Source organism: Marivirga lumbricoides (assembly GCF_014636295.1).
GTDB classification, from domain to species: domain Bacteria; phylum Bacteroidota; class Bacteroidia; order Cytophagales; family Cyclobacteriaceae; genus Marivirga; species Marivirga lumbricoides.
In genome coordinates, this window is record NZ_BMEC01000008.1 from 115344 (window position 1) to 313828 (window position 198485).

At 37.1% G+C, this 198485-nt stretch carries 170 protein-coding genes (1 of these 170 only partly in view); 70 read left to right on the forward strand and 100 right to left on the reverse strand.

Features of this window, described 5'->3' with window-relative positions; all coding sequences use genetic code 11:
• Positions 1-278: the final stretch of a DNA replication/repair protein RecF gene (gene recF / locus IEV85_RS13195; protein ID WP_188464101.1), read on the forward strand. The gene continues 829 nt to the left of window position 1, outside the view; the window shows 278 of its 1107 coding nt (coding positions 830-1107); its start codon lies beyond the left edge, outside the window; its stop codon occupies positions 276-278.
• Entirely contained in the window at positions 265-591 is a 327-nt protein-coding gene (locus IEV85_RS13200; protein ID WP_188464103.1) for a DciA family protein, read from the forward strand. The genes recF and IEV85_RS13200 overlap by 14 nt, the downstream gene beginning before the upstream one ends.
• Before the next feature lie 25 nt (positions 592-616).
• Here IEV85_RS13200 and IEV85_RS13205 read toward each other — a convergent pair whose 3' ends face one another.
• Positions 617-1315, reverse strand: coding sequence for a hypothetical protein (locus IEV85_RS13205; protein ID WP_188464105.1), 699 nt, complete (start codon positions 1313-1315; stop codon positions 617-619).
• A gap of 194 nt (positions 1316-1509) precedes the next feature.
• On the opposite strand from IEV85_RS13205, the gene IEV85_RS13210 reads away from it, so the two are divergent.
• From IEV85_RS13210 to IEV85_RS13220, 3 genes are all read left to right on the forward strand, one after another.
• Complete coding sequence (locus IEV85_RS13210; protein WP_188464107.1) at positions 1510-2415, forward strand: TIGR01777 family oxidoreductase; 906 nt, start codon at positions 1510-1512, stop codon at positions 2413-2415.
• Between the two features lie 84 nt (positions 2416-2499).
• The gene (locus IEV85_RS13215) at positions 2500-2988 is read left to right on the forward strand and encodes a DUF4168 domain-containing protein (protein ID WP_188464109.1); all 489 of its coding nucleotides are present in this window, start codon (positions 2500-2502) and stop codon (positions 2986-2988) included.
• Between the two features lie 118 nt (positions 2989-3106).
• Positions 3107-3595, forward strand: coding sequence for a DUF4168 domain-containing protein (locus IEV85_RS13220; RefSeq protein ID WP_188464111.1), 489 nt, complete (start codon positions 3107-3109; stop codon positions 3593-3595).
• Positions 3596-3681: 86 nt separating this feature from the next.
• Here the strand turns inward: IEV85_RS13220 and IEV85_RS13225 are convergent, their stop codons facing one another.
• From IEV85_RS13225 to IEV85_RS13285, 13 genes are all read right to left on the reverse strand, one after another.
• On the reverse strand, positions 3682-4173 hold the full coding sequence (locus IEV85_RS13225) for a hypothetical protein (RefSeq protein ID WP_188464113.1): 492 nt from the start codon (positions 4171-4173) through the stop codon (positions 3682-3684).
• Positions 4158-4955 (reverse strand): inositol monophosphatase family protein, encoded by a 798-nt coding sequence (locus tag IEV85_RS13230; protein WP_188464115.1) that lies wholly within the window; start codon positions 4953-4955, stop codon positions 4158-4160. The genes IEV85_RS13225 and IEV85_RS13230 overlap by 16 nt, the downstream gene beginning before the upstream one ends.
• Complete coding sequence (locus IEV85_RS13235; RefSeq protein WP_188464117.1) at positions 4955-6121, reverse strand: lipoprotein N-acyltransferase Lnb domain-containing protein; 1167 nt, start codon at positions 6119-6121, stop codon at positions 4955-4957. The genes IEV85_RS13230 and IEV85_RS13235 overlap by 1 nt, the downstream gene beginning before the upstream one ends.
• Before the next feature lie 9 nt (positions 6122-6130).
• The gene (gene rsmI, locus IEV85_RS13240) at positions 6131-6811 is read right to left on the reverse strand and encodes a 16S rRNA (cytidine(1402)-2'-O)-methyltransferase (RefSeq protein WP_188464119.1); all 681 of its coding nucleotides are present in this window, start codon (positions 6809-6811) and stop codon (positions 6131-6133) included.
• 31 nt (positions 6812-6842) lie between these two features.
• Positions 6843-7073, reverse strand: coding sequence for a 4a-hydroxytetrahydrobiopterin dehydratase (locus IEV85_RS13245; protein ID WP_188464121.1), 231 nt, complete (start codon positions 7071-7073; stop codon positions 6843-6845).
• A gap of 130 nt (positions 7074-7203) precedes the next feature.
• Positions 7204-7464: a DUF493 family protein gene (locus IEV85_RS13250; protein WP_188464124.1), complete on the reverse strand. Its 261-nt coding sequence runs from the start codon at positions 7462-7464 to the stop codon at positions 7204-7206.
• 53 nt (positions 7465-7517) lie between these two features.
• Positions 7518-9629 carry a peptidylprolyl isomerase gene (locus IEV85_RS13255; RefSeq protein WP_188464125.1) on the reverse strand — a complete coding sequence of 704 codons (2112 nt, stop codon included), beginning with the start codon at positions 9627-9629 and terminating at the stop codon, positions 7518-7520.
• 66 nt (positions 9630-9695) lie between these two features.
• Entirely contained in the window at positions 9696-10982 is a 1287-nt protein-coding gene (locus tag IEV85_RS13260) for a hemolysin family protein (RefSeq protein ID WP_188464128.1), read from the reverse strand.
• Positions 10983-11095: 113 nt separating this feature from the next.
• Positions 11096-11326 carry a hypothetical protein gene (locus tag IEV85_RS13265; RefSeq protein WP_188464130.1) on the reverse strand — a complete coding sequence of 77 codons (231 nt, stop codon included), beginning with the start codon at positions 11324-11326 and terminating at the stop codon, positions 11096-11098.
• The gene (lptC, locus tag IEV85_RS13270) at positions 11319-11963 is read right to left on the reverse strand and encodes an LPS export ABC transporter periplasmic protein LptC (protein ID WP_188464132.1); all 645 of its coding nucleotides are present in this window, start codon (positions 11961-11963) and stop codon (positions 11319-11321) included. Before lptC ends, IEV85_RS13265 begins: the two co-directional genes overlap by 8 nt.
• A 71-nt stretch (positions 11964-12034) precedes the next feature.
• Complete coding sequence (locus IEV85_RS13275) at positions 12035-13336, reverse strand: hypothetical protein (RefSeq protein ID WP_188464134.1); 1302 nt, start codon at positions 13334-13336, stop codon at positions 12035-12037.
• Between the two features lie 11 nt (positions 13337-13347).
• Positions 13348-14649, reverse strand: a complete 1302-nt coding sequence (gene bamG / locus IEV85_RS13280; RefSeq protein ID WP_188464136.1) for a BamG family beta-barrel-assembly machinery protein — start codon at positions 14647-14649, stop codon at positions 13348-13350.
• Entirely contained in the window at positions 14636-15352 is a 717-nt protein-coding gene (locus tag IEV85_RS13285; protein WP_188464138.1) for a type III pantothenate kinase, read from the reverse strand. Before IEV85_RS13285 ends, bamG begins: the two co-directional genes overlap by 14 nt.
• A gap of 38 nt (positions 15353-15390) precedes the next feature.
• Between IEV85_RS13285 and IEV85_RS13290 the strand changes: the two genes are divergently transcribed.
• From IEV85_RS13290 to IEV85_RS13305, 4 genes are all read left to right on the forward strand, one after another.
• A complete protein-coding gene (locus IEV85_RS13290; protein WP_188464140.1) occupies positions 15391-16476 on the forward strand; it encodes an anhydro-N-acetylmuramic acid kinase in 1086 nt (361 codons plus the stop codon).
• Between the two features lie 159 nt (positions 16477-16635).
• Positions 16636-17862: a Glu/Leu/Phe/Val dehydrogenase dimerization domain-containing protein gene (locus tag IEV85_RS13295; protein ID WP_188464142.1), complete on the forward strand. Its 1227-nt coding sequence runs from the start codon at positions 16636-16638 to the stop codon at positions 17860-17862.
• 76 nt (positions 17863-17938) lie between these two features.
• The gene (locus tag IEV85_RS13300) at positions 17939-19459 is read left to right on the forward strand and encodes a sodium:proton antiporter (RefSeq protein ID WP_188464143.1); all 1521 of its coding nucleotides are present in this window, start codon (positions 17939-17941) and stop codon (positions 19457-19459) included.
• A gap of 110 nt (positions 19460-19569) precedes the next feature.
• The gene (locus tag IEV85_RS13305) at positions 19570-20313 is read left to right on the forward strand and encodes an SDR family oxidoreductase (RefSeq protein ID WP_188464145.1); all 744 of its coding nucleotides are present in this window, start codon (positions 19570-19572) and stop codon (positions 20311-20313) included.
• A gap of 53 nt (positions 20314-20366) precedes the next feature.
• Here the strand turns inward: IEV85_RS13305 and IEV85_RS13310 are convergent, their stop codons facing one another.
• The 3 genes from IEV85_RS13310 to IEV85_RS13320 form a co-directional block, all read right to left on the reverse strand.
• Positions 20367-22544, reverse strand: coding sequence for a B12-binding domain-containing radical SAM protein (locus IEV85_RS13310; RefSeq protein ID WP_188464147.1), 2178 nt, complete (start codon positions 22542-22544; stop codon positions 20367-20369).
• Between the two features lie 164 nt (positions 22545-22708).
• Positions 22709-24127, reverse strand: a complete 1419-nt coding sequence (locus IEV85_RS13315; RefSeq protein WP_188464149.1) for a Glu/Leu/Phe/Val family dehydrogenase — start codon at positions 24125-24127, stop codon at positions 22709-22711.
• 32 nt (positions 24128-24159) lie between these two features.
• The gene (locus tag IEV85_RS13320) at positions 24160-24837 is read right to left on the reverse strand and encodes a 3-hydroxyacyl-CoA dehydrogenase family protein (RefSeq protein ID WP_188464151.1); all 678 of its coding nucleotides are present in this window, start codon (positions 24835-24837) and stop codon (positions 24160-24162) included.
• Positions 24838-24886: 49 nt separating this feature from the next.
• Here IEV85_RS13320 and IEV85_RS13325 point away from each other — a divergent pair, with 49 nt between their 5' ends.
• Together IEV85_RS13325 and IEV85_RS13330 are read left to right on the forward strand one after the other, a co-directional pair.
• Positions 24887-25267, forward strand: coding sequence for a RidA family protein (locus tag IEV85_RS13325; RefSeq protein ID WP_188464154.1), 381 nt, complete (start codon positions 24887-24889; stop codon positions 25265-25267).
• Positions 25267-25752, forward strand: a complete 486-nt coding sequence (locus IEV85_RS13330) for a hypothetical protein (protein ID WP_188464156.1) — start codon at positions 25267-25269, stop codon at positions 25750-25752. The genes IEV85_RS13325 and IEV85_RS13330 overlap by 1 nt, the downstream gene beginning before the upstream one ends.
• A 58-nt stretch (positions 25753-25810) precedes the next feature.
• On the opposite strand, the gene IEV85_RS13335 is transcribed toward IEV85_RS13330, so the two are convergent.
• The 5 genes from IEV85_RS13335 to IEV85_RS13355 all read right to left on the reverse strand — a co-directional run bounded on the left by IEV85_RS13335 (position 25811) and on the right by IEV85_RS13355 (position 29656).
• The gene (locus IEV85_RS13335; protein ID WP_188464158.1) at positions 25811-26056 is read right to left on the reverse strand and encodes a hypothetical protein; all 246 of its coding nucleotides are present in this window, start codon (positions 26054-26056) and stop codon (positions 25811-25813) included.
• A gap of 269 nt (positions 26057-26325) precedes the next feature.
• Positions 26326-27198: a hypothetical protein gene (locus IEV85_RS13340; RefSeq protein WP_188464160.1), complete on the reverse strand. Its 873-nt coding sequence runs from the start codon at positions 27196-27198 to the stop codon at positions 26326-26328.
• A gap of 71 nt (positions 27199-27269) precedes the next feature.
• On the reverse strand, positions 27270-27653 hold the full coding sequence (locus tag IEV85_RS13345) for an energy transducer TonB (RefSeq protein WP_188464162.1): 384 nt from the start codon (positions 27651-27653) through the stop codon (positions 27270-27272).
• Between the two features lie 132 nt (positions 27654-27785).
• Positions 27786-28148, reverse strand: a complete 363-nt coding sequence (locus IEV85_RS13350; protein ID WP_188464164.1) for an energy transducer TonB — start codon at positions 28146-28148, stop codon at positions 27786-27788.
• A gap of 2 nt (positions 28149-28150) precedes the next feature.
• Complete coding sequence (locus IEV85_RS13355; protein ID WP_188464166.1) at positions 28151-29656, reverse strand: hypothetical protein; 1506 nt, start codon at positions 29654-29656, stop codon at positions 28151-28153.
• A 367-nt stretch (positions 29657-30023) separates the two neighbouring features.
• On the opposite strand from IEV85_RS13355, the gene gltX reads away from it, so the two are divergent.
• Both gltX and IEV85_RS13365 read left to right on the forward strand, forming a co-directional pair.
• On the forward strand, positions 30024-31565 hold the full coding sequence (gene gltX / locus IEV85_RS13360) for a glutamate--tRNA ligase (protein ID WP_188464168.1): 1542 nt from the start codon (positions 30024-30026) through the stop codon (positions 31563-31565).
• A gap of 2 nt (positions 31566-31567) precedes the next feature.
• The gene (locus IEV85_RS13365) at positions 31568-31804 is read left to right on the forward strand and encodes a hypothetical protein (protein ID WP_188464170.1); all 237 of its coding nucleotides are present in this window, start codon (positions 31568-31570) and stop codon (positions 31802-31804) included.
• Positions 31805-31846: 42 nt separating this feature from the next.
• On the opposite strand, the gene IEV85_RS13370 is transcribed toward IEV85_RS13365, so the two are convergent.
• Complete coding sequence (locus IEV85_RS13370; RefSeq protein WP_188464442.1) at positions 31847-32278, reverse strand: 3D domain-containing protein; 432 nt, start codon at positions 32276-32278, stop codon at positions 31847-31849.
• Between the two features lie 242 nt (positions 32279-32520).
• On the opposite strand from IEV85_RS13370, the gene IEV85_RS13375 reads away from it, so the two are divergent.
• Positions 32521-33297 carry a TIGR00266 family protein gene (locus tag IEV85_RS13375; RefSeq protein WP_188464444.1) on the forward strand — a complete coding sequence of 259 codons (777 nt, stop codon included), beginning with the start codon at positions 32521-32523 and terminating at the stop codon, positions 33295-33297.
• A 19-nt stretch (positions 33298-33316) separates the two neighbouring features.
• On the opposite strand, the gene IEV85_RS13380 is transcribed toward IEV85_RS13375, so the two are convergent.
• Together IEV85_RS13380 and guaB are read right to left on the reverse strand one after the other, a co-directional pair.
• Complete coding sequence (locus tag IEV85_RS13380) at positions 33317-33910, reverse strand: NnrU family protein (protein WP_188464172.1); 594 nt, start codon at positions 33908-33910, stop codon at positions 33317-33319.
• 86 nt (positions 33911-33996) lie between these two features.
• On the reverse strand, positions 33997-35469 hold the full coding sequence (gene guaB, locus IEV85_RS13385; RefSeq protein WP_188464174.1) for an IMP dehydrogenase: 1473 nt from the start codon (positions 35467-35469) through the stop codon (positions 33997-33999).
• A 127-nt stretch (positions 35470-35596) separates the two neighbouring features.
• On the opposite strand from guaB, the gene IEV85_RS13390 reads away from it, so the two are divergent.
• A complete protein-coding gene (locus IEV85_RS13390) occupies positions 35597-37225 on the forward strand; it encodes a carbon starvation CstA family protein (RefSeq protein ID WP_188464176.1) in 1629 nt (542 codons plus the stop codon).
• 47 nt (positions 37226-37272) lie between these two features.
• Here IEV85_RS13390 and hemE read toward each other — a convergent pair whose 3' ends face one another.
• Positions 37273-38307: a uroporphyrinogen decarboxylase gene (gene hemE, locus IEV85_RS13395; protein WP_188464178.1), complete on the reverse strand. Its 1035-nt coding sequence runs from the start codon at positions 38305-38307 to the stop codon at positions 37273-37275.
• Between the two features lie 97 nt (positions 38308-38404).
• On the opposite strand from hemE, the gene sdaAA reads away from it, so the two are divergent.
• Positions 38405-39322: an L-serine ammonia-lyase, iron-sulfur-dependent, subunit alpha gene (sdaAA, locus tag IEV85_RS13400; protein ID WP_188464180.1), complete on the forward strand. Its 918-nt coding sequence runs from the start codon at positions 38405-38407 to the stop codon at positions 39320-39322.
• A gap of 10 nt (positions 39323-39332) precedes the next feature.
• Here the strand turns inward: sdaAA and IEV85_RS13405 are convergent, their stop codons facing one another.
• A complete protein-coding gene (locus IEV85_RS13405; RefSeq protein WP_188464182.1) occupies positions 39333-40289 on the reverse strand; it encodes a calcium/sodium antiporter in 957 nt (318 codons plus the stop codon).
• Positions 40289-40942: a uracil phosphoribosyltransferase gene (gene upp, locus IEV85_RS13410; RefSeq protein ID WP_188464184.1), complete on the reverse strand. Its 654-nt coding sequence runs from the start codon at positions 40940-40942 to the stop codon at positions 40289-40291. The genes IEV85_RS13405 and upp overlap by 1 nt, the downstream gene beginning before the upstream one ends.
• A 134-nt stretch (positions 40943-41076) precedes the next feature.
• On the opposite strand from upp, the gene IEV85_RS13415 reads away from it, so the two are divergent.
• From IEV85_RS13415 to dnaJ, 6 genes are all read left to right on the forward strand, one after another.
• Complete coding sequence (locus tag IEV85_RS13415; RefSeq protein WP_188464186.1) at positions 41077-41997, forward strand: M20/M25/M40 family metallo-hydrolase; 921 nt, start codon at positions 41077-41079, stop codon at positions 41995-41997.
• A gap of 12 nt (positions 41998-42009) precedes the next feature.
• Positions 42010-42537 (forward strand): hypoxanthine phosphoribosyltransferase, encoded by a 528-nt coding sequence (gene hpt, locus IEV85_RS13420; RefSeq protein WP_188464188.1) that lies wholly within the window; start codon positions 42010-42012, stop codon positions 42535-42537.
• A 55-nt stretch (positions 42538-42592) separates the two neighbouring features.
• Positions 42593-43168, forward strand: coding sequence for an adenylate kinase (locus tag IEV85_RS13425; protein WP_188464190.1), 576 nt, complete (start codon positions 42593-42595; stop codon positions 43166-43168).
• Between the two features lie 143 nt (positions 43169-43311).
• Positions 43312-44304 (forward strand): GTPase ObgE, encoded by a 993-nt coding sequence (gene obgE / locus IEV85_RS13430; RefSeq protein ID WP_188464446.1) that lies wholly within the window; start codon positions 43312-43314, stop codon positions 44302-44304.
• 91 nt (positions 44305-44395) lie between these two features.
• Positions 44396-45010, forward strand: coding sequence for a nucleotide exchange factor GrpE (locus IEV85_RS13435; protein WP_188464192.1), 615 nt, complete (start codon positions 44396-44398; stop codon positions 45008-45010).
• Positions 45011-45017: 7 nt separating this feature from the next.
• On the forward strand, positions 45018-46145 hold the full coding sequence (gene dnaJ, locus IEV85_RS13440) for a molecular chaperone DnaJ (RefSeq protein WP_188464194.1): 1128 nt from the start codon (positions 45018-45020) through the stop codon (positions 46143-46145).
• A 530-nt stretch (positions 46146-46675) separates the two neighbouring features.
• On the opposite strand, the gene IEV85_RS13450 is transcribed toward dnaJ, so the two are convergent.
• The 5 genes from IEV85_RS13450 to IEV85_RS13470 form a co-directional block, all read right to left on the reverse strand.
• A complete protein-coding gene (locus IEV85_RS13450; protein WP_188464198.1) occupies positions 46676-47752 on the reverse strand; it encodes a phytase in 1077 nt (358 codons plus the stop codon).
• 58 nt (positions 47753-47810) lie between these two features.
• Positions 47811-48890, reverse strand: a complete 1080-nt coding sequence (locus tag IEV85_RS13455; RefSeq protein WP_188464200.1) for a hypothetical protein — start codon at positions 48888-48890, stop codon at positions 47811-47813.
• 11 nt (positions 48891-48901) lie between these two features.
• Positions 48902-51964: a TonB-dependent receptor gene (locus tag IEV85_RS13460; RefSeq protein ID WP_188464202.1), complete on the reverse strand. Its 3063-nt coding sequence runs from the start codon at positions 51962-51964 to the stop codon at positions 48902-48904.
• A 97-nt stretch (positions 51965-52061) separates the two neighbouring features.
• On the reverse strand, positions 52062-53039 hold the full coding sequence (locus IEV85_RS13465) for a FecR domain-containing protein (RefSeq protein ID WP_188464204.1): 978 nt from the start codon (positions 53037-53039) through the stop codon (positions 52062-52064).
• 80 nt (positions 53040-53119) lie between these two features.
• Positions 53120-53692, reverse strand: a complete 573-nt coding sequence (locus tag IEV85_RS13470; protein WP_188464206.1) for an RNA polymerase sigma factor — start codon at positions 53690-53692, stop codon at positions 53120-53122.
• A 168-nt stretch (positions 53693-53860) separates the two neighbouring features.
• Here IEV85_RS13470 and IEV85_RS13475 point away from each other — a divergent pair, with 168 nt between their 5' ends.
• Complete coding sequence (locus IEV85_RS13475; protein WP_188464208.1) at positions 53861-54760, forward strand: toast rack family protein; 900 nt, start codon at positions 53861-53863, stop codon at positions 54758-54760.
• 7 nt (positions 54761-54767) lie between these two features.
• Here IEV85_RS13475 and recG read toward each other — a convergent pair whose 3' ends face one another.
• The 14 genes from recG to IEV85_RS13545 all read right to left on the reverse strand — a co-directional run bounded on the left by recG (position 54768) and on the right by IEV85_RS13545 (position 72970).
• Positions 54768-56861, reverse strand: coding sequence for an ATP-dependent DNA helicase RecG (recG, locus tag IEV85_RS13480; protein ID WP_188464210.1), 2094 nt, complete (start codon positions 56859-56861; stop codon positions 54768-54770).
• A 1-nt stretch (position 56862) separates the two neighbouring features.
• Positions 56863-57444, reverse strand: coding sequence for a gliding motility lipoprotein GldD (gene gldD, locus IEV85_RS13485; protein ID WP_188464212.1), 582 nt, complete (start codon positions 57442-57444; stop codon positions 56863-56865).
• Between the two features lie 91 nt (positions 57445-57535).
• Entirely contained in the window at positions 57536-58948 is a 1413-nt protein-coding gene (locus IEV85_RS13490; protein ID WP_188464214.1) for an aldehyde dehydrogenase, read from the reverse strand.
• Positions 58949-59045: 97 nt separating this feature from the next.
• On the reverse strand, positions 59046-59477 hold the full coding sequence (locus tag IEV85_RS13495; RefSeq protein ID WP_188464216.1) for a nuclear transport factor 2 family protein: 432 nt from the start codon (positions 59475-59477) through the stop codon (positions 59046-59048).
• A gap of 62 nt (positions 59478-59539) precedes the next feature.
• Positions 59540-59899: a cupin domain-containing protein gene (locus tag IEV85_RS13500; protein WP_188464218.1), complete on the reverse strand. Its 360-nt coding sequence runs from the start codon at positions 59897-59899 to the stop codon at positions 59540-59542.
• Between the two features lies 1 nt (position 59900).
• A complete protein-coding gene (locus IEV85_RS13505; protein WP_188464220.1) occupies positions 59901-60605 on the reverse strand; it encodes a hypothetical protein in 705 nt (234 codons plus the stop codon).
• Positions 60606-62556: 1951 nt separating this feature from the next.
• Positions 62557-63279: a M48 family metallopeptidase gene (locus IEV85_RS13510; RefSeq protein ID WP_188464222.1), complete on the reverse strand. Its 723-nt coding sequence runs from the start codon at positions 63277-63279 to the stop codon at positions 62557-62559.
• Between the two features lie 15 nt (positions 63280-63294).
• On the reverse strand, positions 63295-64329 hold the full coding sequence (locus IEV85_RS13515) for a virulence RhuM family protein (RefSeq protein ID WP_188464223.1): 1035 nt from the start codon (positions 64327-64329) through the stop codon (positions 63295-63297).
• Positions 64319-67399, reverse strand: coding sequence for a type I restriction endonuclease subunit R (locus IEV85_RS13520; protein WP_188464225.1), 3081 nt, complete (start codon positions 67397-67399; stop codon positions 64319-64321). Before IEV85_RS13520 ends, IEV85_RS13515 begins: the two co-directional genes overlap by 11 nt.
• A gap of 17 nt (positions 67400-67416) precedes the next feature.
• The gene (locus tag IEV85_RS13525; RefSeq protein WP_188464227.1) at positions 67417-67833 is read right to left on the reverse strand and encodes a GxxExxY protein; all 417 of its coding nucleotides are present in this window, start codon (positions 67831-67833) and stop codon (positions 67417-67419) included.
• 40 nt (positions 67834-67873) lie between these two features.
• Entirely contained in the window at positions 67874-68128 is a 255-nt protein-coding gene (locus IEV85_RS13530) for a hypothetical protein (RefSeq protein ID WP_188464230.1), read from the reverse strand.
• 116 nt (positions 68129-68244) lie between these two features.
• Positions 68245-69537 carry a restriction endonuclease subunit S gene (locus IEV85_RS13535; protein ID WP_188464232.1) on the reverse strand — a complete coding sequence of 431 codons (1293 nt, stop codon included), beginning with the start codon at positions 69535-69537 and terminating at the stop codon, positions 68245-68247.
• The gene (locus IEV85_RS13540; protein ID WP_188464234.1) at positions 69528-72356 is read right to left on the reverse strand and encodes a type I restriction-modification system subunit M; all 2829 of its coding nucleotides are present in this window, start codon (positions 72354-72356) and stop codon (positions 69528-69530) included. Before IEV85_RS13540 ends, IEV85_RS13535 begins: the two co-directional genes overlap by 10 nt.
• Positions 72357-72697: 341 nt before the next feature.
• The gene (locus IEV85_RS13545; RefSeq protein ID WP_188464236.1) at positions 72698-72970 is read right to left on the reverse strand and encodes a hypothetical protein; all 273 of its coding nucleotides are present in this window, start codon (positions 72968-72970) and stop codon (positions 72698-72700) included.
• Between the two features lie 259 nt (positions 72971-73229).
• On the opposite strand from IEV85_RS13545, the gene IEV85_RS13550 reads away from it, so the two are divergent.
• Positions 73230-73829, forward strand: coding sequence for a trimeric intracellular cation channel family protein (locus IEV85_RS13550; protein ID WP_188464238.1), 600 nt, complete (start codon positions 73230-73232; stop codon positions 73827-73829).
• Here the strand turns inward: IEV85_RS13550 and IEV85_RS13555 are convergent.
• The 12 genes from IEV85_RS13555 to IEV85_RS13610 form a co-directional block, all read right to left on the reverse strand.
• Positions 73824-74171 (reverse strand): T9SS type A sorting domain-containing protein, encoded by a 348-nt coding sequence (locus IEV85_RS13555; protein ID WP_188464239.1) that lies wholly within the window; start codon positions 74169-74171, stop codon positions 73824-73826. The two genes, IEV85_RS13550 and IEV85_RS13555, sit on opposite strands and share 6 nt — an antisense overlap.
• A gap of 293 nt (positions 74172-74464) precedes the next feature.
• Complete coding sequence (locus IEV85_RS13560) at positions 74465-76231, reverse strand: AMP-dependent synthetase/ligase (RefSeq protein ID WP_188464241.1); 1767 nt, start codon at positions 76229-76231, stop codon at positions 74465-74467.
• A gap of 33 nt (positions 76232-76264) precedes the next feature.
• On the reverse strand, positions 76265-78085 hold the full coding sequence (locus IEV85_RS13565; RefSeq protein ID WP_188464243.1) for a tetratricopeptide repeat protein: 1821 nt from the start codon (positions 78083-78085) through the stop codon (positions 76265-76267).
• A 368-nt stretch (positions 78086-78453) separates the two neighbouring features.
• A complete protein-coding gene (locus IEV85_RS13570) occupies positions 78454-80319 on the reverse strand; it encodes an Ig-like domain-containing domain (protein ID WP_188464245.1) in 1866 nt (621 codons plus the stop codon).
• A complete protein-coding gene (locus IEV85_RS13575) occupies positions 80316-81203 on the reverse strand; it encodes a class I SAM-dependent methyltransferase (RefSeq protein WP_188464247.1) in 888 nt (295 codons plus the stop codon). The genes IEV85_RS13570 and IEV85_RS13575 overlap by 4 nt, the downstream gene beginning before the upstream one ends.
• A 1-nt stretch (position 81204) precedes the next feature.
• Positions 81205-83070, reverse strand: a complete 1866-nt coding sequence (gene mnmG / locus IEV85_RS13580) for a tRNA uridine-5-carboxymethylaminomethyl(34) synthesis enzyme MnmG (RefSeq protein WP_188464249.1) — start codon at positions 83068-83070, stop codon at positions 81205-81207.
• A gap of 122 nt (positions 83071-83192) precedes the next feature.
• The gene (gene ybeY / locus IEV85_RS13585) at positions 83193-83621 is read right to left on the reverse strand and encodes an rRNA maturation RNase YbeY (protein WP_188464251.1); all 429 of its coding nucleotides are present in this window, start codon (positions 83619-83621) and stop codon (positions 83193-83195) included.
• The gene (locus IEV85_RS13590) at positions 83621-84022 is read right to left on the reverse strand and encodes an ATP-binding protein (protein ID WP_188464253.1); all 402 of its coding nucleotides are present in this window, start codon (positions 84020-84022) and stop codon (positions 83621-83623) included. The genes ybeY and IEV85_RS13590 overlap by 1 nt, the downstream gene beginning before the upstream one ends.
• A gap of 5 nt (positions 84023-84027) precedes the next feature.
• A complete protein-coding gene (locus IEV85_RS13595) occupies positions 84028-87360 on the reverse strand; it encodes a DUF4175 family protein (protein WP_188464255.1) in 3333 nt (1110 codons plus the stop codon).
• A 51-nt stretch (positions 87361-87411) separates the two neighbouring features.
• Entirely contained in the window at positions 87412-88176 is a 765-nt protein-coding gene (gene xth / locus IEV85_RS13600; RefSeq protein ID WP_188464257.1) for an exodeoxyribonuclease III, read from the reverse strand.
• A 110-nt stretch (positions 88177-88286) separates the two neighbouring features.
• Positions 88287-88640: a hypothetical protein gene (locus IEV85_RS13605; protein WP_188464259.1), complete on the reverse strand. Its 354-nt coding sequence runs from the start codon at positions 88638-88640 to the stop codon at positions 88287-88289.
• On the reverse strand, positions 88637-88990 hold the full coding sequence (locus IEV85_RS13610) for a carboxymuconolactone decarboxylase family protein (protein WP_188464261.1): 354 nt from the start codon (positions 88988-88990) through the stop codon (positions 88637-88639). The genes IEV85_RS13605 and IEV85_RS13610 overlap by 4 nt, the downstream gene beginning before the upstream one ends.
• Positions 88991-89224: 234 nt before the next feature.
• On the opposite strand from IEV85_RS13610, the gene IEV85_RS13615 reads away from it, so the two are divergent.
• On the forward strand, positions 89225-89782 hold the full coding sequence (locus tag IEV85_RS13615; RefSeq protein WP_188464262.1) for a ComF family protein: 558 nt from the start codon (positions 89225-89227) through the stop codon (positions 89780-89782).
• A gap of 27 nt (positions 89783-89809) precedes the next feature.
• The gene (locus IEV85_RS13620) at positions 89810-90217 is read left to right on the forward strand and encodes a VOC family protein (RefSeq protein WP_188464264.1); all 408 of its coding nucleotides are present in this window, start codon (positions 89810-89812) and stop codon (positions 90215-90217) included.
• Between the two features lie 39 nt (positions 90218-90256).
• Here the strand turns inward: IEV85_RS13620 and IEV85_RS13625 are convergent, their stop codons facing one another.
• From IEV85_RS13625 to IEV85_RS13635, 3 genes are read right to left on the reverse strand one after another with little or no spacing between them, the layout of a single operon-like run.
• Positions 90257-90748, reverse strand: coding sequence for a VOC family protein (locus tag IEV85_RS13625; protein WP_188464266.1), 492 nt, complete (start codon positions 90746-90748; stop codon positions 90257-90259).
• A 2-nt stretch (positions 90749-90750) separates the two neighbouring features.
• The gene (locus IEV85_RS13630; RefSeq protein WP_188464268.1) at positions 90751-91113 is read right to left on the reverse strand and encodes a hypothetical protein; all 363 of its coding nucleotides are present in this window, start codon (positions 91111-91113) and stop codon (positions 90751-90753) included.
• A gap of 11 nt (positions 91114-91124) precedes the next feature.
• Positions 91125-91748 carry a ParA family protein gene (locus IEV85_RS13635; RefSeq protein WP_188464270.1) on the reverse strand — a complete coding sequence of 208 codons (624 nt, stop codon included), beginning with the start codon at positions 91746-91748 and terminating at the stop codon, positions 91125-91127.
• A gap of 191 nt (positions 91749-91939) precedes the next feature.
• Between IEV85_RS13635 and IEV85_RS13640 the strand changes: the two genes are divergently transcribed.
• Both IEV85_RS13640 and IEV85_RS13645 read left to right on the forward strand, forming a co-directional pair.
• The gene (locus IEV85_RS13640; RefSeq protein WP_425562900.1) at positions 91940-92539 is read left to right on the forward strand and encodes a nitroreductase family protein; all 600 of its coding nucleotides are present in this window, start codon (positions 91940-91942) and stop codon (positions 92537-92539) included.
• A gap of 116 nt (positions 92540-92655) precedes the next feature.
• Positions 92656-93714 carry an endonuclease/exonuclease/phosphatase family protein gene (locus IEV85_RS13645; protein WP_229712589.1) on the forward strand — a complete coding sequence of 353 codons (1059 nt, stop codon included), beginning with the start codon at positions 92656-92658 and terminating at the stop codon, positions 93712-93714.
• Between the two features lie 31 nt (positions 93715-93745).
• Here IEV85_RS13645 and IEV85_RS13650 read toward each other — a convergent pair whose 3' ends face one another.
• On the reverse strand, positions 93746-94441 hold the full coding sequence (locus tag IEV85_RS13650) for a methyltransferase domain-containing protein (RefSeq protein ID WP_188464272.1): 696 nt from the start codon (positions 94439-94441) through the stop codon (positions 93746-93748).
• 2 nt (positions 94442-94443) lie between these two features.
• The gene (locus tag IEV85_RS13655; RefSeq protein WP_188464274.1) at positions 94444-95526 is read right to left on the reverse strand and encodes a type III polyketide synthase; all 1083 of its coding nucleotides are present in this window, start codon (positions 95524-95526) and stop codon (positions 94444-94446) included.
• Positions 95527-95699: 173 nt separating this feature from the next.
• On the opposite strand from IEV85_RS13655, the gene IEV85_RS13660 reads away from it, so the two are divergent.
• The 10 genes from IEV85_RS13660 (at position 95700) to IEV85_RS13705 (ending at position 117250) form a co-directional block, all read left to right on the forward strand.
• The gene (locus IEV85_RS13660) at positions 95700-96593 is read left to right on the forward strand and encodes a UbiA family prenyltransferase (RefSeq protein ID WP_188464276.1); all 894 of its coding nucleotides are present in this window, start codon (positions 95700-95702) and stop codon (positions 96591-96593) included.
• Between the two features lie 82 nt (positions 96594-96675).
• Positions 96676-97353 carry an SDR family oxidoreductase gene (locus tag IEV85_RS13665; protein ID WP_188464278.1) on the forward strand — a complete coding sequence of 226 codons (678 nt, stop codon included), beginning with the start codon at positions 96676-96678 and terminating at the stop codon, positions 97351-97353.
• 96 nt (positions 97354-97449) lie between these two features.
• Complete coding sequence (locus IEV85_RS13670) at positions 97450-98580, forward strand: serine hydrolase domain-containing protein (protein WP_188464280.1); 1131 nt, start codon at positions 97450-97452, stop codon at positions 98578-98580.
• Positions 98577-98768: a hypothetical protein gene (locus IEV85_RS13675; RefSeq protein ID WP_188464282.1), complete on the forward strand. Its 192-nt coding sequence runs from the start codon at positions 98577-98579 to the stop codon at positions 98766-98768. Before IEV85_RS13670 ends, IEV85_RS13675 begins: the two co-directional genes overlap by 4 nt.
• Positions 98769-98928: 160 nt before the next feature.
• Positions 98929-102072 carry a hypothetical protein gene (locus tag IEV85_RS13680; RefSeq protein ID WP_188464284.1) on the forward strand — a complete coding sequence of 1048 codons (3144 nt, stop codon included), beginning with the start codon at positions 98929-98931 and terminating at the stop codon, positions 102070-102072.
• Positions 102069-103526, forward strand: a complete 1458-nt coding sequence (locus IEV85_RS13685; RefSeq protein ID WP_188464286.1) for a DUF4062 domain-containing protein — start codon at positions 102069-102071, stop codon at positions 103524-103526. The genes IEV85_RS13680 and IEV85_RS13685 overlap by 4 nt, the downstream gene beginning before the upstream one ends.
• 7 nt (positions 103527-103533) lie before the next feature.
• Positions 103534-106671, forward strand: coding sequence for an nSTAND1 domain-containing NTPase (locus tag IEV85_RS13690; protein ID WP_188464288.1), 3138 nt, complete (start codon positions 103534-103536; stop codon positions 106669-106671).
• Entirely contained in the window at positions 106658-107680 is a 1023-nt protein-coding gene (locus tag IEV85_RS13695; protein WP_188464290.1) for a porin family protein, read from the forward strand. The genes IEV85_RS13690 and IEV85_RS13695 overlap by 14 nt, the downstream gene beginning before the upstream one ends.
• Positions 107677-108849, forward strand: coding sequence for a hypothetical protein (locus IEV85_RS13700; protein WP_188464292.1), 1173 nt, complete (start codon positions 107677-107679; stop codon positions 108847-108849). Before IEV85_RS13695 ends, IEV85_RS13700 begins: the two co-directional genes overlap by 4 nt.
• 22 nt (positions 108850-108871) lie before the next feature.
• The gene (locus IEV85_RS13705) at positions 108872-117250 is read left to right on the forward strand and encodes a T9SS type A sorting domain-containing protein (RefSeq protein WP_188464294.1); all 8379 of its coding nucleotides are present in this window, start codon (positions 108872-108874) and stop codon (positions 117248-117250) included.
• 588 nt (positions 117251-117838) lie between these two features.
• Here IEV85_RS13705 and IEV85_RS13710 read toward each other — a convergent pair.
• Both IEV85_RS13710 and prfA read right to left on the reverse strand, forming a co-directional pair.
• Positions 117839-119230, reverse strand: a complete 1392-nt coding sequence (locus IEV85_RS13710; RefSeq protein ID WP_188464296.1) for a choice-of-anchor Q domain-containing protein — start codon at positions 119228-119230, stop codon at positions 117839-117841.
• The gene (gene prfA, locus IEV85_RS13715; RefSeq protein WP_188464298.1) at positions 119217-120284 is read right to left on the reverse strand and encodes a peptide chain release factor 1; all 1068 of its coding nucleotides are present in this window, start codon (positions 120282-120284) and stop codon (positions 119217-119219) included. Before prfA ends, IEV85_RS13710 begins: the two co-directional genes overlap by 14 nt.
• Before the next feature lie 297 nt (positions 120285-120581).
• Between prfA and IEV85_RS13720 the strand changes: the two genes are divergently transcribed.
• The 3 genes from IEV85_RS13720 (at position 120582) to IEV85_RS13730 (ending at position 123785) form a co-directional block, all read left to right on the forward strand.
• Positions 120582-121103 carry a YfiR family protein gene (locus IEV85_RS13720; RefSeq protein ID WP_188464300.1) on the forward strand — a complete coding sequence of 174 codons (522 nt, stop codon included), beginning with the start codon at positions 120582-120584 and terminating at the stop codon, positions 121101-121103.
• 98 nt (positions 121104-121201) lie between these two features.
• Entirely contained in the window at positions 121202-123121 is a 1920-nt protein-coding gene (locus tag IEV85_RS13725) for a GAF domain-containing protein (protein ID WP_188464301.1), read from the forward strand.
• 4 nt (positions 123122-123125) lie between these two features.
• On the forward strand, positions 123126-123785 hold the full coding sequence (locus tag IEV85_RS13730; RefSeq protein WP_188464303.1) for a Tll0287-like domain-containing protein: 660 nt from the start codon (positions 123126-123128) through the stop codon (positions 123783-123785).
• Here IEV85_RS13730 and IEV85_RS13735 read toward each other — a convergent pair.
• The 3 genes from IEV85_RS13735 to IEV85_RS13745 are packed head-to-tail and all read right to left on the reverse strand — an operon-like array spanning position 123772 to position 126356.
• Entirely contained in the window at positions 123772-124611 is an 840-nt protein-coding gene (locus IEV85_RS13735; RefSeq protein WP_188464305.1) for an SDR family oxidoreductase, read from the reverse strand. The two genes, IEV85_RS13730 and IEV85_RS13735, sit on opposite strands and share 14 nt — an antisense overlap.
• A gap of 46 nt (positions 124612-124657) precedes the next feature.
• The gene (locus IEV85_RS13740; protein ID WP_188464307.1) at positions 124658-125350 is read right to left on the reverse strand and encodes a LytR/AlgR family response regulator transcription factor; all 693 of its coding nucleotides are present in this window, start codon (positions 125348-125350) and stop codon (positions 124658-124660) included.
• Entirely contained in the window at positions 125322-126356 is a 1035-nt protein-coding gene (locus IEV85_RS13745; protein ID WP_188464309.1) for a sensor histidine kinase, read from the reverse strand. Before IEV85_RS13745 ends, IEV85_RS13740 begins: the two co-directional genes overlap by 29 nt.
• Positions 126357-126551: 195 nt before the next feature.
• On the opposite strand from IEV85_RS13745, the gene IEV85_RS13750 reads away from it, so the two are divergent.
• Positions 126552-126908, forward strand: a complete 357-nt coding sequence (locus IEV85_RS13750; protein WP_188464311.1) for a MotA/TolQ/ExbB proton channel family protein — start codon at positions 126552-126554, stop codon at positions 126906-126908.
• A 97-nt stretch (positions 126909-127005) separates the two neighbouring features.
• Entirely contained in the window at positions 127006-127185 is a 180-nt protein-coding gene (locus tag IEV85_RS13755; protein ID WP_188464313.1) for a hypothetical protein, read from the forward strand.
• Here the strand turns inward: IEV85_RS13755 and IEV85_RS13760 are convergent, their stop codons facing one another.
• From IEV85_RS13760 to IEV85_RS13770, 3 genes are all read right to left on the reverse strand, one after another.
• On the reverse strand, positions 127186-127815 hold the full coding sequence (locus tag IEV85_RS13760) for a hypothetical protein (protein ID WP_188464315.1): 630 nt from the start codon (positions 127813-127815) through the stop codon (positions 127186-127188).
• A 63-nt stretch (positions 127816-127878) separates the two neighbouring features.
• A complete protein-coding gene (gene gldJ, locus IEV85_RS13765) occupies positions 127879-129084 on the reverse strand; it encodes a gliding motility lipoprotein GldJ (protein ID WP_188464317.1) in 1206 nt (401 codons plus the stop codon).
• 207 nt (positions 129085-129291) lie between these two features.
• The gene (locus IEV85_RS13770; RefSeq protein WP_188464319.1) at positions 129292-130314 is read right to left on the reverse strand and encodes an SPASM domain-containing protein; all 1023 of its coding nucleotides are present in this window, start codon (positions 130312-130314) and stop codon (positions 129292-129294) included.
• Between the two features lie 90 nt (positions 130315-130404).
• On the opposite strand from IEV85_RS13770, the gene IEV85_RS13775 reads away from it, so the two are divergent.
• Both IEV85_RS13775 and IEV85_RS13780 read left to right on the forward strand, forming a co-directional pair.
• The gene (locus IEV85_RS13775; RefSeq protein WP_188464321.1) at positions 130405-131052 is read left to right on the forward strand and encodes a DUF4230 domain-containing protein; all 648 of its coding nucleotides are present in this window, start codon (positions 130405-130407) and stop codon (positions 131050-131052) included.
• A gap of 103 nt (positions 131053-131155) precedes the next feature.
• Positions 131156-131734 (forward strand): hypothetical protein, encoded by a 579-nt coding sequence (locus IEV85_RS13780; protein ID WP_188464323.1) that lies wholly within the window; start codon positions 131156-131158, stop codon positions 131732-131734.
• Positions 131735-131780: 46 nt separating this feature from the next.
• Here IEV85_RS13780 and IEV85_RS13785 read toward each other — a convergent pair whose 3' ends face one another.
• A complete protein-coding gene (locus IEV85_RS13785) occupies positions 131781-132257 on the reverse strand; it encodes a regulatory protein RecX (RefSeq protein ID WP_188464326.1) in 477 nt (158 codons plus the stop codon).
• A 155-nt stretch (positions 132258-132412) separates the two neighbouring features.
• Between IEV85_RS13785 and IEV85_RS13790 the strand changes: the two genes are divergently transcribed.
• The 5 genes from IEV85_RS13790 (at position 132413) to IEV85_RS13810 (ending at position 136025) form a co-directional block, all read left to right on the forward strand.
• Positions 132413-133279 (forward strand): hypothetical protein, encoded by an 867-nt coding sequence (locus IEV85_RS13790; RefSeq protein ID WP_188464328.1) that lies wholly within the window; start codon positions 132413-132415, stop codon positions 133277-133279.
• Positions 133280-133349: 70 nt separating this feature from the next.
• A complete protein-coding gene (locus IEV85_RS13795) occupies positions 133350-133892 on the forward strand; it encodes an RNA polymerase sigma factor (protein WP_188464330.1) in 543 nt (180 codons plus the stop codon).
• A gap of 32 nt (positions 133893-133924) precedes the next feature.
• Positions 133925-134371, forward strand: a complete 447-nt coding sequence (locus IEV85_RS13800) for a hypothetical protein (protein WP_188464333.1) — start codon at positions 133925-133927, stop codon at positions 134369-134371.
• 15 nt (positions 134372-134386) lie between these two features.
• Positions 134387-134869 (forward strand): hypothetical protein, encoded by a 483-nt coding sequence (locus IEV85_RS13805; RefSeq protein ID WP_188464335.1) that lies wholly within the window; start codon positions 134387-134389, stop codon positions 134867-134869.
• A gap of 7 nt (positions 134870-134876) precedes the next feature.
• Positions 134877-136025: a hypothetical protein gene (locus IEV85_RS13810; RefSeq protein WP_188464337.1), complete on the forward strand. Its 1149-nt coding sequence runs from the start codon at positions 134877-134879 to the stop codon at positions 136023-136025.
• A 68-nt stretch (positions 136026-136093) separates the two neighbouring features.
• Here the strand turns inward: IEV85_RS13810 and IEV85_RS13815 are convergent, their stop codons facing one another.
• Both IEV85_RS13815 and IEV85_RS13820 read right to left on the reverse strand, forming a co-directional pair.
• On the reverse strand, positions 136094-136681 hold the full coding sequence (locus tag IEV85_RS13815; RefSeq protein ID WP_188464339.1) for an outer membrane beta-barrel protein: 588 nt from the start codon (positions 136679-136681) through the stop codon (positions 136094-136096).
• Between the two features lie 110 nt (positions 136682-136791).
• Positions 136792-137505 carry a pirin family protein gene (locus IEV85_RS13820; RefSeq protein WP_188464341.1) on the reverse strand — a complete coding sequence of 238 codons (714 nt, stop codon included), beginning with the start codon at positions 137503-137505 and terminating at the stop codon, positions 136792-136794.
• Positions 137506-137733: 228 nt separating this feature from the next.
• Between IEV85_RS13820 and IEV85_RS13825 the strand changes: the two genes are divergently transcribed.
• Positions 137734-138504 (forward strand): hypothetical protein, encoded by a 771-nt coding sequence (locus IEV85_RS13825; RefSeq protein ID WP_188464343.1) that lies wholly within the window; start codon positions 137734-137736, stop codon positions 138502-138504.
• Between the two features lie 8 nt (positions 138505-138512).
• Here the strand turns inward: IEV85_RS13825 and IEV85_RS13830 are convergent, their stop codons facing one another.
• Entirely contained in the window at positions 138513-139526 is a 1014-nt protein-coding gene (locus tag IEV85_RS13830; protein WP_188464345.1) for a hypothetical protein, read from the reverse strand.
• A 140-nt stretch (positions 139527-139666) separates the two neighbouring features.
• On the opposite strand from IEV85_RS13830, the gene IEV85_RS13835 reads away from it, so the two are divergent.
• The gene (locus IEV85_RS13835) at positions 139667-140617 is read left to right on the forward strand and encodes a M28 family peptidase (RefSeq protein WP_188464347.1); all 951 of its coding nucleotides are present in this window, start codon (positions 139667-139669) and stop codon (positions 140615-140617) included.
• A 165-nt stretch (positions 140618-140782) separates the two neighbouring features.
• Here IEV85_RS13835 and IEV85_RS13840 read toward each other — a convergent pair whose 3' ends face one another.
• From IEV85_RS13840 to IEV85_RS13860, 5 genes are all read right to left on the reverse strand, one after another.
• The gene (locus tag IEV85_RS13840) at positions 140783-142600 is read right to left on the reverse strand and encodes a MutS-related protein (protein ID WP_188464349.1); all 1818 of its coding nucleotides are present in this window, start codon (positions 142598-142600) and stop codon (positions 140783-140785) included.
• A 75-nt stretch (positions 142601-142675) separates the two neighbouring features.
• Positions 142676-144148: a potassium/proton antiporter gene (locus IEV85_RS13845; protein ID WP_188464351.1), complete on the reverse strand. Its 1473-nt coding sequence runs from the start codon at positions 144146-144148 to the stop codon at positions 142676-142678.
• A 28-nt stretch (positions 144149-144176) separates the two neighbouring features.
• Entirely contained in the window at positions 144177-144773 is a 597-nt protein-coding gene (locus tag IEV85_RS13850) for a DNA-3-methyladenine glycosylase I (protein WP_188464353.1), read from the reverse strand.
• Positions 144763-145527, reverse strand: coding sequence for an SDR family NAD(P)-dependent oxidoreductase (locus tag IEV85_RS13855; RefSeq protein ID WP_188464355.1), 765 nt, complete (start codon positions 145525-145527; stop codon positions 144763-144765). The genes IEV85_RS13850 and IEV85_RS13855 overlap by 11 nt, the downstream gene beginning before the upstream one ends.
• A gap of 89 nt (positions 145528-145616) precedes the next feature.
• Positions 145617-145823, reverse strand: coding sequence for a CPXCG motif-containing cysteine-rich protein (locus IEV85_RS13860; protein WP_229712590.1), 207 nt, complete (start codon positions 145821-145823; stop codon positions 145617-145619).
• A 106-nt stretch (positions 145824-145929) separates the two neighbouring features.
• Between IEV85_RS13860 and IEV85_RS13865 the strand changes: the two genes are divergently transcribed.
• Positions 145930-146481, forward strand: coding sequence for a hypothetical protein (locus tag IEV85_RS13865; RefSeq protein WP_188464359.1), 552 nt, complete (start codon positions 145930-145932; stop codon positions 146479-146481).
• A gap of 76 nt (positions 146482-146557) precedes the next feature.
• On the opposite strand, the gene IEV85_RS13870 is transcribed toward IEV85_RS13865, so the two are convergent.
• Positions 146558-148027, reverse strand: a complete 1470-nt coding sequence (locus IEV85_RS13870) for a hypothetical protein (protein WP_188464361.1) — start codon at positions 148025-148027, stop codon at positions 146558-146560.
• A 393-nt stretch (positions 148028-148420) separates the two neighbouring features.
• Entirely contained in the window at positions 148421-149041 is a 621-nt protein-coding gene (locus tag IEV85_RS13875) for a cytochrome c oxidase subunit 3 (RefSeq protein WP_188464364.1), read from the reverse strand.
• 145 nt (positions 149042-149186) lie between these two features.
• Between IEV85_RS13875 and mfd the strand changes: the two genes are divergently transcribed.
• Together mfd and IEV85_RS13885 are read left to right on the forward strand one after the other, a co-directional pair.
• A complete protein-coding gene (gene mfd / locus IEV85_RS13880; protein WP_188464366.1) occupies positions 149187-152549 on the forward strand; it encodes a transcription-repair coupling factor in 3363 nt (1120 codons plus the stop codon).
• Between the two features lie 193 nt (positions 152550-152742).
• Positions 152743-153171, forward strand: coding sequence for a hypothetical protein (locus IEV85_RS13885; RefSeq protein ID WP_188464368.1), 429 nt, complete (start codon positions 152743-152745; stop codon positions 153169-153171).
• A 3-nt stretch (positions 153172-153174) separates the two neighbouring features.
• Here the strand turns inward: IEV85_RS13885 and IEV85_RS13890 are convergent, their stop codons facing one another.
• The 4 genes from IEV85_RS13890 to mutY form a co-directional block, all read right to left on the reverse strand.
• Entirely contained in the window at positions 153175-153819 is a 645-nt protein-coding gene (locus tag IEV85_RS13890) for a tetratricopeptide repeat protein (RefSeq protein WP_188464370.1), read from the reverse strand.
• A 185-nt stretch (positions 153820-154004) separates the two neighbouring features.
• On the reverse strand, positions 154005-155348 hold the full coding sequence (gene gldE / locus IEV85_RS13895; RefSeq protein ID WP_188464372.1) for a gliding motility-associated protein GldE: 1344 nt from the start codon (positions 155346-155348) through the stop codon (positions 154005-154007).
• A gap of 27 nt (positions 155349-155375) precedes the next feature.
• A complete protein-coding gene (gene ssb, locus IEV85_RS13900) occupies positions 155376-155846 on the reverse strand; it encodes a single-stranded DNA-binding protein (protein WP_188464374.1) in 471 nt (156 codons plus the stop codon).
• 110 nt (positions 155847-155956) lie between these two features.
• Positions 155957-157003 carry an A/G-specific adenine glycosylase gene (gene mutY, locus IEV85_RS13905; RefSeq protein WP_188464376.1) on the reverse strand — a complete coding sequence of 349 codons (1047 nt, stop codon included), beginning with the start codon at positions 157001-157003 and terminating at the stop codon, positions 155957-155959.
• 244 nt (positions 157004-157247) lie between these two features.
• Here mutY and IEV85_RS13910 point away from each other — a divergent pair, with 244 nt between their 5' ends.
• The 4 genes from IEV85_RS13910 to IEV85_RS13925 all read left to right on the forward strand — a co-directional run bounded on the left by IEV85_RS13910 (position 157248) and on the right by IEV85_RS13925 (position 162877).
• The gene (locus IEV85_RS13910; RefSeq protein ID WP_188464378.1) at positions 157248-157547 is read left to right on the forward strand and encodes an HU family DNA-binding protein; all 300 of its coding nucleotides are present in this window, start codon (positions 157248-157250) and stop codon (positions 157545-157547) included.
• A 10-nt stretch (positions 157548-157557) separates the two neighbouring features.
• Positions 157558-158385: a tetratricopeptide repeat protein gene (locus IEV85_RS13915; RefSeq protein ID WP_188464380.1), complete on the forward strand. Its 828-nt coding sequence runs from the start codon at positions 157558-157560 to the stop codon at positions 158383-158385.
• Between the two features lie 197 nt (positions 158386-158582).
• A complete protein-coding gene (locus IEV85_RS13920) occupies positions 158583-160136 on the forward strand; it encodes an Rne/Rng family ribonuclease (protein WP_188464382.1) in 1554 nt (517 codons plus the stop codon).
• Between the two features lie 527 nt (positions 160137-160663).
• The gene (locus IEV85_RS13925) at positions 160664-162877 is read left to right on the forward strand and encodes a sensor histidine kinase (RefSeq protein ID WP_188464384.1); all 2214 of its coding nucleotides are present in this window, start codon (positions 160664-160666) and stop codon (positions 162875-162877) included.
• A 3-nt stretch (positions 162878-162880) separates the two neighbouring features.
• On the opposite strand, the gene IEV85_RS13930 is transcribed toward IEV85_RS13925, so the two are convergent.
• The 3 genes from IEV85_RS13930 to IEV85_RS13940 form a co-directional block, all read right to left on the reverse strand.
• Entirely contained in the window at positions 162881-164443 is a 1563-nt protein-coding gene (locus tag IEV85_RS13930; RefSeq protein WP_188464386.1) for a tetratricopeptide repeat protein, read from the reverse strand.
• A 57-nt stretch (positions 164444-164500) separates the two neighbouring features.
• Complete coding sequence (gene hemH / locus IEV85_RS13935; protein WP_188464452.1) at positions 164501-165529, reverse strand: ferrochelatase; 1029 nt, start codon at positions 165527-165529, stop codon at positions 164501-164503.
• A gap of 124 nt (positions 165530-165653) precedes the next feature.
• Positions 165654-167879 carry a GAF domain-containing protein gene (locus IEV85_RS13940; protein WP_188464388.1) on the reverse strand — a complete coding sequence of 742 codons (2226 nt, stop codon included), beginning with the start codon at positions 167877-167879 and terminating at the stop codon, positions 165654-165656.
• A 166-nt stretch (positions 167880-168045) separates the two neighbouring features.
• On the opposite strand from IEV85_RS13940, the gene IEV85_RS13945 reads away from it, so the two are divergent.
• The 5 genes from IEV85_RS13945 to IEV85_RS13965 all read left to right on the forward strand — a co-directional run bounded on the left by IEV85_RS13945 (position 168046) and on the right by IEV85_RS13965 (position 177353).
• A complete protein-coding gene (locus tag IEV85_RS13945; protein ID WP_188464390.1) occupies positions 168046-169470 on the forward strand; it encodes a DASH family cryptochrome in 1425 nt (474 codons plus the stop codon).
• Between the two features lie 103 nt (positions 169471-169573).
• Positions 169574-170332: a triose-phosphate isomerase gene (gene tpiA, locus IEV85_RS13950; protein WP_188464392.1), complete on the forward strand. Its 759-nt coding sequence runs from the start codon at positions 169574-169576 to the stop codon at positions 170330-170332.
• Complete coding sequence (prmA, locus tag IEV85_RS13955; protein ID WP_188464394.1) at positions 170332-171177, forward strand: 50S ribosomal protein L11 methyltransferase; 846 nt, start codon at positions 170332-170334, stop codon at positions 171175-171177. The genes tpiA and prmA overlap by 1 nt, the downstream gene beginning before the upstream one ends.
• Entirely contained in the window at positions 171177-175949 is a 4773-nt protein-coding gene (locus tag IEV85_RS13960; protein ID WP_188464396.1) for a hypothetical protein, read from the forward strand. The genes prmA and IEV85_RS13960 overlap by 1 nt, the downstream gene beginning before the upstream one ends.
• A gap of 24 nt (positions 175950-175973) precedes the next feature.
• Positions 175974-177353, forward strand: coding sequence for a dipeptidase (locus IEV85_RS13965; protein WP_188464398.1), 1380 nt, complete (start codon positions 175974-175976; stop codon positions 177351-177353).
• Between the two features lie 56 nt (positions 177354-177409).
• Here the strand turns inward: IEV85_RS13965 and IEV85_RS13970 are convergent, their stop codons facing one another.
• Positions 177410-178453: a sodium:calcium antiporter gene (locus IEV85_RS13970; protein WP_188464400.1), complete on the reverse strand. Its 1044-nt coding sequence runs from the start codon at positions 178451-178453 to the stop codon at positions 177410-177412.
• 126 nt (positions 178454-178579) lie between these two features.
• Between IEV85_RS13970 and IEV85_RS13975 the strand changes: the two genes are divergently transcribed.
• Both IEV85_RS13975 and IEV85_RS13980 read left to right on the forward strand, forming a co-directional pair.
• The gene (locus IEV85_RS13975) at positions 178580-179026 is read left to right on the forward strand and encodes a hypothetical protein (RefSeq protein ID WP_188464403.1); all 447 of its coding nucleotides are present in this window, start codon (positions 178580-178582) and stop codon (positions 179024-179026) included.
• Between the two features lie 59 nt (positions 179027-179085).
• Complete coding sequence (locus IEV85_RS13980; RefSeq protein ID WP_188464405.1) at positions 179086-181713, forward strand: CHAT domain-containing protein; 2628 nt, start codon at positions 179086-179088, stop codon at positions 181711-181713.
• 95 nt (positions 181714-181808) lie between these two features.
• Here the strand turns inward: IEV85_RS13980 and gdhA are convergent, their stop codons facing one another.
• Entirely contained in the window at positions 181809-183167 is a 1359-nt protein-coding gene (gene gdhA / locus IEV85_RS13985) for an NADP-specific glutamate dehydrogenase (protein WP_188464407.1), read from the reverse strand.
• Between the two features lie 178 nt (positions 183168-183345).
• Here gdhA and IEV85_RS13990 point away from each other — a divergent pair, with 178 nt between their 5' ends.
• Together IEV85_RS13990 and IEV85_RS13995 are read left to right on the forward strand one after the other, a co-directional pair.
• Positions 183346-183810 (forward strand): DUF4112 domain-containing protein, encoded by a 465-nt coding sequence (locus IEV85_RS13990; protein ID WP_188464409.1) that lies wholly within the window; start codon positions 183346-183348, stop codon positions 183808-183810.
• Positions 183811-183827: 17 nt separating this feature from the next.
• A complete protein-coding gene (locus IEV85_RS13995; RefSeq protein WP_188464411.1) occupies positions 183828-184301 on the forward strand; it encodes an SRPBCC family protein in 474 nt (157 codons plus the stop codon).
• A gap of 38 nt (positions 184302-184339) precedes the next feature.
• Here IEV85_RS13995 and IEV85_RS14000 read toward each other — a convergent pair whose 3' ends face one another.
• From IEV85_RS14000 to uvrA, 4 genes are all read right to left on the reverse strand, one after another.
• Entirely contained in the window at positions 184340-184633 is a 294-nt protein-coding gene (locus IEV85_RS14000; RefSeq protein ID WP_188464413.1) for a DUF4235 domain-containing protein, read from the reverse strand.
• Between the two features lie 12 nt (positions 184634-184645).
• Entirely contained in the window at positions 184646-185428 is a 783-nt protein-coding gene (locus IEV85_RS14005) for a DUF1206 domain-containing protein (RefSeq protein WP_188464415.1), read from the reverse strand.
• A 7-nt stretch (positions 185429-185435) separates the two neighbouring features.
• Complete coding sequence (locus IEV85_RS14010; RefSeq protein WP_188464418.1) at positions 185436-185591, reverse strand: YqaE/Pmp3 family membrane protein; 156 nt, start codon at positions 185589-185591, stop codon at positions 185436-185438.
• A 418-nt stretch (positions 185592-186009) separates the two neighbouring features.
• The gene (gene uvrA, locus IEV85_RS14015) at positions 186010-188832 is read right to left on the reverse strand and encodes an excinuclease ABC subunit UvrA (protein WP_188464421.1); all 2823 of its coding nucleotides are present in this window, start codon (positions 188830-188832) and stop codon (positions 186010-186012) included.
• Positions 188833-188996: 164 nt separating this feature from the next.
• Here uvrA and IEV85_RS14020 point away from each other — a divergent pair, with 164 nt between their 5' ends.
• Positions 188997-191117, forward strand: a complete 2121-nt coding sequence (locus IEV85_RS14020) for a PKD domain-containing protein (protein WP_188464423.1) — start codon at positions 188997-188999, stop codon at positions 191115-191117.
• Positions 191118-191161: 44 nt separating this feature from the next.
• Entirely contained in the window at positions 191162-191740 is a 579-nt protein-coding gene (locus IEV85_RS14025; protein WP_188464425.1) for a hypothetical protein, read from the forward strand.
• A 287-nt stretch (positions 191741-192027) separates the two neighbouring features.
• Here IEV85_RS14025 and IEV85_RS14030 read toward each other — a convergent pair whose 3' ends face one another.
• From IEV85_RS14030 to IEV85_RS14045, 4 genes are all read right to left on the reverse strand, one after another.
• The gene (locus tag IEV85_RS14030) at positions 192028-194403 is read right to left on the reverse strand and encodes a serine/threonine-protein kinase (RefSeq protein ID WP_188464428.1); all 2376 of its coding nucleotides are present in this window, start codon (positions 194401-194403) and stop codon (positions 192028-192030) included.
• Between the two features lie 107 nt (positions 194404-194510).
• A complete protein-coding gene (locus IEV85_RS14035; RefSeq protein ID WP_188464430.1) occupies positions 194511-197024 on the reverse strand; it encodes a serine/threonine-protein kinase in 2514 nt (837 codons plus the stop codon).
• Positions 197025-197030: 6 nt separating this feature from the next.
• Positions 197031-197609 (reverse strand): ECF-type sigma factor, encoded by a 579-nt coding sequence (locus IEV85_RS14040; protein WP_188464432.1) that lies wholly within the window; start codon positions 197607-197609, stop codon positions 197031-197033.
• A gap of 7 nt (positions 197610-197616) precedes the next feature.
• Positions 197617-198195 carry an ECF-type sigma factor gene (locus tag IEV85_RS14045; protein ID WP_188464434.1) on the reverse strand — a complete coding sequence of 193 codons (579 nt, stop codon included), beginning with the start codon at positions 198193-198195 and terminating at the stop codon, positions 197617-197619.
• Positions 198196-198485: the final 290 nt, after the last annotated feature.

Below are 198485 nucleotides of genomic sequence, written 5' to 3' on the forward strand. Positions count from 1 at the left end.
AACAAAAATCTTTTGTGATCGCTTTAAAACTGGCGCAATTTGAAATGTTACAGCAAGCAAAAACTCAAAAGCCCTTATTATTGCTGGATGATATTTTCGATAAGCTGGATGATAAAAGGATAGCATATTTATTGCAAATGATAGCAAATGAAAGGTTTGGACAAATCTTTCTTACAGATGCCAGACCTGAGCGTACCCAAAATTATTTGGATGCTCTGGCAGTAGAAAAAAAATATTTCCATTTACAAGATACTCTTAAAGAAAATGAATCAGTATAAGAAAAAACCACATCCTGCCAGCATACGAAAATCGCAGGCTACTCCTTTAGGAGAAGTTATCAACGATATGATAGAAGCTTACCATTTAAATAAAAAGTTTGATCAAACAACAGTAATAAATCTATGGCCTAAATTAATGGGAAACACTATAGCCAGCAGGACCAAAGGAATTTTTATGAAGGGAGATAAACTTTTCATCACTGTGGAATCAAGCCCGTTAAAGCAGGAGTTGCATATGAATAAAGAGCGCATTATTACCCTTTTTGAGGAAGCTTTAGGAAAAAAAGTAATTAAGGAGGTAGTATTGCTATAAACTTTTCTTATTCAGGGTTAATTTACTATTCAATCTCCTCTAATTTTGCCTTATAAAGTTCCACCAACTTTTTAACTTTTTCTGCTTCAACATATACAGAATCCAGTTTTACATTAATCACCTCAAGGCTTTCAATGTAAGCTACAGAATCCTGTCGCATTTGCTTTAGCTCCATCTCATACTGCTGGATTTTTTGATTATTTTTCTCCTGATTTTTCAAATCCTTGCGCTCTTCACGCTTAAGTTCTTCGTATGATTTACTCAAAAAAGAAGCGGCTCTTTCAGCATCATCAATTTGCTTTTGGGCAGCATCTTTCCTCATTTTGATGTAAAAACCATATACATAATCAGCCATCTCCTTCTGTAGCTTCGGGTAAGTTTCTTTCGGTATGCCCTGGGGGTCAATACCTGCCCATACTTTGCTGCTCTTTGCATCGCCGGTTATTTCGGAAAATAGCAAAACCTTTTCTCCATATACTGATTCAACAAAAACTGTTTCGTAAGATTTATGACCGTGCGTAGCTTCACTTCTACCCCATGATTTACTGTATGTGTTCCAGGCCAAATCTGCTTCTGATTTACTAAATGGCAGACCAATTTCATAACCCTGTACATCCATACCTAGCAAATAATGAGGCTTTTGCAGTATCTGGCCTTGCGCAATAACTTCTAAATTAATCAACAGGATAGCTGAAAGAAAGATCCCGCTACATATTTTTCTCATATGAAAATTCTCTTTTCTATAATGCATTCAACAATTATGCCTGATAATCCTCAGAAAGTAATTGAGCCGGAAATATACACTATAATAATTTCAGGAAGTATAAAACTTGCTGTTTCGCAATTCATATGTAACAAAAGCTCCAACATTCATTCAAATTTCAAGTTTAAACAGTAATAGAAATAAAAAATAAAAATATGCCTGAAAAAATTTTGATTAGTGGAGGTTCCGGAATGATAGGAATGCAATTATCTAAACTACTTTCCGAAAATGGATATGAGGTAGCACATCTTACCAGAAAAAAGAAGACTAATTATCCTTACAGGCAATTTGAATGGGATATTAAAAGCCAAAGTATAGACTCAGACGCAATTAAATTTGCAGATGCTATTTTTCATTTAGCCGGGGCGGGCGTAGTTGATGAAAAATGGACGGAAGAGCGGAAAAAAGCAATCATTTCAAGTAGAACGGATTCCGCTACACTGCTGAAAACTGAAATTGAAAAGCAGAGTAAAAAAATAGAGCACTTTATTGGAGCCAGTGGTATTAATTACTATGGTATGGACACTGGTAATCAATTAATGATGGAGACAAATCCTGCTGGTGAAGGCTTTTTACCCTATGTGTGTGAAAAATGGGAAGAAGCTACTGATGAAGTTGGCAAGGCAGGCATTAAAACGGCCAAAGTGCGAATAGGAATTGTATTATCCGACAAAGGCGGGGCACTAAAACAGCTTGCAATGCCTATAAAAATTGGACTAGGAGCTCCTCTCGGTTCCGGTGACCAGTTTATGAGTTGGATACATATCGATGATCTTTGCAGGTTATTCATGCACCTGCTAAAAAATAGATTGACCGGTACCTTTAACGGTGCGGCTCCTAAACCTGTTACTAATAAAGCACTTACTAAGGCTACAGCGAAAGCGTTAAAAAAGCCACTTTGGCTACCAAAAGTACCTCCATTTGCTATGAAACTCATTTTATCTGACAGGGCAGACATGGTACTGGGCGGAGTAAAAGCCAGTTCGGATAAGATAGAGAAAACAGGTTTTTCCTTTTTATTTAATACAGTTGAAGAGGCCTTAAAAGATATCTACTCTTAATGTAGCCGTTTAATTAAACTAACAAACCGTAAACGTTATTTTCCTCATACGTTAAAATATATATCATCCTTAAAATAAAACGATATGAGAACCTTAAAGCAATACTTAGCAACTTTATTGACGCTTGCGGCAATACTATTTTGTACGGGGCCTCTGATGGCACAAATACCTACAACAGGTGACCCCCAAACCATTAAAACAGATTATTCTGATGAGGCTATTACAAAATATGTAGAAGTAATGGAGGAAGTACTTCCCATTCAGCAAAAAGCTGAAAAAAATGCAATTGAAATAATTGAGGCAAATGATCTTACACTGGATCGGTTTAATCAAATCCTTGCTGTTCAACAGAATCAATCTGATGCAGAAGTTTCCCCGGAAGAGCTGGCTTCTTTTAACACTGCTGCACAAGAAATTATGAAGAAAAATGCCAGTGTGCAGGAACAAGTACTACAGATTCTTAAAAATGAGGGCTTATCTCCTGAAAAATATAGAAATATGCTTGTAGCTTATGAAAGAGATGAAGAGTTCCAAAAGAAAGTGGATGCCTTCGTTTTAGAAGAGACTAATTAAAAAATTTTAAGTTATAAAAGAATAACTAGAAGCTTAGCAAGAATCTTTTAATTAACCATGTTGTATTTACAACATTATAGTGTAGGGACGTTTTTATAACAACATCAAAAAACAAACTATGAACACTAAAAAGTTAATTTTAAAAATTTGGATGATTGGGATTTTTATGTTCTTTGCATCCTTTGTGGTAAATGCACAGGTGCCTCAAAGTAATCAAAGTGCTGTTAAAGCAGATTTTGAAGATGAGGAAATCGAAAAATTTGTAGAGGTAAATACAGTAGTTATTGAAGTGCAAAAGAAAGCTCAAGACGAGGCAATGGTAATTATTGAGGAAAATGACCTGGATCTGCAGCGTTTCAATGAAATTGTAGCAATTCAGCAAGGTAAATCGGAAGAAGAAGCTACTCCTGAAGAATTAGCATCATTTAATCAGGCTGCACAAGAAATAATGAAAAATAATCAAGAGACACAGGCTGAAATAATTGAACTACTTGATGAAAACGAAGTAGACCAGAAAACATATCAACAAATGATGATGGCCTACCAACAAGATGAAGAGTTTAGAGCAAAAGTAGATAAGATTGTGCAAGAAAAAAGTAAAGGATAATTGATAATTATCTTGTTTAGTTTAATGAGGGCAGGTAGAGATACCTGCTTTTTTTATTTTGAGGATATTTCCCCAAAGTTTTTCATTTAGCCATCAATAATTGTTATGCCCTTCTTTTCTGCCACCTCCCTGATGGCTTGCTTTATTTCAACAGATCTATTTTTACCAGTTTTATACCGGAAAGTTTGCTTTCCCGATTCAGTAATAACATTCACAGTGTAGGAGGCAAATTCTACCTCTTTAATGTCATCCCACGTTAAGATTGATCTTTTGGTAAATACACTTAATTTCACCATCAAATACTGATCGTTTAGTTCAACTTTTGGTGTGAGAATGAAATAAGGAAAAACCATCAATAAGCCCTTGAAGAGAAATATTAAAGACATTGTAAGGTAGGTGAAAGGCATCAACCACCTTTCAAAAAAGCCACTTGTATTTCTAGAGAAGTACATAAAGCTTATCATGAAAAAGGAGAGACCAAGGAATATAAACCATCCCGCTTTAATTTTATCCCGCAAATTATCAATGCCGAAACCTAGTAGAAAAATCTTGCTACTCTGGCTTACTTGTTGTCCCATCTTTTTTGGATATAAGATAACATTTCTTGCTGAACTTTCGGAGATCCTGCAACGATTTCCCTTCCAAAGTTAAAATCACTACTACCACTAAAAGTACTTACTTTACCCCCTGCTTGTTGCACAATAAACGCTCCTCCGGCAACATCCCAGGCATTGAGATTGTACTCAAAAAAGCCTTCAAACCTTCCACAAGCCACATAAGCTAAATCCACAGCAGCACTTCCTAAACGTCTGAGTCCATGACTATTCTGCATCAAGTCTTTCAATATAGCAAAGTAAGACTCCATTTTATCAAAATCATAATACGGGAACCCAGTGGCCAATAAACTCTCCGATAATTCTGTGTTCTGAGTAACTTGTATAATTTCATCATTCATAAATGCTTCCCCTCCTTTTATGGCATGAAAACATTCGTCACGGTTGATTTCATACACTATACCAGCAATAGTTTCATCATTTTCTTGTAGCGCAACGCTTACTGAATAAACCGGCAAGCCATGCACAAAATTGGTTGTACCATCTACGGGATCTATTATCCAATTATATTTTTCTCCTTTTTTATCAGAAGTCCCTTCTTCAGCAATAAAGCCTGCTTCTGGCAAAATATTAGCCAATCCTTCTACCAACATAATTTCCGCCTGCTTGTCAACATAGCTGACGAGATCATTAAAGCCTTTCTTCTCTACTTTATCCAGACTAAATTTTAATGCCTCTTTCCTGATAAAGTTTCCTGCTTCTTTTACTAATGAGATAGCTTGCTCTTGTATTTTATTTAGCTCCATTACACATTCATTTTTTTGGTGCGATACAATAGGTTAAAAGACTTAAACGTAAAATACAATACGATTGGCAAAGCAGCTGCGTGCAATTGCTGAGGCAAAGTATAGAAGAAACCTAACAACATAAAGCAAACTATTCCAAATACTGCATAATACAAGGTATGCCATTTTTTTGCCGGCTTTTTAAAAAGCAGAAAAGCAAAAACTACATTCAGTGGAAATGCCCACAAAATGTTCCAGTTATTTACTGTAGCCAGGTGATCTGATAAAAACCAGAGGAAGAAAATAAGGCAGCCAATTAAGCCGGTAATAAAGAAGAGTATTACATTAAATATGCGGTCGTTAAAACCAACTTTGTAGTACCTTATGCTAAAAATTACTCCTAAAATACAGATTAGCCATGTTAAATGAATGGGTAAAATTGTAAACCCAGCCTCCTCCGTTTTCTTTTCTGCTTCAAATAGCATTTTTTCTTGTTCTACAAGAGGCTTCCCGTTATTAGTTGCTGCATCTACATGGTACATTAGCATGTCAGGTAAAAACATTTCCTCTCTCTTAGTAGCTATTTTGTCTGTTGGCTGTCCTAATACCAAATCAATTCCGAAATCTTGCCATGGCTTTTCTGCCAGATAAATATCCAGAAAATAGCGAAAAGTATAGCCTTCTGCCTTTCTGTTCCACTCCAGGTCATCTCCTAATGTTAATTCAAAGATATCTCGAAGACGTGTGGTACAGTTATCATAGAAAAAATCGTACTTATAGAATCTGTTCTCAGGTTGAATGTTTTCAATTAAAAATGCATACATGGAATTTTTTTCAGCAACTGTGAGATTCAATTTCTGCTGATAAACTGACCTGTTCTCTGCTTTTGCAGCATTCACCAAATAGGAAATTCTGCCGGCAGAAAGCATATAATCTAATTTACCACGCACAAATTTCATATAGAAACCGGGGGTGTCAAAATCGAATGTACCATAATTAAATACCACACTTAGGCCATTTTCCCTATCTTCCACCCAAAGAGCAGAATGTCCAAAATTAGAATATAATTCATTGCCCGGGGCAACTGTAATAAGGCTTATCTCAGAATTTTCAGAAAGCCTGGCTTGCCTTTGGGCAAATAGGTTAAACGAGATGAAGCACAGAAGCAGTAAAAAGAGTTTCTTCATATAAAGTTGTTAAGGTTTAGCATTTAAAACTAAAACTATTTCACCTTTAGGTGGTGTGGTTGTAAAATGATTTATTAAACTACTAAGACTTCCCGTAAGTGTTTGTTCATATAGCTTGGTAAGTTCTCTGGAAACAGAAGCTTCCCGCTCTTCTCCTAAAATTTCAGCCAATTGTGTTAAAGTTTTGAGCAAACGGTGAGGGGATTCATAAAAAATAATAGTTCGGTCTTCTTCAATCAACTTTTCTATCCTTGTTTTTCGCCCTTTCTTGTGAGGTAAAAAACCTTCAAACACGAAGCGGTCATTAGGAAATCCTGATTTTATTAAAGCCGGAATTAATGCGGTGGCCCCAGGTAAAGATTCCAGTTTGATATCGTTCTTTAGTGCCTCTCTCACCAAAAGAAAACCAGGATCTGAAATTCCCGGTGTCCCGGCATCCGACACCAAAGCCATAACCTTTCCTGATTGGAGCTCCTCAATGATATGGTTAACTTTATGATGTTCATTATGAATATGAAAGCTTTTTAAAGGCTTTTGAATATCATAATGCTTCAATAACTTTCCTGAAGTTCGGGTATCTTCTGCCAGTATAATATCCACCTTTTTTAAGGTATTAACTGCTCTGTAAGTCATGTCCTCCAGGTTTCCAATGGGAGTAGGCACCAGATAGAGTTGAGTTTCTTGCTCCATGACTTAAAACTAGCTAAAAACAGGAAAATAATTAAGCGAGTTGATCAATTTCATCAGCAAGCTTTCTGTCTTTCTCTGTGATAGTATTGCCCTCATCATGTGTAGTTAGTTCAAAACTCACTTTATTATAGACATTAGACCAATTCGGATGGTGATTCATCTTTTCAGCAGTAATCGCTACCTTGGTCATGAAGCCAAATGCCTCTTTAAAATCTTTAAATTCGAAAGTTTTCTTTAAGGTATTGTTTTCTTCTTTCCACATAGCTTTAAATTAATTTCTGAAAAATAGACTAATAAAATTTAGTAACTAATCACTTGAATATTATGCGGCTGATTACCTACTAAAGCTTATCAAAGAACAACGCACTTAATTAATGAATGTTCTTTAAATACTATAGTGCAATAATGCCTTTGATTTTGTAAGTCTCAAGGTATTTATCAATAATTTGCTCTGCAGAGTTAGCAAGCATGTTAATGGTAAGGCTTACATATTTGCCATTTCTGGAAGGTCTCTCCTTTACCTCATGTGAGCTAAATATTTCCTTTACCTTATCCTGTTCTTCTGCAGGCACAATAAATTTAAACATATATAAAGAAGGCCATACCGTTACAGCTTCCAGTTTTACTCTGAAGGATTGAATTTGTTCTTCCATAACACGAAAAAAGGGGCTTAAAAGCCCCCTTTATTATTTAATTAATGATTTTATTAATAGAACTTATAGCGTTCATCAACGATGTCCGCGTTGTCCTCAATAGCGGCTTTAATTGCAAAAGAAGTGCTGTTTTTTCTGCTTTGAGCTAATTGCTCCTTGTAAGTAGTATAGTCAGCAATTTCTCCTGCCGGAGTTTTATTGTCCACTTTAATAATTACTATACCGTTATTAGCCTCTAAAGGTTGCGATTGCTGTCCTACCTCCATGCCAAAAGCAGTTCCTATTACTTTAGGCGCCTGTCCTACCGATTGAAGTGAATTCGCGCTTAACTTAAGGTCGCTCATGCTGAAAACATTTGCATCAGCTCCATAGGCTGCTGCTATTTCTTCAAGGCTTCCGCTAAGGCTTGCTAATTTTTCTTTGATTTTTTCTCCCTGCAATTGTTTAGTTACTTCACGAGTTACCTGTGGTTTAACCTCACTTAAGGGAGCTGTTCCTTTTTCTGTCTTTTCAGTAAGTACTGCTACAACATAAAAATCAGGAACCTCAAAAACAGTAGAAACTTTATTGATATCTGCATCCGTAAATGCCCATCTGATTACCTCTCTGGCCTCACCTAAATTACCTAAGGAACGCTGGCTGGCTGTCATCTTACCAGAGCTTCTTACATTATAACCTTCTTCTTTAGCCTTAGCCTCGAACTCCTCAAGGTTAGAGGTTGAAGCAGCAAAGTAATCTGCTTTTCTGAATACCTGGTCACGAGTTGCTTCGCTTGGAAGTATATCTCTTTGAATAGTAGCTACCTTATAAGTTCTGGATGTCTTTTCTTCAGTTACTTTTATAATATGGTAGCCGAACTGCGACTTCACAACTTTATTAATAACTCCTGTTCCACTTTTTGAAAAAACAGCATCATTAAATTCTTCTACCATCATTCCTTCTTTGAACCAACCTAAGTCTCCGCCCTTGGTAGCTGTAGGTCCTTCGCTGTATTCTTTCGCTAATTCTGCAAAATCCTGACCTGCCATTGCCTTCTTTAACACTTCATTAGCTTCTTGCTTTGCAGTTGCATCAGCATCGTCTCCTTCTCCATCTGCTTTTATCAAAATATGGCTTGCTTTAACAGAAGAAATTGTGTCATCATAAATTTTAGAAACTTTATACAAAGTGTAAGCTCCCTCTTGTATATATGGGCCTAGTACATCTCCTTCTTTAGTAATATTGGTGTTAGAGGCCAAAATGGTTGGTAATTCAGCTATAGTATATGTTCTGAAAGCATTTGATCTGTCTGTACTGGCTCTGGCAAATGAAGAATCCTCATCTACTTTCTTAAACTCTTCTTTTAACTCCTCCATTTCCTGTCTGATATATAGAGAATCTTCTCCGGAAGGTAAAAGCTCAAAAGGAACATAGCTTATAGTACGGGTTGCTTCTGTTTCAAATTCTTTCTCATGTTCCTTATAGTATGCCTTCAGTTTATCTTCTGTAACATTTACAGTTGAATCACTAATAGAATAAAATGGCACGTATAAATAAGAAGCTTCTAATGTAGTATTTTCGTTTTCATAAGCTCTTTTTGCTTCAGCAGTAGTAACATAAGAAGTTGAAACCAAAAGCTCATCAAATTTAGTTCTTTTACGGGCAGGAATTAAAGAAGACTCAAAGGCATTCCATTGTGCTTGTTGCTCAGCTGGTGCCTGAGAAATATTTCTGAGAATATTAATCACCTGCTCCTTATTAAACTCTCCTGTTTCCGGATTTGTAAAGTTTTGTTGTACAATAGGGCTGATATTATTTCCCTGCACCATATCAACTAACTCTTCATTGGTTACATTTACGCCCAACTCATCATACTGCTCCTGAAATGCAATTTTTATAATCAGGTAATCCCAAGCCTGCTGACGCAAAGAAGCCATTTCTGATTCAGAAGGTGTTCTTCCATTATTAGCCTGAAAATTATATTTAAACTCCTCAACCTGTTGTTGATACTCCTCCCTGCTAATGTTTTCACCAGCTATCTCTCCAACATTATTAGCACCGCCAGCCCCTAAAAGCACTGAGTTAGGCCCTAAAAGGTCTGTTAAAAGAAATGCCAAAACTGATAATCCAATGAGGATTATCAAGACTGAACCCATTTTTACTCTTAATGTATTAAATACTCCCATGTTATATATTTTCAAAGATTCGCAAAATAATAGCTTTAATGCGTAATATCAAAATGATTTGCTTCTTTACTTTATGTTATCGTTTGAGTCAGAAATTATTAGCTTCACCAGGTCTATTCTGTTTTCCTGCATGCTCTCAATTATAAATGTAAATGGTGCTTGTTTTACCACTTCATTTAAGGTAGGAAAATTCTCTGTTATTGATAGAATGAATCCACCGAGCGTGTCATAATCTCCCTCTGGAAGATCTAAAGCATACTTTTCATTCAAATAATCCACCTCCAGTCTGGCACTAAAAGAAAAAGTATTTTCACTAATCTGAACTTCGGTTAAATCTTCATCATCATGCTCATCCTGAATTTCCCCAAATATTTCTTCAATAATATCTTCCAGGCTAACAATTCCCGAAGTGCCACCAAATTCATCCACTACAAGCGCTAAGCTTTTTCTTTCCTGAATAAACTGAATCATTAATTCATTTGCAGGCATGGTTTCGGGCACAATAATTACCGGGGTTAATATTTCCTGAATTTTTGTGGGCTTTTTGAATAAGGCCAATGAATGGCAATACCCAATAATATCATCTATGGTTTCTTTGTAAATCAATACTTTAGAGTGGCCACTCTCAGTAAATGCTTCTTTTAAATCCTCCATCTCATCATCAACTTCTACCGCTACAACTTCCGTTCTGGGAATCATACACTCCCTCACTTTAATGGTTTTAAACTCTAAAGCATTGTTGAAAATTCTTTTATCAAGCTCCACCTTATTCTCCTGGTGATCTACCTGAGTTGTAGCACGTACAAAATGATCCAAGTCTGTTAGTCCGAAAACAGGCTTATCTTCAGCATATTCCAACCTTAAAACATATTTTATAAAGCCTTTTGATAGCCCTACTATCCCAAAAACGATGGGGTACATGATGTAATAAATTACCCATAACGGAAAAGCGAAAAAGGTTAAAAGTCCATTTGGATTCAACAGAAATACACTTTTAGGAGTAAATTCCGCAGCCAATAAAACCAGAACAGTTGAAATAATTGTTTGGGAGACTAGTACAAAAACGTCATTTTGCAGAAATACAGGCAGGTTAAGCATTAGAAATGGCTCCACCATTTTAGCCATATAAATACCATATACTACCAAAGAAATAGTGTTTCCTACTAACATGGTACCAATAAATGATGATGGCTTGTTCAAAAACTTCGACAGTATTTTTCCGGATATGATATTTTGCTGGCTTTGTAATTCTATATGTAGTTTGTTAGAAGAAACAAAAGCTATTTCAATACCAGAGAAAAACGCAGAAAATAATAAAGAAATTACAATGTAAATTATATGGTTACTTTCCATCCGTACCGCTTTTGTTTCTATTTATGATGATAAACCCGAATATAGCAAGAGAACGATCAGCAATTAAATTGAACGTCCTGATGTTAAGCAAGTTTAAAGTGTAGCCACTATTATTATTTATCATTTTTTTTGTTGATGCCATTATGCTGGCTTTTATATCTGTGCAAAAATACCAGACTTAATGATAACATAAAAATCCAATAGGAATATTGAAAACCAACCGTTATAGATTGATGAACAGCAATAATAAAAAAAGCTATAGCAAGCGCTAGCAGAAAGAATTTCATACCAGAGCCAGGACGCTTATAATTCCCAGGATCCTCCCGCTTCTTCTTTTTACTCAATGTTGTTTTTCTTTAAATTAGGTTTAGGTTTTTGCTTTACAGGATTAACAGAAGAAGAATCTTCCGCATTAATATCTTCGATATTCCGATTATCAGGCTCATTGGAATTCTGCTCTTCAAGGTAAATAGTTCCTGAAGGATTTAAGATCCTGTAGCTGGAGAAATCTTGTTTAGCTGTTAAGCCCGTACCAGTAGATATTTGATCTTCAGTTTCAATCCGAACAAACTTTTCGGTATAAATTTCCTCCTTTTCGGGTGCCCAATAAAGTTCTTCAGAATTCATTTTCTGTGGTTCCAGGTAGCCAATCACTTCGACATCACCTTCCGCTTTATAGGTGTTGGTTTCTTTAGTATAATATGCGGTCTTAGCTTCCAAAGTAGAGGAAAGCGTGCCGTCCGGCTCAAAAAATTCTATAAAAATGGTGTTGGGAAACTCCTTATCTCCATTTTCAAATTCCATTTGTTTAGGTGCATTCACTTTTACACGTACCACGGCTGAATCCGAATAGAGAATAGTAACACTATCCACCTCCATGATAGGGCCCGTGAAAGCTTCAAATTCCTTTTTAGCTGCATTATCATCCTCACATGCAGAGACTATAAGCAAACTAAGTAATATGATAAATATTTTTTTCATACAATTTCAGTAACAAAAAAAGCGGTTAGGATAATTCCAGCAACCGCTTTTAATGCTAAATGATTATGATTTTAATCTCTTGTTTGAACCGAAACAGTCTCGTTAATCCAGCAATTCACCTGAATTTCCTGTCCCTGGGAATAGTTATAGTTAAAGATATCCTCTTTAGAAGGAAACTGCTCTTTTGCCAGAGCCATTCTCTCCTGGTTTCCAGCACGTTGGTACATTTTATAAGCTGCAAGAAACACTGCTCTATCTTTTACTATGTCTTTACCTAATTTACAATCCTCAAAACTTCTTAAATACAAATCTCCAATAATTGCATAAGCTTCTGTTTTAGAAGGATCAGCCTCAAGTGCTTTGTAAGCATAAGATCTTGCAGCTGATTTATTACCTCTTTTAGAAGCTATGTCAGACAATTCAAGGTAAATTTCTCCTTTTTTCAAATTATCCTCAGTAAACTCTAAGGCTTTGCTGAAATATTCTTCAGCCTGTGCTAAATCTCCATTAGACTTACTTTTTAAAGCAACTAATCTGATAATTCCAAAATCAGGCTCCTGATTAATCACGTATTTAGCTGCCTCTACAAAAGCCTCAGTATCCGTACAGCTTCCGGCCAGAGCAAATTTGATAATTCTTTTGGCTCCTTTTAAATCCATAGACTCTTTGAATTTAGGATAAAGCTGATTATCAATTATAGAGCAGTCAATCGTTACAGTAGCATTAAAAAGTTTGTCGAGGTAATCTCTATACTTATCTACTTTTGCCTGACTCTCTCCTGCTGCTAACTTTTCATCAAGAATAGTATTCAATTGATCATAAATATCTATTATTTCAAGGTTGGATAAGTCACCCCCGGAAAGCTTATATCTTCTTACAGCATCCATATAAGCAGATACATTACCTATAAGTATGTTACTTCCTAGTAAGGCAAATGTTTCTTTATGAAGCTCATATAATTCCTTATATTTATCAGATCGGTCTTTCCATGCAGCATAAGCATCAAAAGCTTTTCTATTCATTACATTCTCCTTATCATTAAAATATTGCATTCTAAGATCATACAATAATACAGTAGAGTCCTGCAGATTCTTCTGCTTTTGGCCTTTTGCAGTCTGTGCAAGGTTCTCATATATTTTCACCCCCTGAATATAAATAGAAGGGTTTAAATCGGGAGTTTCTCTTAATAGCCAATCCAAAGGCTTCTTTGCAGCTTCATAGTTTTCTGCTGTTAACATGTCAGAATAAAGTGCATTTTTTTCCATTGCTTTGGCTTTCTTTGCCTCATCCTCAGGCCATTTCCAACCATCCTGGCCAAATGCGACTAACTGTGCAGCAACTATTACCACTAAAGTTAAAAGTGTTCTTTTCATCTTTCTAAAATTTAATCAAACTGTCTTCTTAAAAACCATCTGTCGTTATAAGTAAAACTCAAATTAAAGCTAAAATAATCTTCTCTCACAAGATTATTTAATAAAGTTCCTCTTTGACCTATTTCAAATGCTAAATTTACATTAGAAACATTGGTTATTGGTAAAGTGGTACCAAAAGTAATGCCAAAAGAATTAATATCTGTATTATTCACTACTATTGGCCCATTATTCACTCTCAAACCTGCTCTATAAGTTACCCTTTTTAAGTACTTATCCCCTGCCTGTGCATCGGGGGTATACTCAGCTCCTATTTTAACTTCGGTCTGAGTAGTTAGGTTTGCATCTTTCGTGCCAAAATTTTCATACTTGCTCCAATCCTGATAAGTGAAATCCGCAGAAACCGCCCATTTACTAGGTTTCCAATAGGATAATCCCACTCCTATTTTCCCAGGAATGGCAGTAATACCTTCCTCATTAAAAGTACTGAAATTACTTGAATCTGTGATCCCTGTCTGTGGGTTTAAAGGTGTACCAGCAGCGCTCAAGTACTGAAGAAACGTATTTCTTGTAGTATTCAGATTGGCAGGCAAATCATAAGTAGCACCTATGCCAAGAAAATTCTTTCCAATTTGCTGAGAGTAGCGACCACCCAACACAAAGCTAAAATCTGAAAAAGTATTTGTGCTTTCTCCTGCTACTAAGAAAGGAACAAATATGGTGTCCTGATCTTGAATCAAATTTTGGAAGGTAGTTCTATCAGTGACTTTACCAAAATTATAATTGGCTTCTGCACCTATAGCAATATTTTTAGTGATATTCCATCCATTGGCAATTCTAAGCTGAGATATGGTGCCTTCTCCCTCGAAACGCTTAATACCTGCACGAAGACGCTCACTTTCATTTGGCGCCTGAACAAGATTGTAGTTTTTAGCAGCGTAAGGATTTAATGAAATGGATATTCCATATTTACCCTGAACTATTGGAAATGCTAATGCAACGTATTTTAAGCCACCATTTACCTGATCGTATCTGGTTAACTCATCTCTAATAGCTGTTTGTGTTAATGACATACCTGCCTCAAAAGAAGAAAATGTCTGGCTTCCTAGCAGAGCAGGATTAAGAACCGGTATAAACCAGGGGCTGCTGTAAGCAAGGCCTGCATTTCCCATTCCATTGTTTGGTGCGTACGCTTTTTCACTTAACAAGCCTACTCCGTAAGCAGAATATGGCGACACAGTGTTCTGTGAAAATAATTGAAAAGTAAAAGCTATTGAGATTACAAAGGCTAAACAGCCTGTTTTAAATTGATGCATTATGTCTTAAAATCGCATTTAAACCCACTAAAACTAATTCAGGGATTGCAAAGATGGTAGCTTTTATCTTACTTTCAAAGTATTTTGCATCTCCACCAGTGATAATTACATTTAATGGGTTGTATTTTTCTTTGTATGTATTAATAAATGCCCTTATTTCTCCGCTAACTCCATGTACCACACCGCTTTGAATAGAGTTTTCAGTGCTGTTTCCGATTACATCTACCTGCTGTGCAGGATTGATTAACGGTAAACGAGCGGTAAAATTATGTAAGGCTTTAAATCTCATATGCATACCAGGTGAAATAGCCCCTCCGTGATATTGTATGCCTGCTTCCAAAAAATCATAGGTAATGCAGGTTCCAAGGTCTATTGCAAGGGTATGCTGATCCGGAAAAAGAGTTTGGGCACCAGCTACAATGGCAATTCTATCTAAGCCTAAGGTGGGAGATTGATAATTATTTACAAAAGGGACGGGTGTTTTATAGTTTAAGAAAAAGGGGTCTTCTCGCAAATCCAATATCTTTTTTATCGATTCATCATCTTCCCGCACACTGGAAATAATCACTTTTGAAACTTCAGATTTTTTTATTTCATCTGCCAATTCCTTTAATTCGTTAAATGCTTTGTAAGCAACTAATTCGTTCTCTTTAAAAAAGCCCAATTTTGCTTTTGTATTACCAATATCAATTGCCGCGTTCATCAAAAATTTATTAGTATAACGTAAAACTAACCAGAAATATGCAAACCAAAACATACCATGCCTTCGGATTGATGTCTGGCACTTCCCTGGATGGCCTGGACATAGCCTACTGCAAATTTGAAAAAACTGATGACAAATGGAGTTATGAAATTGTTGAGGCAGAAACTATTACCTATCCAACAGACATCTCAAATTATTTGAAGGAAGGCATTACCCTTTCAGGAATAAAGCTACGTACTATTGACTTGAAATTAGGTTACTGGATGGGCGAGCAGGTAAAAGTTTTTAAGAATAAATATTTAGTTCGCGCCCAATTTGTAGCAAGCCACGGCCACACCATTTTCCATCAACCGGAAAATAACCTCTCATTGCAAATTGGAGACCTTAATGCACTTCATGCTGCGTCCGAATTGCCTGTTATTGGTGATTTTCGCACTTTAGATATTATGAAAGGCGGTCAGGGGGCTCCTCTGGTGCCTGCTGGCGATCAGTTACTTTTTTCAGAATTTGAAATCTGCCTCAACCTGGGTGGTATTGCCAACCTCTCTTACTACACTGAAAAAGGAAATAGAATTGCCTATGATGTAAGTGTTTGTAACCTATTACTGAATAAACTGGCTTCCTCTGAAGGTTTCGATTATGATGAAGATGGGAAAATGGCTGCTTCAGGAACACCCAATGAAGATTTTTTGAAGCAATTAAATACAATTAATTATTATAAACATGCCGCTCCCAAAAGTTTGGGTCTGGAACAAATAGAAGCTGAGGTTTTTCCACTTTTCAGAAAAAGCTCTGAAAGCACCTCAAATATGCTAGCCACAGCAGTTGAGCATATTGCTGAACAAATAGCCCGTTGTATCAAATCACACATAAAAGAGGGAAAAGTATTAATTACCGGTGGCGGTGCCAGAAATTCCTTCCTTATGAAGCGATTGCAGCAGAAATTAGGTACCACTATTCAAGTGGCAGAAGTTCCAAATAAACTAATTGATTACAAAGAGGCTCTCATCTTCGCTTTCTTAGGGGTGCTTAAACTCAGAAATGAAACAAACGTTTTCTCATCCGTTACAGGAGCAACCTCAGACAGCATAAGTGGGGTACAAGTAGGTAAATTCTCCATTTAATTTTGTAGTTTTGCCGATTTAAAGGGGTTGAGTACTCAATGAAGCAGCACGGATTCTAACTGATAGATAAAATTGAAACCGTTTGTTGCAGCTGCTGGTAGGTTGTAATGTTTCTGCTTAATCCTGTCTGGAACCATTTAAGGCTATTTAAAAATAATTATGAAAGAACTTTTAGAGAAATTTGAGAACAAGCAACCTGAAGTAGTTTTTGAGTGGAATGATCCGGAAACAGAAGCTGAGGGCTGGGTGGTGATCAACTCTTTGCGTGGAGGAGCTGCCGGAGGTGGTACACGAATGCGAAAAGGTCTTGATAAGAGAGAGGTGGAATCTCTGGCCAAAACAATGGAAGTGAAGTTTACTGTTTCTGGCCCTGCCATTGGTGGAGCAAAATCCGGCATCAATTTCGACCCAAATGATCCTCGAAAAAAAGGGGTTCTGGAGAGGTGGTACAAAGCAGTAATTCCATTGCTGAAGAATTATTATGGAACAGGAGGAGATTTAAATGTAGATGAAATCCATGAGGTGATTCCTATTACAGAAAGGTACGGATTATGGCATCCTCAGGAAGGTGTAGTAAACGGACACTTTAATGCCACTGAACCCGAAAAAATTAAAAAGCTGGGCCAGTTGAGACAAGGTGTTATTAAAGTAATTAAAGCCCCTAATTACTCTCCTGACATTAAAAGAAAATACACTGTGGCTGATATGATTACTGGTTTTGGCGTGGCAAAATCTGTTGAGCATTATTACAGCATTTGGGGTGGCTCTTTTACTAAAAAGCGGGCTATTATTCAGGGCTGGGGCAACGTTGGGGCTTCTGCGGCTTATTATTTAGCCAAGGCGGGTGTATCAATCGTAGGTATTATTGATAGAAACGGTGGTTTAATCAATGAAAATGGTTTTTCCCTTGAAGAAGTAACCCAACTTTTTCTTAACAGAAAAGGAAATGAATTGATTGCCGAAAATTTGTTATCATTTGAGGAGATAGATAAGCGCATTTGGGCATTGGAAGCCGAAATTTTTATTCCAGCTGCTGCCTCACGGTTAATCACTAAAAAGCAGGTAGAAGAAATGCTTCAGTCTAAACTTGAAGTAATTTCGGCCGGAGCAAATGTTCCTTTTGCCGATCCTGAAATCTTTTTCGGTCCTATTGCTGATTTTGCCGATAAGCAGATAGCTGTAATCCCTGATTTTATTGCTAATTGTGGGATGGCACGTGTTTTCGCCTACCTTATGACTAGTGGTAGCGAAATAACTGATGAGGCTATCTTCGAAGATACCTCCCGAACCATTGAGAAAGCTTTGCGTAAATCATTTGAGGCCAATAATTCCAAAGTGAATATTTCCAAAACATCATTTGAAATTGCCTTAAGTCAATTAATTTAATATTAAATTTCTTTACTCTGCTGATAGATTTCAATGAAATCTTTAACTTGTGGCGTGATTAATAATGAAAAACTGCATGAGAAACTCATTTCTTCTATTTGCTTCAATCATACTAATTTCCTTTACCTCCCTATCTGCCTCTTTAGCAAGAGGTACTAATGAGGTGCAACATATCGCTGCTGTTACCAATACGGCATCAGCAGCAGATATGGAAAACCTTGCAAGTGAAGAAATAAGCCAGGATGACCCTGATCATGAACAAAAAGGGATGACGCATGCTGCTGCACCCACCTGGTTAGTAATTCCATTTGTTTTATTGCTCTTAATGATTGCTTCTGGTCCATTGTTTTATGAGCATTTCTGGCATAAAAATTATCCTAAAATAGCTGTTATACTCGCCATATTAGTAGTAAGCTATTATTTATTTGTTCTACATAATACACATGGGCCGGTACACGCTGCATTTGAGTATGTGCAGTTTATTTCTTTATTGGCCTCCCTATTTATTGCATCCGGTGGTATAGTTATTCATGTTAACAAGAAGTCTACACCCTTGGTTAATATTATGATTTTGTTAATTGGAGCGGCTATTTCAAACCTTATAGGAACTACGGGAGCCTCCATGTTACTAATCAGACCATTTATCAGATTAAACAAAAACAGAATCAAAGCTTACCATATCATTTTCTTTATTTTTATGGTAAGTAATGTGGGAGGCTCTTTAACTCCAATTGGTGATCCTCCGCTTTTCCTGGGTTTTCTAAAGGGTGTACCCTTCTTCTGGACTTTAGCGCATAACTGGGGTGCCTGGCTTTTTGCATTAGGTTCTCTATCTGTTATTTTCTATTTCCTTGACAAAAGAAATAAGCCGGATGAAGAAGTGGAAGAAGAAGTGTATGATAATAAAATCACTATAGATGGAAAGCGAAATTTTATTTGGCTGGCTGTAATCATAGCATCGGTATTTATTGATCCTAATATATTTGAATGGGTACCCGGTATAAATTATGATGGACAACAATTTTCATTTATCAGAGAGCTTATTATGTTAAGTGTAGCATATCTTTCTTACAAATTCGCTAAAAAAGATATTCATGAAAGAAATGAATTTAGCTTTGAGCCTATTCGCGAAGTAGCGTTTATTTTTATTGGTATTTTTGGTACAATGATGCCGGCCCTGGATTTAGTAGGTGATTTTGCGAAATCAGAAGCTGGTGCTTCTCTCATTACCCATAACACCTTATATTGGGGAACTGGTTTACTTTCTGGCTTTTTGGATAATGCCCCAACTTATCTTAATTTCCTTGCTGCTGCTATGGCCTCTCAGGGAGCAAGTCTTTCTGTTTTACCTGAAGTGGTAGCATTTGCTGAAGGTGGCGTTTATTATGACTCCGTTCTGGACCTTAAAGCTATTTCAATTGCTGCTGTTTTCTTCGGTGCTATGACATATATAGGAAATGGTCCAAACTTTATGGTAAAATCGATTGCTGAACAAGTAGGTATTAAAATGCCTTCTTTCTTTGGCTACATTATCCGTTATTCCATACCTTTTTTACTACCCTTGTTAGTACTGGTTTGGTTGCTTTTCTTCTACTAATAGATTAATCCGGAATGCTTACACTATAACATTTAACTTATCTTCTGTTATGTAAACATCACCCTCTGCTACTCGTTGCTTTTATATATAATCAACTTTAAAGCAATAATATGGATATTAAAAATAAAGTAGCAGTAGTAACAGGGGCTTCTAGTGGAATAGGTGAGGCAACAGCTTTAATGCTGGCTAAGGCAGGAGCAAAAGTAACTATTGCAGCAAGAAGAGAAGAAAAGCTCAATGCACTCAAAGAAAAAATTGAAAAAGATGGTGGCTCGGCTCTCGTAGTGCCTACAGACGTAACAGACAAAGATGCTGTTGAAAAAATGATTCGCGAAACCAAAGAGAAATTTGGTTCAGTTGATATACTTATTAATAATGCGGGCATTATGCCACTTTCATTCATGAAAAACCTGAAAACAGATGAGTGGGAAAAGATGGTTGATGTAAATATTAAGGGTGTATTAAATACTATTGGTGGCACTTTGCCAATTATGCAGGAACAGAAAAGCGGGCATATTATTAATATTTCTTCAGTTGCCGGTAGAAGAGTAATGCCAGGGTCAGCTGTTTACAGTGCTACAAAATTTGCTGTTAGAGCACTTTCAGAAGGAATGCGGATGGAATTGTCCCCAAGCAGTAATATAAAAGTGACCTCAATCGAGCCCGGTGCTGTGGAAACAGAGTTGCCTAATACCATTACGGATGATGAAGTAATGGAAAACTTTAAGAAACTGAAGGAAATGAATATGCTTCAGTCAGAGGACATTGCCAAGTCTATTGTTTATGCGATTGAGCAAGCCGACCGTGTGAATGTTAATGAAATTATGGTGATGCCTACTGAGCAACCACAGTAATATTAAGTAAGAAAATCTCAAAAGCATCCGGTTTCTTCGGATGCTTTTTTAATCTATAATATCAGCAATCCATTTTCCCTTAAATCCATCAATTCTTCAGAATTCCAGAACTGATCAAAATGATTGAAATTACTTTCATACTCACTTTTTAGCTCTTTATAAGGGACAGGACCTAAGGACATTTTTTTTAACCGGCCAGTTAGCCACTCTGCTTTTTTCTTCTCCAATATAATTTCTATAATGGCAGATTTATCGTGGAAAGTGAGCATAGTATGGCTTTTTCCTACACCATTATTACTACTCTGAGGAAAAGAGCCCAACCATAATACCTTTGCATTGTCTTTAATGCTGGTTTCCTCCTCAATTTGTAGGCTCCGTAAAATAAAGTCCGGAGCTATCGTTGTTCCGGGAATCTTAAAATCAAACCACTCCTGCAGAGGCAGATCAAAATGCTGTGCCTGCATATAATTAAAAATTGATTTTCGTAATCCGTAGCTAAATTTTGAATGGTCTATTCCTGTTTTGTCTTTAAACTGAATATCATTGTTGGCGAAGGTGATTTTTTTCAAGTCAGGAATGATGCCATATTCCTGAGTATTTAAGCCGATAGGACTATGGGCTGTAAGTGCAAACTGGTGCCAAAAGCCTGATTGAATGAGTCCTAATTCAAATAATTGCCTCACCATTTCTAAACTATCCACCGTTTCCTGAATAGTTTGGGTAGGGTACCCGTACATCAGGTACGAATGCACCATTATTCCTGCTTCAGCAAAATTGCGTGTAACCCTTGCTACCTGACTTACCGTAACACCTTTCTGGATCAGGTTCAGCAATCTGTCTGATGCTACTTCCAGACCACCAGATACCGCAACGCAACCTGAAGCCTTTAGTAATTTGCATAAATCTTTACTGAAACTCTTCTCAAACCTTATGTTGGCCCACCATGTGACAGTAAGTCCTCTTTTGATAATTTCCATCGCCAGACTTCTCATTAAAGCGGGGGGAGCGGCTTCATCCACAAAATGAAAGCCTGTTTCACCCGTTTGAGCCATCAATTGCTCCATTCTGTCTGCCAATTGTACTGCTGCAATTGGCTCGTAGATTTTAATATAGTCCAGAGAGACATCACAAAAAGTACATTTTCCCCAATAGCAGCCGTGAGCCATGGTGAGTTTATTCCAGCGGCCATCGCTCCACAAACTGTGCATTGGATTGGTTACTTCAATTACTGAAATATATTTGTCCAGCTTTAAATCCGAATAATCCGGAGTACCAATTTCACTTTGCTTATAATCTTTTTTAGAAGAATTGTTTTTATAGATAACCTTTCCTTCCTCCGCTAAATAGGTTCTTTTGTAAATACTAAAATCAGGATTTTCAGGCCTTGGGATTAAAACATTTGAAGCAACTAGCTCAATGGGAAGCTCTCCGTCATCTAAAGTGATGTAATCTACAAATTCAAAAACACGCTCATCCGTCAGGCTTCTTAATTCAGTATTAGGAAAACCTCCACCCATTGCAATTTTTATCTCTGGAAATCTGGCTTTTATGTATTGACCGCATTTTAAAGCGCTATATAAATTACCCGGAAACGGAACCGAGAAGCAAACAAGTCGCGGTGTTATTTTTTGAATATGCTCATCTAAAAGCTGTAGGCTTATATCATCAACGAAAGTAGTTGGCTTTGTCAACTCTGCATATATTTCATCAAAAGAATTCGCACTCATACCCAATCGTTCAGCATATCTGCTAAAGCCAAAATGGCTATCTAAGGTTTCAATAATGAAATCAGACAAATCTTCCAGGTAAAGCGTGGCCAGGTGTTTTGCTCTGTCCTGCATGCCCATAGTGCCAAAAGCCCAGTCCAATTCCTGCGACTGCTCAAAACGAGAGGCCTGAGGCAGGAAGTTCTCTGAGCATATTTGTCGGGCTAAAGTCTGATCTTTCCCCTGTAAAAAGGTAATGACAGCATTGATGCTCTTAATGTATTCAGCCCTCAGTGCATAAATCCGCAAAGCATTCTCAGAGAAAGGTATCCCCTTTTGGGAAGCGGATTCAAATACATTCATTAATCCATTCCTGGAAAATAGTTGATGAATTACTTCAATTCCTAAATCAACCTGAAAAGAACTAATGCCTTTGGTGTTAAGGAACCCTTTAAGATACGCTGTTGCGGGATAAGGCGTATTCAGCTGGGTAAAAGGAGGAGTTACGAGTAATAAATCTTTCAAAGCGAGTGCAATTTAGACAAAATTTGTGAGGACTTTAGTGAGAGCTTAACCCATGGAGAGGTAAAATAATTCAATAAAAAAAGCAACACTGAAATGTGCTGCTTACATTTATTTAGTTTCAGGTATGACTTAAATTGTCGTCCGCTAAATTGATATACTATCCATCAAGGGAAAATCCCCATATCCGTATAGCTTATAGCAATTCTATCCAGCGCCAGAATAAAGCCTGCAGTTCTCAAACTTTTGATGTTCTTTTCTTTACGCTTGGCATTCAACTCATGATAAGCCGTCACCATGGTTTCTTCCAATCCGGAGTTCACCAAGTCACGTTCGCTGGCTCCCTTTACAATCAGATCTACCTGTTCATTACTGAATTTATCTCCTGTGGCATTTTCGATGCTTTCCAATAGCGTTTTAAACTTCTGCATATCATAACGCTTCTCAAGCTTTCCGAATGAAACACGAGATAGGTTTTTCAACCATTCGAAATAAGAAACTGTAACACCGCCTGCATTCAAATACATATCAGGAATTACCATAATTCCTTTGTCGAGTAAGATTTTTTCGGCCTCTTTGGTAACAGGTCCGTTGGCTGCTTCACCAATTATTTTCGCCTTAATCCTATCAGCATTGGAAAGCGTAATCTGGTTTTCCAGTGCAGCAGGCACTAAAATATCACATGGCCTTTCCAACAATTCTATTGAGTTCTCTACAAAAGTTCCGTGTGGATATCCTTTAAAGCCCTTATTTTCTACCTGATAGCTCTTTATTTTTTCAATATCGATTCCTTCTTCATCATAAATACCGCCATTCCATTCCGCAATACCTATAATTTTTGCACCTGCTTCTTTCAGAAATAAGGCAGAGTAATAACCCACATTACCTAATCCCTGAATGATAATATTTTTATTTAAAAGACCAGTGGTTAAGCCTAGCTCTTTCATATCTTCCTGCACGCTTACTGCTTCCCTGATGCCCAGATACACTCCCATACCAGTAGCTTCCGTTCTTCCATCAATACCATGTTGGGAAACAGGTTTACCCGTTACACAGCCTTTAGCATTAATTGCATCGGGGTTAAAAGCTTCATAAGTATCCACAATCCACGCCATTTCCCTTGCCCCGGTTCCATAATCAGGAGCAGGTACATCAATAGCAGGACCTATAAATTTTTTCTTGATCAATTCAGAAGTATATCTACGGGTAATTTTTTCCAATTGCCCTACCGAATATTTAAGAGGATCAATGTTTACCCCTCCTTTTGCACCTCCGAAGGGAATATTTACCATAGCACATTTATAAGTCATTAATGCCGCTAAACCCATTACCTCCTGCTCATTTACAAAGCTGCTATAACGAATCCCCCCTTTAACAGGTAGCTTATGGTGAGAATGTTGAACTCTATAACCCTTTACAACTTCATAAGAACCATCATCTTTTCGGATAGGGAAGTGAAATTTATAAATGCTATTACATTGTTTGATTTGTTCCAGCAAGCCTGGGTGTAATTCCATATGTTTTGCGGCATCATCTACAAAGCTGCAGACGTCTTCAAACAAACTATAATCAGGATCATTAACCATATGTATTATTTATTTTGTTTTAAAATTAGTTTTCAGTTTTGTGCCATAGCTAAAAGATACTCTTTTTTAAGAAGAGGACATATTTTATACCTTTCCTCTTTTGTATCTTCGTAAATTGCCTCTAGTAATTCTACCACGTTTAAAATGCCAATAAGTTCACACCATTCGAAAGGACCGTAGGGGTAATTTGTGCCAAGCTTCATGCCTAAATCTATATCCTCCTTGCTAGCTGTGCCTTCCTGTACTGTATAATATGCCTCATTAATAATCATAAAAATTATCCGTGGAGTAACCATTCCTACCCTGTCGTCTACTAACTGAAAATCCGTACCTAAGTTTTCACATACTTGTGGTAGCACTTGCTTATCTTCTTCATCGGATAATGTACATTCTAAAACGGAGCGGTTGACAAAAGTGGGGAAACCATTAAAACCGAAAAGAGGGTTATGAATAGGTGGTGCATACACTGCTATTTCGCCAAAAGCGCTTAAAGCCATGTGTGTAAATACAGGCATTTCAGGCTTTTGCTCATAGAAAGCCAGGCTTTCAGGTGTTTCATGTGCTAAAAAATCAAAAACGACTTCTGCTTTAAAAAAATCTTCTTCTTTTATATCTGATAAATCCTCTGCGTGAATCATCTGGTGTTTAACGCCAAACTTTGCAGTAATTTCATCATAGTTTTGGGGAGTTCCTACTACCAGTATTGTCATAATTTGAGTACTTTTGTCCAAAGTTAATGAACAATTCAAGAAAAGCGATATGGAAAAGATAATCATTCAGACGAAAGAAGCACCCGCACCGATTGGCCCTTATAACCAGGCCATTTTAGCAGGAGAAACACTCTATGTTTCAGGCCAAATTGCATTGGATGCTCACAGTGGAGAAATGATTAATGAAAATATTACCGAAGAGACGCATCAGGTAATGAAAAACCTGGAAGCTATTTTGTCGGAAGCTGGATTAAATTTTTCCAACGTGGTTAAATGCAGCATTTTTGTGAAGAATATGGGAGACTTTGCCACCATTAACGAAGCATATGGCCAATATTTTATGAGCAACCCGCCAGCCAGAGAAACGGTGGAAGTATCTCGCCTGCCTAAAGATGTAAATGTGGAAATCTCTTGTATTGCCGTTAAATAATGCAGGGGTGGCCTGCTCAATCGGAAATATTGATCAGCCAGTTACCCGCTGAGGAAATTTTCCGCAGGCTGCATTTAGCTGTAAAGCCGGCTCATTACCAAAGTTTCAAAAACAGGTCATTAGAGTATAGCTCTGATGAAGTTTTTCTTTTTAATGGCAAAGTTGGTGCTACAGGCTTTGCCATCTCTCAGGTAGTAAGCAGGCCGGATAATTTTTTGCCTTTAATACAGGGAAAGGTGGAAGGGGCTTCTACCGGAAGCCTCGTTTATTTAAAGTTTCGTTTGTTCCCGAGCGTGAAGTATTTTTTAGGTTTTTGGTTTTTGCTGATGTTGATGTTCAGCATGATATCTTATGCTGAAGGAAAGAATATGCTGACTGTTACTGCTCCCATTATTGTATTAGTTGCCAGTTTTTGGGTGGTTAACGTGCGATTTTCCAGCGCCTACAGAAGAAGCAAAAAGGAGCTGGTGAGGTTGATTGGGTGAGATTTTAGAGACTAAACTAGTTAACTAGTTTATCTAAAAATTGCTCCTAGTCACACAGCTAATAGAACTTCCTCCGTAGTTTTCGAGGAATTTTTCTAAATTTTCCTTTCTTTAACTCAACAAGCACAACCCCATTCTTATTGATGGAATCATATTTAGCTGCCTCTTCGCCTTTTAATATATCCATAGATTTTATCCATTCAGGATTAATCTCTTTTATTACATTCATATCTACTGAGTCTTCAACATTACCATTTTCAGGAATCTTTAGCTTCTTGTCTTTATGAAGAATAATAAATGTCATTGAATTAGAAGAAGACATACGTTGGGACCCAGGCCCGTCAATTCTCACTCGATTATTCTTATTTCTTTCTATATCTTGTCCAAAAGAGCAAAAGAAAATTAGAAAAAAACATAAAGACAATATTAATTTCATACGTATATAATTCAATTTCATATAATAGCTCAATGATTAGAAAAATTTAACAACTGTAAAATTTTTTAATATTTATGTCCTTTTGCTATATTCTTGCTTTTGGCTATTTCATGTTCTAACTTCTCCAATTGTGGTACTCAATTCAAATCAGCTCTCACATTCTTAGAAGCTTCATCTGTGTAAATTACCATCTTAATTTTTACATTGACATTTTTATCGTTAATCTGTCCTGGGGTCCACTCCTTGAGGGATTGAGCAAATTTTAGCACTTCTTTTTCAAGTTTAGTGGAAGCATTTGGATAAGCATCATATGCAGAAATATATCTATCATAAATCTTTTCAACCTTCTGCTTTATAGTGCTATTAATAAGATTGGCCTCCACTAATTTCCCTTCCTCATTAACCTTTAATTCAATAGCTATAAAGTTTTGTTCATCATTAGACTCTACGACTTTTCTTAATTTCTTTTCGAGACCATTAAGGAATGGCTTAGAATCTACTTCAGAGTAGTTAAAATAAATGTTTTTGTAATTAATGTTTGAATCATTAAGCCACTCTATTTCCTTTTCCCAGTTCTCAGAACCAAAAACTACCCTTCGCATGCAGTATCCTGCCTGATATTGACCTTCCTTATCTTTTTGTAAATAAAGTATATATTTTACTCCCTTCATTCCCTTCCAACTACAGGATGAAATATTGCTTTCCTTTTTGTTTAACAGATTTTGTGGCCCATCAACTTTTATTGTTGAATCACTATAAGTGCCTTTATATATATTTATTACTTTAAAAATAGCAAGTACATCATCGCTTTCTGTATCTTCAAAACCAATTAATTTTCCTTGAAAAATTAAATCCGAACTGAAATTGCTTCGAACAAAATCTGGCTCAGTGCAATCACAAGCCTGATTTTTATTAATAAAGCCTAAACTTAAAATAAATATTAGAAATACATTTTTAGTTGCAATCAATTGTTCCCATTTCTGCGGTTTGTAAATAAAATTTTCTTTCATTTAATTTTCCAGAAGTATCTAATAATATCTCGAATTATAACTTAAAAATTTTAAGTTATTAGAATGCTTCATTATTCTCTTTTATAGAAAGGGATGGGCAACACTCTATGTGTTCCAACCACTTCATTTTTATATCTTCCAGGTAAAAAATTAACGGTTTTAACTATTTCTATCGCAATGGAGTCAGCTTTCGAGCAATTATCCAAGCCTTTAATGACTTTAACATCTTTTATACTGCCATCCTTTTGAACAATAAACTGTACATATGATTTACCTTCTTCAGAACACCCTTCCGGTAACCATAACAATGATATATTTGCTTCTATCAAGCTATCATAGCCACCAATCAATTGAGGCTGTAACTCATAATTAATAAATACATGAGTTGTATCCTGACTTTGGGCATGAGCTATAAACAAAAGAGATAAGCTTATAAACATCATTAGATTTTTCATTTCTACTTTCCTTAAAGGTAAAATACTATTGTTGGCTAAAAACGCTACTATATAAGTATATTTTACTAACGTATAGACACATCTTCCTCATCATTAATCATTAATATCTCCTTATTCACGAAAAAATAAAGCTCATTTATGAAACGGTACTGCTATAACCTTTACTACTTCTGTTTTCTCTCCTTGTTTAATTGCCGGAATATATTTAACTAGTTTAACTAGCTCAATGGCGATAGAATCTGCTATTGGACAATTTTGCAAGCCTTTTATAATTTCCAGATTCTTAACTTCTCCGTTCTTTGAAACAATATGTTTGACGTACGATTTACCTTCTATTGGACAATTCCCGTCCAACTTCAATTTGGATGCATTTATATCGTATAAACTATCAAGGTTTGTTTGGATAAATGCAGTCTGAGAATAATTGCTTGCTTCTTGACATCGAGCCAAGTTCGCTATAAGAAAAAATGAAATTAAAAGAAATAATGTTCTCATGATTAACAATCGTTTAAATTTAACACTGCGTTTGGTATTAGTTGGTAATCAATAGGATAATTGTAAATGGGCTTTTCATTAATAAACTGTTTCATAAAATAGAAATATTTATCCGATATCTCACTCCAGTTGGGTAATTGCGTAAAATCATTAGAAACTTCACTAAGCCATAGTAAGTATTCTGTAAAAACTGCAGTACCTGGTTCTTCAAATGCAAGACAACAAAGGCCTCCATGAGTTAAATCATGATATAATTTGGCTTCAAATTCTATATTTGATCTTCCGACATTTGAGTATTGGTTTAGGCCACCGTAAAATAAATCTTGGTAACCATGAAAAAATTCTTCTCCAAAAGTAGTCTCATTTATTAATTCGGAAGATTTAAATGTAATATCAGAAGTTGAATAATTATAACCCCCCGGAACATCTTGTGTCCCATCAATTTTAAAACAAAACTTCTTTTCTTCTCCAACAACGTATTCAAAAATTTGAAGGTTTGTGCATTTTGTTAGGTAATTGTCAACAACATTTTTTAGTTTAAAATTATCCCTGGTTGATAATTCATTGCAATTACTAATGTCTTCTAATCCAGTAGTAATTGCTGTGCAACCTCCTTCGCCATCTGATACAAACCCTTGTTTACAAACACAGTTCCCCTCCGAATTAAGCACCATGTTCTCTCCACAATCAGGCACACACTCCCCATTCTCATCAGCTACATAGTTCTCACTACAAATTACTGCATCACAATCCACCCACATGCCTTCGATAAATGGATGAGCACACAAGCCATTAGGGCCTGAGGGGTTTGCTGAACCTCCCCCTCCACCACCCGGGTTGCTAGGATCTGGTGGCGCTAGCTCATCTGGCTCACAAACCATAGTAGATCCATCATAGGTACATCGTGTAGCAACAATCCTATCACCAACTGAAGTCTGTACACACCACCAGTGATCAATTATGCTACAGTTTCCTCCAGATCTATTACTTATTTCATTCTGGCTCTGAGGATTAGTTTGCCCTATTAAATTACCGTTTTCATATACTAATATTTGCTTAACTTCCTCTCCCCAATCACTTACTAAAAAATAACCTGTGAACTCCGCTGTGTTTTCTGTTGGTACAGGCATTACATATTCAAGTACTACTTCATCCTTCTCATCTTTATAGGCCCTTCCAAACGAAGTGTAATCTACAGGGAAGCGTTTGGTTCCTTCACCTGAGCTTACATATCTTTTGCCTTCTTCACCCCCTATACTTTTAGTGGGGAAGAACAATACATCACCTACGTTCAATTCTTTGTAAATGGCCAAATCCCATAATATATCAATTGAAGTGTCTGAACCATTAGTTCTGGCATTTGCATTTTGTTTTTTGCGGGCATTAAAAGCTTCTTTTACTTCTTCAATGGTAATGTCTTTTGCTTCTTCCAGCTGAATTACTTCTTCCTGATTACAGGAAAAGAAGAGGATGAGCAAGAAGCTACAGTAAAGGGAGAGCCTTTTCATTAACAAGTATTTTAAGGTTTATTACCGGGTTCTTTCAAAACAATTAAAAACTCTCCTTAAATGTGTGAAAAGAATTGAGCAGGATACTCTCCTGAGAAGAAAAAAGCCAAATAAATTTCACTTTGTAGGTTTGCCAAAGCAAGCAATTCAAACCTCACTTTGGTCGGTGCTACTTTATTCAAAAAGTTTTGAACCGGATTGACAAATGAAAGTCTCTAAAAAACTTAATAAATGCAAGAAATATTACTATTAACTTTAAATGGGAAGGTTGATTACTTCTACATATATTAACAATAAAAACACGCCTCCTTCCTGTCAGTTGAATTATAATGCTTAATTTTGCACCCTGAAATAAAAAAATTTACTCATGAGTACAGCTGTACGCGTAAGATTTGCCCCTAGCCCCACAGGCGCTTTACATGTGGGTGGTTTAAGAACTGCCCTTTATAATTATCTGTATGCCAAAAAAATGGGTGGCACCTTCATTTTAAGAATAGAAGATACTGACCAAAACCGTTTTGTAGATACTGCCGAAGATTATATTAAAGAATCTCTGGAATGGATTGGTATTACACCTGATGAAAGCCCCTGGAACGATAAAGGAAGCGTAGGCCCTTACCGCCAAAGTGAGCGAAAGGCAATGTACAAGGAATATGCCCAGCAATTGGTAGAGGCCGGACATGCCTATTATGCATTTGATACTTCCGAAGAGTTGGATGCTATGCGTGAGCGATTGAAAGCTGCGAGAGTGGATAACCCGCAGTACAATGCCATCACCCGCATGCAAATGAAAAACTCTCTGACACTTTCTGCAGAAGAGTTGAAGTCAAAAATGGATGCCGGTGAGCCTTATGTAATTCGTTTAAAAGTGCCAAGAAAAGACGAAGTACGTTTAAACGATTTGGTACGAGGATGGGTAATGGTACACTCCTCCCAAATTGATGACAAAATTTTAATGAAATCGGACGGAATGCCAACTTATCACTTGGCGAATGTGGTAGATGATCATTTAATGGGAATTACGCATGTAATCCGTGGAGAAGAATGGTTGCCTTCAGCCCCTCTACACGTTTTATTATATCAGTTTTTCGGCTGGGAAGATACTATGCCACAATTTGCCCACTTACCATTATTATTAAAACCGGATGGGAATGGTAAGTTGAGTAAGCGTGATGCCGATAAGCATGGCTTCCCTATTTTTCCTTTACAATGGAAGGATCCTGCTTCCGGCGAAGATGTTGCCGGTTTTAGGGAAGATGGTTATTTACCTGATGCTTTAACCAACTTTCTGGCCTTTTTAGGATGGAACCCCGGCACGGAGCAGGAAATTTTTAGCAAAGAGGAACTGGTTGATGCATTTAGCATTGAAAGAATTGGCAAATCAGGCACCAAATTCGATATTAATAAAGCTAAGTGGTTCAACCAGCAGTACTTAAAAAGCAAAGACAATGCTGAATTGGCTCATTACTTATTAAAAGATCTGGAAACCCATGGAAAATCAGCCAGTAAAGAAACAGCAGAAAATGTAGTAAACGCATTGAAAGAGCGCGTTACTTTCCCTCACGAATTTTACACTGAAGGAATATTTTTCTTTGAAAAGCCTACGGTATATGATGAGCAGGTAATTTCTAAAAAATGGACTTCTGATGCTGTAAAAGTATTGAAGCTATATGCTGTAGCATTGGAAAAAGAATCTTTTATAGATGCAGAAAAAGCAAAAGTTCTTTTAACCGATGTTTTAGAGCAAGAAGGAATAGGAATGGGTAAAGTAATGCAGGCATTGCGAGTATCTATTACCGGCAAGGGTGCCGGCCCGGACTTAATGGAAATAATTAGCATACTGGGCAAGGATGAAATAACCGAACGCATCCGTTTAGCGTTAGATACGCTACAGGACCAAGTAAAATAATTATGAGCAGGAAGAAAAAAGGTGATTCAGATAAAAAGAAACAAGAGCCAACCGTAAATCCTGAATTAAAGGGGTTTGATGTGAAGATAGACACTTTTGGTGAAATTAAAACCAGTTTCGATATTGATAGAATTAATGCTTTCCTGAATAAAGAGGTTGAAGATAAAAAACTAAAGAATAGAGAGGACTTAGATTTTATTAAGAAAAAGAAAAACATCAATAAAGATGAAGAAGAATAAAAATGCCCTGCTTAGGTGGGGCATTTTTTATTCTAATCAATTTTACTCTTCCATACCTTCTTCAGGAATATAAATAGCTACTTCCTGCTTCCCCCAATTTCTGGCTTTCTCTTCGTTAAGCCCCATATAAATATCTATTTTATTAGTCCAGCGTTTATTCATTTTGTCCTTTACCAGAAATGTACCTTCCAAGCCCTCAATTTTTACTCTGGTATTATGAGAAAGGCCACTATCTAGCAAATCCCGGGAAATGGCTATTGCCTTCATTCCGGGTTTAAGTGTATCGCCCCATGCTGCAACGCCAACGCTTCCTTTCTTAGTTTGCGCTTCTGTTGAATTATACGCTGTAGCCATTACATTAAGTGTGTCATAGTTGGTGGTGCTGGTTTTTTCGCCTTCACTGTCACAACCCGCAATAAATAGTGCTACCACTAAAAATGCATAAATGCTGTTTTTTCTGTAAAATCTTTCCATCACAAATTATCTATTTAGACATTCTCAATATTAAATAATCCTTTTAAGCGGATATTGTTCAATTGTCTATTCAAATTTAACGTGGCATTATCAATTAAAGATTAATTTCACATTATATAGAATTTAGATTAGGCATTCCAAAAACAGACGGGTGGAATTAAAACTACTCTACAAATAAGTATTGAAATTTGCGGAATCAATGGTTCATGAGTAATTTGAATCGTCAACAGAAACTTAAAGTTATGTACCAAAATTCGCACGAAATAGACTACAAAATTATTGGAGAGGGAGTTCAACTGGTAGAAATTGAGCTGGATCCGAATGAAACCGTCATTGCTGAAGCCGGAGCTATGGTTTACATGAACCAGGGTATCGATTTTGAAACTAAGATGGGGGATGGTTCCAACCCTAATGAAGGATTTATGGGTAAGCTGCTCTCTGCAGGCAGCAGGATTTTTACCGGTGAATCTTTGTTTATGACACACTTCACCCACCGTGGGACAGGAAAAGCGACTGTTGCTTTTGCAGGCCCTTACCCAGGCACCGTTATTCCGATGGATTTAAAAGGCTGCTATCAAAATGAAGTGATTGTTCAGAAAGATGCCTTTTTATGTGCTGCCCTGGGCACAAAAGTGGCCATTACTTTTAATAAACGTATTGGTTCAGGTTTGTTAGGAGGAGAAGGATTTATCCTCCAGAAGTTAAGTGGAAATGGAAAGGCATTTGTCCATGCAGGAGGAACAGTAATAGAAAAACATTTAAATAATGAAACACTAAGGATCGATACAGGCTGCGTTGTAGGTTTCGAGTCTTCTTTGGATTTTAATATTCAAAGCAGCGGAGGGCTAAAATCGATGCTCTTTGGGGGAGAAGGTGTGTTTTTAGCAACCTTAAGTGGTACAGGCAGGGTTTGGTTACAATCCATGCCGATCAGAAAACTCATTCAGGCCATCGCACCATATGGCAGAAATTCCAATAAAGAAGGGGGCTCTTTACTCGGGAATTTTCTGGAAAGGTAAGTTAAGCCTTTAGCAAAACTTATTTTCTAAGACCAAATCGGGGCAGCAACATGGGAACCTGCTCCTTATAATCTTCATATTCCTTTCCAAAAGTTCTTATCAATCGCTTTTCTTCGTACTGTACACCTATCATCAGGTAAATAAATAAGCAGACTGCGTGTAAGAGGTTGACATAGCTGGGGCTAAAAATTGCAAACCCGATCAAAAATAAGATAGTAGCAGTATATAAAGGATGGCGTATTCGGGCATAAATACCTGCCTTTTGTAGTTTTGGGCTTTTTTCTTCCTCTTTTAAGCCTAAAAAGGATCTAAAGCTGGTGTTTTTAAAAGACAGTTTGGTTAAAAGAAAGCCAAAAGTAGCAATAATCAAACCTACACTTTCAGATGATTTATTAATAGGCATAAAATAGACCGGCTCGATAAAACTTCCTAACAGTAAAACAGCCAAAATAAGAATAACAGAAAGCAGGGTATAAAGTTTTCTGTAATTAAGCGGACTTATTCCTTTACCATAAGCTTTTAGCTTTAGCTTTTCAGAGGCAAGGAATGAATGGATAAATCCAAAGATCAACCAGCCAAGAACAATCATTAAATAGTTAAATGGATAGCTCATGGAATAATTTTTAAGTGGTTTAAAAATGTAAAAAGGAAGCAACTATAAAAAATTACTTCCTTTCTTACTTTAAAGATTTAAAGAATCTATTTTCTGCTGTAATTAGGAGCTTCCCTGGTAATATGCACATCATGAGGATGGCTTTCTGCAACACCTGCAGCAGTAATTTTTACAAACTTAGCAGTTTTTAATGCTTCAATGGAGCCTGTTCCACAGTAACCCATTCCGGCCTTTAAGCCTCCAACCATTTGGTAAAGCACTTCAGCAACAAGCCCCTTGAATGGCACTCGTCCTACAATTCCTTCCGGCACAAGTTTTTTAATATCGTCTTCTGCATCCTGGAAATAGCGATCTTTTGATCCGTCATCCATGGCTTCCAATGAGCCCATTCCACGGTAAGATTTAAATTTCCTTCCTTCGAAGAGGATCATTTCACCGGGTGCTTCTTCGGTTCCCGCTAATAGTGAGCCTATCATTACACTGTCGGCTCCACCGGCCAATGCTTTCACTACATCACCGGAAAAACGAATGCCCCCATCCGCAATAATAGGAACTCCGGTATCTTTTATGGCTTTATAAGTTTCATACACCGCTGAAAGCTGAGGAGCCCCCACACCTGCCACTATTCTTGTGGTACAGATACTTCCCGGTCCCACTCCTACTTTTACGGCATCTGCACCAGCATCAATTAGTGCTTTAGCTGCTTCAGGTGTAGCAATATTCCCTACTATTACTTCAAGCTTAGGAAATTTAGATTTAATTCTTTTTGCAGTGTCAATTACACCTTTACTATGCCCATGGGCGGTATCAATACTTACCACATCAACTCCGGCAGTAATTAAGGCCTGTACCCTTTCCTCAATATCAGGCGTTACACCCACAGCAGCTCCTACGCGTAATCTTCCAAATTCATCTTTACAGGCAAAAGGCTTATCCTTCTTCTTAAGAATATCTTTATAGGTAATTAAACCCATTAAAATACCTGATTTATTAACGATTGGTAGTTTTTCAATTTTATGCTCCTGAAGTACGTCTTCGGCACCTTCCAGCTTGATTCCCTCTTCAGCTACAATCAGATTATCTTTAGTCATCACCTTTTGCACAGGCACTGAATGATCTTTCTGAAAACGTAAATCTCTATTGGTAACAATGCCAATAAGTTTCTTTCCGGAATCCACTACAGGAATCCCTCCAATTTTATTTTCACGCATAATTTTCACTGCATCACCCACTGTGCTATCAACATGCAATGTAATGGGATCCAGAATCATGCCGCTTTGAGATCGCTTTACTTTTCTTACCTGCAAGGCTTGCTGCTCAATATTCATGTTTTTATGAATAAAGCCTAGTCCACCTTCCAAAGCCATAGCAATAGCCATATCATGCTCTGTTACGGTATCCATGGCAGCAGAAACCAAAGGAATGTTTAAACGAATATTTCGGGTTAATTGAGTGGATGTGTCAGTGTTTCTTGGAAGAATATCTGAGTATCCGGGAAGCAGTAAGACATCATCATAGGTTAATGCCTCATAAACAAATTTGGAAGTATCTAAACTCATAGTGCAAATAATTACGGGTTATTATTTGCAGGGCAAAATTACAACTATACTTTGGTTTTAGGAAATTTGTGGAAGCTATTATTTTTATTTGTACATTTAATTATGTGTCGAAAATAATTAAAGATAGATGAACCTTATAGTTTTACTTCTTTTCTCTGCTGCTTTTTTAATAGCCGCCTATTTTATGTATGGAAAATTTGTATCAAGGAAGCTAAATATAAATAACCTTACTAAAACTCCTGCCCATCAATTAAAAGATGATATTGACTATGTACCTACTAAAAAATTTATTGTTTTAGGACATCATTTTGCCTCAATAGCAGGTGCAGGCCCTATCATTGGTCCTATCATAGCTGTTACTTTTGGCTGGATTCCGGCTGTTATCTGGATTTTACTGGGTGGTGTTTTCTTTGGAGCAGTACATGATACTACAAGTATGGTGGCTTCTTTAAGGCATAAAGGGAAATCGATTGGTGTAATTATTCAATCTTATATTGGCGAGGGTGGCAAAAAGCTCTTCCTCCTCTTCAGTTTCGCTACACTGATATTAATTGTTGCAGTTTTTGCAGATATCATTGCTAAAACTTTTGTTAAAAACCCGGAAGTAGCATCAGCTTCAGGGCTTTTTATCTTACTCGCCATCGTTTTTGGAAGGGTAAACAAGGCTTTTGAAAATAAAAAACACGCTTTTCTGATACTATCGGTAATTGGAGTTACTTTAATGTATCTCTTTATTTTTTTAGGAACACAAATTCCCATTCTTCTAAATTATGGAGTGTGGGTAGGTTTGCTTATGGCCTATTCCTTTCTGGCTTCGGTTACTCCCATGACATTCCTTTTGCAGCCGCGGGACTACCTGAGCAGCTTCTTGCTTTATGGCTTAATGATTTTTGCGATTGTTGGAATTCTTGTAGCCAACCCTGAAGTGAAAATGGACAATACTGTTCAGTTTCACAGTGAAAGCATGGGGTATCTATTTCCCGTGCTGTTTGTTACTGTGGCTTGTGGAGCCATCAGTGGATTCCACTCCCTGGTAGCATCCGGGACAACCTCAAAACAAATAGATAAAGAAACCGATGCGAAAGTTATAGGCTTTGGCGGTATGTTAATAGAGTCTTTTCTCGCTATTATTTCTGTGGGAGCTGTAATAATTTTAGAACGAGCAGATTATACAGGTTTACTTCTCACAGAAGGCCCTGTGAACATGTTTGCCGATGGCCTGGGTTATATTATTTCTTCTTTAGGAATTTCGGAGAATTTGGCTGTTACCTTTGTGGCACTCACTATTTCCGCCTTTGCCCTAACCACGCTGGATACCTGCACAAGGCTGGCCAGGTTCACATTCCAGGAATATTTTGAAAATATTGAAAGCCCAAAGGTTCAGAAAGTGAGCCAAAACAGGTTTATTGCTACTTCAGTTGTCATTGTGCTGTCGGTTTTAATGCTTCTATCAGGAGAGTTTTCTATGCTCTGGCCTATATTTGGGTCTGCCAACCAGCTTTTGGCAGCTTTAGCATTGTTAGCCGTAACTGTTTGGCTTTATAAAATAAAGCAAAGCGCTACTTTTGTGATAATACCTATGTTTTTCATGTTCACGGTAACGCTTACTTCTCTATTTTTCTTTGCCTGGGAAAACTACAACAAAGGAGTTTATGCACTAGCCATTATTGCAGGAATACTGTTTTTGCTTTCTCTTGTATTGATCCGACTGGCTTTTAGAAGCCTCAGAAAAAATCCGGAGAAGGTGAATAGTTAGAATTCCCGGAATCCATATTGCTTTTCACTCATAGTGGGTTTTACTTGTTATTGCCTGCTGCTATATTCCTTCACCACATTAATAAAGTGTTTCACTTTGTCAGGTGAAATGTCTGGATATACCCCATGACCTAAATTGGCGATGTAGCGTTTCTTGCCAAAACTGTCCAACATAGTTTCTGTAAGTTGGGTAATGGTTTTATCTTCAGCATACAGTGCACATGGGTCTAAATTACCCTGTAGGGTTTTTCCTTTTCCAACAATCTCCCTTGATTTTACAGGATCCATTGTCCAGTCAAGGCCTATTGTATCATAATTAAGCTTACTTAAAGAGGGTAAAGCATAGTGAGCGTCCTTTGCAAAAATAGTTTTGGGAACATTGTCAATACCATCCGCTATTTGCTTAAGGTAAGGTAAAGAAAACGCTTCATACTGAGCCGGAGATAAAATACCTGCCCAGCTATCAAACACCTGTATTATATCAGCACCAGCAGCTATCTGAGCTTTCAAATATTTGATTGTACTATCAGTAATCATTTGAAGTAACTTGCTGGAAAGTTCAGGGTCTGCATAAAGCATGGCTTTCGCTTTGGAAAAAGTTTTGCTTCCTCCTCCTTCTATCATGTAGGCAAATATGGTCCACGGTGCACCTGCAAACCCTATGAGTGGTACTCTTCCATTCAGGGCTTTTTTAACAATTTTAATGGCATCAGTTACATAATGCAAGCTCTCTTCAGGATCAGCAACACGTAATTGATCTAAGTCAGAGGCTGTTTTTATCGTTTTTGGAAAATGAGGGCCGCGCTTTTCAACCATTTCATAAGGTAAGCCCATGGCTTCAGGAATCACCAATATATCGGAAAAGATGATAGCTGCATCTACTTCTAAAATATCAACAGGTTGTAATGTTACTTCAGCCGCAAGTTCAGGTGTTTGCGCTAACTCAATAAATCCACTTAATTTTTCTCGTACTGCTCTATATTCAGGTAATATTCTTCCGGCTTGGCGCATTAGCCAAACAGGTGTTCTTTCTGTCTCTTCTCCTTTTGCTGCACGTATTAATAAATCATTTTTCAATTCCATGGCACAAATATAAGGGCATTATCTGATCCGATTTTACGTAAGCAACAAACTTTTGTGTTTATTTGCCGATTAAAGAGATAACTAACGCTATAATTTTATGTCATTACTTTTTAACGATTTCAAAGAGTGGAAAGCTTATTGTGAAGAAAAAAACCTGAAGCTTTTTGAGCCTGTTCTTGAATATGAAAAGGATCAAAAAAACAGGTCGGAAGAGGCTATTTGGGAAGGTTTGCAGACTGCTTATGATGTAATGAGAGATGCCGTAAAAACCGGGCTGGAAGAAGACATGACTTCACGCTCCGGCATGATTAACAATGGCGCCAAAAAGGTTTATAAAAATCCGATTACTGTTTTAGATAAAAATTTTCAAAAGCTTATTTCCCGGGCATTAGCGGCAAAGGAAGTAAACTCGTGTATGGGCAGAGTGGTTGCAGCACCCACTGCTGGAGCCAGCGGTATTTTACCAGGCACCATGTTTACCTTGCAGGAAATTCATGGGCTGGATGACAGAAAAATTTTAGAAGGCTTGCTGGTAGGTGCTGGAATAGCATTAATTATTGAGCAAAAAGCCTCTTTGGCGGGTGCCGTTGGTGGATGCCAGGCAGAAACGGGAAGCGCTGCGGCTATGGCTGCGGGTGCCATTGTCTATTGCCTGGAAGGAGATGTTGACCAAACTTTTAATGCCGTAGCTATTACCATACAATGTATGTTGGGTTTAGTGTGCGATCCTGTGGCAGGGCTGGTGGAAGTGCCATGTGTAGTGCGCAATGCCAGCGCAGCAGCAATTGCTAATTCTTCTGCCCAAATTGCCCTTTCCAATGTGAGCGGGGTGATTCCTGTAGATGAATGCGTGGATGCATTGGGTGAAGTAGGCAACAGCATGGAATCCCGATATAAAGAAACTGCTATGGGAGGTTTGGCCGCCACATTAACCGGACAAAGCATTTCTAAAAGAGTGCTTATTCAGGATATTGAAATGCTTCCTGATGAAGAGACTGACGATAATAATGAGTAATTTATTCCTGTTATATTATCACATTAACAGTATAAAAAACATAGGTTCCTAAAAGAATAAGCCCTTCGTAGCGGTCTATTCTCTTGTTAAAAACCATCATTGGGAGAATTACGAGCGTGATGGCTAACATCCATATCATATCGGAATTTAAAATTACTTCGCTCACTTCTATCTCAGATATTAAGCTGGTTATACCTAAAATAGAAAGTATATTAAAAATGTTGGAGCCCATTAAATTTCCTAAAGCCAAGTCAGTCTCTCTTTTAAAAGCAGCTACTACTGAAGTTACCAATTCGGGAAGACTAGTACCGATAGCTACCACAGTAATTCCCACTATTCGTTCACTTACCCCCAGATAAATTGCCAGGTCCCGTGCACTGTTCACAAACCAGTCTGACCCAAAATAAAGTCCTCCTCCCCCAATAATAATCAGCAATATGTCCTTACCCATATTTTGCTTTTCAGCATCAGAGGGAGCTTCCACTTCAATACCTAATTCAGCAGGGCTAATATTATTTTTGCGCGACCTCCTAATAATAAATATTACATATAAAATCAGGAGAACTATAAACATGATGCCCTCATAATCATCCACAAATCCTTCTCTTACTAAAAAATAAAGTAGCAAAGAGGAGCCCATTGCCATAGGCCAGTCAATTTTAATGCTGTCAGAGTTAACAGGAATGGGTGCAATAAGTGCTGTTACTCCTAATACCAATGCCAAATTACAAATATTGGAGCCCACCACATTGCCCATGGTGATATCGGGGCTTCCCGCCAAAGCAGCCTGTATGCTGATGAGTAATTCAGGAGCAGAGGTACCAAATGCAACAATTGTAACCCCCACAACCAAAGGAGAAATCTTAAATCTTAATGCTATGCGCGATGCTCCTCTTACAAGGAGATCACCCCCTAAGATAAGCATTGCAAGCCCCACCACTAGTAACACCGTATTATTTAAAGCCATTAATGCTCATTTTTATTTCCAAAACTTAAATCACCTGCATCGCCCAAGCCCGGCAATATATAAGCTTTATCATTCAATCTCTCATCCATTGCCCCAATAAATACAGAATAATTTATTGTGAGGTTTTTTTCAAGATATGCAACTGCTTCAGGGGTAGCTATAGCACTTGCTAAAATAAAGTGTTCGGGGCTTCCTGCCTGCAAAATACTTTCTATTGCCCGGACCATAGATTTTCCTGTGGCCAGCATAGGATCAACTAAAAGTACTATTTTGGAATCAATGGGAGGAAGTGCCTGATATCCTAAGAATATAGAAAAATCATCATCAGTGTCATTATGCTTTCTGTAAGCACCAAGAAAGCCGGAATCAGAATGATCAAAAATATTCAAAAAGCCTTGATGAAAAGGAAGGCCAGCCCTCATTACGCTTATAATTACCGGAAAATCGTGCAGTAATTGAATAGCTGTTTTTTGTAAAGGAGTTTGGATTTCCCGGGTTTGAAAATAGAGTGTTTTAGAAATTTCATAAGCTAAAACTTCTGCTACCCTTTCAAGGTTTCTTCTGAACCTTTGCCGGTCTTTTTGGATATCAACTTCTCTCAATTCTGCCAGGAAATGATTTAAAATACTATTTTCTTTATTAGCTATGAACATCAATAATGAAGGTCGATTTGTTTATTTCGGTAAATCTAAATATAATTTTATTTTATTTAGGAATAAAAATAAATAAGAAATAATCATTCTTTTGATAACGTAAATTCCTGCTAAAAGCTTATAACTTTGCTAAAATGAATCAATACAAGTTACTAAAAACACTTTGCGAAATTCATGCTCCGGCAGGTGACGAAGCCAACATGAAAAGCTTCCTTCTGAATTATGTAGCCAAGCATCAAAAAGATTGGAAAGTTAAGCCACAAGTTTACCAGGGTAAAGATTTTCAGGATGCCATTGTGCTGGCTTTTGGAAAACCCAGAACTGCCGTTTTTGCGCATATGGATTCCATAGGATTTACTGTTCGGTATCAGAACCAGCTCATTCCTATCGGTGGACCGGATGTAGAAACAGGTTATGCTTTAAAGGGAGAAGATAGTTTGGGTTTTATTAAATGCGAGCTGGAAGTGAATGAGGAAAACCAACTCTTCTATAAATTCGGAAGAGGAATTGACAGAGGCACCAGCCTCACTTTTGAATGTGATTTTCGCGATACCAAGGAATACATCCAGTCCTGCTATCTGGATAACCGGCTTGGTATTTACAACTGCTTAAAGCTGGCGGAAACTTTAGAAAATGGAATGATTGTTTTTTCCTGCTGGGAAGAGCATGGTGGCGGAAGCGTTCCTGTAATAGCAAAATTTATGTTTGAGGAATTTAACATTCGCCAGGCACTTATATCGGACATCACCTGGGTTACTGAAGGTGTAGAGCATGGAAAAGGTGTTGCTATCTCAATGAGAGATAGAAATGTTCCAAGGCAATCTTTCATCAGAAAAATTATACAACTTGCAGAAGAGTCAGGCATTACTTACCAACTGGAAGTAGAAAGTGGTGGATCCAGTGATGGCAGAGAGCTACAGCAATCGCCCTACCCTATCGACTGGTGTTTTGTGGGCGCCCCTGAAGACAATGTGCACTCACCCAATGAAATTGTACATAAAAAAGACATTACGTCCATGCTTTCTCTCTATCAATACCTGATGGAAAAACTTTAATCCCTTAAGTAAATGATTGAAATATTTGACAAAAGCTTTATTCCATACATAAAAGAAGAGGATATTATTACCCGGGTTAAGGAATTAGGAGAACAACTAGACACTGATTATGCTGATAAAAATCCGTTGATGATCAGTGTTTTAAACGGTGCTTTTATCTTCTCTGCTGATTTAATCAGGAGTATGAAAATACCAACGGAAATTACATTTATCAGAGTGGCTTCATATGAGGAGCTGCAGTCTACAGGAAAGGTAAAAGAAGTACTTGGGCTAAAGGAAAATGTCTTTAACAGAGACATCATTTTGGTGGAAGATATTGTAGATACCGGGGAAACACTGGAGCATCTTTTAAAAATGTTTGAAACTTTAGGCCCTAAATCTATTTCAGTCGTATCATTGTTGCACAAGCCTGCTGCTCAAATTAAATCCAAAAAGCCGGATTATGTGGGTTTTGAGATTCCCCCCAAGTTTGTTTTGGGCTACGGGCTGGATTATAATGGTTTAGGCAGGGAGCTGCGAGATTTGTATCAATTAGCTTAACATTGTTAATTTTATGCAATAATCTTTTATATTTGATTTTTCAACGAACTTAAATATGTTAAATATTATCTTATTTGGACCTCCGGGAGCCGGGAAAGGCACACAAAGTGAAAAAATAATCAATAAATATAACCTGACCCATATTGCCACCGGAGATCTTTTCCGCAAGCACTTAGGTGAAGGAACCGAGCTGGGAAACCTGGCCCAAAAATATATGGATGCAGGAAACCTTGTGCCTGATGAGGTAGTAATTGGCATGGTTGACGAGAAGCTGAAAGAGCATAAAAACAGTAATGGATTTATTTTTGATGGTTTCCCGCGTACTGTACCACAAGCTAAGGCCCTGGACACGCTTCTGGAAGAAAAGGGACAACCTATTGCCGGAATGATTGCCCTTGATGTTCCAAAAGAAGAATTGAAAACGCGAATTAAGGAGCGTGGTAAAACTTCAGGTAGAACGGATGATCAGGATGACGCGAAAGTGGAAAATAGAATAAAAGTGTATCTGGATGAAACGATTCCTGTAGCTAACTATTACAATGATCAGAATAAATATGTGAAAATAGATGGTGTAGGATCTATCGAAGAAATTTTCAATAAAATTAGCGCTGAAATAGATAAACTTAAATAATAGCGTTGATTATATCTATCCACTAATGCAAGATATTTGACGCATTAAAAAATCTAATTAGAGCCTGCTGTAACTTGTTTATGGCAGGCTTTTTTATTTCCACTAAAAATAAAGCTAAATTTGCCATTTCAAATTCTGAATATATGGCTAATCCTAACTTTATAGATTATGTAAAATTTTGCTCACGATCCGGTAAAGGAGGTGCGGGGTCCATCCATATGAGGCGAGAAAAGCATGTGCCTAAAGGTGGGCCTGACGGTGGAAACGGAGGCAGAGGCGGCCATATTATTTTGAGAGGGAGCACACAGGTATGGACGCTACTTCATTTAAAGTATAAAAAGCATGTAATTGCGGAAGATGGAAAGCCTGGTGAGGGCGGAAACCGCTCAGGTGCTGAAGGGAATGATGTGTACCTGGAAGTACCCCTTGGCACAGTAGCTAAAGATGCTGAAACCGGTGAGGTAAGGTTTGAAATAACAGAAGTAGGCGAGGAAAAAATTCTTTCCAAAGGAGGAAGGGGCGGTCTGGGAAATGCTAATTTTAAAACCCCAACTCAGCAAACACCAAGATATGCCCAACCAGGGGAAGATGGGCTTGAAGAGTGGATAATTCTGGAGCTAAAACTTTTAGCCGATGTAGGTTTAGTAGGCTTTCCCAATGCAGGCAAAAGTACTCTTCTTTCTGTGCTATCAGCAGCTAAACCTGAAATTGCTGATTATCCTTTTACCACTTTAACTCCTAACTTAGGTGTAATACCTTACAGAGATGACAGGTCATTTGTAATGGCTGATATCCCCGGAATTATAGAGGGAGCAGCCGAAGGCAAAGGTTTAGGAATTCGTTTTTTACGTCATATTGAAAGAAATTCCATTCTTCTGTTTATGATTCCGGCAGATGCAAAAAGTATTCAAAAGGAGTATGAAATTTTGACAAACGAATTAAAAAAATATAATCCTGAACTACTGGATAAGAGCAGGATTTTAGCCATTACAAAGACAGATTTACTAGATGATGAACTAATGGCAGAAATGAAGAAAGAGCTACCAAAAGAATTACCTGTTCTTTTCATTTCTTCGCTTACCAACTATAACCTGGAAAATTTGAAAGACCTGATTTGGAAGACATTACAGGATTAATGCCATATTGGCAGAATACCTGCAATTGGCAAACTCCTTGTTATTAAGAAACCCTGATTATAATGATAAACACAAAGTGCAATAAACTGTTATGGCTAAAGAAGAAATGGACGATAAAGAATTAAAATCGCAGGAAGAGCAAATCCGGGAAGAAGAAAAATTTGCTCAGGAGCAAACTACTGAAGATTTTAATGAAGATCAGGAAACTGCTGCCAAGAAAGAGGAAGAAACAGAAGAAATGGAGGAAGAACTTTCTGAAGTTGAAAAGCTTCAGCTTGAAGTGGCAGAAGCTAAAGATAAATACATCAGGCTTTACTCAGAATTTGACAATTTTAGAAGAAGAAATGCAAAAGAGCGTTTAGAGTTAGTAAAAACTGCTTCTGAGGATGTTATTGGTGACTTGTTGCCGGTATTGGATGATTTTGAAAGAGCTGAGAAAGCATTTAAAGAAAAAGCTGACGCGGAAGCCTTAATGGAAGGTTTTAGCCTCATTAAAAATAAATTTGAAAAAGTTTTAACTAATAAAGGCTTAACTGCAATGGACAGTAAGCCGGGCATTGAATTTGACTCTGAAATACACGAAGCTATTACCAAAATTCCTGTTGAAGATAAAAAATTGAGTGGGAAAGTAGTTGACGTGGTAGAGAAAGGGTACTTTTTAAATGAAAAAGTGATTCGTTATGCCAAAGTTGTAATAGGAGAATAAAATTAAGATGGCGAAAAGAGATTACTACGATATTTTAGGAGTTAGCAAATCTGCTACAGACGAAGAAATTAAGAAGGCTTATCGGAAAGTAGCCATCAAATTTCACCCGGATAAAAATCCGGATAATCCTGAGGCAGAAGATAAGTTTAAAGAAGCAGCTGAAGCCTACGAGGTGCTTAGAAACAAAGAGAAACGTCAGCGTTATGATCAATTCGGACACGATGGCGTAAAGGGCGGCCCTGGCGGATTTGGCGGAGGCGGCATGAATATGGAAGACATATTCTCTCAGTTTGGCGACATCTTCGGTGGCGGAGGTGGTGGTGGATTCGAAAGCTTCTTTGGAGGTGGCGGAAGAGGCCGCTCTAGAGGTAGAAGAGGATCTAACCTTCGCATCAAATTAAAGCTAACTTTAAGTGAAATAGCGCACGGTGCTGAGAAAAAAATTAAAGTTAACCGCTTAGTTGCTGCTGACGGTGTTACTTATAAAGATTGCCAAACTTGCGGAGGCACAGGACAGGTAAGGCGTGTAACCAATACCATGTTAGGTCAAATGGTTTCAGCCAGCACATGCCCAACATGTCACGGTTCTGGTAAATTTATTGATAAAAAGCCTCCTCATGTGGATAACACTGGCTTACAATCAAAAGAAGAAATTATCAGCGTTAAAATTCCTGCCGGTGTAACTGACGGAATGCAGTTAAGCATGCAAGGAAAAGGGAATGAAGCCCCAATGGGTGGTGCTGCAGGTGATCTTTTAATCCTGATTGAAGAAATTGAGCACGATGTATTGAAGCGTGATGGTCAAAACGTTATTTATGACCTTTATCTTAACTTTGTGGATGCTGTTCTTGGTACTTCTGTTGAAGTGCCAACTATTGATGGAAAAGTTAAAATTACCATAGAAACCGGTACGCAGTCAGGGAAAATATTACGGCTGAGAGGAAAAGGTGTAGGTGATATTAACGGTTACGGCCGAGGTGATCAATTAATCCATGTAAATGTATGGACACCTAAGCAGGTAAGTTCAGACGAAAAGAGCATGCTGGAAAGCATGAGAGGTTCTGACAACTTTAAACCACAGCCCGGTAAGTCTGACAAAGGATTTTTTGACAGAGTAAAAGAGTTTTTTAATTAAAAAACGATCAAATTATAAACAGTAAAAGAGGCTGTCTCAAAAGGACAGCCTCTTCTTTTTTGCCTAAATAGTTTAGTCCCGATGAGACTGATACATTTGATACACTAAGTTCAGGTTATCACCTTCAATTAAATAGTCATTTCCTGGCACAAAGCAATCTTTACGGATACCCTTCCTTGGTAATTGCGAGCATAGCGCGGCAATCTTTTTATCCTTGGTCTGTTAGCCAAAGACCTTGGTTTTTCATGGCATCTATGCAATAACACAGGTTTTTTACTCAAATTATAATTAGCACCGTCATTCCCAAGCAACTTGTCCCGATCATTATCGGGAGGTGCGCATCTGTTCATTTCAGCAGCAGGTTAAAATAATGTCTTTTCTCTATAGAATAATCGGCACAACTTGGCTAAAGATGGAATGTACGAAGCTTAACCAAAAATCAAAAGAGGCTGTCTCAAAAGTAAAATTTTACTTTTGAGACAGCCTCTCATTTATGTCTGACTATTTTTGACTAGCTACTCAGTCGCGTTTCATTTTTGCATAGCATCTTCAATCGCTTTTTCAATATCTCTCCAATCATAAATCTGGAAAGTTTTATCGTCAGACATGGCAACAAAAATACCTTTCGGGAATTCAGAGCCAAAATTGTAATTAATCACTTCGCTTCCATCACTTTGGTCAGTACTAAAAGGTAATTCAGCTATAAAATCATTATTTCCTTCTCTTGTAAAAACGTGGAAAGTATTATCGGATTGATCTGAGGCTAGTAAATAGCCAGTTGAATCCGTTTTCTTATAAATAGAAAGCCCTTCTCTGTCCTCCAAAAAATTATCCTTTCCAAACTGACCCAGTTCCTCATTTCCTTTTGCAGGATCAGCATAATATTTCCTTATAGAGTTTCTTTCATCGCTGAAATACACAAAACCAGCCTCATTATCCACTACAATGGCTTCAATCTCTTTTTCACCGCTCCAAATTCCAAACTTTCTCACTAGCTCTCCTTTTACTACTCCACCGTTACTCTTAAGTTCATATTGGTACAGGTAAGAGCCGTCTGTGGGCCCTTCTTTTCTTCCAACCACTGCAAATATTTGCTTGTCAGAGGGTCTTGTATACAGGGCTATTCCCATAGGGCTCCGCAAAGTATCATCTTCAAAAACAGGAATCCCACCATTATCAATGGCTTGCATTTCAGGAAGCTTAAATACTCTGATTGAATTGGTAAACCGCTCGGTGCAAACCGCAATATCAATAGTATCACCATTGTACGGCAAGCCATAGGCAATATCCACATTATTGGGTCTTTCCAGGTTTTTAATACTTTTTTCCCTGTCAATTTCACCATGGAGGTTATACACATAAAGGCCTCCTAATACTCCATCGTCACCTTTGTCAGTGCCAATAATCAAACTTTCTGAGGGATTGCTTTTGTTAATCCATATGGCAGGATCATCAGTATCACTGATTACCTGCTGCGTTACATATTTAGGCTTAATTCTGACTGTATCGATATTTTCCACTGTATCAGCAGTTTCTTCTTTTATTTCTTTTTTGCCTGCACAGGCAACTATTGATAATGCTATAATTAAATACAAAAAGTTCTTCATTGGTAATTTTTTAAAGTAATGTTAGTAGTGGCCAACCTTTTCTAAGGTTGGCTAAAAATCAATCTCTGTTTAAAATAAATGTATATGCGTTATCGCTGTTGTAGAAAGCCGCGTCATTAAAATTGTCTTCATCCTCCAGGGACTGTACCTTTATGGTTAAAGTCTCTTCTTCTAAGTTGATTTCATAAACGGCTTTCAGAATAAAATCAAGTTTATCCTCTACCTCACTATCTTCATCGTTGAAGATAAAATAACTTCCTTCCAATTCTAACTCGCCATCCTCTGCACTAAAATCTGCCTCAATTTCAATTTCTTTATTTGAAAAATCAGTCGGGTCACATTCATCTGCTTCTTCTTCATTCAATTCAATCTTAATAGTTAATTCCTCAAATTCAAATTCGAATTTTATAGCACTTAGCTCCGAATAATTTAATGCAGCTAGTTCTGCACTAATTGGCGATAAAGCTTCTTTAAACTGATTAAAAACTGATTCATCGGATATATTTAATTCCCATTCAGCAGTAATTTGCTCATTGTCCAAAACCTTAAACTCAAACATACTCACCGGATTTAATGCTATAAATGAATTAGTGCTGTTAATTCCTGTGATTTCAAAAACAAATCCGCGGTCATCTTCATTTTCGATATCATCATCAAGTAAGGCTTTTTCCTCCTCTTCTCCCTCCTCAACTACCGTTTCAAAAGGAAGGTTGAAAACAATTTCGAAAGCTTCCGGCATTCCAATTTCAGCACTGGGCTTTAGTGTAATAGTGCCAGTTCCGTCAGCATTGAAAGTGAACTCCAGCTCCCCTTCTGTACAATCATCAATCTCATAGATCACCTCTTTAATATGAACTTGATTGTCACCCGGCCCAATTTCCAATCCTTCAGCATCTTTCAACTCAAAGGAGAAAATTACTTCTGTTTCCGGAAGCTTTCCAAAATAATCCTGAAAAGCTATTTCAAGCCCATAATCTGTTTCGGATTCCAGCGCACCCCCTTCATCAGCATCCAGTGCAAGGATAAAAAGCTCTTCTGATTCCGCATCCTGTGCATATTCAAACTCTTCATCCACACAAGCAGTTAAGAATGAACATGTTATTCCCAGTAAAAATATATTATTGAATAAGTTTTTCATTTTTTTTAAAATTAGAAGTTGAATTTCACACCCACACGAGACCACCATGAATAGAATTCTCTCTGGATATATTGATCTTCTGAGCCCTGATACACTTCATAAGGCTGATTGGTCAGGTTCATAAACTCTCCAAACACCTGGAAATTCCTGGTGATACGATATGCTCCTGTTAAATCAATCTGCATTCTGCTTTTTACATACACATCTTCTTCTGCCTCATCCCCTAATTCGGAAATATATTCACCGTTGAAGTTAGCTGAGGCTCTTAGGTTAAACTTCCCATAGTCGTATGCCAGTGAGAGATTTCCTACATGAGCTGCCTGCCCCGGTAAACGAATCTCCTCTGTGCCGGCCTCTCCTGATCTATTGCTAATATTTGCTAAAGAATTGGTATATGTATAATTAGCATATAAACCTATGCCTTTTAAGGCGCCCGGTAAAAATGTCATGTTTTGTTGATAAGCTAATTCAAAACCAAGCAACTCAGCACTTTCTCCATTTCTGGACTGATTCAGTACCACATTGATGTTGTTGATTATGGAATCATAACGCTGTGTGAAAATGAAGTTATCAAGGTTTTTGTAGAACAAGCCTGCAGAAATAATTCCTACCGTTCCGAAATAATGCTCCCCCATTAAATCAATGTTATAAGCAGAAACCGGTGCCAACTCAGGATTACCTATGCTTCCTTCCCTTGCATTCAATTCAATTTCCTGAGAAGGCACGATGTCCTCAAAGTTCGGTCTTGAATAGCTTGCTGTTGCTGCAAAGCGAATATTAGTTAATGGGTTTAACTGATATTTGAAATGAATCTGAGGAAGTAAAAAGTCATAAGTTACACCACCATCTATTGGATCAATTCTATCTAAATCACCTTCTACATCAAATATTGCCGCTTGCGAATTATAGGTTACCTTAGTGGTTTCATAGCGAAATCCACCAAGTGCCATTAATTTTTTGAACTGAAGTTTAGTCATTAAATAGGCAGCATAAACATCTTCTGTAGCTTTATAAGATTCTACCGATTCCGCTACTTGCTTATCCTCCACTTCTAAGGCAAATCCATTTCTATTTTGATTAAAAAACCTGTTTAATTGTGAAACGTCAATGTTTCTGTTAATCTGATATTGCCCATCAAGAAAGTTATTATCCAGAAGTCCGCCTTCAAAGAAATTCAAAGTAAAGTCTTCAGAGGCTCCGTTTATTTGAATGTCACCTCCCTCCCAGGAATAAACATTTTCTGTAATATCAAATGATTTCTCTTTCAGCCTTACTTTTCCACCAAATTTTAACAAGCCTTCAGCCCCATTTAATTTATACGGAATTCCGAGGTTAATTTTTGCTGTTTTATTAACATCTAAGGCATAAGTATTTCCGGTGGTAATTTCATCAAATTCGTAGATGGAATTATCGAGATAGTCAGCCCCTTCCACAGTAAACTTGGGAAATTCAGGGTTAGTACTAAAGTCTATTCCTATTAAATCTGCTTTGGCTTTAAAAACAGGCTCTGTATCGAAAGGCGTGTCCTGGTATGCTTCAGAATAAGAAACTTCATAATCCAGCGAAAGATTAGCGAATGAATGCTTCCCTCCCAGGTTAAAGCTGCTGACAATTTGCTTTTCCCACCTGTCTTTGCTCCCTCTCTCAATTTCGGCATCTTCAAAAGGAGAGTCATCCTCATTTGGAACAAATAAATACGTTCTTCTTTGCTCCCTATCCTGAAAGTTGTTGTAGATACCTCGGAAATAAAGATTATTGTTAGCATTGATGTTGTAATCCAATGTTCCGCTTAAGCCCGTTCTGCTCCTCTGTAAAGCGTAATCTCTAAGTTCAAATTCTGAGCCATCTCTTTCCCAATTATCTGAACCGCGATCTGTGTAATAATGACTTGCATTCACTAATAATCCCAGCTTTCCTTCTGCACCAAATCTTTGTCCATATTGTAAAGAGCCCTGGCCGTTCGCTTTTTCCATTAGGTTATTGTAGCCCCCAATTAAGGTTCCGCTTATGGCAGGGGTAGTGGACTTTGCCGTTCTGGTAATCAGGTTGACAGAGCCACCGATAGCATCACCATCCATATCTGGTGTTAGTGCTTTTGTCACTTCAATAGAAGCCAACTGATCTGCTGGAATGGCATCAAGCGCAACAAATCGAACACCTGCTTCCGGAGATGGAATTTGCTCTCCATTAATGTTGATATTCGTAAATTGTGGAGCCAAACCTCTCACCAAAACATAGCGACCCTCTCCCTGGTCTCTTTCAATATTAACGCCCGGCACACGCTGCAAGGCTTCTGCCACATTGGGGTCAGGAAATCTGCTAATTTGATCAGCAGCTACAATATTTTTAATATTATCTGAATTTTTTTGCTGGTTAAGTGCTTTTTGTTGTCCTTCCAGATTGCCGTAGGTTACAACTTCGCTTAATGCCACGCTGTTGGCTTGCATAGCAATTTCCCCTATTATCAGAATGTCGCTTTCAGGGATTTCTATATCTACCAATTTTGTTTGATAGCCCAAATAGCGAATTTCTATTTGCTTTGCCTGGGTTTTTAACATCAGATTAAACTCTCCCTGAAGATCTGTAACGGCTCCATAGGTTTCACCCACTACAACCACACTTGCTCCCGGAAGAGGTTCTGATGATTTAGCATCAATCACCTTTCCTGTAACAATTCCCCAGGTTTCTCTGGCTGACTTTACTTTTGACCCAACGTTTTTACCGGGAGTGACTACGATACTATTATTGATCTGCCTGAACTGAAGCTTGGTTTTACCGGACACTTCATAGAGCACCTCTGCCACTGAAGCCTTCCTGTTTTCAAGCTCTATTTCTCCCTCCAGCGAAATGTTTTGGGAGCTATACATAAATTTGAAGGGTGTGCTGCCTTCAATAGTCTTGAATAATTGGGCGAGGTTGGCATACTTTGCCTCCACAGTAATGATTACATCCTTTACGTTTTGCGCATGCCCCCTTTCCGCCAGCACCGCATTACACAAAAGGCAGGTAACCATTAATCCAAAAAAGGTGTATTTGCTAAGCATAATTATACCTCCTTGTAAATTTTTTTTCATAATTTTGATTGTTTGTTAATACTTCTTGGTTTTAATAAATACTTGATTTCCAATTGCAGTTGGATAAATCAGAAAGGATGTTGCAGCATCCTTTCTTTTATTGTTTGTTATTACATGCTTTTCCTTTTATAGTGATTTTTTGTGCATTTATCTGGTAAGAAATACCAAAGGTTTCCTTCAGCACTTCAAGAACTACCGGTAGCTTTTCACTTGTGAAACTACCGGTGAATACACACTTTTTCAGTTCCTCCTCCAGCGAAATTTGGACATTATACCATCTTTCCAATTTTACAACTACTGTTGATAAAGGTGAATCACGAAAAGACAGTGTGCCATTTCGCCAGCTACTGATTTCAGAAGTTTTAACCTCATACTTATTGATCATTCCTTTTTCTAAAGAAGCTCTTTGTCCGGGCACTAAAACAACCTCTTCTATTTCACTGCTTACTTTTACTTTTCCTGAAAGCACCTCTACTGATTGTGAGGCATGAGGATAAGCACTTACATTAAAAGAGGTGCCCAGCACCGTTGTTTTCATACTGCCGCTGTTTATAATGAAGGGGCGATGCTTATCCTTCTTTACCTCAAAAAAGGCCTCTCCTACTAATGCTACTTGCCTGTTATCTTCAGAGAAGTTTTCCGGATAATCAATTGTACTTCCTGAATTCAGGTAAACAAGAGAGCCATCAGGTAGAGTAAATTTTAATTTCTGGCCATATTCAGCCTTTTTGGAAAGTTGCTTAGGAGGTAAATTGCTAAAGAATAGCCATGTGCCAGCAAGCCCTACAAACAAAAGGATAGAGGCCGCAAATCTTAAAAAGCGATAATTGAAGGAGCGGGACCTTGCCTTTTTTTCTTCAAGAATTGCATCAGAAACTTTAGTGTAGACCAGAGATGGATCAAATTTATGTTCTTTAATCTTTAGTGGTGAATTCCACAATTGTTGGTATTCGGAAAAAATCAATCTATTCTCCGGGTCCTTTTTTAGCCAATCTTCAATGTGCGCTTTCTCCTCTTCGGAAGCTTCATTTGCAAAATATTTGGCCAACAAGTTTTCGGTAATCTCCTGGTGCATAGTTTGGGTGTTTGCCTTTATGACACTTTTTAAGGTCGGCTACCCTGATCAGAAGCTGTTAACAAATTATTACGGAATGGTTACTTATGATAATATTCACCTAAGTTGCTTTTTTGAATAGTCTCTCGCATCAATTTAAGTGCTTTCCCCATGTGCGATTCTACTGTCTTTATCGATAATTTTAGTATCCCTGCAATTTCGGCATAAGTAAAGCCTTCTTCTCTGCTGAGCAAAAAAACAGTTTTTACTGTTGGAGAAAGAATGTTAAGTAGCTGATCGATGTCTTGCAGATTCTCTTCAGAAATAAGCTTTTCCTCCGGTGATTGGCTAAAAACCTCCAATTCAAGGGAGCTGTCTGAAAATGAATAATGAAGTTTTTGGTTTCTTCCCGCATTTAAAGAGGTGTTTTTTACCATGGTAAAAAGATAGGCTTTTACCTGGTGAGTAATGTCCAGATAAGCTCTCCTTTTCCACAGTTCTATAAAAACATCTGCTACTACTTCTTCTGCGATTGTTTTTTGGTGGGTTATCCTGAAAGAAAAATGAACTAACGCTGAGAAATATTTATCAAACAGTATTTTTAATGCCCGTTCATCATCATTTTTGATTCGCAGGATTAATTGTAAATCTGTCTGTAGTGCTCCGGCTTTCATTTTTCTTAGTCTTTACAAACATGAGATTCTATTTTGAAAATTTGGAAAAAGGGCTGTTATCAAATTTTTAAGATTTTATCTTTATTATTAATATCGTGTTTATCTACAATATTCTGGCCCTCATAGAATTAGTAAAACCTATGTTGACGCTCCCCGTAATAGAGCATCATGAGTAATAAATTATTTGCATTTTCCACACTACTTGTTTTTAGCGTTATTTCTAACTGCTATACTCAGGAGCTTCATAAGCATTTTGAAGTAGCACAAAGTAGCAATACTGATAAAGTAGCTTTAAGTGTGTTTACCAAAGCGGGCTCTTCATTTATTAATGGAGTATCTTCTGTAAAGCCTTTGGAGATATACAGTGAAAATGAGAATAATATAGCAGCCAGCACCTACAAAATTCAGGAATTTCAGGACCATAAATATGTGGAAGCTAATTTAACCTGCAAAAACCATGTTGGCCTTAATTTTACAGAGGCCATTGCAAAAAATATTTTTTCACCTGATATAGATGCTAAAGATGTTTGGCAAATAAAGCTTTCAGAAAACACCTTATATAATCTTTCTCTTAATTATTTATTAGGCTCGGCTGAAATTGATTTATCCAGACTGTCTGTGGAACGTCTTAAAGTGAATTCCGGAAGTGCAGATGTTTTTCTTAATTATGCTGACGGAAAGAGAAACGCAGTAGCTATGGATACTTTTTTTGTAAAAGTAAACCTAGGCGATATAGTAGTTGAGAACCTCAATCTTGCTTTAGCTAAAGAAATAATTGCAGAAGTTGGTTTTGGATCCATTTACCTTAATTGTGGAAATAATTGGCAGATAAATAGTAAAGTTAGTGCTTCTGTAGGTGCTGGTAGCATGACTATTCACTTACCTCCTGATGATATTCCGGTATTGGTAAGAATTAAAAACTCTGCTTTATGTCATATTAAATTAGCCAGCGACTATAAAAAGGTGGGGCATAATTTATATGGAAATGCCGCCTATATGAAAAATAAACAGGAGTTCTTAGAATTTTCTCTGGATGTTGGAATGGGCAGTATCTCTTTTTTACACTAATTATTAATTAGCTAATTCTACTCCAGTTAACTGATTTTTTTGCCTGATTTTCAATCTGGATTTTTATCAATCTATTTTCTTCACTTACTAATTCAGGGTCTTCCTTTACAATTTTTTGTGCTGCCTGTCGTGCAATTGTTAGTACAGGCTCATCCTCACGTAAGTCCCCTAAAATTAAATCTACCTGGCCACTTTGCTGAGTGCCCATCATATCTCCCGCCCCCCTTAATTGCATATCTACCTGGGCTATTTCAAAGCCATCAGTTGTGCGCACCATGGTATTTACTCTCACTTTAGCTTCCTTGCTCAATTTATGCGTGGTAACTAAAATACAATAGGATTGCTCTGCGCCCCGACCCACCCTTCCGCGCAATTGGTGTAATTGGGCTAAGCCAAAGCGTTCTGCATTTTCAATCACCATTACAGATGCATTAGGCACATTAACACCTACTTCAATCACTGTTGTGGCTACCATTATTTTGGTTTCTCCTTTTACAAAACGAGCCATTTCAAAGTCTTTGGCATCAGCTTTCATTTTACCATGCACTATGCTTATGGGATATTCGGGAAAAGCTCTTTGTACACTTTCGTAACCATCCATCAAGTCTTTCAGATCCAGTTTTTCTGACTCTTCAATCAGAGGATAAACCACATATACTTGCCGCCCTTTTTCAATCTCTTTGCGGATAAACCCATTTAACCTCAACCGGTTAGCATCATACTGATGTAGTGTTTTAATTTCCTTCCGTCCTTTCGGCAGTTCATCAATCGTAGAAATGTCTAAATCGCCATAAACAGACATAGAAAGTGTGCGTGGGATAGGCGTAGCGGTCATGATTAACACATGTGGAATAAACGTTTCATTTTTTTTCCAGAGTCTTGCTCTTTGGGCTACCCCATATCTATGTTGCTCATCCACAATTGCTAAACCTAGGTTTTTAAATTGCACCACATCTTCCAGTAGCGCATGAGTACCTACCAGAATATGGAGTTCTCCTGAGAGCAATTCCTCATGAATTTTTCTTCTTGCTTTAGTCTTTGAAGATCCTGTGAGGAGTGCAATCTTCACACCAATCTTATCAGCAAACTCCTTTAGTCCCTCATAATGTTGATTGGCTAAAATTTGAGTGGGTGCCATTAAAGCTACTTGGGCTCCGCTATCAATAGCTATTAGTGAAGCAATAAACGCCACAATGGTTTTACCACTACCCACATCGCCTTGCAGCAGCCTGTTCATTTGCTTGCCACTTTTAAAATCATTAAATATTTCTCTGATTACCTTTTTCTGTGCACCCGTTAAGTCAAAAGGAAGGTGAGATTGATAAAACCTGGTTAATAAATCTGTTTTAGCTAAAAGCTGACCTTTAAATTTCTCAAGCCTGATTTTTTTCTGCATTAGCAGGCGCAACTGCATAAAGAAAAACTCTTCAAACTTCATCCTGAAACGCGCTTTCTGAAGCATTTGCTCTTCTCTGGGGATATGGATTTGTGCTACAGCATCCTTTTTAGGCATAAAGGCATATTGCTGCAAAATAGATTGTGGTAAAGTTTCAGGAATTCGATTATAGGCCTCCTTCAACAACACTTTCTGCAGGTTGTAAAGTGCCTTGCTATCAAGAAATTTTCGCCTTAAAGTTTCTGTTGTAGAGTAGACCGGCTGAAGAAAATGGTTGTTCTGAAGTGCAGGGGTTAAAACCTCTATTTCAGGATGTGCTATACTGAACTTGTTACCAAATTTATTAGGCTGACCAAAAACTACATAGGTTACTCCAGTTTTTAACTTGGGACTTATCCACTTAATCCCCTGAAACCAAATCAGATCTACACTACCTGTTTCATCATAAAAGTGAATGACTAAGCGTTGTTTTCTGCCTTCACCTATTAGCTCTCTCCCTCTGATTTGCCCTTTTATTTGCACATTAGGCATTTGTTCGTGCAATTCTCTTATGGAATAAAACTTTGTGCGGTCCTCATATCTGTAAGGATAATGCTGCAGTAGATCTGCATAAGTGAAAATGTTGAGTTCTTTGTTGAGTAATGCGGCCTTTTGCGGGCCAACACCTTTTAAAAATTCAATTGGTGTTTTAAAGAATGACGACATATTAATTCCACTGCAAAGTATTGAGCGCGTGTACGATGTCTCTCTTTACATAATCAATTACTGGTGCAAGAGAATCATTTTCTGTTGATGTTCTGAAATAAAGTGCGCCTCTTAAAAAATGTTCTGTTGAATCAGTTGTGTAAAACTGAAACTGACTTGGCACATCTCCTTCTAACTCCGCAACAGATACCCTTTTATTGGAAGGCGTAATTAAAATGGTTTCTTCAATGGATGTAGCTTTAACCTGATGCTTGGAAGTAAGTTTATAGGAGTCATCAATGTTAACACGCAAGGAATCTCTGTTATTCATAAGCGGTTTGTATGTGATGTGCACTTCTGCCACAAAATCCGGATAAAAAAGAGCAAACCAATATCTTTCCTTCTGATAGGAAGAATCAGGTAAAATCTTTGCATGCTTTGAATACTGAAACGAGAAGGGAAATGAATCTGGTAGCGCTTCATAGGCCGGCTCAGGAAGATCTATTCTATTGAAGCCTTCTGGTTTAGGATAATAATCTTCTTCACAAGCCAGAATAAATAACCCTGCCATCAATAAAAATAATACGTTTTTCAGAAGCCTCATTTTACAAATATATTAATCATCAGGAGATTTTGTGCTGCTTTATTAAATAGAATGCACTTAGCTGGCTAATTTTAATTTCCAACGAGTTGATTTAATTCATAAAATAGCGAATAATCCGCATACTCATTTTATCAAATGGCGGATACTTCTTTTTTAAATCGAACCAGGTGCCTGATTTCAAAATAGATTTCTCATGTGAGAAGGTGAGAAAGCCGGCTTTGCCATGATAATTTCCCTGTCCGCTATTTCCTATACCACCAAAGGGCAGGTCTGGATTACTTAAATGAAGGACTGTATTGTTGACCGCACCCCCACCGAAAGGAATTCGCTGGATAAACTTCTCTTCGGCTTTTGAGCTTTCAGTAAACACGTAAAGTGATAATGGATTTGGATTTTTGGCAATCATCTCAAAAACCTCTTCCTCATTCTGGTAAGTGAAAATGGGTAAAATAGGACCAAAAATCTCCTGCTTAAAAAGCTCATCCTCTTGCTTTATATTCTCTACCAGGGTGGGCTCAATTTTTCTTAGCTCATCATCAAAAGCACCTCCAAAAATTATGGTTCCTTCTTTTAAAAAGCCTTTTAAGGTTTCGTAACGCTTTTGATTTACAATTTGTGTCAGGTCCTTACTTTCCAAAGGTTGAACACCATAGAACTGCATGATGCTTGATTTCAGCTCATCAATAAGTTTTGCTTTTATTTTTGTATGCACCAACAGATAATCCGGAGCCACACAGGTTTGTCCGGCATTCATCATTTTTCCAAAAACTATTCTTCTGGCAGCTACTTCTACATTAGCTTTTTCATCTACTATGGCCGGAGATTTACCTCCAAGCTCCAGGGTTGTAGGTACTAATTGAGGAGCAGCCATTTTTGCAATTATTTTTCCTACTGGCACGCTCCCCGTAAAGAAAACATGGTCGAACCTGTGGTTTTCCATCAATTGAGGTACCACTACTTTCCCCTCTCCTGTTACTACTGCTATAAATTCTTCAGCAAAAGCTTCCGGAATCATTTTTTGTATGAGTGCTGAAATGTGAGGGGTTTCTTCCGGTGGTTTAATAATGCAAGTATTGCCTGCAGCAATGGCCGCTACTAGCGGAGCCATCAATAATTGAAAAGGATAGTTCCAGGGGCCAATGATTAGCGTAACACCTTTGGGTTCATACAGAATTTTGCTTCGGGAAGGGAAATGCATAAGTGAGGTGCTCACTCTTTTAGGCTTCATCCATGATTTGAGATGTTTGAGATTATAATTGATCTCTTCATAGAGAAACCCCACCTCTGTTACATAACTCTCAAATGCAGGTTTTCCAAAATCATCTGCCAAAGCCTGCATTATATCTGCTTCATAAAATTTAACCAGTTCCTTTAACTTTTGGAGCTGCTCCTTTCGGAATGCATAAGGCTTTGTTTTTTGGGAGTTAAAGAATGCTTTTTGGCTTTGAAAAATCTCGTTTTGCTTTTCAATAGGTGTATTAAATACTTCAAGAGTCGTTTCCATAAATTTCCTTTAGCCGTAATAATGGTAGTGTAATGATAACGGATAAAACAGCCTTTTGATTAGTGGGAAGTATAATAGCTATAATGTTCTTAGCAACTTATTGTTCTGCCCTGGTCGCTTGCCAATTAATAACTTTCCAGGCCCCCTCCTTTTTTTGAAAAACGCCAGAATTAAAATAAGTGTCCACCTGCTCTCCTTCTGATTTAGCAATAAGTTTAAAAGTTAAGATGGCTACATCATTTACTACTTTTATTTGAATCTCTTCCGCTAAGTAGGAAGTTTTTGGCGCATCACTATTTGCCTCTTCTGAGTTTTTAAAGCCTTGCATGATTGTAGGTTTACCAAAGCGTTTGCCTGCTGAGCTGGTGTATATCAGATCTTCAGCCCAAAAGCGATCATGAGTATTTGCATCATCAACATTTTTGAGAAAGTCATTAAGTAAAGCGGTGATTACTTCTTTCTCTGAGTTTTGTGCATAAAGCGTAAAGTTTAGAGAAAACAAAGTGCTTAAGAGGAAAATATAGCGCATAACTTTTTATTATTCTGTGGTAAGATAGCGAAAATATATATTCCCTTTAACAAGCACTTGATCTAAATCCATTCGCTGTTGTCTTTGGTAAGTTCATGCTTTATTGCTCCAGTATGTTTAATTTGCGCAGGCTCAAAAAGCATGAGTAACACTTCTTCCTCTGCAAAAGGTTTATGCTCCACTCCTTTTGGCACGATAAGCATTTCTCCGGCATTCAGGGTAAGCGTTTTATCTTTAAAAGCAATATTGAGCTTTCCTTTTACTACAAAAAAGAGCTCGTCTTCCTCCTGGTGATTATGCCATACAAATTCACCCTGCACTTTGGCTAGTTTAATATGTTGTCCATTTAACTCACCTACAATTTTGGGTGTCCACTGATCATTGAAAAGGCTGAATTTTTCCGATAGTTTAATTACTTGCATTCTAATAAAGAGAATGAATATCTAAAAAGTCAAAATTACCATATTCTTCTTTGGAAATTGGTTGAGGAGGAAAAGTTGTTTCTAAAACCCAGGCGTCATTGAAAGTAGATCTATAGTCAATCATTAATTTCATAGAACCAGTAGAGTTGTACATATATTTATTAAAAAAATTACCAATTAAATCAACATCAATCTGATCTCCAATTACATTAAGAAGTTCAATTTCTTCTCCTGGAGCAATTACGCACCCTTTGTATAAGGAAGCAAATTCGCATGCAAAACTCCTTTTTTTCGAAGAAAAATTATCGTAATAAGAAACCAAATCATAAATAGAAATAATTGAATCTGCCTTTTTAACATAAAATCCATTGATAAAGGCAGGGCCTACCCCTTTATTGCTTACAGTTATTGTATAGCGTCCTGCACTAAAACTCGGTCCTAATTGTAGGTAAGGCAAAACAGAAGCCTTTTGTTGTTCTACGGTTAGCTCGTATTGTCTTTCTAAGATATTGCTTTGATAAAGCAATACTGCTAATGTAAATAATGCGATCGCCATTGCTGACAAACTCACTATTTTATCAGCATTCCAAAAGCTTTTCTTTTTTGGAGGCCCTTGATTATATCTTTTTTTATAATAAGGTTTTTTGTACGGTTTCTTTCCTCCTTTATTTTCCTGATTGGTGGGATTATTTGGTTTTTCTTCCATTGCTCATTACGGTTGGCAGGTTCTTCTAAATTAACTATAAGAATACGTTAGAAATTTTAGAAATGCAACAAGCGCTTTTTATGGGTAGCGTATTTGTGTATTAATTTATTAGCTGTTAGAGTATCTATTTCTTATTTTACCTTCCACAACTACTAAACCCAACAACAAAGCTCCGTCATCCCCAGCCAAAGGTCTGGCAGACAAGAAAATCAATGAGCCGGAGGTTCATTATTTATCAGGGATCCCCCGGCCTTCGTACAATCTTTGCTAAAGGCTTTTACCACTTTTGAAGAATTAAAAGAGATTTTATTTCCATACCACTTTCTAAATAATAGCTCTGGGCTGGCATGGTGCATGAAGAAGGAGATCGCAAATAAATTTTTCCGTTGCTCTCCAAAATTTTTTGGGATGACGAGCTACTTTTTATTATTGTAATTCATCAAACAACAAATTGTCATCATTTTCATTAGCATAATTTACACTTCAACAAATGCCGACAACAAAGTTCCGTCATTCCAGAAATTAATGACCATGACGCAGGAATGGCTATTAATTATCTGGAACCTCCCGGCCTAAGCACAATCTTTGACCAAGGCTTTTAACTGTCTTCAAAAATTTAAAATAGGTTTTATTTCCATAATATCTTTCAAGTTATAGCTCTGGGCTGACATGGTGCAGGAAGAAGGAGATTTACCGATTGGTCGGCACAGGCCAAATATTTTGTTCGTGCCTCTCAAAATTTTGGAATGACGAGATATGTTGAGATTTTTTTGACTCTTCCATAATGACTATTTCTCGTTTTTCTTTTTCAACTACCAAAGCCTCCAACAAACTACCGTCATTCCAGAAATTAATGACCATGACGCAGGAAATGGGCCATTAATTATCTGGAACCCCCCGGCCTTCGCACAATCCTTGCTAAAAGCTTTTACCCGCTGTCCAAAATTAAACGAGGTTTGTTTCCATAATATCTTTCAAGTTATAGCTCTTGGCTGGCATGGTGTAGGAAGAAGGGGATTCCAAATAAATTTTTCCGTTGCTCTACAAAATTTTTTGGAATGACGTGCTACTTTTTATTATTGTAATTCATCAAACAACAAATTGTCATCATTTTCATTAGCATAATTTACACTTCAACAAATGCCGACAACAAAGTTCCGTCATTCCAGAAATTAATGACCATGACGCAGGAATTTCTATTAATTATCTGGAACCTCCCGGCCTAAGCACAATCTTTGACCAAGGCTTTTAACTGTCTTCAAAAATTTAAAATAGGTTTTATTTCTTTGCCACTTTCTAAATAATACCTCAGGCTGGGCATAGTTCAGGAAGAAGGAGATTCCAAATATTTTGTTCGTGCCTCACAAAATTTTGGAATGACGTGCTACTTTTTATTATTGTAGTTTTTATTTTACCTTCCACAGCTACTAAAGCTAACTACAAAGCTCCGTCATCCCCAGCAAAAGAGCTGGGGATCCCTCCGCCTTCGCACCATCTTTGATCAAGGCTTTTACCCGCGTTCGAAAATTAAATACATTCCCCCCAACAAACTGACAGGCAGCAGCGCACTAATGATCCGACAGATTAGATTGGTGTAGAAGAGCGCAGGGTTTACCTTTCTGATTTCGCTAAAGAAACGGGGCAAGGATTTAAGGGTAGCAAAACTCTCTTTTAAACTAATGCCCTAGGGTTTGAAGGGTTCTGATGGCAAAACTTAGATGTTTAATTAGTACTATTCACTAAGTTACTCTTTAATATCCTTTTTGTTTTGCTTGGGAAGGGAGTATTTGGGTTTGTTTGTTCTTGGCGGTTTGGAGTAGAAAGTTTTGAATTATACTGTTTGGGAAGGTTTTTATTTTTTTATGGAGTAAAGATTGAGAATTTATTTTTATGTTTTAAGCTTATCACTATCAACATGTGCTGTTGGAAATTAATCATCTGTACTCATGATTTAATATCCCCAATCCGTGTGCGACACCGGTAGCTTGTTTAACTCGTCTCTGTGTGCCCTCCACTTGGGCATGAATTTATTCATCAATGCAATGAAGCGCTCATTATGGCTTCTTTCAAGCAAATGTACCAACTCATGTACGATGATGTATTCAAGACAATTCTTTGGTTTCTTAGCCAATTCCAGATTGATCCAAATACGCTTCTCAATGGTGTTGCAGGTTCCCCATTTGGTACGCATGTGTTTCACACCCCATGCATGAGCTTTTACGCCCATTACATTTTCCCATTTCTTTATGATTTCAGGAATCTGAGCCTTAAGTTCTTTTCTGTACCACTCTTTGAACACCTTGGCTTTTTCTGGTTTGCTTGTACCAGTCTTTACAAAAAGGTTGATCTCCTTATGGTTTTTGATTTCCACTTTGTTTCGGCCATCATGCTCTATCACATTAATCAGATAGCGCCTGCCTTGAAAGTAGTGGCTTTCGCCCGAGACAAAATCTCTTGGAGTCTCCCTGGCCTGAGACTTGAAGTTTTTGATTTGGCGTTTGATCCATGCCAACTTTGAGATGGCGAATAAACGGATCACTTCATCATCCGTGCGAGTGGGAGCCGCAAGACGAATCCTTCCGGTAGGAGGATATACTGCAAGGTGCATGTTTTTGATGTCTTTTCTGATAACATCAATATCAAGGTTAGCGATATATATTTGCTCCTTTGCCATGTTATTTATTCAGGTTTATTTTTTTCCGGTGATTCGTTTCACTTCTTTATCAAAGTCAGATTCAAACGCTTTGTCTTGTTCTACTCTGAATTTGCTGTATTCTTTCTCTGCCAATCGCTTAGCAATGGTGGCAGAAATCTTACCTGCATCCTTCAAAATATTGTAATCATTGAATTGCAGAAAGGCATCTAATCGGTTTACCCAATCCACCATTTTCATAGGGGTTTGCCTTTCGGCTTGAAGCTCGGCAAAGTCAAGGTACATGGTCACGATACGGTTGAGATCTTTCAATTCCTTTTCATTAAGGTAGTTTTTGGCTACTGAAACGTCCGTTTTCAGAACTTTACCTTCAGGAGCATTTTTCCAGGTAGTCAATCCCATTTGAGGTTTGGTGGCACTGGCTCTGTCTTTAATTATTTCTGCTGCGGTATGGCCTGTAATCGCCCAATGGAGTTTGTTTTGTACTGTCTTGTAAAAAGTTCGAGTAATTTCCGCTTTGGGGTCATAGTCTATGCTACACTGGGCGTATATATCAGTGATTTTTTGATAAAACCTTCTTTCACTGGCACGAATCTCCCTGATACGTTCCAATAATTCATCAAAGTAGTCTTTGCCAAATAAGGCAGTTCCTTGCTTTAGGCGTTCATCATCCATAACAAAGCCTTTGATAATGTACTCTCTAAGTACCTTAGTAGCCCAAATCCTGAATTGCGTACCTCTTTGTGATTTTACCCGGTAACCTACCGAAATGATAACATCAAGATTGTAGTAGTTGACCCAGCTTTCCTGCGTTTTTCCTTCAATAGCTCCATGTTGAGTGGTTGTCCGGTATTTCCGGACAACCACTTCTTCTTCCAGTTCACCTTCTTTGAAAACATTCCGTATATGTTCACTGACTGTTTGCTTAGCCTTTTCAAAAAGCTCCTGCATACCTTTTTGGGTAAGCCATACGGTTTCATCCTGAAGTAATACGTCTACTTTTACTTCTCCACTTTGAGAAACATACAGTAGAAATTCACTCTGATTGTTAGGTAGATTCTCAATACTCATCTTGTGCCTTAATTATTTTCATTAATTCATCTGTCTTAGCCTGGTCTTTGATCAAACCCTTTACGGCCAGCATGAGTTTCTTTTCACGGATGCCACCATCTCGCCAATCGTCCAGCTTGGTGCTTTGGATCAGGTTGTCCAATGCCAAGGCCAATACTTCGTTACCGTTCAAATTGTCGTAAAGTGCTCTTTTTGCTCTGGTGGTTAGCGATTTTGGATAGCTGTTGGTCTCGGATGGTTTGTCGATCATACCAGCTAGTTCCTTGATCTTTTTAAGGTAGGCTTCATAAGCCATTGATTCTCGTTTGCGTTGTTCGATGAGTTCATCTAACAACTGAGACATTTTGTCAAAGTACTTAGGGTTGGTTGGCTGCTCCTCGATGATCACCTTTCTCATGTTGTTTTCAATGATTTCAGCAATGGCCTCCTCACGCTTTTTATCAGCGCGTGATTTATAATCACCTGCTGGGTCATTCAAAACATTACTTTCAGTATTACTCTGTGTGACCTTTACAATCAAGTCCACCAAGCTCTGGTTGTCAAAATCTGAGATTTTGCGGCTTGAGTTGGCTGCCAAATACATATCCATCAGCTGACGCATGCCCGGTTCAAAGCGTTTTAAATCCACTTTATCACCACTGGCTACTTTGACGGTTTCTCTCAGATTAGCATAGAAGTCAACTTCCTGTTTGATCTTTTCAGCTTCTGCCTTGGAGTAACCTGCCCTGTGCATTTCGTTGGCAAGGTTGGCATAAGCTCGGATGAGTGAAACCGTGAGCTTGTAAAGCGTTAGACGCTTTTGTTCCGTGTCTTTCAGATCATCCTTGTTTTCGGTATTGCCACAGAAGAAACGAATGAAATTCGGTTCGTCTTTCGGGTGTACAGGCTCGCACAATGCACGAACAGCATCCAAGGCATCATCCAATCTTTCCCTACTTTTCTCGTAGCGGTCAGACAGCAAGCCATGAACATCATCCAGATCAAAGTCATCAAATGCTGCTGAGGTATAGTCTTTAATGGACTTCCTCAGACTATCGAATAAATCTTTGTAGTCAATGACATAGCCGTAATCCTTGTCATCAGTATCTACTCTGTTTACACGGCAAATGGCTTGGAACAAGCCATGATCCTGCATTTTCTTATCAATGTAGAGGTAAGTAGCCGATGGTGCATCAAAGCCTGTCAATAGTTTATCTACCACGATGAGCACCTTCATCTTTGCAGGTTCTTTGATGAAGGTGTTCTTTACCGTGTCTTCAAATTCTTCAGGACTTTTACCATTGAGCATTCGCTGATATACATCGTATTGCATCAGCTTGTCGGTAGGTGCGCCTTCTCCGGTTTCTTCTCCTTTGAGGTCTTTGGCCGAAGGCTCATAAGAGGTGATGATGGCACATTCCTTAAATCCTGAGTTTTGGAATAACTCATAGTATTTACAAGCTTGATATATGCTGCCCGAAACAAGCATGGCGTTACCGTCACCACTGGAAAGGCGGGGCTTGATCTTAAAGTCTTTGACTATATCAAAAACGATCTTCTCTAATCTGGATTTGGAACCGAGCACTTTCTGCATGGTTCCCCATTTCTTTTTGAGTTCGATCTTGGCCAGATCGTTCATGCCTTTGGTTTCAGCATCAAACCAATCGTCAATGCTTTGCTGATCTGTGATAAACTGCTCTACATCTCGGGCTTCATAGAGCAAATCCAACACCACTCCATCTTCTACGGCCTCATCGAATTTGTACGGATTACCGATGTAAGGGCCAAAGACTTCAATGCTTTTTTGTTTGTCTTTTTTGAGTAGGGGTGTGCCTGTAAAGCCAATGAAGAGGGCATCCGGCAATATGAGCTTCATCGCTTCATGCAGCTTGCCTGATTGGGTACGATGGCACTCATCCACAAACACATAGATGTCTCCTTTAGCTTTGAAATCGCTGGAAAGGCTTTTCTTCAGTTCCTCAATGTATTTGTCAAGGTCTTCATCAGTGGCCTCAGCCTGTCGGCCAAACTTGTGGATCAGGCTACAGATGAGCCAACGGTCTTTTACATTCAGCTTGTCCAATAAGTCCTTACCGCTTTTGGTGCGGTAGATCTTTTCTTCATTGTCAATAAATTTGCCTTCAATCTGTTTATCCAGCTCGTCACGGTCGGTGATGATGAGTACACGGCTATCGGTTACATTTTCATGAATCCACTTGGCCAGCATCACCATCATCAAGCTTTTGCCACTGCCTTGTGTATGCCACAAGATGCCACCTGCACGGTCTCTTACGTGCTGCTGGGCGGCTGTGATACCAAAGAATTGATTGGGGCGTGATAGCTTCTTGGTTCCTTTATCAAATACCACAAAGTCGTGAATGATATTCAGCAACCGGCTTTTCTCACAAATTTGGAAAAGTTGGCGATCTACTGAATAATCAAACTCCCTTTCACAATCTTCTTTCCATGAGAGATAATATTTAGCTGATGTTTCAGTAGTCCCATACAAAAGACCTTGCGTATCATTCCCTGCAAATAAAAATTGACTGGTTGTAAAGAATTTTGGGATGAACTCATCCAATTGAGCATCCAGAAGTTGGTAAACGCCATTGTAAATGTCCTTACGACTATTCTTTAGCTCCACAACTCCCACTGCAATACCATTCACATAGATCACGATATCAGGCCTACGGGTGTTCCTTCCTTTTACCGTCACTTCCTCAGCAATGGCAAAGTCATTAGCAGATGGGTTAGACCAGTCGATCAGCCAAACCGTTTCATTGAGCTGACCCAATTCTTGCTTGACGGTAACACCGTAACGCAAGAGGCGGTATATCTTCTGGTTGGTGATGTATAAACCTTCAGAAAGATCGGAGGCTGTAAGTATCAGCTTTTCGATGGCTTTCCTGGCCAACACAGAAGAATAGCTTTGTTTATCTGTCAAGAAGCGATAGAGCCGATCCTCTTCAATGGGAAGGGTACGGACATCTTCCTGCCAATCACCTAAATAGGTGTAGCCTAATTCTTCTTTGAATAGCTTGACGATTCTATCCTGGCTTGGCCGTTCTGTTTTGCCGATCTCTTTGCTCATTTGTCTGAACCTCTGATTTAATTGATTTCCGGATTCCCTTGATTTTTTTGATTGAACTTCCGATTTACAATCCGTTTATGTTGCATACTTTTTGAACCAAAATTTATAAGCAAGCCCACTTCCAAATCATAAGCCTCCAGATAATTGATTGCCTGGGCCAAATGAACATCCTCTAAACTTGTTAACGCTTTTAGCTCAACGCTCACCACTCCTTCTATTAGAAAGTCCACTCTTCTTGTTCCTATTTCATGCTGTTTATAAAATATAGGCATTTCATGCTCTCTGCTGAATGATAATCCTTCATCAGCCATTTCTATTTCCAATGCCCGTTGGTAAATAACCTCTTGGAAGCCATTGCCCAATGCGGAATGGACACGCATGGCACAACCAATTACTTTTCCTGTTATGTCTGAATGTTTGTACTCTTTAATCATAGGCCATCATTTAATCATAAAAAATCAGAGGTTCAGACTATTAATTTCTCACAAAATACCAATTTGTATTCTTTGCCTTCCGCTCAGGATGTACTGCAGGAATTTGACCTAATTGATCATTTCTGTCCAATTCCCTAAGCACATTACGAATAGGCAACCCTTTCCTGTGGTCTTTTTCAAAAACACCATTTTTAATAAAATCCGGCATCAGATCTTTAGCCAGCACTTTATCTATATCCTTATTTTTGGCGAACCACTCTTCGATGGTCTGGTTGATAATTTTGATCTTGTCCATAAGTATATTCTTTTTTGTCTGAACCACTGATTCATTTGATTTTGGGATTACTTTGATTTTTTTATACCAGTAATTATCATTTCATTCATCATAGTCTATCACTTAATTATTAAAAATCAGTGGTTCAGACGTGTTTTACCTGTTAAAAGCTCCTGCATCATGCCCTGTTTGACGCGGAGGTATTTTGATTTCTTTCTTTCTAGTGATTCAATTTCATCTCTCATATCAGATAATATTGAGGCTATAGCAGTTTGCTCATCTTTATCAAATGGAATTGTAATCGGAATCTCGTTGACATCCTTTAATGAAAAGTTTGACTGAGCACCCTGAACACTAATGGCCTCTATGTGCTTTTTAATAGCTGTTGTTCTCAGAATTTGAAAAACAAAATTCCTCTCAATATTCTTATTTGGATTGAGACGAACAATTGCAACAGCTTGATTAGTATTGGCTGGAAGATCAATAGAACGAATTAAACCAATACGACCTAGAACACCTGCAATTGAAAAAAGTAAGTCACCTTCCTTGAGTTTTGACCTTTCTAATAAATCATTTGTTTCTTCATCGATATATGCCAATTTTTCTTGAATAAGGGTTCCAGATTCCGCTATAGATTCCGCTTTTACGAATGCGATACCTGTTTCTGTGAATTCTTTCCCAAGAGATGTAGGAGTTGTTCCCTTGGTAATTACAGTGCAGAAATCACCTAGATATCCTTCCACCCACTCCCCCTCAAAACCCGGCAATCGCTGACCACCTTGTGCGGGAGATTTGAGCAGTCGCTGCATGGCTCCCTGTTTGATGGCTTTCTTTTTGGCAATCAGCTTATCCAGATTGGTGATGAGGGTATCTACATCACTGAGGGCAGTGGCTATGGCTTTTTGTTCTTTTTCATCTTTTGGAATGGGAATATAAACAGCAGAGAGATGGCGTCCATTCGTTAATGCTCTAGTTGTGTAAGTACTTCTCGAAATAATCTGTTTTCTTACTAGATGAGAAGAGAAACAATACTTTTTAAACTCTAAGGTTAGTGTATTCAACTTATCTCTTCCGCGAAGAACAAAGCCGCTAAAAACACATTTTTGGACATCTTCTAACAGAACAGCTGAAATTCCTATTTCATCAACAGTTTCTGAGGTTCTTGTGAAGAATACATCTCCCTTCTTAGCTGAAAAGTTTTTTATTTCCTCGCTGCTGACAAATACTTTGCCTTGGATGTTATCCTTTGATAAACCATAATTGGCGTAAACATCCATGTAATTCACAATTGGAGTTCCGTATCCAAAGTACTCACTCTCTTTATTCAACCCATTTTTAAAAGTAAGTATATCTCCGAGCCTGATTATCTCCCATTCATCAGGAATCAAACCAATTTCAGTAGTCTTATATGTAACCTCTTTTAACTCCATACAACCCCCATGTTTAAAAGATGTTGGCTCACCTTACTTTCATAGTCGGTAACGGATTTTCCTAAATCGCCCAGCGTGCTGTCATATCGTTCTGCCAGTTCCATGATCCTTCCGGTCAATCGCTGTGAGATTTCATCTATCTCTGACTGTATGTTGGTACTAAGGGTAGTCATCCATTTATCATCCACTACTAAGGTTTGTACTTCCTCCCCGGTGAGTTCACCGTATTTGCGGATGGTCTTTTCTTCCAGTTCAGAGTAGGCTTCTTTGATTTTACTGGACAGCTGAGTGATTTCTTCCTGTAAGGCCATCAGCTTTTCAATGGTCTTGATTTCCGGTATGTACTCACCATCTGTTGGCATGATGCCTTTCAGCTTGGTGAGGAGTACATCACGCTGCTTTTTGATTTGTTTGCGTTGGCTTCCCTGCTCACTCAGCAGGGTAAAGTAATGGTAGTACACATCCAGCTCCTCAAACCAAGGGTGCTGAATCTCTTTTTCCCAAGCTAAAGATTCAAAATTGTTCTTCTTAATTAAGGCTACTTTTTCCTTGTACTGGTCAGGCAAGTCTGAGACCGTTATTTGCCTTTGTAATTCTAAAATACGCTCCTGAATGTTTCCTTTTACCAACTTACCTTTTGCGTTGGCTAGTTTCTCAAAAAACATTCCCCATAAGTCGCCTTCCAGCACCTCCCTAATAGCAAGAGTGCATTTTTCCAGTTTCTCCTGTGTAGCTTGATACGCTGCGAAATGCTCAGAAAAGTGTGTGGCAAAAGCTAAGTCCTGGTATTCATTGAGCTTCTCATTGAGTTCTGCTTTGGAGACTTTACCGTTTTCAACGTCTTCAAAAATGGCTTCTTCCCCCGTGTTGTCTTCCAATAGGGTGGTGAAGTCATTCTCCCTGGCTTCCTTTTCTGATTCTTTGGCTTGTATGGCTTTCAGGTCTTCCCGAAAGTATCGGTTGACTACCAGATGTTTTGGTACAAGGTCGCAATCGTAAACCGTTTCCTTTTTGGTCTGCTTTACAATGTGGAGTTTCGCTACCCATCCATCTTCAATGATCATGTAAGTATCATCCTTCATGATGTCCAGCCAGTAATCCATCAGGTGCTGGTACATGTCATAGCGATCTACTAAGGCTTTGCCAGAGTATTCTGTAAGCAGATCCTCCGCAATAGCATGAATGAGTTGCTTGGGAGAGGTTTCTTCATGGATGCCTTTCAGCGTGGGTATGTTTTTAGTTTTCCAACTCTCGAAGAGTTTATCCATTTCCTTGCGGTATGCCTTAAACTCCTGATGGCTGAAAATGGCCTCTTTGATAGCGGTTGCTTCTGCTTTCAAAGCATTGTAGCCAGGTCGTACTTCTTCAAATAGCTCGGATTTCAGGCTTGGATAGACCTGCCAATAAGGATTCATGCCATCCACATCACGTTGCGGAATACCACCGTTGATATGTGCATCCAAATCCTGAATATCCTCATCTTCCTGCGTATCGATGTATCGAGGAATATTCAGGTTGTACTCGTTGGTTTTGATTTCATCAAATGGAACAAATCGTGAGTATTTGCCCAGCGGCTTTTGAGAGTTGAATACATCTACAATCTTGTGGATGTCCTGTTCTCTGAGCCTGTTTTTATTGCCGTCTTTCAAATAACCTTTGCTGGCATCTATCATAAAGATGCCTGTACGTGTGTCGGTGTTCTCTTTGTCTATGACAATGATGCAGGCAGGAATACCCGTACCGTAAAACATATTGGGTGGTAAACCGATGATGCCTTTGATGTATTTGCGCTCAATGAGGTTTTGGCGAATGTCGGCTTCCGCATTGCCTCTAAACAGCACACCATGTGGCAAGATCACCGCTGCTTTACCTGTGCCTTTGAGCGAAGCGATAATGTGCAGTAAGAAAGCATAGTCACCGTTTTTATCAGGTGGCACACCATAGTGAATGAATCGCTTGAACTCATCATCTAAAGGTGTGATGCCCTGACTCCAGTTCTTTACTGAGAATGGAGGGTTGGCCACTACACGGTCAAAGCGTTTGAGTGAACCATCTTTTTCTTTGTGGTCTGGTCTGGCAATGGTGTTGCCTTTTTTGATGATGGCATCTTCATAGCCATGCATCCACATATTCATGATAGCCAGACTTTTTACTGAGTTTTCTTTTTCCTGGCCGTAAAGCGATAAGTGGCGATCGGTTTCCATAGCGACTTTAAGGAGCAAGGAGCCTGAGCCACAGGTAGGGTCATACACAGAGAAGTCAGAAGATTCTGCTTTCTCAATGTCAATGATCTTGGCCAATACCCTGGAAACTTCAGCAGGAGTATAAAAATTTCCCTTACTCTTTCCAGACTCAGAGGCGAAATGTCGCATCAGAAATTCATAAGCATCTCCAAGGATGTCATCGTCTTCTGCCCGGTTGTTTTTGAAGTTGAGGGCAGGGTTTTCAAAGATTCGGATAAGGTCTTCAAGTAGATCAACCTTCTCTTTGTCACTCCCCAGCTTATCATCATCATTGAAGTCAACCAGCTCCACTGAGCCTTCCAATCCATTTTCTCGAAAAATAGGGCGGATGATTTGCTTGTTGATCTTATCGCCAATGTCTTTCTGACCTTTGAGAGCCACCATGTCTTCAAAGGTTGCACCATCAGGAATGGTGATCAGACCATCCTTGCCAGCGTATTTATCAGATACATATTTGATAAACAGCATAGTCAACACGTAATCTTTGAACTGGGCGTAATCCATTCCCCCGGATGCCCTCAAGGCATTACAACCTTCCCAGAGCGTGCTGTATAGCTGCGATTTCTTTATTGCCATTTAATTTTCTATTATTAATTCCTTTACATTTCACGAATTTCAGCAATCTCGAAGAGGATTCAATATTGGCTGTTATCTATTCTGCACATAGTATCCAATCACCCTATTGTAGCTCTTTCATAGCTCCTCAGCATGCCAAGTTTATTTAATTCCTTTCTTTTATCCAGTTCATTTTCATCTAAATTTTATCCAGCCAAGGTAATATTTAATTTTCTCGTTTTTCAATATAAAAGTAGTCTCATTAGTTTTAAAAATGAACTATGCTCTAATGATCTGAATTCCATTATTGAAGGTGTTGCCTTAATCCCAACTTTGTTCACAACACTATCAATCATTTTAGTTTATTCTGCTGAAGGGTATTCTGAAAAGTAGATGTCCATTCCAATCTTTCCCATTATTGCCATTGATTCAGCGCTTAAAACTGCTCCGCCACCTGTAGCGTCTTTATTTATATCAAACCCAATGTCTGCCACATATTTATTTCCCACCAAAGCTTGTCCTTTATCCATCAGCCAAGTTTCAAGCGCAAAAATTTGCGCGGGTAAACCCCACTCTTTGATACAAAGTTCTTCTATTTTTTCTCTTGATCCTTCTACGTAAATAATAATTGGCATTTCTCTGATTTTCCGTATAACAAATTCCACATAAGGCTTAATAGAATAACTACTAGCATTCAAATTGTAACCTAAATACAATCTACCTCTAAAACTAGTGATTAATCAAAAACCAATGCAAAAATACCCAAGCTTGGGTATATAAAATGGGCATAAATAAAGAAAATCACCAAAATAAAACCTTTATAACTAAGGCTATTGCTCCTGTGTGTAAATTGGAAGTATTTGTTTCTTCTGTATCTTTGGACAAAAGAATAAAATGAACGTCCAATACATTTTAGAACTGCTCGGTACCTTTACTTTTGCCATTTCCGGTGCACTTGCTGTGCAGGGAAAGTCAGAAGATTGGTTTGGTGCCGGTTTTACGGGTTTTATCACTGCTATTGGGGGCGGCACTTTACGGGATATTTTATTAGGAAGTTATCCCCTGACCTGGATTACCGATATTTATATTATTTACACTATTCTCATTGCCATATTCGCGGCTAGTATTTTTAATAAGGTGCTACAGCGCTTGCGGAGAACGCTTAGCATTTTTGATACACTGGGAATTGCCCTTTTTACAGTGGCCGGTGTCGAAAAGGCTTTGTCTTTAGGTGTGAGATGGGAAATTGCTGCTATCATGGGAATGTTTTCTGCTGTTTTTGGTGGCGTTATCCGCGATACCCTCATTAATGAGACGCCTGTTCTGTTCAGAAGAGAGATTTATGCCAGTGCCTGCCTGGCCGGGGGACTCTTTTATGTTTTTCTGAGCTTTCTGGATGTACCCAGGGATTGGAACTTCATTTGCTCAGCTTCTTTTATTGTTACGGTCAGAATTTTAGCTGTGAAATATCATATCAATTTTCCTAAACTATAGGTCATCTTTTATAATTCGTTTTACAGTTTCAGCATTGTCTAATTTAAAGTATATCAAATATAATCCTCCTTTTAAATGCCCTATTTCAATGCTTTGTTCTTCGGAATTTTTGAATGATACCTGACCGCTTAACTCTGTTTTTCCACTAACATCAGTTATCTCAAAACGAATCGCTTCCTCCAATCTATTTTCTAACTTAAAGTATATTACTTCCGTGGCGGGATTAGGATAGACCTTTATTTCTGATATAATGGCCTCTGCATCTTGCATAACCTCTTCTTCTTTACAGGATAAGAATATAAAGAAGAAAACTAAAGGAATAAAAAATGCTGTTTTTTTCATAGTTCTGATTTTCACTTAGCAAACTTTCTACTTTTAGGTTCTTTTACCGCCATAAATGAACTCTGGAAATAAATCAAGTCTTTAGCTTTCTTATTGAAACCGCGTTTTTATTTACATTTATATCATTCGACTATTATCAAGGTTATGAAAATTTGTAGAACACAGTTTGTAAAATATCTGTCTTTGAATAGTATATCTACCATGGCCAATTTCTTTTAAAGGTTTTGTCTCCGAAACGAATGACCACTCTTTTAATTTAAGCTTGCACAGGTAGTTTAATTTTCACCCCGAAACTAATCAAGATAAATTGAGTCGATCTCGCTTTTATAATGATTCATGATAATTTTTCTTTTGAGGCTCAGCTTAGCGGTTAGCTCTCCTGCTTCAACTGTCCAAAGCTTAGGAAGTAGTATGGTTTTCTTAATTTTCTCCCACTGGGCAAATTGAGCATTCGATTTCTCCACTTCTTTTTCAAGTTTCTCTAATACGCGCTCCTCTTTGATCATTTTTTCATCAGAAGAATAGCTTATTCCCTTATGCTTGCACCATTCCTTCAACGCATCAAAATTAGGAACAATCAACGCTCCCGGAAATTTCTGTCCATCACCCACTACCATCACCTGTTCAATAAAAATGGATTCTTTTAATTTATTTTCTATCAGCTGTGGTGCAATGTATTTTCCTCCGGAAGTTTTAAACATTTCCTTTTTCCTATCTGTAATTTTTAAGAAACGCCCTTCCACCATTTCACCTATATCTCCGGTGTGGAACCAACCTTGCTCATCAATTACTTCAGCTGTTTTTTCCGGTTGATTATAGTAGCCTTTCATAATATTGGGCCCTTTGGCAAGCACTTCACCATCATCAGCAATTTTTATTTCTACACCAGGTAAAGCCGGGCCCACCGTACCTATGCGCATATCTTCTTCATTGTATCTGTTAAATGCTATCCCCGGGGAGGTTTCTGTTAAACCATAGGCTTCCAGAACAGGAATTTGTGCAGACCAAAATATGGTAGCCAATCTGGGCTGAAGGGCAGCACCACCGGAAGCGATTAGTTTAATATTTCCTCCTACGGCCTCACGCCATTTGCTAAAGATTATTTTGTTGGCAATTTTTAACTTGACATCATACCAAAAACCAGGACTATTTTGTCTGTCGTACTGATGGCCAAGATTAAGCGCCCAAAAGAAAAGTTGCTTTTTAATACCTGTAAGCTCTGTTCCTTTTGCCACTATTTTATCGTAGATTTTTTCAAGCAAGCGAGGGACTGTAGTAAACATCTCAGGCTTTACTTTTTTAAGGTTATCTCCAATTTTCTCCAGATTTTCGGCATAATAAATGGAAATACTTGAGTAGAGATAGAAATAAAATGTAGTACGCTCAAAAATATGGCATAGCGGTAAAAAACTTAAGCTGGTTTTAATATTTAGTTCTTCAACCGGCAGGTTTTTTCTTACGGCCACTGCATTGCTTAAAATGTTTACATGCGTTAACATTACTCCCTTAGGATTCCCTGTGGTGCCTGAGGTGTAGATTAGTGTCACCAGATCATCGGGTAAAACCTGATTTTTATAAGGCTCAAGATCTACAGGATTTTCGTCACCAAGTTTTTTTACTTCTGACCAATGACTGGAATCTTCCAGAGGATCGAATGAATAAATTCCTTTAATTCTTTCTATTCCTTCAGAGGCTGCTTTTACTTTTGAGAAAAGTTCGAGATCGGAGACAAAAACGTATTTTAATTGCGAATCTTCAAAAATATATCGATAGTCTTTTTCCGTAATGGTAGGATACATAGGAACACTCACTGCTCCTATTTGCTGTAGTGCCAAATCAATGAAATTCCATTCCGGCCGATTGTTAGCAACAATACCTACCTTATCATCTTTAGAAATGCCGAGGTGGATAAACCCACAAGAAACAGCATCAATAATGTTAATTACTTCTTCTGTGCTATATTTTTTCCAGCTATTTCCCTCTTTGTAAGCCAAAGCGTCCTGAAGTGGGTGATTTTTAAACTGGTATTCAATTAAATCAAATAATCTTGAAGGTTCCATAGGAAGTTTTTCCAAAAAAATACGCAGAAAAACTCAATTTACGAAATCTCCACGCAGGCTTCTGAATCTTTTTCTGGCCTCCGCTACATAAATGCTTCCGGGAAAATCGGTTAATAATTGTTGGTACAATGCTTTAGCTTTGGCTTCATCTTTCAGGTATTGTTCATAAATAGTGGCCATTTCAAATAAAGCATCATCCGTTAGAATGTCGTAAGGCATTTCATTTACTATTTCATCCAAATTATCGATAGCTTCCTGATATTTGCCTTGTTCTGTTTTTATTTTGGCTAACAATTTAAGTGCATCATCTTTAATGGGATGCTCACTGAATTCAATGAGCATTTCATTTAATTTTTGAACCGCTTCGTCTCTTTTGTTTTGATAAAGTAAAAGATCAACTGAAGCATAAGCGCGAAGCGCTTTTTGCGTGGAATCTAAAATAGTATTGTTTTTTATTAAGATGCTTAAATCCATAGCATCGTTGGCTATTTCTTTTCGTGTAGCATTTTTCAAAATATCCAGGTGCTCCTGTGCTAATTCAAACTCTCCTTTAAAGAAAGAAAGCTTAGCATTCCGTAGTTTAGCATCTTCACCTAATTGGGAGTTTTTATTGGCCTTTTCTACCTGGTAATACAAAAGTACAGACTCCCAGGGTTGCTCAAGGATAATGTATATATCTCCCAGATCCAGTTTTGCTTGTGCGATCAGAGAGGGATCAGCATTATAAAAATTTATAATTTCCTGGAGGATGGTGGCTGCTTTTTCCGGCTCTTGCAGATAGAAGGCGTGTAAGAGGGCTTTCTGGCGGTAAGGTTCCAATGTTCTCAGTGAGAGACCCATCTGATCAATCAATTGGTCATAAGCCTTTACAAGCGATCTTATAGCTGCTGTATCAACTGGCAGACTTTCTTTTATAATTTTCTCTTTACTTTGAATCAGCATTTGCTTTGCAAAAATGTAATTCCTGGAATCAGGATAAGTGTCCGATATAAATTGAAATACTTTTTCTGCTATATCGTAAGCCTCGTTTTCATAAGCTATTTGACCTATTTCCAGGCTGTTTTCTCCCTGCAGACCTGCTCTTTTATCAATAGCCCTTGCCTGGATAAACGCTCCGTAGAAATTTTTCACTTGCAAATTTGCCCAGATCAAAAGATCTCCATATAAATCCTGATCAGCATTTTTCTGGATATTTTCCATCAGGAAATTGATAAATGAGTGCAGATCCTCTTCTTCAGTAAGTGAGAGCTGCAACATATTTTTTACATAGCGAATATTGGTTGGCCGCTCTTGTGCGTATACCATAAACTCTCTGATCATTTTGTCTTTTTGATTGGTATACCGATAGAGGTTAGCCAGCTGAATGCTGAAAGCAGTTGGATCTCTCATTTTCTCCCTGGCAGCTAAATAGAGTTTTTCGGTGTATTCATCATGTTGCTTATTGTGCATATACTGCGCAGCGGATTGCAATAAGCCTAACTGATCTGTTACTTTATTTTCAAGTTGCTCATAATATTTCTCAGCCATAATGGTATCATTATTTTTCAGGTAAAAATCTATGATATCCACATCAAAGCGAATGTTAGTGGAAAAGTCTGCTACAACCTGTTTTAAATATTTCTCTGCCTGCTTATTAAGCTGTTTAATTTCCAATAGTTCGAGGTAGCTATTGTGAATATAAAATACATTTTGCGGCTTTTTCGCCAGTTTTTCATACAACGTTAACGCCTTATCTAATTCTCCCTGTTGATAATACTCATTAGCAAGCGCAACATCTTTATCGGCCTGCGCCACCACGATTGTTGAATGGGTGATGGCTATTACAAATATCAAAAATGAAATATATCTTAACATAGGCTTAAAATTTCTTTCCTCCTTCTTTATCCACACAATCCACAAGGTAGTATATTATATATTATATATTTATAAAACTATTATTCATTGTTAATCGTGTGGATATGTTGAAAAGATTTTATTTTTTTTCTGGTTTATATGAGATGTTTATTAAACGAGAATAATTCTCTTTTTTACCCACATGTATTTATCAGATACTTAATTAATTAACATTTGATTAATGATTTGTTAATAACTCTATGTTCAATTTAACTTGAAGTTCAAGGTGTGGGTAAGCGGAATATTCTTCACATTTTTCCACTACTTAACCCAGGCTTTCTGTTCGTGTATCATATAGGTTTTAGTTTGCTGTTAGCAGCTGTGGATAATTATTCCTTATCCGCTTCTTTATCCACATCTTTATCCTCAGTATTATCAGCTTCAAACACGATGTTTTTATCTATTACTTCCCAGTTAGCTTTCACAGTAAGTTTTTCATTTAGATAGATAATTTCTTCTGCAGGTTCAAGCAGGAGTGGGTTACCGGCATCCCATTTCTTGTTATTGTTAGTATCTGCTACTGCTCTTAAGAAATAATCACCAGGACTGACATAATTAAAAGTGAATGTCTGCTGATTAGATATGCTGTCTATTACTTTGTATTTATTATCTAATAGCTGTACGATGTAATTTTCAGGAGGACTTGCTACGTATCCTTTTATAATGCCATACTCTTCAATATTCTTGAAAGTGAATATTGTGTTGTTTGAAGCTGTTGAATCTTGCTCTATACCTATAAAGGCTCCTTTGCCCACGTATAGGTGCAATCCATTAATTTGTGCAGGTTTCTTTTGTTCGTCCTTTTTTCTTGAATTGATGGGTGCAGATGTGTTATTAGAATTAATGCTTTGATTATTGGCTGTCTTATTGAAAGTTTGAGTTGAGTCTGCATTCTGTGTTGAATCTGCTAAACTTTCTTTTCTTGTAGCTTGTATGCTATCTTTAATAGCTTTTTGTTTTGCAGCAAGTGCTTCTATTTCTTTCTTTGATAAAGTAAGATTGATCTTTACTATTTTCTTATTTTCTGAAAGTGTGATCTGATCTCTGTTAATCGTATTGATTTGAATGGAGTCAAATTTAATAAGTATGGAATCGGTATTAATTTTTGCTACAGGTTTGTTGGTAGTAATTAATAGCTGCTGATCTCCTGTTAGAATTTTCTTTTCAGGCATCATCGTGATTTTAATACTTTCGGATGTAATTCTGCTTTCCCTGAATTTTGCAAATACAGTATCCGCTCTTTGATTGTTGATAGAATCTGTTGCTTTGATTACAAGTTTCAGTGAGTCGGTATAGTTTAGTTGCGGAAAGTTTTCTTTGAATATTCGGATTTTACCTGCAGCTTCTTCATCTGTAGCATATATAATTTGATCAGGATCCTTAGTGTTTGTAATGTTGTAGTTTTCTATTCCTTTGTTATAGCTGATTACAAAATCTTTTCCTGTAGGTCCTGATTTTTTTAACTTCAATGTATCTTCATTGATTTTGTAGGTTAATACATCAATGTTGGGTATTGAGTCTTTTAAATCGATCACTGTAGGATAGAAGCCATATGGTTCGGAAGCAGATTCGTTAATGAGGTTGTTGTTTGCATCCTTGAATGTATATAACAGATATTGTCCTGGTTTAAGGTTTTGGAGTTTGTAGTTTCCTTGTTCATCTGTAGTAGTGAAGTAAAGAGGTTCGCCTTGTCTCAGATTTGCGGTATCAACAGAGGCATCATAGATTCCCACAAGATAGTTTTTAGCAGGTTCTGTTGTTTCTATTTTCTTAACGGTTCCCTGAATCACCAAAGAGTCTAAATAGTTTCCTGTGCTAAAAGCTAATACAGGATTTTCCCATACATTACCTTCTGTAATATCTTTCAAACCTTTTCTGAAGTTGAAGGTGTAAGTGGTTGAATCTTTTAATTCAGATTTTAGTGTGAGAATAAGTTCTTGTTTTTTCAGGGTTTGTTCGTATTCAATATTGGTTCTTGGTGTAATAATGAGTTCTTTCTGAAGATTGTCCAGTTGCATCCATTCGTTAAAATATAAACGAATTTCTTTTCCTTTAAAGTTAACGCTTTGATGCTTTGGGGTGGATTCATAAAGTACCGGTGCTACAACATCTTTTTCTCCTCCTGTAATTGTACCGGGTGTTGCGCATGCATAAATACATAATAGGAGAATGAAAGGGATTACAATTTTGTTCATTTTTTAATTTCGTAGATTAAACTTGAATAGTTCTTGCTTTTTGAGGCATAACTATTTGATTTATAGCCATTTATGAAGGATTTCAGATAATTTGACTTACCAGTCTTGTATTTTTCACTCAAAAGGCTGATGTAATAAGAATCTAATCTCATTGGGTAGACATTCTTCACTTTTAATCCATGTTTAAGCATCAGTGTTTTCATGGAGTCTTGATTGAAGTGGTAGAGATGTCGAGGTACATCGTATGCTGCCCATTGTTCCTGGTAAACTGAATTGTCAAGGCTATTGATATTTGGTACAGCAATTATCAATCTGCCTTTCTCTTTCAGAACTGATTTCAACGTAGCTATCGTTTTATTTAAATCGTGGATATGTTCCAGAACATGCCACAATGTTATGATATTGAATTTCTTGTTTTTCATATCAAGTTCTTCAATACTTTCTTTTACAGTTTCCTTTGTTAATTCTTTGGCCAATTTCCTTGCTTTTTCATTCGGTTCAATACCAGCAATTTTCCAGCCATCTTTTTTCATAGTATTAAGAAAGTATCCTGTCCCGCATCCGTAATCCAGTAAAGCACCTTTTTTATTACCGGCTATAGTATTAATTAATCTGCATTTACTTTTTAATGCAAATTGTCTTGCCAGTTTATAGACTATATTAATAGGGGAATTCCCTTTATTCGTATGTGAGATATAGTCTTCAGATTCATAGTATTTACCAATCTCACCAGCTGTTGGTCTGGGGTTAGTAAATTGAAATTGGCATCCTTTGCATAAGCTTATCACAAAGCTTTCTTTGCTTACAGAATAATCCAAAACAATTTTATGATTGGTTAGATTTTGGCCCCCACAGACAGGGCATTCAGTTAACTTTTCGTACATATTATCTTCCTAAGTAAACCATTAGAATTGATATATCTGCAGGGCTTACTCCACTAATTCGGGAAGCTTGCCCTAAGGTTTTTGGTTTTATCTTTTTAAACTTTTCTTTTGCTTCTGCTGAGAGTGCAGGAATAAGACTAAAATCTAAGCCCTCTCCTATTTTTAAGTCTTCCAGATTATTCATCTTCTCTGCAAGCTGATGTTCTTTTTCTATATAACTCTCATATTTGATACTAATCTCAGAGGCTTCCAGAATGGAAGGTTCATATTGAGAGATGTAGTTCCCCAATTCTTTTTCAAGCATTTTTAATTCATTAAAGGTGATCTCTGGTCTCTTGAGAATATTATATGCTGCTGTGGTTTCTTTAATGGGAGCTGATTTGTAATTTTTTAACTCATCATTAATTTGAGTAGGTTTTACTTTTAATGATTTAAGATCATTTACTATTTGGTCTATATGTTTTTGCTTCTCTTCAGCTTTACGTAATCTTTCTTCCGAGGCTAAACCAATTGCGTGACCTAATGGGCTTAGTCGAATATCTGCATTATCTTGACGTAATAATATTCTATGTTCAGCTCTTGACGTAAACATTCTATAGGGTTCTTCTGTGCCTTTATTTATTAAGTCGTCTATCAGAACTCCTATGTATGCTTGTGATCTGCTAAGAATAAAAGGCTCTTGATGATTGATTTTTAAATGTGCATTGATTCCAGCCATTAGTCCTTGACAAGCTGCTTCTTCGTAACCGGTAGTCCCATTAATTTGTCCGGCAAAATATAGATTCTCGATGAGCTTAGTCTCCAGCGTGATATTAAGTTGAGTGGGTGGAAAGAAGTCATATTCTATTGCATAACCAGGCCGGAACATTTTAACATTTTCAAAGCCCTGGATTTGTTTCAGAGCTTTATATTGAACTTCTTCAGGTAAGGAAGTTGAAAATCCATTGACGTATATTTCTACTGTATTCCAACCTTCTGGTTCTACAAAAATTTGATGCCTGTCTCTTTCTGCAAATCGATTAATTTTATCTTCTATTGATGGGCAATATCTTGGACCAAGGCCTTTTATTCTCCCATTAAACATGGGTGATTTTTCAAATCCTGTCTCAAGAATTTCGTGTACTGTTGGATTTGTATAAGTTATGTAGCAACTTCTTTGTTCCTTAAGCGGTGAAGTTTCGTTGGAAAAAGAAAATTTTTCTGGTAGCTCATCCCCTTTTTGTTCTTCCATTTTTGAATAGTCCAATGACCTTCCATCAACTCTTGGAGGTGTTCCCGTTTTCATTCTACCTGCTTCAAAGCCAAGCTGAACAAGTTGTTCAGTAATTCCTTTAGAAGCCCTTTCAGCAGATCTTCCACCACCAAACTGCTTCTCTCCTATATGTATAAGCCCGTTAAGAAATGTGCCATTAGTTAACACTACTGATTTGGCCTTAATTGTTAAACCCATTCCAGTTTGGATGCCGGTAACTTTATTGTTTTCTACAACTAATCCATTCACCATTTCCTGCCAGAAATCCACATTAGGTATTCTTTCTAATTGTAGTCTCCATTCCTCAGCAAACTTCATTCTATCGTTTTGGCTTCTGGGACTCCACATCGCAGGCCCTTTAGATTTATTAAGCATCCTGAATTGAATCATCGACTTATCAGATATTATCCCTGAATAGCCACCGAGCGCATCAATTTCTCTTACAATCTGACCTTTTGCCACACCACCCATTGCAGGGTTGCATGACATCTGCGCAATAGTATTCATATTCATGGTAGCTAAAAGAACTTTAGAACCCATATTTGCAGCTGCCGCTGCTGCTTCGCATCCCGCATGTCCTCCGCCAACTACAATTACATCGTATTCTTGAAACATTCTGTATAAATTTTATAGGTGTTCCACGTGGAACACCTGTTTGTTTATTTTAGTTTATTCTTTTATTGAAATTGCTAAAGCTTCTCCACTATATAAAAAAGAAGTGTTCCACGTGGAACACTTTAGTATAGTAGTTGTAAAGCTTTTGTTTCTTCTTTTCTCATTAAGTCTTTTTCTTGTTGAGTTTTGTCTTTAAAGCCTACAAGGTGTAAAAGGCCATGTATTATCACCCTTTCTAATTCATTGGAAAAACTCGTGGATTGAATTTGAGAATTATCTTGTACTCTTTCAATGCTAATAAATATATCTGCTTCTATTGGTTCTTCACTTGAATGCTCTCTCAGATCAAAAGTAATTATGTCAGTATATGTGTCATGATTTAAATACCCTTGATTGATCTGGTGAAGATACTCATCGCTACAGAAAATATAATTAATAAGCTCAATCTCTTTGTGATGAGACTGAGCGACTTCATTTATCCATTTTCTATATTTTCTTAGTGAGCGAAGATCTATTTTCACGTCTTCTTTAAAGAAATTTACTAAAGGCATCAATCTACATAAAAACTAAGTTTCACCTTTCTGCCCTCTTCCAGGAACTGAAGCTCATCACATAAAGCCTTCATTAGAAATATACCTCTTCCTCCTGGCTTATCTATGTTTTCAGGAGATGTAGGGTCTGGAAGTGAGTTATAGTCAAACCCCGCTCCTTCATCAGTTACATAAAATACAACAACATTATCTTCTACAGCGCATCTTAGTTCCACGTTTTTGCTTTTATCGGCAGCATTTCCATGTATTATGGCGTTGTTTACAGATTCTGTAATAGCGATCATGATGTTACCGTATATGTCATCATTGATCTGTAATTGATCTTTAGCATTGTCGATAAAGCTTTCAACTATCCTTATGTTTTCTGTAAGTGATGGAATACTTATTGCGATGTCATTCATAATGTTTAATTTTCTGTTGATTTAAGGCGTTTATAATATTTATTGATTTCATTTTTATAATAGGGTGTAAAGCTTGGTGGAACAGTTTGTAGTAACTCAATCTCTTTTTCTTTCTGTTCCAAATATTCCTTGAATGCATTAGGTAAACGTTCTTTTTGGTAGTCAGTTGCTGTTTCTCCTTTTCTTTCATCATCTTCCTCCTGCTCTTGCTTAGCTTTCTCAGACTCTAATAGTTTTGTTACTATTTTTTTCTGCCGTTCTATTAGCCGGCTTCCTAATCTTTTGTTGACTAAGTCTTCTTCTATTTTCTCCATTTCCTCTATGATCTCTCCAGCAGAGCCTGCTCCTTCCTGCTTTCCTTTCTCATTAGACTCCTTTTTCATCTCTTCCATCATTTTTCTGAGTTTAGCTTGTTCTGCTGCTAATTCCCCTAGTTTTTCTGAAAGTTCTCTACCGCTTTTCTGGCTTTCTGATAATCGTTGGGTTTGCTGATTCAGTGCTTTCTGCATATCAGAAAGACTTGGCTGTTGCTCATTTCCCTGTTGAGGTTGGCTGCTCATACCTTGCGAAGCTTGCATTTGCATTTGCATTTGTTCTAATACATCATCAAGCATTAGGGCTAAGTTATTCATAGAAGTCATAGCGAATTGCTGCTCTCCCACTGCTTTATTCTTGTCTCTTTCTTTAAGCGCGCTTAAACTATTGTCCATTGATTCATTAATAGTAGCCATTTCTTTTGTGATGAAAGTCTTCAATTGAAATACTCTCTCTGCCAGGGCATTCAAACTGTCTTCAATAATTACAGCATCATCTTTCATATTTAATTGCTGCTCCGAAAGGGAGAGAAAGCGTGGGTCACTTGCATTTACCTCTCTAAAGTTTTTCATTAAATCTTCTTGCCTGAATGACAGCTTCAATAGATTGTCAACAATATCCCTTAAATCGTCAATGTTTTCCTGAAGCGCCTGCATTTCCATAGAAGCTTGCATTTGCGCCATTTTTTGAGCCATCTGCTTCATACCTTCTGCGGCTTCCTTCTGCTTCTGTCCTGCAGACTTACTGTTTTGTTCCTTTAGTTGCTGAGTGCTTTCCTGCTGAGCCTGATCTATTGTGTTTTCCTCTTCTTTAGTATCTTCAATAGCATTAGGTTGTTTTAAGGATTGGTTTCTCTCTTTAAGGTTCTTCAGTTCCTCTTTTATTTCTTCAAAGTCCTTATTTAATCTTTCCTGTTCCTCCAATGCTTCAGTATTCTGCTCTGTACTCTTTTCACTATTATTTTTCTCAGTTTCATTAGCTAATTGCTCCTGCTTTTCAGAAAGCTCTTTCAGGTCCTCTCCTACTTTATTCATATCATATTGGACCTCTAACCTTTTGAAGAGCTCCATTAAGCGCTCCATTTCTTTTAGCCTGTTATTTTCTTTCTTGTTTAATTCTTCTACTGATTCGCGAAACTCATCAGATTGTGATTCATTCTGCAGCATTTCACGGATCTTTTCCATTAGCTCATCATTCTTGTCTTTCAACATTTCTTCCATTAAACTCTCCAATTGCTCGGATTTCTCTTTGAGTTCAGGGTTTTGCTGAGTAAATTTTTCTCGTTTTTCTTTATTTTCCTCCGTCTTTCGCTGGATTTCTTCTAAACGCTTTTCCTGTTGTTGCATATCTTTTAAAATCTCTTCTAAAAGCTGCTTGTCTTCCCAATTTAAAGATCTCTTGGTTTTGAGGATTTGATCAAGCTTTTCCAGCTTTTTATTCACATCTGATGCACTTTTTATGTTTTGATCGATTTGTTTTTCGGTTTCTTGAGCATTTTCCTTAATATTTGTTTCAAGTTGGCTCTTATCTGGAATCTGAATAGTTTTAAGCGCGGTTCTGGTACTTTTAGCACCATTAATAGCATCATTATCCCACACTTGAACATAATATTGTAGTTTGTCTCCTTGTTTTTGTAGTAAGGAGTCCACATCCCATAGTTTAAAATATTTCTGATTTAATATTTCTTTATTGTACGGTAAAGCAATTGAACCCTTTAGCTTTTCCTTATTATTCTCTAAAAGTGTATAAAATAGTTTGAAATTGGTAAAGCCATAATCATCACTAATTTCTCCTGCTAATGCCACTTTGCTATACATACTGCTATCATTGATAGCTTCAAGGGTTATTTCAGGGGCTTTATCTTTTATTACCTCCACTGAGTAAGTGGTGTTTTTATCATCTTCGGCAGCAGGATTGAGAAGTTTGAGTTTGTAGGAGAATGAATTGAGTATATACTGCTCCAGATTAAATGTAGTGTTACTTACATTGTCAAAAAGAATTTCTGTTGAGTCTAATGAGTTATCAAAAACTATTGAGCTTGTGGCTTTACTTTGAACCCACCATTTGGCCTGAGTTCCTTCCGGGACGATTAAATTTCCAGCATTTTCAATTCTTTCTCTTTCTAAACCAGTGTAAGCAGGATAGACTAATTCAATAGCCATATTTTGTAATGTTGGCCTTTCTACTACTGTAAGGTGATAAGTTTGTGACGAAAAACCAGCTCCCTCCAAAGAAAAATTAAGGCTTTGCTGAGGATTGTTTAAGGTAAATTGGAAAGCATTATTTCCTACATTTTGTAATTTTTGTTTTACGCCTTCTTTATAAATATATAACTCTTTTGGAATTTGATTCCCGCTTAGCTCTACATTTAATTTAAATGGTTCACCTTTATAGGCTTTTAGTACTTCAGGTTCCACGTGGAACATGAAGGGAGCCTCGGGTACAAATTCTTCATTAAACTTAATAATCCTGTAACTTCCTTCAGTAACAAGGTAAGGAGCAAAAAGCAAAATAGTTATCATTACTAAAATGGGAATAGCAACATAAGGAAAGTATTTTCTGTTGTTTTTTTGGATTTTGATACCTTCGCTAAAATTAAAAGAGCTTAAACCCCTTGATTTTTGTTCAATGCTGGCTTGTATTAAGGTATTTTGCTGACCCGACAATGTGTTTAACTGTATGAAATTCAGTAACTTATCATTAATTTCAGGAAAATATTTTCCAATTTGCCTGGCTGCTTCTTCGTTGCTTAAGGCTTTGCCCTGAGTGGCTAAATGGTAAGCAGGAATAAGGATATATTTGATAATAAAATAGAGTCCGCTTATTGCGTAGACGATAAAAAGGAGACTTCGGAATAAGCTACCAAAACGTAACTGATATTCCAGTACACTAAAAGTCAGAAATGCTATTAACAGATACGCCAGAGAAATTAAAACTCCTTTTAATAATCTGTTAAGGTAATATTTTCTTTTATAGTCCTTAAGCCTTTTAAGTATGCTCGCTATTTGATCTGAATTACTCACTCACTTACTAACGATTATTTTATTACAATGATTTCCAAAGCCTTAATGAATTTAATCTGCCAATACCACTTTTACCGGGCAGTGATCGGAATGGTGAACGTTGGGCAAAATAGAAGCACTTTGAAGTCTATCCCGGAGCGTCTCAGTAATCATATTGTAATCTATTCGCCAACCTTTATTTCTTTCCCTTGCTGCAGCCCGGTAACTCCACCAGCTGTATTGGTCCGGAGACTTATTTAAATGACGAAACGAATCAATAAAACCGCTATCAATAAATCTACTCATCCATTCGCGCTCTTCCGGTAGAAAACCTGAGCTATTTTTATTACTCACAGGATCATGAATATCAATAGCCTGATGGCAAATATTATAATCTCCTGATACTATCAAATTCGGTATATCTTTTCTTAGCTCATCAATATAATTTTGAAAATCTTCCAACCATTGCATTTTAAATATCTGGCGTACATCTCCACTGGATCCACTCGGCATATAAGTGCTCATAACTGAGAAATTATTGAAATCCGCACGAATTACACGACCTTCACAATCATAAATAGGCATATTACAACCTATCTCAATATTTTGAGGCTTAGTTTTAGAGAAAATGGCTACTCCGCTATAACCTTTTTTCTCAGCCGCATGCCAGTATATTTCATAGCCCAAATCCCGGTAAATATCTAGATCTACCTGTTCTTGGTGAGCCTTTAATTCCTGTAGACACAAAACATCAGGAGCTTCCTCCTTCAACCAATTACTAAATCCTTTTCTCTCCGCAGCACGGATTCCGTTTACATTATATGAAATAATTTTCATTAATAATTTTTACTTATAGATTATTGGATTTAACAGTATTTTAAACATAATTAACTGGCAATCAAATAGTTGCGCCAACTACCTTTTTGTTAAGAGTAATTTAAGCTACATCAGAATTCCATTTCTTGCTCAAAATACTCAATTACATGCATTTTAAGTAATTTCTCCTGCTCTAAAATGTCAAAATGAGGTAATTGTTTAACTAATTTCCAGTGGGGCCACCCTTCCTGATCAATGCCTTCCAGTTCGTAAAAGCCGGAAAGACTTAAAACTTTGCAGATGGCGATATGCATCAAATCCTGCTTTTCTTCTTTACTAAAATTTTTAGGGCCTCTTCCGAGTTCCTGAACGCCTATCAAAAAAAGCACGGCATTCATATCTTTGGGCTTTCGCCCTATAACATCCTTCAGCTTTAGCCTTAAGGCTTGCCATTTTCTTTCAAGTTCAAGGTCTTTCTTTATCATTCTTGAGGTCCGTTCTCCTTCAAAGCTTCCCAAAACTCCACGGCTCTTCTTAAATGAGGAATAACAATAGTCCCTCCTATCAAATTTGCAATAGAAAATACTTCAAAAATTTGCTCATCATCAACCCCCAGCTCATAGCATTTGCCCAAATGGTACCTCACACAATCGTCACATCTTAATACCATTGAACTGGATAATCCGATCATCTCTTTTGTTTTTTTATCCAGCGCACCCTCCGCAAAAGCATTGGTATCCAGGTTAAAGATCCTTTTAAGAATTTTATTGTTGGAGCCCACAATTTTATCGTTCATTTTAGAGCGATATTCATTGAATTCTTCTATTTTGTTCATAAATTATAATAACTAATAATTTCAGCCAGCGAGAGGTTTGTTTTTATTCAAACGCTTGCTATTTAACCTGTAAATTTAGCTTTTGTGATGCTATCTACCCAATCCTTTTCAGTAATTGTATCCGATTTTGTTTCTTTATTTTTTCCAAACTACTGCTGTGCCTGCAATTTAACGCTTTCAAAGTCAGAAGAATTTATATGTACACACTGCAGGGCGGAACTTTCTGAAACAAATATGCATAAAAATCAGCCGAATGTGTTGCATCCACAATTCTTTGAGATACCCGGATTAACGTATGCTATGGCATTTTGCTGGTTTAAAAAAGGATCAGTTATACAAAAACTGTTGCATCAATTGAAATATGATGGAAATGAAGAGTTAGGTGTTTTTTTAGGGGAGCTTTATGGCAAACAACTGAGGGAATATCAATACCATGAAAAAATAGATATTATTACAACTGTACCTCTTCATTATCTTAAATACAGGAAGAGGGGATATAATCAAAGTGACAAAATTGCGGAAGGATTGGCTTCGTCTCTGGAGCTACCTTTTCTTAAACTAATTAAGAAGGAGGTGAATAGAAAAAGCCAAACGAGGAAAGACAGATTACAGCGTTTTGAAAATGTTGCATCTACATTTTCCGCATTAAGGACTAAGGAAAGTATTTGTGGCAAACATATTCTTGTAGTTGATGACGTACTTACTACTGGCGCAACCATTCAGTCAGCATGCCAGCCTCTGCTGGAAAAAGGTGCTAAAATCTCAATTTTAACTATTGCAGCAGTAAAATAGACGGAAGAAAATTCTAACATTTGTTAAATGGATCAAAGACTCGTGCAAATCGCTATTCTGGTAGATGACTATGACCAGGCAATACATTTTTACACCCGGAAATTACAATTCGATTTAACGGAAGACAGCTATATTTCAGAAACTAAGCGTTGGGTAGTAGTAACTCCAAAAGGTAGCGCATGTTCTATACTTTTAGCGAAAGCGGCCAATGAAGAGCAAAAAAGCAGAGTTGGCAATCAGACGGGAGGTAGAGTATTTCTATTTCTCCACACGAACGACTTTGCCAACTATTATGATCTTCTGGTAAAAGGAGGTGTCAATATAATAAGGCAACCGAGCAAGGAGGTATATGGAACAGTAGCGGTATTTGAAGATCTTTATGGTAACTTATGGGATTTAATTGAGCCGACAGATAGCCAAGGCCCTTCACTCTAAGTAGGAAGTATTTGACAGGGAATCAGGCGGGAAAGTTTCTCACTGTGCCAATTCATTAACTAAACTCACAGTATCAAGTCTTTTAGTATACATTTCCAGAGAGCCATCAGGTATTTTCGGCCATTCCTTTTCGGGCCTGTCCCAGTATAATTCTACACCGTTTTTATCTGGATCCTCCAGGTACAAGGCTTCAGAAACACCATGATCAGCCGCTCCTGTTAAGGGATAATTTGCTTTTCGTAATCGCATGAAAATTTCGGCAAGATCTTTTCTTTCAGGGTATAAAATAGCTGTATGAAAAAGTCCGGTGGTGTTTGCAGGTGCAGGATGCCCGTTCTTACTCTGCCAGGTATTTAGTCCGATGTGATGATGGTAAGCTCCGGCAGAAATAAAAGCGGCATCTTCACCATATGTAGTAGTTATTTCAAAACCCAGCAGGCCACAATAAAAATCAAGTGAACGTTGCAGATTGGCCACTTTTAAATGCACATGGCCAATTCTTGTTTGTTTTGGAACTTTATAGGAACCCATTTTTACTTTAGTTTAGACAAAACTAAATCCGTATGCTTTAGGTACAGAATTGTATTGTGAAGCATAACATCAGCACTATCGGTTTCTTTCAACGTATTAAGCACTTTTTCGCAAATGTTGAATAACACCTGGCGCTCACTTAGGCCGTGGGTTAATGCTGTTTTAGAAATAAGTTCCGCAATTTTATCTTCGTTTAGGGCTCCTTCCGGGAGTTCTTCCAGCTTTTTAATGTCTTCTTTCAACCGCTCTACTTCAGCTAATGCAGTAGGTTTTTTTTCCAGATAGGAAGTCTCCTCTTCTTCCTTCAATGGCTGGTTTCTCATGAATTCATTTAAATCTTTTAGAGTATCTTTTTTCTTTATCATGTTGTTTAAATTTATTTAGTATGAGAGAGGATTGCTTTAGCTACTGGCAAAAATTCTTTCTCGGGTAAAATTGTACTGAAATTAGCATAAAGATTCTTTGCCGGGATCTTGACATCCAAAATAATAGCATCCAATTCAGATAAGGCTTCTTTTACTGTATCAATTTTTGTAGCGGTATGTACACGATTGGGTAAAACTAATAGTTTCAATGTGCTATTGTGTTCCTTTGCAGGTTTTATGTCTTCAATTGTCTGATAAGTAACCAGTAAATCATTAGGAGTAAGGCTGGTAGGCACAATTACCAAGTCGCTTGCAATGCTTAACTTCTTTATATGTTCATCAGTAGTTTTTCCTGCTGAGTCAACCAATATAAAGTCAAAGCCTTCTTTCTTTAGCTTGTCAATGTCTTCAATTACATTCTCATCAGCAGAAGCAATAATATTAAAAACAGCATTTTCTTTTGCCCCTGTTTTATACATTTCCATCTTTCTTAGCGTATTGAGCGTATAATTGTTATCTGTTTCCAACATTACTAAAGAGTGGCCGAGGCTTTGTAACATGGTAGCAAGATGAATAGCACTGGTTGTTTTACCGGTTCCGCCTTTTCGGGAAATAAAAGAGATAATTTTCGTCATAATGAAAAGTTATGAAAAGCATAGCTAAATATACTTTTCAACTGTTTTTAAGGAATAAATAAATCTATAAAACTCTCCCGCAGGAACTTCCTATGGGCATGTGGCAACTTAATCATAAAATTGTTCACATGAATAAAAATAGGTATAGGGATGAGTATTTCCAAATGAGTGTTAATTTTGAAAAAAATAATATGCAAATGTCCTTTAATACTACAGAAATAAACAGATTAATCAAGAGTAGAAGATCAATTTTTCCGGCACAATATACAGGAGAAAAAGTTCCGGATGAAATAGTACAACAAATGCTGGAAAATGCCCAATGGGCCCCTACTCATAAACTTACGGAGCCTTGGCGCTTTACTGTTTTCACCGGAGAAGGTCTTAAAAAGCTTGGAGAGTTCCAATCGTCTATCTATAAAGAAGATGCAGAAGCAAAAGGAAACTACTCTCCGGAAAAATTTGAAGCCTTGAAAGCTAAACCATTAACGGCTTCACATGTTATTGCGATCGCAATGAAAAGAAATGAGAAGGAATTAGTACCTGAAATTGAAGAAATAGAATCGGTAGCATGTGCAGTTCAGAATATGTATTTAACCGCCACTGCTTATGGTATCGGCTGTTACTGGGGTTCAGGAGGAGTTACTTATTTGGAGAAAGCAAAAGAGAGCTTCGGTTTAGCAACAAAAGATAAGCTTCTTGGGTTTTTATACATTGGTATGCCTAAGGAAGGCTTTTGGCCCGAAGGTAAAAGATCACCAATAGAAGACAAAGTTCATTGGGTAAAATCATAGTTTAAACAAGCTAACGGGAATTTATAAGCTAAAATTGCCCAGAATAAAAAAGCAATTCTTTTGGTGAAAAGCTTCATGATTTGTTTAAATTGAAACCACAATAAAAATTTTTTAACTTGGAACAATTATACCACATCATCATCTGGATACTATCTGGTATTATTATTATTTTTAGCCTTATTCCTTTAATTAGAAATGATTATTGGACTTTCAGGGTGTTCGAATTTCCCAGACTACAAAAGTGGGTTTTAAATTTGCTTATTCTGGTCTCTTATGTTTCTGTAATCGGGTTGAATTCCGGTGTAGATTATGCGGTAAGCGGATTGTTAGTGCTTAATTTCTTTTACCTTTCCTACCAAATTTATCCTTTTTTGCCTCTTTCCCCAAAGCAGATTCAATCTACCTCTAAAGATCAACAAGCTGACTTGAGCATACTTATCTCCAATGTTTATCAATACAACAGAGATTTTCACAAACTTGAGAAGTTAGTAGATAAAGAAGATGCTGATTTGATCATAATGCTTGAAACCGATAAATGGTGGAAGGATAAAAGTGTAGAAAGTTTTGGACACAGGTATTCCTATCAGGTGCTGGAAGACCAGGAAAATACTTACGGCATGTTAATCTTCTCAAAATTAGAATTAACAGAAACAAAAGTAAGACATATCATTAAAAAGGAGATACCATCTGTAATTACCAATGTGCGTCTCAAAAACAACAAGACTTTCAGATTATATGCTTTGCACCCGGAGCCCCCTGTTCCGGGAGAAAATTTATATTCTACCGCCAGAGATGCAGAAATTTTACGAGTAGGGCAAGAAGTTGCTAAAGAGGAAATGCCGGTAATTGTGGCAGGTGATCTAAATGATGTGGCGTGGAGCTATTCTACTACCCTTTTTCTGAAAATCAGTGGTTTACTGGATCCGAGAAGAGGCCGTGGTTTCTTCAGCACTTTTCATGCTAAACATCCGTTATTCCGCTGGCCGCTCGATCATGTATTTTGCTCCGGACATTTTAGAGTAGCCAGTATGAAAACCTGCAAACCTGTAGGTTCAGATCATTTTCCTGTACTTATTAAACTTTATTTATCTGCTATTGAAGATGATTCAGAAGAACTTGACGTAGATGAGGAAGATGTTGAAACTGCTCAGGAAAAGATAGAAGCAGCCTTATAATCTAATTAGCAGAAAAAATTCTATTTTAAAATTAATAAATAAGCTTCCATCGGAAGGCCCATCGCCAAACTAATGTGTAGCTTTTTATATTAGCTTTATCCAAAATTTGTTGCCAGTCTTTTTTACGGAAAGAGCGCCAGACAGAGAGACAGGCATCATTTTGAACCATTGGTGATTTACTGAATAATTTCGTAATCCAGAGAATAGAATAGTAAGCAAACCAATGTCTGTGCAAATCATTAATTATTACTTTTTTTGCTTGTCCTTTAAATTGAGAAGTAAGCGTGATAAGTTGTTCTTCTGTAAAGTGATGTAAAAATAAAGTGCAGAGTAAAAGGTCAAATTTCCGATTCTGAAATTCTTGCTCTAATATATTTTCTTCGTAAAATTCTATTTCGGGAAACTCTTCACAGTGCTCTCTGGCATAGCTAATTACGTTAGGGTTTGCATCAAAGCCCATCAGGCTTACTGAAATATGATGCTTTCTAGCCCATATAGCAATTCTTTTAAGCATTTCACCACTGCCACAGCCTAAATCTGCAATAGATAATGGTTGCTCTCCATTTTTCCTAAGCTCTTTCTTTACAGCATTTAAAGTAATTGCATTACCTCCAAGCCACTTATTAATAATATCCAGTTCGCGTAAGGCACGATGCAGGCTGGGACTATTATCTGATAAGTCGTCCATTATTTCTTCTTTGCCTGACCGATAGCTTAAATCTACCATATTTATACACTTTTAAGTAGCATACTTTCCATAGTTAAGCCTGGTCCGAAAGCAAAACTGAGTACATTTTTGTCAGGACTAATTTTTTTACCTAACAGGTCTAATACGAATAGCACAGAAGGAGACGACATATTTCCGAAGTTTTCAAGTACCTCATTTGCCACATCGTTTACACTTTTGGATAAATGAAGCCCTTTTTCCACCGCTTCTAAAATCCGTTTGCCACCCGGATGAATGGCATAATGATCTATATCCGTTAACAAAAGCTTAAATTTTTGCATTAATTTTTCGGTGAGCCTGGCAATATTCTCCTCTATAATTTCAGGTACATAAGAAGTTAGCTTCATTTCAAAACCTAAATTGCCAATGTTCCAGGCCATTTCTTGTTCAGAATTATCATCTACCACACTTTGAAACCCCTCAATAGAATATGGAGCACCGATTGAATTATTAGATACAACCACTGCAGCTGCCCCATCTCCAAAAAGAGTATTGGCTAAAAGATTATCCTCATTGAAATCGGACTGAAAATGGATAGTACATAGCTCAAGGCAAAGAATTAAAACTTTAGAATCAGGCTCAGACCTGCAAATGTGGTAGGCGGACTTTAATGCATTGAACGCTGCAAAACATCCCATAAACTGAATGCTGGTTCTTTCTATACCAGCATTTAACCCTAATTTTTTAATGAGCTGAATATCCAATCCTGGAGCAAACATGCCTGTACAACTCACAGTAATTAAGTGCGTAAAAGATTGTGCTTCATTAAATTTTAGCACAGGCCTGATGGCCTCTTCTGCTAACGGCATTGCAAATTTTTCAAAATGCCTCATTCTCTGTTCCGTTCCCGGCTGACCTGCAAACTCAGAAATTTTAGGATAAAATGTCCATCTGCTGTCATCCTGGTGCTGGTAATCTTCTATTACTGTGTGCCTTTTCTTAATTCCTGACATTCTAAAAACAGCCTTCAGCTTTCTGCTTTCTTCTTCACTCAATCTCATAGCTTTTTCCATAAAACCGGCTATTTGAGATTGTGGTATGGCTGTGGCAGGGTTAGAAGTTGAGATAAGGTTGATGTATGGCATAGATATGGTTTAAAATCCCTATATTAAGCAAAAATGTGCATAATTTGTTCGTGCTTTTGCTTCATTTAATAATTAGCATGAAGGAAAGCTGGCAGAAAAATTATTTATTATGCTACTTACGAAGTTTTAATAGAGCTATCCATTAGATTGCACAAAAAATTTAACCTGAAGAAATGAACTCAGCCATTTCAATACTTAAACATTTAAGAATCCCTTTCTCTTTTCTGCTGATGCCGGTTTTTCTCTTTGCATTGGCAATTAGTGGTAACCTTTCAGAAACCAGAATAATTCTGGTATTTATTATTCTACATGTTTTAATTTACCCCGCAAGTAATGCCTATAATAGCTATTTTGATAAAGATAAGGGCAGCATTGGGCTGCTAAGAAAACCTCCCCCAGTTTCTATCGGATTATATTATACCAGTATTATTTTCGATTTCTTAGGAATAGCATTAGCATGGATAATCAGCATGGAGTTTGCAGTGCTGGTCTTTATTTACGGGCTGGCCTCAAAGGCTTACAGCCATCCTGGTATCAGATTAAAAAAGCGCCCATGGGCAGGTTGGTTTGTTGCAGGATTTTTTCAGGGCCTTTTTACCTTTTTTATGACTTATGTAGGAATAAATGATTTTTCCCTTGAAATCTCTTTGTCGTGGAAAGTGATTTTTCCTGGTCTTTTAACTTCCCTCTTTTTGTGGGGCTCCTACCCAATGACGCAGGTTTACCAGCATGAGGAAGACTCAGAAAGAGGGGACAAAACCTTATCTATTGTGTTAGGAATTAAAGGAACCTTTATTTTTACACTAATAGTTTTTCTTTTGGCTACCCTCAGTTTCGAATATTATTTCATCACTTATCATAGCAAGGAAATTGCAGTGGCTTTCTTGCTATTTATGTTGCCCACCGTATTATTTTTCATGATCTGGTTTTTCCGGGTAAACAGAAACGAGGAAAAGGCTAATTTTTCCTGGACCATGGGTCTCAATTTTCTTTCAGCCATCTGTCTCAATGCATTTTTTATTTATTTCTTTTTAAAGAGCTCTCATCTGTTGCAGCTTAATATGTAAGCATTTTTCTGTTGATATAAACCTAAATCAGCAACTTATGTGCTGTAATCCGTTATTATAGACAGAACCAAACTTTTTGATTATGAACATTTTAGTAATAGGAGCCAACGGACAGATTGGTTCAAAAATAGTAAATAAAATACATAGTAATTCTCCTCATGATGCAATAGCTATGGTGCGCAAAGAATCTCAGAAAGAACAGTTTGAGAAAAAAGGAATCAAAACTGTTCTTGCGGATTTGGAAGAAGATTTTAGTCATGCATTTGAGGGAAATAATGCAGTAGTGTTTGCAGCAGGTAGTGGCGGAGATACAGGAGCGGATAAAACTGAAGCTGTTGATAAAGAGGGGGCACAGAAAGCTATAGACTTTGCAGTAAGACACAAGTATATACGATTTATGATGATCAGTGCATTTGGAGCCGATTTCAATCCGAATGAGTGGCCAGAAGAAATGCACCATTATTATAGTGCAAAATCTGCAGCAGATGATTACCTGCAGCAAACTAATTTAAACTATACTATAATAAAGCCAGGTATGCTCACTAATGATTCACCTAAAAATAAGGTGGATTACGGAGAAAGAACAGATGAGAGATCGGGATCTATTCCTCGTGCTGATGTGGCAGAAGTACTGGTAAAAAGTATTGATGCTGAAAATACTTATGGAAAATCTCTGGAGCTACTTTCCGGTAATTATTCTATAGAAGAAGCAATAGAACAAATAGGAGAACCGATTTCAGAAAACAACTTTATTAGATAATTCATGAAAGCCCGAAAGGGCTTTTCTTTTCCCCCATATACTGCCTAACTAATCATTATTTGATTGGATTTTCTAACTTTGAGGAAAAATTCCTCAATGTTAAAAAAAGCAATAAGAGTTTTATTATTTACAGTTGTGCTTTTGGGTATAATATACCTTCTATTGCCTAATTATGCACAAAATGCTTTTCTTCACCTAACAGCTAATATTGATGACTACGAAATTTTTGAAAACAGAACAGTAGTAGCCAGCAACCCCAAGCCATGGAAAATAGCCCCTGATTATAATAAATACGAGCTTGGAAGTGCCTATCAGCAAATTTTAGATAAATATTCTACCACTGCTTTTTTAGTAATTCAAGATACAGCCATTCTGTTTGAAAAATATTATGAAGGATATTCAGAAAACGAAATTTCAAATTCTTTCTCAGCCGCTAAAAGCATAATTAGTCTTTTAATAGGAATTGCCATAGATGAAGGTAAAATCCAAAGTGTCTTTCTGCCTGTAGCTGATTTCATTCCTTCTTTTGAAAAAGGAGAGAAAGAGGCAGTTACTATAAGAGATTTGCTAATGATGAGTTCAGGTATTGAATGGAACGAAGCCTATATGAATCCATTTTCTGTCACCACTCAGGCCTACTATGGAGGAGATTTAAAAGAAATAGTAAATAACCTTCGGATGGAAGGCATTCCGGGAGAAAAGTTTGAATATAAAAGCATAAATACACAGGTTTTAGCTGAAGTATTAGAAGTTGCCACCGGTCAATCTGTTAGTGATTATGCCAGTAATAGGTTGTGGCGCAAGATTGAAGCAGAAAATGATGCACTTTGGAGTCTGGATCATGCAGGTGGTATGGAGAAAGCTTTTTGTTGCTTTAATAGTACAGCACGTGACTTTGCCAGAATTGGCCAGCTAATCTTAAATAATGGGAGGTGGAACGGAAAAGAAGTTGTTCCTGTAGATTATGTTGAGGTAGCTACAGCACCAGCCAAGTATACAGGCACAGAAGAAGAATTAACACATTATGGTTATCAATGGTGGATTCTGAATTGGCAGGGAAAAGAAATTCCTTATGCGAGAGGCATCTTAGGTCAGTATATATTTGTATTAAGAGATAAAAATGCAGTTGTAGTTCGTCTTGGAAAAGGAAGGGATACCATCTACGAAGGGCAACACCCAAAGGATGTTTATAACTATGTGGAAGCAGCTTACGCTTTATTAAAATGAAAAACATTAAATTTTTACGTACAATCTACTGGATTTTGTGGGTAGCAGTGCTTATAGTTTTCTATTATAGTTTACGCTATGCCGGAGATCAAGCGATGGAGTTCACTGTTTTGGCCCTTATATTTTGGGCCCTTGCATTTGGCCTTAACAGATACATCAAAAAGCTGGAAGCAAATGGTGAGGAATAGTGATATTACCTATTTAAACAATTAGTTTGCCTAAAGCCCTAAATTATATCCTCAAAAAATAACTGATCATCGAATAATTCATTCTTAAAGAAGGATTAAATATTACTATTCTTAAATTTTTTTTAAATTACCATTTAATTTACTCTAATTCAATGCATTTGTGAAAAAGCTGATACTCAAAATCTTAAATGCTGAAGAGCTTGAATCTAAAAGAGTATTTTTACTCTTGCTAATGGGCTTCTTCATGGGCTTTTTTGTTTCAGGGCTTTCCGTTGGTGCAGAATCACTTTTTCTAAACAATTTTAATGAAGAAAATGACCTTCCTTTAGCCATTTTGGTATCAGGTTTGTTTGGCCTGGTGGCTACAGCTATTTACAATTATTTTCAATCAAAAGTATCATTTCAAAAGTTAGCTTCAGGCACTTTACTCATCATCTTTTTATTACTGGCAGCTGTTGAAATAGCTTTTAGTTTTCTACCTGACGTAACACCACTTTATTTTTTAACTTTCACTTTTGTTCTACCTTTTACTTACCTGATCCTTTTGATTTTTTGGGGGGCATTTAGTCGTTTGTTTGATCTTCGACAATCTAAAAGGATTATTGGAGGCATTGATACAGGACAACTGTTGGCTTCCATTATAGCCTTATTGGTAGTGATACCCTACATCCTGAACTCCAACTCTTTTAATGAAAGAGACTTACTCACTTTAAGTTTAGTTAGCATTGGAGGCATGTTTCTCGCTTTCACATGGTTGATGAAGAGTGCTCAAAAACATTTAAGAAGGGCTACCGGAAATCGGTTTGTTCCTTATAAGAATGTGTTTGCAGATAGGTATATGAAACTCATGATAGCTTTTGTAATCATTTCCATGATAGCTGTCAATTTTATTGACTATTCATTCTTTAGTGTCACAAGTGCCCAGTTTAATAAAAATAACCTGGCTCTGTTCCTTACTTACTTTAATGGAGCAGTAATTGTTTTCAGTTTTCTATTTCAGACTTTTGCTACAGATAAAATCATTGCTCTATACGGGCTAAGAGTTTCTTTATTGATTAATCCTGCATTAATTATTATGATTACAGCAGTTGCCTGCTTTGTAGGAGTTGCTTTTGGCTACACACCCGATAATCCTACTTTTATTTTCTTTTTTGTAATAATAGCTGTAAGTAAACTTTTTGTGAAATCTCTTAAAGATGCATTGGATGAACCGGCCTTCAAACTTTACTTCCTTCCTTTAGAAGAAGAAAGCAGGTTTGATGTGCAGACAAAAATTCAAGGCGTAATTAATGCTTTCGCTGGTCTTATCGCAGGTACAATAATCTTAATTTTAAATACGATAGAAATTTTTAATCTATTAACTATTTCTGTCGCTGTTTTACCTGTTTTACTTGTTTGGTATTTTATAACCAAGAAAATGCACAAGGGCTATAAAAGGACATTAGAGCATACGCTGGAAAACAATAAAAGGAAATCAATCAGTAAATTTTCTAATGAGTATTCTATCAGTAGGCTCTTGCTAAAGGAAGTGCAGGGCGATGATGAAAACAAAAAGCTTTATGGCTTAAAGCTAATGGAAAAGCTGGAGCCAATACATTTTGAAGAGTATAAAAATAACTTTGCAGGTAAAGCATCACCTGCTTTACAATCTTATTTACAAGCCTCTCCGGTCAGCTCAAGTGCTTTCTCTGGTGGGATCTCAAAAAAACTGGCTGAAAAAGCATTCAATGAAGGGCGCTCAAGAGATGTTATTGCGCTTACTTTTGAAGAACTTTCATCTTTATCAAGATCGCTTGATCCTGAGAAGAGGGTTCAGGCGGCAAAACTTTTTGTTCAGTATGCTGATGTTAAAAACCTTTATTTATTGCTGGAGCTGCTGAAAGATGCCAATTTATTGGTACGGATGGAGGCTATTCATTCTGCAAGACAATTAAAAAGACATGAAACATGGAATATCCTGATAGATATGTTGGACTCCATACAGTTTGCCCATGCTGCTTCAGCTGCCTTAATAGCTAGTGGAGAACCTGTTTTGCAAAACCTTGAAGCAGCATTCCATAAGTCAGGGCAATCTGACAAAATAATGATTTCAGTAATCCGGATAATGGCTAAAATTGGAGGTAAAGAAGCAGAACGGTTACTTCTAAAGAAGATAGATTTTCCTGATAAGCGAATTGTTTATGAGGTATTGTCCGGCTTTGCTTATACTGATTTTAAAGCAGTGGGTAATCAGGCTCAAATAATCCTTCAGCTTATTGATGAAGAAATTGGAAAGGCATCCTGGAATTTGGCAGCCTTAACTGAATTACCTCGGGAAGAAAAATATAAATCACTCCGGAAGGCATTTAAGGAAGAGCTTGATAAAAATTATGAGCAAATCTTTATGATGCTTTCACTGGTGTATGACACGCAATCTGTTTCTCTGGTGAAAGAAAATATACTTTCAGAAACAGCTGATGGCATAGCGTACGGACTGGAATTGCTTGATATGTTCTTAACTGCTGATCTTAAACCTAAGCTTTTTCCCCTTGCAGATGATATTAGCCTGTCAGAAAAATTAAGCCTGCTGGAAAACTATTATCCACGGAAGCATTATGAGCCATCCGAGCTACTTAATAATATATTAAATCGGGATTACAACCAGCTATCCCGCTGGGTAAAAGCATGTGCACTTTATACGTTAGCTTTTCAGGAAGATTATAAAACTAAATATTCAGTAGTGAGTCACTTCTTCAATAAGGACAAACTGCTTCAGGAAGTGGCCGCCTGGCTTGTTTACCATAGAAATCCTGGCAAATTTGAGCAAATTGCTCAGCGGATTAGTCATGAAGAAAAAATAGACTTGATAGAAACGGTTGCAAACAACCGTTTGGAAGATGGCTTAAACGATGGTTATTTTCTACTTGTTGAAATTGTGTTATTCTTGAAAGAGCTAGAAGTGTTTAAGCAAATAAATGGAGCAGCTCTTTGTGATCTGGCAGATCATACAAAGGTTATCCGATTAAAGGAAGGAGATACTATCAACCTCTCCCTTCCCCAAAACAATGCTATTTATGTAGTTGCTGAAGGAGAGTTGGAAATTCAGGAGGAAAACGGCACTACTGTAAGCCTTAGTAAAGGAAGCATTTACGGGGAACTTTTCATCCCTGAAAAAAGATTAATCTCTGGCAAAATGTTGTCCTTTACTGATGCTGTGGTTTTTCAGCTAAACATCAATAACTTTTATACTCTTATGTCTCAGAGTAGGGAGTTTACCAATCAATTATTTACGGCCATTACCAATTCCGAACCAGTAGCGGTATGAAAAAGAAATTAGTAATAAATATATATTTTGCTGAAAATGATAACGTGGCCATTTTGAAAAATAATGGCTGGGTAAGCTATTTCAGAAAATTTTTAATGATGACTTTAAGGCAAACATCAGATGTAGCCTTTCAAACAGAGCTGGTTTCTGATCAGGAAAAAGAGCCTATCGCTGCAGGAGATATCAACATAGCTATATTGTCTCAAAACTTTATTACCTCCGGGATCTGTCTCGATAGAATTGAACAGCTTTTTAATTCTGAGAATAGTAGCAACTCAACACATAGAATATTTACGGTATTTAAAACACCTTTAGAGTACACTCAGGTACCTGAAAAGCTAAAACCATTAACAAAGTATGCCTTATATGGTAAAAATGATGGAGCAGAGCATAATTTTATTGATTTTTTTAGCATAGAGGCCCAAAAGAATTACTGGATGAAAATGGTGGATTTATGCTTTGATATCTATGAAACAATGTTGTCCATACATTCAGTTGAAGAAGACAGATTGCCTGAAGTGTACAAAAGAAAGGCAGTTTATTTATCTGAAACAGGGCAGGATTTAGCCGGAGCCAGAAATATTATTAAAAGGGAACTTACTCGCCACGGATATGAAGTATATCCTAAAAGTAACTTACCGCACGATTATCAGAACTTAAAGAACAGAATAGCGACAGACCTAAGTAATTGTCAGTTTTCATTACATATGGTGGGTAGCTCTTATGGCTATATTCCGGATGGCATAGATATTTCTGTTCCCGATTTACAAAATGAAATGGCGGCTGAAAGAGCACGCGAAAAGCCGATAGAAATAAACCGATTGATCTGGATTTCTCCTTCCTTAAGTTTTGCCAGTGAAAAACAGAAAACGTTTATCCATCACTTGAAAAGAGACGAGATGGCTTCTTCCGGAGCAGAAATTCTACAAACATCCTTGGAAGATTTTAAAAACACACTTTGGGAAGAATTACTTGATGAAGGCCTGAATAAAAAATTAAGGCAGGCTAAGTCTTTAGAGCATGAAAGTAAACCAACCATCTACTTTGTTTACGATCTTATAGATGATGAAAAGGTAAAACCCATTATTGCTTCGCTGGCCGGTTTTAATATCAAAATTATTACTCCATCACATAAAGGTGATTTAATGGAGAGGAGAAATCACCATATAGATGCTTTAAAGCAGATGGATGCTGCGATAGTTTTTCAGGGTCTGGTAAATGAGCAGTGGGTACATATGAAACTACTTGATTTGCTTAAAGCACCAGGCTTTGGCAGGTATAAACCAGTTTTAGGAAAACTTTTTCTAACCACCAACCCTAACGCAATTGACGAAGGTTACCAAACACGCTATGAAGTGACGTTAGATAATTCTCAAACTTTTCAAAAGCTTGAGCAATTTATAAAGCAAATAAAAGATGCTTACGCAAAAGCACAATCCTTAATTGAGCAATAATATTTCTATGAAAGAGCTGAACACACCCATTTCTGAAATATTAATAGCTAAAGCAGGAAAAAATCACAATCCTTTTCCAGGTCTTCGTCCATTTAAAATTGAGGAGAGTCATCTGTTCTTTGGTAGGGAGGGCCAAAGTGATGAAGTATTATTAAAGCTTTCAAAACATCGATTTGTTGGAATTATTGGCCCTTCAGGTAGTGGTAAGTCCTCTTTCATATATTGCGGAGTACTTCCTATTTTATATGGTGGTTTTTTAACAGGGAAAAGTACGGAGTGGGAAGTAGTTGTTACAAGGCCCGGAGCAGCACCCATTGAAAATATGGCGCAGTCTCTTTTGGAGTCTGAGCTTTCTTTAAACAGCCTTTCTGAGGAAGATAAAATTATTCAAAGAACAATTATCTCATCCTTGCTGAAAAGTTCCTCTATGGGGTTGGTGGAAACTATATTGCAGTTTAAGAAGAAAAAGGAAAAAAATTACCTCATTCTTGTAGATCAGTTTGAAGAGCTTTTCCGCTTTAAGGATTCGGCTGATATACAATCAGTAAATGAAACCTTAGCTTTCATTAATTTATTAATGGAAGCCATTAATTATGCTGATGCCCCCATCTATGTGGCCATCACTATGCGGTCTGATTTTATTGGAGAGTGTTCACAGTTTCCTGAGCTTACCCGTCAAATTAACGACAGCCAGTATTTAATTCCTCAAATGACGCGCGAGCAGAAAAGGAGAGCAATTACCGGTCCCGTGGCTGTAGGAAATGCACAAATAGCTCCTAATTTAGTGCAGCAATTATTGAATGATTTAGGGGATAACCCTGATCAGCTTCCCATTTTGCAGCATGCACTGATGCGTACCTGGGATTATTGGAGCCAGTTCAGGGATTACCCTGAAGAACCGCTTAATATCAAGCACTATGAGGCAATTGGTACCATGGCAGAGGCACTTTCTTTGCATGCCAATGAGGCTTATGATGAACTAAATGCAGAACAGCAACGAATTTGCGAATATCTTTTTAAAGCTATAACGGAAAAGAGAGGAGGCATTTACGGAATTAGAAGGCCTACTACCCTCTCGGAAATTGCTGCTATTTCCAATGCTTCACAGGATAAGATTATTGAAGTAATTGAAAAGTTTAGAGATCCTGAACGCTCACTTTTAACGCCACAATACGGAATTCCTCTTAATGGCGCATCTGTCATTGATATTTCTCATGAAAGCATTATGAGGATATGGAGCAGGCTTAAGAACTGGGTGAATGATGAGGCTGAGGCAGTTAACATGTATAAGCGATTAGCCGATGCTGCTGCAATGTATCAAATGGGGAAAACAGGCCTTTGGAGACCCCCTGATTTACAATTAGCAATGAACTGGCGTGAAAAACATCAGCCTACTTTAATTTGGGGACAACGCTATGATGTGGCTTATGAGAGAACTATATCCTTTCTGGAGCATTCGGAAGAGGAATTTGCTATTGAACAGCGGGCAAAAGAGCTTCAACAAAAACGAAGATTACGTACCGCAAGAATTACCGCTCTATTTATGGCCCTTGCTACGGTAATCTCACTTTTGTTTTTAGTATATGCATTTTATCAGCAAACGGAAGCTAAAAAAGCAGCAGCCATAGCGAGAGAGCAGGAGCAAGCGGCTATTACTAGTGCAAATATTGCCAAAGAAGAAAGAGACAATGCCACTAAGCAAACAAAGCTGGCTGAGCAGAGGAAAGTAGAAGCAGAAGAAGCTTCAGCAAGGGCCAGTCAGGAAAAAGCACGTGCTGAAAGTGCAGCATTATTAGCTGAGCAAAGAAGAATTATTGCTGAAAAGCAGGAAGGAATTGCCAGCCAGGCAGCTATAGATGCCAGAAAAGCAGAAGAAATTGCTAAAAAGGAAAGAGAAACAGCACAGATTGAGAAGGCAAGGGCCGATCAGCTTAGGTACCTGGCAATAGCCAATGCCATAGCCATCAAATCTACCCAACTCAGGGATGTTGAAATGAAGGCTTTGCTGGCTCAACAGGCCTATGTATTTGATAAGAGATACAATAATTACAGGTATGACCCTGAAGTGTATGACGGATTATATTATGCGCTTAAAGGATATCATCATCCAATTACTGACAAAATAAAAGCACATGAGAAAGCTGCAAAGGTAGTAGTAACTGGTAGGGAAGAAAATGATTTTTTTACTGCAGGTTCCACCGGAAGTATTCTTCATTGGAAAAAAACAGGTGATAATGAATGGCGTGCTGACACCATAGTAGGTCAAAGAGAACGAAGAGTGATTAAATCCCTTGTGTATGATTCTGAAAATAATCAACTGTTTGCTGCCGGTCAACTAGTTAAGCAAAATGGGGCCTCCATCATTGAGCAGTATGACCTAAACAAGCAGCCGATTCAATTAACAGAGTTGCAAGGCTTAAAAGGCTCTTTTGTTAAAATGCATAAGAACGGCAATAGTTTATGGGTGCTAGATGAGGCAGGTAAGTCAATAAAAAGTTTCACTAACGAGAAACTTGAAACAGTATATGAGTCAAGTACAAAAATTAATGATTTTGCTATTGGGGATAAAGGAGCCACAATATATGTAGTCACACAATCAGGACAGTTAATTTTGTCAGATAAGTCAAGTGGAACCGATTCTGTATTGTTCTTGAACGATGGAGCACTTACTTCATTAGAAAGAAAGTTTCATTTTACGGCTATAGGTGATGAGAAAGGATCTCTGAAGTTATTTTCTAATGAGGATTTTAGTGATTATAATGAACTTACAGGTCATTTTGGAGCAATCGATGCAATTAAGATTAGCGATGACGGCTCAAATATGTTATCTGCAGGAAAAGACAAGTCTGCAAGAATCTGGAACCTCTCTGAAATAACGCAGCAACCTATTGTTTTAGCAGATCACAACGATTGGGTGTGGTCTGTAGCTTTCACTAAAAATAAGAGTAGAGTTCTATCTGTTACTGAAGATGGTTATTTACATATTTGGCCTATGCAAATTGATCAAATGGGTAATTATTTATGTGATGAACTTAACCGAAGTATGACAAAGGTAGAGTGGGCTACCTACATAGCAGCTGATTTACCATATGAAAATCCATGTGATAACGCGAAACCTAATGAATTATCTTATGAAACAAAGTAATTTAATCGCATTAGTAATTATCCTGTTTCTACCGCTTTTGGTTAAAGCCCAGACCAACTGTGTCCAAAATTTAAGAAACGCCAGAAATTTATATGAGGAGGGTCGGCTTAATGAGTTGCCCGAGTTGCTTTCAGCCTGTATTGAATCGGAATTTAGCAAAGAGGAGAAAGTGGAGGCTCTGAGATTAATAACGCTAGCCCATTTGTATAATGAAAATGAAGCAGAGGCTGAAGCTGCTTTTTTAAAGCTTCTTCAGCTTGAACCGGAATACCGGGTAGACCCGGCTACTGAGCCTGCCGAACTTGTTATTTTGAAAGAGAAATTCGATACTGACCCTAAATTTTCTTTTGGAGTAAAGGCCACTCAGATCATAAACTTTGTGCAGGTGATGAACCGAAATGTTACCTTAACCAATGCCAGCCCCGGCACCTATGAGCCAAGCTTAAACATTAGCTTTGGAGCCTTTTTCCAATATCCGTTTACGAAAAATTTATCTGCTAATGTGGAAGTACATTATGTAGGGAGGGTTACTTCTTTAGAAAGACCTATACTTGCAGAAGCTGGTGAAAACAGAATACAGAAGGTAAGTGAAAGCCAACAGAGTTTTGATGTTCCGCTGCTCATTAATTATAAAATGCCCTTTAAACTTTTTCCTGTAGAAATTACAGGTGGTACCGCTCTCCACTTCTTACAATCTGCTTCTCTTACATTGGAAGGTGTGGGGGAAAATAGAACTAATCAGGATATTTTACCTTATAGAAATACATTTAATATGAGTGGTGTACTTGGACTAAGATCTGAGTTCAAAATTATTGGTCGAAATTATCTATCGGCCGAAATACTATATCAACATAAGTTAATGAACGAGGTAAACTTACCATCGCAAATGGACGAGCTTCAACTTGATATGCAGCTAAGAAACGGACATAGTGAGTTTAACTATAAAGCGCATTCTATTTTGATCCGTGTGGGCATCAGAATTCCATATTTTAAGCCCCAACTTAAATGAAGAAAGTGTTAAAATATATTAGTGGTCTATGTTCGCTGGTAATGATTGCTCTTGTCAGCTGTAATACAGAGGAAGATGTTCAACCAAAAACAGGAGAATCATTTATCAGACTGATTCCCGGGCAAGGCTCAGATAATCCTGTGGCTATGACTCCTTTGGCAGATGGCTCCATATTGTTAGTGAGTAATACAATAATTTTTGAAGAGCAAGTTTCCATGAATAAGATCAGGCTGGTAAAAATGAATACTGCCGGAGAGGTTGTTCTTGAAAAATCCTATCCTTCCGGAGAAGAAAACTGGTCGGCCAAAAATATCAGTGTCAGGAACAACTCTATTCTTGTAGCAGGAAATTCATCTACACTCAATGATAGTACAGGGCTGCTATTTTTTAAGGTCAACCTGCAACTTGATTCTATAGGCACACTACAGCTCAGAGAGCCTGGAGAAATTATTTCCATGAATGGCATTGGAGAGGGAGACGAAAACGACATTTTATTTTTAGCCTCCGTGCGGGATGCAAAGGGAAATAATAAAGCACTGGGCTCTGTAAATTATGAAAACCTAAGTATTACGTGGGTAAAAAGAGATAATAAACGTTCCAGTCCTACTACCTCCATTCTTCCTTTTGAGGAAAACCAACTTGCCTGGGGAGTGCAGGCAAACAATTATTCTGAAATTGTACGCACGGACACTTCGCTACTCCAGTCGCAATCTGTTTTTGTACAGATACCAGGCTCTTCAGCAGTTCAGGCAAAATCATTGTTTGCCCAACCGCAAAATGAAATGATGATTTTTGGAGAAGCAAATTTTAATACTGGCAGAAGGATATTCTTTTTTAATACCTCCACAGGGCTGAAAGGTACCTTTGCAGAAGAGGGAAACATTACTTTAAATAATGCACATAAAGTTGAAGGCGCCTACCTTTTATGCGGAGCTGCAGAGATTGGCCTGGCGGAAAATAATACTTTTCAAAAGGATTTTCTTTTGATCAAAACGGACGAATCTGGCAGAGAAATGTTCAGAAAAAGCTTTGGAAGCAGTAATAATGAGGAGCTTTTTGATGCTTTTATGATAGAAAACAGAATTTATGCAGTAGGCTCTACAAGTTTTGGAGGAGTAAATACGCTCTTATTAATGAAAATGACTAACAAAGGAGAGCTCTTAAACTAATAAACATTAAATAGTCGCAACTATGCGGATGATAAAACTTTCGATATATTGTTTCTCTCTTTTGCTTTTCTGGCAGACGGATATAGTAGCACAGATTTCTGCTACTACTGACCCGGCTACAGAGCGAACGGATACAGAAGCAAAGCTTAATGCTACCTTAGATCCTAACGGAGCCGGTGAACTCACTTATCACTTTGAATATAGTATAAATAGTGATTTATCCGCTGTATCAAATACCGCCAGCCTAACAACTTCTGCTGCCGGCCCGGTGGAAACCATAGTAACTGGCTTAACAGCTGGAACCGAATATTATTATAGAGTATATGCGGAAGAAACTGCAGATGACTTAAATAATGCCCAGGGAGATGTATTGAGCTTTTATACCTTAGCATCTCCTCCATCGGGTGCAGCTACTAATCTTGGTGTTGTAGAGCAAACAGTTAATTCACTTGAAATTTCATGGGATGCTGTTGCCGGTGCTGACGGGTATTTAGTTATTTATAAAGAAGGAAATACTTCAATTGATATCTCAGGAATTAGTAACGGAACAAGTCCTGACGACTTGATACCTGGTGCAGGTATAGTAATAATAGATAATTCAACTGCTTTAACAGCTACGATTTCGGATTTAAGTTCTGAGACAGAATATGCGATAAATGTTATTCCTTATTCATTTGTTGAGGAGGGTACTCCTGTTGAATCTACCTATAATTATTTTACTGATAGTCCTGAACTCTTAACCTCTACCACTTTAGCACCGGCCAGCACTAATACGTTAACTTATACTTCAGCTGCATCAACAATCAATTCAGTTACAAATGATGCTGATGGAGAATACGCAGTGGTTTTTAGTTTTTCAATGAATGATGTAGCGGGAGATGGCTTACCTACCAAGCTTTTAGCTTTTAATATTGAAGCTGCTGCTACAGATTATTTTTTAGCTAACGGTATCAATTGGACTGATGTAATTGAAAATGCAAGAATAAGAAATTCTACCCCATCCCCTGACCGGGTACTAACAGGTACTCTTAGCAGCTCATTTATTGAATTTACGGTGGAAGACAACAACAACAACAATAGCAACCAGTTTGGTTTTATTCCGGAAGGGGAATCTATTGCATTGCAGCTGGAGATAAGGATAAAAGAGAGTATTACTGGTTTTGATATTGATAATAACAACTTTGTATTTGAACTTGATCCTTCAACTATTACCGTTGAATCCGGAACAAGTGGTTTTAGTACAGCTCCGGGCACTTCTATTAAAACACCGGATGCCAGTAATAGAATTGAAGTAGCAGCTTCCGAGTTTGTTTTTACTACTCAGCCGCCCGCAACAGTTATTGCCGGCCAAAACATAAGTCCTTCACCAGTATTTGAAGCTAGAGATGAAAATGGCAACATTGACTTAGATTTTACAGATGGTTATTTGGTAGCCAATGCAGGAAACATCCCTATGGATAATGCTCCGGATGCCGGGTTTACAGAGGGCGTGAGCACTTTTCCTAATAATTTTAACTACCAGGGCAGCGGAAACGGTCGTTTAACTATTACTTCAGGCTCTGTTAGCGGAACAAGTAATGCCGTTGCTGTTAATCCAAGACTAACTATAAGTGAGTTAACCAATGGTCTGAACACTGGTGTTTTAGAGAGTAATAGTTCTGATCAGGCAGTGTTAGGCATATCTATCGAGGCTTTGGGCTCGACCATCCTGGAAGAAATTATTATCGATATTGACCAAACACTTGGCGCTAACCTAAGTAACCTAAGATTAGTTAGTTCTTCAAATGCCAATTATGAAGATGTAGCCACTGATTCACCGATTGAAACAGCTAGTTTTACTGTAAATACTGATAATATAATAATTAGTAACCTCAATCAGTCCTTTACATCAGAAACGAAGAATTACTTTTTAGTGATGGATGTAGGTGCCGATGTAAATTCATCAACACCTGATATAACTTTTAGCCTGCGCACAGTTGACAATCTCACTTTTTCAGGGACGCCAGATTTTAACGACCTTACGCTTTCTCAAACTTATAGTTTTGAGGATGTGACAGCACCTTCAGTTACAAATACATTATTTTCTCCTTCTGCTCTAAACAAGCAAAGTGTAGGAAGTGAAACTTTTGAAATAGAGATTACTTTTAGTGAAGCTATGAACCCGTCTGTTGTTCCTGTAGTTAGTTTTCCAACTACTGAAGAAGATGCTTCAAGCAGTTTAACACCTACAGCCTCCAGTGGATGGTCTGCATCAAACACTGTTTACACTGTTGTTTATGATGTTTCAGACCAGAATGTGGAATACAATGTAGATATATCAATCTCAGGAGCTGAGGATACATCGGGTAATTCTCAGATTACCTATTCCGAAACAGATGCTTTTATTATTGACACTAAAGCACCCACAGTAACTAATATATCCTTTGATAGAACCTTGATCAACCGTGCTAACCCGACAATTGAGCTGACAGCTACATTCTCGGAATCTATGGATCCCGGACAGGCCATCACTTTTAATGTATCCGGGTCAACCGATCTTGCGGAGAATACGGATGGCACCTGGTCTGTATCAAATACAGTTTATACAGTTTCATTCACACATAATTTGGCAGAGGAAGAAACGGACCTGGTTTCTATAGCTATTGCCGATGCCACAGATGAGGCAGGAAACCCAATTGTTTCCGTTAATTCCGATGATTTTTCTATTGATACCCGCCAGCCAAGAATAACGAAAATCACAACATCGAATAATGCCGGGCTTTACAAGCCAGGCGATGTTATTAACATATCAGTGACTTTTGATGATGATATAACAGTTACAGGAGTGCCGGAACTAAACCTTAATTCTGGAGGACAGGCTTCTTTTCAAAATGTTATAAATAACCAGGCGAATTTTTCATACACTGTAGGCGCAGTGGGTTCAGGTGAAAATACGAATGCACTTGATGTAACTGCTATTTCACTGGGGGAGGCTAGTATCACTGATGATGCTGATAATATTATTTCTACCGTTTTACCATCAAGTCCCAATCGTTTACAAGATGATAAGATTATTAAAGTAGATACTGAGCCTGCATCTATTGTTAATGTTACATCTACTAATGCCAATGATTTCTACAAAGCAGGAGATATAATTAATATTACTGTGGAGTTTAATGAAACAGTGTTGGTTACAGGAGCTCCGGAGCTGATATTAAATACAAATGACAAAGCAGTATATTTATCAGGCTCTAATTCTACCACTTTAGTTTTTGAATATGTAGTTCAAAACGCTGACGGAACATTATTAGATACAAATGACTTAAATTATGCCAATACAGGTTCTTTGTCTTTGGCAGGAGGAACGATTAACGATCTTGCAGAAATAGAGGCTGATCTGCAATTACCCGCAGTGGCCGGGCCAAACTCTTTGGGCTCTAATAAAAATATTCGAATAGATACTGAAGCCCCCGTATTATCGGGTACCCCATTTAGTCCCGTCAACAATGCCTTCAATGTGAACCCTAATAATTTCACCATTAGCTTTAATGAACCTGTTTCGGGTGCAGGAAGTGACAATATCAGAATTTTTGAAGCAGAAACTAACACTTTGGCAGCGACTTTAAGTGGAAGTTCAGCTTTTTCTAACAATACTGCTAATACTCTTAATTTCCTATCATTGAACACTCTATTAACTGATACAACCAAATACTATTTTGAATTTGATGGAGGAGCTATTGTAGACAGGGCAGGAAATGCTTACACAGGATTTAATGATCCTGCTACCTGGTCATTTACTACTTTTGGTCCGTCAAAAATCATTACTTTCTCTGAGGGTGCCTGTATAGATGAACAATTTACAATTGAGGGAAAGTATTTTACAGGAGTAAGTGAAATCATCACTAATATAGGAGGTACTTCAAGCACTATCAATACTTTTACAATTGTTGATGATAACACAATTGTTTTTGATATGCCTTCACTAACCCAACCGGGTACAATCACTTTAAGTAAGATAAGTGGGCAAAACGGAAATGCTGATGATGCCAGCACCACTTCAACTGAGGAGGTAAAGATAGGTCCAAGCACCGCTCAGCTGGTGATTGTGGGTAACAATAATGTGTGTAATTCTTCCGGGGGAGTAGATGGTAACACCTCTCCTACTGCAACAGAAATAAGAGTAGATGTACAAGGAGGCTCCGGGCTTTATACTATACAGTATTCCAACGGAGTGGACAATCAGACTATCAGTAATTATACTTCAGGCACTTCTTTTATTGTCGATCCACCTGCATCAGGAGACAATACCTATTCCTTAATTTCAGTCACTGATCTCGATCCTGAACTTACTACTTGTTCGGCACCCGATTTAGGCTCTAATATAATTATTCGGCAATTTGAAATTTCTGTTGTAGAAGCCGGAGGAAATAATGACGCTGAATATGCCTTCGGAGTGGTAGACTTATGTTTGGCAGAGGAAAACAGTGTTGATCTGGGTTCTTCGGCTTCGATGGGTACGTTGCCTAGTATTACAGGGGATGTGACTACAGGCACCTGGACCATAGAATCGGGCCCTTCAAGCGGAGGCGGTGGATTTTCTTCCGATTTCTCTTTAAAATCAACTAATAACTTAACTCCCACTTACTACCCCAGCCTTGCCGATGCAGCCTTTGGTGAAATCACGTTAAGGTTAAGATCCACAAACCCATCAGGAAATAACCCATGCTTTGCAACAGAAGATTTCCTTATTATTCGTTTTGTGTCCACAATAACAGCTAATGAAGGGCCGGACTTACAACTTTGTAAGGAATTAGACGGTGCAGGAAATCCCATGGCAGTAGCTGCTTTGAATGGTAGTTTTGGAGGAGGTGCAGATGGTTTGGAGTGGTCACGCAACGATCAATTTAACGAAGAGCCAACCTTTGATGGGACATGGGGCTTTCATAATGATCCGGACAATCCGGTTTACACACTTAGCTCCACAAATCCGCAAGCTTTCTATAAAGTGAGTCCTCTGGAGTTAACCAACGAAAGTGCTATTTTGGAATTGATACCCACTGCGTCTTCAGGTGGCTGTGGCGGCACTCCACCAGCAAGAATACTCAATTTGAGCATCAATGACATTCCAGCGCCTACTAAATCAGAATTTAAAGAAGTGGTTTGTACAGGTGAGGAGTTTGTGAAGTTTTCTGTATCTCCAAGCTTTTCAGAAAGCTCTTTTATCTGGAATATTACTTCACAAGGCCCTTCTTTCAATAGGTTTGAAGGAGCAAGCAACGGAAGCTCTGTATTTGTTAACTTCAGAGAAGTTGTGGAAGAGTCAAAAGATACTTTAACAGTCCGTGAAGTGAATAGTGTGAATGGCTGTATTAGTGAACCTCTTTATTTTTACCTTACAATTAAACCGTTGCCTACGGTATCAGTAGATTACGCTAGTAGCAGTGCATTATCCAGTGAAGCAGGGTTAGTTCCTTTGCAAAGTGGAGCAGAAGCCATAACAAATACTACCCCTGCATCTGGAGGAGTTTTTAGTGGACCGGGAGTAGTACTGCACAGTGATTCAAAATACTATTTAAATACGCAGGCTTTAGATATTACCGACTTTTCAGATCCTGAAGATGTTCATGAGATAATATTTACCTATCAGGATGCAACTGGCTGTTCCAATTCAGATACTATAACTTTTGATATTTATGATGCAGCCAATATTTTCCCGGCTTTAGCTTCAGTTTATTGTGAAGTAGATTCAATTGTTTCCATATCAGTAGAAGAAGCTATCTTAGTTACAGGAAACCTTCCACTTCAAGTAATAGATATTTTTGGCCCGGGAATTACCTATAATGGAGGGAATATGGCTGAATTTAACCCTTCTGTAGCCCTGGACGAAAATAATGGTATATCAAATATGGAGATTTCTTATTCTTTTGAAAATCCAAATAATGGAACCACGGTAACAAACGCAGCTTCTCAGCGTGTAACGGTGTTGGCTACTCCCACTCCTTCGCCCAACCCCGTACAAAGTATCTACTGTACAGATGACTTCGAGGTTGAATTAACAAGAGATAGAAACGATAACCCTTCAGAAAATTTTACTTTTGAATTACTTTCTCCACGGTTTTCTCAACCAGTCATTACAGGGAATGCAAACCTTGGTTTTGTATTTCACCCGGACAGATTGCTGGATAGCATGATCAACTCACAAGTTGACCACATTGAGGTAGAGATATTGTATACTTATGCTAATCAGCAAGGTTGTACAGCAACAGACACCTTACAGACTATAGTTTATAGAAAGCCACAAGATTTAGTTTTTGAATCATCTGAATTATGTATTAAAGGAGCTGTGGCTGATTTAGCGGTAGTTACTAATTCAGGAATGATTTCCGGAGAGGATATAGACTGGTACACTAACGAGGAGCTGATTGGCAGGCCTATATTTACCGGTGAAAGCTTTCTTCCGGAAGCAGAATTGTTTCAAGGAATGAATGAAAGAACTTTTTATGCAGTTCGTAGAAGCAGAGATGGCGATAACCTACTTTGTACCAGTAATATAGGCTCAGTTACCTACAAAAGGATCAGTGAGCCTGACTTTACGTGGAATAGGTCCACTTTTGGATCAACACCTATCGCCTTTACAGCCAATTTTGATCCGGATAATGATATTGATACCCTTCGTTGGACAATCTCTCTTAATAATGTAACAGTAGCCACACTGATAAATCCTGCTGATATTATTCAGGCTAATTTCGATTTTAATACATTAGGGGCTGGTTTGTACCAATTGACTTTGGAAGTGCAAAATGACTTTGGTTGCACAGCAAGTGTTCGAAAGGAACTTGTAATCGTTCCCGAAACCAGTGTAATAACTCAATATAATTTTAATAATGACGCTCAAGGTTGGGTGGCTGCAGGGACTAATAAAAGTTGGGAAATTGCTATACCCGACTCAGTTGTTATTACTAACCCTGATAACCTCTGGATTACCAATGCGGAAGGATCGTATAATGCAAGAGAAAGATCTTTTGTTTATTCCCCCGCTTTTGATTTTAGCAGTGTAGATAAACCTACAGTCATTTTTGACCTTTGGTTGGACATCGCCTCTTCAGATGGAATGATTTTGGAATACTCAACAGATGAAATGATCATTGAAGACCCTAATAAACAGTGGCAACGTTTAGGTGACTTCGAAAATGGAATTTCCTCAGGTTTAAACTGGTATAATACTGAGTTAATAAGTGCAAGGCCCGGAACAAATAATATTGTAGATGGGGAAACGGTATTTAATAATGATTTTGGCAGAGGCTGGTCTGGTGACTCAGAGCAGGAAGACTTACCTCTAAAAGTACGCCATATATTGGATGGCATTCCTCAAGACGAGCGAGACCATGTGATTTTCAGGTTCCACTTTGCTTCAAGGGATAATGAAAACTTACCTGAAGGAATAGCTTTTGATAATTTTTCGATTGAAAGTAGGAACAGAATGGTATTAATAGAATATTTTGGAAATGACGAAGCTTTGGATGACCAGCAGGAAATGAACGAGTTAAATAACCGTCTTTCCAACAGCTCTGACCTTGCTTTTATAAATTATCGTGTGAATAATGAGGATATTCTCTTTCAAAACACTTCCTCAGCTACACTTTCAAGAATGTTCTTTTATAATGCTTACTCTTCTCAGGCTTCGTTTGCTTTGGATGGAAATTATAATGAAAATCAGGCATTTGCATCTACTTTGAGTGAGAATCAACTTAACCTGAAAGCGCTTGAACCAAGTAGTATTGATTCTTTAAAGGTTATTACCCAAGCTGTTTCTGATGGGGAGCTGGCGATTGAGGTTTCATTTAGCAACATACGACCACTGAGTGATAGCATACGCTTTTATTTGGCTGTTGTTAATAAAGAGCTAAAAATTTCACAATCAGGAAGCTCTGATCAGAAAACTTATTACGGTGTGTTGAATGAGTTTTTAACTTCTCCATTAGGGATTAGCTGGAAAGAAGTTATTGATGCAAACTTTACTTTTAAGGCCAGTAAAGCTTTAGATACACTTAACCTCGCGGTAGTTGCTTTCTTTCAGGATGAGAAAACTGGCGAAGTGTTGCAGTCTGCATATAAGAACCTTCCGCCTTTGAAACTTTCAGCTGTTTTATCCAATAAAGATAATTTTGATAACCTGAAATTCTTATTGTTCCCTAATCCTGCAAATGATAGAGTTGCTGTTAGGGCTTCATCGGTTTTGAAGAATGAAATTAAAGGAGAAATTATTGATCTTACAGGTAAAGTGGTAAGTGAGTTTAGAATGAGCAAGGAAATGAAACAGGTTGACATTGAAACCAAGCTGTTGAGAAGTGGCATCTATAGTGTGCGCTTATCAGATACAAGTGGAAATTATCAACTTCTGAAGTTAGCAGTTACACATTAATCAGGGTTCTCATGATAAATACTGCACTGTTGGATAACCAAATAATATTCCGATCGTTGGGACAAGTCTTGCTAAAACCGAGCGGGCTGGTTGACAAAAAGGCGGGGAGCGCGTTGAATTGTAGCGTGGTAGTCTGTCAGCTGACGGATCTTGATTTTTTGTATCTTTTTGATCAAGTCATCGCAGTTATTGGAACTGAACCTCAATTGAGATAACAGGACTTTTGCTATATTAGAAAATAGAGCTAAAGCTGATTAGTTTTCTGCTTACTTACATCTGTGAGGCTATCCCCTTGAGGGGATTATAGGGGTGTTACCCTAGAGGGGGCTACAGGGGTGTTTTTCGAGATAGAATAGGTTTCCATTGAAGGAAATCAAGTCTTGTTATATAGTAGCAAAAAGATAAAGAATAAAATTTTGTTTAAAATAGCTTAAAGTGTAATTAAAGCCTCAATATTTAGTAAAATGTCTTTTTTTGAGGTTTTATACTTAGTTTTAAAGTTTAAGAAACACTTATTAAGGTCAGTATATCTAGATTTTGAGTTCAATTTCATTTTCCTTGAGTAGCCTAATCAGAGGTAGCAAACTTTTATTCCCTTTCTGTGGGAATAAATTCATAAGCTCCCAAATCAGGTGTTGAGTCACGTAGCTGGCCGCGGATATCGAAGGAAGTAGAGCCTGGTATCGCTTTACCTACTGCAGGAGAAGTTTCAGTGAGGCTAAAGTCACTATTATTAGGCTCTTTAAATAATGGGTTTTCATTTAAGATTGAGTTATTGCTATTCAACTGTGAATTAGTGGTTCGAAAGAGATTATTTGAAAACGTAACAGACAGGTAGCCTGCAACTTCTTCTCTAAAGAAAACTTCCTCCAGGTTTCTTCCATAAATGATTGAATTAAAAAGATTAATTTCCAAAGGGTTAATCACCTGGTTTTCATTGTTGTCAACTGCAAAATCAGAGAAAAATGCGGCAGGTTGCTCTCTGGCTACATTAAGATAGTTGGCAATTGTACAGTGCTGGTAAGTGGCCAGACCCCCGCCTATATGGGATATAGTACCCAGCGCAGTGTTAAAAAAAACTGAATTGGTAGCAGTGAATTCACTGTTAAGCGATAGCACCGCACTAAAAGTCATATTTCCTATCAAAGAGTTTTCCACTACCACATCAGCTTCTCCATCCCGATTAAATATATTTAAGTTTAAACCTACAACTCCATTTTTAATTTGGGTGTGTGAAAAATAATTATCAGTACTTCCCTCAAGGAACACAATTCCGCCCCACTGGCCTGGTGCACTGGCAAAAGGTTCATCCAGGCGATCGTTCATAAAAATCACAGGGTTCTCTGCGGTTCCCTCTGCCTTAAGAGTGCCTGCTACCAAAATAAATGAGTTATTGGCGCTGTAAATTTTAGTGCCAGGTTCAATAGTGAGGCTACAGGAAGAGTCGACCAATATATTGTTGCTGAGAATATACGGACGTTTAGCTGTCCATCGGGAATCACATACTAATATTGAATCATTTAAATAATTAGCATTTTGTCCCCAGGCTTCCAACACAACCTGTTGTTCATTTCCCCTGTTAATAAAAGTAAGTGCATCCCTAATTACAAAAGGATTATTTTCATTGGTTTGATCTATATAAGCCTCTACCAAAATTAATAGGCTGTCATTGCCTAAAACCAGCTGATTAGCAAATGAGTGACCTTCCCTCCCATTTACCACTAACTGAAAATGATCCTTATTGCTGCTTAAGCCAATTTGATCGATAGAAATTGCATTTTTAGATGGGTTTTTAACCAATAACCTCCTTGTAATGCTTTTCCGTTCTGCAAAAATGGTATCAAATTGTATAGTATCCGCAGAAAAAGTAAGCTGAACAGGTTGCTCTTCTATTTCCGGCTCGTAAGAACATGCGGAGAAAAAGAATAACCCATTCAGCAGAATTAAGATAAAACCCGGGAAGATTTTATGTAGTTTCATTAAGCTTACTGGCGTTTTCTGCAATTTGTAAATTTTCGATAATATCCTCTAATTCACCATTCATTATAGCCGGAAGGTTATGTACTGTATAGCCAATTCTGTGGTCTGTCACTCTTCCTTGCGGGTAGTTGTAGGTTCTGATTTTATCTGACCTGTCACCACTTCGCACCATTGTTTTTCTTTGAGCCCCTATTTCATCCATCTGCTTGGCTAACTCAATTTCATACAAACGGGAACGCAGTACTTTTAGTGCTTTATCAAAGTTTTTTAACTGAGATTTCTCATCCTGACAAGTTACGATCATCCCTGTTGGTAAGTGAGTTAAGCGCACAGCGGAATAAGTGGTATTCACTGATTGCCCACCCGGACCGGAAGAGCAATAAGTATCTTTGCGGATGTCGTTCATGTCAATTTCTACCTCAACCTCATCAACTTCAGGCAAAACAGCTACTGATGCTGCTGAAGTATGCACCCTTCCCTGCGTTTCTGTAGCAGGTACTCGTTGCACCCTGTGCACACCAGACTCATATTTTAAAGTTCCATAAGGTTCATTACCTGTTACGGTACTTATAATCTCTTTGTAGCCACCTGAAGTTCCTTCAGTAAGATCCAGCACAGTGATTTTCAAACCGTTTTTCTCACTAAACCTTTGGTACATACGGAAAAGGTCTCCTGCAAATATAGCCGCTTCATCTCCACCTGTTCCCGCCCTAATTTCCAGAACAGCATTTTTCTCATCTTTAGGATCTTTAGGGATCAACATCTTTTTCAATATTTCTTCCAAATGTTCCTTTTGAGGATTTAACTCTTCCAGTTCAAGCTTTGCCATTTCTCTAAAACCAGGGTCTTTTTCAGTTTCAAGGATTACTTTAGCCTGCTTCAAACCATCCAAAACTTTCACATAAGCATCATATTGCTTAACCACCTTTTCAAGGTCGGAATATTCCTTACTCAATTGAGTAAACTTTTTCATATCAGTCATGGCATCGGGTTGTACCATTAACTGCCCCACCTCTTCAAACCTATCTTTAATATGTTCTAACCTGTTCAGCATTTCTTGTCAATTAATCTGGTTACAAAGTTAATAAATTATTATCTCATTGGTTAGAATTGGTAATTTCTGACAAATAATATCCTTACAGCGCTTGAGGATGGAATTTAAGGTATTGATAGCAGTTTTAATGAATGGCAGTAAGGAAAAGTACTTTTAAACTCAGCTAACTTTGCAATCAGTTCTGAATGCCTGAAAGATTACTTTATTTAATGCGGATTAATTGTGTGTTAATAGATTAATCCTTCTTTTTTAATGGAAAAATCGCTACTTTTTGCGCTCAAACTCACTTACATATAGATGAAAAAGTTAAAAGTTTTATCAATGTTGATTTTACTGTTAGTATTCCTTACCAAACCGGGAATTTGTCAGGAGAATGAATATCAGTTTCATAAAGTGTTTTTTTATAGTTTCACTAAATATGTAGAATGGCCGGAAAACTACCTGGGAGGAGAGTTTGTAATAGCTGTAGTAGGTAAATCTGATATTACTCCCCTACTTCAGGAAATGGCGGAAATAAAAAAAGCAGGCAGTAGTTCCATTAAAATTATAACTATTGATGAAAATGGATTTAATCAGAAAATGAATATGCTGTTTGTTCCCAGGGAAAAAAGTGCACTACTTGGTGCAATTGTCAATAAGCTGGGCAATAAGCCTACTTTATTAATTACTGAAGGGCAGGGCCTGGCGCAGAAAGGTTCAATGATCAATTTTAAAGATGTTAACGGAAAGCTGAAGTTTGAAGTAAACACTACTAATTTAGAACGTACCGGCTTAAGAGTATCTAAAGAATTACTGCGTTTTGGTGAAGAAATTAAATAAATAGTACACTTAAAAGTGAAGGTGAGTTTTTAAAGAACTGCCTTATTATCGATATAATTTATTAAGTTTATCCGAACATTTTCAGCAATTATTTTAAAATGAAGAATTTTAGATTTACCATAGGCAATAAAATATTGGGTGGTTTTATTACACTCATTCTTATTTTTATTATTTATGCAGGGATTACCATTTTTACTGTAAGCACAAATAGTAAACTTACAGAAAAAAATTCCAATATCATTAAGCCATCTGTAACGGCTATCAAAGATTTCAACCTATTAATTATCCGGTCCAAAATGCTTGTTACAAACTGGGTTTACCTACAAAGTAACGAGGCAGATAAGCAAAGTCTTGTAACAATTCATGAAGAGGAATATCCGGCCATGAAAGACAGGATAACCGATTTGAAGGAGATGTGGGATGAAGAAAGACAGGCCCAGGAAATGGATACCATCTTTAAGGAGTTTGAAGAGCTACTTGGCTTTCAGAAAGAGATTATGGAAAGCTTGGTTACGTTTGAAAATTATGAGGATGCCATTGTTAAATTTATGGCTTCGGAATCTATAGAGAGAGAAATACTTCCCAGAACAGATACTATTATTGCTAATTTAAATGTAGTACTTGAACAACAGCAGGAAGAATCTGAAAGGTATGAAGAGGAGGTTTTGCAAAGCTCTAACGCTCTACGAACTACATCCATCATACTTGCGGTGGTTTTTATAGGTTTAGGCCTTGTAGGCGCCTTCTGGTTAGCTTCATCTATTACAAAACCTGTGAATTATATTAAAGGCCTGGTGGTAGAACTTGGTAAAGGGGTTCTGCCTGATAGTAGTACAAGGCGTTTTGGTAATGATGAAATAGGGGAAATGGCTGAGGCAGTGGATAAACTCGTATATGGCTTAAAAGAAACTTCCTACTTTGCAGAAAATATCGGAAGCGGAAAATATGATTCTGAATATCAACCACTCAGTGAAGACGATGTGTTGGGGAATGCACTTATAGATATGAGGGGCAACCTTAAGCGAGTAGCGGAAGAAGATAAGAAGAGAAACTGGACTACAGAGGGTCTTGCTAAGTTTGGAGATATTTTAAGAAGGAATAACGATAATATTTCAAAGCTTTCTGATGAAATTATCTCAAACCTTGTAAAATACACTAACTCAAATCAGGGAGGTCTTTTTATTATTAACAGTGAAAATGATGATGATAAATATCTGGAGCTAACAGCTTGTTATGCCTGGGATAAGAAAAAATACCTTGAGCAGAGAATTTATGAAGGAGAAGGCTTAACGGGTCAGGCTTGGCTTGAGGCCGAAACCATATACATGACAGAGGTGCCTCAGGACTATGTGATGATTACTTCTGGCTTAGGTGAAGCTAATCCTAACAGCTTATTGATCGTTCCTTTGAAAGTAAATGATGAAATTTATGGTGTGATTGAGTTGGCATCTTTCAATAAATTTGAGGATCACGAGAGAGAATTTGTAGAGAAAATTGCAGAAAATATTGCATCCACTATTTCTTCTGTAAAAATCAATGAAACAACTTCCAAATTATTAAGAGAGTCTCGTGAAATGACTGAGCAGATGCGATCTCAGGAGGAGGAAATGAGACAGAACATGGAAGAGCTTCAGGCTACTCAGGAAGAAATGGAACGCTCTCAGAGGGACAGAGAGGATAAAGAAAAAATCATCAACTATACTAACATGATGATTGAACTGGACGACAGATTTCAGGTAACCAGTATCAACAATATCGCTTCGGAGAAACTAAAGTATAACTTTAGTGATCTTAGTGGAAGTGGGTTTGAAAAAATCGTTGAGTCAAAAGTTGGTTTTAGCAAAATGAAGCAAGCCCTTTCAGAGGGAAGAACAGCATCCGGAGTGTTGAAAGTAAGACAGAAGAGCGGTGATTCCATAAATGTACAATTTTCAGGTGGCGTGTTACATAGTCAGGGCTCAGGTTCCAATAAATATTTATTAATTGGAGCAGTAATTTCAACTGAAGAACTAGTTTAATAGAATGAAGTTTCAACAAGCTTTTGCGGCCTTCTTTTTAATATCTGCAGTGATTGGCTGTGGGTTTTCTACGGAAAAAAGAAGGCCGGAAGCTATTGAAGAGTCTCTTCCTGAAAGAAGTGTTAAGAAAATTTCGGAAGCAGAAATTCTCAATGAAGTCACCAGGCAGGGCGACTCTATTACTGCTGCTGTTCAAGCTGTTTTTCTTAATAAAATTTCGAATAAATATGCAGAAGGAGGCTTTCGGAAGGCAGCTGAATACTGTGCTTTAGAGGCTTACCCACTAACGGATAGCCTGTCGGACGTATATAAAGTGTTTCTTAAAAGAGTAAGCGTAAAGCCTAGAAATACCAGTAATGAACCTTCCGATGTAGAAAGAGGCTTGCTGGAGGCGTATGACTATGCCCATGAAAAAAACCTGACTCTTACTACTAATGTTCAGTTTATAAGACCAGGAGACACTATTCTTTATAATAAACCTGTTTTTATTGCTTCAGAGCTATGTCTTAATTGCCATGGCCCTAAAGAAAACCTTTCAGAAGATATAAAAGCATTATTAAATGAGAAATATCCTCAGGATAAAGCAACAGACTATAAAGTAGGAGACCTTAGGGGAATGTGGAGCCTGAAATTTCTCAAGAAGGAAATTGTTAAAAGTCTTTAGAATTTGAGTTAGAATTTAATTTTTCAGCTATTATTTCCTCGCTATACTTCCATAATTTCTCCTGAAGTGCTTCATTTTTTGAGTCCGAAGAAGAGTGAGTTGGCTTCTTGTTTTTGAAATAGCTGCCGTTTAGCGCTTTTGGCAATTCATTTTGTGCTAGATAAATGCTTGTAGAAGCCCCTTCTCTGGCGGATTTCATAAAAGGTTTTCCCAGTTTCCACAGAAGTTTAAATGGAGTTGATAAATTATCTCCAAAGCCAGAATCAATTATTCCCGGGTGAAGTGCGTAGCTGGTGAATCCTCTTTTTGCCAATGATTTAGTGAACAATATATTGCATAGTTTAGCATTACCATACCCTTTAGTAACAGAGTAATTATGTGTAAGCTGCAGGTTGTTGAAATCAAGCTTTCCAGCCCTATGTGCCTCTGAGCTAACATTAATGATTTTTGTATTACTTTTTTGCAGGAAAGAATATAATTCTATTACCAGCAGAAAGTGGCCCATATGGTTAATGGCAAAGTGTAGTTCTAGCCCTTCTTTGCTCTCTTTTCTTTCTTCAAAGGTTCCTCCGGCATTATTAATTAATACATCCAATTCTGTATAAGTAGTTAATAGCTGCCTGGCTGCATTTCTAACACTTTGCAAATTGGCTAAATCACATTCTATGATTTCTACCCGATCTTCACCGGACCATTCTTTTATGAGGCCTTCTGCTTTCTTAATATTTCTTACCAGAAATATAAGCTCATTACCCTTTTCATAAAGCGCTTTAGCTGTCTCCAGCCCTATGCCTGACGTTGCGCCTGTAATAGCTATTTTTTTCATGTAGACTCTTTAAGGGCTTTAACCACAGAGATGGAATTATGTTTAATCAGAAGTCCAATTGATCTTTGAAAGACCTTGATATTCTCAGCCATTTATCTCCAATCTTCACCTTATCCTGAGTGTAGGCATTAATTTTATTTTTATTAATTATAAAGGAACGATGTATCTGTAAAAAGGAATTAGAAGGCAGTTTTTCAACGAAGTCTTTTAACCTGGCTTTTGTAATAAGCGGTTTTGACAGGCCAATGTAAAACTTAACGTAATCACCCATCGATTCAAGAAATTCAATCTCATCAAAGAAAACTTTTTGCATCTGCCTGTCAATGGAAATAAACAAATGATCGTTTGTAGCTAATGCCATTACTTGCTCGGAGGCAGTATTTTTAATTTGATGAACATGATTTAAGGCTTTCAAAAACCTTTCGAAAGCAACGGGTTTCATCAAATAATCAGAAGCATTTACTTCAAATGCATCAACAGCATAGTCTCTGTGTGCCGTTATAAATATTACCTTCGGTGGATTGTTTAAAGTTTTAAAAAATGTGAGGCCATCCAGGCCAGGCATTTCGATGTCAAGTAAAATAAGATCTACAGGATTACTGTACAGAAAATCTTTTACCTCCCACGAGTTTTTAAAAACCCCCTTCAACTTCAGGAAAGGTGTTTGCTCAACATAAGAGGTGATTAATTTTCTCGCCAGTGGCTCATCATCAGCTATAATACATTTTATTTCCTGCATAAAGCGGTAGGGTTAAATGAAGTAAAAACAGTTCACCTTCTTCTTTAGTAGATAGGGAATAATTTTCTGAATATATAAAATCGAGCTGCTTTCGAATATTTTTTAAACCGATACCAGAGCTGTTTCTGCCTGAGTTAAGTTGAAAGGTATTGCTGCTCTTAATTATCAGTTCGTGCTGATTTTGGCTAATTTCTATGCTAATCTTTATCTGACCAGAATTATTCATAGCTCCATGTTTAAAGCAGTTTTCCATAATGGTAATCAGAATAATTGGGGGAATTTGGACTTTAAAGTCATCAGGAATGTCTATACTATGGGTAAAATCCAGCCTGTCTTCATACCGTAGGCTTTCCAGATAGATGAAATTATTCATTACATTAATTTCACTCTGTAAATCCACCATTTTACTTTTGCCGGACTCTAAAACGTAGTCGAGTAAACCGCTAAGCTTAAGCACCAGCTCAGGAGCCTTTTCCGATTTCTCTAAAGTTAAAGTATACAGATTGTTGAGCGTGTTAAATAGAAAATGTGGGTGTAGCTGTGTTTTTAAAAATCTTAGTTCTGATTCTGCTGCATTTTTCAATGCTCTTTCCTTTTCTTCATTGGCTTGTCCCCACTTTCTGATACTTTGTACAGCCACAAATAGAATAACCAGTAAAAATAAAATAGCAAATAAAGTGAGTATATCCCTGGTAGCCGGGGGCATCATGTTAAATTTATAATCTGCTACATAAATGAAGACAGCAGTGTTAATAACCGAAATGAAAAAAAAGGAAGTAATTAAAATATAAGCAACATACAGAAAAAACCTAAAGTACTTTTGCTTCATCAGAAACTCTTCTAACAGATGGTATGAAATAATGTAAGCACTGCCTATTGGAATAGGGCTGAATACAATAGTGAGAAAAACTGCTTCCTGCCAGTCACCTCTGTAACCAATTATCAGAATGCAGAATGATAGCGCAAGCAGCCAGTAAATAATATGAGAAGCTATTTTAGTGAACATTTGAGTTAAAGATACTAATTTGGATGTTCAAAGGACAGGAAAGTCGGTGGATGAAATAATTAAGCAGGTAGAATGCAACTTAGTCACTCATCTTTGTTTCTCAGCTCTTTACCTACTTATAAGGGGAATACGACTATTTTAAAAATAAGACTTTTTAGTTCTTGCAATCTTTAGGCTTCACTAAAAAATAAAATTATGAACTTTTATGAAATACACATTGAAGGAGGAATCGAATTTATGTCTATCCTTTTTCTTTTGTTTTTAGCAGTTTTAGGAACAGGGGTTGTAGCTCTAATTAAGAAAAAAGAACCTGTGAAAAGGGACAAATGGATTAAGATTAACCAGGACTTGGCACTGTTTGCCTTAGTATGGGGTATCTTCGGTCAGACAATTGGTCTTTTTGGCGCTTTTCAGGCAATTGAAGAAGTAGGTGAAGTTTTGCAGGCACTGTTAGCTGGCGGCTTAAAAGTTTCTTCTTATACCACACTTTATGGACTGCTCATCTTTTTAATTGGCAAAATATTTAAAATCATTCTTGATTTTTCAGAGTAGAATTGAGAGTTAGAAGAAATTTAAGATTGTTAGTTTTAATTCAAAGGGTTTGGGCATTGCTTAAACCTTTTTTTATTTGATGCTCGTTAATAGGCATATGAGTACAGAAGAAGAAAGAAAATTAGAAAAGAAGAAAAAACAAGAGGCACTGCAAAAAGGAGAAGTAGAGCAAAGAAAAGTGAGGGAGGATGACAATGATTCTGAAGAAGAAGAAGAAAGAAGCGGACTCTTTCCCAAAGGTCGTGATTTCAAAAAGTCTATGGGCTGTGGTGGATAACTAGTTATGTGAAGAGACAAGTTGTTGAATTTTCTCTTCATCAAATTCTGAATCATTAATTTCCATTAATTCCATTTCAGAAAGCTTAGATCCATCGCTGCTTACAGAAGTTATTTTGTAAAGAATTTGGTGACTCTCAGGCCGAAATAATGAATTCTTCCCTCTATAAATTGAAGAAATATTTCTGAACTTCTTCGGTAGTGTTACCTTTTTAAGGTAGAAAAGCTCCGTTGTGATTGAAGAGTTCCTTCTGCTTTCAAAAACAGTAAAGTGTAATAGCTCACTACTATTAATCACTGTATCACCTCTTTGTAAAATATCTCTCGCCCACTCAGCTTGCTCGGGGTTTGTAATCTCCAGCTTTTCAGAGATTACAAAATAGTTATAAAGCACTTCAGTGGATAAATCGTCTATTTGAATGACTTCCTCTCCAAATAGCTTTTTAATTGCCTCTCCTTTGGATTGTCTAATAAAAAAGTCTCCAAAGAAATCATATCTTTCAATTTCTATATCTGGATTAACCTTGTCTTTATAGATAAGGCTAAATTGAGTGGTATCAGATAACTTCAGTTGAGAGAAGCTGTTGTAAAAGCACAGAAGGCAGAAAAGCAGAGGCAAGGAAAATTTCATAATGTGTAGAAACAAAAAAAGCCCCGATTACTCAGGGCTTAGGTGTTTATCAACGTTTTAATTTTATTTATTGGCTCCGGCTCTGATCATAGCACAACGGAAACCAATGGTTGAAGTAGCAGAATCCTGCTCAATAAATCTTCTTGTACCTGGAGACAACCAGTAAGCAACATCTGCCCATGATCCACCTTTGTACACTCTTACTTCGTCATTAATTAAAGAGTTAATCACATTAGGGTCGTTAGCACCATTGTCATAATCTCTTGCAGGATCCAAAGTTCCGTCTCTTCTAACAGGGTTTAAATCTTCAAAATCCTGGAATGAAAGCGGACGGTATAAATCCCAAACCCACTCATTAACGTTTCCGGCCATGTTGTATAAACCGTAATCGTTTGGAGGATAGTTGTAAATATAATCAGTTACAAACGCGCCATCATTTAATTTACCGGCTATACCACCGTAGTCACCACGACCTCTTTTAAAGTTAGCAAGGAAGTAACCCATTTCTTTTCCATACGGGTTTCTTAAAGAGTGACCATCCCATGGATAAATTCTTTTATAAAGTTGAACTTCATCAACATATTGAGTTCCAATTAAAGCCTGAGCAGCATATTCCCATTCAGCCTCAGTTGGTAGTCTGTAATCAGGTAACACAACACCTGTTTCCAAAGGAATTCTACCACCTGTTTCTGCTGGTACTTCAACACCTGCATCTTCGGCTAATTTCATATTAACTGTTATTGTTCTCCATTTAGCATACTCATTGGCTTGTAGCCAGGTAACACCTACTACCGGGTGGTATCTAAAGCCAGGGTATCTTAAATAGTGATCAACATAAGGATCATTATAAGCAAGGTTTTTAGCCCAAACAGTTGTATCTGGCAAAACAGACTGATAATAATCTCTTGATGAATCAATTTTTACGTAATGAAGAAATTCTAACCAGTGAATGTTTGCAACCTCAGTCTCATCCATATAGAATGAAGATACAGTTACAGTTCTTTCAATGTTATCTCTGGTATAAAGAATATCTTCCTCAAAAGAACCTAGTACGGTTCTACCACCCTCAATGTAAACCAAGTTAGGTCCATCCGGCTGGCCTCTGAATTCCGCTACCTGAAAACCTTCATCACTGTTGTACTCTAGTCCTGTTGCGGTACTTAACACTCCTGGGCTGTTTGCTGTAGGATTACCACCCCCGCAGGCAAAAAGGAAGGCGGCCATTGCAACCAGACAGGCATTTTGAAATCTAAACACAAACTTTTTCATATCCTGTTATTGTATTCGTTTAATAAACACTGTTTAATCTCTTATATATCAACGCAATATATAAAATTAATTGGTAAAGATAACTTTACCAACCACTAAATTCAACTATTAAAATCAAATTTTAAAGCATTTTAATGCAAATAACGCTTTCATGTAAGAATTTTCAATCAGTTGCAGAAAAACGACTGTTGCTTTTGTTTATTGTGATCATTCTTCAGCCCAAACTTTAGTACCTTCTGTACAATTAGTACATATATCAATTTCATTTCTCGATTTTAAAATTTTGGATCTGAATGTTTGATAAGCCTCTCCCATCCAGATACTTCTAAAACTATTTTGCTTTAATTTACCTAACTGATGGGTGGCATCCTTGTCAAAACAGCAAGGCACCACTCTGCCATCCCAGGTAATTACACAGCTATGCCACATCTTCCAGCATTGGTTCAACAATTTATTTTTAATACTATAAAATCCTGTAGGCAATTTTTTATAGCGACTGTACTTTGGGTTATCTGGAATTAGGGGTGAACCATTTTCATAATCGTATATTTGAGCGGTTTTTAGTTTCACCTCATCTACTCCTAATTCTTTAGCTAGTTTAAATACGTCAGGAATATCCTGCTCATTAGGCTTCACCACAAGAAATTGGAAGATAATATGTGGAGTTGAAGAATTGAGCTCTTTTTTCCATTTAACGACATTCTTAGTCCCATCTATCACTTTTTGCAGACTTCCGCCAATTCTATATTGCTCATAGGTGGACTGCGAAGTGCCATCAATAGAAATGATCAACCTGTCCAACCCACTTTCCACTGTTTTTTTTGCTGTAGCATCATCCAAATAGTGCGCATTGGTGGAAGTAGCAGTATAAATTTTATGCTGATGGGCTATTTTTACAAGATCCAAAAACTGCCGGTTGAGGTATGGCTCACCCTGAAAATAAAAAAGCATATAAACCAGGCTGTCCTTAAGCTGAGAAAGCATCTGAGTAAATGTTTCCGGGGCAAGCATTCCAATGGGTCTGGAAAATGAACGCAATCCGCTGGGACACTCCGGGCAGCGAAGGTTGCAGGAAGTAGTTGGCTCAATTGAAATGGAAAAAGGCATTCCTTTCATTCTTGCCACCTTCCATTTTTTCGACATGTGATAGCTATACCAAAGCCTGAAAGCGTTTCGTAACTTATAAAAATTAAGCTTACTTACTAAGTTAAGGGTATCTCGCCAATGCATAATTGCAAACTTCAAAATAGATACTTAAGGATTTTTGTATCTTTAGTTTTATTCTTCTGGTATTTAGAAATACGAACTTAATTAATCCCTATGAACTTTAGGCTTTTTTTAAAATTTATTCCCTGGGGCATTGCCTTGATCTTACTTGCCTTTCTCTGGTTTAGAAGAATGTCTTCTTTTACTACACCGGCTCAATTGACTGTTGAGAACACTACTATTCTGCAGGAAATTGAAGCCCTGGGCAAGCTTGAGCTTGTAAGATACAAGTTTAAAGAGGTAATTGAAGCGGAGGAAATAGCAAAAAGATATTTTGATCTTGGATATTTTTATATTCCTGGCGGGCAGGATCAGAAGGCATTGTTAATTGCCAAAGGAGAAGCTGTGGCTTGCATAGATTTAATGAAAATAGAAAAGGAAGATATCATTTTTAGTGGTGATACCATTCAAATTAATATGCCGGGCCCGGAGTTATGCTATTATAAAGTGGATTTGAATAAAAGTAGCTTTTATGATTTGCAAACAAGTAAAGACAAAAAGAAAGCAGCCGAGTTTATAGATATGATTTATGCAAAGGCTGAAACGCAAATGAAAGAGGCTGCATTGGAATCAGGTATATTGGTAGACGCAGAGAAAATGAGCGGAAGGGTATTGACTCCTTTTCTATCTAACTTAACTGATAAAACGGTTATTCTTCATTTTAAAACCATTCCGGACAAAGTGATATTGCAAAAGAGGTAATAGGAAGCTATTCCTTTATAAATGAATTGGCTGTTGCCGTAACCTACAGATTTTAAATTAGTTATTATTTATTACAAGTATTTTTTAACTTAAATAACTAATTATGAGAACCGTATTTTTATTATCATTCTTGTTAACAGCCTTTATGTTTAGCTGCAATGTAGAACAGGAACAGTCAGGTGAAATGCCTGAGGTTGATGTAGATGTAACAGAGGGTGAAGCTCCTGAGTATGATGTAAACTGGGCAGATGTTCAGGTAAACACCAAAACTAAGACCGTAAAGGTGCCTAAAGTAATTGTTACTATGGAAGAGAAAGAAGTTGAAGTGCCTAGCATAAATGTAAGCATGCCCAATTCAGATGAAGAAAATGAATTAAGAACAATCCGTGTGGAGGCTGAAATTTCCGGAACCATGCACGATCTGGAAATTCAAAAAGTATATGCAGTGAATAATAAATTGATTATTATATCTGAATTGGAGGAAGAGTCTCAGAATTTAGGAGAAGAAAGAGTAAGGGTTTCTGATCAAATTGAGATTAACGCTCCGGCCGATTTAGCTGTAAGGCATTATATTATTGGAGAAAGACCAGAAGGTAGTTTTAACGAAAATTATAACTATATCACTTCAGAAAATGAACTACAGTCATATCTGGCAGACAGTAAATTAATTTATGAAGATTAATCACCAGGTAAGAGTTCAGCCGGGGGAGAGTCAAAACTCTTCCGGTTTATTCCAAAGATAATTCATCCATAGCCTCCCACACTTTATCTGCTTCAAATCCCTTTTGAAGTAAATATTTCACCGCTTTTTGCTTTCGAACATACAAATTATCATCCTTTAACACACTAAACTTTTTAGAGAGTAATTGCTCTAAGGTGTCAAAATATTCTGAGGAATCTATGGTTTCCAAACCCTTTTTAATGCAATAAGCGGAAATTTTTTTCTGCTCAAGTCCCTGCTTAATTTTAATCTTTCCCCATTTTTTCATCCTAAAGTGGCCGGATGCATAGGCAACAGCGAAACGCTCTTCATTTAAAAAATTTTCAGTAATCAAATAGCTGATCACCTCTTCAACCTCATCGCCAAAAAGACCCCATTCATACAACTTGTCTCTTACCTGCTGCTGGCTTCTTTCCTGCAGAGCACAATATTTCGCGGCTTTTGCTTTACCCTCTTTTATTGTATAAATTTTTTTACCAGCCATTTTAATTAGAATTCTGTAGCAAGAAATTGGATGAAAAGCAAAGCAACTGATAAATGGTGATCAATCCAAAATAGAGAATAGTAAAAATTATTCTACCTCAATTAAACCTTTTCATTTTTGCATCATCAAAAGGGCAAACAAATAAAAATGAGGTTATGAAAAAGAACAATTCATTCACTATCAGAAAACTTACTTTGCTAATACCAGGAATAGTTGTGGCTATTTTAACATTACAATCTTGCCAGGAGGATGAAACGACTGAGTTAACCAGGGATGAGGAAATTGCCATTACAGAGAATGCTACTTTCTCAGAGGATGTATCAGATGAAGACATTGAAATTGCTAATTCCGCAGAAATTGAAGCCGGCATACAAGAGCCAGCCTCAAGAGAGAGCTCATCAGAGAAATGCTATGCAACCACGTGGGATGCTGCCACCAGAATTTTGACTATTGATTTTGGAGAAGGTTGCGTAGGTCCTTATGGAAGACAAAGAAGAGGAAAAATAATTGTAAGTTACGGTGAGGAGGGAAATTACTATGTAGCTGACAGAACCATTACTTTTGATAATTATTTTGTAAATGGAAATCAGATCACAGGAGAATTATATGTGGAAAAGGCAGTAATTAATGAAGAAGGTTTCTATGAAAACAACTATACTGTTAACTACACAATTCTATTTAATGGTGGCACCACTTTCACCTTGAATGGATCCCGAAAAAGAGAATGGATTGCAGGTGTACTAGATGATAACTTCGCCAATAATGTATTTCGCATTACAGGTAGTTTAACAGGTATTTCCACAAGAGGTATTAGTTGGAGTCATCAAATTGTAGAGCCAATCATTGCTGATTTTAATTGCAGAAGTGAAGGGAACTTTCTTTACACCCAGGGTATAAAAGAAATCAGCTACTCCAATAGCAGAAGAAAAAGAACACGAACGGTTGATTATGGAGATGGAATTTGTGATCGCTCCTACACAATAGCCATTAATAATGATTTGATAACAATCACTGCAGAATAGTTTAAAAATTTAAGATAAGCTATGAGGGAATTAGTTTCCTCATGGCTATATTATTACAATAAAAAGGTATATGCATTCTGAAGAACAGGAACTTCTTGAGGAATTAAAAAATCCGGCCTTGAAAATGGCAGGCTTCAGAAAATTGATGCAGCTTTACCAGGAGAAATTATATAGTGTAATTCGAAGAATGCTTATTGACCATGATGATACCAATGATGCTTTGCAGGAAACATTTATTAAGGTCTGGAATAAGGTAGATTCATTTCAGGGAGATGCGGCTTTATTTACCTGGGTATACAAAATTGCAGTAAACGAAGCCTTACAGTCTCTCAGAAAACGGAAGCGGAGGTTTCTCAAAAGTTCAGCGTATAAGGAAAATTTTGTAGATATGTTGCAGAGTGAGCAGGCTTTTGATGGTGAACAGATTCAGTTAATTTTACAAAAAGCCATCATCGAATTACCTGAAAAGCAACAACTGGTTTTCAACTTAAAATACTATGACGAGCTCTCTTATGAACAAATTGCAGAAATTACCGGAAGCTCTATTGGAGGTCTGAAAGCTAATTACCATCACGCTGTTAAAAAAATTGAGAATTATTTAAAATCGAATTAAACCTTTAACAAGATTTTACATCTAAATAACAAATGGAAAAAGGCAATCATCATAGTAAAAAGTTGAAGGACATCGAGAAAAAGGAGATGTTTCAGGCGCCAGAAGGCTACTTTGATCAGCTGCCAGGTAGGGTTTTGGAGAGAATAGCTGCGCAAGAAAAGAAGCAGACACATGCTAAGATAATTCCTTTCAAAAGTTGGTGGTGGGCTGTTGCTGCTGCAACACTATTGGTTGTTTCAACCTTTATAATAATTTCAAATAGTAGAACTGAAGCTACTTCCACTGATTATTACGCCTTGTTAAACGGGGTTTCTTCTGAAGAGATTGTTACGTATTTGGGAGAAACAGATATATCAATAGCCGAACTTGAAATGGCTTTGGCAAGTGATGAGGGAATTAATATGTATGATAGCAACTCTATTCCCGACATTGAGGAGAAGGAAGAGGCTGAAGCATTATTGGAATATTATAGTTTATGATTTAAGCTAATAACTATGAAAAATATAAAATACCTTTTAATTACAGGCTTAGCCCTATCGCTCTCTGTAGTTGAACTTTTTGCACAAAGTGCGCAGGAGAAGATTGAAAGTGCAAGAATAGCATTAATTACAGACAGGTTGAGTTTAACGCCTGAGGAGGCTCAAAAATTTTGGCCATTATACAATGAGTATACCAATGAAAGACAGCAACTGAAGCAGGAGTATATGGAGGCCAGAAAGCAGTACCGTGAAGGAGAAATGACAGAGGCGGAAAGTAAAGAGCTCCTCGACCTTGGCTTGAAATTAAAAGAAAGAGATGCGCAACTGGAAAGGAAATATGCTGAAAAGCTGAATCAGGTAATTAGTACCAGGCAACTTTTGGCATTAAGAAAAGCAGAAGACGATTTTAAGAAGATGCTGCTTGAAAGGTTACAGGAACGAAGGGAAAAGCAAGAGCGCTTTCAGAATCGGCAAGAAAGAAAATTTAGGGATAATTAATAAAATATTGGCAGACAGACTGATCAAGCATAATTTCCTTGCGTGGCCTCCATGGGTTTTCCTGGGCTGTTTTTGCTTTTGTATCAGTTTCAACGGGCAGAGCCAGGAAATCCCGGAAAGGCATTCTGCAAAGCTGGACTCTCTTTATGCTGAGCTGGATCTGTTATTTGGAGAACAGGATAGCCTTTCCTCACTTTTTGAATTAGCTGACAGTATATTGTTAGCCGATAAAATAAAGTTTCATGCCTTGATGGCCCGGTTTTCTTACATGGGCCAGGTAAGCAGTGTAGGCAGAATTCAGGATATCGATCAATTCGGTCTTTCGTCTGGTCTCTCTTATTTTCACCCTACGGGAGCTTATGTGGATATTAATGGCTTCTTTAATAGCGGATATGAGCCTGCGTATTTTCTTAGCGCTCTTTCATTTGGCTATTTTCAAACCTTTTACAAATATTGGAACATAAATTTCAACCATGATTTTTTCATTTATAATGATACAGTTTCCTCGCAACCTTTTAACAAGTCTTTGAACCTAAGTAATTTCTTTAGTTTTAAATACTGGGAATCAGGGGTGGATTATAGTCTGCTTTATGGTGAAAGCAGCGCTCACAGGGTGTCATTTTTTTTAAATGGAAAAATGAAGTGGCGCTTCAATAATAGTTGGCTAAAATCTTTGACGGTTCTTCCGGGGGCTGGTGTTCAGTGGGGAAATGCAGATGTGATTTATTGGCGTCAATCGGATAGCCCTGTATTAGATTTATTTGAGATAATTCAACAACCTCCATATCCAAAGCTTACACGTGGCCAGTACCTATACCTGGCAAACCTTTTAGCTGAGGAGCGCTATCTGACGGCAAATGTATTACTCAGGAGAAATAATTTTAGCCAAACTGAAATTGAGGAGATAGTGAGGGCGTATGATGAAAGTCAAATAGAATCTGCTAATGTTTTTGGCTTGATGAACTACAGCATCAACTTACCGGTAAGCCTTAATTTCGGAAAATTTGGCTTCATGCTGAACTATATCCATAATTTTCCTGTGGCTTTACCTAATGAGCTGTATGAATATGATGACAATGGCTTCCTTAGCGCCAGTATTAGTTATTTCCTTATAAAACCAACAGGATTAAAAAAGCTTCCTTTTACTATAGATTAAGCCGTGGTCATCTGGTCTCATTTTCGGTTGTACTTAAAAGTAGTGCTTGATAATTGCCTTAGGATCATTTATAAACCATAGCTTACTCCTATAACAATTCCTCTGCTAAAAATTCTTTCATGATAGTCAGAGGCATCAAACGGGAGCAAGCTTAATAACTGTAAAGTGGGCTTTGCAAATATGGTTAAAGGCAAAATTTGGTACTGAAGACCCGCTCCTAATGCAAATCCTATTCCATTTTGTTTATCCAGATACCCTTGTGGGCTATTTTCTGTTTCAAAATGTAGTACAGGCCCGGCATCTATGAAGAAATAATTATTAAGGTTAATTGAAAATAAGATGGGAATGTTGATGGTACTAAGATTTATATCTTCCTGCATGCCTTCGCCTGAAGCGCCAATGCTACTACCTGTCAGCTTATTGCTTTGCCAGTTGAAAGGAAGCTTGAATGAGTATTTAGTACTAAAATTATATTGGTAGCCAATCCCTAAACTAAAGCTGTTCTGATGATCGAAAGAAGCGGCTCCATCAAGAGAAGTAAACCTGATTACCCCATTATTATAAAACCCGGACTGTATACTTACTTCATGTTTGACTTGCGCAGGAAGAAAATGTATAGATAAGAGTGTGACGAAGGAGAAAAATAGAAACTTCATGAATCCTGATATTTAAAAAGTGAATGTGTTTTTGTAAAGACACATTCAGAATAAAATTGGTTGTAAAAGCTCTTTCCGAAAATGTTCAGAAAGAGCTTGAATTCTTGGATTTACCATTCCATAGGAACCTCCATAAGTAAAAACCGAGCCTGGCTATCAGCTGTGATTTTAATACTCTCTAAATCTGTTAAACCAATAGCATCTCTTTTGTCTAATTTTTCTTCGGCAACAGAAAGTTTACCATCCAACAGAAAAATATATAGTCCGTTTCCTGATTTTTTTATTTTATACTCTTTAGAAAAACCTTTTTCAAAATCAGCAAGGTGAAACCATGCATCCTGGTGAATCCACGTATCAATCTCACTGGCATTAGGAGAAACCACCAGCTGAAAGTTATTTTTTCTCTCGGCAGGCTCAAAGGTTTTCTGGCCATAACGAGGGGAGACATTTTGCTTATTGGGAAATAGCCAGATTTGTAGAAATTCGGTTTGTTTATCCTTATTATGGTTAAATTCAGAATGAACTATCCCTGTGCCAGCTGACATCACCTGCACATCGTTTTCTTTAATTACAGAATTATTTCCCATACTGTCTTCATGTGCTAAATCACCAAAAAGGGGAATAGATATAATTTCCATATTATCGTGCGGATGTTTTCCGAAACCCATTCCAGCAGCAACAGTGTCATCGTTAAGAACGCGCAATGCTCCGAAATGAACTCTTTCAGGATCATAATAAGAGGCAAAGCTGAATGTATGATGGGAGTTAAGCCATCCATGGTTGGCATGGCCTCTTGTGTCTGCTTTATGAATTATCTTTTTCATAATTGTATTAATTTAAAATTAAATGTATATACATGTAATACGGAAATAGTACAATTGTGGTGTCGTAAAAATTGAAAATAATTTAAACGTCTTGCTTTAACATTCAGTTAGCAAGGTACAGTGAAATAAATAAATATTTAGTACTTAAAAATTCTGACATTTATATGGGAAACTTGTACTTTAGTAAAAGTTAAGGCTAATCAATAAGATATGTTAAATAGAAAATTAATGAAAAACTACCTGCTTCTAATTACAATTTTGGCCTTAATAACAGGCTGTTCAGAACAGAAGAAAGCCGAAATAGCTTCAGAAACTGAAAATGAGACAATAGAAACCTCCGGTTTTAATCCTGAAAATTCCGACCCGGAAGCAGTGGGTTTAGCTGATAAAGTGATTGCTGCGCATGGCGGAACAGAAGCATGGAATGAGAAACGATATATATCCTGGAATTTTTTAGGAGTAAGGGACTTAGTTTGGGATAAATATACAGGCTTGGTAAGAATTGATTTCCCACGAGCCGAAACTCAGTATATAGTGAACATCAATGAAGATTCTGGCCGTGTAAAAGTTAAAAATGAACTAATTACCGATCAGGATTCTCTACAAAAAATGATTACGCAGGCAGAGCAAATCTGGGTGAACGATTCTTATTGGTTAGTATTCCCCTTTAAGCTGAAGGATCCGGGAGTGCGATTAAAATATATTGGAGGCGATACAACTTTATCAGGAGAAAAGGCCGAAGTAATTGCTTTACAATTTGATAGCGTGGGCTATACTCCCCAAAATAAGTATATGGCTTATATTAACCCTGAAACGTATTTAATTATGCAGTGGGATTATTATCAAAATGCTTCTGACAGCACCGCTGCTTTTCAACAGCTGTGGTCCGACTATAAAGATTTTGATGGCATAAAATTAGCGGCCGGCAGAGCAGATAGAAGATTAGAGAACATCGAAGTTAGCAATGAAATAGATACCGCAGTTTTTGAGCAATTTTAGTTAGTTCCTCATTTATCTTTTAATGCTTCCTTTATGTTTTCAGCATGATTAATTAATGCTTTTTGCCAGGTGGTATCTGCATCCCATTCCGGGCCTAAGTAAATATCTTTAGTATAGAGTTGCTGTACATAGTATTTATGTACAGTCTCTCCTTTAGAGAATTTTGAAACTTTCCCTAATGGTCCTTTTCTAACAGAAATATAAATGGTTTCATCATCTGAGAGCTGGTAGCCCAACATTCTTTTGAGGCTCTCTCCATTGTTTTCAAGTTTGCGAAGCACCATAAGGTAACCTTGTGCAATCATTTCTTCATCAGTAATATTTGGCCGAACTAAACCATACCTAAAAGGATAATGCTCTTTCATGATGGAATCGAGTTGCTGGTTGGCATTTTCCACATTTTCCGTCATCATTACACTTTCTTGAAACATTGGTACAGCCAGTTTATCAATTCTAATATCCGCATTAAAACTTTCTACTCTTCTGGATTTAATCACGTTGGTTCTCTTAAAAACTTCAGGTACATCAATAATTAGAAAATTATTTCTATCCAGATCGGATTGCTCTAAGCGGTTAGTAAATGAGATACCAAGTTCTTTAAGGCCAGGAGCCATTAATTGGTAGGCCGGCATTCCTTTTTTGAAAAAATTTCCATCATCCGGAATTTGCGCGATAAATAAGCTATAACCTGAATTAGTTTGATGAACAATTATTAGGTTATCAATACTTCTGCTGTTAATATCCTGATAAAAACTGTTGGTTGCATCGTGGCCACTTAAAATATCCGAAAGCGCATAATAAGCTACAGCATCAACACCTTCTTCCTTAAAATATTTGTGAATAATATTTGCCTGAACCTCCCAATCCAGGTTTTTAACATTCATAAAAACCACGGAACGATCATTTAAAAGATTTTTTGGCAAGGAATTAGTTTCTTCAAAAAAAGGAAAATCACTTTGCCCTAAAGCCGGGTTAATTCCGTATAAAAAAAAGGTAAATGCAAACACAATTGCTACGCGCATATTGAAACAGCTTTAATGAGTGTGGAAAATTAAATCTTTTCTGGTAAACGTCTTAATGTTATTATCATTATATATAAATTTATGCTGTCTTTAAAATTTTAAACTTTAATGTTTTTTCGGCTAACCAATAATTGCACCCTATGAAAAAAACTTTTACTTCGACTAATTTTCTCCTCTTATTTCTCTTCTTTGGCAGTGTTCATTTAAAAGCTCAGGAAACAAGTGAGCCGATTTTTCCTGATTCGGCCCAGGTAATGCAGGAATTATTTCAACTTTCAGCGGATTCTATGCAAGGTAGAAAAACCGGTACAGCCGGGGGTGAGTTAGCTAGAAATTACCTGATTAATAAATTGCAAAATATTGGGGTACCTGCATACGTGCCTGGCTACACGCAGGAATTTGATTATTTAATTAACAAAAAAACTGGCGAGAGAAGAAAGGGAGTTAATGTTTTAGGATATGTGGAAGGCTTTAGCAATCAGGAAACCATTGTTATCTCGGCTCATTACGACCATGTAGGCATGAAAGATAGCACAACTATTTACAATGGAGCTGACGACAATGCCAGTGGCACAGTGGCGTTATTGGCTTTGGCAAGATATTTTACTACGAACCAGCCAGATAATAATATCATCTTTGCTTTTTTTGATGGCGAGGAAGACGGTCTTCAGGGCGCTAAGCATTTTATGCAGTCTGTAGTGGTGGACAGCAGCTTTATTAAGCTTAATATTAATATGGATATGGTGGGCAGAGGAGATAAAAATGAAATTTATGCTGTAGGAACTTATTTTCACCCCGAATTGAAGCTGTATGTGAAAGAGGCGGCAAAAGGAAAATCTATTAAAGTGCTTTTTGGTCGTGATGACCCAAGTAAAAAACTTAACTGGATTAATTCATCAGACCACGCACCTTTTCATAAAGCCGGAGTTCCATTTATTTACTTTGGTGTAGATGACCATGCTGATTATCATAAACCAACAGATACTGCTGAAAAGATTAAAGCTGTTTTTTATCTTGAAACCATTGCGATGATCAAGGATACAGTTAAACACCTTGATGCGAACTTGAGAGATATTAATGTCGGAAAATAAGTTGGCTGTTAAAGAATGTATCCGGAGTTAAAAACTCATGATAAAAGTGACTATAGCGCAACAAACTGCTAACAATAGAAGACTATCCGTAGTTTAAGTGATGTGAACTGAACTACGGATTAAATAATAAATTTGGAGACTCTAACTCGTTAAATAACTCTAATTCTAAATAATTTCAATCCCCATTTTCTTCATGAGTGGCACTGCATTAAATGTGTGACAAGGCCCCTCGTTCAGCTTGTAATCAAATAGAATTTTATCACCTGAAACATCACTATTAAAACTATAGTTTTGGAAGTTACCCAACTCGTTTTCCAGCTTGGCTAGTGATAGATCATGTGTACTGATCAACCCCATACTATTGGTCTTCATCAACTGGCGAATCAGGCTCTCAGCACCAATGTTTCTGTCTTCAGAATTGGTGCCTTTTAATATTTCATCCAGTAAATAGAAGATTGACGTTTGTTGCTTTTCCTGGGTTAAATCAACTAAGCGTTTAAGCCTTTTTAGTTCAGCATAAAACGAAGAAGTGTTCTCTTCCAGGTTGTCTTGAGTTCGCATGCTGGTAAAGACTTGTAAGGGACTCAGCTGAATACTTTTTGCACAGCAAACGGCTCCTATTTGCGCTAAAATTAAATTAACGCCTAAAGATCTTTCAAAAGTGCTTTTACCGCTCATGTTAGCTCCGGTAATTAAAGTTACTGCCCCAGGCCCCTTCATTTCAAAATCATTGTTAACACGCTCATTGTGCGCTAAAAGAGGATGACCCAACTGTTCACCTTTTAAAGCACATTGTACGTCAAGAATTTCAGCCTTAACATAATTGGAATGAGCGAAAGCGTAAGCAGATAAACTCAGAATTGCCTCCCACTCACCAATTGCTGAAAACCATTTTCTTAAAAACTGACCATAGTGTAACTTCCATTGAATACTTCTGCTGGCAATCCAATAATCAGATAGTACAAAAGGATTCACAATCCAGTACATCATGCCATTTCTGCTGTGGAGCCAGTTTAAAAGCCTGGAGAGTGATTGTATTTTGGCTGAGGCAGATGGGTTTTTGAATACACTGCCAATACGCTGGAGATATTCATTCTGAACAGGTTTCTCTTCAGCCATTTTAAAAAGATTTTTATGCTGTTCTAAAAGGCCGAAAATATTTTCTGTATTTCGGTAGATGGTCATCACTCTGTTTTGAACTGGCAAGAGGAGTAGTATGTTGATAAATAATCCCAGGCCCACAAAACTCCATGGAAGGATACCAGAAGCTCCTAAAATAAAGAAAGCAATAAGCTGTATTATTCCTATATAAGGTGCCACTTTAAAAAAAGTCTGCCCTTTTTCTTCAATGTCTTCTTCAAACCATTGGAAAATACTATCATCAATTTCCTTCTGGTCTGCTTCTTTCACTCTACTTTCAGCAAACCAATTGAGTCGCCAATCATTATCGTCTTTCAGGTCGTCTACTGCTTGTTGTCTGGCCTCAATTTCTGGTTTAGTGGCGGGTGAAAGCATCCATTGAGCCAACTGTTCCCTTCCAAATTTAAGTGCGCTTCTATTGATGAGGGCAAATAAAGAATGTCTGCCAAAAAGATCTAAATCCGGGCTGTAAGGGTGGTCATAATCCAGAAATTCGTTTCCTCCATCCAGGCTTTTTAAGGACAAATCAAGCCTGTCAATTTCGTCTTTTAAAAGAGCGACTTTATTGGCAGAAACTTTTAATTGTCTTTTATAAGCACTGTGCCTGTTCACCAACCATCCGAAAATGATCGGAAAAGGAAGGAGAACCAATGCTGTGGAGGCACCATCTCTTTCATTAATCAAATAGACACATAGCACCAGGGTGCTTACAAAATAAACAAGCCTGATAAAGCCAAAGCGATTAGTCAGTTTCCTGAATTTTTCCTGTGATTTTTGAATGTTGCTAATTTGTTCTGAGAAAAGATTTTTCTTCTCAATGATTCCGCCAGCCGGATTTTCCATATATAGTACTTTATATAATGCTTTTTTACCCTCTTTTTAGGGAAAATTTATGTTTATTCACATTGCATGGTATGCTTAAATACGCATGTCTATTTTCAAACTTTCGTAAACTTTGTTCATTGCCTCGTTGGAATCAGACAACACAATTAAAATGTCTTTGGCTTTAATTTCAGTAGACCCATTAGGTGTCAGAAATTTATTTTCCCTATTAATCATGGCGATAATCGCTGTTTTAGGAAATTGCAAATCTATTATCTTTTTATCAACCGGATAGGTATTGTCATTAATTTCAATTTCCGCCATTGTCGTTTTCACCCTATCAGATAAAAACAAATCTACTGGTGATTTAGGTTTAGCTTTATCAGGAAGAGCAACATGTAACCATTTTGCAATTACGGAAAGCGTAGTTCCCTGTATTAATATTGAGGAAACGGAAATGAAAAATACAATGTTGAAAATCATACTTGCTTTTTCTATTCCTGCCAATAAAGGATAAGTAGCAAATACTATAGGCACTGCACCCCTTAATCCTACCCATGAAATATAGAAACGCCTTCTGATTTTCATACGAAAGAATATCAGGCCTAATAGAACACTTAAAGGCCGGGCTACAAATATTAAAAAAGCAGAAATTAGAATTCCTATACCTATTACAGGTACTATTTCTGATGGAAAAACCAGTAGTCCTAAAGTAAGAAATAGTACTATTTGCATCAGCCACGCTAAACCATCAAACATTTTCATGATGGTTTTTTTATGAATAAGTTCCTGATTGCCTAAATAAACAGCACATAAGTATATAGCTAAAAAGCCATTTCCACCTAGAAAATCAGCTAATGAAAAAGTAATAAACATTAGTGCAATCACCAATACAGGGTAGAGGCCTTCAAAATCCAGGCTTATTCTATTAATAATTAATTTACTCAAGCGCCCCATTACTAATCCTGCCACTGCACCAACAATCATTTGCTGTAGAAAAAGAGGAATAATTGATATCCAGCCGGCATCCTGATTCACCACTAAACCTAAAAATGCAATGGTCAAAACGTAAGCCATAGGATCGTTACTACCACTCTCCAGTTCCAGAGTGGGTCTTAAATTGGACTTTAATCCAAGACTTTTCGATCTTAATATAGAGAATACTGCTGCGGCATCCGTGGAGGAAACGATAGCTCCCAACAATAAACCTTCATAAATTGTGAAATCAGTAATTAACCAGACAAAAGTGCCCAAGGATACTGCCGTTAAAAGTACACCAACGGTAGACAAGGTTATTCCTTGCCATAAAACTGGCTTAATGGTGCTCCAGTTTGTATCTAATCCGCCAGAAAACAAAATAAAATTTAAAGCAACTATACCTATGAACTGCGCTAACTGAGGATCGTCAAAATTGATTTTCCCTATACCTTCAGAACCTGCCAGCATGCCTATTATCAGGAATAAGATTAAGGTAGGAACCCCAAACTTATATGATGTTTTACCAACTATAATACTTATAAATAAAAGAAATGAACCGACTAAAAGTATGTTTTCAATGCTTAAATCCATGTAATTTTCTTCCTAAAACCTTAATTTTTTATTTGGAAAGGGATGCTACAGTTGAGTATCTGTGGCATCCTAATATATGATCATTAACCAATCCACAGGCCTGCATATAAGCATACATAATGGTGCTGCCCACAAATTTAAAACCTCTCTTTTTTAGGTCTTTGCTTAAGGCATCTGATTCAGGCGAGGTGGCAGGCACATCTTTCATACTCCTTCTTTCATTTTGAATGGGTTTATTGTTAACAAAACTCCAAATGTAAGCATTAAAGCTTCCAAACTCCTTTTGCACCTCCATGAATTTCTGAGCATTGGTTACAGTACCTCTGATTTTAAGTTGATTTCTTACGATACCTGCATCCTGCATCAGTCTTTGAATATCTTCCTCATTAAATTGGGCAACTTTCTTATAGTCAAAATCCGCAAAAGCTTTTTGGTAGCCTTCCCGCTTTTTCAAGATGGTGGACCAACTTAAGCCGGCTTGTGCTCCTTCTAAAATAAGAAATTCGAAATGTGTTTTATCATCATATACAGGAACACCCCACTCCTTATCATGGTATTCTATGTACTCTTCAAATCCAAGGCACCATGGGCAGCGCTCTTTCTCTTTAATAGGTTTAGTGGGCATAACTTCCTGCATTAATGTCAATAGTGGTTCCAGTGGCGTGGTCCATCATACCTGATAGAAGCATCGCAATAGTAGGGGCAACATCCTGCGGTTCAGTAAGTTTTTGCAGGGCGATGTCATTAAGGGCATAATCTTCTCCATATTGGTTAATAAATTTTTGAGCCATATCGGTGCGTACAAAGCCAGGTGCCACTACAAATGCTTTTATTTCTTCTTTTCCGAATGCCCGTGCGATAGATTTGGTAAGGGAAATAAGTGCTCCTTTTGAGGTGGCATAAGCTAAATAATCTGATGTATCTCCTCTAAAAGCTGCACGAGAGGAAATATTAATTATTCTTCCCCCTGTTCCCTGCTTTTTAAATTGGCAAATGCTCCTTTTGCATAGCAAGCCAACTGCGTTAACATTTACATCCATTGTTTTTAACCAATCGTCTGTCCAGTCAACAGCATTTTTATGGATGTCTGATGAAATAGCGATTCCTGCGTTGTTCACTATTCCATCCAGTCGCTCCCTAAAAATAGCAATAGTTTCGCTAAACAATCGAGCTACATCCATGGCTCCCGAAAGATCCGCTTTAATTAAATGCACAGAGGAGCCTAATTCTTTCTTCAATTTTTGGGCACATTCCTCATTTTCATGATACTGGGCCACTATGGTTGCTCCGCATTCCACCAAAGCTCTACTGATAGCAGCCCCAATGCCTCTTGTGCCGCCAGTAACTAAAATATGCTGACCGGTTAAATCTATTTTCATACTATTAAGATGTATTGATAGTTTCTTAATTTATTGATTGTGATTCTGTAAATCCTGGAAAAGGTTAAATTTGATACAATATACAAAATTCATTGAGCAGGAGTGGCATCAAAATAAATGATTTCACCTTCCTCCATAGCTAACGAAAGTAATAAAGGATTACAGCAAACTTCACAATCCTCAATGTATTCCTGCTCAGAAATACTTCTATCCACCAATACGCTAATTTTTTGGAAGCAGTGGGGGCAATTGAAAAAATGTTCTATCATGGGTGTTGAAACTTCAGTATTTTGCAATCATCATTTGTATTAAAGAAAAAGAAATGGAAATTTAAAATATTGTTCTTCATCTATAGTTTTTATATATCTTAAAACCCATTAAAATTTTAAACGTTTTCACATCATGCAAAAATTCACAAGCCTTTTCGCCTTTATCTTTTTCTCCACTTTTATAGTTGAAGCACAGGTAGGAGATCCTTTTCCTGAAATGAGTGGGATTACACTAACTGATAAAAATATTACTGTCCCTTCTGATACGCAAGATAAATATACTTTAATAGGATTGGCCTATAGTAAAAAAGCTGAAGATGACCTCAAAACATGGTTTCAACCGGTATATGAGAAATTTGTGAGGGAATCGAAGCCCAACCAGTTGATTCCTGAATTAAAGCCGGATGTACATGTGGTGTTTGTGCCTATGTTTACAGGAATTAAACAAGGTGCCAGTAATGCGGCCATTAAGAAAATGAAAAAAGGCATTGATGAAAAACTACACGCCAATGTAATGGTATACAGCGGCAAGCTAGGAGATTACAAGGAAGCCTTGGATTTTGAAAAGAAAGATACCCCCTACTTTTTCGTGATAGATAAGAGTGGTAAAATAGTATACGCTACCTCGGGTAGTTACAGCTCCAAAAAAATTGGAGAAATTGAGTCTGAAGTAAGTGATTTTTAAACAATCTCCAGCGGTGGTTTTGAATTAAGCAAAACCACCAGTGGGGATTTAATTCCTGTCATTACAACTTTAAAAACTAGTTAACCTCAACTAGGTGAAAAGTACCCTTTTCCTGATCGATTTTAACTAGTTTTGCTTTCGAGCTGTACTTCAAAGGGTGCCAAAAAATATTAAAGTCTTTATTATCTTTTGCTTGCGAATTGATGTAATTCCAAACATTTACTTCCTCAGGCTCTCCATTTGACCATACTTTTTCTATTATTTTAGGGTTAGGTATTATTTTGTCATGCAGAGATATAAGGGCATTATATTGTACTAACTGAGTTGATTGATGCTCTCCTAAAGCACTGAATTTTAATTCGAAAAAAGTAATCGATTTTAAATTGTAGTTGGTCACTACTCTTAATGTTGTATTATGTATAGTAGAGAATAATACATCAGCTTCTCTGAAATTTAATGGATATACACTATGAACCTGCTCTGGTATTTGATAGTGAGGTTTAAGCTCAGTTTTAATTTCAGGTTTTAATATGTTTAAGAAATAATGTTGCTTGCTATAAATTCTATGTAAATCCTTAAGATCATATTTCATCAAATATACCCCATTGATTTTTCTGCTATTGGCCTCTAAATTCCCTATTAAATGAAAAGAATTATCCCGATGATTATAAAGAATTGATGGCACGGAAAACTTAATGGCATCATTTATAATATCGGAATTAAATTCTAAATTTTTAACTATCCCTATCTTTGTATCTTCAAACTCTACCAGGTTTACTATAGCTTCTTTGTCTTTGTTTTTTTTAATGTCTTTAAAGTAAGTTTTATAAAATATATCTTTACCATTAACGCTCGTTAGGTAATTCCACATTAGAGGTTTTCTTAAAGCTGTATAGGCATCAGATTCTTTTTTTTCATACTCATTTACAGGTAAGTTAAGTACCTGGTATTCTAATGTCTTTGAATCATTCTTAAAAGTATATAGTCTGTATTCGATATCTCTAGCACTCTTTTTTGCAAGAATTCGTAATTCTCCATTATTAACATAAACTTCAAGAGCATTACCCATTCCGTGAAGTGCTGTTCCGCTATTGAATTTATTTATGTCAGATTTTAATACTGTTTCTGTAAGGTTCCCAGAAGCATCTATTGCGGATACTTTAATTTTTTTACTATTCTCAAGATTAGTTTGTATTTCAAATATATAGGTCATTTTATCATCCCCAGCTGTATACATATAGGGAAATTGACTCATTGTAAAGTCAGAGGCCATATTAACTTCCCATATTTTATCCCCCTGAAAATTAAATTTCTTTACATTTAAATCTGTTCTTAAGATAAAGCCATCTATAACATCAGTTATCTCAATTCTTGCTGGAAAAACTGAGGTATTTTGCTTTTTTCTCTTAGGTGCGTAGAAGGTGCTTGTGCTAGATTTATTAAACCCCTCAATTGCTTCATCAAGCTTAAATAGTAATTTTTCTTGGGCAAGTAGGGCGACTGAAGTATTTAAAGAAATTAATAAAAATAGTATGGTTTTTTTCATCTTATTTACCGTAAGTATATGTTTAAGATGTAAAACTATTGAATAAATTAAAAAAAGAGTTTTTAATTTATATTAATCTATCATTCAAATTTTATCTCCTTAATACGCTAATAATATAGTTTATAAAAACTGGAGCATGTTTGAATATCTTTTCATTTATGATTCTTTTTTGAAAAGGGACTGCATATGAAACTAATCTTATCACTGTTATTAGTCCTCTTCTTACGCTATTAAGCTAGTAAAGGCTATCGATTAAGACATCTGACTCTTTAAAAAGGAATGCCACTTTGCTTTTCTATTACATTCAAAAACTTTCCCGGTTTGTTTTTAAGGGTAGTTTAATATTGAAAAGTGTAGCTCATAAAAAGCAGCTATCTTTCTACCCAATGTGAATTAAAGAAAAACCCAGAAACTGATAATCAAAATCATCCATAGCACCCCTAGAAAATGCCATGCCTTTGTTAGTAATTCGTATTTTAAATGCCAAAAGGGATTGGTTTCAGCAATTAGTAGCTTAACCGGGTCTTTAGAGATGGACCGTGTTTGAAATATAAGGAAGCCAAGATATGTGTGTACAACAATGAAATGAAGGCCATGTAGAGCCGTTAAAACATATAGAAAAGAGCCGGAAACATTTGTTGTAAGTAAAATTCCTGAAGCTTTTAATTCTGTCCATCCAATTAGCTGACAAAAAGCAAACCCTAACCCCAATAAAAAAGTAAAACGTAGTGAGGTAAGAAGTGCCGGAATAGCCTCCTGCTTAAAGTATTTCATAGCAGGGTGTAATATAAAACTAGAGGCGATGATTAAAACTGAGCTCAAAACAAAAACTGCAGGAATTTGGATGGTAGAAGTTTCTGTATTGTCAAGGCTTACAAAAAATGAAAAGAGCAAAAAGAAGAAAATAAGACTACTTCCTACAATGCCTAAAATCAACATCATTTTATAGGGATGCATTCTTTCTACTTTTTCAAAAAAAGTTAGCTGTTCATTTTTTGTTTTTTTCTCAGCCATAAGTCATCAGTTTTAGTATCTGAACTCGTTTGATTAACTGAACTATGTATCAATGATAATAGTTTGTTTACCTTTACTATTATTTCTCAACCAAATTACTCTTTAATTTAGATTTACGATAGATTACTTAAAAAGAGACAACACTTTGAAAATAAAAGATTTTATAAAATTATATAAAGAAGATGCTATTATTCAGACGATAGCATCTTCTATTAAACCTAATGAGGCTAAGAACCTTCATCTCAAAGGCTTGACAGGTAGTCTGGATGCTGTTTTTGTAGCTGCTATTCAAGGTCAAAATCATCAGAACCATTTGGTTATTTTGCATGATAAAGAGGAGGCTGCCTATTTTCAGCATGACTTACAAAATCTTCTGGAGAAAAAAGATCCTTTACTCTTTCCCACATCCTATAAAAGACCCTATCAGTTTGACGAAACTGAAAATGCGAATGTGCTGATGCGGGCAGAAATTCTGAACCGGATCAATAACAAATCTGCTTCAGGAGAAATTATTGTTACCTATCCTGAAGCGCTTTCAGAGAAGGTGATTAATAAAAAGTCTTTGCTTTCCAACACTTTTACAGCAAAGGTGGGTGAAAATCTTGATGTAGAATTTATAGCGGAATTACTCCAGACATATGATTTTGAACCTACGGACTTCGTATATGAGCCAGGGCAATATGCTGTGCGCGGAGGGATTATTGATATCTTCTCCTATGCCAGTGACCAGCCTTACAGAATTGAGCTTTTTGGAAATGAAATAGATAGTATCAGAACTTTTGATGTAGCATCTCAACTTTCCATTGATAATGTAAAGCATATCAACATCATACCAAATGTGCAAACAAGACTACTCCAGGAAGTTCGCGAGTCGTTTCTGGACTATCTTCCTCATAACACTAAAATATGGGTGAAGGATTATCAGCGCACGCTGGATGTGCTGGAGCAATATTTTGATAAAGCGTCTCAATCTTTTGAGCAAATTATTAAGACATCTGAGACAGAGTTAGTCCTGAAGCCTCATATGCTTTTTGAAACGGCTAAAAGTTTTGAGGAAGGATTAAAGAAATACGTGACAATTGAGTTTGGGAACCGCTTTTTTAAACCTGCTGATTATACTTATGAGTATGATGCCAAACCCCAACCTTCTTTTAATAAAAACTTTGATCTGCTGGGAGAAAACCTTTACCAAAATCAGGAAGAGGGTTTAGTAAATATAATTACTTCTGAATCCATTTCTCAGACAGACCGGCTTACAAGTATTTTTGCAGAAATCGATTCTTTCATAAAGTTTCAATCAATGGCTATTAGCCTGCGAGGAGGCTTTGTGGATCATCAGTTAAAGCTTGCCTGCTACACAGATCACCAAATTTTTGAACGTTTTCACAGGTATAAAACAAAGGATAAGCAGAGCAAGTCCAAAGCTATTACTATCCGGGAGTTGAAAAACCTACAACCCGGAGACTTTGTTACCCATATTGATCATGGAGTAGGTCGTTTTGCCGGAATGGACAAGGTAGATAACCAGGGCAAAAAGCAGGAAGTTGTTCGATTGATTTACCGGGACAATGATTTGCTATTTGTAAGCATTCACTCACTTCATAAGATTTCGAAATATAGTGGCAAGGAAGGTACTACGCCAAGCATTTCCAAACTAGGTTCTCAGGAATGGGACAATAAAAAGAAGAAAGTTAAAAGGCAGGTAAAAGATATAGCTAAGGACCTGATAAAGCTGTATGCAAAAAGAAAGTCTGCTCCCGGATTTGCCACCGATAAAGATACTTTTATGCAAGCTGAGCTGGAGTCTTCCTTTATTTATGAAGATACTCCGGATCAGGCAAAAGCTACTGCCGATGTAAAAGCAGATATGGAGTTGAGCCATCCAATGGATCGGCTGGTATGTGGAGATGTAGGTTTCGGTAAAACGGAAGTAGCCATTCGTGCTGCATTTAAAGCAGTAGATAATGGGAAGCAGGTGGCAGTTTTAGTGCCTACCACCATCCTGGCCATGCAACACTACAGAACATTTAGTGAAAGGTTGGAAAACTTACCCGTTACCATTGAGTATATCAACCGCTTTAAAACAACCAAACAAATAAAAGAGATTCTTAAACGCCTGGAAGAAGGTAAAGTGGATATCCTGATAGGAACACATAGGATTGTTAATAAAGATGTAAAATTCAAAGATATTGGTTTATTAGTAATTGATGAAGAACAAAAGTTTGGTGTAAAGGTAAAGGACAAGCTAAAGGAGTTTCGCGTAAATGTGGATGTGCTTACTCTAACAGCAACTCCAATTCCCAGAACCTTGCATTTTAGCTTAATGGGTGCCCGAGATTTGAGTGTTATCGCCACACCACCACCAAATCGGCAGCCGGTTACTACTGAGCTACATACCTTTAATGAAGAGGTACTCCGTGATGCCATTAGCTTTGAGTTGCAACGGGGAGGCCAGGTATTTTTTGTACATAATCGCGTGGGTGATATTGAGCAGGTGGGCAACATTATTCTCAAATTGGTGCCAGATGCCAGAATTGGTGTGGCTCACGGACAAATGGAAGGCCCTAAGCTGGAAAAAGCAATGGTGAGATTTATTGAAGGTGAATATGATGTGCTGGTTTCTACCAATATTATTGAGTCAGGCTTGGACATTCCAAATGCGAACACGATCATTATTAACCATGCTCATATGTTTGGTATGTCCGATCTTCATCAAATGAGAGGTAGAGTTGGTCGTTCCAACAAAAAAGCTTTTTGTTACCTTTTAACACCTCCTACTATTGGTCTAAGTGCAGATGCAAGAAAACGTCTAACAACTTTAGAAGAATTTTCTGATTTGGGAGATGGTTTTAAAGTAGCGATGAGAGATTTGGATATTCGGGGAGCCGGAAATATGTTGGGAGCAGAGCAAAGTGGCTTTATTACCGATTTAGGATTTGATATGTACCATAAAATTTTGGACGATGCAGTATCCGAACTAAAAGCAACAGAATTTGCAGACTTTTTTAAGGATGAGCTAGCCAAGAAAGCACAAATTATTGCACAGGATTGCGTAATAGAAACTGACCTGGAAATACTGATTCCCGAAGAATATGTTTCTAACATCACTGAAAGGCTAAGTCTTTATTCTCAACTGGATAATATCAAAAACGAAGAAGAGCTTTCTGCTTTTGAGCAATCCATAGCAGACAGGTTTGGTAAAATTCCTGAACAGGTATACGATTTGATAGAGACAGTAAGAATCAGGTGGAAAGCTGAGCGCCTGGGTTTTGAGAAACTTTTGATTAAAAATGGTTCAATCAAAGCGTATTTTGTGGCTGCCAGTAATGAGAAATATTTCAAATCACCGATTTTCGGACAGGTTTTACAGTTCGTGCAAGCGCATCCTAAGAAATGCCAGATGAAGGAATATAAAGATAAATTAATCCTAAAAATTGATGAAATTGATTCTATTCAACAGGCGAAAGAAATTATTTATAGCATGGCCGGAGCAGAAGCATTGGTGTAATGAGGCTAGAAACTTTCAAGCTGAAGTATCATTGGGGCGTCATTCCCCTGCAGAGGGGAATCTTTCCTATTTCAACCGCAGGTTGAAATAAATATGATGTCTCACCTGTGATGCTCAGGATTGTGTCTCATAAATCTGAATTGGCATAATCAAATAGTTTGTGCATCTAAAGCTTGGGATCAAAATCTATAACATGAAGAAAAAAGTACTGCCTCAGTTTTATCGAAAATACACCTCAGCTGAGCAATTACTATTTGTAACTTGTAAAGCACATTTTAGAGCACTAAAAAGGGAGGGACTTGTCATCATCCCTTTTGCTTATACTGTAAAAAAAAGCCAGACTGAACCGCATTTATTGAGTCCCTCAACACTGCAAAATAATCCAAAGCTTTCTTTTATTGACCAATTTTTAGAAAAAGGAAGAAATCTAAAGAAGAATAAACTCTCCCTCTGTTTTGCAGTCTGCTACGATGCCCATGTTTTTGATGAAGAGCATATTGACCAGGATGCCTTAGTATTATTGCTGCAGAAAGAAAATGATACTAAAGCTCAAATTAATATTCCTTATGTGGAGGAGGCTGGTGAGGTGGTTTTTGGTGAGGAGTGGGTGGAAAAAACATAAGAATTATTTGCAGTACATTGAAATGTATTGTTTTGCTGCTGCATGCCCGTTTTTGACTGCTTTTTGCCAGTCACTGCATGCTTCGGATTTTCGTTTCAAATTATAATATGCCATTCCTCGATTAGTATATGCTCCGTAGTAATCCGGGAGCTCATTTAATGTGCTTGTGTAATTTAGGGCTGCAGCCTTATAATTTTTTAATTTTAGATAGGTATTACCTCTATTAAAATAAAAGAGATATTTTAAAGGATTATCATTCTTTTCTAAATTGATAGCTTTATCATATTCTAGAATAGCTTCTTTTAGTTTATTTTGTTTCTGGTATATATCACCGGTATACATGTAAAGGTCAGCTTCGTTAGGGTAATGAAGCTTTGCACCTGCGTATGCTTCAAGAGCACAGTCATAATTATTAGACTTTAAACAAGCATTAGCAAGATTGTAGTAATAAATAATTTTTGTTGGGTCCAGAACTATTGCTTTCCGAAACTGATCAATAGCCTCAACATATTCTTCGTTCTCAAGAAGTGCGAACCCATTATTATTTGCGACAGATGCTTCTCTATTTATAGAATCACGTTCATTAAATTCCTGACCATAGGCTGTACCTGTTAATGCAATGATAAAAAGGAAGGTATAAATTCTCATAAAGGATGGAAATGTTAAGAAATATTGACCTCTAAAAATAGAAATAATAATTTACTGGCCTCTGCCTTCCATTATTTTTTTGTACTAGTCCTGGTTGTGGTGTGAGCTGGTACCTGGGAAATTTAAATGAATGATTAATGAACAGCTTACGGCAATCACCAATGGAACGAAATAAGACCAGATTTTTACCCGGGATGAAAAGGTTCTTCCCTATTGATAAAGACTCTGACCCTTTTAATTCTTTTGTTATCTACTGAAACAGCGGTAAAAACATATTTTTTAAATATGATTTTTTCACCAGCTCTGGGCAATTTGCTATTGATTTCAAGGAGTAAACCACCGATGGATTCACTTTCTCCCTTCACCTCTTCGAAATAGCTTAGGTCATCCCCAATAATTTTACCGAAATCATTTAAAGAAGTTCTTCCTTCAAAAATATAGGTGTTTTCGTCCAGCTTATTGTAAGCGATGTCAAAATCCTCATCAAATTCATCGCTTATCTCCCCTACTATTTCTTCAATAACATCTTCCAGTGTAATTAAGCCTGAGGTGCCGCCATATTCATCCACTACAATGGCCATATGTACGCGTTTTTCCTGGAAATCTTTTAGCAGGCTATCCACTTTTTTCGATTCCGGAACAAAAAAGCCTGGCCTTAAAAGCTCCTGCCATTTAAAGTGCTCATCTTTTTCAATGTAAGGAAGCAGATCCTTCACGTATAAAATGCCTTCAATTTTATCGATGGTATCTCTGTAAACAGGAATTCTACTAAATCCATTTTTATTGATCTGGTCCATCAATACATGGTAATCCTCTTCAATGTCAAATGCAGTAATATCTAACCTCGACTTCATTACCTGCCGAACCGATAGAGTACCAAAATTTACTATTCCTTTTAAAATACCCCTTTCCTCATCAGTGGTATCTTTATTAGAAGTAATTTCCAGTGCCTGATGCAATTCATCAACAGAAATGTTAAACCCTTTTTGCTTCACTCTCTTTTCTATGATATTACTTAATGACATCAGAATAAAAGAAAGTGGTTTGAATAATTTTCCGGCTCCGGAAAGGAAGCCACCCATTCTGCGGGCAAAGCTAAGATTGTTCTGGTTGGCATATACCTTTGGTACAATTTCACCATAGAAAACAATTAGGAAAGTTATTACAGCAGTTAAAATCACCACCAATATACCTTCTGTATCTTTGGTGCCGGTAATTTCCCAGGTTAAAAAAGTTGAAAGCGTTACTATCCCTACATTAATAAAATTGTTTAATATAAGTATAGTCGCCAGAAGTTGCTTTGGATTTTTAAGTAGTGTGATAATAGTCTGCTCCGATGGCTGATTACTGGCTTTGCATCTGGCTAAATCCTCATGAGAAAGGGAGAAAAAAGCCACCTCAGAGCCTGACACCAAAGCAGACATCATCAACAATAAAAGCATTAAGAGACCATTCAGAATGTAGAACCATTCCTGTGACCACGTTAAAACGCTTGAAAGTAAGAATAAACTAGGGGAAGGGTCGTCCAATGTTTTTTAAGATAAATATTAGTTATATTAAAATGGAAGATCATCCATCTCACTATCCGTATCAGGCGTATTAGATGCCGCACTGGCTGTTTGCTGAGATCTGCCCATTCCTGAATCATTATTATTAGAGGAGTAATCCTGATTATTATCATCACTTCCACCTCTTTTGTTGCCAAGCATGGTCATCTGATCTCCCACAACTTCAGTTGTATACCTTGTTACACCGTCTTTCTCCCAGGAACGGGTTCTTAATTTGCCTTCAATGAAAACACTATCACCTTTTTTAAGGTATTTTTCAGCTACTTCTGCTAATCCTCTCCACAAAACAATATTATGCCATTCTGTTTGATCAACCCTCTGACCAGTATTTCTATCTTTGTAAGATTCTGTAGTAGCAATAGAAAAGTTTGCTACAGTGGCACCATTGTCTAAATGACGCACTTCAGGATCTTTACCTAAATTACCAATCAATATCACTTTATTAACACCTGCTGACATAGCCTCTCAAAATTTTAATCAAAATTAACAATTTATATACGTTTTTTCACCTTCTATGATGCACAAAACAATGCAAAGGTATGTACTTCTACACATAAATATAAATTTACTTAATTAATTCTTCCCTTCAAATATTTATCAATTAATATGGGTTTGGGTAATTCTTCAATTTGTTCCTTTTTAAAATAGCTAAGTTCTCTTTCTTTCAAGTATACTGAAGATGGGTTTTTTAAGCCTATAAACACCGCTTCAATTCTCTGGTGAGTAAGCACATGTTTAACAGGAGCAGAAATACTCAGTACTTCGGCATCAGGAACTTCAGCCAGAATAGTTTCTTCAACAACATTATTATTCAATGCAGTTTTGCTTTCTATTAAGTCGAAGTCGAATAAGCCTTGCCAAATATCCTGAGGGCCTCTTTTTTTCATGGCTATTTTATCGTCTTTTTCCCACATAAGGTAGTAAAAGAAGCGTTGCCTTACCTTAACTTTCTTTTCTTTAACCGGTAGTTTCTTTTGTGTTCCTTTTTCTCTGGCGGTGCAGCCTACAGAAACAGGGCATACAAGGCAGGCTGGGTTGCCAGGTGTACAAATAGTTGCTCCAAGCTCCATCATTGCCTGGTTAAATAAATCTGGTTGATCTTTGGGAATGATCTCAAGGGCAGTATTAAAGAAAATCGCAAAATTTTTGGTGTCTGCAATATTTTCTTCTATCGCAAAATAGCGGGCTAAAACGCGAAATACATTTCCATCAACTGCAGGTACAGCTTCTTTAAAGGCAAATGAGGCAATTGCTGCAGCTGTGTATTTCCCTATTCCTTTTAAGGTTTGCAGAGAAATATAATCTTCAGGGAAAAAACCATCATATTTTTCCACTACCTCCTTGGCACAGGCATGTAAGTTTCTTGCCCTGGAATAATATCCGAGTCCTTGCCACATTCTTAAAACTTCTTCTTCAGGAGCTGAAGCAAGCGCCTTAACATCAGGATATTTTTCAATAAAATTTTGGTAATATGGAAGCCCTTGAGCCACCCTCGTTTGTTGTAGAATTATCTCAGAAAGCCAAATTTTGTATGGGTCATTGGTATTTCTCCAAGGTAATTGCCTCATGTGTTTGCTATACCACGAAATCAGAAGGGATGAAAAATCATTACTCATATGCGACTTTTATGCATAAATAAAGTGAAAATAAAAAGAAATATTTTGATGTAAGGAACTAATGCTATTCGAACTGAGTTCAATACAATTGTTTGATAATTAATCTGTTATAAATCGAAATTCGGCATTTTAGTTTTATTTATTTCAATGATTTTACTTTTAAATTCAAAATTGTAGAATTACATTTGCCCTCCCAAAATAACAGGGATTTAATTTTTTTTAATTACCATAAATATAAATAAGCGTGACTAAAGCAGACGTGATAACAGAAATTTCTGAAAAAACAGGAATTGACAAAGCAGATGTAACAGCAACAGTTGAAGCCTTTTTTTCTGTAGTAAAGGATTCAATGGCCGGTGGTGAAAATATTTACGTGAGAGGCTTTGGAAGCTTTGTTAATAAAAAAAGAGCAAGAAAAATTGCTCGTAACATTTCCAAAAATACCGCTATCGTTATTGATGAGCACTTTGTGCCTAGTTTTAAACCTTCAAAAGTTTTTGTTGAAAAAATTAAGTCATCAAAAAATATAAAGGAATCTGTATAAGCAGTAAAATATGCTCAAGTCAAGAATAATTATTCTGGTTATTGCCATTGTTTTAATAGTAGGTTTTTTTCTGCTGCCTAAAGTAGTGGTTGATAACGAAAATGAGCAAATAACAGCTGAGAAAGAGCAAAATGAAGAGCCTGTAGAGGGTAGCAATTCTAAATCAGAAGGCTTAAGTGACTCAATTCATTCAGAGGCAATGCCTTCGGACTTGCTTGCAAAAATCAACAGGCTAAGAAATAAATACCTTACTTCAGAAAATGAAGAAAATAGTGTTATCTTTGCAGATTCTTTAGCACTTCTCTTTAAAGAAGGAAGTAAATTAGATAGTGCCGCTAAGTATACAGAACTGGCGTCTGGTGGTAATGAGGTGATAGGAGATGCCTATTACGATGCGTACACTTTTGCTGTGGATGCTAAAAAAGCCAACCGACTCGGTGAAAAAGCTAGAATGTACTATGAAAAAGTATTGGCAGAAGATGCGGGCAGACTTGATTTGAAAACCAAAATAGCCATGACTTACGTTTCATCAGATAACCCCATGTCTGGGATTATGATGTTAAGGGAGGTTCTGGAAGCAGATCCTAAAAATGAGGAGGCTTTATTTAATTTAGGGGTTTTGTCAATTCAATCCGGTCAGTATAAAAATGCCATTGAACGCTTTAATACTCTGCTAAAGAGCCATCCTGATAATGATCAGGCAATGTTTTATTTAGCATTAAGTTATTTCAATGATGGGCAAAAAGCAAAAGCGAAGAGCCTATTTGAGAAAATTAAAAATAGTAGTACTGATGAACAGGTGCTTGCAGCTGTTGATAGTTACTTGAATGAATTATAATAATATTGTTTAACAAAAAAATTTACAATTATGCCTTGCGGTAAAAAAAGAAAAAGACACAAGATTTCAACTCACAAGAGAAAGAAAAGACTAAGAAAAAACAGACATAAGAAGAAGTAATTTACTTCTTCTTTCACTTCCTTAAATTAGCTAATTTAAGGATTCTTTTTTTTAGTTTTCACTTAAATCTTTGAGCTTTGAGCAATGAATTAATTATTAATTCAACTCAAAACGGAAGTCGTATTGCCCTTCTTAATGATAAAAATCTTGTAGAGATTCATTACGATAACAAGGAGGAACAATTTAGTGTAGGTGATATTTACCTGGGGACAGTTCGCAAAGTAATGCAGGGACTGAACGCAGCATTTGTGGATGTAGGTTATGAGAAAGATGCTTTTTTGCATTATCATGATCTTGGCCCAAAGATAAATTCATTATTAAAATATACTAAATCTGCCACTACACGTAATAACACCTCTTACAAATTAAGTAAGTTCAAACTTGAGCCTGAAATAGATAAACTTGGTAAGATATCTCAGGTTTTAGCAAGAAATAAACAGATTTTGGTTCAGGTTATAAAAGAACCAATTTCAACAAAAGGGCCCAGGCTATCCTGCGAGTTGTCGCTACCGGGCAGATACTTGGTATTAGTACCATTTGCCAACGGAATTAGCATATCAAAAAAAATATCCAGTAGTGATGAGCGAAAGCGTCTCACGAGGTTGATATCTTCTATAAAGCCTGAAAATTTTGGTGTAATCATCAGAACTGTGGCAGAGGGTAAAGAGGTTGCTGAGCTGGATACAGACCTAAGAAACCTTCTTGAAACCTGGGAAAAAGGGATGAAAAAGCTCCCTACAGCACAGCCTCGCGATAAAATTATTGGCGAAGTAGGTAGGGCATCTTCCATTTTAAGAGATATGTTGAATGAAACATTCGACAGCATCCATGTGGATGATGAGGACACTTATGCAGAAATCAAGTCTTTTATCCATAAAATGGACCCGAGTAAAGAAAAAATATTAAAGCTTTACAACGGTAGAAATAAGATTTTTGAGCATTTTGGCATTGAGCGACAGCTGAAGTCGCTTTTCGGACAATCTGTGAATGTTAAAGGTGGTGGTTACCTCATTATTGAGCACACTGAAGCACTTCATGTAATTGACGTGAATAGTGGAAATAAATCCAGTACTGAGGATAACCAGGAAAATACTGCTCTTAATACTAATATTGAAGCGGCTAAGGAAATTGCTCGTCAGCTACGTTTAAGAGACATGGGAGGTATTATAGTAGTTGATTTTATCGACATGAAGAATCCTGATAATAAGAAGCTTATTTTCAAGAATATGAAGGAGTTCATGGAAGACGATAGATCTAAGCATACTGTATTGCCGCTATCCAAGTTTGGATTGATGCAAATTACACGCCAGCGGGTTAGGCCTGAATTGAATATTGTAACTCAGGAGAAATGCCCTACTTGCAACGGCTCAGGGAAAATTACTGCTTCAATTCTTATTTCGGATAAATTAGAGGAGGATTTAGATCTTCTTTTATTAAAACAAAAAGAGAAGTCTATTTCAATTTCTTTACACCCTTATTTATATTCATATTATACCAAAGGGATTATCTCTGCCAGAGTAAAATGGTTCTTTAAATATGGTAAGTGGGTCAGGTTGATAGAAGATAGTTCACTTGCTATTACTGAATACCATTTTATGAATGCAAATGAAGAAATTATAGAACTTAATTAAATTATTTGAAAGCCCCATTATTAAAATAGTGGGGCTTTCCTTTTTTTACCCCACCTTATCACGCTCACTCTTGAAAGCCTTTGCTCTTGGTTAGCCGTTTTTTAAATCCTATCCGGTATTTTTTCAGGTTCATCTAACAATAAAATATTACTGTTTTATAAGTGTATCTTTGTAATTTGATTTTCACAGTCAAATGTTATTTTCGTTGCTTAATATGCAATTTTTAGATTATTATTCTGTTTTATGTCAAAAAATTGGGATAATTATGGAGATGCATTCAGATTTTTGATTTCTTGTAAGTAAGGATGATTGTATCACAATCAGAGATACAATGACTGTTTAGGAGAATCTTAAATCTACAGTTTTGCCTGTTTTAATGGAGTAACAATGATGACACCATAGATTAGAGTATTTATTGAATAAATCTTTAGAGAGAAGTCCTTATGGAGAGGCTTCAGCTGAAGAATATATGCAAAATTCCAGGTTTGCCCCCATAAATTGGAGCATTCTTAAGTGAAACTATACACATGAAATTATTAACGATTATAGATCTTAAAATAATTGCCCTTATAATTTCATCTGTGCTACATGTCCTCCCCAGCAAAGCTCAGGGAAATAAAAAGGTGTTTTCTGATTCTATTGCTTTTCAAAATTTTGATGGAGCATTATACAGAGCAAGCTCATACAACTATAAAGTTGCTGAAGATAAGGATGGTATTATCTATATAGGCAATGAAAATGGTCTGCTTGAATTTGATGGAGCCAGCTGGTTATTGCATCAAACGAATAATTTTACCCCGGTATCTAATTTTAAAATTGTAGGGGACAAAATATATACTGTCGGAAATGATGAGATAGGATATTTCCAGAGAAATAGCTTTGGTAAAATGAAATATTACTCTCTTAGGAACAGATTTGATTCAGAAAAGGAAATTAGAGATGTTTGGTATATAGAGGAATTGGACGGAAAGGTCTATTTTAATTCTTATGCACGAACTTTAGTTTGGGATGGTGAAGTATTAAGAGCAATTGACTTAAAGGATTGTCACCTTTTCAAAGTAGGTGGTCAATTGATTTTCTCAGCTATTGATAAAGGAATATTAGTTCCTTATGGTGATACAGTTAAGTATATAAATTCTACCTTTCGATTTCCTAATGATGCCGCTTATGATATCGTAAAAGACAGTAAAAGCCGGTGGACAATATTTACTTCTGAATCTGGAATATACAGGCTGGACACAACTAATTTTACTACCTCTTTATGGAAGAGTGAGATAAACGATTACTTCTTGAGAAGAGACAGAGCCTTGCTTGCCGTGCGTCATTTTCACGATTCGCTATTCCTGGCAACTTCCTGGGAAAATGGCATAATAATATTTAATGAACAGGGAGAGATTTTGAAAGAGTTTGGGACAAATAGTTCGTTAAACACACCGTATTATAATATTCCTGTTGTTGATAGGCGAGGCAATATCTGGCTAGCCAATGCGCTGGGAATGAATTACATGAAATGGATCAGGAATACTGAAAAGCTTGACTTCAAACCTCGAACACTTCTTCGTTATCTAACAGTTGAAGATAGTACTTTCTATGTACGAAGAAACGATGATTTCATAGATTTTTCGCAAAGTGGTGAAGAAGTAAGATCAATAAGTTTTCACTTTGCCACGCCAAGTTTCATTACTCAGGAGTTGGAATATTCTTACTATTTAGAGGGGTTTGATAAAGACTGGTCACCATGGAATTCGGAAACCAAAAAGGAGTACACCAATTTGAATGGAGGAGAATTTACATTCAGGGTAAAAGCTCGGCATCTCTATTTAAAGGACTTAGAAATTGAACCTTTTATTTTAACTATTAATACTCCAACGCCATGGTATTTAAATAAGTGGAACTACCTGATTCTTTCCGTTCTTTTCGTAGGTTTAATATTAGTTTTTATACGCTTTAGAACACAAAAGTTAAGTGCTAGAAATAAAAAGCTGGAGCTAATGGTAGAGCAAAGAACTTCAGAATTATTAACTCAGCAGGAACAATTAAAGCTCACCAATGATGAACTCAAAACCATCAATATTGAATTGGACAATTTTGTATACAGATCATCGCATGACTTAATTGCCCCATTAAAATCTTTGCGCGGCTTAATCCAGATTGCTCAAAATGAAAATGATGCTGAGCTTCGGATGAGATACTTTGGTCTAATGAACACCAGCGTTAATAAGCTGGAAGATTTCATCAAGAGCATTATGGACTTCTCTACTAATTCAAAAAAACCTATAGAATATCAGTCCATTAAATTAGATGATTTATTAGATAGCATTGTTCATGATATTAAATACTATGACAATTCCGAGAAAGTCAAATTGATAAGGATGTATGATTCTGATTTTGAGATTTGTACTGACGTTAAGAGGTTACATATCATTTTGAGCAATCTGGTAACAAATGCCGTTAAATATCATAATTTTCATCAGGATGCTGAGCCTTACATAAAAATATCTGCAGTCAAGAACACAGAGTATTATGAAATTCATGTGGAGGACAATGGTCTGGGAATTCCCGAGGAGTTTCATAGTAAAATTTTTGATATGTTTTTCAGGGCTCATCAGGGTAGCCAGGGCAGCGGTTTAGGTTTGTATATTGTAATTGATACCCTGAACATCCTCAATGGAAAAATTTCTTTTACTTCGAAATTGAGGAAGGGAACAATTTTTAAAATTCAGCTTCCTTTGCCTGCTTAGAAGTTAATCCAATTCATCTATTTCGGCTTCCAAAATGTTTTTCAGGTTGTGAATTATCTGATCAAGCTCTATTGCACAGCTTTTTAAATGATTAAGGATGGTAGGGTCTAGAATGCCATTCTTTGAAAGCTCCAGCACGTTGATTAAACCCAAAACACTTGCTACAGGAGCCCTTAGTTTATGAGAATTAAAGTAGGTATACTTTGCAATTTGTTTATTTTTCCTTGTAAGTTGTTCACTTCGTTGAACAATTTTTTCTTCCAGATTTTCATTCAGCGCATACAGTTCTTTATTAAGATTAGCTAATTCAAGTGATTTTCTGGCAATTTCATTTTGCTTGCGCTCAATCTCTTCTTTTTGCGTTTTTAGTTGTTGATGTACTTTTAATAAATTGCTTCTTTGCCTCCAAAGAACAATTATGAAAATAAATCCAATTAAACTAATCAGTATCAGGAAAATCAAAAACCGGCTCTGGGTTTTAATGTCGTTGGTAAGAATATTCTGCTCAAGCGCTAGCTTATAGTATTTATTCTCTCTTTGGCTCAATTCATATTGGATACTTAGCTTATTAATTTCTGAACGTGTTTCTTCATTAAATATAGAATCTTTTATGGAAATGAATTTTTCATAATAAGAAATAAGAGAATCTTTACTTCCTTTGAGCTTAAAAAGTGCTATTTGATATTGATAGATCCGCATAAGTATATCAAGCGCATTTATTTGCTTAGCATCTAATTGAATTTCCTGTAAAGTAGTGGTAGCCAGTTGATAGTTTTGTTGCATAATGGCTAATTGAGCCAATTCTGCTTTAGTTTCAACAATGCTTCTTTTGAATTTCTCTGCTTCCCATATATCAAGGCTTTTATGAAAATAGTGAGAGGCTGAATCAAACTGACCTCGGTCTCTTTTTATCATGCCTTTGTATAAGTTAGCAAACCCCTGGGCTGTTCGATTATTTCTTGTAGTTCTGGAAAGGACTTTATCTAAAAAATACAGGGCACTGTCAAACTGGTCTTCAAGCATGTAGAGTTGACCCAGATTCACCATTATAAGCTGGGTATTTTGCTCCTCGCTTCTCAGGTGGCTCATCCTTATCAAAGCTTCATTTAGAAAGCGAGAAGCTTTTTGATAATCTTTTTGCTTTTTATAAGTTTCACCAATATTATTTAGCTGCTTTATTGCTTCAAATTCGTCTTTCCTTTCCTCGAATAATTTAAGAGCCTCAAAATAATCTTTTAATGCGGCACCGTAAATGCCCTGGCTCCAGTAATAGTTGCCCTTATAACTATGGATATGAGCCTCTCCTACCTTTTTTTGTTCAAAAAGAAGCTGGTTTTCCAGCGCTTTGGCGAAAATTAAAGCATCAGCCGGGGAGCTTAAATTAAGTTTACTAGTTAATTCAAGATATGCTAATACTTCCTCTTCTGTAGTAAAGCTGACGGAATCTAATTGTAATTCAAGCAAATTCTTGAGAGAGTCAGGGTTCTCAATAGCATTTTCTGCCAGTATTCGGGGGAGATTACATGCATTTAATACAATGAGTATGGCAACAAAGCTAAGGTGCATCTTACAAATGGGACACCTTAATTTAATTAATTTTGGATAAAAAAACCTAAATGGTCATTAATTCTTTAAAACAATAGTTTTCAGAGTTTCTACCCAGGCTTCCTCGTCATTTAAGCTCTCCACCAAATCCCATTGCTTTCCACCAGCTTCAATAAAATCTTCTTTAAAGGTTTCCCCTACTTCAACAGTGGTTTCCAGACAATCAGCCACAAAAGCAGGAGAAAAAGCTAAAACAGAATGTTTTCCTTCTTTTGCTAAATCTTTTAGAACAATGTCTGTATAGGGTTTAATCCAAGGGTCATTACCTAATCTGCTTTGAAATGTTACTGTATAATCGTTTTCGCTTAAGTTAAGCTCTTTTGCTATTAACCTGGCGGTAAGAAAGCATTGAGCCCTGTAACAATACCTGTTTTTACTGTGATATGTATTGCAGCATTTTCCCAGCTGACAGTAATTATCTACTGAGCCCTTTTTTATTTGCCTCTCCGGCAAACCATGAAAGCTAAAAATTACATGATCATAAGATTGCTTTTCCAGATATTTGCGGCCTAAAGCAGCAAAAGTTTTATAGAAGCCGGGTTCCTCCACAAAGTTACTTACAAAGCTGATGTTAGGAATGATTTCCCAATCTTTCACTATCTCCATTACTTTATCCTGCACGGATCCGGTAGAGGCAGATGCATATTGTGGAAATAAAGGAATTACTATAATTTTGGAGACATTCTTAGCCAGAAGCTCTTCTAGGGCACTTTTAATACTTGGGCTTTGATAACGCATACCAAAAGCTACAACGTACTCATCTGAGAGCCTGCTTCTCAACATTTCAGTTACATCTTCTCCGTAAAATTTAAGAGGAGAACCTCTTTCCACCCACAGCTTTTTGTATTCAGCTGCCGATTTAGGAGCCCTGAAAGGTGCTATAATTAAGTTTACTAATAACCATCTGGTGATAAAAGGAATGTCAATCACCCTTTTATCCATTAAAAATTCACGTAAATATTTTCTAACGTCTGAAGTATTGGTAGAATCCGGTGTACCTAAATTGACAAGTAGAACACCTGTTTTTCCTTGAGTTGATTGTTGCATATTGGCGTTAATAACCCTGTTTTGAAAAGTTTGTTTCATGTGCATATCCATATTTTAATAGTCCACATGGAATTCTCAATGGGCTTTTTACTTTTTTGTAATAAAGAGTAACTAGTTTAATCAATTACAGTTTAAGCTTCTTCTTTTCTAAGCCTAAACTTCTCTTAAGCTTTTCTTCATTTTGCTGTAGCTGCTTTAAAAGTTGTTCTTTTATTTCAAGCGTCTGATGTCTCAGGGCTTCCAGATCAGCAGAAGAGTCCGTTTTAAGATGGTTGTTTATTTCCTCGACCTGAGCAATTAATGCTTCTTTTTCGGCAAGTAAAGCCTGTTGTTGCCTGTAAATTGATGAAACATCAATAGCAAATTTATATATTTTCCTTATATATCCATTCTGATCTTTTACATAAGTATAAGCTCCTTTAATGAAAATTTTGCTTCCACCTTTAGTAATTCTTTCGAAGACACCCTCTTTATTGACCCCATTTCTTAAATCATTCCAAAATGCCTGATAATTATCTGAGGCAGCATATTCACTATCTACAAAAATGCGATGATGTTTGCCCTGAATTTCACTGAGGCTAGAGTAACCAAAAAGATTAAGAAAAGTGTTGTCAGCGTTCACTACTATTCCGTCTGGATTAAACTCTATAAAAGCAATTCCACTTTTTTCAATGGCTCTTACCCGCTCAATATTTTCAGACTGACCTCTCTCCATCTCTTCCTGGGTTGCCTGCAGTTCTTCCATATTTTGACGCATTTCCTCTTCCTGCGAGCGCATTTGTTCAGTCATTTGCTGAGACTCATCCAGTAGCTGTTTGGTTTGCTCATTAATTTTAACGGCCTGAATGGACGAGGCGATATTTTCTCCTACCCTATTCAAAAATTCCCTCTCATATCCTTTCAACTCATAGAAACTTGCGAGTTCAATCACTCCAAAAATTTCCTGGTTTACCATAAGAGGAACAATAAATATACTTTTTGGAGTAGCTTGCCCTAAGCCTGAAGTAATTGTAACATAGTTCTGCGGAATATCTTTGAGATAGATGCTCTCTTTTTCCAGGTAAACCTGACCTACTAAGCCTTGACCCGGAGCTACATTTTTCTCTATGAATTTTTTTCTGTCATATGCGTAGGTTGCTGCCAGCTGAAGATTTGTATTTTCTTCATTTTCATCAACTATAAAAATACTCCCCTGGTTTGCATTTAAATACTTAACAATGTAGGTAATTACATGATCAGTTAACATTGATAGATTGTTAGAGTACTTTCTTAAAATGTCCCCCAATTCTGCAAAGCCTTTATTACTCCAGTTTCTAATAACGGCTTCTTCAGAAACTTTTTTGAGGCTGTCTCTCATTTCAGCCAGTGAACTACCTACTTCTCCTTCGTTGTTAAATACAGAAATGTCATTGTCAAAGCTTCCTTTCCCTACTTCTAAGGCAAAAGCTTTCACATTTCTTAAGTTTTGAGACAGGCTATATATTTCTTCCAAAACTATTCCCAACTCATCATCTGTACTCTTTTTTTCCTCCGGAATGTTTCCCTCACTTAAGATTTTAACCTCATTATTAACAATGTCAACGCTCTTGAGAATCTTTCTTATGATAAAGCGGAACAATACTATACAAATGATGATGTACAATAACAGCACTATAATTTCTATAATGATGAATTGATCTATTGCATCAAAAGCTTCATTGCCTAATGCTTTAGTCTCATCTTTTAAATTATCATACAGGGTTTGTGTAGTTTCATCAAAGGAAATAATAAGTGGGTTTAATTCTTCTAAAAATAGTTTTCCGTTATTAGGAGAGTTGCCCTGTTGGCTTAAAATTTCATCAGAAAGCCAGGTCTGAAGAGCAACCGGATCCATTAAAGAGTCAGCTTTGAACTCCGGGAAAGAAGTAATATCAATGGTAATATTGGTTCCTGAAAAGGATGCGTTCTCAATTATTTCCTGTTGCTTCTTCCTTATCCTTTCTTCCAATCTTGTCATTTTTTCCAGCAGAATCAGATTCTCAGCACTGTTCCACTTTTCTTTAAGGTTGTTGATCGTATCATTAATGGGGAGAATCTTTTTTTCCCAAATGTCGTCAATGCTTGCCACATAACTCGCCTCACCGTTTAACAGGTATGAGTGCAATAGGATATTGGTGTTTCTCAACTCACTTCTTACAGCTTCAACCTGCATTCTGGAGGGTTGGCGATTGTCCAGAAGCTTTACTCCAATAACCACAACATTTCCCACTTGAGAAAGGGTAATGCCTACCACTATTATGAGTAAGAGGGCCAGGCCGCTAAATGCCAGGATTAAACGACTTTTAATGGAACGGAAATTAAATTTTTTCATAAAAAGAGAAACGTATTCTTATACTGGCCACAATTTATCGCACTATTTTATATTTAAAAAGCTTCAAACATAAATTTCGATCAATGGGTTAACCATAGTGCATTTAACTTATGTAAAACCACATATGTGAAGCAAATTAAGCAATAATTCTTTAAAGATATATTTTATGCGATTCAATCGTTCAATCATATGGTTCAGGAATAATCTGAGGCTTCAGGATAATGAGGCTTTGGTAGAAGGAATTCAACAATCTTCAGAATATATTTTAATATATATTTTTGATGAAGCTCTGTGGAAAGATAATCCTATCTCTATGGCTCATGCTTCTCAAAAAAGACTCACTTTTCTTTGGCAATCAGTAGCTAACCTCCGGGAAAGCATCTTTTCATTAGGAGGAGAGCTCATTATCAGCAAAGGAAACCCGGAAAAGGTAATCGAAGAAATGGCGGCTCAATACAATTGCGATGCTGTTTTTGCGCCAAAAGAAGCCGGTGTTTATGAACAGCAAAGTGAAGAAAGGCTAGAAAAGGTTCTTACCAGAAAGAAAATCTTTTTCAACACATATGCTCAAAACACTCTTTTTCATGAAGAGGATATTCCCTGGCCCATAGGAAAACTCCCCGATGTTTTTACTCAATTCAGGAAAGAAAATGAAAAACAGACCGCTGTTCGTAAGCTCATTAAAACACCTCTTGAGTTTTCATTATCTGTAAAATTGAATGAGAAGAAGGTTTCAGCCCTGGATGTGGGAATTTCTCCCGAAAAGCCATCAGCCAAGTCGGTGCTGGCATTTGCCGGTGGTGAAAAGGAGGCATGGGCAAGACTCAATCATTACTTTTGGGAACAGGATCAGCTTAAGAATTATAAAGTGACGCGAAACGGCCTTCTTGGAAGCGATTATTCCTCTAAGTTTTCTCCCTGGTTAGCTCTTGGGTGCATCTCACCTAAATCTATATATTACGAAGTAATGCGCTATGAGGCGGAACGGGTAAAAAACCAATCCACTTATTGGCTTGTGTTTGAACTGATATGGAGAGACTATTTTCACTTTGTACTGAAAAAATTCCAGAAAAGGTTATTTCATGCATCAGGGATTAAAGAGGAAGAGGTTGAATGGTCGTCAGATGAAAAGATTTTTAAGCGCTGGGCAGCAGGCGAAACAGGTGTGCCTTTTGTTGATGCCAACATGAGGGAATTAAATGAGACCGGCTATATGAGCAATAGAGGAAGGCAGAATGTGGCTAGCTTTTTAGTAAAAGATTTAGGTATAGATTGGCGAATGGGAGCATGGTATTTTGAACATGCCTTGTTAGATTATGACGTAGCAAGTAACTGGGGGAATTGGGCCTATGTGGCCGGAGTTGGTAATGATCCACGCGAGAACAGGTATTTTAATATTTTAAGCCAGGCAAAAAAATATGATCCTAAAGGAGATTATGTTCGGTTTTGGTTGCCTGAATTAAAAAATGTTGAGGGTTTTAATATTCATAAAATAGCATTATTAAATAAAAAAGAATACCTCAAACAGATTAATGGGACAAAAATTGACTATTTCGATCCTATTGTGGATATGAAAAAGTGGGATTATTGAAATTTTATTACTGCTAAGGGAGCTAAACACTGTAGCATCAGGTGATTTTGCATTATTCTTTCTATTTTTGTATAAACCTTAAACATTGGAAAAAATATAAAATATGAGAAAGCAAATAGTAGCCGGAAACTGGAAAATGAATAAAACATTGACAGAAGCTCAATCTCTTACTTCTGAAATTGCAAACATGGTAGCTGATGAAGCTCCTGACAATGTTCAGGTAATTATTGCTCCTCCTTATCCATTTATTTACGCTGTTCAGAACTTGATACCAGAGATGGGGCAAATCCTGCTGTCAGGTCAAAACTGTCATTCAGAAGACTCAGGAGCATTTACAGGCGAGGTTTCGGCCAGTATGCTTAAATCTTTAGGTGCTCAGTATGTAATATTGGGCCATAGTGAAAGAAGAGAACAATTTAAGGAAACTGATCAGGAGCTGGCCAAAAAGGTGGATGCAGCTTTAAAAAATGATCTTAAAGTTATCTTTTGTTGCGGAGAACCCCTTGAAGTGCGTGAAGCAAATGAACAGAATAAGTATGTAACACAACAACTTACAAATAGCCTGTTTCACTTGTCAGAAGAAGCCTTTAAAAATATTGTAATAGCCTATGAACCTATATGGGCAATTGGAACCGGTAAAACAGCGAGCTCGGCACAAGCACAAGAAATGCATGAAACAATTCGTGAACATTTAGCCTCTAAGTTTGGGAAATTGGCTGAGGAAACTTCAATACTTTATGGTGGTAGCTGTAAGCCGGATAATGCAAAAGAATTATTTTCTCAAAAAGATGTTGATGGAGGCTTAATAGGTGGCGCTTCCTTAAAATCTCGTGACTTTACAGATATCATTAAATCATTTTAATGAGTTACCTTGCTTTAGACATTAACTGCCCCGAGGATTTTATTGAAATCTTAATGGCAGAACTAGCGGAAATAGGCTTTTCTACTTTTCAGGAGAAAGAAGATGCAACAGGCCTATTAGCTTATGCGGAAGAAAATGAGGAGATAGAGGATAGTCTTATCTCCTCTCTTTTTGACCGCTACCAATCCTTGGGTGACTTTTCCTTTGTAAAGAGTTATGTAGGAAAGGAAAACTGGAATGAAGATTGGGAAAAAAATTATGACCCTATAGAAGTAGAGGACAAAATACTGGTGAGAGCAAACTTTCACCCGGCTAATTCGAATTTTTTATATGAAATAATAGTTACACCAAAAATGTCGTTTGGTACAGGACACCACGAAACTACTTATCAAATTCTTGCATTTATGCTGAATATGGAGTTTTCAGGTAGAAATGTACTGGATGCCGGATGTGGAACAGGTATTTTAGGAATATTAGCTGCAAAAAAAGGAGCAAAAACTGTTGCAGCTTATGATATTGATGAGTGGGCAGTAGAAAATGCCAAGGAAAACTTTGAGCTGAACGAGATTACTCTCAACCAGGTTAAAATATGGCAGGGAGATGTGGAAACGGTGAAAAACAACACAAAATTTGATGTTGTTTTGGCCAATATCAATAGAAATATTTTGCTTGAGGATATCAAGTTCTTGCAGAAGTTTATGGTTAATGGAGCATATTTGCTGCTAAGTGGCTTCTATGAAGAGGATATTCCGGCCATATTAAATGAAGCGAGTAAATACTCGTTACAAGAGAGGAAAAGAAGCTTACGCAACCGATGGGCGGCTTTGTGTTTGCAACTAAATTAATGAAACAGATTTTAATTTTATTCTTATTTTTTTCAGGGCTAGCTGCTTTCGCGCAGCCTGGTGAAGCTTTGCAACAACCTGCAAGCTTTTTAGCCCGGGTGCAGGCTGATTTAGCAGAGGTTAAATCTGAAAAATCAGAGGCAGTCTCGCTATTTTTTCAAAATTACTGGCAGAATGGGGCATATTCTTCTGAATTGAAAGCCAAAGTTGAGGCAGTGTATGATTCGCTGGTAGTTCGTAAATTAAATACCAGTAAGTACCGTCTCCCTTTTATTAGTACTATCAGTGGTGCTGCTGCTAACCTACAAGACCCCACACCTGCTATTCAAACTTTTCTTATTATAGTGGAAAAAGGATTGGGTGAGTTGCACGTTAAAGAATTAGAGAAATTAATTAAAGCGGCAGAAAGTGTTCTAGAAAAAAAGGCGCTGTATTACAGCAAATATTATCAATTAGCTTTTGACAAAGGAACAGTGAGTTTTGAATGGGATACTCCGGAACCGATTGTACCAGAGGAAACAGTTGAAGATGAACCTGTAGAGGAGGAAACAGGTTGGGGTGAAAGCTCTGATGATGATTGGGGTTCTGATTCCGGCTGGGGAAATGATGACAGCTCATGGGATGCTGAGCCAGCAGATAACACCCCCGCTGTAGAAGAGAAGCCAAGTTATGTGGCATACAAAACACCAATGCCAGAACTCTCCGGACCTATAGTTATTTTAAAAGGGATTGACCTTCGGTTTATTTCTGCATCGGATTCTGCAAAGATTCTGAATACTGAAGGTAGCATGGAGCTTTTAGGTAAAACCTTTGTGGGAAAGGGCGGGAAATTTACCTGGGAGCATCTTAAAATTTCAGCTGAAGAATTATTCGCAGAGTTTTCTGAATATACACTTGAAGTAAATAAGCCTAATTTCATGGCAGAAGATGCTTTACTCACCTACAATTCTGTTTTAAAACAACCTGTTAAAGGTTTGTTCGAGTATCAATCTGAAAGTAAATCCAACCGTACACCTCAATTTCCTGCATTTCAATCCTATGAGTCCGGCTATTCTTTAAATATTTTAGATGTAAATGGACTTTCGCTAACAGGGGGTATCACATTAAGAGGTACAACAATTACTACAGCTTCTTTAAATAATGGTTTAAGTAGGATGGAATTGCAAGGGAATGCTGTGAAAAAATTCCTGGCCAAATCACGTGAGTTCGTTTATAAAGATTCTGTGTTCACCTCCCACGTAGCAAATATTTCGCTTTTTCAGAGAAGAGATTCAATTTATCACCCTGGGGTGAGTATTAATTACAGTGTGAAAGAAAATAAACTGACTCTTTTACAAGGTAAAGGAGGTTTTAAGAAAAGCCCTTTTTCTGCAAGTTATTTCAATATTGATTTTTATGCTGATAAAATAGAGTGGCCATTGGATTCTGCAGAAATAGATATTTCTATCTTAATTGCAAGTAAGAGAGTTCCTGCCTTATTTGAGTCGTCAGAATATTTTAATGAATACCGCTATAGTAGTCTCTCCGGGCTTTATAGTTTTCATCCATTGCAGTTAATAGTAAATTATAGCAGGAAAGCCAGACAGAAGACTTTTTATGTTAATGAGGTGGCTGATCGTATGAAAATTGATCAGAAGACACTTTCAGGAGCTATGCAGCTCTTAATGGAAAATGGGTTTCTTACTTATGATGAAGTTAGTGGTAGGATAGACTTATTGCCGAAATCCTATCATTATGTTGACTCCAATTGGGGCAAAAAAGATTTTGATAATTTGAAAATTAGCTCTATTTCATCAGGAACACCTAATGGGAATCTTAATTTAGAAGAGGGTACTTTAACTATTAGGGGTGTAGAAAATTTTGAGATTAATGAGAAGTTAGGTGTAAGGGTAAAACCGGATAGTGGTATAGTGGTGCTAAAAGAAAACCGAGATATTGTTTTTAATGGGATTGTGTATGCGGGGAATTTTGAATATGTAGGAGTGGATTTTGAAATGGATTATGATAGCTTTTTAATATCAATGCCACAAATTGATAAAATTGAATTTAACCTTAAGGGAAAATCTAAAAGATCAGATTCCGAAAAGCTGAAAAATCAACTGGTTGAAACGGCCGGAGTACTTTATATTAATAAACCTGATAACAAATCAGCCACAAAAGATTATCCAAGCTACCCTGCTTTTAATGCCACAAAGGGAGCTACTGTATATTTCCTTGGTGATGAAATACTTGATGGGGTATATGACAAAAGCCTTTATTTCAGTATTCCTCCATTCAGTATAGATTCAGTGAGTAGTAGTGATCCCAATGCTATTGCCTTTGAAGGTCAGTTTCATTCCGGGGGAATATTTCCGGTATTCGAAGAAAAACTGCGTGTAATGCCTGATAAATCACTAGGGTTTCAACATCCGTTACCTGAAGAGGGGATTGATTTATTGGAAGGAAAAGCCAGGTTTTATGGTGATATTAAACTAGATAATAAAGGACTGAGAGGAGGAGATAAAATTGAATTCTTGAGTACCAGTATTAACTCTTCCAATTTTACCTTCTTTAAAGACTCTATAGTGGGTGCAGGAACTTATGCTAAAATGAATCCCGGTGATGTTAAAGGAGCGTCTTTTCCTGATATGGAAATAGTTAACTTTGATATGAAGTGGCTCACATCGAAAGATAGCCTGTACCTTGCAAACAAGTCAGAACCTTTTAAAATGTATGGTGAAACAGCTTCTTTGGATGGAAGAGCTGTTATTTCGGAAAGGGGCTTATTTGGTGACGGGGAATTGAGTACCCGGAAATCTTTAACAAAATCAGATAAATACTCATTTAAAGAACAGAGTTATGGTGCCAGGTTTGCAGATTTTATTATACAGTCTGACGATAGCATTCCATCATTATCATCGGATAATGTCAACCTTCAGTTTGATCTTGCTGCCAATGTAGCCACCATCAGTCCTGAAGTAGAGGGTGATGCTGCCTTGGATTTTCCATATACAAGTTATAAAACCTCCATTCCTTCTGCTGTATGGAAGCTGGATGAAAAGAAAGTAATCATGCAGAAGCCTGCAGGGGTAAATATTCAGAACTCTTATTTTTACTCTACAAACCCTGATCAGGATTCTTTGGTATTTAATGCCACAGAAGCAATATACGACATAGATGCTTTATCACTCAATATTTCCGGAATACCTTATATTCAGGTAGCAGATGCGAGAATTACACCTGAAGGAGGAAAAATTATAGTGGGGCAGAATGCTGCTATGTCTAAACTTAATAATGCTACGTTAAGCCTTGATACTTTAACTGCTTACCACAACCTGTACGATGGGGAAATTGATATCATTTCGAGAAATAAATTCGAAGGAGATGCCACCTATCGCTATGTGAATTCTGTGGGAGACACTTTTTCTATAAAAATGGGGAAATTTACTTTGGAACCGGTGCCAAATCCTGCCAAAGGAAAGGCAAAATTAAGAACGGTTTCCTCAGGGGATGTAGTTTTGGATGATAGAATGCTGGTGAGTCCGGGAATGTACTATAAAGGTGATGTTACTATGTATGCGGATAAACCAGCACTTGATTTGAAGGGGTATGTTCAGCTTGATCTGAAAAATATACCTAATTATGATACATGGATTCAGTACAACAGTGATGGCAGTGCTAAGGAAGTGGTTTTTGATTTCAATAAAAGCGTTACAGAAATGGGTAATCCATTACAGGCAGGAATCCATTTTGATAGCCAAACCAATGAATTATATGCAACATTTACCAATGAAAAAAGGGATTTAACAGATCAGGACTTCTTTGTACCAAGTGGATTACTTAGATATAAGGCCTCAGAAGATGAATTTGTGATCCAAAATGAAGACAAAAGCCTTGGGATTTCATACGCTGGTAAATATTTTGCTTATAATGAGAAAGAGCAGAAAGTAGCATTTGAGGGTCCGCTCAATTTCATTAAAACAAACGATAAAATTGAGATAAAAAGTGCTGGATTAGGTTCAGGAGATTTGGTAAGTCAAGAGTTTGTATTTAATGTGATGCTTACTTCTGAGTTCTCTTTACCTAATAGCTTAACGCCTGTTATTGGTAATGATATGTTGGAAGTAGTGCAGCGCTTAGGTTTGCCTGAAGCTACAAAAGATTTAGAGAGGTTACTTCCTAAATTAGCTGAGATTGCTGGAAATTCAGCAGCGAAAAAATATGAACAAGCCATCTTCAATGATTATGTGCCACTTCATAGTATCTCAAGTGCTTTAACCAGAACACTCAACATCACTAACCTGGATCTAAAATGGTCTGTTGATCAATCAGCCTGGTATAGTGTTGGGAAAATTGGCTTTAGTAATACGGGGTCTACAGATGTAAATGCTAATATTGATGGTTTTGTCGAAATCAATAAAAACGATATAGGAACTTCCTTAAAAATCTTTCTTCAGGTATCACCATCTTGCTGGTATTTCTTCCATTACGAAGAAAACCGTTTGATCTTTTTCTCTTCTAACCCGGTTGCTAATGATATAGTGGATAAAAAGTCAAAAGCAACGAAGGCCAAAGTAGGTGACTATGTATTTTTAACTGGCGACAAGTTGGAGGTAACCACCTTTGTTGAAGATTATAGAAGAAAATACTATGATATAGATGCTCCTTATTATCTGGAAATGGCTACCGAAGCGGGTACAGCCGGAGCAAATGCGCCAGTAAATTCAACTCCAGTGACAGATCCTTCCGTACCAGCCACACAGCCGGCAGAGGATGATGATGACGGATTTTAATTTAATAATAGAAACAAAATATATATGATTACAAAAGAACAAACCAGTAACTACTTAAACCAAAATAAACAACGCTTTCTTGATGAATTATTTGACTTGCTGCGCATACCTAGTGTAAGTGCAGATAAGAAATTTAAGGGAGATGTACTGAAAGCTGCAGAGTTTCTTAAAAACAAATTAGAAGCAGCGGGGGCAGAAAATGTGGAGGTTTGTTCAACAGCAGGATACCCGATTGTATATGCAGATAAAATTATTAACCCTAATTTACCTACCGTATTGGTGTATGGCCATTATGATGTGCAGCCTGCCGACCCCTATGAGCTGTGGGATTCGGAGCCATTTAATCCTGTAATTAAAAACGGTAAAATTGTTGCCAGAGGCTCAGCGGATGATAAAGGGCAAATGTATATTCATATAAAGGCCTTTGAAATGATGATGAATAATGGTGGGGTGCCTTGCAATGTGAAATTTATGATTGAGGGTGAAGAGGAAGTTGGTTCTGAAAACCTGGAAGTGTTTATTAAAGAAAATACAGAAAAGCTTAAAGCAGATGTTATAGTAATATCAGATACTTCAATGATTGCCAATGAACACCCTTCAATGGCAGTGAGCTTAAAAGGCTTGAGTTATCTGGAAGTTGAGGTAACAGGCCCTAACAGAGACTTACATTCAGGCGTGTATGGTGGTGCTGTAGCTAACCCTATTAATGTTTTGTGCAGAATGATTGCTTCCTTGCAGGATGAGAATAAAAAAGTAACTGTACCGGGTTTTTATGATAAAGTGGTTGAATTAACTAATGCTGAGAGGGAGAAAATGAATCTGGCTCCATTTGATCTTAATGACTTTAAAAATGACCTGGCTATCGATGATGTAGAGGGTGAAGCAGGTTATAATACTTTAGAAAGGCAGGGAATTAGACCAACGCTTGATGTTAATGGCATTTGGGGCGGCTATATTGGCGAAGGAGCCAAAACAGTGCTACCCTCAAAAGCATATGCTAAAATTTCAATGAGACTGGTACCTAATCAAAACCACAGAGAAATTACGGAATTATTTAAGAAGCACTTTGAATCAATTGCACCAAAAAGCGTGAAGGTAAAGGTAAAGCCTCATCATGGAGGCATGCCTGCAGTTACACCTACTGATTCTGATGCTTATAGAGCAGCAGAGAGGGCTTTCGAAAAGGTATGGGGTAAAAAACCAATTCCTACCCGCGAGGGAGGAAGTATTCCTATTGTTTCGCTTTTTAAGGACGTATTGGGATTAGATAGTATTTTAATGGGATTTGGATTAAATTCAGATGCTATCCATTCACCTAACGAAAGCTTTGGAGTGGAAAACTACCTTAAGGGAATAGAAACTGTAGCTATGTTTCATCAGGAGTTTTCTGAAACAGGAAAATAGAGGCAATAAAAAATCAGTTAAAGCCACTTCTAAACAAATAGAAGTGGCTTTTTAGTTTATTGTTTTATCACAAAAGATGTTATTCCTACAGTTTCCAGCACCATCCAGACTACAAAAAATGCATAAAGCGATAATAAAACAATAGCTTCCCATCGAAGGAGCGCCAGATTTGTTCGGAGAAAGATAAATAAGATTACGGTGATAATTACGAGAAAGAGCATTAAAGGGGCAGCAATGGTAAAGTTTATAGTTGCTGTACCAGCAATTAATACACCTATGGGTACGGCTACCAATAAATCAAAAATGTTGCTCCCCAATACATTGCCAAGGCTTACAGAACCTTGAAATTTTCTAGCTATTTTAATACTAACCACTGCATCAGGAATACTCGTAGCTCCGGCAATGATGGTTACTCCCCAGATAAAGTCCGGAGTATTGAAATACTCCCCAAGAAAAATAGCTCCACTTACCAAACCCTCTACACTACCAATAATTAGCACCAGGCTCAGGAGTAGCTTCCCCCACTCTTTGCCAACATTAATTGTAGCTTTATCTACTCCAAGCACTTCCATTTTTTCTATGTTTCTTCTGAAATCCCGGGTTTCCATACTCTGAATAAAGAGATAGAGTCCATAAAATATAATAGGAATTAAAGCGATCCATCGGTTCATTTCACCGGTAATGTTAAATGAACTACTATCCACAGGGTAATAAATAACAGCTAATGCAAAAGCAATCATTAATACTGCTACAGAAATTACATAATATTGAACATCCTTGTAAATCAGCATAATATCTGTTGGCATTCTTTTTACCACCAAACCGGAAATGCCTGGGATTACTAAAATATTAAAAATGGCTGAGCCAACTATAGCAGCTACACCTAAATTAAATTTTCCATGAATAGAGGTGGAGAGAACTGTAGCGGCCAATTCCGGAAAGCTGGAGCCTACTGCAGTTATTATAGTTCCCTGAACTAATGGCGGAAGTCTATAATAAGCAGCTAATTGTTCTGATGAAGCTTCTAAAAGACCCCCTCCTTTCCATACAATCCATGAGCACGCTATGATTATAAAGATGTAGAAGAATAAAGTTCCCATTTATTTTTATTAAAGGTTATAGTTATTAGGCAAAAGATGAATGTAATTATTTTTTGAAAAAATAAATATGAAAAGTGCAATTGGTTTAGTTTTTGCAAGGAAAAATTAAATCAAACATAAGAAAAAATGAGAAATTTAAAACTGTTATTCGTTTTTGCGGGCTTTTGCCTGGTGTTTTCGTGCTCAGATGAGGAAATACTTGATAGAAAGGAAGATAAAATTACTGGTACCTGGTATTTTGATAAAGCCTTTTATAAAACTGATCATGCATTGTTTAGAACTAATGTAATCGAAGACTATGCAGGTGATTTTATAACTTTCTATCCTGATTATACTGCAATTTATGAAGATCGGTCTTTAAATGCAGTTTTTGATGGAGACTGGTCTTTGTTTCTGGATAGGTATGACGATGGAGAGAAAATTTTTACCATGGAGATGATATTTTATGATTATGTAAACAGAAGTGATTTCGTATACTTTGGAGAAATGACAAGAATTTCCAGAAATAATATCACGCTAAAAGTTCGGGATGACAGAGGCGAGTATACCTTCAAATTAGATAAATTGAATTAATAAGATTTTGGATATCAGTTAATTAAGCTATATCTTAATGACGAAATTTCAATTACATAATGCGAATTGTCTTACTTCTTATGTTTGCCTCTTATTGCAATGCTATCTTAGCACAAACAGCAAAGGAGCTTAATCTTGAGGCTACGGAGGCTTATAGGAAAAATGATTATAAGCTAACTATTCTCTTGTCCCAAAAAGCTTTGCGGAGCATCAACGCAGAAACAAAACGTAACAGGAAGGATTATCTTAATGCACTTCGCAACTTAGGGTACTCGGAAATGTCTTTAGGCAATTATGAGAAATCCCTGCAATATTTTCAGCAATTTTATTCTACCTCCCATCAGGAAAAGAAGAATTCAATAGAGTATCTAGAGTCTTTTCCTTCTATGACTAAAATCTATAATGCACTAAATAAAGTGGATTCAGCAGAGTTTTATTATGAAGCAGGCATTACTGAGATAAATAAAGTGATTAATAGAAATAACCGCTTCTACAGAAGTAATATTTTAAAGCATTATGAGATTCTGGTAGAATTGAAAGCTGCACATGCTACATCATCGGCTCAAAAGGGCCTAACAAATAAAGCTATCAGCACCATTGAGCCCTTAATTCCAGAAATAGAGCAATTGTTTCCCGATGAGTATGAGAGTCTTTATTTCTATATAACCTTACTTAATAACTTAGGCAGTTATTACATGGAGATTGATGATTTTGATAAGGCGGAATTTTATTTCGAGAAGCATAGCAATGTTGTAGATGATGAAGATTATCCAATCGACTATCTTCTGTCTTTATCCAACCGTGGTATTATTTATAGTAAAGTGGGTAATCAGGACTCAGCAATATCTTTATTTCAACAAGCAAGAAAATATGGGGAAGAACACAATCTTCACACCAGAAATGAATTCAAAAGTGTACTTGCAAACCTGGGTAATGAATATTTGAACATTGAAGAATACGATCAAGCTTCTTTTTATCTGCAGAAGTCACTGCAACTGCAGAAAGAGCAGAGCTCTTACAATGCCTATCTATATAAAGCCACATTATTCAATTTAGCTACTGCCTATAATTGGCAGGGAAAATATGATCAGGCAAGTGTGGTATTTAAGATGCTGCTTTCGAAGATAAATACAGATATACAATACAATTTTACTTTTCTCAATGAAAATGAGAAAAGTGCTTTCTTTAAAACACAGCAATTTTATTTTGAGAATTTTACAAATTATTGCTTTGAAGCGAGCGGATTTATACCTTCTATTCAATATTCTTCTGAACACTATTCCGATTTATCCCTTAGTAAAGATTTGTATAATAACAGGTTATATACAAAGGGGCTCATTTTAAATGCCACAGCAAAAATGCGCTATCGGCTACTGAACAATAGCAAAGATGAGGAGAGGCAACTTTATCAGGAATGGGTAAACAAAAAGCACGCTTTAAGAAGCCTGACAGGTGCAAGCAATGTGTCTTTGGAAGCTGTAGAGGCTGCGGAAAAGGATTTGGCTTTTGTAGAAAACAAATTAGTTGAAATTTCCGAGTCATTTAAACACGGTTTTCTTGTTAAAGAAGTTACCTGGAAGGATATACAAAGACAACTGAAAAAAGGTGAGGCTGCAGTCGAAATAATAAGAATGCTTAATGGTTTAGGGTATCTCATATTAATATTAACACCTGAAACAGTAGAAATGCCAGCAATGACCTATATTCTCAGTAAGGGCGGTAAGTTTATGGAGAAAGAGATGTTCAGTTATTATAAAAATTCCATAAAATATCAGATTGAAGATAAACTCTCTTATTCTAACTATTGGGCTCCTATCATTGGTGAAATAGGAAAGCTAATGGGAAGCTCCCAACTGGAAAAACTATATGTCTCTGCTGATGGCATTTACCATCAAATAAACATCAATACACTTCAGAATCCGGAAACAGGTAAATTTGTTATTGATGAGTTAGAGGTTCATATGTTGGAATCTACCAAACAACTTACACAGAACTTCTTATTTTCGAACAGAGAAAAAACGGCTGTTTTGATTGGTAATCCTGCTTTTACTGTAAATTCAGAAAGTGCGAATGAAGTGTATTTGCCTTTATTAGGAACCGAGGAGGAATTAGAAAAAGTTTCCAGTCTTTTAGAAGCTGAAAGGTACACTGTGGATGTTAATAAAGGGAGGGAGGCAACAGAGCAGAAAATACGAGAAATTAAATCACCAAAAATAATACATTTGGCCACACATGGTTTCTTTATTGATGAGCAGTCATCTGGTGAAGATGACAACTTGCTGATAGCGCTATTACTTAATTCTGGCTTGGCATTGTCAGGAGTTAACCAGCGTGATGAGAGAATTCGTGAAAACGGTATATTAAGGGCTTACGAAGCGACCGAGTTAAATTTAGATTCCACAGAATTGGTAGTGCTGTCAGCTTGTGAAACGGGGTTAGGAAACTATTATCCGGGTCAGGGGGTTTATGGTCTCCAAAAAGCTTTCTTTGCTGCGGGTACCAAAAACATTATAATGAGCTTATGGAAGGTAGATGATAGTGCTACACAAAAACTAATGAGTTATTTTTATGATTTTTGGCTTCAGGGCAACAGCATGTCGTCAGCTTTTCGCCAAGCGCAAGTTCAGCTGCGGAAGGCTTATCCTGAGCCCTACTTTTGGGGTGCATTTGTATTAAATAGTAATTAAGTTTTACAGAACCTTTGCTCTTATAAATAGAGCTTTTAAGTTGTTAATTGCTATCACTATCTCACTACTTAGTGAGCACTACCAGATAAAAAAGGTTATACTATTCCCTGTGCCTTCATTGCATCGGCTACTTTTAGAAATCCAAAAATGTTAGCGGCTTCCAAATAGTCATGGCTATTCAGTTCATATTCCTCAATAGTCTTTCTACAGTCATCATGGATTCGCTTCATAATATTTTTGAGTTTTTCGTCTACTTCATCTTTGGTCCAGTATACGCCCATTCTATTTTGAGTCATTTCTAATCCTGAAACTGCAACCCCTCCGGCATTGCAAGCTTTGCCTGGTGCGTATAGGATTTTGGCTTCCTGTAAAACATCAATGGCATCAGCCATAGTGGGCATATTAGCTCCTTCAGCCAATAGTTTAATACCGTTCTTCTTCAGGTTTTTGGCATCTTTTACCTTTACTTCATTCTGAGTAGCGCACGGAAAGGCACAGTCTGCCTTTGTTTCCCAAATAGGTTTGAAGTCTTTTGAAGAGTCTGTTTCTGTATATTTTGCCTTAGAGTATTTCTCTGTATATTCTTTAATACGGCCACGAGAAACATTCTTAATGTACATAATGTGTTCCAGCTTTTCCTCATCTATTCCTTCTTCATCATATATAAAGCCGGAAGAATCTGACATGGTAACGGGCTTTGCGCCTAGCTGAATTAATTTTTCTACTGCATATTGCGCAACATTTCCTGCACCCGAAACTATGCATGTTTTTCCTTCCAATGATTCACCATTGCTTGCCATCATATTCTCAGCAAAATAAACCAGCCCGTAGCCTGTGGCTTCAGGCCTTATAGGACTACCTCCCCATTTTGGTCCTTTTCCTGTTAATACCCCTGTAAATTCATTTTGTAATTTTTTATACGCGCCAAACAAATAACCAATCTCTCTGCTGCCTACGCCTATATCTCCCGCGGGCACGTCTGTAAAATGTCCAATGTGCCTGTATAATTCGGACATAAACGCCTGGCAAAAGCGCATTATTTCCTGGTCAGATTTTTCTTTAGGGTTGAAATCTGATCCTCCTTTACCTCCACCAAGTGGTAAGCCGGTTAGTGCATTTTTAAAAACCTGCTCAAAGGCGAGAAACTTCAAAATACTTTGATTCACAGAGGGGTGAAACCGCAGGCCTCCTTTATACGGTCCCAGGGCACTGTTCATTTGTACCCTATATCCTCTGTTTACTTGCACATTTCCTTCATCGTCTACCCAGTTTACACGAAAAGAAATTAATCTTTCAGGCTCAGCAAGCCTTTCTAAGATCTTTAATTGATGATATTCCGGATGTTTTTTCAATACTTTACCTATAGAAGAAATTACCTCTTCAACGGCTTGTAAAAATTCGGTTTCGTTAGGATTTCTTTTTTCTATTCTATCGTATAACTCGTTTTCTGACATAATAAGTTTTGTTTGCTATTAGTAACTCAACCTGAAGAAATTCTGTTTAAAAGATGAGCAGAGTCAGAATTTCCATTAAGTGAATGGATGAATTTGTTACATCTGTGCATATTAGCTCTTACTATTTACTTGATTTATCTCTGAATGTTTAGATCATTACCATCTTATTTAAAAATTTATGCCGCATTCATCAAAGCCTGACCTCAAATGGATCAGAAGAATCTCTCAACTGCTTGATTCAAAATTTAGAATTCCATCAACTTCCATTCGGTTTGGCCTGGATCCTATCTTCAGTATAATTCCTGGCCTGGGCGATTTAGGGACTTATGTGGTTTCTCTCATGATTGTATATACCGTAAGAAAAAATGGAGCCAGTGGAGAGTTAGTTATGAAAATGCTCATCAATGCATCGCTGGATGCATTGATTGGTTCAATTCCGATTCTGGGAACCATTTTCGATGTATGGTATAAATCCAATGAGAAGAACCTTCGATTAGTGCAGGAGTATTATGAAGAGGGTAAACATCAGGGGTCAGGAAAGGGACTGCTTTTTTTGGTTATTTTAATAGTTATCTCAATTATTGCAGCGTTAATTTATATTGCCTGGTGGGCAATTGTGGAGTTGGGAGAGTTAATCTCTTAAAAATTTAAGTCGATCGAATGCCTAATATTCACATTACTACCTTCATTAATGCTCCGCTTGAAAGATGTTTTGATTTATCAAGAAGTATTGATTTGCATAAGATATCTACTCAGCATACTAATGAAGAAGCTATTGATGGTGTAACTTCCGGATTAATTGATTTAGGAGAGCATGTTACCTGGAGAGCCAGGCATTTTTTTGTAACTCAGAAATTAACTACTAAAATTACGGAATACGAAAGCCCATTTTTCTTTGTAGATGAGATGGAGAAAGGAGCATTTGAGAGCTTCCGTCATGAACACTTCTTTAAAAGTAGCAATGGCATAACCGAAATGACAGATCATTTCCTTTATAAATCTCCTTTTGGAATTTTAGGGAGTTTAGCAGATTTTATATTTCTTAAGCGATATATGAAAAACCTTTTACTGGGAAGAAATAAAGTGATTAAGGATTTTGCAGAATCTGACAGGTGGAAAGAACTACTAGAGTAGACAATAGCTCTTTTTTAGAGAGCCATTGTCAGTATATGCTAATCTAAATATTCCGGTAATTCGCCATCCAGCTCTTTCCAGGCTTTCGCAAATTTATCGCGTGCTATCAGCTTAAAGGTTGTACCAACAACCGCCAGGCTTATGGAGAAGAGTATCACTTCCTTCAGGCTTGATTCATTAGAGTAAGGGTTTTCCGGTGGCTGCTGCCTGGTGATTTTTTGCCAACTTTTTTTAACCAGTTCTTTGGTTAAGAAGCTGATACCTACAGCAGATACTGTTTCTAAAACCTGATAATTTCGTTTGGTTAAATATTTTTTATTAATGAGTGTCATATTTAGATCTGTTTAAATGCCCAATGTTTTATACCTGGCTTTTACAATCATAAAAAAGCCATATGCTAATAAGCCGGCAGCTATTACAGCCAACACAATTGTACCGAATTCATTCTGAAGAAAACTGAATGCGTCTTTTGTTCCGCCTGCTTCGCTGGAGTTTGCACTGAATGCCGCTCTAAACATTAAGTAGGAAATTACTGCAATCACTACACCTCTGGCAGTGTAACCAATATATCCTGTTTTTAAAACCATACTCTCCACATTACTGTCCAATTCGGCTGCCTGCACATTCTCCTTAAATTTTCCTGAATAGGCTCTGTAAAATTGGTAAATGGATTTGCCAAGAAATGCGGCTCCAACAATACCAACAAGTACCTGTCCAAAAGGCTTACTTAGCAAGGTTGAAGCCATAGATTCCTGACCACCACCAGAGCCTCCTCCGCTTGTAAATATCATTTTTGCAGCTGTAAATGCTAAAAACCCATAAAATATGGCGGATAATGCGAATCCGAACCTGGTTACAAAACCTTTGAAGTCGTTTCCAATATCCTGAGGATCTGCAATGGCCTGGTAAAATCTATAAAATGTGAAACCGAGAAGCCCTAGTGCAGTAATTCCTAGTATAATTTGTCCGAAAGGTTGGCTACTAAGGGTTTCAAGTACCCCACTAGAGCCAGTCTTTTTTCCTCCTTCACCAAAGGCTGCAGCTACTGTCAGCCCACCTATTAAACAATAAACAAAGCCCTTTGTGGCAATTCCAAAACGTGCGAATTTTTCTTTCTTATTATTCATAGGAATCTTATTTAGTGAGTACATAAAATGCATGAATAACACCTGGAATGAAAAAGATCAAAGTCAATATCAGGTTGATCCAAAAGGCAGAGGTAAGGCCTTTTCCTAAGGCTACAGCTACTGGAGGGATAAAAATTGCCAATACTATTTGTAAAATGCTCATAGTTTTCTTTTAGTTTAAAAAATGATTAAGTGTATTTATTTCACGTGTAGTAATAGCAATAGTTGGTAGTTTGGTGATTAAATTATTTTTCTCAAAAAATATTTATTTAAACCTTTAACATAATTGATTATAAAGAATCTAATCATAGAAATGAGTAATCGAGAGTTTTGTGATACTTTTCTTTCAAAAGTAAAAGAAGGGGGTTTTTGCACTGCGCCAATCCTGTTTTTATGGTTGGGACTATTGCAAGGTTGTATTTGTTGAGATGATCTGGAATAAGACCATATCATATGTAAAATTATAGCCATGTTTTGAAAATAACTATAAATTGGTAATTTTAGTCAACAATATACTCATACAAAAAGAGGCTAACATCATTAGAAGCAGCCTCTTGGTTTTAATTGGTGAGTTTGATTTTTTACAACTTCCCTTTCAGATAATCGGCTGTATGGTTTCCTTTCAGTCTCACCATGTCTTCAGGAAGCCCTTCAAAAGTTATTTGACCACCATTTTCACCACCTTCAGGCCCCAGGTCAATGATCCAGTCTGCAGTTTTTATCACCTCCATGTTATGTTCAATAATAATCACAGAGTTTCCTTGCTCAATGAGCGCATTGATAGATTCCAACAATTTCTTGATGTCATGAAAATGCAGTCCTGTAGTAGGTTCATCGAAAATGAAAAGGTTATGATCATGTTTGGTGCTTCCTCCTTTGCCCAGGTAGCTAGCCAGCTTAACCCGTTGAGCCTCTCCTCCACTAAGCGAATTGGAGGACTGACCTAGCCTGATATAGCCTAAGCCCACATCAAAAAGAGGCTTTAATTTATTAACAACTGCTGTTTGCTTCTCAAAAAACTCCAGACTTTCTTCCACTGTTAAGTCTAAAACCTCAGCAATATGTTTACCCTGGTAAGTTATATCTAGAATTTCGTTTTTGAAACGCTTTCCTCCACAGCTTTCGCAGGTCAATTCAATATCTGCCATGAATTGCATCTCAATTTTCTGGATACCTTCACCCTGGCACATTTCACAACGGCCACCATCCACATTGAAGGAAAAATGTGCAGGTTTATAACCCCTTTGCTTAGATAAACCCTGATCTGCAAAAAGCTGCCTGATAGCATCATACGCTTTCACATAAGTAACCGGGTTAGAGCGAGATGATTTCCCAATAGGATTTTGATCAACAAACTCTATAGACTTTACTTTTTTGTAATCTCCCTCCAGCTTATCCAGCTTACCAGTACTTTCAGTAGAGCCTTGGCCTATTATTTTAGCCAAAGCCGGGTAGAGCACTTTTTTAATTAAGGTAGATTTACCGGAACCACTTACCCCTGTTACAACCGTTAAAACTTCCAAGGGAATTTTAACTTCACTAATTTTCAGGTTGTTTTCCTTAGCACCTTTTATTACAATGCTATTTTTCCACTTTCTTCTCTGTGCAGGTACTTTTACCTCGTTTGTGCCATTCAGGAATTTAGCAGTATGTGTATTATCTGCTTTTTTAAGAGCCTCTAGTTTACCCTGGAAAACCATTTCACCTCCATGTACGCCCGCATCAGGTCCTACATCAATAATCTGGTCGGCTTCCAGCATTACCTCCTCTTCATGCTCTACCACAATCACGGTGTTTCCCAAATCTCTTAGGGTTTTGAGCACCCCTACCAGCTTTCTGGTATCGCGGGGATGCAAACCAATAGAAGGCTCATCTAAAATATACATAGAGCCCACTAAAGCACTTCCTAGTGAAGTAGCTAGCTTTATCCGCTGAAATTCTCCCCCTGATAAGGTGGAAGTAAGTCTGTTAAGCGTAAGATAGCCTAAACCTACTTCCATGAGGTATTGAAGCCGGTTTTCTATTTCTTTAAGTATTCTTCCGGCCACTTTCTGATCGTACTCATCCAGTTTTAACTGATCAAAAAAGGCTATGAGCTGATCTATTGGCTTTAAGACTAACTCAATAATGGAGGCTTTATTAATTTTTACATACCCTGCATCTTTCCGTAACCGGGTGCCTTTACAATCGGGACAAATTGTACGGCCTCTGTATCGAGAAAGCATTACACGGTACTGAATTTTGTGTAATTTAGATTCCAGATGTTTGAAAAAGGCATTTAAGCCATCAAAATACTTGTTTCCAGTCCATAGAAGCTGCTGCTCTGCTTCAGTTAATTCTTCGTAAGGTCTGTGAATAGGAAAGTCGAATTTAATGCCATTTTTCAAAAGTGGCTCCAGCCATAACCTCATGGTTTCCCCTTTCCAGGGGGCAATTGCTCCTTCGTATACAGAAAGTGTTTTATCAGGAATTACTAAATCTTCATCAATTCCTAATACCTTACCAAAGCCTTCACAGGTTCTGCAAGCTCCGTAGGGATTATTAAAACTAAAGAGGTTTACACTCGGCTCTTCAAATACTATTCCGTCTTTTTCAAATTTATCATTAAAGCTGATCCTCTTCTCGTCCACAAAATCAACAATACATTCTCCATGCCCTTCAAAAAAGGCAGTTTGTATAGAATCTGAAATTCTAAACTGGTTGTCTTCATCGTCCTTTTGAACAGATGCCCTGTCTATTAAAATACAGATTTGCTTTTTCTCCAGCTCTTTTACCTGATCAAGAATATCTTCTATATAAAGTACTTCTTCCTCTGCAACAATTCTTGTGTATCCTTTGCTCAAGAGAAGCTCAAGTTCCTTTTTTAGTGTTCTGCCCTTTTGTTTATGTAGAGGAGCCAGTATCATAAAGCGAGCGCCTTCCTCCCTTTTGTGAATTTCATCGGAGATGCTACTTACAGTATCCCTGCTTACAGGCTCTCCACTTACAGGAGAAATTGTTTTGCCAATTCTGGCAAAAAGCAGCTTCATGTAATCATAAATTTCAGTAGTGGTACCTACTGTTGAACGAGGGTTCCTGGTATTTACTTTTTGCTCAATAGCTATTGCTGGCGAAACCCCTTTTATATAATCAACTTCCGGTTTCTCCATTCTGCCGAGAAACTGTCGTGCATAGGAGCTTAGGCTTTCAACATACATGCGCTGCCCTTCGGCAAAAAGTGTGTCAAAAGCCAGGGAAGATTTTCCAGAGCCCGAGAGGCCAGTAACTACTACCAATTGATTTCTGGGGATAGCTACACTCAGGTTTTTCAGATTATTAACCCGTGCTCCTTTAATGATTATATATTCTCTTGGATCAAGCTTTTCGAAATCTGCTTGAAGTGTCTCATTATTTGCTAATTCCATAAGATTACAAAGATAGAATACCAACCTCGGAAATGAGAATTTGTTGCCGAAAGAAAATTTTTAATTTTTTTTTCAAAACATGATCCGATTAAGAAAAAATTGGTGTGTAGCAGGATATAAGGAAAAACTATACCTAAATAATTATTATGAAAAATTTAAAAACGATGAAAAGATTTATTTGGCTACTGATAATTGCGGTAGCTTTCTATGGCTGTGGAGAAGATGATGAGGTAATAGTGGGAGAACCTCCTGTTGCTAATGCAGGTGTGGATATTGATGCTTTTGTAGGGGGCACGGTAACTTTAGATGGTTCAGGCTCAGCAGATCCGGAAGGAGGCGCACTTACTTACAACTGGGAGTTGACCCAGGTTCCATCAGGTAGTAATGCTACAGTATCTTCCTCTACGTCTGTAAATGCAACTTTTACTCCTGATTTGGCAGGAAATTACACTGCTAAACTTACAGTAGAAGATGAAGATGGAAATAGAGATGATGATGAAGTATTAATATCAGTGGAGGAAGACGGTGCTCCGGGTGCAGAAACCATTGTGGTAGATGAAGATATTAATTCCGATACTGTTTGGGAAGATATATTTAATGACCCTGACCGAGCGGATTATAGAATTGAAGCGAATATTGATGTAAACGCTTTACTTTCTATAAAACCAGGAGTAGTAGTAGAAGTAAAGCAGGGCTTAGAGTTTATTGTAGCCTCTTCAGGTGGGATAATTGCCAATGGCACGGCATCAAAACCTATTAAGTTTACTTCTGAAAATACTGAAGCTAATTTTAAATGGACCGGAATAGGTATTTACTCATCGGACCAAAGAAATGAGTTTAACCATGTTATAGTTGAGCATGGTGGCTCAGAAGCTTTGGAATATGTATACAATGGAATAAGTGCTTATATAGCAGCAAATTTAACTGTTGGTGAAAATGCTAAAGTAAATATAAGTAATAGTACTTTTAGTGAGTCAGAAGAAGCTGGCATTTTAGTTCTGGAAGGTGGGGAGTTAGTTTCTTTTAGTTCTAATTCAATATCTGAAAATGAAACTTATGGAATGCTTGTTGATCCTTTAATGGTAGAAGAAATCGATAATACCACTTCTTTCAACAACAATGGTACTAATGGTGTCGCTTTTTTTAATGGTACTTTAGCATCAGGAACCGACCATAGCTGGAATGCTATGCAGGCAGGAAGTAGTATTTACGGAGTAGGAAATTTAGCAGTGAGTGATTTATTGATTCTTGAACCTGGGGTTTCCTTACTAATGTCTTTAGATAAAACTATTAAAATTGGTACAGAAGGGGGCTTTATTTCCGAGGGAACTGAAGATAATCGAATAACCATTTCTTCTGCCAGTGCAGGCTCAGGTTTACATTGGGGTGGACTTTTCTTTTCCTCTTCAGATGCCCGTAATTTAATAGAATACACTGACATTTCATATGGAGGAGCAGTAGATGCTGACTACATATACAATGGAATCAGCAGTTATGTTAAAACGAATATTTATGTAGATGATAATGCTTCAGTGTCTATTAATAATTCTACCCTAAGTGATAGTGATGAATTTGGGTTGGTAGTAAATGAATCCGGAGAAATAAATTCATTCGAAAATAATATGCTAGAGAACAATGCTTCTGATGCCGTTCTGACAAACCCAAATAGCATTTTCATCTTTTCGGGAACAAATACTTTCAGCGAAAACGGGAGTAATTCTATAAGGATATTTAGCGGTGACTTAGAGATCGCAGGTACAATTCCGGCATTAGATGCTTCCGGCTTTTACCTGATTAATGGAGAAATAGATATAGAAAGTAATGTAAATATAGAAGAAGGAGCCAATTTTGAAATTAAAGAGAACGTATTTATTGATGTGGAAGCTACAGGAAGTTTGAAAGCTGTAGGTACTGCCTCAAATAAAATCACCTTTACAACGTCAGATTTAGATGGCGGAAGATATTGGGGCGGTATTCGTTTTTATTCCAGCTCTTCATTAAATGAGTTAAATCATGTTACAGTTTCCTATGCTGGTGGTGATGATGCCATGTACTTTTATGGCAGTGTAAACAGCTATGTATACTCGAACATCACATTGAGTACTTCGGCCAAGCTAAAGTTAACTAATTCTACAATTATAAATAGTGAAGGCTACGGTTTGGCTATTAGAAATACTGCTACTGTCAACGGAATAGGTAAAGATGATGTAGGCAATATAGCAGATATAATTTCAGCTAATGCAGATTTTAGTTCTAATGCCACAACTAATATAGTGTTTGAATAAATTATCATTGAAGGGGAATCCCCCTTTTTTTAATAAAAATCAATATGAAAAAACATTTATATTTAACTATAGCAGCTATACTACTAGCTTTTAATATACAGGCTCAGGAAAATGGGCAGCTAGTCTATCAAAAAGGTGATAATATCTTGAATGCGGGTTTTGGAATTGGGTATTACAATTACGGATATTTCGGATCGCGCTCTTCTTCATTCCCTGCTTTAACAGCAAATTATGAAATAGGTTTTCACAAGTATTTTGGTGTTGGGCCTTATGTTGGCTACAAAAGCTGGAATTATAAATATGCGGATGGCAGCTATGGCTTTTCGCTTTTAAGTGTTGGGGGGCGTGGATCATTTCATTATTCCTCTTTACTCAATGAAGCATTGGACATGGATATTGATGATAAGAAGTTGGATCTGTATGTGGTTTTAATTGCGGGTTTGGAGTTTCAGAATTATACTGGAGATTACGGAGCATACTTCGATAACGATACAAATGTAGTATTTCGATTAGGACCTTCCTTAGGTGCTCGATACTATTTTAATAACAATATTGGTGTGTTTGCAGAAGGAGGTAGAGGTGCCTTTAGTTGGTTAACTATAGGAGTAAGCTTCAAAATGTGATGAAAGTGAACGAGACCTAAACAAAATAAGAACTTGTTTAGGTGTTGTTTTTTCATTTTTAACCGGAAAGGCCGCTTTTTTGGAGCGGCTTTTTTTACTATGAGCGAATCATAATTTTCCTGCAATTAGGAATGGTGCAAATTTCATTATTGTTAAAAGCTGGGAAATAGGACCTACTAAAATGGAAGGGATGCTTTTTACAGAAATATTCTAATTTAAAATGGTAACCAGCAGAATGAAAGGGATCTCATGACGCGGTCTCTTTTATAACTGGCTATATTAAATCACTAATTTTGAAGCATTTCATTGTAAATTTTATTAGCTTTTTGATACCACGGATGATCTTCGCCCAGAACACTCTTTTGTAATGATAAAGCTTTAACAAATGCTGCTCTGGCTTTAGCCAATTTATTGTTTTTGTATAAGGCTTCAGCGTAAATCCCTAGGCTCCACAAGTAAAAAGGATGCTTCTTTCCTCCTAACAATAAAGCATTAGTATTGGCTTTTTCGGCTAAATGCTCGGCTTCATCGTACATTTCCATTTTAAAAAAAACCAGTGCAAGATTACCTGCGCTTGAAACGTACGCGAGAGTCTTCTCTCCTAATAATTCAACAGTTAGTTTTACAGCCTCACTTAAGTAAAGGTGAGCCAGTTCCAAACTATCAATATCTTTATAAATGAGTCCTAAGCCATTAGCAGATTTAATATATTCTAAATGATGGGTTCCATAAATCTCCTTAGTAATTTCAATAGTCTCCTTCTTAATAGCCAGTGCTTTTTCCGGCTCATTATTTTGCCTATAGCATGAGGCGAGGTTTTCACTTACAGTAAGGTAAAAAACCTGATCAGTAGAATTTTTTAAAAGGGATAAGGCGGTGGTTAAATAATGAATAGATGAGTCCGTTAAACCTTTATAATTGGCAATACTTCCCTTTACATTATAAGCTTCAGCCAATTGAGAAGCATTAAAATGATTTTTAAATAGTGGCAACGATATATTAAAAACACTATCTGCTCCAGCAATGTTTCCAGCCTCCATATTAGCCAATGCATACTGTAAATGCAACAATCCCAGAGCTGAAGAAGGCTCTCTTCTTAATGAAGAGGCAAGTGCAATACCCGTTTCTGCAGTATGTATGCTTTCCTTTAACAAGGAATTATACATCTGAGATTTGGATAGCTCATAGTAAGCCAGTAGAAAATTTTCCATTTCAGTAAAATATCCCTTCTGAAAAAGAGAAATGGCCTGAGAGAGCAAGGTATCAGCTGCATTGTAGTTCCCAATTTTACTATATGTGGTGCCTAATACTAGAAGTAGCTCTGCTTTTAAAGGATCGTCTGAATAAAACTGTATTTTATTCACACTTTCCGCAAGCACTTTTTCCACAGATATTTTATCAGTGCCACTTAGTTCAGGGTTGGCGGATTCAAAAATAGAAATCAAAAATTCAGAGATTCTTTCGCTTTTTTCAGCAGATAGTTCAGCAATTGTGGTTTGTTTTCTGGCTAATTTTGCCTGATAATTCGACACCAGAATTCCAATTAACAATGAAAAGAACAAAAGAACTAATAAACCAGAGGTAAGTTTGTTTCTTTTGATATACTTGCTTGTTCTGTAAGGCCAACTGTTGGAATAGTCTTTTACCGGAAAACCTTTCAAATAATTATCGACTTCTGAAATTAACTGATTAACAGATTGGTACCTGGCTTCTGGCTTATCCTTTAAGCAGCGTTCTATTATACTAATCAATTCAGGATCTATTTTTTTCCAATCGATTTCTGGTTTCCTACTTTCTATTGCCTCTTCATCTTTTTTAAAAGGCATTTTATTTGTTAAAATGATATGAAGTAAAATACCCAATTGATAAATATCACTAGTAACAGATATGTTTTTTTGTTGAAGCTGTTCAGGTGAGGCATACCCTGGAGTAGCAATAAATGAGCTACCTTGGCTGAGGTGACCTACCTTTTGTGCTATGCCAAAATCCAGCAATTTAATATCCCCCTCTTTTTTGATAAGAATATTATTGGGTTTGATATCCAGATGGAGTATTAGTTGGCTATGAGCGAATTGAATTGTTTCACATACTTTTAGAAATACCAACAATTTTTCCTTCGAGGTCTGGGGGTTTTGCTCAAAATATTTATCAATCGAGAGTCCCTCGACATAATCCATAATAATGTAGGCTATTCCTTGCTCGGTTAAGCCCGCATCTAAAATATGAACTATGTTGGGGTGGTTTAAAGAAGCCAGAAACTGCTGCTCTTGCCTAAAGTTTTGTAAATACTGATGTTTAAGTTCAGGGTTTGAAAAGCATTTGATGGCTACTTTCTGCTCATATTGGCCATCATTTCTATGGGCAAGATATACCTGGCCCATTCCTCCTTTATCTAATAATGATTGTATTTTATATTTTCCAAGAATATCTCCTTCACTAAATATCTCAAGGTTAGAGCGAGTACTTAAGGCATTAGCAATTCCCCCTTGTAAATTATTGAAGAATTTTTCTTCATCACCTGCATTTGCCAACATAGATAGCAAGGTCTCCTTCAAAGCTTGATTTCCACCTGCTTGTTTTGAGATATAATCTTTTCTTTCTGATGCCGGTATTTTGAGGCATTCAAAGAATATTTCTTCAAGTTGACTCCAGTTATAATCCATTTACTTGGGTTGGCGAAAGTTTATTATGTTTTTAGTTACTAAAGCATTTTCTCACTTGGATTTTAATTCTAGAAAATAAATCACATAGTGTGCGGTGATATTAGTTTTCAGTTGGTAAAAGAGTTTGTTTTTAGATAATTTAAATAACCTTCGGCTTCTTTTATAAAAATGTCATTATCCCCCTCTTTATCCTTCAATCTTGTAATAGCATTATTAATTAACTCTTCCCCTTCCTGGATTTGTCCTTGCTGCAAAAAGGCCCCTCCTCTTCTGTAGTCAATAATTTCTTGATATACATTATTTGGCGTATTTAAAAGTGGAGTCAAAAGGTATTGGCTTTCCTCTAAATGGTTTAAAGCTTCTTTAGGTTTTTGACCTTTGATTTCAACCAACGACTTTGATAATAAAAATAAGCCTTTTATGTATGGAGGATACCCTTTTAAAGAATCAAGAATTTGAAGACCCATAGATGTGTTTTTGTCTACAAGATCATATTTATTTAGTGCTGAGTAATATTTAGTTAAGTTCAAACAAAGAAAAGCATTATCAAAACTATATATTCCATACCTTTCTTTTCTAAGTTTAAGTAAGTGCTCAGTAAGTTCAGCTGCTTTATTATATTTTTTTTGATAGGATAAAAGTGTAGCATAATTTGCAAGTTTCATAACTACAGTAACTCCAGAAGAATCTAAAACACTAAGATCGATTTTAATGGCATTTAATAAGTCTGCTTCAGCATCGCTATATCTTTTCATATCTGCATAAATAGCTGCACGGTCAGAAAGATCTGAACTAATCCTTAAATCACTCAAACCATATTTTTGAACCTTGTATTCCAATGCTTTAGTAGCATAGAATAAAGCGGTGTCTACTTCACCTAATCCTCTTTTTACTTGAGAGTAATAATGGTAAGCTGTTGAAATAATGACCAGGTCTTCTTCCTGAATTTGATTGGGCAGAGAAATAGCCTCATTTAAATAGAATTCTGCTGAATCAAAGTTTCTCTGGAGTATAAAATTTAATCCAATATCTGATAGGGCTTGAATAGCATATTGTTTATTATATTCCATTAACTCACCCATATTCATGTACACATTATTGTAAAGTGAATCAGCTATTTCAAAATTATATGACATGGAATGAGCTAATGCTTTTTTATGAGTAGACATTAAAATCCAGAGTGAATTATCTTCCTCAATGGCCAAATTAATCATGTTTGAGGCCACTTCAGCAGCTTGATCTGCTTCCGGAAGGTTTATATATGTTTCAAATAATAGATTTAATAATTCCCATTTATTTTCTACAGTAATGCTTTTCTCATTAAATAGTAATGTTTTTTTTATTTCAAGAAAATCAAAAACGGACAAGTCTTTATAATTCTCTCCTTCTGCAAGAGGGCTTGTGCTTATAAATAAATCTTTTATAAATTCTGCTGTTTTCTCAGCTTTTTCTTTTTCAGCATTTGCTATCTGCGCTTGTCTAAGAGAAACAATTGTTCCGCCAATTAAACTAAGAAATACTAAGCTAAGTAATAATGTAGCTACACTATTCCTTTGCACGTATTTTCGCGCTATGTAAAAACGACTTTTAGAGAAGGTACTGACTGGGTAATTTTGAAGGTAATTATATATGTCTATCAGTAATTGATCAACTGATTGGTATCTGTTTTCAGGTTTACTTTGAAGACACTTTTTGATTATTGACAATAATTCTTCTGATGGAATAAATTTAGAATCATTGCCATTCAAAAATAAATTTGTCTGTTCCTGACCTTCTAAAATTTGTCCCCTGCTTAATAAATAATATAGAAGAAGACCGAGTTGATAAATATCTGTTTGAACAGAAAGGATTCTTCCTTGAAGCTGCTCAGGAGCAGCGAAATTAAAAGTTAACTTACTAAACGTATTGTCAGACATGTTTTGCTTCAGGCTTTGAGAAATCCCAAAATCTAAAAGTTTGATTCGCTGACTTTTATCCACCACAAGGTTACCGGGTTTAATATCTAAATGAAGAATTAGATTATTATGTGCCTCTCTAACGGAGCTGCAAACTTCTGAAAATATATTTAGACATTCTTTTTGTGTGAGATTTCTTTCTTTTAAATAAACCTGTAGTGTTTTTCCCTCTACAAGTTCCATGATAATGTATGGGTGACCATTTTCCAAAGTACCCCCATCAAAAATATGCGCTATAGAAGGATGACTTAGTGAGGCTAAAAATTGCTTTTCATTTTCTGACTTGTCATCAAAAGTGCCTAATCCTTTCTTCTTGAAAATTTTAACAGCTACTTTTTTGTCAAATTGCCCATCTACCCTCTCAGCAACAAAAACCTGGCTACTTCCACCGGCACCTATCTTTTCAATAATTCTATAATTTTTTACAATATCTCCCGGTTTAGCTAAGTCTGGCATATTAGCACCAAATCCTTCAGCAATATCTTTCATTAAATCCTTAAAGTAACCTTCTGACTCTTTTGTCTGAGAGAGCATTTCCTTTATTCTACTGCGTAATTCAGGTTTCCCCTCTGTGTTTTCCGAAAGAAAGATTTCCCGCTCCGGATCAGAAAGAGAAAGACATGCATCGTAAAGTTTTGATAATTCTTCCCAGCTGTAATTTTCCATAAAAGGCTAAGCTAATTTTTGTTGCTGAATTTGACTATATAACCACACTTTAACCACATTCCAGTGTCTTTTAACTGTAGAGGTAGAAAGGCTTAATGCTTCAGCTGTTTCTTCAATGCTCATGTTAGCAAAGAATCGACATTCCACCAGCTTCATTTGCTCTTCACTTTTTTGCCCTAGCAGAATTAATGCATCTTCTAAATGTAAAATTTCATTAGAGCATTTTTCAGATAATGAAATTTGTTCTTCTAAATCATCAAAAGAGACCTTACTAAAATTACCCCCACGCTTTTCAGTTTTCTTACTTCTGGCTGCATTTAATAATAATTGCCTCATAGCCTTTGCCGCCACACAGGAAAAATGAGCTTTATCTTTCCAGTCTGCTTCCGATTGAATTAATTTTAAATAAGCTTCATGTACTATAGCAGTAGTATTGAAGGTGTCCAGCCCAACAAAGGGGTATCGTATTCTATGTGCAATCTGTCTTAGCTCGTTATATACGAGAGGGAATATTTTATTGTAGGCGTTTAAATCTCCTTCATTCGCTTTAATTAATAAATCCGATATTTCTCCTTGATCATTCATAATTGTTTCAGGCAGATTTATTTTGTTGCATTTGTGTGTATATCCAGGATTTTGTTACCTGCCAACCTCTTTTTACGGTTGCTGTAGAAATATCTAAAACGGCAGCTGTTTCTTCTATGCTCATGTTAGCGAAAAATCTGCATTCTACTATTTTCACCTGACGCATATCTTTTCTTTCCAGAGCAAGTAAAATATCATTCAGTTGAATTAATTGCTCTGAACATTCATCTGAGAGGTTTATTTTCTCCTCCCATTCATCAAAGCAGATGTGTTCAGCTTCCTTTCCTCGCTTAATAGTTTTTTTTCTGCGGGCAGCATTTAATAAGATTTGTCGCATGGCTTTGCCTGCCACACCATAAAAGTGAGCTCTGCTGGTCCAATCCGTTTCGGAATTAATAATCTTTAGATAAGCCTCATGAACAATAGCAGTAGTGTTAAGAGTTTCTATTCCAAAAAACTGAAATCGAATGCGATGGGCAATATGCCTCAGTTCTGTATAGATTACAGGAAAGATTTTATTATAGGCGCATAAGTCGCCATTATTCGCTTTAATCAGTAATTGGGTAATTTCTCCTTGTTCTTTCATAGTTGGGTGGTAAATATAGTATTATTAAGCCGCTAAGTCAAAAAAATAATAAATAAAAACAGAAAAATCATAAAAATAACGCGTTATTATAAAAACCCGAATTTGTAAAAGTAATTATTGTTTAAAGTACGTGAATCACTTAATTTTTGGCATTAAAATTGTTGTAACTACTCAGGTACCAAATTAGCAGTAATAGCCAAGCAATCAAATATGTTTTTGTTTCTTTTGATAATGGTATCTATTACAGACCTGATAATTGCGAAAGAACGTGCACCGGATTCAGATCTAAA

Coding starts and splice junctions, on each gene's coding strand:
- IEV85_RS13555 (WP_188464239.1), bottom strand. CDS start 74,171: ATGAAAAAAACAGCATTTTTTATTCCTTTAGTTTTCTTCTTTATATTC.
- hemH (WP_188464452.1), bottom strand. CDS start 165,529: ATGCAACAATCAACTCAAGGAAAAACAGGTGTTCTACTTGTCAATTTA.
- IEV85_RS13590 (WP_188464253.1), bottom strand. CDS start 84,022: ATGAATGACATCGCAATAAGTATTCCATCACTTACAGAAAACATAAGG.
- IEV85_RS13235 (WP_188464117.1), bottom strand. CDS start 6,121: ATGAAGAAACTCTTTTTACTGCTTCTGTGCTTCATCTCGTTTAACCTA.
- IEV85_RS13285 (WP_188464138.1), bottom strand. CDS start 15,352: ATGAACGCGGCAATTGATATTGGTAATACAAAAGCAAAATTGGGCTTT.
- IEV85_RS13300 (WP_188464143.1), top strand. CDS start 17,939: ATGAGAAACTCATTTCTTCTATTTGCTTCAATCATACTAATTTCCTTT.
- rsmI (WP_188464119.1), bottom strand. CDS start 6,811: ATGGAGCAAGAAACTCAACTCTATCTGGTGCCTACTCCCATTGGAAAC.
- IEV85_RS13575 (WP_188464247.1), bottom strand. CDS start 81,203: ATGTACGAAAAGTTAACTGAATGCCCTGTCTGTGGGGGCCAAAATCTA.
- IEV85_RS13705 (WP_188464294.1), top strand. CDS start 108,872: ATGCGGATGATAAAACTTTCGATATATTGTTTCTCTCTTTTGCTTTTC.
- gltX (WP_188464168.1), top strand. CDS start 30,024: ATGAGTACAGCTGTACGCGTAAGATTTGCCCCTAGCCCCACAGGCGCT.
- IEV85_RS14005 (WP_188464415.1), bottom strand. CDS start 185,428: ATGAATAATAAGAAAGAAAAATTCGCACGTTTTGGAATTGCCACAAAG.
- IEV85_RS13870 (WP_188464361.1), bottom strand. CDS start 148,027: ATGAAAAAAACCATACTATTTTTATTAATTTCTTTAAATACTTCAGTC.
- obgE (WP_188464446.1), top strand. CDS start 43,312: ATGGCTAATCCTAACTTTATAGATTATGTAAAATTTTGCTCACGATCC.
- IEV85_RS13720 (WP_188464300.1), top strand. CDS start 120,582: ATGAAAAAGTTAAAAGTTTTATCAATGTTGATTTTACTGTTAGTATTC.
- IEV85_RS13885 (WP_188464368.1), top strand. CDS start 152,743: ATGAAGAAAAAAGTACTGCCTCAGTTTTATCGAAAATACACCTCAGCT.
- IEV85_RS13355 (WP_188464166.1), bottom strand. CDS start 29,656: ATGAAAAGGCTCTCCCTTTACTGTAGCTTCTTGCTCATCCTCTTCTTT.
- IEV85_RS14035 (WP_188464430.1), bottom strand. CDS start 197,024: ATGGAAAATTACAGCTGGGAAGAATTATCAAAACTTTACGATGCATGT.
- IEV85_RS13805 (WP_188464335.1), top strand. CDS start 134,387: ATGAAAAATATAAAATACCTTTTAATTACAGGCTTAGCCCTATCGCTC.
- gldD (WP_188464212.1), bottom strand. CDS start 57,444: ATGAGGCTTCTGAAAAACGTATTATTTTTATTGATGGCAGGGTTATTT.
- IEV85_RS13975 (WP_188464403.1), top strand. CDS start 178,580: ATGAGAAATTTAAAACTGTTATTCGTTTTTGCGGGCTTTTGCCTGGTG.
- IEV85_RS13890 (WP_188464370.1), bottom strand. CDS start 153,819: ATGAGAATTTATACCTTCCTTTTTATCATTGCATTAACAGGTACAGCC.
- IEV85_RS13370 (WP_188464442.1), bottom strand. CDS start 32,278: ATGGAAAGATTTTACAGAAAAAACAGCATTTATGCATTTTTAGTGGTA.
- IEV85_RS13965 (WP_188464398.1), top strand. CDS start 175,974: ATGATTACAAAAGAACAAACCAGTAACTACTTAAACCAAAATAAACAA.
- IEV85_RS13225 (WP_188464113.1), bottom strand. CDS start 4,173: ATGGGACAACAAGTAAGCCAGAGTAGCAAGATTTTTCTACTAGGTTTC.
- IEV85_RS13790 (WP_188464328.1), top strand. CDS start 132,413: ATGAAAAAGAACAATTCATTCACTATCAGAAAACTTACTTTGCTAATA.
- IEV85_RS13655 (WP_188464274.1), bottom strand. CDS start 95,526: ATGCCATACATCAACCTTATCTCAACTTCTAACCCTGCCACAGCCATA.
- IEV85_RS13520 (WP_188464225.1), bottom strand. CDS start 67,399: ATGAGCAAAGAGATCGGCAAAACAGAACGGCCAAGCCAGGATAGAATC.
- IEV85_RS13610 (WP_188464261.1), bottom strand. CDS start 88,990: ATGAACAAAATAGAAGAATTCAATGAATATCGCTCTAAAATGAACGAT.
- IEV85_RS13350 (WP_188464164.1), bottom strand. CDS start 28,148: ATGAGAACATTATTTCTTTTAATTTCATTTTTTCTTATAGCGAACTTG.
- IEV85_RS13750 (WP_188464311.1), top strand. CDS start 126,552: ATGAACTTTTATGAAATACACATTGAAGGAGGAATCGAATTTATGTCT.
- IEV85_RS13685 (WP_188464286.1), top strand. CDS start 102,069: ATGAAAAAGAAATTAGTAATAAATATATATTTTGCTGAAAATGATAAC.
- IEV85_RS13660 (WP_188464276.1), top strand. CDS start 95,700: ATGAACTCAGCCATTTCAATACTTAAACATTTAAGAATCCCTTTCTCT.
- IEV85_RS13380 (WP_188464172.1), bottom strand. CDS start 33,910: ATGAGCTATCCATTTAACTATTTAATGATTGTTCTTGGCTGGTTGATC.
- IEV85_RS13760 (WP_188464315.1), bottom strand. CDS start 127,815: ATGAAATTTTCCTTGCCTCTGCTTTTCTGCCTTCTGTGCTTTTACAAC.
- ssb (WP_188464374.1), bottom strand. CDS start 155,846: ATGTCAGCAGGTGTTAATAAAGTGATATTGATTGGTAATTTAGGTAAA.
- IEV85_RS13940 (WP_188464388.1), bottom strand. CDS start 167,879: ATGAAAAAATTTAATTTCCGTTCCATTAAAAGTCGTTTAATCCTGGCA.
- IEV85_RS13500 (WP_188464218.1), bottom strand. CDS start 59,899: ATGCAAGTAATTAAACTATCGGAAAAATTCAGCCTTTTCAATGATCAG.
- IEV85_RS13545 (WP_188464236.1), bottom strand. CDS start 72,970: ATGCCAATTATTATTTACGTAGAAGGATCAAGAGAAAAAATAGAAGAA.
- IEV85_RS13630 (WP_188464268.1), bottom strand. CDS start 91,113: ATGATAAAGAAAAAAGATACTCTAAAAGATTTAAATGAATTCATGAGA.
- IEV85_RS13615 (WP_188464262.1), top strand. CDS start 89,225: ATGCATAAAAATCAGCCGAATGTGTTGCATCCACAATTCTTTGAGATA.
- IEV85_RS13875 (WP_188464364.1), bottom strand. CDS start 149,041: ATGGCTGAGAAAAAAACAAAAAATGAACAGCTAACTTTTTTTGAAAAA.
- gldJ (WP_188464317.1), bottom strand. CDS start 129,084: ATGAAAAAGTTTGTGTTTAGATTTCAAAATGCCTGTCTGGTTGCAATG.
- hemE (WP_188464178.1), bottom strand. CDS start 38,307: ATGGAATTGAAAAATGATTTATTAATACGTGCAGCAAAAGGAGAAGAG.
- IEV85_RS13700 (WP_188464292.1), top strand. CDS start 107,677: ATGAAGAAAGTGTTAAAATATATTAGTGGTCTATGTTCGCTGGTAATG.
- IEV85_RS13475 (WP_188464208.1), top strand. CDS start 53,861: ATGAGTAATAAATTATTTGCATTTTCCACACTACTTGTTTTTAGCGTT.
- IEV85_RS13560 (WP_188464241.1), bottom strand. CDS start 76,231: ATGGAACCTTCAAGATTATTTGATTTAATTGAATACCAGTTTAAAAAT.
- IEV85_RS13780 (WP_188464323.1), top strand. CDS start 131,156: ATGAGAACCGTATTTTTATTATCATTCTTGTTAACAGCCTTTATGTTT.
- IEV85_RS13735 (WP_188464305.1), bottom strand. CDS start 124,611: ATGAAAAAAATAGCTATTACAGGCGCAACGTCAGGCATAGGGCTGGAG.
- prmA (WP_188464394.1), top strand. CDS start 170,332: ATGAGTTACCTTGCTTTAGACATTAACTGCCCCGAGGATTTTATTGAA.
- tpiA (WP_188464392.1), top strand. CDS start 169,574: ATGAGAAAGCAAATAGTAGCCGGAAACTGGAAAATGAATAAAACATTG.
- IEV85_RS13375 (WP_188464444.1), top strand. CDS start 32,521: ATGTACCAAAATTCGCACGAAATAGACTACAAAATTATTGGAGAGGGA.
- IEV85_RS13865 (WP_188464359.1), top strand. CDS start 145,930: ATGCAAAAATTCACAAGCCTTTTCGCCTTTATCTTTTTCTCCACTTTT.
- IEV85_RS13525 (WP_188464227.1), bottom strand. CDS start 67,833: ATGATTAAAGAGTACAAACATTCAGACATAACAGGAAAAGTAATTGGT.
- lptC (WP_188464132.1), bottom strand. CDS start 11,963: ATGAAAAAAATATTTATCATATTACTTAGTTTGCTTATAGTCTCTGCA.
- IEV85_RS13255 (WP_188464125.1), bottom strand. CDS start 9,629: ATGGGAGTATTTAATACATTAAGAGTAAAAATGGGTTCAGTCTTGATA.
- IEV85_RS13945 (WP_188464390.1), top strand. CDS start 168,046: ATGCGATTCAATCGTTCAATCATATGGTTCAGGAATAATCTGAGGCTT.
- bamG (WP_188464136.1), bottom strand. CDS start 14,649: ATGCATCAATTTAAAACAGGCTGTTTAGCCTTTGTAATCTCAATAGCT.
- IEV85_RS13565 (WP_188464243.1), bottom strand. CDS start 78,085: ATGTTAAGATATATTTCATTTTTGATATTTGTAATAGCCATCACCCAT.
- IEV85_RS13275 (WP_188464134.1), bottom strand. CDS start 13,336: ATGAAAAGAACACTTTTAACTTTAGTGGTAATAGTTGCTGCACAGTTA.
- IEV85_RS13845 (WP_188464351.1), bottom strand. CDS start 144,148: ATGGATTTAAGCATTGAAAACATACTTTTAGTCGGTTCATTTCTTTTA.
- uvrA (WP_188464421.1), bottom strand. CDS start 188,832: ATGGAATTAGCAAATAATGAGACACTTCAAGCAGATTTCGAAAAGCTT.
- IEV85_RS13550 (WP_188464238.1), top strand. CDS start 73,230: ATGAACGTCCAATACATTTTAGAACTGCTCGGTACCTTTACTTTTGCC.
- sdaAA (WP_188464180.1), top strand. CDS start 38,405: ATGTCATTACTTTTTAACGATTTCAAAGAGTGGAAAGCTTATTGTGAA.
- IEV85_RS13650 (WP_188464272.1), bottom strand. CDS start 94,441: ATGGTAGATTTAAGCTATCGGTCAGGCAAAGAAGAAATAATGGACGAC.
- IEV85_RS13365 (WP_188464170.1), top strand. CDS start 31,568: ATGAGCAGGAAGAAAAAAGGTGATTCAGATAAAAAGAAACAAGAGCCA.
- IEV85_RS13345 (WP_188464162.1), bottom strand. CDS start 27,653: ATGAAAAATCTAATGATGTTTATAAGCTTATCTCTTTTGTTTATAGCT.
- IEV85_RS13505 (WP_188464220.1), bottom strand. CDS start 60,605: ATGGAAGAAAAACCAAATAATCCCACCAATCAGGAAAATAAAGGAGGA.
- IEV85_RS13435 (WP_188464192.1), top strand. CDS start 44,396: ATGGCTAAAGAAGAAATGGACGATAAAGAATTAAAATCGCAGGAAGAG.
- IEV85_RS13665 (WP_188464278.1), top strand. CDS start 96,676: ATGAACATTTTAGTAATAGGAGCCAACGGACAGATTGGTTCAAAAATA.
- IEV85_RS13725 (WP_188464301.1), top strand. CDS start 121,202: ATGAAGAATTTTAGATTTACCATAGGCAATAAAATATTGGGTGGTTTT.
- IEV85_RS13635 (WP_188464270.1), bottom strand. CDS start 91,748: ATGACGAAAATTATCTCTTTTATTTCCCGAAAAGGCGGAACCGGTAAA.
- IEV85_RS13960 (WP_188464396.1), top strand. CDS start 171,177: ATGAAACAGATTTTAATTTTATTCTTATTTTTTTCAGGGCTAGCTGCT.
- IEV85_RS13540 (WP_188464234.1), bottom strand. CDS start 72,356: ATGGCAATAAAGAAATCGCAGCTATACAGCACGCTCTGGGAAGGTTGT.
- IEV85_RS13690 (WP_188464288.1), top strand. CDS start 103,534: ATGAAAGAGCTGAACACACCCATTTCTGAAATATTAATAGCTAAAGCA.
- IEV85_RS13815 (WP_188464339.1), bottom strand. CDS start 136,681: ATGAAGTTTCTATTTTTCTCCTTCGTCACACTCTTATCTATACATTTT.
- IEV85_RS13785 (WP_188464326.1), bottom strand. CDS start 132,257: ATGGCTGGTAAAAAAATTTATACAATAAAAGAGGGTAAAGCAAAAGCC.
- IEV85_RS14020 (WP_188464423.1), top strand. CDS start 188,997: ATGAAAAGATTTATTTGGCTACTGATAATTGCGGTAGCTTTCTATGGC.
- IEV85_RS13390 (WP_188464176.1), top strand. CDS start 35,597: ATGAACCTTATAGTTTTACTTCTTTTCTCTGCTGCTTTTTTAATAGCC.
- IEV85_RS13930 (WP_188464386.1), bottom strand. CDS start 164,443: ATGCACCTTAGCTTTGTTGCCATACTCATTGTATTAAATGCATGTAAT.
- IEV85_RS13205 (WP_188464105.1), bottom strand. CDS start 1,315: ATGAGAAAAATATGTAGCGGGATCTTTCTTTCAGCTATCCTGTTGATT.
- IEV85_RS13305 (WP_188464145.1), top strand. CDS start 19,570: ATGGATATTAAAAATAAAGTAGCAGTAGTAACAGGGGCTTCTAGTGGA.
- IEV85_RS13970 (WP_188464400.1), bottom strand. CDS start 178,453: ATGGGAACTTTATTCTTCTACATCTTTATAATCATAGCGTGCTCATGG.
- IEV85_RS13425 (WP_188464190.1), top strand. CDS start 42,593: ATGTTAAATATTATCTTATTTGGACCTCCGGGAGCCGGGAAAGGCACA.
- mutY (WP_188464376.1), bottom strand. CDS start 157,003: ATGAGTAATGATTTTTCATCCCTTCTGATTTCGTGGTATAGCAAACAC.
- IEV85_RS13620 (WP_188464264.1), top strand. CDS start 89,810: ATGGATCAAAGACTCGTGCAAATCGCTATTCTGGTAGATGACTATGAC.
- prfA (WP_188464298.1), bottom strand. CDS start 120,284: ATGCTGAACAGGTTAGAACATATTAAAGATAGGTTTGAAGAGGTGGGG.
- IEV85_RS13925 (WP_188464384.1), top strand. CDS start 160,664: ATGAAATTATTAACGATTATAGATCTTAAAATAATTGCCCTTATAATT.
- IEV85_RS13215 (WP_188464109.1), top strand. CDS start 2,500: ATGAGAACCTTAAAGCAATACTTAGCAACTTTATTGACGCTTGCGGCA.
- IEV85_RS13915 (WP_188464380.1), top strand. CDS start 157,558: ATGCTCAAGTCAAGAATAATTATTCTGGTTATTGCCATTGTTTTAATA.
- IEV85_RS13325 (WP_188464154.1), top strand. CDS start 24,887: ATGGAAAAGATAATCATTCAGACGAAAGAAGCACCCGCACCGATTGGC.
- IEV85_RS13710 (WP_188464296.1), bottom strand. CDS start 119,230: ATGAAACTACATAAAATCTTCCCGGGTTTTATCTTAATTCTGCTGAAT.
- IEV85_RS13830 (WP_188464345.1), bottom strand. CDS start 139,526: ATGCGCGTAGCAATTGTGTTTGCATTTACCTTTTTTTTATACGGAATT.
- IEV85_RS13755 (WP_188464313.1), top strand. CDS start 127,006: ATGAGTACAGAAGAAGAAAGAAAATTAGAAAAGAAGAAAAAACAAGAG.
- IEV85_RS13820 (WP_188464341.1), bottom strand. CDS start 137,505: ATGAAAAAGATAATTCATAAAGCAGACACAAGAGGCCATGCCAACCAT.
- IEV85_RS13230 (WP_188464115.1), bottom strand. CDS start 4,955: ATGGAGCTAAATAAAATACAAGAGCAAGCTATCTCATTAGTAAAAGAA.
- IEV85_RS13490 (WP_188464214.1), bottom strand. CDS start 58,948: ATGGAAACGACTCTTGAAGTATTTAATACACCTATTGAAAAGCAAAAC.
- IEV85_RS13745 (WP_188464309.1), bottom strand. CDS start 126,356: ATGTTCACTAAAATAGCTTCTCATATTATTTACTGGCTGCTTGCGCTA.
- IEV85_RS13460 (WP_188464202.1), bottom strand. CDS start 51,964: ATGAAAAAAAATTTACAAGGAGGTATAATTATGCTTAGCAAATACACC.
- IEV85_RS13840 (WP_188464349.1), bottom strand. CDS start 142,600: ATGGAAAATCCGGCTGGCGGAATCATTGAGAAGAAAAATCTTTTCTCA.
- mnmG (WP_188464249.1), bottom strand. CDS start 83,070: ATGTTTCAAGAATACGATGTAATTGTAGTTGGCGGAGGACATGCGGGA.
- hpt (WP_188464188.1), top strand. CDS start 42,010: ATGATTGAAATATTTGACAAAAGCTTTATTCCATACATAAAAGAAGAG.
- IEV85_RS13320 (WP_188464151.1), bottom strand. CDS start 24,837: ATGACAATACTGGTAGTAGGAACTCCCCAAAACTATGATGAAATTACT.
- IEV85_RS14045 (WP_188464434.1), bottom strand. CDS start 198,195: ATGAAAGAACAAGGAGAAATTACCCAATTACTGATTAAAGCGAATAAT.
- IEV85_RS14000 (WP_188464413.1), bottom strand. CDS start 184,633: ATGACACTCATTAATAAAAAATATTTAACCAAACGAAATTATCAGGTT.
- IEV85_RS14010 (WP_188464418.1), bottom strand. CDS start 185,591: ATGAGCATTTTACAAATAGTATTGGCAATTTTTATCCCTCCAGTAGCT.
- IEV85_RS13640 (WP_425562900.1), top strand. CDS start 91,940: ATGCAAATGTCCTTTAATACTACAGAAATAAACAGATTAATCAAGAGT.
- IEV85_RS13470 (WP_188464206.1), bottom strand. CDS start 53,692: ATGAAAGCCGGAGCACTACAGACAGATTTACAATTAATCCTGCGAATC.
- IEV85_RS13770 (WP_188464319.1), bottom strand. CDS start 130,314: ATGCATTGGCGAGATACCCTTAACTTAGTAAGTAAGCTTAATTTTTAT.
- IEV85_RS13210 (WP_188464107.1), top strand. CDS start 1,510: ATGCCTGAAAAAATTTTGATTAGTGGAGGTTCCGGAATGATAGGAATG.
- IEV85_RS13340 (WP_188464160.1), bottom strand. CDS start 27,198: ATGAAAGAAAATTTTATTTACAAACCGCAGAAATGGGAACAATTGATT.
- IEV85_RS13220 (WP_188464111.1), top strand. CDS start 3,107: ATGAACACTAAAAAGTTAATTTTAAAAATTTGGATGATTGGGATTTTT.
- IEV85_RS13295 (WP_188464142.1), top strand. CDS start 16,636: ATGAAAGAACTTTTAGAGAAATTTGAGAACAAGCAACCTGAAGTAGTT.
- IEV85_RS13730 (WP_188464303.1), top strand. CDS start 123,126: ATGAAGTTTCAACAAGCTTTTGCGGCCTTCTTTTTAATATCTGCAGTG.
- IEV85_RS13495 (WP_188464216.1), bottom strand. CDS start 59,477: ATGCGCTATATTTTCCTCTTAAGCACTTTGTTTTCTCTAAACTTTACG.
- upp (WP_188464184.1), bottom strand. CDS start 40,942: ATGTTCATAGCTAATAAAGAAAATAGTATTTTAAATCATTTCCTGGCA.
- IEV85_RS13450 (WP_188464198.1), bottom strand. CDS start 47,752: ATGAAGAACTTTTTGTATTTAATTATAGCATTATCAATAGTTGCCTGT.
- IEV85_RS14030 (WP_188464428.1), bottom strand. CDS start 194,403: ATGGATTATAACTGGAGTCAACTTGAAGAAATATTCTTTGAATGCCTC.
- IEV85_RS13775 (WP_188464321.1), top strand. CDS start 130,405: ATGAACTTTAGGCTTTTTTTAAAATTTATTCCCTGGGGCATTGCCTTG.
- IEV85_RS13290 (WP_188464140.1), top strand. CDS start 15,391: ATGCAAACCAAAACATACCATGCCTTCGGATTGATGTCTGGCACTTCC.
- IEV85_RS13675 (WP_188464282.1), top strand. CDS start 98,577: ATGAAAAACATTAAATTTTTACGTACAATCTACTGGATTTTGTGGGTA.
- xth (WP_188464257.1), bottom strand. CDS start 88,176: ATGAAAATTATTTCATATAATGTAAACGGAATCCGTGCTGCGGAGAGA.
- IEV85_RS13260 (WP_188464128.1), bottom strand. CDS start 10,982: ATGGAAAGTAACCATATAATTTACATTGTAATTTCTTTATTATTTTCT.
- IEV85_RS13250 (WP_188464124.1), bottom strand. CDS start 7,464: ATGGAAGAACAAATTCAATCCTTCAGAGTAAAACTGGAAGCTGTAACG.
- IEV85_RS14040 (WP_188464432.1), bottom strand. CDS start 197,609: ATGAATGATCAAGGAGAAATATCGGATTTATTAATTAAAGCGAATGAA.
- IEV85_RS13535 (WP_188464232.1), bottom strand. CDS start 69,537: ATGGAGTTAAAAGAGGTTACATATAAGACTACTGAAATTGGTTTGATT.
- guaB (WP_188464174.1), bottom strand. CDS start 35,469: ATGAGTTTAGATACTTCCAAATTTGTTTATGAGGCATTAACCTATGAT.
- gdhA (WP_188464407.1), bottom strand. CDS start 183,167: ATGTCAGAAAACGAGTTATACGATAGAATAGAAAAAAGAAATCCTAAC.
- IEV85_RS13695 (WP_188464290.1), top strand. CDS start 106,658: ATGAAACAAAGTAATTTAATCGCATTAGTAATTATCCTGTTTCTACCG.
- recG (WP_188464210.1), bottom strand. CDS start 56,861: ATGTCGTCATTCTTTAAAACACCAATTGAATTTTTAAAAGGTGTTGGC.
- IEV85_RS13980 (WP_188464405.1), top strand. CDS start 179,086: ATGCGAATTGTCTTACTTCTTATGTTTGCCTCTTATTGCAATGCTATC.
- IEV85_RS13405 (WP_188464182.1), bottom strand. CDS start 40,289: ATGGCTTTAAATAATACGGTGTTACTAGTGGTGGGGCTTGCAATGCTT.
- IEV85_RS13670 (WP_188464280.1), top strand. CDS start 97,450: ATGTTAAAAAAAGCAATAAGAGTTTTATTATTTACAGTTGTGCTTTTG.
- IEV85_RS13625 (WP_188464266.1), bottom strand. CDS start 90,748: ATGGGTTCCTATAAAGTTCCAAAACAAACAAGAATTGGCCATGTGCAT.
- IEV85_RS13335 (WP_188464158.1), bottom strand. CDS start 26,056: ATGACATTTATTATTCTTCATAAAGACAAGAAGCTAAAGATTCCTGAA.
- IEV85_RS13990 (WP_188464409.1), top strand. CDS start 183,346: ATGCCGCATTCATCAAAGCCTGACCTCAAATGGATCAGAAGAATCTCT.
- IEV85_RS13825 (WP_188464343.1), top strand. CDS start 137,734: ATGAAAAACTACCTGCTTCTAATTACAATTTTGGCCTTAATAACAGGC.
- IEV85_RS13740 (WP_188464307.1), bottom strand. CDS start 125,350: ATGCAGGAAATAAAATGTATTATAGCTGATGATGAGCCACTGGCGAGA.
- IEV85_RS13835 (WP_188464347.1), top strand. CDS start 139,667: ATGAAAAAAACTTTTACTTCGACTAATTTTCTCCTCTTATTTCTCTTC.
- IEV85_RS13605 (WP_188464259.1), bottom strand. CDS start 88,640: ATGATAAAGAAAGACCTTGAACTTGAAAGAAAATGGCAAGCCTTAAGG.
- IEV85_RS13415 (WP_188464186.1), top strand. CDS start 41,077: ATGAATCAATACAAGTTACTAAAAACACTTTGCGAAATTCATGCTCCG.
- IEV85_RS13510 (WP_188464222.1), bottom strand. CDS start 63,279: ATGGCAAAGGAGCAAATATATATCGCTAACCTTGATATTGATGTTATC.
- IEV85_RS13200 (WP_188464103.1), top strand. CDS start 265: ATGAATCAGTATAAGAAAAAACCACATCCTGCCAGCATACGAAAATCG.
- IEV85_RS13850 (WP_188464353.1), bottom strand. CDS start 144,773: ATGCCCACTAAACCTATTAAAGAGAAAGAGCGCTGCCCATGGTGCCTT.
- IEV85_RS13570 (WP_188464245.1), bottom strand. CDS start 80,319: ATGAACAAAATTGTAATCCCTTTCATTCTCCTATTATGTATTTATGCA.
- IEV85_RS13330 (WP_188464156.1), top strand. CDS start 25,267: ATGCAGGGGTGGCCTGCTCAATCGGAAATATTGATCAGCCAGTTACCC.
- IEV85_RS13855 (WP_188464355.1), bottom strand. CDS start 145,527: ATGAAAATAGATTTAACCGGTCAGCATATTTTAGTTACTGGCGGCACA.
- dnaJ (WP_188464194.1), top strand. CDS start 45,018: ATGGCGAAAAGAGATTACTACGATATTTTAGGAGTTAGCAAATCTGCT.
- ybeY (WP_188464251.1), bottom strand. CDS start 83,621: ATGCCTTTAGTAAATTTCTTTAAAGAAGACGTGAAAATAGATCTTCGC.
- IEV85_RS13515 (WP_188464223.1), bottom strand. CDS start 64,329: ATGAGTATTGAGAATCTACCTAACAATCAGAGTGAATTTCTACTGTAT.
- IEV85_RS13995 (WP_188464411.1), top strand. CDS start 183,828: ATGCCTAATATTCACATTACTACCTTCATTAATGCTCCGCTTGAAAGA.
- IEV85_RS14025 (WP_188464425.1), top strand. CDS start 191,162: ATGAAAAAACATTTATATTTAACTATAGCAGCTATACTACTAGCTTTT.
- IEV85_RS13795 (WP_188464330.1), top strand. CDS start 133,350: ATGCATTCTGAAGAACAGGAACTTCTTGAGGAATTAAAAAATCCGGCC.
- IEV85_RS13465 (WP_188464204.1), bottom strand. CDS start 53,039: ATGCACCAGGAGATTACCGAAAACTTGTTGGCCAAATATTTTGCAAAT.
- IEV85_RS13315 (WP_188464149.1), bottom strand. CDS start 24,127: ATGGTTAATGATCCTGATTATAGTTTGTTTGAAGACGTCTGCAGCTTT.
- IEV85_RS13245 (WP_188464121.1), bottom strand. CDS start 7,073: ATGTGGAAAGAAGAAAACAATACCTTAAAGAAAACTTTCGAATTTAAA.
- IEV85_RS13800 (WP_188464333.1), top strand. CDS start 133,925: ATGGAAAAAGGCAATCATCATAGTAAAAAGTTGAAGGACATCGAGAAA.
- IEV85_RS13455 (WP_188464200.1), bottom strand. CDS start 48,890: ATGAAAAACTTATTCAATAATATATTTTTACTGGGAATAACATGTTCA.
- IEV85_RS13530 (WP_188464230.1), bottom strand. CDS start 68,128: ATGGACAAGATCAAAATTATCAACCAGACCATCGAAGAGTGGTTCGCC.